At 70.6% G+C, this 189,090-nt stretch carries 198 protein-coding genes, 1 pseudogene and 1 riboswitch (1 of these 200 cut by a window edge); of the genes and pseudogenes, 95 read left to right on the top strand and 104 right to left on the bottom strand.

All coding sequences use genetic code 11. The features are described 5' to 3' along the window. A partial coding sequence (locus tag BLT23_RS42335; protein ID WP_143036099.1) for a transposase occupies positions 1–140 on the bottom strand: 140 nt, incomplete at its 3' end. A 353-nt stretch (positions 141–493) separates the two neighbouring features. On the opposite strand from BLT23_RS42335, the gene BLT23_RS30875 reads away from it, so the two are divergent. Continuing rightward, complete coding sequence (locus BLT23_RS30875; protein WP_090055396.1) at positions 494–1,444, top strand: LysR family transcriptional regulator; 951 nt, start codon at positions 494–496, stop codon at positions 1,442–1,444. A gap of 7 nt (positions 1,445–1,451) precedes the next feature. Here the strand turns inward: BLT23_RS30875 and BLT23_RS30870 are convergent, their stop codons facing one another. Further along, complete coding sequence (locus BLT23_RS30870) at positions 1,452–2,210, bottom strand: SDR family oxidoreductase (RefSeq protein WP_090055393.1); 759 nt, start codon at positions 2,208–2,210, stop codon at positions 1,452–1,454. Between the two features lie 75 nt (positions 2,211–2,285). Between BLT23_RS30870 and BLT23_RS30865 the strand changes: the two genes are divergently transcribed. The 11 genes from BLT23_RS30865 (at position 2,286) to BLT23_RS41025 (ending at position 11,153) form a co-directional block, all read left to right on the top strand. Next, positions 2,286–2,633 carry a winged helix-turn-helix transcriptional regulator gene (locus tag BLT23_RS30865; protein ID WP_090055491.1) on the top strand — a complete coding sequence of 116 codons (348 nt, stop codon included), beginning with the start codon at positions 2,286–2,288 and terminating at the stop codon, positions 2,631–2,633. A gap of 355 nt (positions 2,634–2,988) precedes the next feature. After that, positions 2,989–3,846 (top strand): gamma-glutamylcyclotransferase, encoded by an 858-nt coding sequence (locus BLT23_RS30860; RefSeq protein WP_245744355.1) that lies wholly within the window; start codon positions 2,989–2,991, stop codon positions 3,844–3,846. 63 nt (positions 3,847–3,909) lie between these two features. Beyond that, the gene (locus tag BLT23_RS30855) at positions 3,910–4,530 is read left to right on the top strand and encodes a DUF4232 domain-containing protein (protein ID WP_090055388.1); all 621 of its coding nucleotides are present in this window, start codon (positions 3,910–3,912) and stop codon (positions 4,528–4,530) included. A gap of 154 nt (positions 4,531–4,684) precedes the next feature. Then, positions 4,685–5,116, top strand: coding sequence for a hypothetical protein (locus BLT23_RS30850; protein ID WP_090055385.1), 432 nt, complete (start codon positions 4,685–4,687; stop codon positions 5,114–5,116). 240 nt (positions 5,117–5,356) lie between these two features. Continuing rightward, a complete protein-coding gene (locus BLT23_RS30845; protein ID WP_053731857.1) occupies positions 5,357–5,617 on the top strand; it encodes a hypothetical protein in 261 nt (86 codons plus the stop codon). Further along, positions 5,617–5,868: a hypothetical protein gene (locus BLT23_RS30840; protein ID WP_090055383.1), complete on the top strand. Its 252-nt coding sequence runs from the start codon at positions 5,617–5,619 to the stop codon at positions 5,866–5,868. Before BLT23_RS30845 ends, BLT23_RS30840 begins: the two co-directional genes overlap by 1 nt. Beyond that, the gene (locus BLT23_RS30835) at positions 5,868–8,684 is read left to right on the top strand and encodes an FtsK/SpoIIIE domain-containing protein (RefSeq protein WP_090055379.1); all 2,817 of its coding nucleotides are present in this window, start codon (positions 5,868–5,870) and stop codon (positions 8,682–8,684) included. Before BLT23_RS30840 ends, BLT23_RS30835 begins: the two co-directional genes overlap by 1 nt. Further along, a complete protein-coding gene (locus tag BLT23_RS30830) occupies positions 8,684–9,148 on the top strand; it encodes a hypothetical protein (protein ID WP_090055376.1) in 465 nt (154 codons plus the stop codon). The genes BLT23_RS30835 and BLT23_RS30830 overlap by 1 nt, the downstream gene beginning before the upstream one ends. Continuing rightward, positions 9,149–9,862: a GNAT family N-acetyltransferase gene (locus BLT23_RS30825; RefSeq protein WP_090055372.1), complete on the top strand. Its 714-nt coding sequence runs from the start codon at positions 9,149–9,151 to the stop codon at positions 9,860–9,862. A 79-nt stretch (positions 9,863–9,941) separates the two neighbouring features. Continuing rightward, positions 9,942–10,949 carry an NADP-dependent oxidoreductase gene (locus tag BLT23_RS30820; protein ID WP_090055369.1) on the top strand — a complete coding sequence of 336 codons (1,008 nt, stop codon included), beginning with the start codon at positions 9,942–9,944 and terminating at the stop codon, positions 10,947–10,949. A 63-nt stretch (positions 10,950–11,012) separates the two neighbouring features. After that, complete coding sequence (locus tag BLT23_RS41025; protein ID WP_176946985.1) at positions 11,013–11,153, top strand: hypothetical protein; 141 nt, start codon at positions 11,013–11,015, stop codon at positions 11,151–11,153. Between the two features lie 5 nt (positions 11,154–11,158). Here BLT23_RS41025 and BLT23_RS30815 read toward each other — a convergent pair whose 3' ends face one another. After that, positions 11,159–12,721, bottom strand: a complete 1,563-nt coding sequence (locus tag BLT23_RS30815; RefSeq protein WP_090055366.1) for an FAD-binding oxidoreductase — start codon at positions 12,719–12,721, stop codon at positions 11,159–11,161. Between BLT23_RS30815 and BLT23_RS30810 the strand changes: the two genes are divergently transcribed. Further along, a complete protein-coding gene (locus BLT23_RS30810; protein WP_090055364.1) occupies positions 12,720–13,295 on the top strand; it encodes a TetR/AcrR family transcriptional regulator in 576 nt (191 codons plus the stop codon). The genes BLT23_RS30815 and BLT23_RS30810 overlap by 2 nt on opposite strands. After that, positions 13,292–14,677 carry a glycerol-3-phosphate dehydrogenase/oxidase gene (locus BLT23_RS30805; protein ID WP_090055359.1) on the top strand — a complete coding sequence of 462 codons (1,386 nt, stop codon included), beginning with the start codon at positions 13,292–13,294 and terminating at the stop codon, positions 14,675–14,677. The genes BLT23_RS30810 and BLT23_RS30805 overlap by 4 nt, the downstream gene beginning before the upstream one ends. Positions 14,678–14,740: 63 nt before the next feature. Here the strand turns inward: BLT23_RS30805 and BLT23_RS30800 are convergent, their stop codons facing one another. The 3 genes from BLT23_RS30800 to BLT23_RS30790 are packed head-to-tail and all read right to left on the bottom strand — an operon-like array spanning position 14,741 to position 17,216. Further along, on the bottom strand, positions 14,741–16,432 hold the full coding sequence (locus tag BLT23_RS30800; RefSeq protein ID WP_143036098.1) for a WXG100 family type VII secretion target: 1,692 nt from the start codon (positions 16,430–16,432) through the stop codon (positions 14,741–14,743). Next, positions 16,429–16,740 carry a hypothetical protein gene (locus BLT23_RS30795; protein ID WP_090055351.1) on the bottom strand — a complete coding sequence of 104 codons (312 nt, stop codon included), beginning with the start codon at positions 16,738–16,740 and terminating at the stop codon, positions 16,429–16,431. The genes BLT23_RS30800 and BLT23_RS30795 overlap by 4 nt, the downstream gene beginning before the upstream one ends. Before the next feature lie 23 nt (positions 16,741–16,763). Then, a complete protein-coding gene (locus BLT23_RS30790) occupies positions 16,764–17,216 on the bottom strand; it encodes a YbaB/EbfC family nucleoid-associated protein (RefSeq protein ID WP_090055490.1) in 453 nt (150 codons plus the stop codon). 129 nt (positions 17,217–17,345) lie between these two features. On the opposite strand from BLT23_RS30790, the gene BLT23_RS30785 reads away from it, so the two are divergent. Beyond that, a complete protein-coding gene (locus BLT23_RS30785) occupies positions 17,346–18,254 on the top strand; it encodes an ABC transporter ATP-binding protein (protein ID WP_090055347.1) in 909 nt (302 codons plus the stop codon). Next, positions 18,251–19,432 (top strand): ABC transporter permease, encoded by a 1,182-nt coding sequence (locus BLT23_RS30780; RefSeq protein ID WP_090055342.1) that lies wholly within the window; start codon positions 18,251–18,253, stop codon positions 19,430–19,432. Before BLT23_RS30785 ends, BLT23_RS30780 begins: the two co-directional genes overlap by 4 nt. Here BLT23_RS30780 and BLT23_RS30775 read toward each other — a convergent pair. The 4 genes from BLT23_RS30775 to BLT23_RS30760 all read right to left on the bottom strand — a co-directional run bounded on the left by BLT23_RS30775 (position 19,422) and on the right by BLT23_RS30760 (position 23,813). Further along, the gene (locus BLT23_RS30775) at positions 19,422–20,669 is read right to left on the bottom strand and encodes a cryptochrome/photolyase family protein (protein WP_090055338.1); all 1,248 of its coding nucleotides are present in this window, start codon (positions 20,667–20,669) and stop codon (positions 19,422–19,424) included. The genes BLT23_RS30780 and BLT23_RS30775 overlap by 11 nt on opposite strands. Before the next feature lie 67 nt (positions 20,670–20,736). Beyond that, positions 20,737–22,050, bottom strand: coding sequence for a citrate synthase (locus BLT23_RS30770; RefSeq protein WP_090055336.1), 1,314 nt, complete (start codon positions 22,048–22,050; stop codon positions 20,737–20,739). 223 nt (positions 22,051–22,273) lie between these two features. After that, entirely contained in the window at positions 22,274–23,206 is a 933-nt protein-coding gene (locus tag BLT23_RS30765) for a carbohydrate kinase family protein (RefSeq protein WP_090055333.1), read from the bottom strand. Between the two features lie 16 nt (positions 23,207–23,222). After that, entirely contained in the window at positions 23,223–23,813 is a 591-nt protein-coding gene (locus tag BLT23_RS30760; protein WP_090055328.1) for a TetR/AcrR family transcriptional regulator, read from the bottom strand. An 83-nt stretch (positions 23,814–23,896) separates the two neighbouring features. Between BLT23_RS30760 and BLT23_RS30755 the strand changes: the two genes are divergently transcribed. Next, positions 23,897–25,036 carry an acyl-CoA dehydrogenase family protein gene (locus BLT23_RS30755; protein ID WP_090055324.1) on the top strand — a complete coding sequence of 380 codons (1,140 nt, stop codon included), beginning with the start codon at positions 23,897–23,899 and terminating at the stop codon, positions 25,034–25,036. Positions 25,037–25,251: 215 nt separating this feature from the next. Here the strand turns inward: BLT23_RS30755 and BLT23_RS30750 are convergent, their stop codons facing one another. Together BLT23_RS30750 and BLT23_RS30745 are read right to left on the bottom strand one after the other, a co-directional pair. After that, positions 25,252–26,460, bottom strand: a complete 1,209-nt coding sequence (locus BLT23_RS30750) for an amidohydrolase (RefSeq protein ID WP_090055320.1) — start codon at positions 26,458–26,460, stop codon at positions 25,252–25,254. A 46-nt stretch (positions 26,461–26,506) separates the two neighbouring features. Beyond that, positions 26,507–27,400 (bottom strand): aldose 1-epimerase family protein, encoded by an 894-nt coding sequence (locus BLT23_RS30745; protein ID WP_090055318.1) that lies wholly within the window; start codon positions 27,398–27,400, stop codon positions 26,507–26,509. 37 nt (positions 27,401–27,437) lie between these two features. Between BLT23_RS30745 and BLT23_RS30740 the strand changes: the two genes are divergently transcribed. Further along, on the top strand, positions 27,438–28,214 hold the full coding sequence (locus BLT23_RS30740) for an MBL fold metallo-hydrolase (RefSeq protein WP_090055315.1): 777 nt from the start codon (positions 27,438–27,440) through the stop codon (positions 28,212–28,214). Beyond that, positions 28,211–28,927, top strand: coding sequence for an AAA family ATPase (locus tag BLT23_RS30735; protein ID WP_090055312.1), 717 nt, complete (start codon positions 28,211–28,213; stop codon positions 28,925–28,927). The genes BLT23_RS30740 and BLT23_RS30735 overlap by 4 nt, the downstream gene beginning before the upstream one ends. 3 nt (positions 28,928–28,930) lie before the next feature. Here BLT23_RS30735 and BLT23_RS30730 read toward each other — a convergent pair whose 3' ends face one another. Then, positions 28,931–30,325, bottom strand: coding sequence for an APC family permease (locus BLT23_RS30730; RefSeq protein WP_090055309.1), 1,395 nt, complete (start codon positions 30,323–30,325; stop codon positions 28,931–28,933). 72 nt (positions 30,326–30,397) lie between these two features. Between BLT23_RS30730 and BLT23_RS30725 the strand changes: the two genes are divergently transcribed. Further along, positions 30,398–31,180, top strand: a complete 783-nt coding sequence (locus tag BLT23_RS30725) for a hypothetical protein (RefSeq protein WP_090055306.1) — start codon at positions 30,398–30,400, stop codon at positions 31,178–31,180. On the opposite strand, the gene BLT23_RS30720 is transcribed toward BLT23_RS30725, so the two are convergent. The 8 genes from BLT23_RS30720 to BLT23_RS30685 all read right to left on the bottom strand — a co-directional run bounded on the left by BLT23_RS30720 (position 31,164) and on the right by BLT23_RS30685 (position 39,695). Further along, on the bottom strand, positions 31,164–32,390 hold the full coding sequence (locus BLT23_RS30720) for an MFS transporter (RefSeq protein WP_425434427.1): 1,227 nt from the start codon (positions 32,388–32,390) through the stop codon (positions 31,164–31,166). The genes BLT23_RS30725 and BLT23_RS30720 overlap by 17 nt on opposite strands. 110 nt (positions 32,391–32,500) lie before the next feature. After that, a complete protein-coding gene (gene asnB, locus BLT23_RS30715; RefSeq protein ID WP_090055303.1) occupies positions 32,501–34,435 on the bottom strand; it encodes an asparagine synthase (glutamine-hydrolyzing) in 1,935 nt (644 codons plus the stop codon). A gap of 237 nt (positions 34,436–34,672) precedes the next feature. Further along, positions 34,673–35,329, bottom strand: coding sequence for a pyridoxamine 5'-phosphate oxidase (gene pdxH / locus BLT23_RS30710; protein WP_090055301.1), 657 nt, complete (start codon positions 35,327–35,329; stop codon positions 34,673–34,675). Between the two features lie 156 nt (positions 35,330–35,485). After that, entirely contained in the window at positions 35,486–36,187 is a 702-nt protein-coding gene (locus tag BLT23_RS30705) for an urease accessory protein UreD (RefSeq protein ID WP_090055299.1), read from the bottom strand. Then, on the bottom strand, positions 36,184–36,819 hold the full coding sequence (gene ureG / locus BLT23_RS30700) for an urease accessory protein UreG (protein ID WP_176946983.1): 636 nt from the start codon (positions 36,817–36,819) through the stop codon (positions 36,184–36,186). The genes BLT23_RS30705 and ureG overlap by 4 nt, the downstream gene beginning before the upstream one ends. Continuing rightward, on the bottom strand, positions 36,809–37,420 hold the full coding sequence (locus BLT23_RS30695; RefSeq protein ID WP_090055487.1) for an urease accessory protein UreF: 612 nt from the start codon (positions 37,418–37,420) through the stop codon (positions 36,809–36,811). The genes ureG and BLT23_RS30695 overlap by 11 nt, the downstream gene beginning before the upstream one ends. After that, positions 37,417–39,099 carry an urease subunit alpha gene (locus BLT23_RS30690; protein ID WP_090055295.1) on the bottom strand — a complete coding sequence of 561 codons (1,683 nt, stop codon included), beginning with the start codon at positions 39,097–39,099 and terminating at the stop codon, positions 37,417–37,419. Before BLT23_RS30690 ends, BLT23_RS30695 begins: the two co-directional genes overlap by 4 nt. Then, complete coding sequence (locus BLT23_RS30685) at positions 39,096–39,695, bottom strand: urease subunit gamma (RefSeq protein ID WP_090055293.1); 600 nt, start codon at positions 39,693–39,695, stop codon at positions 39,096–39,098. The genes BLT23_RS30690 and BLT23_RS30685 overlap by 4 nt, the downstream gene beginning before the upstream one ends. A 144-nt stretch (positions 39,696–39,839) precedes the next feature. On the opposite strand from BLT23_RS30685, the gene BLT23_RS30680 reads away from it, so the two are divergent. The 5 genes from BLT23_RS30680 to serC all read left to right on the top strand — a co-directional run bounded on the left by BLT23_RS30680 (position 39,840) and on the right by serC (position 44,431). Continuing rightward, positions 39,840–40,664: an ABC transporter ATP-binding protein gene (locus BLT23_RS30680; protein WP_090055290.1), complete on the top strand. Its 825-nt coding sequence runs from the start codon at positions 39,840–39,842 to the stop codon at positions 40,662–40,664. Further along, complete coding sequence (locus tag BLT23_RS30675) at positions 40,661–41,473, top strand: ABC transporter permease (protein WP_090055287.1); 813 nt, start codon at positions 40,661–40,663, stop codon at positions 41,471–41,473. Before BLT23_RS30680 ends, BLT23_RS30675 begins: the two co-directional genes overlap by 4 nt. Continuing rightward, the gene (locus BLT23_RS30670; protein ID WP_176946982.1) at positions 41,452–42,507 is read left to right on the top strand and encodes a sensor histidine kinase; all 1,056 of its coding nucleotides are present in this window, start codon (positions 41,452–41,454) and stop codon (positions 42,505–42,507) included. Before BLT23_RS30675 ends, BLT23_RS30670 begins: the two co-directional genes overlap by 22 nt. Beyond that, a complete protein-coding gene (locus tag BLT23_RS30665; protein WP_090055282.1) occupies positions 42,504–43,106 on the top strand; it encodes a response regulator in 603 nt (200 codons plus the stop codon). Before BLT23_RS30670 ends, BLT23_RS30665 begins: the two co-directional genes overlap by 4 nt. Before the next feature lie 197 nt (positions 43,107–43,303). Continuing rightward, positions 43,304–44,431 (top strand): phosphoserine transaminase, encoded by a 1,128-nt coding sequence (serC, locus tag BLT23_RS30660; RefSeq protein WP_090055279.1) that lies wholly within the window; start codon positions 43,304–43,306, stop codon positions 44,429–44,431. 70 nt (positions 44,432–44,501) lie between these two features. On the opposite strand, the gene BLT23_RS30655 is transcribed toward serC, so the two are convergent. Genes BLT23_RS30655 through BLT23_RS30640 form a run of 4 tightly spaced genes read right to left on the bottom strand, consistent with a single transcriptional unit; the run spans position 44,502 to position 47,819 of the window. Beyond that, on the bottom strand, positions 44,502–45,614 hold the full coding sequence (locus BLT23_RS30655; protein ID WP_090055484.1) for an ABC transporter permease: 1,113 nt from the start codon (positions 45,612–45,614) through the stop codon (positions 44,502–44,504). A gap of 29 nt (positions 45,615–45,643) precedes the next feature. Next, positions 45,644–46,294, bottom strand: coding sequence for an ABC transporter ATP-binding protein (locus tag BLT23_RS30650; protein ID WP_245744352.1), 651 nt, complete (start codon positions 46,292–46,294; stop codon positions 45,644–45,646). Continuing rightward, positions 46,291–47,343 (bottom strand): peptidoglycan-binding domain-containing protein, encoded by a 1,053-nt coding sequence (locus BLT23_RS30645; protein WP_090055277.1) that lies wholly within the window; start codon positions 47,341–47,343, stop codon positions 46,291–46,293. Before BLT23_RS30645 ends, BLT23_RS30650 begins: the two co-directional genes overlap by 4 nt. Beyond that, entirely contained in the window at positions 47,340–47,819 is a 480-nt protein-coding gene (locus BLT23_RS30640; RefSeq protein WP_090055274.1) for a hypothetical protein, read from the bottom strand. Before BLT23_RS30640 ends, BLT23_RS30645 begins: the two co-directional genes overlap by 4 nt. 88 nt (positions 47,820–47,907) lie before the next feature. On the opposite strand from BLT23_RS30640, the gene BLT23_RS30635 reads away from it, so the two are divergent. The 6 genes from BLT23_RS30635 to BLT23_RS30610 all read left to right on the top strand — a co-directional run bounded on the left by BLT23_RS30635 (position 47,908) and on the right by BLT23_RS30610 (position 52,063). After that, on the top strand, positions 47,908–48,567 hold the full coding sequence (locus tag BLT23_RS30635) for a response regulator transcription factor (protein WP_090055272.1): 660 nt from the start codon (positions 47,908–47,910) through the stop codon (positions 48,565–48,567). Beyond that, positions 48,564–49,721 carry a sensor histidine kinase gene (locus BLT23_RS30630; RefSeq protein ID WP_090055269.1) on the top strand — a complete coding sequence of 386 codons (1,158 nt, stop codon included), beginning with the start codon at positions 48,564–48,566 and terminating at the stop codon, positions 49,719–49,721. Before BLT23_RS30635 ends, BLT23_RS30630 begins: the two co-directional genes overlap by 4 nt. 101 nt (positions 49,722–49,822) lie before the next feature. Further along, positions 49,823–50,764: a septation protein SepH gene (gene sepH / locus BLT23_RS30625; protein ID WP_090055266.1), complete on the top strand. Its 942-nt coding sequence runs from the start codon at positions 49,823–49,825 to the stop codon at positions 50,762–50,764. A 16-nt stretch (positions 50,765–50,780) separates the two neighbouring features. Beyond that, positions 50,781–51,155 (top strand): hypothetical protein, encoded by a 375-nt coding sequence (locus tag BLT23_RS30620; RefSeq protein ID WP_143036097.1) that lies wholly within the window; start codon positions 50,781–50,783, stop codon positions 51,153–51,155. Positions 51,156–51,191: 36 nt separating this feature from the next. Continuing rightward, positions 51,192–51,644, top strand: coding sequence for a hypothetical protein (locus BLT23_RS30615; protein WP_143036096.1), 453 nt, complete (start codon positions 51,192–51,194; stop codon positions 51,642–51,644). Next, positions 51,641–52,063 (top strand): hypothetical protein, encoded by a 423-nt coding sequence (locus tag BLT23_RS30610; RefSeq protein ID WP_143036095.1) that lies wholly within the window; start codon positions 51,641–51,643, stop codon positions 52,061–52,063. Before BLT23_RS30615 ends, BLT23_RS30610 begins: the two co-directional genes overlap by 4 nt. A gap of 3 nt (positions 52,064–52,066) precedes the next feature. On the opposite strand, the gene BLT23_RS30605 is transcribed toward BLT23_RS30610, so the two are convergent. After that, positions 52,067–52,291 (bottom strand): hypothetical protein, encoded by a 225-nt coding sequence (locus BLT23_RS30605; RefSeq protein ID WP_245744350.1) that lies wholly within the window; start codon positions 52,289–52,291, stop codon positions 52,067–52,069. Between the two features lie 155 nt (positions 52,292–52,446). On the opposite strand from BLT23_RS30605, the gene BLT23_RS30600 reads away from it, so the two are divergent. Then, on the top strand, positions 52,447–54,201 hold the full coding sequence (locus tag BLT23_RS30600; RefSeq protein ID WP_245744348.1) for an ABC transporter ATP-binding protein: 1,755 nt from the start codon (positions 52,447–52,449) through the stop codon (positions 54,199–54,201). After that, positions 54,198–56,045 (top strand): ABC transporter ATP-binding protein, encoded by a 1,848-nt coding sequence (locus tag BLT23_RS30595; protein ID WP_090055253.1) that lies wholly within the window; start codon positions 54,198–54,200, stop codon positions 56,043–56,045. The genes BLT23_RS30600 and BLT23_RS30595 overlap by 4 nt, the downstream gene beginning before the upstream one ends. A 56-nt stretch (positions 56,046–56,101) precedes the next feature. Here BLT23_RS30595 and BLT23_RS30590 read toward each other — a convergent pair whose 3' ends face one another. Beyond that, positions 56,102–56,533 (bottom strand): SgcJ/EcaC family oxidoreductase, encoded by a 432-nt coding sequence (locus BLT23_RS30590; protein ID WP_090055251.1) that lies wholly within the window; start codon positions 56,531–56,533, stop codon positions 56,102–56,104. Positions 56,534–56,624: 91 nt separating this feature from the next. Between BLT23_RS30590 and BLT23_RS30585 the strand changes: the two genes are divergently transcribed. Then, on the top strand, positions 56,625–57,038 hold the full coding sequence (locus BLT23_RS30585; RefSeq protein WP_090055249.1) for a MarR family winged helix-turn-helix transcriptional regulator: 414 nt from the start codon (positions 56,625–56,627) through the stop codon (positions 57,036–57,038). A 44-nt stretch (positions 57,039–57,082) separates the two neighbouring features. Then, positions 57,083–57,703 carry a DUF2537 domain-containing protein gene (locus tag BLT23_RS30580; protein WP_090055248.1) on the top strand — a complete coding sequence of 207 codons (621 nt, stop codon included), beginning with the start codon at positions 57,083–57,085 and terminating at the stop codon, positions 57,701–57,703. Positions 57,704–57,719: 16 nt separating this feature from the next. Here BLT23_RS30580 and BLT23_RS30575 read toward each other — a convergent pair whose 3' ends face one another. Next, entirely contained in the window at positions 57,720–58,511 is a 792-nt protein-coding gene (locus tag BLT23_RS30575; protein WP_090055246.1) for a TrmH family RNA methyltransferase, read from the bottom strand. Positions 58,512–58,719: 208 nt separating this feature from the next. Between BLT23_RS30575 and BLT23_RS30570 the strand changes: the two genes are divergently transcribed. Further along, positions 58,720–60,216: a glutamate-cysteine ligase family protein gene (locus tag BLT23_RS30570; protein ID WP_090055243.1), complete on the top strand. Its 1,497-nt coding sequence runs from the start codon at positions 58,720–58,722 to the stop codon at positions 60,214–60,216. A 49-nt stretch (positions 60,217–60,265) separates the two neighbouring features. Here the strand turns inward: BLT23_RS30570 and BLT23_RS30565 are convergent, their stop codons facing one another. Then, positions 60,266–60,676, bottom strand: a complete 411-nt coding sequence (locus BLT23_RS30565; protein ID WP_090055241.1) for a hypothetical protein — start codon at positions 60,674–60,676, stop codon at positions 60,266–60,268. Between the two features lie 174 nt (positions 60,677–60,850). Further along, positions 60,851–61,615: an ABC transporter permease gene (locus tag BLT23_RS30560; protein ID WP_090055238.1), complete on the bottom strand. Its 765-nt coding sequence runs from the start codon at positions 61,613–61,615 to the stop codon at positions 60,851–60,853. 61 nt (positions 61,616–61,676) lie between these two features. On the opposite strand from BLT23_RS30560, the gene BLT23_RS30555 reads away from it, so the two are divergent. Together BLT23_RS30555 and BLT23_RS41860 are read left to right on the top strand one after the other, a co-directional pair. After that, positions 61,677–62,141, top strand: coding sequence for a hypothetical protein (locus BLT23_RS30555; RefSeq protein ID WP_143036094.1), 465 nt, complete (start codon positions 61,677–61,679; stop codon positions 62,139–62,141). Further along, complete coding sequence (locus tag BLT23_RS41860) at positions 62,138–62,497, top strand: hypothetical protein (RefSeq protein WP_245744346.1); 360 nt, start codon at positions 62,138–62,140, stop codon at positions 62,495–62,497. Before BLT23_RS30555 ends, BLT23_RS41860 begins: the two co-directional genes overlap by 4 nt. On the opposite strand, the gene BLT23_RS30545 is transcribed toward BLT23_RS41860, so the two are convergent. Next, on the bottom strand, positions 62,494–62,757 hold the full coding sequence (locus BLT23_RS30545; RefSeq protein WP_176946981.1) for a DUF2530 domain-containing protein: 264 nt from the start codon (positions 62,755–62,757) through the stop codon (positions 62,494–62,496). The genes BLT23_RS41860 and BLT23_RS30545 overlap by 4 nt on opposite strands. Before the next feature lie 16 nt (positions 62,758–62,773). Between BLT23_RS30545 and BLT23_RS30540 the strand changes: the two genes are divergently transcribed. Genes BLT23_RS30540 through BLT23_RS30530 form a run of 3 tightly spaced genes read left to right on the top strand, consistent with a single transcriptional unit; the run spans position 62,774 to position 65,989 of the window. Then, positions 62,774–64,207: an NCS2 family permease gene (locus BLT23_RS30540; RefSeq protein ID WP_090055233.1), complete on the top strand. Its 1,434-nt coding sequence runs from the start codon at positions 62,774–62,776 to the stop codon at positions 64,205–64,207. A gap of 38 nt (positions 64,208–64,245) precedes the next feature. Further along, positions 64,246–64,671, top strand: coding sequence for a MarR family winged helix-turn-helix transcriptional regulator (locus BLT23_RS30535; RefSeq protein WP_090055231.1), 426 nt, complete (start codon positions 64,246–64,248; stop codon positions 64,669–64,671). A 58-nt stretch (positions 64,672–64,729) separates the two neighbouring features. Beyond that, the gene (locus BLT23_RS30530; RefSeq protein WP_090055228.1) at positions 64,730–65,989 is read left to right on the top strand and encodes an MFS transporter; all 1,260 of its coding nucleotides are present in this window, start codon (positions 64,730–64,732) and stop codon (positions 65,987–65,989) included. On the opposite strand, the gene BLT23_RS30525 is transcribed toward BLT23_RS30530, so the two are convergent. Then, a complete protein-coding gene (locus BLT23_RS30525) occupies positions 65,955–68,732 on the bottom strand; it encodes a sacsin N-terminal ATP-binding-like domain-containing protein (protein WP_090055225.1) in 2,778 nt (925 codons plus the stop codon). The two genes, BLT23_RS30530 and BLT23_RS30525, sit on opposite strands and share 35 nt — an antisense overlap. Continuing rightward, a complete protein-coding gene (locus BLT23_RS30520) occupies positions 68,729–69,457 on the bottom strand; it encodes a DUF3027 domain-containing protein (protein ID WP_245744344.1) in 729 nt (242 codons plus the stop codon). Before BLT23_RS30520 ends, BLT23_RS30525 begins: the two co-directional genes overlap by 4 nt. Positions 69,458–69,515: 58 nt before the next feature. Here BLT23_RS30520 and BLT23_RS30515 point away from each other — a divergent pair, with 58 nt between their 5' ends. The 3 genes from BLT23_RS30515 to BLT23_RS30505 are packed head-to-tail and all read left to right on the top strand — an operon-like array spanning position 69,516 to position 72,253. After that, positions 69,516–70,268: a glutaminyl-peptide cyclotransferase gene (locus BLT23_RS30515; RefSeq protein WP_090055223.1), complete on the top strand. Its 753-nt coding sequence runs from the start codon at positions 69,516–69,518 to the stop codon at positions 70,266–70,268. 4 nt (positions 70,269–70,272) lie between these two features. Then, complete coding sequence (locus tag BLT23_RS30510; protein WP_245744342.1) at positions 70,273–71,787, top strand: MFS transporter; 1,515 nt, start codon at positions 70,273–70,275, stop codon at positions 71,785–71,787. A gap of 10 nt (positions 71,788–71,797) precedes the next feature. Then, a complete protein-coding gene (locus tag BLT23_RS30505; protein ID WP_090055217.1) occupies positions 71,798–72,253 on the top strand; it encodes a DUF2771 family protein in 456 nt (151 codons plus the stop codon). 147 nt (positions 72,254–72,400) lie between these two features. Here the strand turns inward: BLT23_RS30505 and BLT23_RS30500 are convergent, their stop codons facing one another. Beyond that, positions 72,401–73,003 carry an HD domain-containing protein gene (locus BLT23_RS30500; protein ID WP_090055214.1) on the bottom strand — a complete coding sequence of 201 codons (603 nt, stop codon included), beginning with the start codon at positions 73,001–73,003 and terminating at the stop codon, positions 72,401–72,403. Positions 73,004–73,016: 13 nt separating this feature from the next. After that, positions 73,017–73,406 carry a cold-shock protein gene (locus tag BLT23_RS30495; RefSeq protein WP_090055465.1) on the bottom strand — a complete coding sequence of 130 codons (390 nt, stop codon included), beginning with the start codon at positions 73,404–73,406 and terminating at the stop codon, positions 73,017–73,019. A 135-nt stretch (positions 73,407–73,541) separates the two neighbouring features. Here BLT23_RS30495 and BLT23_RS30490 point away from each other — a divergent pair, with 135 nt between their 5' ends. After that, positions 73,542–73,745 (top strand): hypothetical protein, encoded by a 204-nt coding sequence (locus BLT23_RS30490; RefSeq protein WP_090055212.1) that lies wholly within the window; start codon positions 73,542–73,544, stop codon positions 73,743–73,745. Here BLT23_RS30490 and BLT23_RS30485 read toward each other — a convergent pair. Next, positions 73,717–74,334 carry an HAD family hydrolase gene (locus tag BLT23_RS30485; RefSeq protein ID WP_090055209.1) on the bottom strand — a complete coding sequence of 206 codons (618 nt, stop codon included), beginning with the start codon at positions 74,332–74,334 and terminating at the stop codon, positions 73,717–73,719. The genes BLT23_RS30490 and BLT23_RS30485 overlap by 29 nt on opposite strands. 52 nt (positions 74,335–74,386) lie before the next feature. Here BLT23_RS30485 and BLT23_RS30480 point away from each other — a divergent pair, with 52 nt between their 5' ends. Further along, the gene (locus BLT23_RS30480) at positions 74,387–74,944 is read left to right on the top strand and encodes a TetR/AcrR family transcriptional regulator (protein WP_090055206.1); all 558 of its coding nucleotides are present in this window, start codon (positions 74,387–74,389) and stop codon (positions 74,942–74,944) included. On the opposite strand, the gene BLT23_RS30475 is transcribed toward BLT23_RS30480, so the two are convergent. Further along, positions 74,926–75,879, bottom strand: a complete 954-nt coding sequence (locus BLT23_RS30475; protein ID WP_090055205.1) for a Gfo/Idh/MocA family protein — start codon at positions 75,877–75,879, stop codon at positions 74,926–74,928. The genes BLT23_RS30480 and BLT23_RS30475 overlap by 19 nt on opposite strands. A 22-nt stretch (positions 75,880–75,901) precedes the next feature. Here BLT23_RS30475 and BLT23_RS30470 point away from each other — a divergent pair, with 22 nt between their 5' ends. Then, positions 75,902–76,276 carry a YccF domain-containing protein gene (locus BLT23_RS30470; protein ID WP_090055202.1) on the top strand — a complete coding sequence of 125 codons (375 nt, stop codon included), beginning with the start codon at positions 75,902–75,904 and terminating at the stop codon, positions 76,274–76,276. Positions 76,277–76,329: 53 nt separating this feature from the next. Here the strand turns inward: BLT23_RS30470 and BLT23_RS30465 are convergent, their stop codons facing one another. The 5 genes from BLT23_RS30465 to BLT23_RS30445 all read right to left on the bottom strand — a co-directional run bounded on the left by BLT23_RS30465 (position 76,330) and on the right by BLT23_RS30445 (position 80,521). Next, the gene (locus BLT23_RS30465; protein WP_090055200.1) at positions 76,330–76,722 is read right to left on the bottom strand and encodes a VOC family protein; all 393 of its coding nucleotides are present in this window, start codon (positions 76,720–76,722) and stop codon (positions 76,330–76,332) included. 107 nt (positions 76,723–76,829) lie between these two features. Next, positions 76,830–78,425, bottom strand: coding sequence for an AMP-binding protein (locus BLT23_RS30460; protein WP_090055197.1), 1,596 nt, complete (start codon positions 78,423–78,425; stop codon positions 76,830–76,832). 14 nt (positions 78,426–78,439) lie between these two features. Further along, positions 78,440–79,225 (bottom strand): metallophosphoesterase, encoded by a 786-nt coding sequence (locus tag BLT23_RS30455; RefSeq protein ID WP_090055194.1) that lies wholly within the window; start codon positions 79,223–79,225, stop codon positions 78,440–78,442. A 53-nt stretch (positions 79,226–79,278) separates the two neighbouring features. Beyond that, entirely contained in the window at positions 79,279–80,070 is a 792-nt protein-coding gene (locus tag BLT23_RS30450) for an HAD-IIA family hydrolase (RefSeq protein WP_090055191.1), read from the bottom strand. Between the two features lie 4 nt (positions 80,071–80,074). Next, positions 80,075–80,521 carry a MarR family winged helix-turn-helix transcriptional regulator gene (locus BLT23_RS30445; RefSeq protein WP_090055464.1) on the bottom strand — a complete coding sequence of 149 codons (447 nt, stop codon included), beginning with the start codon at positions 80,519–80,521 and terminating at the stop codon, positions 80,075–80,077. Between the two features lie 116 nt (positions 80,522–80,637). Here BLT23_RS30445 and moaA point away from each other — a divergent pair, with 116 nt between their 5' ends. After that, complete coding sequence (gene moaA / locus BLT23_RS30440) at positions 80,638–81,696, top strand: GTP 3',8-cyclase MoaA (protein WP_090055188.1); 1,059 nt, start codon at positions 80,638–80,640, stop codon at positions 81,694–81,696. A gap of 2 nt (positions 81,697–81,698) precedes the next feature. Then, entirely contained in the window at positions 81,699–81,971 is a 273-nt protein-coding gene (locus BLT23_RS30435; protein ID WP_090055185.1) for a MoaD/ThiS family protein, read from the top strand. On the opposite strand, the gene BLT23_RS30430 is transcribed toward BLT23_RS30435, so the two are convergent. Further along, on the bottom strand, positions 81,935–84,385 hold the full coding sequence (locus tag BLT23_RS30430) for an ATP-binding protein (protein WP_090055182.1): 2,451 nt from the start codon (positions 84,383–84,385) through the stop codon (positions 81,935–81,937). The genes BLT23_RS30435 and BLT23_RS30430 overlap by 37 nt on opposite strands. Positions 84,386–84,826: 441 nt before the next feature. Here BLT23_RS30430 and BLT23_RS30425 point away from each other — a divergent pair, with 441 nt between their 5' ends. Continuing rightward, entirely contained in the window at positions 84,827–85,474 is a 648-nt protein-coding gene (locus BLT23_RS30425; RefSeq protein ID WP_090055180.1) for a transglycosylase family protein, read from the top strand. Positions 85,475–85,704: 230 nt separating this feature from the next. On the opposite strand, the pseudogene BLT23_RS42330 reads toward BLT23_RS30425, so the two are convergent. From BLT23_RS42330 to BLT23_RS30400, 4 genes and pseudogenes are all read right to left on the bottom strand, one after another. Further along, a pseudogene (locus BLT23_RS42330) lies at positions 85,705–86,594 on the bottom strand (molybdenum cofactor biosynthesis protein MoaE). Next, entirely contained in the window at positions 86,591–87,064 is a 474-nt protein-coding gene (moaC, locus tag BLT23_RS30410; RefSeq protein ID WP_090055174.1) for a cyclic pyranopterin monophosphate synthase MoaC, read from the bottom strand. Before moaC ends, BLT23_RS42330 begins: the two are co-directional and overlap by 4 nt. Before the next feature lie 77 nt (positions 87,065–87,141). Next, positions 87,142–88,524, bottom strand: coding sequence for an NAD-dependent malic enzyme (locus BLT23_RS30405; RefSeq protein ID WP_090055171.1), 1,383 nt, complete (start codon positions 88,522–88,524; stop codon positions 87,142–87,144). 128 nt (positions 88,525–88,652) lie between these two features. Further along, entirely contained in the window at positions 88,653–88,838 is a 186-nt protein-coding gene (locus BLT23_RS30400; RefSeq protein ID WP_090055169.1) for a hypothetical protein, read from the bottom strand. A 105-nt stretch (positions 88,839–88,943) separates the two neighbouring features. On the opposite strand from BLT23_RS30400, the gene BLT23_RS30395 reads away from it, so the two are divergent. Further along, on the top strand, positions 88,944–91,193 hold the full coding sequence (locus BLT23_RS30395) for a helicase-associated domain-containing protein (RefSeq protein ID WP_090055167.1): 2,250 nt from the start codon (positions 88,944–88,946) through the stop codon (positions 91,191–91,193). Between the two features lie 104 nt (positions 91,194–91,297). Here BLT23_RS30395 and BLT23_RS30390 read toward each other — a convergent pair whose 3' ends face one another. Genes BLT23_RS30390 through BLT23_RS30375 form a run of 4 tightly spaced genes read right to left on the bottom strand, consistent with a single transcriptional unit; the run spans position 91,298 to position 96,444 of the window. Continuing rightward, the gene (locus BLT23_RS30390; RefSeq protein ID WP_090055165.1) at positions 91,298–91,903 is read right to left on the bottom strand and encodes a GTP-binding protein; all 606 of its coding nucleotides are present in this window, start codon (positions 91,901–91,903) and stop codon (positions 91,298–91,300) included. Then, positions 91,884–92,654: a DUF742 domain-containing protein gene (locus BLT23_RS30385; protein ID WP_090055163.1), complete on the bottom strand. Its 771-nt coding sequence runs from the start codon at positions 92,652–92,654 to the stop codon at positions 91,884–91,886. Before BLT23_RS30385 ends, BLT23_RS30390 begins: the two co-directional genes overlap by 20 nt. Before the next feature lie 29 nt (positions 92,655–92,683). Beyond that, positions 92,684–93,103: a roadblock/LC7 domain-containing protein gene (locus BLT23_RS30380; protein WP_030470879.1), complete on the bottom strand. Its 420-nt coding sequence runs from the start codon at positions 93,101–93,103 to the stop codon at positions 92,684–92,686. Continuing rightward, positions 93,100–96,444 (bottom strand): sensor histidine kinase, encoded by a 3,345-nt coding sequence (locus tag BLT23_RS30375; RefSeq protein ID WP_245744338.1) that lies wholly within the window; start codon positions 96,442–96,444, stop codon positions 93,100–93,102. Before BLT23_RS30375 ends, BLT23_RS30380 begins: the two co-directional genes overlap by 4 nt. Positions 96,445–96,927: 483 nt before the next feature. On the opposite strand from BLT23_RS30375, the gene BLT23_RS30370 reads away from it, so the two are divergent. Further along, positions 96,928–97,905, top strand: a complete 978-nt coding sequence (locus BLT23_RS30370) for an ABC transporter substrate-binding protein (RefSeq protein WP_090055155.1) — start codon at positions 96,928–96,930, stop codon at positions 97,903–97,905. A 244-nt stretch (positions 97,906–98,149) separates the two neighbouring features. Here the strand turns inward: BLT23_RS30370 and BLT23_RS30365 are convergent, their stop codons facing one another. From BLT23_RS30365 to BLT23_RS30350, 4 genes are all read right to left on the bottom strand, one after another. After that, entirely contained in the window at positions 98,150–99,034 is an 885-nt protein-coding gene (locus BLT23_RS30365; RefSeq protein WP_090055152.1) for an LppU/SCO3897 family protein, read from the bottom strand. An 84-nt stretch (positions 99,035–99,118) separates the two neighbouring features. Further along, on the bottom strand, positions 99,119–99,679 hold the full coding sequence (locus tag BLT23_RS30360) for an LppU/SCO3897 family protein (RefSeq protein ID WP_090055149.1): 561 nt from the start codon (positions 99,677–99,679) through the stop codon (positions 99,119–99,121). A 261-nt stretch (positions 99,680–99,940) separates the two neighbouring features. Next, complete coding sequence (locus tag BLT23_RS30355; RefSeq protein ID WP_090055146.1) at positions 99,941–100,417, bottom strand: LppU/SCO3897 family protein; 477 nt, start codon at positions 100,415–100,417, stop codon at positions 99,941–99,943. A gap of 50 nt (positions 100,418–100,467) precedes the next feature. Continuing rightward, positions 100,468–101,043, bottom strand: coding sequence for an LppU/SCO3897 family protein (locus BLT23_RS30350; RefSeq protein WP_090055143.1), 576 nt, complete (start codon positions 101,041–101,043; stop codon positions 100,468–100,470). A 140-nt stretch (positions 101,044–101,183) separates the two neighbouring features. Here BLT23_RS30350 and BLT23_RS30345 point away from each other — a divergent pair, with 140 nt between their 5' ends. Further along, the gene (locus tag BLT23_RS30345) at positions 101,184–102,824 is read left to right on the top strand and encodes a DNA repair helicase XPB (protein ID WP_090055140.1); all 1,641 of its coding nucleotides are present in this window, start codon (positions 101,184–101,186) and stop codon (positions 102,822–102,824) included. Beyond that, the gene (locus tag BLT23_RS30340) at positions 102,821–103,261 is read left to right on the top strand and encodes a hypothetical protein (RefSeq protein WP_090055137.1); all 441 of its coding nucleotides are present in this window, start codon (positions 102,821–102,823) and stop codon (positions 103,259–103,261) included. The genes BLT23_RS30345 and BLT23_RS30340 overlap by 4 nt, the downstream gene beginning before the upstream one ends. Here the strand turns inward: BLT23_RS30340 and BLT23_RS30335 are convergent. Then, positions 103,251–104,696, bottom strand: coding sequence for a trypsin-like serine protease (locus tag BLT23_RS30335; RefSeq protein WP_090055134.1), 1,446 nt, complete (start codon positions 104,694–104,696; stop codon positions 103,251–103,253). The genes BLT23_RS30340 and BLT23_RS30335 overlap by 11 nt on opposite strands. A gap of 129 nt (positions 104,697–104,825) precedes the next feature. Here BLT23_RS30335 and BLT23_RS30330 point away from each other — a divergent pair, with 129 nt between their 5' ends. Genes BLT23_RS30330 through BLT23_RS30315 form a run of 4 tightly spaced genes read left to right on the top strand, consistent with a single transcriptional unit; the run spans position 104,826 to position 108,332 of the window. Continuing rightward, positions 104,826–105,506 carry a response regulator transcription factor gene (locus tag BLT23_RS30330; RefSeq protein ID WP_090055132.1) on the top strand — a complete coding sequence of 227 codons (681 nt, stop codon included), beginning with the start codon at positions 104,826–104,828 and terminating at the stop codon, positions 105,504–105,506. After that, positions 105,503–106,882 (top strand): ATP-binding protein, encoded by a 1,380-nt coding sequence (locus BLT23_RS30325; RefSeq protein WP_090055129.1) that lies wholly within the window; start codon positions 105,503–105,505, stop codon positions 106,880–106,882. Before BLT23_RS30330 ends, BLT23_RS30325 begins: the two co-directional genes overlap by 4 nt. Further along, the gene (locus BLT23_RS30320) at positions 106,879–107,397 is read left to right on the top strand and encodes a GerMN domain-containing protein (RefSeq protein WP_090055126.1); all 519 of its coding nucleotides are present in this window, start codon (positions 106,879–106,881) and stop codon (positions 107,395–107,397) included. Before BLT23_RS30325 ends, BLT23_RS30320 begins: the two co-directional genes overlap by 4 nt. A gap of 8 nt (positions 107,398–107,405) precedes the next feature. After that, a complete protein-coding gene (locus BLT23_RS30315; protein ID WP_090055122.1) occupies positions 107,406–108,332 on the top strand; it encodes an o-succinylbenzoate synthase in 927 nt (308 codons plus the stop codon). Here BLT23_RS30315 and BLT23_RS30310 read toward each other — a convergent pair. The 9 genes from BLT23_RS30310 to BLT23_RS30270 form a co-directional block, all read right to left on the bottom strand. Next, entirely contained in the window at positions 108,322–108,927 is a 606-nt protein-coding gene (locus BLT23_RS30310; protein ID WP_090055119.1) for a Uma2 family endonuclease, read from the bottom strand. The two genes, BLT23_RS30315 and BLT23_RS30310, sit on opposite strands and share 11 nt — an antisense overlap. 115 nt (positions 108,928–109,042) lie before the next feature. Continuing rightward, positions 109,043–110,158 (bottom strand): CapA family protein, encoded by a 1,116-nt coding sequence (locus BLT23_RS30305; RefSeq protein WP_218133939.1) that lies wholly within the window; start codon positions 110,156–110,158, stop codon positions 109,043–109,045. Beyond that, positions 110,155–110,751, bottom strand: coding sequence for an SRPBCC family protein (locus tag BLT23_RS30300; RefSeq protein WP_090055115.1), 597 nt, complete (start codon positions 110,749–110,751; stop codon positions 110,155–110,157). Before BLT23_RS30300 ends, BLT23_RS30305 begins: the two co-directional genes overlap by 4 nt. Beyond that, entirely contained in the window at positions 110,748–111,572 is an 825-nt protein-coding gene (locus tag BLT23_RS30295) for an FAD binding domain-containing protein (protein ID WP_090055113.1), read from the bottom strand. The genes BLT23_RS30300 and BLT23_RS30295 overlap by 4 nt, the downstream gene beginning before the upstream one ends. Then, positions 111,569–113,995 carry a xanthine dehydrogenase family protein molybdopterin-binding subunit gene (locus BLT23_RS30290; RefSeq protein ID WP_090055110.1) on the bottom strand — a complete coding sequence of 809 codons (2,427 nt, stop codon included), beginning with the start codon at positions 113,993–113,995 and terminating at the stop codon, positions 111,569–111,571. The genes BLT23_RS30295 and BLT23_RS30290 overlap by 4 nt, the downstream gene beginning before the upstream one ends. Further along, the gene (locus BLT23_RS30285; RefSeq protein ID WP_090055107.1) at positions 113,992–114,507 is read right to left on the bottom strand and encodes a (2Fe-2S)-binding protein; all 516 of its coding nucleotides are present in this window, start codon (positions 114,505–114,507) and stop codon (positions 113,992–113,994) included. Before BLT23_RS30285 ends, BLT23_RS30290 begins: the two co-directional genes overlap by 4 nt. 77 nt (positions 114,508–114,584) lie before the next feature. Further along, positions 114,585–115,676, bottom strand: a complete 1,092-nt coding sequence (locus BLT23_RS30280) for an XdhC family protein (RefSeq protein WP_090055106.1) — start codon at positions 115,674–115,676, stop codon at positions 114,585–114,587. Further along, the gene (locus BLT23_RS30275; RefSeq protein ID WP_090055104.1) at positions 115,669–116,643 is read right to left on the bottom strand and encodes a vWA domain-containing protein; all 975 of its coding nucleotides are present in this window, start codon (positions 116,641–116,643) and stop codon (positions 115,669–115,671) included. Before BLT23_RS30275 ends, BLT23_RS30280 begins: the two co-directional genes overlap by 8 nt. Next, positions 116,640–117,470 carry an AAA family ATPase gene (locus tag BLT23_RS30270; protein ID WP_090055101.1) on the bottom strand — a complete coding sequence of 277 codons (831 nt, stop codon included), beginning with the start codon at positions 117,468–117,470 and terminating at the stop codon, positions 116,640–116,642. The genes BLT23_RS30275 and BLT23_RS30270 overlap by 4 nt, the downstream gene beginning before the upstream one ends. A gap of 29 nt (positions 117,471–117,499) precedes the next feature. On the opposite strand from BLT23_RS30270, the gene BLT23_RS30265 reads away from it, so the two are divergent. Together BLT23_RS30265 and BLT23_RS30260 are read left to right on the top strand one after the other, a co-directional pair. Beyond that, complete coding sequence (locus BLT23_RS30265) at positions 117,500–117,883, top strand: VOC family protein (protein WP_090055098.1); 384 nt, start codon at positions 117,500–117,502, stop codon at positions 117,881–117,883. 84 nt (positions 117,884–117,967) lie between these two features. Then, entirely contained in the window at positions 117,968–118,198 is a 231-nt protein-coding gene (locus BLT23_RS30260; protein WP_090055096.1) for a PspC domain-containing protein, read from the top strand. Between the two features lie 12 nt (positions 118,199–118,210). Here the strand turns inward: BLT23_RS30260 and BLT23_RS30255 are convergent, their stop codons facing one another. From BLT23_RS30255 to BLT23_RS30235, 5 genes are all read right to left on the bottom strand, one after another. Beyond that, positions 118,211–119,578 (bottom strand): beta-N-acetylhexosaminidase, encoded by a 1,368-nt coding sequence (locus BLT23_RS30255; RefSeq protein WP_090055093.1) that lies wholly within the window; start codon positions 119,576–119,578, stop codon positions 118,211–118,213. Beyond that, positions 119,575–120,408, bottom strand: a complete 834-nt coding sequence (locus tag BLT23_RS30250) for a carbohydrate ABC transporter permease (protein WP_090055091.1) — start codon at positions 120,406–120,408, stop codon at positions 119,575–119,577. Before BLT23_RS30250 ends, BLT23_RS30255 begins: the two co-directional genes overlap by 4 nt. Then, positions 120,405–121,289 (bottom strand): carbohydrate ABC transporter permease, encoded by an 885-nt coding sequence (locus BLT23_RS30245; protein WP_090055088.1) that lies wholly within the window; start codon positions 121,287–121,289, stop codon positions 120,405–120,407. Before BLT23_RS30245 ends, BLT23_RS30250 begins: the two co-directional genes overlap by 4 nt. Positions 121,290–121,291: 2 nt before the next feature. Further along, entirely contained in the window at positions 121,292–122,569 is a 1,278-nt protein-coding gene (locus tag BLT23_RS30240; RefSeq protein ID WP_090055085.1) for an extracellular solute-binding protein, read from the bottom strand. Positions 122,570–122,651: 82 nt separating this feature from the next. After that, positions 122,652–123,323 carry a copper homeostasis protein CutC gene (locus BLT23_RS30235; protein WP_090055082.1) on the bottom strand — a complete coding sequence of 224 codons (672 nt, stop codon included), beginning with the start codon at positions 123,321–123,323 and terminating at the stop codon, positions 122,652–122,654. A 343-nt stretch (positions 123,324–123,666) separates the two neighbouring features. Here BLT23_RS30235 and BLT23_RS30230 point away from each other — a divergent pair, with 343 nt between their 5' ends. Then, the gene (locus BLT23_RS30230) at positions 123,667–124,272 is read left to right on the top strand and encodes an RNA polymerase sigma factor (protein WP_090055079.1); all 606 of its coding nucleotides are present in this window, start codon (positions 123,667–123,669) and stop codon (positions 124,270–124,272) included. 5 nt (positions 124,273–124,277) lie between these two features. Beyond that, entirely contained in the window at positions 124,278–124,754 is a 477-nt protein-coding gene (locus BLT23_RS30225) for a carboxypeptidase regulatory-like domain-containing protein (protein ID WP_425434428.1), read from the top strand. 119 nt (positions 124,755–124,873) lie between these two features. On the opposite strand, the gene BLT23_RS30220 is transcribed toward BLT23_RS30225, so the two are convergent. Together BLT23_RS30220 and BLT23_RS30215 are read right to left on the bottom strand one after the other, a co-directional pair. Beyond that, entirely contained in the window at positions 124,874–125,071 is a 198-nt protein-coding gene (locus tag BLT23_RS30220) for a DUF397 domain-containing protein (RefSeq protein WP_090055075.1), read from the bottom strand. A gap of 24 nt (positions 125,072–125,095) precedes the next feature. Further along, entirely contained in the window at positions 125,096–125,980 is an 885-nt protein-coding gene (locus BLT23_RS30215; RefSeq protein WP_090055073.1) for a helix-turn-helix domain-containing protein, read from the bottom strand. A 193-nt stretch (positions 125,981–126,173) separates the two neighbouring features. Between BLT23_RS30215 and BLT23_RS30210 the strand changes: the two genes are divergently transcribed. Next, on the top strand, positions 126,174–126,833 hold the full coding sequence (locus BLT23_RS30210) for a hypothetical protein (RefSeq protein WP_218133938.1): 660 nt from the start codon (positions 126,174–126,176) through the stop codon (positions 126,831–126,833). Positions 126,834–126,860: 27 nt separating this feature from the next. Here the strand turns inward: BLT23_RS30210 and BLT23_RS30205 are convergent, their stop codons facing one another. From BLT23_RS30205 to BLT23_RS30185, 5 genes are all read right to left on the bottom strand, one after another. Continuing rightward, positions 126,861–127,346, bottom strand: a complete 486-nt coding sequence (locus BLT23_RS30205; protein WP_176946978.1) for an Imm1 family immunity protein — start codon at positions 127,344–127,346, stop codon at positions 126,861–126,863. 224 nt (positions 127,347–127,570) lie between these two features. Beyond that, positions 127,571–129,190 carry a chaperonin GroEL gene (groL, locus tag BLT23_RS30200; protein ID WP_090055069.1) on the bottom strand — a complete coding sequence of 540 codons (1,620 nt, stop codon included), beginning with the start codon at positions 129,188–129,190 and terminating at the stop codon, positions 127,571–127,573. Positions 129,191–129,419: 229 nt separating this feature from the next. Then, positions 129,420–130,646 carry a serine/threonine-protein kinase gene (locus tag BLT23_RS30195; protein ID WP_090055067.1) on the bottom strand — a complete coding sequence of 409 codons (1,227 nt, stop codon included), beginning with the start codon at positions 130,644–130,646 and terminating at the stop codon, positions 129,420–129,422. 93 nt (positions 130,647–130,739) lie between these two features. Continuing rightward, positions 130,740–130,946, bottom strand: a complete 207-nt coding sequence (locus BLT23_RS30190) for a cold-shock protein (RefSeq protein WP_030470913.1) — start codon at positions 130,944–130,946, stop codon at positions 130,740–130,742. 86 nt (positions 130,947–131,032) lie between these two features. Further along, the gene (locus BLT23_RS30185; protein WP_090055450.1) at positions 131,033–131,674 is read right to left on the bottom strand and encodes an AIM24 family protein; all 642 of its coding nucleotides are present in this window, start codon (positions 131,672–131,674) and stop codon (positions 131,033–131,035) included. A gap of 71 nt (positions 131,675–131,745) precedes the next feature. Here BLT23_RS30185 and moeA point away from each other — a divergent pair, with 71 nt between their 5' ends. The 4 genes from moeA (at position 131,746) to pssA (ending at position 136,240) form a co-directional block, all read left to right on the top strand. Continuing rightward, positions 131,746–132,942, top strand: a complete 1,197-nt coding sequence (gene moeA, locus BLT23_RS30180; RefSeq protein ID WP_281248920.1) for a molybdopterin molybdotransferase MoeA — start codon at positions 131,746–131,748, stop codon at positions 132,940–132,942. Between the two features lie 22 nt (positions 132,943–132,964). After that, the gene (locus BLT23_RS30175) at positions 132,965–134,374 is read left to right on the top strand and encodes a M48 family metallopeptidase (protein WP_090055065.1); all 1,410 of its coding nucleotides are present in this window, start codon (positions 132,965–132,967) and stop codon (positions 134,372–134,374) included. A gap of 202 nt (positions 134,375–134,576) precedes the next feature. Further along, positions 134,577–135,272, top strand: a complete 696-nt coding sequence (locus BLT23_RS30170; protein ID WP_090055063.1) for a phosphatidylserine decarboxylase — start codon at positions 134,577–134,579, stop codon at positions 135,270–135,272. Next, entirely contained in the window at positions 135,272–136,240 is a 969-nt protein-coding gene (gene pssA / locus BLT23_RS30165) for a CDP-diacylglycerol--serine O-phosphatidyltransferase (RefSeq protein ID WP_090055061.1), read from the top strand. Before BLT23_RS30170 ends, pssA begins: the two co-directional genes overlap by 1 nt. Positions 136,241–136,291: 51 nt before the next feature. Here pssA and BLT23_RS30160 read toward each other — a convergent pair whose 3' ends face one another. The 3 genes from BLT23_RS30160 to BLT23_RS30150 all read right to left on the bottom strand — a co-directional run bounded on the left by BLT23_RS30160 (position 136,292) and on the right by BLT23_RS30150 (position 137,747). After that, positions 136,292–136,609, bottom strand: a complete 318-nt coding sequence (locus BLT23_RS30160) for a hypothetical protein (protein ID WP_090055058.1) — start codon at positions 136,607–136,609, stop codon at positions 136,292–136,294. Between the two features lie 159 nt (positions 136,610–136,768). Beyond that, on the bottom strand, positions 136,769–137,179 hold the full coding sequence (locus BLT23_RS40260) for an SUKH-3 domain-containing protein (RefSeq protein WP_176946977.1): 411 nt from the start codon (positions 137,177–137,179) through the stop codon (positions 136,769–136,771). A 1-nt stretch (position 137,180) separates the two neighbouring features. Further along, complete coding sequence (locus tag BLT23_RS30150) at positions 137,181–137,747, bottom strand: hypothetical protein (RefSeq protein ID WP_143036092.1); 567 nt, start codon at positions 137,745–137,747, stop codon at positions 137,181–137,183. A gap of 134 nt (positions 137,748–137,881) precedes the next feature. Here BLT23_RS30150 and BLT23_RS30145 point away from each other — a divergent pair, with 134 nt between their 5' ends. Next, the gene (locus BLT23_RS30145) at positions 137,882–140,035 is read left to right on the top strand and encodes an AAA family ATPase (RefSeq protein ID WP_090055050.1); all 2,154 of its coding nucleotides are present in this window, start codon (positions 137,882–137,884) and stop codon (positions 140,033–140,035) included. A gap of 87 nt (positions 140,036–140,122) precedes the next feature. Here the strand turns inward: BLT23_RS30145 and BLT23_RS30140 are convergent, their stop codons facing one another. Both BLT23_RS30140 and BLT23_RS30135 read right to left on the bottom strand, forming a co-directional pair. Next, positions 140,123–140,746, bottom strand: a complete 624-nt coding sequence (locus BLT23_RS30140; protein ID WP_090055048.1) for a LytR C-terminal domain-containing protein — start codon at positions 140,744–140,746, stop codon at positions 140,123–140,125. After that, entirely contained in the window at positions 140,743–141,024 is a 282-nt protein-coding gene (locus tag BLT23_RS30135; RefSeq protein WP_090055444.1) for a DUF3263 domain-containing protein, read from the bottom strand. The genes BLT23_RS30140 and BLT23_RS30135 overlap by 4 nt, the downstream gene beginning before the upstream one ends. Before the next feature lie 109 nt (positions 141,025–141,133). Between BLT23_RS30135 and BLT23_RS30130 the strand changes: the two genes are divergently transcribed. Continuing rightward, positions 141,134–141,712 carry a peptide deformylase gene (locus BLT23_RS30130; protein ID WP_090055046.1) on the top strand — a complete coding sequence of 193 codons (579 nt, stop codon included), beginning with the start codon at positions 141,134–141,136 and terminating at the stop codon, positions 141,710–141,712. A gap of 12 nt (positions 141,713–141,724) precedes the next feature. On the opposite strand, the gene BLT23_RS30125 is transcribed toward BLT23_RS30130, so the two are convergent. Next, the gene (locus BLT23_RS30125; RefSeq protein WP_090055441.1) at positions 141,725–142,672 is read right to left on the bottom strand and encodes an aldo/keto reductase; all 948 of its coding nucleotides are present in this window, start codon (positions 142,670–142,672) and stop codon (positions 141,725–141,727) included. Between the two features lie 71 nt (positions 142,673–142,743). On the opposite strand from BLT23_RS30125, the gene BLT23_RS30120 reads away from it, so the two are divergent. From BLT23_RS30120 to thiD, 3 genes are all read left to right on the top strand, one after another. Beyond that, on the top strand, positions 142,744–143,346 hold the full coding sequence (locus BLT23_RS30120; RefSeq protein ID WP_090055044.1) for a LysE family translocator: 603 nt from the start codon (positions 142,744–142,746) through the stop codon (positions 143,344–143,346). A gap of 823 nt (positions 143,347–144,169) precedes the next feature. After that, positions 144,170–145,825: a phosphomethylpyrimidine synthase ThiC gene (gene thiC / locus BLT23_RS30115; protein WP_090055042.1), complete on the top strand. Its 1,656-nt coding sequence runs from the start codon at positions 144,170–144,172 to the stop codon at positions 145,823–145,825. Beyond that, on the top strand, positions 145,822–146,640 hold the full coding sequence (gene thiD, locus BLT23_RS30110; RefSeq protein ID WP_090055040.1) for a bifunctional hydroxymethylpyrimidine kinase/phosphomethylpyrimidine kinase: 819 nt from the start codon (positions 145,822–145,824) through the stop codon (positions 146,638–146,640). The genes thiC and thiD overlap by 4 nt, the downstream gene beginning before the upstream one ends. Here thiD and BLT23_RS30105 read toward each other — a convergent pair. Further along, on the bottom strand, positions 146,583–147,173 hold the full coding sequence (locus tag BLT23_RS30105) for a TetR/AcrR family transcriptional regulator (RefSeq protein ID WP_218133937.1): 591 nt from the start codon (positions 147,171–147,173) through the stop codon (positions 146,583–146,585). The two genes, thiD and BLT23_RS30105, sit on opposite strands and share 58 nt — an antisense overlap. A 14-nt stretch (positions 147,174–147,187) precedes the next feature. Here BLT23_RS30105 and BLT23_RS30100 point away from each other — a divergent pair, with 14 nt between their 5' ends. Next, positions 147,188–147,604: an SRPBCC domain-containing protein gene (locus BLT23_RS30100; RefSeq protein WP_090055038.1), complete on the top strand. Its 417-nt coding sequence runs from the start codon at positions 147,188–147,190 to the stop codon at positions 147,602–147,604. 173 nt (positions 147,605–147,777) lie between these two features. Here BLT23_RS30100 and BLT23_RS30095 read toward each other — a convergent pair whose 3' ends face one another. From BLT23_RS30095 to BLT23_RS30080, 4 genes are all read right to left on the bottom strand, one after another. Continuing rightward, positions 147,778–148,221: a MarR family winged helix-turn-helix transcriptional regulator gene (locus BLT23_RS30095; protein ID WP_090055036.1), complete on the bottom strand. Its 444-nt coding sequence runs from the start codon at positions 148,219–148,221 to the stop codon at positions 147,778–147,780. 76 nt (positions 148,222–148,297) lie between these two features. Continuing rightward, positions 148,298–149,053, bottom strand: a complete 756-nt coding sequence (thiG, locus tag BLT23_RS30090; protein WP_090055033.1) for a thiazole synthase — start codon at positions 149,051–149,053, stop codon at positions 148,298–148,300. 1 nt (position 149,054) lies between these two features. Then, a complete protein-coding gene (gene thiS / locus BLT23_RS30085; protein ID WP_090055031.1) occupies positions 149,055–149,255 on the bottom strand; it encodes a sulfur carrier protein ThiS in 201 nt (66 codons plus the stop codon). Then, complete coding sequence (locus BLT23_RS30080) at positions 149,252–150,199, bottom strand: FAD-dependent oxidoreductase (protein ID WP_342713709.1); 948 nt, start codon at positions 150,197–150,199, stop codon at positions 149,252–149,254. Before BLT23_RS30080 ends, thiS begins: the two co-directional genes overlap by 4 nt. 3 nt (positions 150,200–150,202) lie before the next feature. Next, positions 150,203–150,314, bottom strand: a riboswitch (TPP riboswitch). Between the two features lie 26 nt (positions 150,315–150,340). On the opposite strand from BLT23_RS30080, the gene thiE reads away from it, so the two are divergent. Continuing rightward, positions 150,341–150,979, top strand: coding sequence for a thiamine phosphate synthase (gene thiE / locus BLT23_RS30075; protein ID WP_090055026.1), 639 nt, complete (start codon positions 150,341–150,343; stop codon positions 150,977–150,979). A 31-nt stretch (positions 150,980–151,010) separates the two neighbouring features. Next, positions 151,011–151,772, top strand: a complete 762-nt coding sequence (locus BLT23_RS30070; protein ID WP_090055023.1) for a dioxygenase family protein — start codon at positions 151,011–151,013, stop codon at positions 151,770–151,772. A gap of 278 nt (positions 151,773–152,050) precedes the next feature. On the opposite strand, the gene BLT23_RS30065 is transcribed toward BLT23_RS30070, so the two are convergent. After that, positions 152,051–153,037, bottom strand: coding sequence for a S1 family peptidase (locus BLT23_RS30065; protein ID WP_342713708.1), 987 nt, complete (start codon positions 153,035–153,037; stop codon positions 152,051–152,053). Between the two features lie 660 nt (positions 153,038–153,697). Here BLT23_RS30065 and BLT23_RS30060 point away from each other — a divergent pair. Both BLT23_RS30060 and BLT23_RS30055 read left to right on the top strand, forming a co-directional pair. Further along, on the top strand, positions 153,698–154,627 hold the full coding sequence (locus BLT23_RS30060; RefSeq protein WP_090055018.1) for a threonine ammonia-lyase: 930 nt from the start codon (positions 153,698–153,700) through the stop codon (positions 154,625–154,627). Further along, positions 154,624–155,529: a threonine ammonia-lyase gene (locus tag BLT23_RS30055; RefSeq protein ID WP_090055015.1), complete on the top strand. Its 906-nt coding sequence runs from the start codon at positions 154,624–154,626 to the stop codon at positions 155,527–155,529. The genes BLT23_RS30060 and BLT23_RS30055 overlap by 4 nt, the downstream gene beginning before the upstream one ends. Here BLT23_RS30055 and BLT23_RS30050 read toward each other — a convergent pair. Then, the gene (locus tag BLT23_RS30050) at positions 155,503–156,963 is read right to left on the bottom strand and encodes an MFS transporter (RefSeq protein ID WP_281248919.1); all 1,461 of its coding nucleotides are present in this window, start codon (positions 156,961–156,963) and stop codon (positions 155,503–155,505) included. The two genes, BLT23_RS30055 and BLT23_RS30050, sit on opposite strands and share 27 nt — an antisense overlap. Next, on the bottom strand, positions 156,960–157,715 hold the full coding sequence (locus tag BLT23_RS30045) for a GntR family transcriptional regulator (RefSeq protein ID WP_090055433.1): 756 nt from the start codon (positions 157,713–157,715) through the stop codon (positions 156,960–156,962). Before BLT23_RS30045 ends, BLT23_RS30050 begins: the two co-directional genes overlap by 4 nt. 220 nt (positions 157,716–157,935) lie before the next feature. Between BLT23_RS30045 and BLT23_RS30040 the strand changes: the two genes are divergently transcribed. The 5 genes from BLT23_RS30040 to BLT23_RS30020 are packed head-to-tail and all read left to right on the top strand — an operon-like array spanning position 157,936 to position 163,496. Beyond that, positions 157,936–159,210 (top strand): extracellular solute-binding protein, encoded by a 1,275-nt coding sequence (locus BLT23_RS30040; protein ID WP_090055012.1) that lies wholly within the window; start codon positions 157,936–157,938, stop codon positions 159,208–159,210. 10 nt (positions 159,211–159,220) lie between these two features. Then, on the top strand, positions 159,221–160,216 hold the full coding sequence (locus BLT23_RS30035) for a carbohydrate ABC transporter permease (protein ID WP_090055009.1): 996 nt from the start codon (positions 159,221–159,223) through the stop codon (positions 160,214–160,216). Then, positions 160,216–161,034: a carbohydrate ABC transporter permease gene (locus tag BLT23_RS30030; RefSeq protein WP_090055006.1), complete on the top strand. Its 819-nt coding sequence runs from the start codon at positions 160,216–160,218 to the stop codon at positions 161,032–161,034. The genes BLT23_RS30035 and BLT23_RS30030 overlap by 1 nt, the downstream gene beginning before the upstream one ends. 3 nt (positions 161,035–161,037) lie before the next feature. Then, a complete protein-coding gene (locus BLT23_RS30025) occupies positions 161,038–162,456 on the top strand; it encodes a glycoside hydrolase family 3 protein (RefSeq protein WP_090055003.1) in 1,419 nt (472 codons plus the stop codon). Beyond that, a complete protein-coding gene (locus BLT23_RS30020) occupies positions 162,453–163,496 on the top strand; it encodes an SIS domain-containing protein (RefSeq protein ID WP_090055001.1) in 1,044 nt (347 codons plus the stop codon). The genes BLT23_RS30025 and BLT23_RS30020 overlap by 4 nt, the downstream gene beginning before the upstream one ends. A gap of 60 nt (positions 163,497–163,556) precedes the next feature. Here BLT23_RS30020 and nagA read toward each other — a convergent pair whose 3' ends face one another. Further along, on the bottom strand, positions 163,557–164,756 hold the full coding sequence (gene nagA, locus BLT23_RS30015) for an N-acetylglucosamine-6-phosphate deacetylase (protein WP_090054998.1): 1,200 nt from the start codon (positions 164,754–164,756) through the stop codon (positions 163,557–163,559). Positions 164,757–164,945: 189 nt separating this feature from the next. Between nagA and BLT23_RS30010 the strand changes: the two genes are divergently transcribed. Then, positions 164,946–165,620: a FadR/GntR family transcriptional regulator gene (locus tag BLT23_RS30010; protein WP_090054996.1), complete on the top strand. Its 675-nt coding sequence runs from the start codon at positions 164,946–164,948 to the stop codon at positions 165,618–165,620. Here the strand turns inward: BLT23_RS30010 and BLT23_RS30005 are convergent. The 4 genes from BLT23_RS30005 to BLT23_RS29990 all read right to left on the bottom strand — a co-directional run bounded on the left by BLT23_RS30005 (position 165,606) and on the right by BLT23_RS29990 (position 167,812). After that, the gene (locus BLT23_RS30005) at positions 165,606–165,806 is read right to left on the bottom strand and encodes a DUF397 domain-containing protein (RefSeq protein WP_425434426.1); all 201 of its coding nucleotides are present in this window, start codon (positions 165,804–165,806) and stop codon (positions 165,606–165,608) included. The genes BLT23_RS30010 and BLT23_RS30005 overlap by 15 nt on opposite strands. After that, the gene (locus tag BLT23_RS30000) at positions 165,793–165,966 is read right to left on the bottom strand and encodes a DUF397 domain-containing protein (protein ID WP_090054991.1); all 174 of its coding nucleotides are present in this window, start codon (positions 165,964–165,966) and stop codon (positions 165,793–165,795) included. The genes BLT23_RS30005 and BLT23_RS30000 overlap by 14 nt, the downstream gene beginning before the upstream one ends. A gap of 2 nt (positions 165,967–165,968) precedes the next feature. Further along, a complete protein-coding gene (locus BLT23_RS29995; RefSeq protein ID WP_176946976.1) occupies positions 165,969–166,781 on the bottom strand; it encodes a helix-turn-helix domain-containing protein in 813 nt (270 codons plus the stop codon). Between the two features lie 152 nt (positions 166,782–166,933). Beyond that, positions 166,934–167,812 (bottom strand): LysR family transcriptional regulator, encoded by an 879-nt coding sequence (locus BLT23_RS29990; protein WP_090054985.1) that lies wholly within the window; start codon positions 167,810–167,812, stop codon positions 166,934–166,936. Between the two features lie 71 nt (positions 167,813–167,883). On the opposite strand from BLT23_RS29990, the gene dapA reads away from it, so the two are divergent. Next, positions 167,884–168,744 (top strand): 4-hydroxy-tetrahydrodipicolinate synthase, encoded by an 861-nt coding sequence (dapA, locus tag BLT23_RS29985; RefSeq protein ID WP_090054981.1) that lies wholly within the window; start codon positions 167,884–167,886, stop codon positions 168,742–168,744. A 1-nt stretch (position 168,745) separates the two neighbouring features. Here the strand turns inward: dapA and BLT23_RS29980 are convergent, their stop codons facing one another. Together BLT23_RS29980 and BLT23_RS29975 are read right to left on the bottom strand one after the other, a co-directional pair. Next, a complete protein-coding gene (locus tag BLT23_RS29980) occupies positions 168,746–169,066 on the bottom strand; it encodes an NIPSNAP family protein (protein ID WP_090054979.1) in 321 nt (106 codons plus the stop codon). A gap of 27 nt (positions 169,067–169,093) precedes the next feature. Beyond that, positions 169,094–170,038: an NADP-dependent oxidoreductase gene (locus BLT23_RS29975; protein WP_090055431.1), complete on the bottom strand. Its 945-nt coding sequence runs from the start codon at positions 170,036–170,038 to the stop codon at positions 169,094–169,096. A 154-nt stretch (positions 170,039–170,192) separates the two neighbouring features. On the opposite strand from BLT23_RS29975, the gene BLT23_RS29970 reads away from it, so the two are divergent. Further along, on the top strand, positions 170,193–170,600 hold the full coding sequence (locus BLT23_RS29970) for a winged helix-turn-helix transcriptional regulator (protein WP_090054976.1): 408 nt from the start codon (positions 170,193–170,195) through the stop codon (positions 170,598–170,600). A gap of 96 nt (positions 170,601–170,696) precedes the next feature. Here the strand turns inward: BLT23_RS29970 and BLT23_RS29965 are convergent, their stop codons facing one another. Further along, positions 170,697–171,443, bottom strand: coding sequence for an SDR family NAD(P)-dependent oxidoreductase (locus tag BLT23_RS29965; RefSeq protein WP_090054973.1), 747 nt, complete (start codon positions 171,441–171,443; stop codon positions 170,697–170,699). Then, the gene (locus BLT23_RS29960) at positions 171,440–172,294 is read right to left on the bottom strand and encodes a fumarylacetoacetate hydrolase family protein (RefSeq protein WP_090054971.1); all 855 of its coding nucleotides are present in this window, start codon (positions 172,292–172,294) and stop codon (positions 171,440–171,442) included. The genes BLT23_RS29965 and BLT23_RS29960 overlap by 4 nt, the downstream gene beginning before the upstream one ends. Before the next feature lie 114 nt (positions 172,295–172,408). On the opposite strand from BLT23_RS29960, the gene BLT23_RS29955 reads away from it, so the two are divergent. The 3 genes from BLT23_RS29955 (at position 172,409) to gdhA (ending at position 177,835) form a co-directional block, all read left to right on the top strand. Next, positions 172,409–175,225 (top strand): S8 family serine peptidase, encoded by a 2,817-nt coding sequence (locus tag BLT23_RS29955; RefSeq protein ID WP_090054968.1) that lies wholly within the window; start codon positions 172,409–172,411, stop codon positions 175,223–175,225. 51 nt (positions 175,226–175,276) lie between these two features. After that, complete coding sequence (locus BLT23_RS29950; RefSeq protein WP_090054965.1) at positions 175,277–176,194, top strand: N-acetylglucosamine kinase; 918 nt, start codon at positions 175,277–175,279, stop codon at positions 176,192–176,194. Between the two features lie 297 nt (positions 176,195–176,491). Further along, positions 176,492–177,835 carry an NADP-specific glutamate dehydrogenase gene (gene gdhA, locus BLT23_RS29945; protein ID WP_090054962.1) on the top strand — a complete coding sequence of 448 codons (1,344 nt, stop codon included), beginning with the start codon at positions 176,492–176,494 and terminating at the stop codon, positions 177,833–177,835. A gap of 95 nt (positions 177,836–177,930) precedes the next feature. On the opposite strand, the gene BLT23_RS29940 is transcribed toward gdhA, so the two are convergent. Then, positions 177,931–178,839, bottom strand: coding sequence for a LysR family transcriptional regulator (locus tag BLT23_RS29940; protein ID WP_090054959.1), 909 nt, complete (start codon positions 178,837–178,839; stop codon positions 177,931–177,933). A gap of 204 nt (positions 178,840–179,043) precedes the next feature. On the opposite strand from BLT23_RS29940, the gene BLT23_RS29935 reads away from it, so the two are divergent. The 3 genes from BLT23_RS29935 to BLT23_RS29925 are packed head-to-tail and all read left to right on the top strand — an operon-like array spanning position 179,044 to position 182,265. Further along, on the top strand, positions 179,044–179,841 hold the full coding sequence (locus BLT23_RS29935) for a 2-amino-3,7-dideoxy-D-threo-hept-6-ulosonate synthase (RefSeq protein ID WP_090055428.1): 798 nt from the start codon (positions 179,044–179,046) through the stop codon (positions 179,839–179,841). Continuing rightward, positions 179,838–180,911, top strand: a complete 1,074-nt coding sequence (locus tag BLT23_RS29930; RefSeq protein WP_090054957.1) for a 3-dehydroquinate synthase II family protein — start codon at positions 179,838–179,840, stop codon at positions 180,909–180,911. The genes BLT23_RS29935 and BLT23_RS29930 overlap by 4 nt, the downstream gene beginning before the upstream one ends. Before the next feature lies 1 nt (position 180,912). Then, a complete protein-coding gene (locus BLT23_RS29925; RefSeq protein ID WP_090054954.1) occupies positions 180,913–182,265 on the top strand; it encodes a class I adenylate-forming enzyme family protein in 1,353 nt (450 codons plus the stop codon). Positions 182,266–182,301: 36 nt separating this feature from the next. Here BLT23_RS29925 and BLT23_RS29920 read toward each other — a convergent pair whose 3' ends face one another. From BLT23_RS29920 to BLT23_RS29910, 3 genes are read right to left on the bottom strand one after another with little or no spacing between them, the layout of a single operon-like run. Beyond that, on the bottom strand, positions 182,302–182,991 hold the full coding sequence (locus tag BLT23_RS29920; protein ID WP_245744333.1) for an HNH endonuclease: 690 nt from the start codon (positions 182,989–182,991) through the stop codon (positions 182,302–182,304). Between the two features lie 44 nt (positions 182,992–183,035). Continuing rightward, complete coding sequence (locus BLT23_RS29915) at positions 183,036–184,277, bottom strand: AAA family ATPase (protein ID WP_090054949.1); 1,242 nt, start codon at positions 184,275–184,277, stop codon at positions 183,036–183,038. Positions 184,278–184,287: 10 nt separating this feature from the next. Continuing rightward, on the bottom strand, positions 184,288–184,932 hold the full coding sequence (locus BLT23_RS29910; protein ID WP_090054947.1) for a DUF3159 domain-containing protein: 645 nt from the start codon (positions 184,930–184,932) through the stop codon (positions 184,288–184,290). Positions 184,933–185,061: 129 nt separating this feature from the next. On the opposite strand from BLT23_RS29910, the gene BLT23_RS29905 reads away from it, so the two are divergent. The 4 genes in view from BLT23_RS29905 to BLT23_RS29890 are tightly spaced (at most 16 nt apart) and all read left to right on the top strand, a layout consistent with a single transcriptional unit that may run on beyond the window. Further along, positions 185,062–186,273, top strand: a complete 1,212-nt coding sequence (locus BLT23_RS29905; protein WP_090054944.1) for an ROK family protein — start codon at positions 185,062–185,064, stop codon at positions 186,271–186,273. 16 nt (positions 186,274–186,289) lie between these two features. Further along, complete coding sequence (locus BLT23_RS29900) at positions 186,290–187,618, top strand: extracellular solute-binding protein (RefSeq protein ID WP_090054941.1); 1,329 nt, start codon at positions 186,290–186,292, stop codon at positions 187,616–187,618. 11 nt (positions 187,619–187,629) lie between these two features. Then, the gene (locus BLT23_RS29895; protein WP_090054940.1) at positions 187,630–188,604 is read left to right on the top strand and encodes a carbohydrate ABC transporter permease; all 975 of its coding nucleotides are present in this window, start codon (positions 187,630–187,632) and stop codon (positions 188,602–188,604) included. Further along, positions 188,601–189,090: the 5' portion of a carbohydrate ABC transporter permease gene (locus tag BLT23_RS29890; RefSeq protein ID WP_090054937.1), read on the top strand. The gene runs 404 nt beyond the window's last position; the window shows 490 of its 894 coding nt (coding positions 1–490); its start codon is at positions 188,601–188,603; its stop codon lies off the right edge, out of view. The genes BLT23_RS29895 and BLT23_RS29890 overlap by 4 nt, the downstream gene beginning before the upstream one ends.

Genomic DNA, 189,090 nt, shown 5'->3' with positions numbered 1-189,090 from the left:
GCCCACGACTCGATCAGCTTGGGCGAGGACAGGTCGTGCTCGCGGGCCAGCTCGAGCGCGGTCGCCTCACCGCTGACATAGCGACGCACGACCTCGAGCTTGAACTCGAAGGTGAACGACCGTCTGTCCGGCTTGTCCATCAGCGCTCCCGCGCTCCACAACCTCCAACGATCGTGCAAGCGTCGCACCGCCGCCGCGGACACCTCCAACCGGGTCGCGACAGCATCTCTGCCATACCCGGCCTCGAACAACGCAACAGCGGACTCCCGCTGCTGCTCAGACAACGAACTCTGTGGACGCAACGAACCACTCCCCGGAGAGTCGGAACTGGATTCCCAGTCCAACTTCCGGGGAGCGGTTCACCCGCACCCGGCCCGTCGGCGCTGCCGCATAGCGCCGGGCCGGAAGACCTCTGGTCCCGCGAGGACGACCGATGTCACTATGCCCCGATCGAAGGGTGGCGGCGCATTCAGAAGGGGGATACAAGGTCTTTATGCCCGAGTTGGAGCTCCGCCACCTCCGCGCGGTACGCACGATCGCCGAGGAGGGCAGCGTGACCAGGGCCGCGGCCCGGCTGGGTCTCACCCAGCCCGCCCTGTCCGCGCAGCTGCGCACGGTCGAAAGACTCGTCGGCGGTCAGCTCTTCGACCGCACGCGCAGCGGGTGCGTCCCCACGGACCTGGGCCGCCGCGTGCTGGGCACCGCGCGGCTGGTGCTCGACGAGATGGCACAGCTGGTCGGCTCGACCCGTCCCGCCGACCGGCGCGGGCCGCTGTTCTTCGGGTGCATCCCGATCCTGTACTTCGCCACGCTCGTCGAACGCCTGCGGCAGCTCAACGCCGACGTGCGCGCGGAGGTGCGGCCGTCGTCGGCGGAGATCGTGGACATGCTGGAGGCGGGACAGGTGCACGTCGCCCTGTTCGAGTTCTTCGACGGCATGCACGCCCGCGACCTCGCGGGCATCGAGCTGCGCAAGCTCGTGACCGAACCGGCGTTCGTGGCGCTGCCGGAGACCGACCCGCTGGCGGAGCAGGAGGACGTCGAGCTGGCGCAGCTGGCCGGCCGCGACTGGGTGGCGCCACCGCCGCAGCACATCGGCTCGCGGACCCAGATGTTCCAGGTGTGCGCCGACGCGGGGTTCGTGCCGCGGCTGACGCACCACACCGGTGAGGCGAGCATGGCCCGCGGCCTGGTGGCGGGCGGCTGCGTCTCGTTCGCCGCGGCGCCGTCCAGGGGCGGGGACGGCATCGTGATCCGGCGGCTGCGCGGGATGCCGCTGATGACGGACATCTTCGTGGCCACCCGGCGGGACTCTCCCGTGGCGGGGCGGGCGCACGAGGTGTTCGCGTGCGCCGCCGACGCCTACCGGTCGGTGCTGGACCGCAACCCCGAGTACCGCAAGTGGTGGGACGCCCACCCGGAGGCGCACCCCGAGCTGGCCTGAGCGCGGGTCAGACCTGGATCGGCCGCGTCGGACGGCCGATCAGCTTCTCCAGGTCGGGCCGCACCTCGGCGAACACGCCTTCGCGGATGGACTTGAAGAAGTCCACGATGATCGGGGGCAGACCGGCGGCGAGCAGGTCGTCGTCGCTCACGTCGCGGAACCGGTCGCCGGCGAGCTCGGGGAACGACCACGAGGTGGAGCCGGTGAGCTCGTAGACCTGGCCCTCGTGGCCCGGCGTCGTGAGCACGACGGCGGCGGCCAGGGCGTAGTCGTCACGGGCGGCGCTCGCGACGCGGCCGTCCTTGGTGGACAGGGCGACGGTCTCGCCGGCCAGCGCGCCGAGGTAGTTCTCGTGGTACATGCCGTTGCGCAGGATCGTGAACGGGATGCCGGTCGCGCGGATGGCCTCCTCGGTGGCCTTGTGCACGACGGCCACGGCGGCCGGTGAGGTGTCCGCGTCGGTGATGCTCGTGTAGAAGATGTGGCCCACGCCGTGCTCGACGGCCTTGGCGACGGCGTTCTTGTGCTGCTGGACGCGGGTGTCGGCGTCGGGGGCCTCGGCGGAGATGACCAGCAGCTTGTCGGCGCCCGCGAAGTTCAGGGTCTCGGGCCGGTCGAAGTCGCCCTGGCGGACCTCCACGCCGGTCAGCGTGAACTTGTCCGGGTTGCGGACGGAGACGACGACCTGCTCGTCGGTGCGGTCGAGGACGTAGCGGACGACTGCGTTGCCGAGCTGGCCGGTTGCTCCGGTGATGAGGATCGTCATGGCGCAAACAGTAGGGAGAGCGCTAACCTCTGGAAAGTACCCACTTTCGAGTGGGGTACTTACTCGGAGGTGAGCATGCAGATCAGCGACTGTCCGGAACGCGCGATCATGGAGCACGTCACCAGCAAGTGGGGCGTCATGGCCCTGCACGTGCTGTCGGACGGCGGGTCGTGGCGGTTCAGCGCGCTGCGCCGGGAGCTGGAGAACGTCGTCAGCGAGAAGATGCTCACCCAGACGCTGCGGACGCTGGAGCGGGACGGGTTCGTCCACCGGGACGTGAAGCCGGTGATCCCGCCGCACGTCGAGTACGCCCTCACGCCCCTCGGCAAGGGCGCCGCCAACCACCTCGTGGCGCTCGCGCACTGGATCGAGGCGAACCAGCCGGAGATCTCCCAGGCGCAGCAGCGCTATGACAGCCCCTGAGCCGGACCGGAGCCGAGCCGGTTGAACATCGGGTCGCTCACCCGAATGCTTCGTGAACGTTCTCACTGTTTTCGCGATAGCCCGACAAATACATCGGACGTATCACGATCAGGGGGCGCATTCTCACACGATCGGCTGGCACAATGGACCAATGGCCCAACCGTTCACCGACGAAAGCCATCCGGCGGAGCCCTACCCGGGCACTCGTCCAGACCACTGTTTCGTTCACGTGGACGAAACAGGCTGGCCAGTGCGCCCGGACCTCACGATGGACTCCGGATGGCGGGTTGAGCCGGAGAACATCGATCTAGACCAATGGCTCGCAAACCACGGTCAGCCGCCGCTGGCGGCCCGAATGCCGGTGCTCGGGTACGGCTCCAACGCCAACCCGAGCAAGCTCACCTGGCTCCGCGAGGAGCTGGGCCTCGAAGGCCCCGCAGTCGTGCTCCGCGCACGGTGCGAGGGCCTTTCTGCTGTCTGGGCCGCGGGTCTGCGGATGCGCGACGGACAGCGGCCCGCGACTCTCGCGGGCGCTCCCGGTGTCGTCGAGGAGCACTCCATCTGGTTCGCCACGCCTGAACAGCTGCGCGTGCTGGACCGCTGCGAGGGACGCGGGCTGCGCTATCGGCTCGTACGTCTGCACACGGGCCGTGTCGTGCTCTACAACGGCGGCGTCATCGACAGCGTGCTGGCCTACACGGCAGGCTCCAAGAAGCGGATGCCCGTGCTTTTCAACGGCCGTATGGTCCGTTGTGCGGACGTGTCGCAGCGGGGCGCACGCGTGCTGGGCGAGAGGCCGGCGATGACGGACGGACTGGACGTGAGCGAGGTCCACGGCGACCCGTCGGCCGACGCGTGGCCGGAGCTGCTGTTCGTCTACGGCACGCTCCAGCCGGGAGGAAGCGCCTGGCACCTGATGGAGCCGCACGTCGTGGACTCCGAGAAGACCCACCTGCCCGGCACGTTGCTCGACACGGGCCTCGGCTACCCCGCCCTGCGCCCCGGCGCCGGCCTGGGCGTGCCCGGCCACGTGCTGCGGCTGAAGTCGCCGGAGGTGGCCCTGCCGGGGCTGGACGAGTACGAGGGCACCGACTACCGGCGCGTGCGCGTGGTGCTGCCCGACGGCCGGATCGCGTGGACCTACATCTGGACGGCCCCGGTCGACGGCATGGCCGAGCTCGCGGACGGATGGGACGTCCACCAGATCCGGTGAATTTCCGGCAGGTTGTGTGGGCTTCCGGTGATTCGGGCACATCCTTCGATAGGAGGTGCACCCATGACTCGTCGGTTGATCGCATGTGGACTGCTGGTGCTCGCTTCCGCCACGGCTTGCGGGACGAGAGAAACGGACAGCGCGTCGCAGACGCTGCCGACGTCGGACCCGACGTCGTCGTCGGCGTCATCGTCATCCAGCGCCGGCCCGTCCGTCTCGCAGGCCGCCGAGTCCGGGGCCCCCGAGTCGAACGCGGCGGCGCCCGCCGTGAAGCGTTGCGACTCCTCCACGCTCACGGGTGAGGTCGTCCCGACGGACGCGGGCGCGGGCAACCGGTACGGCAGGTTCGTCGTGACGAACTCCGGCTCGGCACCCTGCACGCTGAACGGGTACAGCGGCTTCCAGCTGGAGAACGCCTCCGGCGCCGTGCCGACCAAGCTGGAGCGCAAGGCGGACCCCGGACCCACGACGGTGACGCTCGCACCGGGCGCCAAAGCCGCGGCGAACCTGCACTGGAACGTCATCCCCGCGGGTGAGGAGCCGGTGAAGGGCGCCTGCCAGCCGGAGCCGTCGAAGGCCGCGGCCATCCCGCCCAACGAGACGGCGCCGGTGAGCGTGCCGTGGACGTTCGGGTCGGTGTGCTCGGGCGGCAAGATCGAGATCAGCGCGTTCTACGCCGCCTAGGTGGCGGAACCGACGACCGCCGCGGGAGTGCCGATGCGGTGCCCACTGTGGACTCCGCTCGGCCCGGCACCCCCGCGGCGGTCGTCCGCGCGCGAGGCCGTCACTCGGGTGCCGGAGTCCGCCCGGCGGGTGATCTGACACCATTCGCGGTGTCATGGACGAAGACGACCTCGTGCTGCTGGTCACCGTCGTGGTCGAGGCGGCGGACGAGCAACAGGCGCGCGCCGCGTGCGACGCGCTGATCCGCCGTGCCGGTGCCCACGTCGTGGACGCCCGCGACTGCTCCGACGAGGAGCCCGGCTGCTGGGCCGTCGTGCTCACCCGGCCGAGCGACGAGAAGGCCACCCACAACGTCTCCGCGGCGCTCGCGAGGGCCGTGCGGACCTTCGTGCGGGGCCTCGGCGACGACTTCCCGACCCCGCGGGTGGCGTGCGAGCCGCCGACGGCGTGGACGGTGCTGGACGAGCCGGGGCTCATCACGGCCCTCGTGCCGGGCGCGGAACGCGTTCTGGTCGAGGCGTGGGCCGGGGACGACCCCTTCGGCGCGGGCACTTTGCGTGACAACGCCGCGTCGAGACCCTCGTGATTCACCCAGCCGGTCGTGGTTGTGGACAACAGCCCGTAGAGCGCCGGTGTGACCGTTGCAACACCCGTGGTGAAGAGGCCAGCGGCGCGCTCAACTGATCATTAAATCAAGGCCCGTTCGAGTGGATTCAGGCATCTACCCGGTTAGCGCATCTTCGCTCTCAACTGTGAAAATCTGGGCACAATCTCTACAGAGGGTGGTTGTACGACCACTCTGTTCCGGGAGGGTTCGGGAGCCGACATGGCCAGCATCGAAGAGGTCCGTGCCGCAATCGCCCAGGCGATAGACAAGGCGAGCCAAAGCCAGTCGGCCCTCCAGCAGGCGGCCGAGCTCGCCGAGGACGCGCAGCAGCTGCTCACATCGGTCACACAGGGCTCCGTGCAGGCGGACGTCGAGACGACGAACGCGCAGTTCCAGCAGGTCGTGTCGGGTGTGAGCGAGCTGCAGAACTACCTCGGCGCCGGCATCTCCGGGGCCGAGGGCATCAACAGCAGGCTTTGATGGCGTCCATCGCCGAGGTTCGCGCCGTGCTCGAGCAGGTGAGCGAGTTTCTGCGTGAGTCGTACCGGAGCGTGCGGTCAGCGCAGGAGGGCCTGGACGAGGCGGTGGCGATCCTCGCCGAGTCGAGCGAGAACCACCACGAGTCGCTTCTTCCACCGGAGTTCGTGCGCGCGAAGGAAAGATTCCCCGATCAGCTGGAGTTGATGGTGGGAACCCTAGAGCGCATCCAACGACTCACCGTGGAGCTGTGATGAGCAGGCGCGACGACCGGCGGCGAAGGATCGAGGACTCCTTCGCCGAGTTCCAGCGCGCCGTCTCGGCCGCGCTGGGCTCGGTGGCGCGGGAGCACAGGGCCCTCGCGACCGAGCACGCGAAGGACCTGGTCGAGTTCACCGTGCGCGGGACCGGCATCGACAGAGCGCTGCGCGACAGCGCGCTGACCGACGTGACGCCGTTCCTCACGGTCGACGAGAAGCGCATCGGGAACCCGCGCCAGGCCCCGCTGTCGATGGCGGAGTTCCAGGACCGCCTCGCCCAGATCAGGCACGACTGGCAGCAGTCGTACCACGAGTGGACCACCACGGGTCCCGACCAGCTGACCGAGCTGGTGAACTCCGTGGCCCGCGGGCCCGCCTCGTGGCCGTACGAGTCGTGGCTCGGCCACCCCGGCACGCACGACGGCAGCGAGGGCGTGCCGGAGCTGTGGCGGATCGGCACCGGCGAGGTGGTCTCCGCGCCGGAGGCGGCGCCGTTCCCCGTCGCGGTCCCCCTGCTCGACCAGTCGCACCTGCACATCTCGTCCACCCCGGACAGCCGCCAGCTCGCGGACGGTCTGGTGGAGAGCCTGCTGCTGCGGGTGCTCTCGCACTTCCAGCCCGGCCTCGTGCACGTCCACGTGTGGGACGTCGGCCAGCTCACCGGGTCGTTGCCGGGGCTCTACCCGCTGACCCGCGCGAACCTGCTGACGGTGCACGACCCGGCACGTCTGCACGAGCTGCTCGACGAGCTGTCCGAGCACATCCGCCAGGTGCACACCAAGGTCCTGGTCGACGGGCACCTGACCGTCCGTTCGGTCAGCGGTGAGGGCCGGCGCACCGAACCGTGGCGGATCGCCGTGCTGTTCGGCAACCGCAAGGCGTTGCGGGAGGAGCACCAGCAGCAGCTGCAACGCGTGGCGCGCAACGGTTTGGCGTGCGGCGTGCAGCTGTTCATCGTGGACATCCCGATCACGGTCAACTCTCCGGTGGAGACCGTGGTGCTGCGCTCCGACGGCTCCGCGACGTGCACGATGACCGGCAAGGACGTCCGCGTGACGCTGGACCCGGCGTTCCCGCGCACCCTCGTGCCGCGCGCGTGCGCCGCCATCGCCGAGAAGCGCGAGGAACGCCGTTCGCGGATGGGCACGTTCGGCGACCTGCTGCCGGACCGGCCGTGGACGGAGAGCTCGGCGGCGGGCGTGATCGCGCCGGTCGGGTTCGACGACGGCGAACAGGTCTGCGTGCAGCTCGGCGACACCTCGCCGCACGCGCTGGTCGGTGGCCCGTCCGGTTCCGGCAAGACGAACTTCCTCTACGCCATGCTCGGCTCGCTGTGCGCGCGGTACTCGCCGGACGAGCTGGAGCTGTACCTGCTGGACTTCAAGGAGGGCGTGTCGTTCGCGCAGTTCGCGCCGGGCCGCAAGGACCCGTCGTGGCTGCCGCACGCCCGCCTGGTCGGCGTGAACGTCAACACCGACCGCGAGTTCGGCGTGGCGCTGCTGAAGTTCCTGGCCGACGAGATGCGCAGGCGCGCGGACGCGGCCAAGCAGCACGAGGTCACCAAGCTGGAGCACCTGCGCGCGGAGGACCCCGGTGGCCGCTGGCCGCGGATCGTCGCCGTGATCGACGAGTTCCAGTACCTGTTCGGCGAACGCGACCAGGTGACGGCCGCGGCGACGCAGCTGCTGGAGGACGTGGCGCGGCGCGGCCGGTCGCAGGGCATCCACCTGGTGCTGTCGTCGCAGGACGTCTCGGGCATCGAGGGGTTCTGGGGCAAGTCGGCGATCTTCGAGCAGTTCACCGTGCGCATCGCGCTGCCCAAGGCCCGCCGGGTGCTGGCGGAGCCGCAGAACGACGCCGCCGTGGAGCTGCCGCGCTGGCACGCGGTGATCAACCACGAGTCGGGCGTGAAGCCGGGCAACGAGATCTGCCGGGTGCCGGACTCGACGGCCAAGGGCACGATGGACTTCCTGCAGAACGAGCTGTGGCGCCGGGAGCCGGGCCAGGCCCCCGGCCTGTTCGACGGCAGCAAGGTCCCGCTGCTCGACGCCCTGCCGGACTTCTCCGACCTGCGGCCGGGCGACGCATCACCTACCGTGCTCCTCGGACAGGTCATCGACGTCGCGGGCAGCGCGGCACGCGTTCGCTTCGCGCGCACGCCGGGCCGCAACATCGCGGTGATCGGTTCCGTGGTCCAGGACGCGGCCGCGGTGCTCGGCGGAGCGGCCGCGTCCCTGGGCAGGCAGCACCACCCGCGCGGGGCGCGGTTCACGCTGGCCTGCCTGGTCGACGAGGCGGAGCCGTCGGCACAGCACCTGTCCAAGCGCCTGCGAGCGGACGGCCACGAGGCCGAAGTCATCTACCTGGACGGCATCCGCGAGGTTCTGGACGAGACCGCAAAGGACCTCCAGGCGATCGGCAAGGGCGAGACGGACGCGCCGCTGACTTCGCACTACCTGGTGCTCTACGGCGTGGACGCGGCGCAGACGTTGCTGGAGCAGAAAGATCCGGCGACCCGTGCGTCCGGTGTGGACAGTCTGCGGACCGTGCTCAAGCACGGGCCGGAGAACCGCACGCACGTCCTCGGCTGGTGGCGCGGTGTGCAGCGGCTGAAGGCGAGCCTGCCGCCGGGCGTCTACGACGACATCGGCGCCTGGGTGGCGTTCGACGTCCAGGGCAAGGAACTGCTGTCGCTCGGACCTGAGCAGGTCATGTCGTGGTCCCCGAGGCCGCGCCGCGGCCTGTTCTTCGACCGGTTCGAGCACTCGCGACCGCAAGTGATCATCCCGTTCGACACAGGAGAAGCGTGATGAACCCGATGATGACGACCATGTTCGACCCGGTCCCGCCGCAGCGCGGGAGCGAGCAGCCACCGCGCCGCACCGAGGAGGTGGCTCCGGCGCCCGCGTTGTCCGCGGTCGAGCGCTACAAGGAGATCATCGCCATCGCCACCGACGCGGCGGCCCGCCAGCGCAAGCTGGACGAGGTGCGGTGCGCCGAGCTCGCGCAGCGGATCGCGGCCACGCAGCAGCGGATCGCCGAGGTGAGCGACCGCGAACGGGTCGTGCGGATGGGCGCCCACCTGCACTGGGAGTCGGCGGTCGAGCAGCTCTGGAACGAACGCTGGCTGCAGATGGTCCCGTTCCCCAAGGCGGACGAGTCGGTCCCGCCCCGCCCGCAGGGCGAGTACCTCAAGGCGATGGACGTCGCGTACCAGGCGCTGGAGGACTCGCTCGCGAAGCGAACCCTGTTGCGCCGCAAGCAGAAGGACTGAGTGCGCCGCCTGCGCACCCCGGCCTGCGTGCACGACGCCAGCGACGACCCGTTCATCCGCTGGGCGTCCCAGGCACTCGGCGCCGGCGGTGCGGCCTGGGAACACCACGGCGCGGTGGCCGTGCACGCCCCGTGCCTGGCCAGACGCCGCCGCCTGGTCCTCTCCGGCCCGGCGGAGGGGGTGGCCTCCCTCCTGGCCGCCCACGGCCGCGGCGTGGAGCTGAGGCCGCAGCTGGAGGTGTCGCTGGCCCGCGAGGTCACCGAGCTGATGCCGTCCGAGTGGGCCGAGGACAAGCCGTTCGGCTGGATGGACCGCACCGGCGCCCTGGACCTGCCACCGGAGGCGGGCTGGCTTCCGGCCACGGACGCCGTGACGTCCCTGCTGCGGCTGGCGAACCCGGACTCCTGGGCCTGGCCGGGCGAGACGGGCGTGCGGCGCTGGGCGGGCGTCCACGTCGCCGGCACCCTCGCGGCCACGGCGGCGGAAGCGTGGTCGTCGGAGCACGTCGGCTTCATGATGGGTGTCGCCGTCCACCCCGAGCACCAGGGCAGAGGTCTGGGCCTGCGCGTGTGCCAGTTCGTCGCGTCGTCCCTGCTCTCCCGGTACGGGACGTGCGCGCTGTTCGTCGACGACGGCAACGCCGCGGCCATCGCCCTCTACCGCAAGCTGGGCTTCACGCTCCGGCAGGTCACGACACTCCTCCCTGCGCCATAGGTCACAAGCCGGAACACTTGGTGACGCTCATCGGTTGAAACGGATTACTGATCCGCAACAGGGATGGAGAAGGTCACCCATGACCACCACCGCACTAGAGGTCCGGCTCGCGTCACGCCCGAAGGGCTGGCCGGCAGCGGAGAACTTCGAGATCGCCGAGGTGGAGGTCCCCGCACCGGCCGAAGGCCAGATCCTGGTGCGCAACCTGTTCATGAGCGTCGACCCGTACATGCGCGGCCGCATGAACGACGTCAAGTCGTACGTCCCGCCGTACCAGGTGGGTGCCCCGCTGGAGGGTGGCGCGGTCGGTGAGGTCGTCGCCTCCAACTCCCCCGACTTCGCCGTGGGCGACCACGCCCTGCACGGCCTGGGCTGGCGCGAGTACGCCGTCCTCGACGCGAGGTTCGCGGCCAAGGTCGACGGCTCGGTCGCGCCGCTGAGCACCTACCTCGGTGTCCTGGGCATGCCCGGTCTCACCGCCTACGCGGGCCTCCTCGTCACCGCCGAGTTCAAGGAGGGCGACGCCGTCTTCGTGTCCGGGGCGGCGGGCGCGGTGGGGCAGATCGTCGGCCAGGTCGCCCGGCTGAAGGGCGCCTCCCGGGTCATCGGCTCCGCCGGTTCGGCCGAGAAGGTCAAGTATCTGACCGAGGAGCTGGGCTTCGACGTCGCGTTCAACTACAAGGACGGCCCGGTGGCCGAGCAGCTGGCCGCGGCGGCGCCGGACGGCATCGACGTCTACTTCGACAACGTGGGCGGCGACCACCTCGAAGCGGCGATCAGCTCGCTCAACCTCAACGGCAGGGCCACCCTCTGCGGCGCGATCTCGCAGTACAACGCGACCGAGCCGCCCAAGGCCCCGCGCAACCTGTTCCAGCTCATCGGCAAGCGCCTCACGCTGCGCGGCATGCTGGTGGCCGACCACAAGGACCTGCAGCCGCAGTTCGTGGCGGAGATGGGCAAGTGGATCGCCTCCGGCGAGCTCAAGTACACCGAGACGGTCGTGGAGGGCGGCGTCCACCAGGCCGCGGACGCCTTCCTGGGCATGCTGCGCGGCGAGAACACCGGCAAGATGCTCGTCAAGTTCTGAGCGGTACCGGAAGCTCACCGGCCGGGTGACCGGTCCCCCGGGCCGTCTGCCGCGTCCCGGCTGGTGAGCGAGAGGGTGACCCCGCCGTGCGCGTGGGCGTCGTCGAGGGCGGCCGCGAGCCGGTCGGCGAGGACTCCGGCGAGCTGCGCGCGGCGGGTCCAGCGGAGGCTGCTCGCGTTGAGCCGCAGGCACTTCGCGGGCTGAGCCGGTCAGATCAGCTTGCCGGGGTTCAGGATTCCGGCCGGGTCGAGCCGGTCCTTCACCGCGCGCAGCACGTCCGTGCCGATCGGCCCGATCTCGCCCGCGAGCCACGGCCGGTGGTCCCGGCCGACCGCGTGGTGGTGCGTGATCGTGCCGAGCCGCGAGATCGCGTCCGACGCCGCCACCTTCGCGCGTTCCCACTGCCGCACCGGGTCGTCGAGGTCCCGTGGCACCAGCACCGTGAAGTACAGCGACGCCCCGGTCTCGTAGGCGTGCGAGATGTGGCACATGACGATCGGGTCGCCCAGCTCGGCGCGCAACGCGGTCTTCACCGCCTCGCGCAGCTCGGAGACGCGGGACCAGTGCGTGGCGGTCTCCAAGGTCTCGACGCACACCCCCGCGTCGATCAACGCGTCCCGCTGCCGAGGGCCGTTGAACCGCCCGTGCAGCCAGGACTTCCCCATCGCACCACCGAGACGGACGACCTTCCGCCCTGCCAGCGCGCGCATGGTCGTGGCGCGCGACCGGCACTCCCAGCCGAGGATCACCAGGCACGGGTTCTTCACGCCGCGGAACCGCAGGTACTTCTTCACCACGCCGGCGCGGGACCCGGCCAGCGCGAGGGCCACCTCCGTCTCGTCCACATCGGACAGACGCGTGACGTCCGCGAGCGCCCCGTCCTGGGCGAGGGCGCGCACGAGGTCGGCACCGGCCTCCCACCCGTCGACGACGAAGCCCTCGTACCGGGGGTCGCGCGGCCGGGGCCGCACCCGCACGGACACCTCGGTGATCACGCCGAACAGACCCTCGCTGCCGAGCACCAACTGTTTCAGGTCCGGACCGGCGGCGGACGCGGGTGCCGCACCGGCGACCCACTCGCCGACGGGCGTGGCGACCCGGACCGACTCCACCACGTCCTCGAACCGGCCGTATCCGGACGACGCCTGACCGGCGGACCGCGTGGCCGCGAACCCGCCGATGGTCGCCCGCTCGAACGACTGCGGCACGTGCCCGAGCGTGAACCCGTGCTCCCCAAGCATCCGCTCGGCCTCCGGCCCGGTCACCCCCGCCTGCAGCACGGCCACCCGCGACACCGGGTCGACCGACACCAGCTCGGACAACCCGCCGAGGTCCAGGGCCACCACCGCGGACTTGTCGCCGCGCAACGCCTCGACGCCGCCCACGACGGACGTGCCGCCACCGAACGGCACCACCGCCACGTCGTGCTCGACGCAGACCTTGAGGATCTCCACGACCTGGTCGGGCGAGCCGGGCCGGACGACGCCGTCGGGCACCGCCGGTTCCCCGTGCCCGCGGTGCCGGAGCAGGTCGAGGTAGGACAGGCCACCGGCACGTGCCAGCCGGTCCCCGGCGTCGACCGACACCGGGCAGACCGCCTCCAGCGCCGTGAAGGCGTCCTCCGACAACGCCGAGTCCGGCGCCTCGACGGGCACCTCGGGCAGCGGCTCGCCCAGCCCGACCCGGTCGCGCAGCCACGCCAGCGCGTGCGGGGGGAGCGGTGTGGTCTCGGCAGTCCATCGGGCCCTGGTCACTGCTACAGTGTTACACATGACGTCCCAACGTCACACCCACGACGCCCTGCTCGACGCCACCCGCGAGTGCGTGCTCGAAGTCGGAGTGCGCAGAACGACGCTCACCGACGTGGCGAAACGGGCCAACGTCAGCCGGATGACGCTCTACCGCCGCTACCCGGACGTGGACCACCTGGTCCGGGCGCTGATGACCCGCGAGTTCGCCACGCTGCTCGACGCGGTCGAACAGGCCACCCGCGAGGGCAACGCGCGCCAGCAGCTCGTCCGGCGGTCCACCGACGCCATCCGGCTGCTCACGTCGAACCCGCTCATGCAGCGCGTCCTGCAGCTGGACGCCGACCTGATGCTGCCCTACCTCACCGACCGGCTCGGCAGCACGCAGCGGCTGGTCGAGCAGTTCCTGGTCGGCCAGATCGAGGCGGGGCACCTCGACGGCTCGATCCGGTTCGGGGACGCGAAGACGCAGGCCCGCGTCGTGCTGCTGACCACGCAGTCGATGGTGCTGTCGATGCGGCCCGCCACGTCGGGGCTCGACTTCGTCCCGCTGATCGAGGAACTGGCCAAGCAGCTGGACGGAGCGCTGAAACCGTGAACACGTCCCTGAACGCCACCCGCCGCCTGCTGGACCTGGCGGCGGCCGGGGAGCAGGTCGCGGACGTGCTCGTCGTCGGTGGCGGGGTCACCGGCGCGGGCGTCGCGCTCGACGCGGCCTCCCGCGGTCTCCGCACGGTCCTGCTGGAGGCGCACGACCTGGCGTTCGGGACGTCCCGCTGGTCCAGCAAGCTCGTCCACGGCGGCCTGCGCTACCTCGCGAACGGCGAGGTGAAGCTCGCCCACGAGAGCGCGGTCGAGCGCGGCGTCCTCATGACCAGGACGGCACCGCACCTGACCCGCACGCTGCCGATGCTCTTCCCGTTGCACAACGGCTCGAACCACTTCGTGATGGCCGGGCTGAAGGCGGGCAACGCGCTGCGCATCGCCGCGGGCACCCCCGCCTCCGTGCTGCCGCGCCCGCGCCGGGTACCGAGGCACGAGGCGCTGGCGCTCGTCCCGGGGCTCAGCCGGGAGAACCTGGTCGGCGGCCTGCTCAACTACGACGGCCAGCTCGTCGACGACGCCCGGCTGGTCGTGGCACTCGCGCGCACGGCGGCCGGGTACGGCGCGAAGATCCTCACCCGCGCGAAGGTCCTGACGCTGCAAGGCGATGGCGCCGAGGCGGAGGACACGCTCACCGGCACCCGGTTCTCGGTCAGGGCCAGAGCGGTGATCAACGCGACGGGCGTCTGGGCCGGCACGCTCGCGCCCGTGCGGCTGCGTCCGTCGCGGGGCTCGCACCTCGTCCTGGACGCGATCGCCGTCGGGCTGAGCGCGACCGCGCTGACGATCCCCGTTCCCGGCGAACGCAACCGCTACGCCTTCCTGCTGCCCCAGGAGAACGGCCGCGCGTACCTCGGCCTGACCGACGAGCCGGTGGACGACGTCCCGGACGTCCCCGGCGTGCCGGAGTCCGATGTGGACTTCCTGCTCCGCACCGCTTCCACCGTCCTGCAACGGGAGCTGACGCGGGAGGACGTGATCGGCAGCTACGCCGGGCTGCGCCCGCTGCTGGAGGCGCAGGGCACCACGGCGGACCTGTCCCGCCACCACGCCGTGCTGAAGGCGCCCAACGGCGTGATCACGGTCGTCGGCGGCAAGCTCACCACCTACCGCAGGATGGCGGCGGACGCGGTCGACGCGGCGAACCTGACGCGGGTCCTGTGCCGCACCAAGGACATCCGCCTGGTCGACGACCGGCCCGCGCCCACCACGCCGATCGCTCCGGGCGTCACCGAGGCCGACGTCGTCCACGCGATCCGGCACGAGGGGGCGCTCGACGCCGACGACGTGCTGGACCGGCGCACCCGCATCGGCCTGGTGCCCGCGGACCGCGCGAAGGCCGCGCCGGAGATCGAGAAGCTGCTGGCCGCGGTGTGACGAGAGCGGGGCGCCCCCTCAGGGACGCCCCGCTTCCAGCGCAAGAACCTCGTCAGCGCGCGATCACTCGCCGATGACCGGCTTCGCGGCCTTGGGCGGGTCGACGAGCGCGTCGCCCTCGATCCGCACCTTCCGCTTGTGCTCGCCACCGCCCTGCTGGCCACCGGCGGCGCCCGCCATCGGCATGCCGCCCATCATGCCCATGCCACCGGCTCCGCGCGGTGCTCCGCCACCGGGGGCGCCCGCGGCGGGAGCGGCGGCAGCCGCGGGACCGGTGCCCTGCGACATCACGCCGGCCGCGCCACCGAACTGGGTCGCCGCCGTACCGGCGCCACCGCCACCGGCGGGACCGCCGCCGAAGCCCGCGGGGATGCCGCCGCCTCCGCCGCCGCCCATGCCCTTGGCGGCACCGCCTCCGCCGCCACCGGAGGCGGCGGTCGAGGCGTTGTGCTCGCTCGCCGGGCGGTACCAGTCGGAGCTGCCCGTGACCGGCGGGATGACGCCGACCGACGGGGGCTTGACCGCGTTGCCACCGGCCGTCGTCGTGGTGTCCGGCTCCCAGTGGCCGGGGACCCAGCGGCCGCCCGTCCCGGTGCCCGCGCCACCACCGACGCCACCACCGGCGCCGCCGCCCGCACCGGAACCGGTGCCGACGCCCGGCGGGGTGTAGGGCGTGCCGACCTGGCCGCCGGTGCCGCCACCGGCACCGCCGCCCGCGCCACCCCTCGGGGTGCCGGACGGGGTCGGGATCGGGCTGACGACCGGTCCCGCCGCCCCGCCACCGCCCTGACCGGGGGTGGCCTGCCAGCCGGTCCTGTCGTTGGGCGTGAAGCCGCCGCTGACGTTGCCCAGGCCGTCGCCCGCGGTGTTGCGGCCGGTGCGGGTGTCGGTGACACCGCTCGTGAACGTGCCGTTGGCGCCGCCCGCTGCCCGCTCCTGGTCGGCACTGGTCAGGCCGCTGAAGCCGCCGGAGGTCGGCCTGGTGGCGCCGCCGCGGTTGGCCATCGCGGAGATCGCGTTGATGACCTGCTCGGCGGCCTTGGCGATCTGGGAGACCGACTTGACCAGGTTCAGCAGCTTCTGCACGGAGCCGACGAGCTTCTGCAGGAAGTCCGCGAGCTTCTTGGCGTACTTGACCGCGGTCGTGACGATGTCCGCGATCGCGTTCGCGATGGCGGCGCCGAAGGTCAGGAACGACGCCGCGAGCCACTGGATGATCTTCATGACCATGTCGGACACGGCCTGGCTGATCAGGTCCATGATCATCTTGCGGACGGTGCCGACGAGCTGGCCCGCGCCCTCGACCGCCCCGGCGATGCCCTCGACGGACTGCGCGAGGGTCTTGATGCCGGTCGAGTGCTTCTGGGCCGCGGCGCGATAGCCGTCGGCCGCCTTGCCCTGCCACTCGCGGGTCTGCGAGACGCAGATCTTCTCGTACTCGGTGGCGATGCCGTGGACCTGCTTGCCAGCCGACCGGAACGACTGGGCCATCGAGGCGATCGACTCGGGGCTGCCGAGCAGGACGTCGAACGGCTCGCGCAGGAAGTCGACGTGCTGGATGGCCCAGCTGAAGCCGGCCGACAGGAACCCGCTCAGCGGGTTCGCCGACAGGCCGACGATGCCCATGGCGGTGTTCGCGATGCCGAGGCCCGCGTTGACCCAGTCACCCCGCTCGATGGCGGAGTAGGTGGTGGAGATGCTGCTGACCAGCTGGGCCGGGTCGGTGCCCTGGGCCTGCGTCACGGGGGCGCTCATCCCCGGCCTCCCTGGAAGCCGAACATGTTGTCGAGGTCGATCTGCTCGTACTGCTCGATGGTCTCCTTGAGGGCGGAGCCCATGTCCATGAGCGAGTTGGCGGCCTTGCCGAGGTTGTCCTGCGACAGGCCCGCCTCCTGCAGGACCTTCTGCGCCAGGAACCCGAGGAAGACGCCGAACGCCTGCGTGGTGAGCGCGCCGGGCTGGCACGTCTCCGTGGCCTTGCGCATCCGCTCCATGAGCCGGTCCACGTTCGCGGCGTGGTTTCTCAGCTCGTCGAGGTCGATGTTGAAGTGTGTCGACTGCATCGCCTAGCCCCCTCCTCCTGCACTCAGGCCATGACGTCGGGCGGGTTGGTGAAGTACTCGTCGTCGGGCCGCGTGTCCTTGCGCTCCAACTCCGACTTCGGTTCTTCCTCGTCGGTTCCGTCCCCCGCGTATCCGTTCGGCATCTGCGCCTTCACGAACTCGAGCGCGGGGCTGTCGCCGACGAAGTCCGTCATGATCTGGACGACCCTGCCGGAGGCGTCGCGCTGGGCCTTGGCAGCGGCGGCGAGCACCGCGGAGGCGATCTCACCGGGGTCCATGCCGCGGGCCTCCGGCTTGATCTTCAGGTCGGTCAGCACGCCCGTCGCGTTGACCGTCGCCGTGATCAGGCCGTCCGGGGAGCTGGCGCTCCCGCCCACCCCTCCCAGCTGGTCGCGGGCCTGCTCGGCGTTCTGCTTCGCCTGCTCGATCTTGGCCCCGTACTGCGCCAGCCACTGGTCCGGGTCGATGGGCTGCATGGTCACCCCCGTTGAGTGAATTGGTCGTTCGTTCGATTCGCCGTAGACGCCCGTATCGTTTCACCCGTTCCCTGCTCATCGATACTTTGAGCCGGATTACCGCCATCCGGGCTAACGAAGGGGTGCACCGTGCCTGAGGGGGTGCTGGAGATCGACCGGATCTCCAAGCGCTACGGGGAGGTCGTGGCCCTGCGGGACATGTCTTTCGACGTGCGCGCGGGCGAGCTGTTCGGGTTCGTCGGCAGCAACGGCGCCGGCAAGACCACGACCATGCGCATCGCCCTGGGCGTGCTCGCGGCCGACTCCGGCGAGGTGCGGTGGAACGGCAGGACCGTCGACCTCGACACGCGCCGCCGGATCGGCTACATGCCGGAGGAACGCGGGCTCTACCCGCGGATGAGGGTGCTGGACCAGCTGGTCTACCTGGCCGAGCTGCACGGCATGGACACCAACGACGCCCACCGCAGCGCGGACAACTGGATCGCGCGGCTGGGGCTGCGCGACCGCCGCTCCGACGAGGTGCAGCGGCTGAGCCTGGGCAACCAGCAGCGCGTCCAGCTGGCCGCCGCGCTGGTGCACGAGCCGGACGTGCTGGTGCTCGACGAGCCGTTCTCCGGCCTCGACCCGGTCGCGGTCGACGTGATGAGCCAGGTGCTGCGCGAGAAGGCGTCCGCCGGGGTGCCGGTGGTGTTCTCCAGCCACCAGCTCGACCTGGTGGAACGGCTGTGCGACCGGGTCGGCATCGTCAGCGCGGGCTCGCTGGTCGCCAGCGGCACGGTGGACGAGCTGCGTTCCGGCGGCACCCCGCGGCTCGTCGTGGAGTCGCCCTCCGCCGACTGGGCTGCCACGCTGGAGGGCGTGCGGGTGGTCGAGCGGAACGGGACGCGCTGCGTGCTGGAGCTCGCCGAGGGCGTCGACGACCAGGTCGTGCTGCACGCCGCGCTCGCGGCGGGTCCCGTGCACGAGTTCTCCCGCCAGCGGCCGTCGCTGACCGAGCTGTTCCGCAACGTCGTCACCACCGAGAGCAGGAGCTCATGAGGTCGTCCCGAGCGGTCTCGCTGGTGGCGAAGCGCGAGTTCGTCACGCGCGTGCGCACGAAGTCGTTCCTCGTCGGCACCGCGGTGATCATCATCGTGCTCGCCGGGTACGTGGTGCTGCAGTCCGTGCTGTTCGACGACCAGCGGCACAGCGTCGTCGGCCTGTCGGGGCAGGCGACGCAGCTCGCGGACCCGCTGCGGGAGAAGGCGGCGGCGTTCGGCGTCGATCTCGAGACGCGAGACGTCACGACCGTGCCCGACGCCGAGCGGCAGGTGCGCGACGGCGGGCTGGACGCGCTCGTGACGGGTGCGCCACCGGCGTTGAAGATGATCGTCAAGGGCTACGGCGACGAGGTCCTCACGACGGCGCTGAACGACGTGCTGCGCCAGCAGGTCCTCGTCGCGCAGCTCGCCGAGGCCGGTCTGTCCCCGCAGCAGGTGGCGCAGAACCTGGCGAACGTCAGCGTGGCCGTCACCGCGCTGGAACCCGTTGACCCGCAACGAGGTCAACGCCTCGCGGTCGGGCTGATCGTGGCCGCGCTGCTGTACTACTCGCTGCTCGTCTACGGCACGATGGTCGCGCAGGGCGTGGTCGAGGAGAAGTCCAGCCGGGTCGTGGAGATCCTGCTCGCGACCCTGCGGCCGTGGCAGCTGCTGCTGGGCAAGGTGATCGGCCTCGGCGCGGTCGGCCTGCTGCAGCTGCTGGTGATCTCGGTGGCCGGGCTCGCGCTCTCCTCCGCGTTCGACGTCGTCGACGTGGGGGCGCTCGGCGGAGCCGCGTTGCTGACCGGTGTGCTGTGGTACCTGCTCGGCTTCTTCCTGTACGCCACGGTGTTCGCGTCCGCCGCGTCGCTCGTGTCCCGGCAGGAGGAGCTCCAGTCGGTGCTGACGCCGATCAGCATGACGATCATCGCGGCGTTCGTGGCCGGCATCAACCTGATGATCGGCGACCCCACCGGCACCGCCGTCACGGTGCTGTCGCTGCTGCCGCCGTTCGCGCCGATCCTGATGCCCGGCAGGATGGCGCTCGGCGTGGTCCCGGCGTGGCAGGTGCTGCTCGCGGTCGTGCTGGCGCTGGCGGCCGTCGCCGCCATCACCTGGCTGGGCGGCAAGGTCTACTCGAACGCCGTGCTGAGGACCGGCGCGCGGGTGAAGCTCCGCGACGCCCTCAGGTCCTGACGTCCTGGTACCGGTCGAGCGCCACCCGGCGCTCGACCGCGTGGTCCACGATCGGCGTGAGGTCCGCGGAGTCCGGCGCGTACCGGCGCACGTACGCGCCGTCCGGGTCGAACTTCTTGGCCTGCGTGGCAGGGTTGAAGATCCGGAAGAACGGCGCGGCGTCGGTGCCGCAGCCCGCGACCCACTGCCAGTTGTGCTGGTTCGAGGCCAGGTCGCCGTCGACCAGGTGCTCCATGAAGTGCCGCGCGCCCCACCACCACGGCAGGTGCAGGTCCTTCACCAGGAAGCTGGCGACGATCATGCGCACCCGGTTGTGCATGAAGCCCTCCCGCAGCAGCTGCCGCATCCCGGCGTCGACGATCGGGAAGCCGGTGCGGCCCTGCTTCCACGCCTCGAACAGCTCCAGGTCGTCGTCGTGCACCATCCGGTCGAACTTGCGGTCGTAGTTCTGCCGCGCGGTCTCCGGCCGGTGCCACAGCACGTCGGCGTAGAACTCGCGCCACGCCAGCTCGTCGCGGTACGTGCCTTCGCAGTCCCGCAACAGCGTCCGCGGGTGCAGCACACCCCAGCGCAGGAACGCGGACATGCGGCTCGTGGCGTCGAGGTCCGGCCTGTCACGGGTCTTGTCGTAGTCCGGCAGCCGTTCGTCGCGGAACTTCTCCCACAACGCCAGCGCGTCCGGCAGCTTCTCCCGCACCGCGGGAATCCCGGTGCCACCGCCGAACCTCATCCAGTCCACAGTGGACGCGTCGGTCTCCGCGGGCTGACGCCAGCCGTGTTCCAGCCAGGCGTTGCGGAACGGCGTGAAGACCTTGAACGGCGTGCCGTCCGCCTTGCGCACCCGCCCCGGCGCCACGGCGTAGGGCGAGCCGGAACGGACGAGTTCGATGTCCCCCAACGCTTCCTCGACCGCGGCGTCACGTTTCCTGCCGTATGGCCCGAAGTCCGCGGAGATGTGCACGCTGCCCGCGCCGATCTCCCGCGCCACGCGGGGAACGACCTCGGCCGGGTCGCCGTGCACGACCGCCAGCCGGCCGCCGAGGTCGTCGTTCAGGGCGTGCAGACACCGGTGCAGGAACTCGATCCGCGGCTTGCCGGACGGCTTCAGCAACCGGTCGTCCAGGACGAACAACGCGAGGGCGCGGGGTGACCGCTCCGCCGCTTCGAGCAGGGCCGGGTGGTCGGCCGTCCGCAGGTCGCGGCGGAACCAGACGACCGAGGGTTCGGAACTCACCACCCGACGCTAAGACGAGAGGGGCGCACCCGCATGACAGGTGCGCCCCTCTCGGGTGAACCAGGAGAGATCAGCGGTTCTCCATCGCGACGAAGTCGCGCTCGGTCGGGCCGGTGTAGATCTGCCGCGGGCGGCCGATCTTGGTGGCCGGGTCGTTGATCATCTCGCGCCAGTGCGCGATCCAGCCGGGAAGGCGGCCGAGCGCGAACAGCACCGTGAAGAACTTGGTCGGGAAGCCCATCGCCCGGTAGATCAGACCCGTGTAGAAGTCCACGTTCGGGTAGAGCTTGCGGGAGATGAAGTAGTCGTCCGCCAGCGCGGTCTCCTCCAGCTGCTTCGCGATGTCGAGCAGCTGGTCGTCGGCGCCGAGCTTGTTGAGGATCTCGTCGGCCGTCTTCTTGATGATCGCGGCACGCGGGTCGTAGTTCTTGTAGACCCGGTGGCCGAAGCCCATCAGGCGGACGCCGTCCTCCTTGTTCTTGACCTTGTTCACGAACGAGGCGACGTCGCCGCCGTCGTTCTTGATCTTCTCCAGCATCTCCAGCACCGCGCTGTTCGCGCCGCCGTGCAGCGGGCCGAACAGGGCGTTGATGCCAGCGGAGATCGACGCGAAGAGGTTCGCCTCGGAGGAGCCGACCAGGCGCACGGTCGACGTGGAGCAGTTCTGCTCGTGGTCGGCGTGCAGGATGAACAGCAGGTCGAGCGCGCGGACCAGGTCCGGGTCGAGGTCGTACGCCTCGGCCGGGAACCCGAAGGTCATCCGCAGGAAGTTCTCCACCAGGCCCAGCGAGTTGTCCGGGTAGAGGAACGGCTGGCCGACCGACTTCTTGTAGGCGTAGGCCGCGATGGTCGGCAGCTTGGCCAGCAGGCGGATCGTGGAGATCTCCACCTGGTTCGCGTCGAAGGGCGACAGCGAGTCCTGGTAGAAGGTCGACAGCGCCGACACCGCGGACGAGAGCACCGGCATCGGGTGCGCGTCGCGCGGGAAACCGTCGAAGAAGCGCTTGAGGTCCTCGTGCAGCAGCGTGTGGCGGCTGATCTTCTGCGAGAAGTCCTCGAGCTGCGCGGCGGTCGGCAGCTCGCCGTAGATCAGGAGGTAGCTGACCTCGATGAAGTTCGAACGCGCGGCCAACTGCTCGATCGGATACCCGCGGTAACGCAGAATTCCGGCGTCACCGTCGATGTAGGTGATCTCGGAGGAGCAGGAGGCAGTGTTGACGAAACCGGTGTCCAGGGTTACCAGACCGGTCGTCGACAGCAGCTTGCCGAGATCGATGCCGGACGCGCCTTCGGACGCCCGCACCACCTTCATCTCGAGCTCTCCGCCCCCGTGGCGCAGCGCGACGGTCTGTGGGTCGTTCGGCGCAGTCGTCGCGTCGGGCATTCAAGTCCCTCTCAACGCTCGGACGGGGTGGCGACAGGTCGCACGGCCTGCCGACGTCTCGGACCACCCCGTTGGGATCTGAGTCTTCAAGTTCTCCCACGCTAGTCGGCGAATGGCCCGACTCGCAGCAGCGGTGTGAACCGATTCTGTGAGATGGGACCGGCATCACACCTGTGACACCAGTGCCTAGCGCGGCTCCACCACGGTAGTCGGATTCGCCCGGTTATCCAGCCAGCGCTGCGGTGAGTTCGCTCGCACAAGGGGGCTCGGCGCCGGCACGGGAACATGTGATCGCAGCAGCGGCTCCGGCGTACGTCAACGCGTCGGTCCATTCTCCCGCCGTGAGAGCGAGGACCTTCTCACGACTCAACGCATCGTGGTCGTGCAACCACGCGAGCAGGGCACCTTGCACCGTGTCGCCCGCCCCGATCGTGTCGACGACTTCCACCTTCACGGGTGGCACGTCGACCCTTTCCGTGGCGGTGATCACGGAAAGTCCGTCACCTCCCTTGGTCAGCACGACTGCCGCCGGTCCCTGTGAAATCCACGTCCGTGCGATCTCGATCACGTCGCCGCCCTCGGCCAGCCACTCGGCGTCCTCGACGGAGACCTTGAGCAGCCCGACATCCGGCAGCCACGACCGGAACCGGGCGCGGTAGGCGTCCGGATCGTCGATGAGCCCTGCCCGGATGTTGGGGTCGAGCGCCGTGAGCAAACGCTTGCCCTCGCGCCGCAGCACCGTCTCGTAGACCGAGGCGCCGGGTTCCAGCACGAGCGAGAGCGTCCCGAACGACACCGCGCGCACCTCAGCGGGCAACGGCCCGGGGTCCCGCACGAGCCGGTCCGCGGTGCCGTCGACGTAGAACGAGTAGCGCGCCGACCCGTCACCGGCCAGCCCCACGACGGCGAGCGTGGTGTTCTCCTGTCCACGTTGGACCAGAGAGGTGTCCACGTTCGACTCGTGCAGCCGCTTCAGCAGCTGCTCGCCGAAGTGGTCGGACGACACCCGCGACAGGAAGCCCGCCGGCACGTCCAGCCGCCCGAGCGCCACCGCCACGTTGTACGGCCCGCCGCCGAGCTTCGGGGCGAGCGGCGCGAGCTCGTCGTCTCCCACCGGCACCATGTCGACCAGTGCCTCACCGGCAACCACGATCACTGCGTCACTCCTCGCGTCACTCCTCCGGGGAAGCGCCCGTCCGCTGCAACCCATCCAACAGCAGCTCCCCCAGGGCGGTGAACGCCTCGGAGTGCGAAACACCTGCCCGTTTCGTGAGGACGCCCGTCTGGATGCCCTCGATGAGCAACCCGGCCATCTCGGCGAACAGCGTGGCGTGCACCTCGCGGAACACGTGCAGGTCCACGCCGTCCTGGATGAAGGACTTGATGCGTTCGGCGGCGGCGCGGGCGTTGCGCTCGTAGGTGGCGCGCGTGGGCGGGAAGTCGGACACGTCCGCGATGAACGCCGCCGACGCCTTGCTCAGCTCCTCGGCCGCCCCCGCGAGGTAGCTGCCGATCCGTGCGCGTACGTCACCGAGGCCCGCGATGCGCTTCTCGATGCGTTCCGCCGCGCCTTTGAAGTACCGCCCGACCACCCGCACGGCCAGCTGCTCCTTGCTGCCCGCGAGCGCGTACAGCGTCGACTTGGAGCAGTGCAGCCTGGCCGCGACGTCGTCCAGCGTGAGATGCCCGAAGCCCTCGGCGAGGAACAACGCCTCCAACCGGGTGAGCAGCTCCGCCTGCCGCTGCGTGAGAGCCCGCGTCATGTGACGACCCTGCCACACTCACTGGCAGCTGTACTGCACAACGTCCTAGAGTACAGCTACCAGTACACCACCGGAGGTCGACGATGCCCGCCGAGCGACTGCTCCCCACCCAAGAGGCCGAGGACCTGATCGCGCTGGTCAAGGAGATCGCGCGGGACGAGCTGAAGCCCCACGCCGCGGACGCGGAGGAGAACGAGAAGTTCCCCCGCGAGGCGTTCCGCCTGCTCGGCAGGGCGGGTCTGCTGGGCCTGCCGTACGCGGAGGAGTTCGGCGGCGGTGCGCAGCCCTACGAGGTGTACCTGCAGGCCCTGGAGGAGATCGCCGGGGCGTGGATGACGGTCGGCGTCGGCCTCTCCGTGCACGTGATGTCCTGCTACGGCCTCGCCACCTTCGGCACCCGCGAGCAGCAGGAGCGCTGGCTCCCCGAGATGCTCGAGGGCGAGCTGCTGGGCGGCTACGCCCTGTCCGAGGTCCAGGCGGGCTCCGACCCGGCCGCCATGTCGACCAGGGCCGTCCGCAAGGGCTCCGAGTACGTCGTGAACGGCACCAAGGCGTGGATCACGCACGCGGGCGCCGCCGACTTCTACACCCTGATGGCCCGCACGTCGCCCGAGGGAGGCCGCGGCATCTCCTGCTTCCTCGCCCCCGGCGAGACCCCCGGCCTCACCGCGCTCACCCCCGAGCGCAAGATGGGCCTCACCGGTTCCATCACGGCCCAGCTGGAGTTCGCCGACGTCCGCTTCGGCACCGACCGCCTGATCGGTGACGAGGGCGACGGCCTCAAGATCGCACTGTCCGCTTTGGACTCCGGCCGACTCGGCATCGCCGCCTGCGCGGTGGGCCTCGCCCAGGCCGCCCTCGACGAGGCGGTCGCGTACGCGAAGACCCGCACGCAGTTCGGCCGCCCGATCATCGAGTTCCAGGGCCTGGAGTTCCTCCTCGCGGACATGGCCGCCGCCGTCGAGTCGGCACGGGCCACCTACCTCCAGGCGGCCCGCCGCCGCGACCGCGGCCTCCCGTTCCGCCAGCAGGCGTCGATCGCCAAGCTCATCGCCACCGACGCGGCGATGAAGGTGACGACCGACGCCGTCCAGGTGCTCGGCGGCGCCGGCTACACCCGCGACTTCCCGGTGGAGCGCTACATGCGCGAGGCGAAGGTCCTGCAGATCTTCGAGGGCACCAACCAGATCCAGCGCCTCGTCATCGGCAGGGGCCTGCGCTAGTCAGCCCACAAGCCGACCTCCCCAACCGACCTCCCCAACCGACCTCCGCAGCCGATCTCCGCAAGGCGCCCATCCACGACACGCCGCCCCGCCGACACGCACACACCGCCCCGCCGGTGCGTACGCGGGGCGCTTGCGTACTGCGTGACAGTACGAAAGGGCCCCGCGTGCGCGTCGGAAACACGAAAGGGGTGCGGGTTTGAGGGGGTGGGCGCTCAGCGCTCGCGGTAGAAGGGGTCGGCCACGACCCCTTCGCCGAGGCCCTCGTCGAACGCGTACACCTCGCGCCCCTCGACGAACACCCGCAGCGCCCGGCTCATCACGTCCAGCGGGTCGCCCGACCAGATGACGACGTCGCCGTCGAGACCGGGCTTCAACGCGCCGACGCGGTCCTCCAGCCCCATGATCCGGGCGGGGTTGACCGTGATCGACCGCAGCGCCGTGTCGCTGTCGAGCCCTTCCTTGACCGCGAGCGTCGCCTGGTGCACCAGGAAGTGGATCGGCACGACGGGGTGGTCGGTCGTGATCGCCAGGTCCACCCCCGCCCGCGCGAGGATGCCGGGGTTGCGCAGGCCGCGGTTGCGCAGCTCCACTTTGGACCGGCTGGTGAACAGCGGCCCGATGATCACCGGGATCTGCTTCTCGGCGATCACGTCGGCGATCAGGTGTCCCTCGGTGCCGTGGTTCAGGATCAGCTTGTACCCGAACTCCTCGGACAACCGGATGGCGGTGGCGATGTCGTCCGCCCGGTGCGCGTGCTGGCACCACGCCAGCTCACCCTGGAGGACCTTGCCGAGGACCTCCAGCGTGTTGTCGCGGTCGAACGGCTTCCCGTCCTTCTCGGCGTCGGCCTTCCTGGCGAGGTAGTCCTGGGCCTTGGTCAGCGCGTCCCGGATGACCGCCGCGACGCCCTGCCGCGTGGCGGGCAGCTTCTTCTGGTCGCCGTACACCCGCTTCGGGTTCTCGCCGAGCGCGCTCTTCACGCTGACGGCTTCCTTGAGGAGCATCTCGTCGACGGTCCGGCCCCAGCACTTGACCGCGACCGTCTGCCCGCCGATCGGGTTGCCCGACCCCGGCTTGATCACGGCGGTGGTGACGCCACCGCTCAACGCGTCGGCGAACCCCAGGTCAGCGGGGTTGATGGCGTCCAGCGCCCGCATCCTGGCCCCGACGGGGTCGGTCATCTCGTTGGTGTCCTGCCCGGCCCAGCCCTCGGCCTCCTCGTGCACCCCGAGGTGCCCGTGGGCCTCGACGAACCCTGGCAGCACCCAGGCGCCGTCGGCGTCGACGACCTCGACGCCGTCCGGCACGTCGACGTCGGCGCCGACCGCGACGATCTTGCCGTCCTGGATGAGAACGGTCCCGCCTTCGACGGGCGCACCGTCCACGGGCACGACGTAGCCACCGGTGATAGCGATGTTCATGGTTAGCGACGCTAACGTTTTGGCGGCCGGGAAGCCACCCCCGCGGTCAGGACGCCAGCGGGCTGATCCCCCAGCGGGCGCCCCAGTTCTCCCCCGGCGCGACCCAGATCAGGTCCGTTCCGGAGTTCAGCGCGTCGGGCGGGCAGGTCATCGGCTCGACGGCCACCGCCCGCCCCCGCCCGGGGTAGGAGTCGGGCGTGTACACCTGCACCCAGCGGAACACCGGGTCCGCCCAGATCTCCACGCCGCCGCCGTCGCCGGAGACGAGCGTGTGGTGCACCAGGCCGTCGGGTCCGGGCACGCACCCGCCGAACGGCGTGTCGAGGTCCATCCCGGCGAGCGGCCTCCCGCCCCGGAAGTCGAGCTCGGTCCCCTCGACGGGCACCGCGGCACCGGACGGGACCATCCGCTGCCGGTCCAGCGGCAGCACGGTCGTGGCGGCCAGCGTGAGGGTGCAAGAATCGGTGGCGGCGTTGCCCGCCCTCGGGTACGGGTGCGTGCCCACGCCGAACGGCGTCCGCACGTCCCCCACGTTCTTGACGCCGTGCGTGACCGTGAGCCCGGAGTCGTCCAGCGCGTACGACACGGTGACCCGCAAAGCGCCGGGCCACCCCGCCTGGGGCTCGATGTCGGCCACCAGCGACACCAGCGACCCGGTGTGTTCGAGGACGTCCCAGGGCCGCCGCCGCAGCAGTCCGTGGATGGCGTTGCCCCGAGCCGGCTCGGTGACCTCCAGCCGCTGCTCCACCCCGTCCAGCCGCCACACCGCCCCCGCGGTCCGGTTGGGCCAGGGCACCAGCACGGCGCCGGCGCTCATGGGCGGCTTCTCGTCGGGCCCGAACGTCTCCACGTACGGGACGCCGTCCACCTCGAACGACCGCAGACCCGCCCCCACGGTCGTGATCACGGCGGTGGCACCCTCGTACGAGATCCCCAGCATGGGACGAAGCCTACGGGGCCAATGGAAGGATCTCTCCATGAAGGTTCACCACCTCAACTGCGGCACGATGCGTCCCCCGATGGTGGCGGGCGGCATCGTCGCGCACTGCCTGCTGATCGAGACCGAGCAGGGCCTGGTCCTGGTCGACACGGGTTTCGGCACGCACGAGGTGAGCGACCCCAAGGCCACCATCGACCCGCTGAGCCGCACCCTGCTCAAGCCGGTCCTCGACATCAACGAGACCGCGATCTCGCAGGTCGAGAAGCGCGGCTACCAGGCCGACGACGTCCGGCACATCCTGCTGACCCACCTCGACATGGACCACGCGGGCGGCCTGCGCGACTTCCCGAAGGCCACCGTGCACGTCCTCGACTCGGAGTTGGCGGCGGCGACCAACCCGCGGGGCGTGAAGGAGAAGGCCCGGTACCCGAAGGCCCAGCGGGAGGGCGTCACGTTCCGGACCCACCAGGCCGAGGGCGAGACCTGGTTCGGCTTCGAGGCCGTCAAGGACGTCGAGGGCCTGCCCGGCGACATCCTGATGGTGCCGCTGCTCGGCCACACCCGCGGCCACACGGGCATCGCCGTCAGGTCCGGCGACAGGTGGCTGCTGCACGCCGGTGACGCCTACTTCTACCGCGGCGAGGTCGAGACGCCGCCCAGCAACATCATGGCCCTCAAGCTCACCGTGAAGCAGACCGAGACGCTCCGCGCGCAGCGGCTGTCCAATGTGGAGCGTCTGCGGGAGCTGAAGGCCAGTGGTGAGGCCGAGGTCTTCTGCGCCCACGACCCGGTCGAGCTGGCCAGGCTGGCGTGACGTTCATCCGGCAGGTCCGCCTCGACCACCGCGACGACACGCACCGCTACCCGTTCACGCTCCCGGTAGTCCGGCACCTGCTCGATCACCCGGTCGAGCTGCGCACGCCGGTCACGTTCCTGGTGGGCGGCAACGGCGCGGGCAAGTCGACGCTGGTCGAGGCGATCGCGGTGGCGGCGGGGTTCAACGCCGAGGGCGGCACGCAGTCGTTCCGCTTCGCGACGAAGGCGACCGAGTCGTCCCTCGGCGAGTACCTGACCCTCAGCTGGGGCACCCGCAAACCCCGCACCGGGTTCTTCCTGCGGGCCGAGTCGTTCTACAACGTCATCACCGAGATCGACCGGATCGGCGCGGGCATCCACAGCTCGTACGGCGGCAGGTCGCTGCACGAGCGGTCGCACGGCGAGAGCTTCCTGGACCTGATGACGCACCGGTTCGGCGGACGCGGTCTCTACGTCCTCGACGAGCCGGAGGCCGCCCTGTCCGTGCAGGGCTGCCTCACGGTCCTGCGGCGGATGCACGACCTCGTCCGGGAGGGCTCGCAGTTCATCATCGCCACGCACTCGCCGATCCTGCTCGCCTCGCCGGGCGCGACGATCCTGGAGATCACCGACACGATCGACGAGGTCTCCTACGACGCGGCGGAACCGGTCGCGCTCACCCGCAACTTCCTGGGCGACCCCGGCCGGTTCCTGGCGCACCTGCTGGACTGACCGCTACTTCCCCAGCTTCCCGGGGTCGATCTCCACCTTGCCGTGCAGCACGCGGTTGACGCCCCACAGCACGAGACCGGCGAGCAGCAGCCACCCGGCGATCTTGTAGTCGTCCCACGGCCGGCCGGACAGCACCGGCATCGCGAGGTAGGCGCAGGTGATGGCGCCGAGCACCGGGGCCCACGTCGGCGCGCGGAAGTGCCGGTGCTCGACCTTCTCCTTGCGCAGCACGAGACACGCGACGTTGACGATGGCGAACACGACCAGCAGCAGCAACGACGTGGTGCCGCCGAGCTTGCCGATGTCCGTGGTCGACACCAGGATCACCGCGACGCCGGTCGTGAAGACGATCGAGATCCACGGCGTGCGGCGGGACGGGTGCACGACGCCGAAGAACCTCGGGATGATCTTCTCGTTCGCCATCCCGTACAGCAGCCGCGACGCCATCAGCATGTTGATCAGCGCCGAGTTGATGACGGCCAGCAGGCCGATCAACGCGAACACCCACAGCGGGAAGCCCGGAGCACCGACCGTCACGACCTTCAGCAGCGCGCTGCTGCCGGCGGCGGCGAGCTCTTCCGACGGGATCAGCAGCGACGACGTGATCGCGACGAGCACGTAGATCAGGGCCGCGACGGCCATGCCGACGAGCATCGCGCGCGGGAAGATCTTGACCGGGTTCTCGCACTCCTCCGCCATGTTCACCGAGTCCTCGAACCCGACCATCGCGAAGAACGCGAGCGCCGTGGCCGAGGTGATCGCGAGCGTGATGGTCGAACCCTCCGGCACGTGGACCTCGGTCAGCCGGGACGGCTCGCCGTCGCCGGCCACCACCGCGTACGCGCCGATCAGGATGATGATGACCAGGCCCGACACCTCGATGCAGGTCAGCACCACGTTGGCCTTGACCGACTCCGACACGCCGCGGAAGTTGACGACGGCGAGCGCCGCGATGAAGGCGATCGCGAGCGCCGTGAACAGCAGCGACTCCGGCGCCAGTGCGACGTCGAAGAACTCCACCAGTACCTGCCGCAGGTAGGTGCGGCCGAAGGCGAGGGCGGCCGACGAGGCGGACGTGATGCCCGAGCACATCACCGCGAACGCGACCATGAACGTCAGGAAGTGGATCTTGAAAGCCCGGTTGGCGTAGAGCGCCGCCCCCGCCGCCTTCGGGTACTTCCCGACCAGTTCGAGGTAGCTGAACGCGGTCAGGAACGCCACGACGAACGCGAGCAGGAAGGGCAGCCAGAGCGCGCCGCCGATCTTGCCGGCCACGTTGCCGGTGAGCGCGTAGATGCCGGTGCCGAGGATGTCGCCGACGACGAAGAACAGCAGCAGCTTGGGGCCGATGGCCCGGTTCAGCTCCGGTTGCTCCGTCTGTGGGGTCGCTTCAGCCATGCCAGGGGATTCTGCTACTCGCGCGCCACCACCTGAGCGACCAGTCGATCACCTCACCCATATGGTGTAGAGATGAGACGCACGGCAACGCTGCTCGCCGCGGTACTGGCGCTGACCGCCTGCACGTCGCCGGAGCCGCCCGCCGCACCGGCGCGGCACTCCGACGCGAAGAGCCTCGTGGCCGCCGTGTCCAAGGCCGTCGGTGAGAAGAAGACCTACCGGTTCGCCATCGCGCCGCCGACGACCGGGGGCGTCACGGCTCCGGCGAACGGTTCCGTGCGGCTGGGCGACGTCCCGAGCGTCGACGCCACGACGAAGCGTCCTGTGCAGACCGGCGGCCAGGACGAGGAGCTGAGGTTCGTCTCGACCGCGCCGGACACCGCGTTCGTGAAGCTGCCCCCGGTGTTCGGGCTCGCCCCGGACAAGCCGTGGGTGAGGCTCGACCGCGAGGACACCGACGACTTCACGAACACGATGCTGGGCTTCTACGACGTGATCCACCAGCAGGCCGTGTTCACCACCTACCACCTGCCGGTGATCGAGGCGGGCGGTGAGGTGAAGCTGATCGCGCAGACCGGCGAGCGCACCCGGTACTCGATCGCCATCGACTACCAGCGGGCCTACGACACGCTGACCGACGAACGCCTGCGCGCGGAGCTCAAGCTCGCCCTCGACCAGGGCGTCACGACCACGGCGGCCGAGGTCGAGCTCGACGGAGCCGGCCTGCCGGTCCGGATCAGGTTCTCGACGCAGTTCCAGAACGCGCTGATCGTGGACGAGGCCCGGTTCACCGACTGGGGCGCGGACGTGCGGATCGCCGAGCCCAGGGAGAACGAGATCAGCTCGCGGAACTGATCCGGTAGCGCCAGATCGCGGGCAGCAGCGTCACCATCACCACGGTGCCGACGACCACCAGCAGCCCGCCCACCGACACGGCCGCCGCGGTGCCGAACGCCGCGCCGCCCGTGCCGTGCAGCAGGTCCGCGAGGCGCGGCCCGCCCGCGACGACGACGATGAAGACGCCCTGCATCCGTCCGCGCATCTCGTCCGTCGCGGCCGACTGCAGGATCGCGCCGCGGAACGCCATCGACACCATGTCCGCGGCACCCGCGAGCGCCAGGAACGCCGCCGCCACCCACAGCGAGCCGGCGAGCCCGAAGCCCGCGATGGCGATGCCCCAGCCCACCACGGCGAGCACCAGCGCGACGCCGTGCCGGTTGATGTTGGAGATCCACCCGGACGTCAGGCCGCAGACCACCGCGCCGATCGGGATGGCCGCGAACAGCACGCCGAGCGCGAAACCGCCGCCCGGCGGGTCGCCGAACGTGTGCTGGGCCATCTCCGGGAACAGCGCCCGCGGCATGCCGAACACCATCGCGATGATGTCCAGCAACATGCTCGCCATCAGGACCTTCTGCGCCCAGAGGTAGACGAACCCGTCGAGCACGTCCCGCAGCCCCGCGCGCCGCACCACCCCGTCCAGCGGGGGCATCGGCGGCAGCATCCACACCGCGTAGACGGCGGCGATGAGCGCGATAGCGTCCACCAGGTACAGCGTCGGCAGCCCGACGACCGGCATCAGCGCACCGGCGAGCAGCGGCCCGAGCACCGCGCCGAACTGCATGACGGTCGAGCCGAGCGCTCCGGCCGACGGCAGCAGCTCCGCGGGCACGAGCCGGGCGATCGACGCCTGCCGCGCCGGTGAGTTGGCCGCGAAGAACACCTGTTGCAGGCCGAGCAGCGCGATGACGAGCCACACCGAGCCGATGTTCAGCGCCGCCTGCGCCCACAGCAGCACCGACGAGACGGCGATGCCGGTGTTCGTGACGAGCATCAGCTTGCGGCGGTCGACGGTGTCCGCGATGGCACCGCCCCACAGCCCGAAGACCAGCAGCGGCACCAGCGCGACACCGGCGGAGATGCCGACCCACGCGGACGAGCCGGTGAGGTCGTAGACCTGCTTCGGCACGGCGACGGCGGTGAGCTGGGAGCCCACCGCCGTCACGATCGTGGAGAGCCACAACCTGCGGTACGCGACGATCTTCAACGGTCTGGTGTCGATCACGAACGTCGATCGCGCGCTCTTCCCCGCAGTGGCCACTTCGTTAGCCTATGACAACTAACAAGCCTTTTTCGTCAGCCTGTCGCCGACACCACTCGACGGTGCGAGGAGCGTCAGACGCGCACGGGGTAGACCGGCTCCGGCACCTTCGGGCTGATCCGGCCCTCGACGAAGATCCCGTGCCAGATCATGAAGCACAGCACCGACCAGAGCTGCCGGCTGCGGTCGAACTGCTCCGACCTGTGCTCGGCGAGCAGGTCGAGCACGGCGTTCTTGTCGAGCAGGTGCCCGGTCTGCGAGTCGTTGATGATCCCGCGAGCCCAGTCGTACATCTCCGCGCGCAGCCAGTGCCGGATCGGCACCGGGAAGCCCAGCTTCGGCCGGTTCAGCACGTGCGGCGGGATGATCTTCGCCAGCGCCCTGCGCAGCGCGTACTTGGTCGTGCCCTCGGTGAGCTTCTGGTCGAGCGGCACCTCGGCCGCGATCCGGAACACCTCGGGGTCGAGGAACGGCACCCGCAGCTCGATCGAGTTGGCCATGGTGACCTTGTCGGCCTTGACCAGGATGTCGCCGCGCAGCCACGTGAACAGGTCGATGTGCTGCATCCGCGCGACCGGGTCCCAGCCCTCCGACTCGCGGTACCAGGGCGCCGTGACGTCCTGGAACCCGACGCCCTCGACGTAGCCGGGGAACACCGCCCGCACCTGCGCGTCGCTGAAGTTGCGCGCGTTGCCGTAGTAGCGCTCCTCCAGCTTGAGCGACCCGCGCCTGAGCAGGTCCTTGCCCCGCACACCCTCCGGAATGGACTTGGACACGGCGCCCATCAGCTTGCGCACGCTGCCCGGCACCTTCTCGAACGGCGACAGCGACAACGGCTCGTGGTAGATCACGTACCCGCCGAACAGCTCGTCCGCGCCCTCACCCGAGAGCACCGCCTTGACGTACTTCCGCGCCTCCTTGGCGATGAAGTACAACGGCACCAGCGCCGGGTCCGCCACCGGGTCGTCGAGGTACCACAGGATCAGCGGCAGCTCTTCCATCATCTCGTCCGGCGACACCGTCCGGACGACGTGCCGCACCCCGATGGCCGCCGCCGTCTCGGCCGCGACGTCCACCTCCGAGTACCCCTGCCGGTCGAACCCGCTGGTGAACGCGATGAGGTTCGGGTTGTGCTGCTTCGCGAGCGTGGCCGTCGCCGTCGAGTCGATCCCGCCCGACAGGAACGCCCCGACCGTCACGTCCGGGTCGGAGATCATGTGCTTGGCCACCGAGTCGCGCATGACCTCGGCGATCCGGTCGTACAGCGCCTCCGCCTCGTGCGCCCCGTTGACCGGCCGCGGCGAGAACACGGGCTTGAAGTACCGGTTGAACAGCACCTGCCCACCAGGGCTGACCTTGAACGACGTCCCCGACTCCACCCGCCGGATCGCCTTGTGCAACGACTCGGGCTCCGGCACGTACTGCAACACCAGGTAGTGCTGCAACGCCTTCTCGTCCAGCTCCTGGCTGATCCCCAGCACCCCGGTGAGCTGCAACAAGCTCTTCTTCTCCGACGAGAACGCCACCCCACCGGGCCCGGAGGCCCAGTACAACGGCTTGATCCCGAACGGGTCCCGCGCCCCGAACACCACGCGCTCCTGAGCGTCCCAGATCATGAACGCGAACATGCCGCGCAGCTTCTTGACCCAGTCGGCCCCGAGGTAGTGGTACCCGGCGACGATCGACTCCCCGTCCCCCTTCGTCTTGAACTGGGCCCCGAAGTGCATGGCCAGCTCGGCCCGCAGCTCCTGGTAGTTGTAGATCTCGCCGTTGAAGTTCAACGTGTACCGCGTCGGGTTGTCCGGCGGCCCCCACACCAGCGGCTGGTGGGAGTGGTCCAGGTCGATGAACGCCAGCCGGTTGAACCCGTAGACGACCTCGGCATCGGCCCAGGTGTCCTGCTCGTCCGGCCCGCGGTGGCGCTGGCAGCGCAGTGCTGCGGCCACAGAGCCGCGCGCGCTGGCCGCGGCGGCTTCGGTGGAACAGATGAGTCCGAGCACTCCGCACACGTGAAATCGCACCTCGTAGCTAGCTGTTGCCGAAATCCCAGTATGCAGGTGTGGGTTCCGGACCCTTCGACAGCCTGAGGACGTGCGAGGACGGGCGCAGGTTCCAGCCGGCCCCCACCCGCCTCACGCGCCGGGCTCGGCCGGCTCGGCACGGACCCGCTCCCGGTCAGCCCCGAACCACGAAAACGGGCGCCTCCCCCCGCCCACAGGGGAAGACGCCCGCCCACCGCTCAAGCCCTACGGGGCTACTCGCTCCATGCGCCACCCGTCCCGCCCGAGCCGGAACCGCAGCCGGTCGTGCATCCGATCCCGCCGCCCCTGCCAGAACTCGACCTCCTCCGGCCGGATCCGCCACCCACCCCAGTGCGGCGGCACGGGAATCTTCTCGGTGTCCGCGAACTGCCGCTCGATCTTGTGCAGCGCCGACTCCAAAGTGGATCGCCCGTTCACCACCCGTGACTGCGGCGAGGCCCAGGCCCCGATCTGCGACCCACGCGGGCGCGAAGCCCAGTAGGCGGCCGTCTCGGCCGGCCCGACCTTCTCGACGACGCCGCGGACGTGGGCCTGCCGCTGCATCGCGAACCACGGGAAGGTGGCGGAGGCGTAGCGGGTGGCCATCAGGTCGTGCGACTTGTTCGAGGTGTAGTTGGTGAAGAACACCAGCCCGCGCTCGTCGAGTCCCTTGGCGAGCACCGTCCTGGAGGACGGGCGGCCCTGGGTGTCGGTGGTGGCGAGCACCATCGCGTTGGGCTCGGGCAGTCCGGCGCCGGCGGCCTGGTCCAGCCACAGCTGGAGCTGTTCGTGCCAGGTGGCGGCAAGCTCCGACTCGCTCAGCGAGCCCTGCTCGTAGGACACGCGCATCGCCGGAAGTGCGATGTTCGTGGTCTCCGTCATCGGCGAACCTCCCAGTGAGCGGGCAGAACTCGTGGTCCCTGGACCCGCGACCATACGCACGGCGCACGTTTCCCGAAACCGCCTGCGTGGTGATGACGCCCACCCGAGCGGTGACTTTCCGTGGTTTGGCGGTTCTGGATCGAAACCGGGATCGAGTCAGATGGCGTCCAGCACCCGTGTGATCGTCACCACGTCGTCGCCCAGCGCGGTGACGAGACTTCCGCCTGCTGCCAACGGAACGGCGCTCCACCACTCCCCGCCGAGCGCCGGTCGCGTCACCCCGTCGAGCACCACCTCGGTGCCGATGACGCGCTTGCCCGCGAGGCCGGCCGCGGACGCGTCGAGCTCGCGGTCGCCGACGACGAGTTGTTGATGCAGCAACGGTTTGCCGCAACGGGTCGCGCGCACGGACGTGGTCAGGGAGCCGGGGTCCTCGCCGGTCCGGCCGAGCACGAGCACCTCGCGGGTTCGCAACTGCGCGTGACCGTCCAATTCGGCCTCGACCACGGCCGTGTGACGGGCGCGGCTCGTGACCACGGTGGGTTCCGGGAGGTAGTGGACTGATCCCTCGATCAGGAAACGGGTTTCGGACGACGAGGCGTCACCGGACGAACCGGGCAGCAGCAGGGTCGCCGCGACGCCGCGGAGCTCGAGCGAGGCTCCAGGTCCGACCTCGACGGTCAGGGACAGCGAGTCGCCGCCCAGCGGGGCCGTGACCGACGAGACGAGGTGCACCAGCGCGACGGGTCCCACGCGGCGGTGCGGCACCAGCGTCAGGGGTGACTGCGAACGCAGGACCCGCACGACGCTGTTGCCGTGCGGGTCCCGCGTGACGACCAGGCGTGCGGTGGCCTTCACAGCTGGGCCAGCACCCACTTGGCGACCTCGGGCGCCTCCGGGGTCTCGACGAGCGACTGCGCGATCACCGGCAGCTCGCCGCGCATCCGGTGGGCGTCGGAGACCATGACCTCCATGTCGGCACCGACGAACGGCGCGAGGTCGACCTTGTTGATCACCAGCAGGTCGGCGGTCGTGACGCCGGGGCCGCCCTTGCGCGGGACCTTGTCGCCGCCCGCGACGTCGACGACGAAGATCTGCCGGTCGACCAGGCCGCGGGAGAACACCGCCGTCAGGTTGTCGCCGCCGCTCTCGATGATCACCAGGTCCAGGTCGGGGAAGCGGTGCTCCAGGCGTTCGACCGCGTCGAGGTTCGCGGTGATGTCGTCGCGGATCGCGGTGTGCGGGCAGCAGCCCGTCTGCACGGCCTCGATGCGCGACGGGTCCAGCACGCCCGCGCGGCGCAGGAAGTCGGCGTCCTCGGTCGTGTAGATGTCGTTGGTGACGACCGCCAGGTCCAGCTGCGACCCCAGCGCGCGGCAGAGGGCGGCCGTCAGCGCGGTCTTGCCGCTGCCGACGGGGCCGCCGATGCCGATGCGCGGCGCCTTGCCGTGGTGGTGACCGTGCGGGTCGGGCCCGTGGTTAGCTCCCAAAGAGACGCACCCCTTCACGTCGAACGTGTGCCTCCGCCAAGAGGTCCAAGGCGGGCGAACCGAGTGCGGGCAGCTCCTTGGCCGCCCGTGCGGCGACGTCCTCGACGCCGAGCGCCGCCACGACCGCGTTGACCCCGAACGGGTCGAGCCCGAGCAGCCGCACCGCCGCCGACGCCGGACCGCTCACCGCCAGATAAGCGCAGGTCAGCGCCGCTTCGTACGGGTCGTCGACGAGCACGCCGATCACCAGCGGCTGGTGCGGGTCGCGCGGCAGCTCCTCCAGCCGCGCCGACGGCCAGGCGCGCCGGGCGGCCCGCAGCATGCCGCGCCCCTGCGCTCTGGACGCCTCGCGCTGGGCGGGCGACGGCGTGCGGGCGTCCAGTTCGGCGTCGAGCACGGCCAGGTCCTCACCGCGTGCCGCCGCCGCCGCGAAGCCCGCCGCCAGCAGCCCGGACGTGAGCAGCCGGCCGTGCAGGAACGACCGCAGCGACGGCTCGTCGTGCACGAGCCCGCGCGCGGCGGCCTCCTCCAGCCCGCCGGAGTGCACGTGGCCGCCGCCGGGGAAGCGGGAGTCGGCGAGGATCAGCGCGGTCAGCATCAGAACAGGAAGTACCGCTGGGCCATCGGCAGCTCGGCGACCGGCGAGGGTTCGACCAGGTCGCCGTCGACGTGCACGGCGAAGCTGTCCGGGTCGACCCGCACGTCCGGCATCGCGTCGTTGAGGACCATGTCCGCCTTGGTGACCGAACGGGTGTTGGCCACCGGCAGCAGCCGCCGCGCGTACCGGTCGCCGAGACCCGCGTCGATCGCCTGCTGCGCCACGAAGAACACGCTCGACGCCGCCCCGGCCGTCGCGCCGAACATCGGCCGCGCCCACACCGGCTGCGGGGTCGGGATCGACGCGTTGGCGTCGCCCATCGCACCCCACGCGATGAAGCCGCCCTTGAGCACCACGGACGGCCGCACGCCGAAGAACTTCGGCTCCCACAGCACGAGGTCCGCGAGCTTGCCGGGCTCGACCGAGCCGACCTCGTCGGCGATGCCGTGCGCGATGGCCGGGTTGATCGTGTACTTGGCGACGTACCGCCGCGCCCGCAGGTTGTCGTCCATCGTCCGGCGTCTGGCCATCACGTGCGCGGTCTGCCAGGTCCGGATGATCACCTCACCGACGCGGCCCATCGCCTGGGAGTCCGACGAGATCATGGAGATGGCGCCGAGGTCGTGCAGCAGGTCCTCGGCGGCGATCGTGGTGGGCCGGATGCGCGACTCGGCGAACGCGAGGTCCTCCGGCACGGACGGGTTGAGGTGGTGGCAGACCATCAGCATGTCGAGGTGCTCCTCGAGCGTGTTGACGGTGTGCGGACGCGTCGGGTTCGTCGACGACGGCAGCACGTTCGGCAGCGAGACGACCCGGATGATGTCCGGCGCGTGCCCGCCGCCCGCTCCCTCCGAGTGGTAGGCGTTGATCGACCGACCGGCGATGGCGTCCACTGTGGACTCCAGGAAACCGGCCTCGTTCAACGTGTCCGTGTGGATCGCGACCTGCACGCCGGACGAGTCCGCGACCCGCAGGCACGCGTCGATCGCGGCGGGCGTGGTGCCCCAGTCCTCGTGCAGCTTGAACCCGCCCGCGCCACCGGCGAGCTGTTCCTCCAGCGCCTCGGCCGAGACCGTGTTCCCCTTGCCCAGCAACAGGACGTTGACCGGCATGTGGTCCATCGACGTCAGCATCCGGCCGAGGTTCCACGCGCCGGGCGTGACGGTGGTGGCCTTCGTGCCCTCGGCAGGACCGGTGCCGCCGCCGACCAGGGTGGTGAGCCCGGACGCCAGCGCCTCGTCCACGATCTGCGGGCAGATGAAGTGCACGTGGCAGTCGATGCCGCCCGCGGTGAGGATCTTCCCGTTGCCGGACAGGATCTCCGTGGACGGACCGATGACGAGATCGGGGTGGACGCCGTCCATCGTGTCGGGGTTGCCGGCCTTGCCGATCGCGACGATCCGCCCGTCCCGCACCCCGACGTCGGCCTTGACGACGCCCCAGTGGTCCAGGACGACAGCGCCGGTGATGACCAGGTCGGGAGCGCCCTCGGCACGGGTCGCGACGCCCTGCCCCATCGACTCGCGGATCACCTTGCCGCCACCGAAGATCACCTCGTCGCCGGAACCCGTGCCGCGGCTCAGGTCCTCGGTGACCTCGATGAACAGGTCGGTGTCGGCGAGCCGGACCCGGTCGCCGACCGTCGGCCCGAGCAGCTCGGCGTAACGCTCGCGGTCGATCATCGCTGCAACCCCCGCACGATCCTCAAGCCTGCCAAAGGAACCAGCGTGACCTCGCGCTCGACGCCGGGCTCGAACCGCACGGCGGTGCCCGCCGGGATGTCGAGCCGGTAGCCGAACGCGGCCTCGCGGTCGAACTCCAGGCCGGTGTTGACCGACGCGAAGTGGAAGTGCGAGCCCACCTGGACGGGCCGGTCGGCGACGTTGACGACGGTCATCGTCACGCGCGGGCGGCCGGGGTTGAGCTCGACGGGCTCGGGGCCGACGACGACCTCGCCGGGCGCCGGTCCGCCGGAGGGGGCGATCGGGTGGTGCACGGTGACGAGCTTGGTGCCGTCCGGGAAGGTCGCCTCGACCTGCACCGAGTCGATCATCTCCGGCACGCCCCGCATGACCTGCTCCGGCGCGAGCACGGTGCGCCCGCTCTCCATCAGCTCGCTGACCGTGCGGCCGTCCCGCGCACCCTCCAGCACGTGGTCGGTGACCAGCGCGACGGCTTCGGGGTAGTTGAGGAGCACCCCGCGTTCGAGGCGGCGCCGGGCCACGTCGGCGGCGACGTGCACGAGGAGCTTGTCGCGTTCATGCGGCGTCAGATGCACCCGGCCGTTCTAACACGGGAAAGCTCAAGATCGTGGAGTGGAAACACGGCTGAAACACAGACGCGTGTCCATCGACCGGTTGACAGCCGGGGTCAGCGGTGCGGTCGTCCCGCGAGAGGGGTGCCGAGCAGCAGGATCTTCCCCATGAACGCGATCCGGGTGAGGGGCCTGACCAAGGCTTACAAGGGCCATCGGGCGGTGGCGGGGGTGGACCTCGACGTCGCTCGCGGCGAGGTGTTCGCCGTGCTCGGCCCGAACGGGGCAGGGAAGACCACGAGCGTGGAGATCCTGGAGGGGCACCGCGACCGCGACGGGGGCGAGGTGAGCGTGCTGGGCGTCGACCCGGCCGAGGGCGGCCGGGAGTGGCGTTCGAAGCTCGGCATCGTGCTGCAGAGCGCGACGGACGCCGCGACGCTGACCGTGCGCGAGGCCGTCCGCCACTACGCCGGGTACTACGCCGACCCGCGCGACCCGGAGGAGGTCATCGACCTCGTCGGGCTCACGGAGAAGGCGAAGGCGCGCGTCGGCACGTTGTCCGGCGGGCAGCGGCGGCGGCTGGACGTGGCGCTCGGCATCATCGGCCGCCCCGAGCTCGTCTTCCTGGACGAGCCGACCACGGGGTTCGACCCCGAGGCGCGGCGCCAGTTCTGGGGTCTCGTGAAGCGGCTGGCCGCCGAGGGCACCACGATCCTGCTGACCACGCACTACCTCGACGAGGCCGAGGCGCTCGCCGACCGCGTGGCCGTGCTCGCCGGTGGCCGGATCGTCGCCGAGGGCACCCCGCGCACGCTGGGCGGACGCGCCAACGCCGACGCCACGGTCCGGTACCTCGCCGCCGGCGGCTACACCGAGATCCGCACCTCCGAACCCGCCAAGACCATCGCCGAGCTGGCGCGCCACGGCGAGCCGGCCGAGCTGACCGTCACCCGCCCGTCGCTGGAAGACGTCTACCTGGAGCTGATCAAATGACCACGGCGACCACCACGCGACCGGCCCTGCCCTCGCCCCTGCGGCTCGGCCTCGCGAGGGGCGGCAGCGAGCTGCGGGAGTTCTTCCGGCAGAAGGAGAACCTCATCTTCACGGTGTCGCTGCCCGCCGTGCTGATGCTGCTGCTCGGCACCGTGTACGTGAAGGAGGCCGCGGCGGCGCAGATGTTCGCGGCCAGCATGATCGGCGCGGGCATCATCTCGACGTCGTTCGTCGGGCTGGGCATGAGCGTCGTGGGCGACCGCGAGGACGGCACGCTCAAACGGTTGCGCGGCACGCCGATGCCGTTCACGTCCTACTTCATCGGCAAGATCGTCCTGGTCTTCGTGTCCAGCCTGGTCGAGGCGGCGCTGCTCGCCGTCGTCGGCATCGTGCGGTTCGACCTGCAGCTGCCGACCAGCCTGGACAAGTGGCTGACGTTCGCGTGGGTGTTCTCGCTCGGCGTCATCGCGTGCTCGTTGATCGGTGTCGCCCTGAGCGCGCTCGCGAAGTCCACCAAGACCGCGGCGGGCGTGTTCAACCTGCCGTACGTCGTGCTGCAGTTCCTCAGCGGCGTGTTCATCATGCAGTCGGCGTTGCCCGAGTCGCTGCGGACGGTGGGATCGTTCTTCCCGCTGAAGTGGGTGTGTCAGGGTTTCCGTTCGGTGTTCGCACTGGACGACGGCTACGCGGTCATGGAGGCGGCGGGATCATGGGAGCTGGGCAGGACCGCGCTGGTGCTCGGGGCGTGGACGGTCATCGGCCTGGTGCTCGTCGCCAGGACGTTCAGGTGGAGCAACACCAGTCGCTGATCACCTGGTACGTGCTCTTCGCGATCACCCAGGCCACCGCGCTCGTCCTGATCCTCATCGACACCGGCGGCCTCGCCGACCGGCTCACGTCGGCAGGGCTGCTGGCCCTCAACGGCCTGTGGTTCCTCGCTTACGGCAGGAAGCTCATGCAGCGCGAGGTGGAGGACTGGCGCGGCCTCGTCTACGCCGCCGGGTCGCTCGCGACGTTCGCCCCGGCGGTCTGGTTCAGCGGCAACGCGACCTTCGCCCTGTTCGGCCTGGTCCCGCAGGTCTACATGGTCCTGCCGACCACCTGGGCGTTCCTGCCGATGGTGCTGTTCGTCTTCACCCCGCAGATCCTGACCTGGGCCGCGGGCGCCCAGCCCGCCCTGCCGTGGCCCGCCGCGCTGCTGATCGTCAGCTTCTCGCAGGCGTTCGGCTGGGCCATCAGCCGCATCGCGCAGCAGAACGCGCAACGCGGCGAGCTGCTGCAACGCATCGAGGCGCTGACCATCGAGGCCGAACGGGCGCGCTGGTCGGCGGAGATCCACGACACCCTGGCGCAGGGCTTCACGTCGATCATCACGCTGTTGCAGGGCGCCCAGCCGAACGTCGAGCTGGCACTGCGGACCGCCCGCGAGAACCTGCGCGAGGCACGGGCTCTCGTCGCCTCCAACGCACCGTCCCCTCTGGACGGTTCCACTGTGGAGGACGCGTTGCGCCGCCTGGTCTCCGCCGCTCCGGTGCCGTCGACGTTCCGCGTGATCGGCGACCCCGTGCCCCTGGCCACGTCCGTCGACGTGGTGCTGGTCCGCACCGTCCAGGAAGCGCTGGCGAACGTGGCACGCCACTCCGAGGCGTCCAGCGTGGACGTGGTGCTGCGCTACGACCCGGACGGCGTGTCCCTGGAGGTGCGCGACGACGGCCGCGGCTTCGGCGACGCCCCGGAGGGCTTCGGCCTGCGGGGCATGCGCGCACGGCTCGAACAGGTGGGTGGCACGCTGTCGCTCACGACCGACGAGGGTGCGTCGGTGCTGGTGGAGGTGCCGCTGTGATCAGGATCCTGCTGGTGGACGACCACCCCGTGGTGCGCAGGGGACTGCGCGGGATGCTCGTCGCCGACGACCTGGAGGTGGTCGGCGACGCGGGGTCCGGCCAGGAGGCCGTCGACCAGGCGGCCCTGCTCAAGCCGGACGTCGTGCTGATGGACCTGCGCATGCCCGGGATGGACGGTGTGGCCGCGACCGCCCGGATCGCCGGCACCGGCCCGCGGGTGCTGGTGCTGACCACGTACGAGACCGACTCGGACATCCTGCGCGCCGTGGAGGCCGGTGCGTCCGGCTACCTGCTGAAGGACTCGACGACCGAGGACCTGATCGCGGCCATCCGCGCGGCGGCGCGGGGCGAGACCGTGCTGGCGCCGTCGATGGTCGCCAAGGTCGTCGGGCAGGTGCGGACGCCTCCCCTGTCCGCGCGGGAGGCCGAGGTGCTGCGGCTGGTCGCGAAGGGGCTGTCGAACGCGGAGATCGGGCGGGAGCTCTTCATCTCGGAGGCGACCGTGAAGACGCACCTGCTGCGGGTGTTCAACAAGCTGGGAGTGTCGGACCGGACGGCGGCGGTGACGACGGCGATGGACCGGGGCATGCTCCGGTAACCGCACGTCACGCGGGCGTTCGGTGTTGTTCGCCGGTTCCCGGAGGGCCTGGCCGGGACCCCGTGTCAGACGCACCTCGAGTGACCCACGACACCCGCCCGACACGTCCCCGCCACCGGCCTGCAACACTGTGAACTCCGGCAACGGCGCCGGTCAGGTCCGTTCAGCACAGTCCACCGCCCCGGAGGCGTGACCACATGACCCAGACCGCCGATCCGACCTCGTTGGTGCTTCCCGCCGAGCTCAAGCCGTCCGACGGCCGCTTCGGCTGTGGACCGTCCAAGGTGCGTCCCGAGGCCGTGCAGGCCCTCGCGTTCGAGGGTGCCGCGCTGCTCGGCACGTCTCACCGGCAGAAGCCCGTCAAGAACCTCGTCGGCCGCGTCCGGTCCGGACTGCGCGAGCTGTTCGGGCTGCCCGACGGGTACGAGGTCGTGCTCGGCAACGGTGGCACCACGGCGTTCTGGGACGCGGCGTCGTTCGGGCTGGTCCGCGAGACCGCGCAGCACTTCACCAACGGCGAGTTCTCGTCCAAGTTCGCCAAGGTGACGCAGACCGCGCCGTTCCTGAAGGACTCGCTGGTCACCAAGGCCGAGCCGGGCACGGCGCCCGAGCTGTTCTACGCCGAGGGAGCCGACCTGGTCGGCTGGGCGCAGAACGAGACCTCGACCGGTGTGGCCATGCCGGTCCTGCGGCCGGAGGGCTCGGGTGACGCGCTGATCGCGATCGACGCCACGTCCGGCGCCGGTGGCCTGCCGGTCAAGGCCGAGGACTTCGACGTCTACTACTTCGCGCCGCAGAAGTCGTTCGCCTCGGACGGCGGCCTGTGGCTCGCGCTGATGTCGCCGAAGGCGCTGGAGCGCGTCGAGGAGCTCAAGGACCGCTGGGTGCCGGAGTTCCTGTCGCTGCCGACGGCGCTCGACAACTCCACCAAGGACCAGACGTACAACACGCCGTCGGTCGCCACGCTGTTCCTGCTGGCGCACCAGATCGACTGGATCAACGGCAACGGCGGCCTCGACTGGGCCGTCGCGCGCACCAAGGACTCCAGCGACCGGCTGTACAGCTGGGCCGAGAAGACCGCGTACACCTCGCCGTACGTCGAGAAGGCCCAGGACCGGTCGCAGGTCGTCGGCACGATCGACTTCTCCGACGACGTGGACGCCGCGACCGTCGCGAAGGTGTTGCGCGCCAACGGCATCGTGGACGTCGAGCCGTACCGCAAGCTCGGCAAGAACCAGCTGCGGGTCGCGATGTTCCCGGCCATCGAGCCGGACGACGTCACGATCCTCACGCAGGCCGTCGACTGGGTAGTCGGCCAGCTCTGACCAACCGCACGCGGGGGCCTTTCGTACTATGTGACAGTACGAAGGGCCCCCGCGTGCGTTGCGGGGCGGGTCAGGCGAGGGCGTCGGTGGGCGACTGGCGTGCCGCCCGCACCGCCGGGTAGACGCCGGCGATGGCGCCGATGACGACGGCCGAGCCCACTCCCCCGAGCAGGGCAGGCCAGGGCAGTGCCGCAGGCCACCGCTGGCTGATCGAGTACCCCGCGGTGACCGCGATCCCCACGACCACGCCGACCAGCCCGCCGAGCCCGGACAACAGCACCGACTCGGTGAGGAACTGCCACCTGACTTGCCGCCGGGTCGCCCCGAGCGCCCTGCGCAGGCCGATCTCGCGGCGGCGTTCCAGCACCGAGATCACCATCGTGTTCGCCACGCCGACGCCGCCCACCAGCAACGCGACCCCGCCAAGGCCGAGGAACAACGCGTTGTAGGAGTTCTCCGCCAACTGCTGAGCCTCCAGCGCCTCCGACGGCCTGGACACCCTGACCTCGTTGGACCGCTGCGGGTTCAACGTCGGCCCGAGCAGCTCGCGGACGTTGTCGACCTGGTCCTCGCTCGTGCGCACGTAGACGGTGCTCGCGTTGCCGGTGAAGCCGAACACCTCCTTCGCCGCCTCCCAGCCGACCAGCACCGACCTGTCGATCTCCGGAGACAGCGGCAACGGCCCGAGAACGCCGACGACCGTGAACCACTGGCCGTCGATCCACACCTGCACACCGGGCTTGCCGACACCGAGCCGCGCCGCGGCGGTGCCCCCGAGCACCACCGTCCGCTCGCCCGGCGTGAGCCACCGGCCGGCGCGGACCTCGGCGTTCAGCACCTTCAGCAGGTCCTGCTCCGCAGCCTGCACCTGCAACCCGAGCGTGTCGCTCTCCGGCACGAGGTCGTTCTTGCGCACCTTCGCGGACAGCTGCCCGGTGGCGCTGGCCGCCGACACGGCCCCGATCCGCTTGGCCATCGGCACGGCCGTCTCCGGCAGCTTCGCGTCGGCGCCGAAGAAGTCCTGGCCGGGCGCGGCGGTGAGCAGGTTGGTGCCCAGCCTGGACATCTTGTCCCGCAACGCCGCCGCGCTCGACGCCGGGATGCCGACGACCGCGACCACCGCGGCGATGCCGATCGCGATGCCCAGCGCGGAGAGGACGGCGCGGACGGGGCGGGTCCGCATGCCGAAGAACCCGAGGCGGAGGAGGTCGATCACAGGATCACCCCGTCGCGGACCTCGACGCGGCGCGGGGCCCAGGCCGCGATGTCGCGGTCGTGCGTGATCATCACGACCGTCGTGCCGTCGGCGTTGAGGCTCTCCAGCAGTTCCAGCACCCCGGCGCCGGTGCGCGTGTCCAGGTTCCCGGTCGGCTCGTCGGCCAGCAGGATGCCGGGCGTGTTCACGACGGCCCGTGCGATCGCGACGCGCTGGCGTTCGCCGCCGGAGAGCTCGTGCGGCTTGTGCAGTGCGCGGTGCAGCAGGCCCACTCTGTCCAAAGCGGACATCGCCATCGCCCGCCGTTTCGAGCGCGGGACTCCGGCGTAGACGAGGCCGGAGGCGACGTTCTCGATCGCGGACAGGCCGTCGGTGAGGAAGAACTGCTGGAACACGAAGCCGATGGTGCGGGCTCGCAGCGCGGACAAGGCGTTGTCGGACAACGAGGACACGTCGTGACCGTCGATCTCGACGGTGCCGCTGGTCGGCTTGTCGAGGGTGCCCATCAGGTGCAGCAGCGTCGACTTCCCCGAGCCGGACGGGCCCACGATGGCCAGCATCTCGCCGCTTCGCACGGACAGGGACACGTCGCGCAGCGCCTGCACGCCGCCGGGGTAGGTGCGGCTCGCGTGGTCGACGGTGATCACTCGGTGGTCACCACCTTCATGCCCTCGCGCAGACCGTCCCCCCGCACCTCGACCTTGCCCTTGGCGAAGATGCCGACGGTGACCGGGACCGTCTTGCCGTCCTCGGTGACGACGCCGTAGCCGCCCTCGTCCAACGCGAGCAGGGCGCCGACGGGGACCGCGAGGACGTTCGGCTTCATCGCCACGGTGAAGAGCGCGGTGACGCTCGCGGTGTCGAGGCCCTCGGCGGCGCTGACGTCGTCGACGGAGATGGTGAGGACGATCTTCGGTTTCTGGCCCTGGTTCTCGTCGCCGGGCTTGCGGGTGACGGTGGTGATGGTGCCGGTGGTGGTCTTGCCGCCGCTGATGGACAGCTCGACCTTCTCGCCCTGCTTCGCGAGGCGCTGCTTGGACTGCTCCAGCTCGACGGTGACGGCGCGCTCGGTGCCGGTCACCTTCATCAGGTCGCCGGTGGCGGGGGCGCCGAGCTGGGCGGTCAGCGACGACACGCGGACGGCGCCGGGCTGGACGACGACGTCGCCGGGGCTGAGCTTGCCGGTCTGCTCCAGGCCGTTGGCCTTCTGCCACTTCTTCAGCGCGGTGGCCGTGTAGTAGGTGAACTTCTCGTCGGGTTCGCCGAAGTCCTCGAACCCCAGCGCGGCGAGGTTCTCCTCGACCACCCTCACGTCGGGTCCGTTGGTCATGCCGGACTCCAGCTCGCGGTAGAGCGGCAGCCCGCCGTGGAACAGTGGCACCGGCTTGGCGTCCGCCCAGTACACCGGTTGCCCGCGGTCGACGACGGCGCCGGTGGCGGGCAGTCCGGTGACGGTGCCGCCCTTGCGGCCGGTGAGGACGCGTTCCGCGCCGTAGGCGAGCTGGCCGGTGACCGACTGCTGGTCGGCCAGGTTCGTCCTGGTCACCTGCGCGGTCTTGGCCGGGGCGTTCCGCAGCGGGGCGGCGGCGGCCTGGTCGGCCGCGAGCCTGGTGAGGACGACGACCGAACCGGTGCCGAGCACGACGGCGGCGACGAGGGCCGCGACCAGGACCTTCCTGTTCCCGCGCCTGGTCATCCGGTGGACCCGCTCACCATCATGCCCTCGCCGAGGCCGCAGTCCTTCATGTCCTGCTTGACCTTCTCGTCGGCGAGGTCGGGCAGCTCGATCGGCTCGCCGGCACCGCCGCCGTCGAAGTTCGGGTCGGGCCAGTTGTAGCCCTTGTCCCGCATGCACTTCGCCTGCTCGCGCATCTTGTCCTGCTCCTCCGGTGACGGAGGCTTGAACTCGCCGCCGTTGGGCAGGTGCTGCTTGCAGGCTTCGTGGGCGGCCTCCACCTTCTCGCCGTCGGCGTCGCCGCCGGGGACGGCGAGCGCGATGTCCTCGCCGCCGCTGCCGGGGTCGGGCATGTCGATGCCGTTCTCCCGCATGCACTGGGCGAACTTGACCATGTCCGCCGTGTCGTCCTGCTTCTGCTCGTTCCCCGCGGGCTGGTTGCCGCAGGCCGTCAGGGCCAGCAGCAGTGCCGCGACGAGCGCGGTGGTCTTCTTCACGGTGACAGGTCTACGGAGGCGGTCATTCGGGGCCGTTAAGCGAAAGTGCTTATCCGCTGCTTATCCCCCGCTCGCGGACAATGACGTCATGCGTGTGCTGGTGGTCGAGGACGAACAGCTGCTCGCGGACACCATCGCCGAGGGGCTGCGCCGGTACTCGATGGCGGTGGACGTCTGCTACGACGGCGAGGCGGCGCTGGAACGCGTCGGGGTGCACGCCTACGACGTGGTGGTGCTCGACCGCGACCTGCCGCGGGTGCACGGCGACGAGGTGTGCGGGGCGGTGCACGCGTCCGGAGGCGAGGCGCGGGTGCTGATGCTGACGGCGGCGGCCGGGATCGACGACCGCGTCGAAGGGCTCGGGCTCGGCGCCGACGACTACCTGACCAAGCCGTTCGCGTTCGCGGAGCTGGTGGCGCGGGTGCAGGCGCTGGGACGCCGGGCGCGGCCCGCGCTGCCGCCGGTGCTCGAACGCGCGGGCGTGACGCTGGACGTGCCCCGGCACCAGGCGGCGCGCGACGGGCGGTTCCTGCCGCTGTCGCCGAAGGAGTTCGCGGTGCTGGAGGTGCTGATGCGGGCGGAGGGCAACGTCGTGAGCGCGGAGGAGCTGCTGGAGAAGGCGTGGGACGAGCACGCCGACCCGTTCACCAACGCCGTGCGGGTGGCGGTGATGACGCTGCGCCGCAAGCTGGGGGCGCCGCAGGTCATCCGGACCGTGCCCGGCGCCGGCTACCGGTTCGGCTCGTGACGCTGCGGACCAGGCTGACGGCCTGGTACGCCGGGGTGTTCCTGATCGCGGGCATCGCGCTGGTCGCGCTCAACTACTTCCTGCTCGCCGAGTGGGCACCGTTGCAGGGCGGGATGGCGGCCGTCTCCGCCACGGAGCCGGCGATGCGGCTGCCGGGCTTCGAGGTCCTCCAGACCTCGGAGGGGATCGCCGCCGCGGAGCTGCCGGCCAACACGCTCGTGTACACGGCGGAGCAGGTCAAGACGGACACGATGGAGACGGTCCTGTGGCAGTCGGTCATCGCGCTGCTGGTGGCCGCGGTGCTCGCCGTCTGGCTCGGCTGGGTCGTGGCGGGACGGGTGCTGGCACCACTGCACTCGATCACCACGACGGCACACCGGCTGGAGGCGGAGCGGCTGGACGAGCGGATCGAGCTGGACGGGCCGCCGGACGAGCTCAAGCAGCTCGCGGACACCTTCGACGGGATGCTCGACCGGCTCGCGTCGTCGTTCGACAGCCAGAAGCGGTTCGTCGCGAACGCCTCGCACGAGCTGCGCACGCCGCTGGCCGTGCAGCGGACGCTGATCGAGGTGGCGCTGGCCGCGCCGGACGCCTCCGCGGAGATGCGCCGTCTCGGAGCGCACCTGCTCGACACGAACGAGCGGAGCGAGAAGCTCATCGACGGGCTGCTGGTGCTTGCTCGCAGTGACCGCGGTCTGACGTCACGTGAGCTCGTCTGGCTGGACGAGGTCGTGGACGACGAAGTGGAGGCGTGCGCCGCACTCGCTTCGGAGAAGAAAGTCACGTTTATCGTCCGCACTCGCACGTATCTGGTTGAGGGCGATCGCGTCTTGATAGCGCAGCTCGTCGGCAACCTGCTTCGCAACGCCGTCCTCTACAACCACCCCGGCGGCACGGTGTTGATCACCCTTGATCGACAACTCACCGTCACCAACACCGGCCCCACCGTGCCTGCCCAGGCAGTACCCGGGTTGTTCGAGCCCTTTCGGCGTCTCCAGGACCGCACGGGCACCGCCGGATCTGGCCTCGGGCTGTCGATCGCGCGGTCCGTGGCGAAGGCCCACGACGGCTCGGTGACGGCTCGTCCGAACGGGGGAGGCGGGCTCGTGGTCGAGGTGAGCCTGCCGGAATCAGGCGTGCGGCAACCCTCGTGAACTGGCAAGATCACGTAGAGATATCGGCGAGTCTCCCACTCGTGGGCGCCTCGTTGTCCTAACGTTGTCTGCTGGCGAGGTGCGAATTCAGGGAGGCCACGATGCGAGCGCTGCGAGTCATCGGGCTCGACGAGGACGGCAAGTCCGTCATCCTCGAGGACCCCGAAAACCGCGGCGAGCGCTTCACGCTCCCCGCTGACGAGCGCCTGCGGGCGGCCCTGCGCGGTGACCTCGCGCGCCTCGGCCAGATGCAGATCGAGTCCGGCGAGGCCCAGATGCGGCCCCGCGAGATCCAGCAGCGCATCCGCGCGGGCGAGTCCATCGAGCAGGTCGCGGCCGCCGCGGGCATGCCGACGCACCGCATCGAGCGCTTCGCCTACCCGGTCCTGCTGGAGCGGTCGCGCACGGCCGAGCTGGCCCAGCGCGCGCACCCGGTCCGCGAGGACGGCCCCGATGTGCAGACGCTCGGTGAGGTCGTCGCGCACTCGTTCGGCCTGCGCGGGCACGACCTGTCCGAGACCAGCTGGGACTCGTGGCGCGGTGACGACGGCCGCTGGATCGTGCAGCTGCACTGGACGACCGGACGCTCGGACAACCGCGCGCACTGGGCCTTCCACCCGGGTGCGCAGGGCGGCACGGTCACGGCGCTCGACGATGTCGCGGTCGACCTGATGGACCCGAACCCGAACCGGACGCTCCGCACGGTGCGGCCGGTGACGCAGCTCGCGCGGCAGGCCCTGGAGGCGGCTCCGGTGCTGCCGGCGCCGGTCGCCGAGGAGCCCGCACCGGTTCCGGCACCCGTGCCGGTTCCCGCGCAGGCCCAGGCACCGGTGCCCGCCCCGGTCGTGGCGGAGAAGCCGGTCCAGGAGACGTCGCAGGAGCAGGAGCCCGCGCCGGTCACCCCCGCGCAGGTGAAGAAGGAGCAGGAGCCCGCGGCGGAGAAGCCGGTCCGCAAGGACCCGCCGCCGAAGCGCGGGAAGAAGAACCACCCGATCGTGCCGTCGTGGGAGGACGTCCTCCTCGGCGTCCGCTCGAACCGCTGAGCGAGGCGTTGACGCGGTGGGACGACGTGTCGCGCTGGCGGCCGGGGTGGGAGCGCTCCTCGGGCTGGCCTGGTGGGGGATGTTCGAGCTGATCGCGTCGGGGAAGGTCTGCACGTTCGACGACTGGGGCTGTCTGAGCACCTTCGTGACGTCCGTGCCGATCTTCGCCGTCGTGGCGGCGGTCGCGGGCGGGTTCGTGCTGCACCGGCGTCGTGAGCCGCGGGCGTGGCTGGTGGCCGTGCCCGCGACCCTGATGGCCGTGGTGGCGATGGTGTTCCTGCTCGCGGTGCCGTGGACGGGGTTCGCGGTGTTCGCCGCGCTGTACGCGCTGCTGGCGTTCATGTCCGCGCCACGTGAAGGTTCTGTGGAGGGTTCGCGCGGACGGGCCTGACCGCGTCCGGGACCAGGTAGTCCTGGATGCGTGGTGGTGCGCACTGTGGTGGGGGCGGGTGCCGGGTTCGCCGCCGGCTGGGGTTTCTTGCTGACGGTCAACGGGTTCTCGTCGTACTGCGTCCCCGGTGCGGGCCGCACGGGGTGCGGCGAGCCCTTGGCCATGTTCGGGCTGGGACTCCTGGTGTCGCTGGTCGTCGCGGGTGTGCTGGTCGCGGCGGGCTTCCGCGTCGCACGGCAGCGGCGCGGGTGGACCGTCGTCGGGATCGGCACCTCTCTGTGGCTCGTCCTGCTCGTGACCGTCGTGCTGGTCCGGCTCTTCGTGCCGATGGACCTCTACCAGGACGAGGTCCACCGCCTGATGACGAGCGCCTGCCTGGTCACGGCGTGCGTCTCCTACGCCTTGGCCGCGTTGTGCACCGGTTCGCGCCCCAGCGGGCGGCGGGACCTTGGCCCGCGGCGTGGCCGCTGGTTACCGTGGCAGGCGTGACCGAACAGAGCACAGCGGGGAAGACGGGCAGGACCGGGCGACGACTGCTGTTCCGGGTCGTCCTGTCGATGGCCGTCGGGGCGGGGCTCGTGCTCGGGTGGACGTGGGCGTACGAGTCGGGCTTCCTCAAGACGTGGCTCGACAGCACGACGATGTCGGAGTTCCTGCTGCTCGTGCTGATCGGGCTGCCGCTCGCGCTGGTGTCGTCGCTGGTGCTCGCCGGGCCGGTCCTGTGGGTGTTCGGGGTGCGGCCGGTGTGGCCGGTCATCCTGCTCGGGCCGGTCGTGCTCGGGATCGGGCTCTACCTCGAGGTGCACGAGCCGGCGCTGGCGTGGTTCACCAACCGGCACCACGCCGAGGCGCTGCTCGCGGCCGTCGCCTACGGGCTCGTCGCGCTGGTCACGTTCAAGCGGTCATAGCGCTCAGGAGGGCGTGGGGACCTCGTCGAGCAGGTTCAGGTCCCAGCCCTCGCTCTCGCACCAGTCCTCGGCCTCCTCACGGGAGACGGGCTTGGCGTGCCGCGGCCGCGGGCCGGGCAGGTGGTCCCAGCCGTCGGGGGCCAGCACGTAGTGCGCGCCCTCCCTGACCGCGATCAGCCGTCCGTGTGGAAACGCCATCGTCTGCTCGGTGCGCAGATATCGCGTCATACCGGTCATCGTGCTCTTGACCTCGACCTATGTCGAGCCGGGACGCTCGTGGGCGGAGAAAACCGGATGCCGATGGCGGGTCACCTTCGTAGTTTGGAGGTGACCTGGAGGGGGCTCGTCGCGTGAGCGATCAACGTAACTCGACAATCAGGACCTTGCGGAGGCTGTGGCCGTACGTGCGGCCGCACCGCGCACGGATGGCTGTCGTGCTGGCGGCGACGATGCTCGCGATGTTGTGCGGCCTCGGCATCCCGCTGCTCACGCAGCGCATCGTCGACGGTCCGATCCAGAACGGCGACACCGCGACGCTGTGGTGGCTGGTCCTGGGCGTGCTGGTGCTCGGGCTCGCCGAGGCCGGGCTGTTCTACGTCCGGCGCAAGGTCGTGGCCCGCCCGGCGGCCCAGGTCGAGGCGCGCATGCGGTTCGACCTGTACCAGCGGTTGCAGCGGCTGCCCGTCTCGTTCCACGACCGGTGGCAGTCCGGCCAGCTGCTGTCCCGCGCCACCAACGACCTCACGACGGTGCGCCGGTTCGTCGCGTTCGCGATCATCTTCCTGGTGGTGAACAGCCTGGTCGTCCTGATCGGGCTGGGCATCATCGCGGCGCTCTCGCCGTGGCTGCTGGTCGTGGCGCTGTGCGGTGCGCTGCCGTTGATCGTCATCTCGTTCTTCTTCGAGTCGAGGTTCAAGGTCGTCGCGCGCAAGGCCCAGGACCAGTCCGGCGACCTGACGACGACGGTCGAGGAGTCGGTGCTCGGCATCCGGGTGCTCAAGGCGTTCGGGCGCGGGCCGGAGCTGTCGAAGCGGTTCCTCGCCCAGGCCCGCGAGCTGCGCAGGACGGAGCTGCACAAGGTCTCGATCCTGGCGGCGCTGTGGTCGGTGCTGATCGTGCTGCCCGAGCTGTCGATCGCGGGCATGCTCGGCGTCGGCGCGGCCGGCATCGTGAACGGGTCGATGACGGTCGGCACGCTGGTCGCGGCGGTCGCGGTGAGCGCCTACCTGCGCTGGCCCATCGACTCCATCGGCTGGCTGCTGGCCGAGACGAACCAGACCGCCTCCGCGCTGGAGCGGTACTGGGAGGTCGTCGACGAACCGGTGACGGTCACCGGTCCCGCCACGCCCGCCGCACTGCCCTCGCCGGTGCGCGGGCACGTGCGGTTCGAGGGCGTGCGGTTCGCGTTCGAGGACGGCCGCGAGGTGCTCAAGGGCGTCGACCTCGACCTGCGTCCCGGCGAGACGGTGGCGCTGGTCGGCGCGACCGGGTCCGGCAAGACGACGCTGACGGCGCTGGTGCCGCGGCTCGCCGACGCGACGGGCGGCCGGATCACGATCGACGGCGTCGACGTGCGGGACCTCTCGCTGGAGGACCTGCGCACGGTCGTCGGCACGGCGTTCGAGGAGCCGGTGCTGTTCTCCGCCTCGGTGACGGAGAACGTGGCGCTGGGCGCGCCGGACGTCGGCGAGGACCGGGTGCGCGAGGCGCTGCGGGTGGCGAAGGCCGAGGAGTTCGTGGACGCGCTGCCGTGGGGTCTCGCGACGCGCATCGGCGAGCAGGGCCTGTCGCTGTCCGGCGGTCAGCGGCAACGGCTGGCGCTCGCCCGCGCGGTCGTCGGCAAACCCTCGGTGCTCGTGCTGGACGACCCGCTGTCGGCGCTGGACGTGCACACCGAGGCCGAGGTGGAGGCGGCGCTGCGCCGGGTGCTGCGCGGCGTCACGGCACTGGTCGTGGCCCACCGGCCGTCGACCGTGCAGCTGGCCGACCGCGTCGCGATGCTGTCCGACGGGCGGATCACCGCGTTCGGCACGCACCGGGAACTGTTGGAGCACAACGAGGAGTACCGGCGTCTGCTGTCCAGTTCGGACCATGACGGCCAGGTGCGCGACCAGGTGGAAGAGGAGGTGGCGTCGTGAGCTCGGCAACCGAGCCCCGGCCCGTGGCCGGGGAGGAGGAGTGGCGCGGCGTCGCCGCCGAGGAGATCGAGGAGCTGTCGCACCAGACGGGTCTGCGGTTGCAGGCCCGCTCGCGCAAGCTGCTCGGGTCGCTGCTGCGCCCGCGCGTCGGCAGGGCGTCGCTCGCGGTCGCCGCGGTGGTCGGCGGCAACCTCGCGACCCTCGCGGGCCCGCTGCTGATCGCCGCCGCGATCGACAGGGGCATCCCGGCCGCGCTCGACGGCAGCGCTTCGGTGCTGGCGTGGTGCGTCGCCGGCTACACCGTCTGCGCCGTGCTGACGACGTTCCTGCGCTGGGCGTTCCTGCGCGTCTCCGGCCGGGTGGGCCAGGACCTGCTGCTCGACCTGCGCGGACGGATCTTCCGGCACTCGCAGCGGCTGTCGGTGGGCTTCCACGAGTCCTACACGTCCGGCAAGGTCATCTCGCGGCTGACGAGCGACGTCGACGCGTTGCAGGACCTGCTGGAGGAGGGCCTCGACAGCCTGTTCAACGCGGTGCTGTCGGTGGTGGGCATCGCCGTCATCCTGATCTGGCTCGACGCCCCGCTGGCGTCGGTCGTGGTGGCGGGCTTCCTCCCCGCGTACCTGATCTGGCGGTGGTTCAAGCGCCGCTCGATGGACGCCTACCGGGACACCCGCGGCTCGATCGCGAAGATCATCGTGCAGTTCGTCGAGTCGATGAACGGCATCCGCGCGGTGCAGGCGTTCCGCCGCGAGCCCCGCAACGAGCAGATCATGACCGGCTTCAACAGCCAGTTCCGCGACGCGAACACCCGCGCGCTCGGCGTGATGGCCACGTTCGTCGCGACGATCCGCGTGATCGGCAACGTGTCGCTGGCGATCGTCCTCGCCTGGGGCGCCTACCGCGTCACGAACGGCTCGCTGGAGCTGGGCGTGCTGGCGGCCTTCACGCTGTACCTGCGCCGCTTCTACGACCCGTTCGACGAGCTGGCGATGTTCGCGAACTCGTACTCGTCGGCCACCGCGGCCCTGGAGAAGATCTCCGGCGTGCTGGAGGAGAAGCCGTCGGTGCCCGAACCGGAGAAGCCGGTGGCGCTGCCGCACGCGCGGGGCGCGATCCGGTTCTCCGGCGTCGAGTTCCGCTACCCCGGGACGTCCCGGCTGGTGCTGCCGGCCTTCTCACTCGACGTGCCCGCCGGCCAGACCGTGGCGCTGGTCGGCGCGACCGGTGCGGGCAAGACGACGCTGGCCAAGCTCGTGGCGCGGTTCTACGACGCGTCGTCGGGCTCGGTGCAGCTCGACGGCGTGGACGTGCGGTCGCTCGCGGACGAGGACCTGCGCCGGGCCGTGGTGATGGTGACGCAGGAGAACTTCCTGTTCTCCGGTTCGGTCGCGGACAACATCGCCCTCGGGCGTCCGTCGGCCACCCGTGCCGAGGTCGAGGCGGCCGCGGCGGAGGTCGGTGCGCACGAGTTCATCGCGGCGCTGCCGGACGGGTACGACACGGACGTCCGCAAGAGGGGCGGCCGTCTGTCGGCAGGACAGCGCCAGATGGTGGCATTCGCGCGCGCGTTCCTCGCAGACCCCGCCGTGCTGGTCCTCGATGAGGCAACATCGTCCTTGGACGTGCCCACCGAACGCGCCGTGCAGGCAGCGCTGGAGACAGTGCTCGCCGACCGGACGGCGTTCATCATCGCCCACCGGCTGTCGACGGTCCTGATCGCGGACCGCGTCCTGGTGCTCGATGGTGGCATTGTGGTGGAGGACGGCTCCCCCGCGGAGCTGATCGGTGAGCGGGGCCGGTTCGCCGCCCTGCACACGGCCTGGCGCGACTCGCTCGCGTAGGGCCTGAGGTCGCGTTCGCGCCAATGGGGATCTGGCGCGAACGCGACCTCACGGCTTCACGCCGCTGCGGGCCGGGTCTCCGGCTGGAACCGGAACGAGAGCCGCTCCAGCAGCGGGCGGCGCTTGGTGTTCTGGAACGCCGCGATCTTCCACGCGCCGTTCCGCCGGACGAACGTGAACGTCTGCACCTTCGACGCCTTGCCCGGCTTCTTCCCGACGTCGCCGCGGGACGTCAGCACGGCCGTGTCGTCGCCGTAGAACCGCACGTCGGTGGTTCCGCCGGTGAGGAGCTTCGTGCCCTTGAGGTAGGTGTCGAACAGGACCTGGTGCGACCGGCCGATGTCACCGCCCCCGCGGTACACCGTGCCCACCCAGGACACGTAGCTGGCGTCGTCGGTGAAGCACTCCCCGTACGCGGCGCCGTCTCCCCGCTCCCACGCGTCGGCCAGCCGCGCGAACAACGCGCGGACGCCTGCCTCGTCGCTCATGGTTCCCCCTTGCTAGATTCTCTTCGTCGACGAAGTCTCTTCTCCAAGGAAGTCTCTTCGTTAAGGAAGAGATTAGGAACGGGGTGCGTGGATGTCAACCGACCCGAGCGAGGTCTACCGGCGCTACGTCGGCGCGATGGTGTTGCACGGCCTGCACGCCGCGCGGTCGTGCGGCCTGGGCGGCACGGACCTGTACGCGTTGAACCTGCTCGACCTCGACGGCCCGATGACCCCCGGCGAGCTGTCCGCGCGGACGGGACTGACCACGGGCCCCACGACCCGGCTGATCGACCGGCTGGAGGCCGCGGGCTTCGTGCGCCGCACGCCGTCGCCGGGCGACCGGCGCAAGGTGATCGTCGAACCGGTCGGAGGGCCCACCCGGCTGGCGGAGGCGCTCGCACCGGCCAGGGAGAAGCTCGGCGATCTCTTCGCCGGGTACGACGAGGCCGAACGGCGCACGCTGTTCGACTACTTCGAACGAGCGACGGACGCGTTGCGGCCCTGAGGCGATAGGTTCTCCGGCGAGGTCCGGGAAACCAGGGAGGGTTCGTGGAGTTGCGAGTCCGGGACGGCCGCGCCGTGCTCGCCGGGGAGGACGAGTCCGGTGAGCGCGAGGTCGACCCGCACAGCCTGCCGCTCGGCGCCGATCTCGCCGAGGCGCTGCACGAGTGGGCCAAGGTCGCCGACGCCGTCGGGCGCGCCGACACGCCGGCCGACGGCGTGGCCGGGGCCCTGGTGGCGCGCAGGGGCAGGCAGCTCGCCGGCCGGATCGCGGCCGTCATGAACTCCCCCGTCGCCTACACCGACCCGGTCAGCGGGGAGCTGGTGAGCGTCGACGTGCCGGAGACCCCTGCCGACGAGCAGGAGGAGCCGGCCGACACCCCCGAGGAGCCGCCGGTCGCGGAGGAGCAGGAGCCGACGCCCTGGGGCACCGGGCTCACGGTCACCTTCATCACCGCGGCGATCGTGACGGTGACCGTCGTGTCGCTGTCGCTCGGACTCGGCGAGACCAGCCGGTGGCTGGCGCTCGTGGCCAACGTGCTGGTGGTGGGCGGGCTGGCGCCGTCGGTGTGGCTCGGGCGCAACGTGCCGGTGTGGCGGTGGGTCGCCTACGGCGTGGTCGCCGGTGTGCTCGTGGCGTGGCTGGCGCTGATCTTCACCCTGCTTTAGCCGCAACGGCTTCCGGTCACAGCAGGGCGTAGAACGCGACCGCGCCCGCGGTGGCGACGTTGAGCGAGTCCACGCCGGACGACATGGGGATGCGCACGGCGAGGTCCGCCGCGTCGATCGCCTCCTCGGTCAGCCCCGGCCCCTCCGACCCCAGCAGCACCGCCACGCGCCGTCCGCGCAAGCTGGCGTCGGCAAGATGCAGCGCGGACGGGCGGGGCGTCAGTGCGGCAACTGTGAACCCCTTGTGCCGCAACATGTTCAGCGCCGCGGGCCACTGATCCGTGCTAGCGAACGGCACGCGCAGCACGTGCCCCATCGACACCCGCACGCTGCGCCGGTACAGCGGGTCGCTGCAACCGGGGCCCAGGACGACGCCGTCCACGCCCAGCGCGGCGGCGTTGCGGAAGATCGAGCCGAGGTTCTCGTGGTCGCCCACGCCCTCCAGCACGGCCAGGCGCGTGGACCGGTCCGCGAGCTCGTCGAACGACACCGCCGGGGCGCGGTCCGCGGCGGCCAGTACACCGCGGTTCAAGTGGAACCCCACGACCGAGGCCATAACCTCCGCTGACGTCACGTAAGCGGGAACGTCCAGGTCGGAAAGGTCCAGCGCCTCGATCCTCCGCCGCACCCCGAGCAGCCCGCGCACCGGGTACGGCGACGCCAGCAGCCGTTCCACGACCACCACTCCCTCGGCGATCACGAGACCGCGTCCACCGGGCCGGTCCGGCCTGCGGTCGGCCGTCGAGAGGTCGCGGAAGTCGTCCAGCCTCGGGTCACCGGGGTCGTCGATCTCGATCACTTTCGCCACGACGGAAGTTTCGCACCCGGTCCGTCGTGGAACAGGCCAGGTAGTCCGGAGGGCGCAACCGCACGCGCCCGACCAGCGGATGATCGCTGGTTGTTATCACGGTGTGACAGAGAGCACCGATTTGGGCGATGTCCCGGAGGTTTCGCCTGTGTCACGTTTGGCGTTCCGCCTGCCCGCGCCCACCGGCGCCGAGCGAAGGGGTAGCGGCATGGGAAGTGAAGTGTCCAGCCGCACGTTCACCAGAGACGATCGCCAGCGTCATCGGCAGAAGATGCAGCGGAGTCTCGACGCACTGGCCACCATGCTGGCCGAAGACACCTTCTCCTTTCCCCGTCGGCAGATGGGGCTCGAGATCGAGCTGAACCTCGTCGACGACGCGATGCGCCCGGCGATGGCGAACTCCGAGGTGCTGGAGAAGATCGACGACCCCTCGTACACCCTCGAGCTGGGCCGGCAGAACCTGGAGATCAACGTCCCGCCGCGCGAGCTGGCGGGCGGCGAGATGCTTGGCCTGGAAGAGGAACTGCGGGCGTCGCTCGACAACGCCGACACCAAGGCGCACGACGCGGGGGCCAAGCTCGCCATGATCGGCGTGCTGCCCACGCTGCGGGAGAGGCACTTCGACCGGTCCTGGCTCTCCGAGAGCCCGCGGTACGCGTTGCTCAACGACACGATCTTCGCCGCGCGCGGCGAGGAGATGGTGCTGCGCATGGAAGGCCCGGCGATGCCGGGCAAGGGGCCGGAGAAGATCCTGAGCTACGCGGAGTCGATCCTGCCGGAGGCCGCGTGCACGTCGGTGCAGCTGCACCTGCAGGTCGAGCCGACGGACTTCGCCGCGCACTGGAACGCCGCGCAGTGCCTGGCGGGCGTGCAGGTCGCCATCGCCGCGAACTCCGCCTTCCTGCTGGGCAAGGCGCTCTGGCACGAGACGCGCATCCCGTTGTTCGAGCAGGCGACCGACACCCGGCCGGACGAGCTGAAGAACCAGGGCGTCCGCCCGCGGGTGTGGTTCGGTGAACGCTGGATCACGTCGATCTTCGACCTGTTCGAGGAGAACGTGCGCTACTTCCCCAGCCTGCTGCCCGAAACCGACGACGAGGACCCGTTGGAGGCGCTGGAAGCCGGTGGGGCGCCTCGTCTTTCGGAGCTGCGGCTGCACAACGGCACGATCTGGCGCTGGAACCGCCCGGTCTACGACGTCGTCGACGGGGTGCCGCACCTGCGCGTCGAGAACCGCGTCCTGCCCGCGGGCCCCACGGTGCTCGACACGATGGCGAACGCGGCGTTCTTCTACGGCGCCCAGCGCGCGCTCACCACCCAAGAACGTCCACTGTGGACGCAGATGTCGTTCCAGGCGGCGGAGGAGAACCTCTACGCCGGGGCACGGCACGGCATGAACGCCCAGCTGTACTGGCCGGGCATCGGCTGGATCCCGCCGGACGAGCTGGTGCTGCGCCGCCTGCTGCCGATGGCGCACGACGGCCTGCGCGACTGCGGCGTCTCCGACGAGGCCCGCGAGCGCTACCTCGGTGTGATCGAGCAGCGCTGCCTGGCCCGGCGCACCGGGTCGTCGTGGCAGCGGGAAACCGTTGCCCTGCTGGAGGACCGCGGCCTGTCCCGCGACGCGGCGCTCTCCGGGATGCTCAAGCGGTACCTGGAGCTGATGCACGCGGGCGAACCGGTGCACGCCTGGCACGTGGGCTGACCTCCGGGGAGCGGGCCGGCGTCGACGGCGCCGGCCACGCACCCGGTCCTCAGCGGCGGCGGCCCGACTTCAGCGGCGCCACGTCCGCACCGTCGTGGGAGATCCGGCACTCCTCCGGCGTCACGGCCTCGACGGCGAGCGTCAGCTCCCCCTTCACCCCCGTGTAGATCGACTCACCGCGCGAGGCCAGCGAGGCGTGCACGCGGTTCGAGTCGGTGAAGTCGCGCTCGTCCTTCACGCGCTTCTTGCCGGTCTCCTCGGGACGGGTGGCGCTGCGGAGGTTGACCTCCAGCCACGCCGCCACCTCGGCGGGCGAGGTGAGCACTTCCTCCGGGGTGCGCTCGAGCCGGACCTGCCGAGGAGAGGCGTGGTCGAGCGACGTGTGCTCCACATAGGCGTGCCAGTGGGTGTTGCGCAGTGACCAGGTCTGTTCGACCGGCCAGTCCTCCTCGGTGGTCATGTCTCCTATCTTCCACCCTTCCCGTGAGGAAACGTGAGGAGGTCGACAACGGTGACCTTGCGATCCACCCGCACGGCCGACCAGCCGGAACACGACGAGGCCCCCGCTCTGCCCAGAGCGGGGGCCTCGTCCGTTCCCGAACTGACTGCCGCTCCCACCACGAAGCGACGAGACTTAGGTTAGCCTAACTTCCTCTTCGGCGGAAGCCCTTCTCACCAGACCCCGCGCGATCAGCTCGACCACCGTGCTGACGGCCGCCGCCTCGACGGCCAGCAACGCCAGCAGCACCACGATCTGCAGCGCCCCCGCCTGCCACACCGGCGCGCCGCCGAGCAACATCCCGACGAACGCACCGGGAAGCGTCACCAGCCCGACCGTCCTCGTCTGGTCGAGCGGCGGCACCAACGCCTCCGCCGCGGGATGGCGGACGAGCAACCGCACCGCCGTCGCCTCCATGAACCCCAGCGCCAGCGCCGCCTCGTACTCCCCGTGCCGATCCCGCAGCGCGTCAAGCGCCCGCCGCGCCGACAACGTGGTCGCCGTCATCGCCCCACCGATCAGGATGCCGCCGACCGGGATCAACGCGATCCCCTCGACCGGCAGCAGCCCGATGAGGATCAGCAACCCGAGCGCCGGCACCGTGCCGACCAGGATGGGAAGGGCGACCCACACCCCCCGCTTCCCGGTCTTGGTGCGCCGCGCCGACGTCACCGTGGCCACGACCGCCATCAGCACCAGGAAGATCCCGGTCAGGCCGAGGTGGCTGAGCACGACGGTGATCACCGCGGAGACGGCGGCCAGCTGCACCGCCGCACGCACGGCCGCCTTGAGGAACGGCTTGGGCGTGGTGAGGCCGGTGAACCACGCGATCGCGCAGGCGGCGGCGGTGAACACCAGGCAGACGATCAGCAGCCGCACCCAGTCGGTGGCCAGGACCATGCCTGTGATCACACCCGACCGAGCGATTGTCCACAATTCAGAATAAGTTCATAATTCAGGGGTGAGCATCAGAAACGAAGTGCAGTGGAGCGAGCTGGCTCGCGATCCCAAGAGCGTCGCGGCCATCGCCGACCAGCACGAGGTGCGCGTCAAGCGCCGCGACGGGGCCGATCTGATGCTGGTCAGAGCCGATCACCACGCCTATCGGCACAGCGGGGCGGTGACCGCGGCCCGCGCCATGCGCGCGTTGTTCCGGCACGCGGGACCCGACGCCGTGGCGGACGCGTTGCTGGACGAGTTCCCGTGGATCTCCGTGCTGCCGAAGTCCGACCGCGCCGAGTTCGTGCAGGAGTTCGTGCAGGCCATCCAGATCTCGGCCGAGCTCGGCCAGTGGTCGCTGCTCGCGCAGACGGTGCACGAGTGGGCCAACACCGCGATCGTCCACGCCGACCCCGAGCTGCACCGCGCGTTGAGCGAACCGACCGAGGGGGACTTCGGTCCTGTGCCGAACCCGATGGAGATGTGACGTTGCCGGCAAAACGCAACGACCGGATGGCGCCACCTCCACCCCCTGGGGGCTATTCGGTCCGCTTCGCCACGAACGACGCGGCAAAGGGATGGGAAGAACTCTGCCGCACCGCACCTTCGAACGCGTGGGAAGCATGGGTGGTGCTGAGTGAGCACCCGACCGCTATCGACAACCCGAATCGGCAGCATCTGCTCAAAGGAGCGCTGCGGCATCACGTGCACAACGGCGTTGTCTTCGATCAATGGCAGTACGAGGTCACTTCCAGCGGCCGCATCTGGTACGTCGCCGACGAGAAGGCCAAAACCGTCTGGGTCACCCGCGCCGGCACAGGTCATCCGAAGCTGACCGACTAGACGTCGTCGAGCCCCTGCTGGGCGGTGCGTGACCCTCGCCTCGCGGCTCGCCGTTGCCAGTAGAACACTCCGTACCCGATGATCCCGAGCAGACCGCCGCACAGGGTCGTCCAGAGCAGGGTGGCGTTGGCGCGGTCGAAGATCAACACGGCCAGGAAACCGAGGAACCACAACGCGGTCCCGCCCAGCACCACGGGCACGGGATCCGCCAGCCGGTGCGGCAACGGCGGCGGATGGGGGGCGGGGTCGCGTTCGGACACATCGTAAGGAGACCAGATGCTGGACGGGTTCTTCAAGATTTCCGAGCGCGGGTCGACCGTGGCTCGCGAGGTGCGCGGCGGGGTCGTGACGTTCTTCACGATGGCCTACATCGTCGTGCTGAACCCGTTGATCATCGGCAGCTTCGCGCCCACGGGGCCGGGGTCGCACCCGGACGTGCTCGGCAACATCCTGCCGGTCGGGCAGGTCGCCGCCGTCACGGCGCTGGTCGCCGGGGTCATGACGATCCTGTTCGGACTGATCGCGAACTACCCGTTCGCGCTGGCCACGGGGCTGGGGATCAACTCGTTCGTGGCGGTGTCGGTCGCGGCGAAGGTCACCTGGCCGGAGGCGATGGGGCTCATCCTGGTCAACGGGCTGGTGGTGTTGCTGCTGGTCGTGACGGGGGTGCGGACCGCGGTGTTCAACGCGGTGCCGAACGAGCTGAAAGCGGCCATCGCGGTCGGCATCGGCCTCTTCATCACGTTCATCGGACTGGTCGACGCCGGGTTCGTGCGGCGGCTGCCGGACGAGGCGAACACGACGGTGCCGGTCGGGCTGGGTATCAACGGGTCGATCGCGAGCTGGCCGACGCTGGTGTTCGTGGTCGGGCTCGTGGTCACGGGTGTGCTGTTCGCGCGCAAGGTGAAGGGCGCGATCCTCATCGGCATCGTCGCCACGGCGGTCTTCGCGATCGTGCTGGAGGCGATCGTCAAGGCCGGGCCGTCGGCGGGCGTGAACGCCAAGGGCTGGAACCTCGGCTACCCCGCGCTGCCCGACCAGGTCTTCGGCGTACCGGACCTGTCGCTGCTCGGTGAGGTGTCGTTCGGCGCGTGGACGCGGCTGCCCGCGCTCGCGGCGGCGTTGATCGTCTTCACGCTGGTCCTGACGGACTTCTTCGACACCGTCGGCACGATGACCGGGCTCGGCAAGGAAGCGGACCTGATCGACGAGGACGGGCAGCTGCCGAACGTCAGCAAGGCGCTCTTCGTCGACGGACTGGGCGCCGTGGCCGGTGGTGCCGCGTCCAGCTCGTCCAACACGGTCTTCATCGAGTCGGCGTCCGGCATCGCGGAGGGTGCGCGCACGGGTCTGGCGAACGTCGTCACGGGTGTGCTGTTCCTGCTGGCGATGTTCTTCACGCCGCTCTACGAGGTCGTGCCGATCGAGGCGGCGGCTCCGGCGCTGGTGATCGTCGGCGCGTTGATGATGATGCAGATCCGCGAGATCGACTTCGGCGACTTCACGATCGCGCTGCCCGCGTTCCTCACGATCGTGGTCATGCCGTTCACCTACTCGATCGCCAACGGCATCGGCGCGGGCTTCGTCAGCTACGTGCTGCTCAAGGCGCTCACCGGACGGGCCCGCGGAATTCACCCGCTCATGTGGATCGTGGCGGGCGCTTTCGTCGTCTACTTCGCGTTGGGTCCGATCCAGAGCCTGCTGGGCTGACGCGCGGCGGCCGCAATTTCGTGAGGTATGCTAACTACGTGGCGACCGATCAGCACGGACTGGCGAGCAGGCTCCGGCTTGCCGTCGTTCGTCTCAACCGTCGTCTGCGGGCGCAGCGCACCAACTCGGCTGTGTCGCTCACGCAGGTGTCCGCGCTGTCCACACTGCACAAGTGCGGACCGCTCACGCCCGGCGAGCTGGCGTCGAAGGAAGGCGTGCAGCCTCCGTCGATGACGCGGGTGATAGCCGCGCTGGAGGAGTTCGGGTTCGCCACGCGCCGCCCGCACCCCACCGACGGCCGTCAAGCCATCGTCGAGCTGACCGACGAAGGCTCTTCGTACCTGCGGGACGAGATCACGGCCCGCGAGGCGTGGCTGGACAAGAGGCTCGCCGAGCTGACCCCCGAGGACCGGGAGCTGCTCTCGCGCGCCGCGGAGATCATCGACAGGATGGCGGGGCAGTAACGACGTGTCGGGTTACGCGGGTGGTGGAGCGGACACTTCGCCACCTCGGCGTACCGGGATGTTCGGATCGCTTCGCATCTACAACTACCGGCTCTACGCCTCCGGCCAGATCATCTCGCTGGTCGGTGTCTGGATGCAGCGGGTGGCCCAGGACTGGCTGGTCCTGGACCTGTCGAACGGCTCCCCGACCGCACTCGGCTTCGCCGCGGCACTCCAGTTCCTGCCCGTCCTGCTGCTGTCCATGTGGGGTGGCGTCCTCGCCGACCGCATGGACAAGCGCAAGCTGCTGCTCTGGCTGGAGTCCGCGCTGGGCGTCTGCGCCCTCGCGCTGGGCCTGCTGGACGTGCTCGGTGTCGTCGAGCTGTGGCACGTCTACCTGCTGTGCCTGCTGCTCGGCGCCTTCTCGGCCGTCGAGACGCCGGTGCGGCAGTCGTTCGTCGTCGAGATGGTCGGCCGCGACCAGCTGACCAACGCCGTCGCGATCAACTCGATGATGTTCAACTCGGCCCGCATCGTCGGCCCCGCCATCGCGGGCGTGACGATCGTGGCCATCGGCACCGGCTGGGTGTTCCTGGCCAACGCCATCAGCTTCGTCGGCGTGGTCGGCGGCATCTGGCTGATGCGCACGTCGCAGCTGCTGCGCTCCGAACCCGTGCCGCGCGAGAAGGGCCAGCTGCTCTCGGCGCTGCGCTACGTGAAGAACCGCCCGGACCTGATGACGGTCATGGTGCTGGTCTTCTTCATCTCGACGCTCGGCATGAACTTCTACATGACGCTCGCGATCATGGCCCGCAACGTCTTCGGCGGTGACGCCGACGCCTACGGCCTGCTGTCGACGCTGATCGCCGTCGGCACGCTCGCCGGCGCCGCGGTGGCGGCGAAGCGGAAGACGCCGAAGCTGAGCGTGTTCATCGGCTCCGGCCTGGTCTTCGGCGTGCTGGAGGTGGTCTCCGGCGTCATGCCGACGATGCTGCTCACCGGTCTGATGATGATCCCGGTCGGCGTCGCGATGATGACCTTCACGACGACCGCCAACGCCACCGTCCAGCTGGCCGTCGAACCCGAGATGCGCGGCCGGGTGATGGGCATCTACATGCTCGTGTTCCTGGGCGGCAACCCGGTCGGCGGACCGGTGATGGGCTGGCTCGGCGAGATCAACGGACGCGCGCCGATCGTCGTCGGCGGCGCCCTGTCGGTGGTCGTCACCCTCACCGCGTGGGTCGTCCTGACCCGGCGCGGCGACATCGCGAGGCCGCGCCTGCGCAGGCGGCGCGCGGCCGAGGTCAGCCCAGCAGAGTTGCAGCCGTCGGATCGGTGATCAGGGCGGCGAACGTGTGCCGGTCCTCCCACCGCTGCGTCACCCACGCCAGCGCCCGCGCCAGGCCCTCCGGCGTGTCCGCGGCGTGCGGCACCCCGTCGGCCATCCACCACTCGACCCGCTGACCGTCCACGAGCAGCTGCTCGTGCACCACGACGACTCCGTCGGGCAGCGCGACCTCCAGCAGCTCGCACGCCATCCGCACGGCCGCCAGGTCCTGCCACCGCACGACCTCGCCGACGTGGTCGGGCGCCCCGTCGAACTCCTCCGAGGCGAGCGCCAGGTCCAGCAGGTCCGCCAGCTCCTCCGAGCCGTCTGCGAGCAGCACGCGGGCGGCGGGCACGACACCGAGCAGCCACGGGTGGTCCAGCACCACGACGTCGTCTGCGTCGACGACCTCGCCGGACAGCACGCGGACCTTCTCCGGCGGCGCGAAGTCGCCCTCGGGCAGCGCGGCGTGGGCGCGCAGCACCACGGCGTCCGCGATCACCCGGTCCGGGTCGCCGAGCCGGTCGAGGACGAACTCGGCGTCGTCGTCGTCCAGGACCTCCAGCCGCGACCGGACCCCGGCGGCGCGCAGCACGTGCTCCGGCAGCCCCAGGTCCTCCGGGGCGGCGTCGAACAGCCCGTCCAGCAGCGTGGCCTCGGGCAGCCGGTACTCGCGCGGCGCCTTGCCCGCCAGCACGGCGTGCCGGGCGATCCACCAGCCCGTGTAGCCGTCCGGCTCGGTCACGGCGCGCCACGTCACCGGGTCGGACGCCAGCAGCCGCAGCGCGGCGGGCCAGTCGGCCACCAGGTCGAGGTCGCGGACGGCGACCACGCGGCGTGGCTCCTCCGGCACCGACGACCACCAGGCCGCCTCGTCCGGTAGGTCGTGCTCCGGCCCGGCCGGCTCGTCGTCGACCACGAGCGAGAACCCGTCGACCACGCCGACGGCCACGAGTGCCGTGCGCGGGTAGCTCTCGGCGACCTCCTTGGCCAGCACCGGGAACGCCTCGGCCTCGACCACGCCGACCAGCGGCGAGTCGGGCATCAGCAGCTCGTCGGCGCGGTGCCACTCGCCGGAGCCGTCCGGCAGCGCGAGCGCCCCGAGCCACGGCTCCTCACCCGGCCGCAGCCCGGCGCGGTCGACCAGCCGCAGCACCGTCTCGACCAGCTCCTCGCCGTCGAGACCGGCCTCCGCGTCCTCCAGCGAGCGCGCCACGTCCTCGCGCAGCTGCGGGTCGGCCAGCAGCTCGGTGGCACCGGCCTCGACCGCGCCCAGCCGCACCAGCAGCGGGTGCACGGCGTCCGGGTGCACGACGCGCAGGCCCGGCAGCGGCTCGTCGGCGATCAGGGTCGTGCGCGGCCCGGTGACGGTCCTGCCGTCGGCCAGCGGCACGGGCAGCGACCGCAACGCCTCGCGGACGTCCGGGTCGACCTCGGCGAGCGGCTCGAAGGCCGCGTAGACCTCGCGCCACCACCCGGGATCGCCGGAGACCTCGGCCAGCGCGGCGACGACCTCGGCCGTCGACACGCGCGGAACCTCCAGCGCCGCCAGCGCCTTCGCGTGCACGGGCGCGGACAGCTCGGCGTCCAGCAGGCCCGGCAGCGCGTCCTCGACCAGGTCGACGAGCTCCTCGGAGCCGACGTCCAGCACGCGTGCGCGGGCCGGTGCGATCCACTCGCCGGAGGCCAGCGGCAGCCACTCGGCGGCCCGCAGCTCCGCGATCACGGCGGTGCGCAGCCGGTCGTCCACCTCGGACAGCGGGAAGCCGGGCAGCGGGACCAGCCCGGTGCGTTCGACGGCCGGGACCCTGGCCACCAGAGCCGGGTACAGCGCCGCGGCGGCGTCCAGCACCGACCACGCGGCGGCGCCCGGCAGGATGCGGCGGCGGGACGGCTCGACCGGCACGGTCGCGATCAGGCGGGCGGGCAGCGACAGGCGTTCGTCGGTCGGGGTGGGCGCGTGCAGCACGTCCTCGCCCAGCGGCTCGTCGAGCGGGTACGCCCACGTGACGGTCCACTGGGGACGGTGCTCGACGCCCTGCACCAGCTCGGCGGGCAGCTCACCGGTCGCGCGTTCGACCAGCCAGCGCGAGGCCCCGACGGTCACGACGCCGTCCGCGGTGACGAAGCGCTCCCACGCCTGGTCGCCGATCTCGATCCGCCGCAGCCCCGGCAGGGCCAGCAGCAGGTCGGGAGCCTCCTCGGCCAGGTCGTCCAGCGAGACGTCGACCTTCAGCGGCAACCGGACCTCGGTCGTGAAGCCCTCGGGCACCGTCTCGTCGCACGGCCACACCAGCCGCAGCACCGGCACGTCGCCGCCGCGTTCGGACGCCAGCTCCGGCACCTCGGCGCGGGTGCGTTCGGCGGAGAACTCCACGCCGCCCGACACCGACACGACGCGCGGTGCGTCCGTCACGGCCAAGACGGCCGCGAAGCCGACGCCAAACTGGCCTACCCCGGACTCCTTGGCCGACGCGCGCAGCGACGCGAGAGCGGCGACACCGGCCTCCGTCAGCGGAGCGCCCGTGTTCGCGGCCCGCAGCTCGCCGCCGGCGAGGCTGATCCGCAGCACGCCCGGCTCGGCACCGGCCGCGTCCGCGGCGTTCTGGGCGAGCTCGACGAGCAGGCGGTCGCGGTAGCCGCCGAGGCGCAGGTCCTCCTCGGCGTTCGCGTCCTCGCGGAACCGGGTGGGCGAACCGCGCCAGGCTGCGAGGACCGAGGTGCGCAGGGCCTCGGTGCCGAACGGGTCGGTCACTCCGAGACGTCCAGCTGCGCGTCGTCGTAGACCAGGTCGGCGACCGGCACCATCGGGCCCGTCTCGACCTCGACCTGCGAGTGCGCGCCGCAGCCGTACTCGACGTGCACGACGTGGCCGTCCGCGGGCGAGATCTCGTTCGCGCACACTCCGAACGAGGCGCCGAACGCACCGGCGACGCGGGTGTAGAAGCCGCACGTGCCGCAGTGCGCGGGGGCGCTGCGGGCCATGTCGGAGCGCGGGCCGAAGTCGGAGCCCGCCCAGCGTTCGGCGGCCTCCAGGCGGCCCTCGCGGGAGAGGACGCGGGTGCGGCCGAGGCCGATCTCCAGCGCCACCTCCTCGATCGCGGGGTCGTCGGACTGCACGTACGCCTCGACCAGGCGCGGGTCGTCGGGACGGGGTGGCAGCAGGTCGCCCACTCCGAGGTCGCCGGCGCGGACGCGTTCGCTCCACGGCACCCACTCGGGCGCGACGAGCGCGTCCTGACCGGGCAGCAGCACGACCTCGCTGACCGACACCGGGGAGTCGTCGCCCGCGGAGGCGACGGTCACCGCCCAGTTCCAGCCGCGGTAGCCCGCGTGCTCGGCCTCGAACAGGTGCGTGACGGAGTGCTCGTCCTCACCGTGCACCCCGACGTGAGCGCCGACGCGGTCCACACCCGCCTCCTCCTGCGCTGCTGCGCGGGCGAGGTCAACGGCGTCGAGGAGCATCTCTGTCGCGGTCACACCATGAATTGTGCCGCAGGTCTTCGCCGGGACGAAAACTCGTGCCACCCTCGGTCGGGTGCGCTCCCCCGTCTGGCTGGTCCTCGTCGCGGTGCTGGCCGCCTGTTCGCCCCAGCAGGAACAGAAACCGCAGGTAGAAGTCCTGGAGAAGATTCCGCACGACACAAGTGCGTTCACCCAGGGGTTGGAACTCGTGGACGGCGTGCTCTACGAGGGCACCGGTCTGGAGGGCCAGTCGACGATGCGCGCGCTCGACCCGTCGACCGGCGAGGTGAAGCGGAAGGTCGATCTCCCGCCGGACTTCTTCGGCGAGGGCATCACGGTCACCGGCGACACCATCTGGCAGATCACCTGGCGCAACGGCGTCGCGATCGAACGGGACCGCGCGACGTTCTCCGAGGTGCGCCGCGTGCGCTACGAGGGCGAAGGCTGGGGCATCTGCGACGACGGCAGGCGGCTCGTCATGAGCGACGGCACCGCGAAACTCACCTTCCGCGACCCGAAGACGTTCGCCGAGACCGGGAACGTGCAGGTCACGCGGGGCGGGCAGCCGCTGACCGAGCTGAACGAGCTGGAGTGCGTCGGCGGCAAGGTCTGGGCGAACGTGTGGAAGACCGACGAGATCGTCCGCATCGACCCGGCCACCGGCCAGGTGACGAACACCTACGACCTGTCGTCGCTCAAACCGAGCGGTGACGTGGACGTCCTCAACGGCATCGCGCACGTGCCCGGAACCGACGAGTTCCTGGTCACAGGCAAGAACTGGCCCACCATCTTCCGAGTGAGGTTCAACGGGATGGGGCAGGATTGACGGTGTGACGGGCGACCGCGGGCGGAGTGACGAGCCGACTCCGAAGCGCTACCCGTGGCAGGACGACGAGTACCGGCCGCGGCAGCGTCCCGGCACGCCGTCCGGGCACGGCTTCCAGGCCCCGCCCCGGCAGCCGCAGCAGACCCGGCCGCTGCCCAACGCCGACCAGCAGACCACCCCGACGCCCAAGCCTCCGCGCAAGCTCACCGTCACCCGCGTCGCGTGGTTCCGCGGCAAGCAGCTCTCGCAGCAGGCGGTCGCGGCGTTCCGGCGCGCGGCCCGTGCCGACGGCGCCGGCAAGTCCGGCATGACGTCGGTCACCTACGCGGTGATGATGAACTACGCCGCGGACGCCGCGATGGCCGTGGCGCTCGCGAACACGTTGTTCTTCAGCGCGGCGAGTGCGGAGTCCAAGACGAAGGTCGCGCTCTACCTGCTGATCACGGTCGCGCCGTTCGCACTGGTCGCGCCGGTGATCGGGCCGCTGCTGGACCGCATCCAGCGCGGCAGGCGGCTCGCGCTGGCCGCGTCGTGCGTCCTGCGGGTCGTGCTGTCGGTCGTGATGGCGCTGAACTTCGACAACTGGCTGCTCTACCCGGCCGCGCTGGGCAGCATGGTGCTGTCCAAGTCGTTCACCGTGCTCAAGTCGGCGATCACCCCGCGGGTGCTGCCGCCGGAGATCACGCTGTCCAAGACGAACGCCCGCATGACCGTGTTCGGGCTCGCGGCGGGCGGCGTGTTCGGCGCGGTCGCGGCGGGTTTCGCGAACCTGTTCGGCTCGCCGGGCGCGCTGTGGTTCACCGCGGCGCTCTGCGTGGTGAACGCCTACCTGTGCATGAAGATCCCGTCCTGGGTCGAGGTGACCGAGGGCGAGGTCCCCGCGTCGCTGCGGACCAGGCCCGCCAAGCAGCCCATGTCCCGGCACATCGTGGTCGCGTTGTGGGGCACCGGTTCCATCCGGATGCTGACGGGCTTCCTCACGCTGTTCGCGGCTTTCGTGGTGCGCGCGCAGACCGAGGGCGACGCCGTGCGGCAGCTGGTGCTGCTGGGCGTGATCGCGGGCGCGGCCGGAGCGGGCAGCTTCCTCGGCAACGCGATCGGCGCCCGGCTGCACTTCGGCAAGCCGGACGAGGTGGTCCTCGCGTGCGTCGGCGCGGCGCTGGCCGCGACGGTCGTGGCCGCCGTGCTGCCCGGCCTCGTCACCGCGGCGGTCGTCGGCCTGCTCGGCGCCACCGCGTCGTCGCTGGCCAAGATCAGCCTGGACGCGGTGATCCAGGACGACCTGCCGGAGGAGTCGCGCGCGTCGGCGTTCGGCCGCTCCGAGACGATCCTGCAGCTCGCCTGGGTCTTCGGCGGCGCGCTCGGCGTGCTGCTGCCCGCGACGTTCTGGGTCGGCTTCCTGGTGCTCTCGGTGCTGCTCGCGCTCGGCCTCGCGCAGACCTGGCTCTACCGCAACGGCACGTCGCTGCACCTGCTCGTCGGCAGGCTCGTGCGCAAGCCGGCTCCCGCCACCCCGTAGGCTTCCTGACGTGCGTCGACTCGTCTCCTTGCTGGCCGCTGGCGTTCTCGTGCTGACCGGGTGCTCGCTGCCCAGCCACCTGCCCGAGGTCACGTTCCACGCGAACGGCAAGACGATCAGGGTCGAACCGGCGGTCTACTGCGACATCGGCGGCGACAACTGCGCCGAGCGCGGCCAGGCCGGGAAGCTGCGGGTCCCGCCGGGCAAGGTCGTGCAGATCTCGGTGGACGGGCAGCTCGCCGACGGCATCTGGGAGGCCGTGTTCCTCTACCGGGACGCGGCGGGCACCCAGCAGACGACCGGCACCGGCCTGCTGGGCAAGGGCGAGGACTTCACCTACACCCTCGCCCTGCCGGACAAGGGCGACCAGCTGCTGGGCATCGAGATCCACGAGGCGGCCGCGGCGGTCCTGGAGACCGGCCAGCCGCTGCTGCGCGGCTACTGGGCCGTCGAGATCACAGCCTGACCCACTCTCGCCAACCCCCCACGCCCACCCAGCCCGGCACCGTTTTCCGCCACGCGGGGGCCCCGCGTACTACGAGACAGTACGAAGAGACCCCGCGTGCGGTGGGGAGGGTGGGCGGCGGGTCCGGTGGGGAGGGTGGGCGGCGGGTCAGGTGGTGGGGTGGGTGGTGGGGTGGCCGAAGGCTTCCCACCACTGGCTGGGTGCGATTCGCAGGGCGCTGTCGAGCAGCAGCTTGCCGGTGTCGGTGACGACCGCGTCCCGCATGGTCTCGATGAAGCGGTCCATCTTCGCGACGCCCGCGGCCTGGTACTCCCTGGCCTGCAGCACCAGCTCCAGCTTGTCCGCGTCACGCGAGCAGCGCGCCTCGGGCGTGTGGTCGAGGTCCTTCGCCGCCTCGTGCTCGGCGACGACGGCCGTGATGTGCGCGGCGAGCGGCGCGGGCAGGTGCCGGACCTGCTCCGCCGCAACGGCTTCCGGCGTCATCCGCACGTCGAGGTAGCGCTTGCCGACGTACGGGATGTCACCGGTCCGCGCCTCCGGCACGTCGTGGAAGAGGCCCAGGGTCGCCGCGCGGTCGGGGTTCGCGCCCTCCTGCACGGCGATCGCGAACGCCAGCACGCCCACCCGGAACGAGTGGGCGGCCACCGTCTCGGGGTGCTGCACCCCGGCGAAGAGCCACCCCGCTCTGGGCAGGCGTTTGAGCTGGCCGGCCTCGTAGCCGAACTCGACGATCCGATCCGCGTCAGACATGACGCCGATCCTTTTACGGATCGAGGTCCCGCGCCACCGCCCGGACGACCTCGGCGATGAGCTTCATGTTCTTCTTGTCGGACGGGTACCGGCCGCGCCGCAGGTCCGGCTGGACCTTGTTCTCCAGCAGCTTGATCATGTCCTCGATCAGGCCGTGCAGCTCCTCGGCCGGGCGGCGGCGCGCCTCCGCGACTGACGGCGCGGGGTCGACCAGGCGCACGGACAGCGCCTGGGGCCCTCGGCGGCCCTCCGCCATGCCGAACTCGATGCGCTGGCCGGCCTTCAAGCCGGTGACGCCCGGAGGCAGAGCGGACTTGCGGACGTAAACGTCCTCGCCACCGTCCTGGGTGACGAACCCGAAGCCCTTCTCCGTGTCGTACCACTTGACCTTGCCGGTCGGCACCGCGCTCACCATTCCCTTGCTTTTGCACAACGAACGCGCCCGGGGGCGTACCCAGGACGCGTCCCACCAGAGTAGCCAGAAGACCGAGCGGAGGGCACCTCCGTTAGCGCGACGGGCCCGCACTACCCTGGGCCCATGACCGCTCCGAAGCTGTTGCCGCTGGCCGTGGGCCTGTTCGCCGTGGGCGTCCTGGCGATCGTCGTGGTCTTCGTCCTCTTCGCCACCGGCCACAGCGACCTGCCGGTGTGGCTGAACGTCGCCGCCACCTACCTGCCGGCCGCCGGGCTGGGCCTCGGGATCATCGCGGTGGTCAGGCGGTCACGCCGGAAGAGCTCCTGAGCCACTCCGGGAACTCGCGCAGGTCCTCCAGCACGACCGCGGCGCCCGCCTCCAGCAGCTCCGCACGCGAGCACGGCCCGGTGACCACGCCGACGCCCAGCGCCCCCGCGGCCTCCGCTCCGCGCATGTCACCGACGTGGTCGCCCACGTAGACCCCGGCGCCGTGCAGCTTGAGCGACTCGGCCTTGCCCGTGGACCACAGCTCGCCGTAGAGGTGGTCGACCTCCCAGCCCATCGCCTCCAGGTGCAGCGCGGCGTTCTTGCGGTACTTGCCGGTCACGACGATGGTCTGCCCGCCCAGCTCCCGCACGGTCCGCAGCGCCAGCGCGGCGCCGGGCAGCGCGACGGTCGCGGGGATCACCACGTCCGGGTACAGCGCGCGGAAGAGCGTGACGAGGTCCGGGATCTCCTCCTCCGGCACGCCCATGTCGCGGTAGACCATGTCGAGGGGCGGTCCGAGGTTCGCCGCGAAGTGCTCGCCGTCGAGCGCGTGGCCGGTGCGGGCACCGACCTCGTTCAGCACGGCGGCCATGCCCGGTCTCGGGTCGATGAGGGTCATGTCCAGGTCGAAACCCACGGTGAACTGCACAGAACCCGACTCTACGTCTTTACAAAAGCCGTAATTGTGTAAAGGTGGCTGAGTGAGCGACATCACCGAGGCCCTGCTCGACACGGCTGCCGACCTCCTGGCCGCACACGGGTTCCACGGCCTGCGGATGATCGAGGTCGCCGGTCGCGCCGGGGTGAGCAGGCAGACCGTCTACAACGAGTTCGGCAACAAGGAAGGGCTCGTCCAGGCCGTCGCCGCCCGCAAGACCGAGGAGTACCTGAGCGGGGTCGCGACCCGGCTCAGGCAGGACCCCGACCCGTGGCGGGCGATGCGGTCGGCGTTCCGCTTCACCTTCGAGCGCACCGAGCGGGACAGGCTCGTCTCGGCCGTGCTGACCGGCCAGGACGCCGAGGACCTGTTGCCGTTCCTCACGATCCGCGGCCACCCCGTGCTGTTCCACGCGACCGAGGTCGTCGAGCGGCACCTCAGCGAGCACTTCCCCGGCAGGCGCGTGCGGTTCGCGGCGGAGACGACGGTGCGGCTCGCCCTGAGCCACCTGCTCATGCCGAGCAGCGACCTCGACAGCGCGATGGACGCCGTCGTGGGCGTCGCGAAGGCCACCCTGGAGGCTTACCCGGCCGCCTCGTAGGAGACGCCGAGCTGCCGCAGGACCTCCTCCATCGTCCGCATGATCGCGACCGTCGCCGCCCAGGGCATGTCCGGGTGTTCGAGCGCGCCCCCGCCTGCCAGCTCCTCGACCGCGCGGATCTGGTGCTGGTAGCCCAGGTCCTCCGTCGTGTGCTCGACGCCGTTGATGACGACCCTGGTCGGGTTGTACTGCGCCTCGGGGAACTCGATGGCGCCCTCGGTACCGACGATCACGGCCGCGCTGCCGAGCCCCGCGAGCAGCGAGCTGCTCAGCAAAGCGTGCGCGCCGTTCTCGTACCCCAGCAGGACTCCCGCTTCGGCGTCCACTTCGGACGGCGCCAGCCTGCCGTGCGCGGCGATGCGCGAGGGGGTGCCGAGGACCTGGTGCGCGAGAGCGATCGGGTAGACGCCGACGTCGAGCACCGAGCCGCCACCGGCCTCCTTGGCCCACAACCGGTCCGCGGCGTCGAAGGGGTGCCGGAAACCGAAGTGGGCGCGCACGGTCCGCACCTCACCGATCTCGCCCGCGCGCACGGCCTCCTGGGCCTTGCGGACCAACGGGTTGAACCGCGTCCACATGGCCTCCATCAGGAAGCGCTCCCGCTGCGCGGCCCGCGCCACCATCTCCTCGGCCTGCGCGACCGAGAGACCGATGGGCTTCTCGCACAGCACGTGCTTGCCGGCGTCGAGCGCCGCGAGCGTGACCTCGTGGTGCTGGGCGTGCGGCGTGGCCACGTAGACGACCTCGACGTCCCGGTCTGCCAGCAGCTCGCGGTAGTCGCCGTACGCGCGCTCGATGCCGAACTTGCCGGCGAACTCCCGCGCCCTCGTCACGTCGCGCGAGGACACGGCGAGCACCTCGACGCCGGGAACCTTCAGCATGTCGGCGGTGACGGTCCGCGCGATGCCGCCTGTAGCGATCACACCCCACTTCATGCGATCAGCTTAGATTGGAGGCATGCGCCTCATCCTGAACGTGATCTGGTTGGTGCTCGCCGGTTTCTGGATGGCCGTCGGCTACGCGATCGCCGGTCTCATCTGCTACGTCCTGATCATCACGATCCCGTGGGGCATCGCGTCGTTCCGCATCGCGAACTACGCGCTGTGGCCGTTCGGCCGCGAGGTCGTCGACAAGCCCGGCGCGGGCACGGGGTCCCTGCTGGGCAACGTGATCTGGATCATCGTCGCCGGTCTGTGGCTCGCCATCGGGCACATCGTCACCGGCATCGCGCTGTGCGTCACGATCATCGGCATCCCGATGGGCATCGCGAACTTCAAGCTCGTGAAGGTCTCGCTCGTGCCGCTGGGCAAGGAGATCGTCGAGTCCCGGTGAGGGTCTCCCGCCCCCCGGCAGAGGGACGGGAGACCACTCGGGGGCACGGACCGTCAGGCGTCGTCGCCGGACAGCTCGTGCAGGCAGAGGATGTTGCCCTCGGTGTCGGTGAACCACGCCGCCCGCTCGTCACCGAGGACGGCGATGTGGCGCTCGGTCTTGAAGTCCGGCAGGTCGTAGTCGGCGAACCGCACGCCCCTGCCCTCCAGCTCGCTGATCTCCCCTTCGAGGTCGGGCACCTCGAAGCTGAGGACCGTGTGCGGGGTCTGCGCGCCCTTCCCCGCGGGCCGCAGCCCCAGCGCGTCGCCCTGGCCCAGGGCGAAGAACCGCGTTCCGTCCGGGCCCGTGCGCAACGACTCGAGGCCGAGCACGTCGGAGTAGAAACGACCGGCGCGCTCGACGTCCTCGACGGGCAGCATCGTCGTGGTCCTGGTGGCGGTGAGCATGGCGCCTCCTTCGCGGGAACGCCCACGATCCTGCGCCGCTCACAGCCCCGTTCACCAGGGTCTTTACGCCTCATCACCCCGTAGTCCCGCGACCACGGTCCGTCCACTCAGGCGTGCCGGACGCCGTCGTCGAGACCGAGCAGCTCCACCGACCGCGCCCGCATCTCGACCTTGCGGATCTTGCCGGTGACCGTCATCGGGAAGTCCTCGACGACGTGGACGTAGCGCGGGATCTTGTAGTGGGCGAGCTTGCCCGTGCAGAACTCGCGGACGGCCTCGGCGGTCAGCTCCCGCGCCCCGTCGCGCAGCCGCACCCACGCCACCAGCTCCTCGCCGTACTTCGCGTCCGGCACGCCGACCACCTGCGCGTCGAGCACGTCCGGGTGCGTGTAGAGGAACTCCTCGATCTCGCGCGGGTAGATGTTCTCGCCGCCGCGGATCACCATGTCCTTGATGCGGCCGGTGATGTTGACGTAGTCGTCGTCATCCATCACCGCGAGGTCGCCCGTGTGCATCCAGCCCGCGGCGTCGACCGCCTCCGCCGTCTTCTCCGGCTCGTTCCAGTAGCCGAGCATCACCGAGTAGCCGCGCGTGCACAGCTCCCCCGGCTCGCCGCGCGGGACCGTGAGACCGGTCTCCGGGTCGACGATCTTGACCTCCAGGTGCGGCCCGACGCGGCCGACCGTCCCCACGCGACGGTCGAGCGAGTCGTCCACGCGGGTCTGCGTCGACACCGGGGACGTCTCGGTCATGCCGTAGCAGATGGAGACCTCGCTCATGCCCATCCGGCCGACGACCTGCTTCATCACCTCGACCGGGCACGGCGAGCCCGCCATGATCCCGGTGCGCAGCGACGCCAGGTCGTAGTCGTCGACCAGGTCGAGCATCGCGATGAACATCGTCGGCACGCCGTAGAGCGACGTGCACTTCTCCTCCTGCACCGCCGCGAGGGTCGCCGCCGGGTCGAACGCCGGGGCGGGGATCACGATGCACGCGCCGTGGCTGGTGGCCGCGAGGTTGCCCATGACCATACCGAAGCAGTGGTAGAACGGCGGCACCACGCAGATCCGGTCGTGCTCGGTGTAGTTGACCAGCTCGCCGACGAAGTAGCCGTTGTTGAGGATGTTGTGGTGCGACAGCGTCGCGCCCTTGGGGAAGCCCGTCGTGCCGGACGTGTACTGGATGTTGATCGGGTCGTCGCGGTCCAGCTCGACGTCCGGCAGCTCGTCGCCGGTCCACTGTGGATCTTCGACGAAGACGACGTTGCGCAGCTCCGGGCACCGCGGCCGGACCTCGTCGATCATGGCGGCGTAGTCGGAGGTCTTGAACGACCGCGCGGACACCAGCGTGTGGACGCCCGCCTGGTTCAGCACGTACTCCAGCTCGTGCACCCGGTACGCCGGGTTGACGTTGACCAGGATCGCGCCGATCCGGGCCGTCGCGTACTGCACGAACACCCACTCGGCGCGGTTCGGCGCCCAGATCCCCACCCGGTCGCCCTTGCGCACCCCGAGCGAGTGCAGCCCGGCGGCGGCCCTGTCGACCTCCTCCGCCAGCTCCGCGTAGGTCCACCGGCGGCCGGCGGCCCTGTCGACCAGCGCCTCGCGGTCGCCGAAGCGCGCGACGGTCGCGGCGAAGTTCTCGTGGATCGTGCCGCCCAGCAGCGGGGCGGCGGAGGTGCCCGAGGAGTAGCTGGAGGTCATCCCCCAGACCGTAGTCAGGCTGGGACGTATGGCAAGGGCACGACCAGGCACGGACCGCCGCTGTACAGGCCCGCGTCGATCGCCAGCACCTTGTCGTCGGCGTAGACGAGCGGCCCGTCGATCTGGTCCGGCGGCACCCCGAGCTGGTCGGCGATGACGCTGTGGCCGTGCACGATCGTGCTGCCGCCCAGGGTCTTGAGCAGGTCGTCCGCGATGTCGGGACCCTGCGGGCCGCGGAACGCGTAGCGCGTCGTCATCTTGCGCCAGCACTCCCACCAGTCGACCAGGTCGTCGCCCTTGAGCACCTGCTGGACGGCCTCGTTGACCTCGTCGATCGAGGACCCCCATTCGAGGTAGGCCATCGTGTCGGAGTGCATCATCAGGTGGTCGTCGCGCAGCTTCAGCACCGGGCGCGTGGTGAGCCACTCGACGTGCTCCCCGGTCAGCCGGTCCTGGTCGCTGCGCAGGCCGCCGTTGAGCAGCCAGCTGCGCGCGAACGACCGGGGCCCGAGGCTGTCCGGCACCTGCTCGTCGCCGAACCGGTGCATGCCGAGCAGCAGGATCTCGTGGTTGCCGATCAGCGAGTTCGCCGAGCCGCCCGCCTCCGCCGCCTCCTCGCCGAGGCGCATCACCAGGTCGATCACGCCGACGCCGTCGGGACCGCGGTCCACGAAGTCGCCGAGGAACCACAGCTCGGCCTCGCCGCCCGCCCAGTGCCCCTCCTCGTCGCACAGTCCGGCGACGTGCAGCGCCCTGATCAGCTCAGCGAGGTGCCCGTGCACGTCACCCACGACGTACATCGGGCGTCGATCCGTGTCCACCTCCGCGACGATAGGTGATCCGGCGTCCCGCGTCAGTGGTCAGTCCAGTCGCCGAACGGGTCCGCTGAGTGACCGACGAGCTCGGCGATCGACTTCAGCACGCGGGTCGGGCGGTACGGGAACATCTCCGCGGTCTCGGCGGTGAAGATCCCGGAGAGCACCAGGATGGTCGACAGCCCCGCCTCCAGGCCCGAGCGCACGTCGGTGTCCATCCGGTCGCCGATCATCAGCGCGTTCTCGGAGTGCGAGCCCAGCGCGCGCAGGGCGGAACGCATCATCAGCGGGTTCGGCTTGCCCACGTAGTAGGGCGCGCGGCCGGTGGCCCGCTCGATCAGCGCCGCCACGGCACCGGTCGCGGGCAGCGAGCCCTCCCGCGACGGACCGGTGGCGTCCGGGTTCGTCGCGATGAACTTCGCGCCCTCCTCGACCAGGCGGATGGCCTTGGTGATGGCGGTGAAGCTGTACGTGCGGGTCTCGCCGAGCACCACGTAGTCCGGGTCGCGGTCGGTCAGCACGTAGCCGATCTCGTGCAGCGCCGTCGTGAGGCCCGCCTCGCCGATCACGAACGCCGAGCCGTTCGGCCGCTGCGAGTCGAGGAACCTGGCCGTGGCCAGCGCGGACGTCCAGATCGACGACTCGGGGATGTCGAGGCCGGTGCGCTGCAGGCGGGCCCGCAGGTCACGTGGCGTGTAGATGGAGTTGTTCGTGAGCACGAGGAACGGCGTCTCCGACGCGCGCAGCTCCGCCACGAACTCGTCCGCGCCCGGGATGAGGTGCTCCTCGTGCACGAGGACGCCGTCCATGTCCATCAAGTAGTGCCACATGGGTCTAAGTATCGATCATCCGCTTGCGAAACGTCGTGGTCTGGAGCTTGAGATAACGCTCGATCACCTCGAGCTCGCGCTCGTCGAACTGCTCCAGCACCTCGATCATGGCCTGGCGGGCGACCTCGAAGATCTCGCCGAACTCGTCCACGTCCCCGACCGTGACCTCGACCAACACCTTGCGGCGGTCGTGCGGGTCACGGACACGACGGACATATCCGGCACGTTCCAGCCGGTCGATCACCCCGGTGACGGCCCCGGTGGACAGGCCGGAGAGCTCCGCGATCTTCCCGGCCGTGACCGGGCCGTCCGCCCGCATGGCGAGATCGAGGCACTTCTCGTCGGTCGCCGACAGGCCCATCTGCGCGGCGACCTTCGCGTGGAACATGACGGTGATGGCGCTCTGCTCCCGCATGTACCAGGTGAACCTATCCAGGTCATCAGGTTCCATGCCGGAAATCTTAGCCACTAAGACAATTTGCCTGTGCGGGTGGCCCAACCACCACAACCTGAGAAAACCCTCTTCTTGGAGTCACCTACAAGAGGTTGGTCATTAAGCTGGACAAGGTGACAGCAGTCGAGCTGGGACTACCCATCGTGCGCGGCACCCCGGACGCCTCCGCGCGGCCGGACACGCCGGGACTCGTCGACAGCTTCGGCAGGGTCGCGAAGGACCTGCGGGTCTCGCTGACCGACCGCTGCAACCTGCGGTGCACCTACTGCATGCCCGCCGAGGGCCTCGACTGGCTCAAGAAGGACGAGCTGCTCACCGACGCCGAGCTGGTCCGGCTCCTGCGGATCGCCGTCGTCGACCTGGGCGTCACCGACATCCGGTTCACCGGCGGCGAGCCGTTGCTGCGCCGCGGCCTGGAGCGGGTCATCGCCGAGACGGCCGCGCTCGAACCCCGCCCGCGGATGTCCATGACGTCCAACGGCATCGGGCTCGCGCGCCGCGCCCAGTCGCTCAAGGACGCCGGCCTGAACCGGATCAACGTCTCGCTCGACACCCTCGACCCGGCCAGGTTCGCCACGCTGACCAGGCGCAACCGCATCACCGACGTGCTCGACGGCCTCGACGCCGCCCGTGCGGCCGGACTCGAACCGGTCAAGGTCAACTCCGTGCTGATGCGCGGCGTGAACGAGGACGAGGCCGTCCCGCTGCTGCGGTTCTGCGTCGAGAACGGCTACCAGCTGCGGTTCATCGAGCAGATGCCGCTCGACGCGCAGCACGGCTGGGAGCGCTCGAACATGGTCACGGCCGACGAGATCCTCACGATGCTCTCGTCGGGGTTCACCCTCACGCCCTCGGAGGCCCCGCGCGGCGGCGCCCCCGCCGAGCGCTGGCTCGTCGACGGCGGCCCGGCGGTCGTCGGCGTGATCGCGTCGGTGACCAGGCCGTTCTGCGCCGCCTGCGACCGCACCCGGCTCACCTCGGACGGGCAGATCCGCAACTGCCTGTTCAGCCAGGGCGAGACGGACCTGCGCGCGCTGCTGCGCGACGGCTCCCCCGACGCCGCGATCGCCGACGCCTGGCGCGCGACGATGTGGGCCAAGAAGGCGGGCCACGGCATCAACGAGGCGGGGTTCTCCCAGCCCGACCGTCCCATGAGCTCGATCGGAGGCTGACGGTGAGTTCCACCACCGGGACCGCGGTGAAGGTCCGCTACTTCGCGGGGGCGCGGGCCGCCGCCGGCGTCGCCGACGAGGAGCTGCTGCTCGACAGCGCCGACCCGACCGTGGCGCTGGTCGTGCGGACCATCGGCGAACGGCACGGCGCCCGGCTCGGCAAGGTCCTCGCCGCGTCGAGCTTCCTGCTCGACGGCGTGGCCGTGCGCGACCCGGCGACGCGCGTGCCCGCCGGGTCTCAGCTCGACGTGCTGCCGCCGTTCGCGGGCGGCTGACCCTCCTCCAGCTCCCGCTGCCAGAACCGGCACCCCGTCTCGTCGGCCAGCCGCAGACCGGACCGGGTGGCTTCGGCCGCGCCCGCGTCGTCACCCAGCGACCGCTGGACGCGTGCCAGCACCGCGAGCACCCGCACGCCGCGCACCCGCATCTCACCCTCACGCGCCCGTTCACGGGCGCGCAGAGCGGTCCTGAGCGCCTCCCTCGGCTCCTCCGCCGCGTGGTGGTCGGCGGCCAGCCCGGCCAGCGCGTTGACCTCGCCGCGCAGGTAACCGTTCTTCAGGCTGATCGCCAGCGCCTCGTTGTGCGCGCTCATCGCCCTGTCCACGTCACCCGCCGCGCGGAGGGCCTCGCCGAGCACGTCGTAGGCGTCGCACTCGTCCTTGGGGCTGTGCGCGTCCCGGGCGTGCCGCAGCGACTGGCGGGCGTAGTCCGCCGCCTCCTCCGTCCGGCCGCGCACCAGAGCCAGCAGGGCGTGCGAGTCGTAGCCGGGGACGCGGCGGACGAGTCCGGGCGGGGCGTGGGCGCGCAGCTCGTCGGCCCTGGCGAGGTAGGTCTCGGCCAGGTCGTGGTCGCCGCGCAGCTGGTGCACCTCGACCACGGCGTTCAGCGCGAGGATGCGGCCGACCAGCAGGTCCCGCTCCTCGGCGATCTCCAGGGCCCGCGTGGCGTGGGTGACCGACGTCGTCAGCGGGCCGAGGTCGAGGTGCACGCCACCCAGGTTGAACAGCACGGCCGGGTTGTCGGGGGACAGCTCCAGCGCCTCCCCCAGCTCCCGCGCGGCGACCCGCAGGCGGCCCAGCTCCCAGTTCACGATGCCGCTGTTGATCAGCATCGACGTCATGACCCGGTCGTCGCGGTGGGTGCGCAGGATATCCAGGGCCTTGGCGTGCTCCTCGACGGCGCCGGCCAGGTCGCCGACGCTCCAGTGGGCCAGCGCGAGGCTGCCGTGCATGACGGCCTGCGGCACCGGCGCCCCCGCCCGCCGTGCCGCCGCGAGCCCCGCCCTGGCCGCGGCGAACCAGTCGACGTGGTGGGCCTGGAAGTGGAAGTGACCGCGCAGCATGTCGGCGAGAAGCCACGCGACCGGTTGCGGACCGGCCTGCTGCACGGCGGCGACCACGTTGGCGCGCTCGGCCTCGAACCACGCCACGGCCGCCGCCTCCGACGCGAGGTCGTGCCGCGGCAGGTCCGGTGGCAGCTCCGGCAGGTCGAGGCGGACGAACTCGCGGTTGAGCGTGCGGGCGGCGGCCTCGGCGTTGAGCAGGTAGTAGGCGAAGAGCCGCTCGCGCGGACGGCGGTCGGCCGTCAGCCGGACCGCGAACCGGCGCAGCAGGTCGTGCAGGCTGTACCTGTCCCCGTGGCGCTGGACCAGGTTCGCGCCGACGAGCTGCCCCAGCGGCTCGTCCGCCGGTCCGCCGAGCAGCGCGGTGGCGGCCTCGACGCCGAAGTCCTGCCCCGGCACGAGCCCCAGCAGCCGGAACAGCTCCCGCGCCCGCGGCGGCTGCGCCTGGTAGGACAGGTCGAACGCGGCGGCGACGGCCGCGTCCCCCTCGATCTCCAGCGCGTCCAGCCGGTCGTCCCCGCGCAGGTCGGCGAGGTAGTCGGCGATGTGCCCGGCCGCCACGTTCGCCGCGGCGATCCGCAACGCGAGCGGCAGGTGCGCGCAGAGCCGCACCAGCTCCGCCCGGTCCTCGCGCGACCCGGAGATCCGCATCCGCACGAGCAGCTCCTGCGCCTCGTCGTCCGCGAACACCCCCAGCCGCACCTGCTCGTACTGCGCGAGGTCCGTCCGGCTGGTCACGAGCACCCGGCACCGCGGCCCCGCCGGCAGCAACGGCCCGACCAGGTCGCCGGTGGCGTTGTCGACCACCACGAGCACCGCCCTGCCCGCCGTCATCCGCCGGAACAGCCCGGCCTGCGCGTCCAGGTCGACCGGCACGTCCTCGGCCCCCAGCGCCCGCAGGAACCCGTGCAGCGCCTGGTTCGGCGACATCGTGGTGGCGTTGTCGAACGCGCGGAGGTTCACGTACAGCTGCCCGTCCGGGAACCGCTCGCTCAACCGGTGCGCGACGTGCACGGCCAGCGAGGTCTTGCCCACCCCCGGCGGCCCGGTGATGGCGAGCACCGCGGCCGCGCTGCCCAGCGCCGCCTCGATCTCGGCCTCCCTGCCGACGAAGTCCGGCAGGTCGGCGGGCAGCTGCCGCGGCCCGCGCCCGCGAGGCACGAGCCGGTACCCACCGGCCTCGGTGACGACCTGCTCGGTCTCGCGCAACCGCCGCACGAGGTTCCGCAACGCCTGCCGCGGGTTGGCCGGCGGCTCGTCTCCCCACACCGCGCCGACGAGCGCACCGAACTCCACGGCCCGCCCCGGCGCCACGGCCAGCGCCCGCCGCAGCGCGTCGAGTCTCATACCCTCGATCATGGCCCCGACCGCCCGCGCGCACCTCACTTCCACCCGGGCACGTGGTCTGAACCAGGCCCCCCGATAGGCTCAACAGGCGTGAGCCACGCCTCACTTTCCGTGATAGATCTCGGCGGATCTCAAGATGGAAACGAACCGATAACGTAGCCTTTGAGCTGCGGATTTGTAGGACTTGCACAAGTCCTCGAAACGTTACAGTGACGTCGCTCACGCTTCGAATCGTTTGGCGAGCCCGCCTCCGGTTACGTACGGTCGCTTCTCGGCTGGCCCCGACCGGCCACGAGCTAGACCGGAGGACCGTGCACCGAACCCAGTCCCAGGGTTCTCCGGAACACCCCCGAGCGAGAGAAACCGCCGGACTGGAACGCAGTGACGTACCGGGCCCGAACCCGAGTCGCTGCCCGCAGGTGCAGGTGGACCGAGAGGCACATGGCTTTCAACCGAGGCAACAAGGGCAAGCACGGCACCGCCGCTCGCACTATCGCCAAGGTCGCGGCTGTCGGCATCATCGCCGGCGCCCCTCTGGGCCTGGCCGTTGGCACCGCCAACGCCGCCCCCGGAATGGACTGGGACGCACTCGCGCAGTGCGAGGCCAGTGGCAACTGGGCCGCCAACACCGGCAACGGCTACTACGGCGGCCTGCAGTTCACCCAGCAGACCTGGAACGGCCACGGCGGCGTGGGCAACCCCGCCAACGCCTCCCGCGAGCAGCAGATCGCGGTCGCCGAGCGCGTCCTCGCGTCGCAGGGCCCCGGCGCCTGGCCGGCCTGCAGCGCCAAGCTGGGCGCCTACACCGGCAAGGCCACCCAGGCCCCGGTGCAGCAGCGCCAGGCGCAGCCGCAGCAGCAGCGCACCACCCCGGTGCAGCAGGCCCCGGTGCAGCAGGCCCCGGTCGTGCAGGTCGCAGGCTCCACCTCGAACCCGAACGGCAACTACGAGATCAAGGCGGGCGACACCCTGTCCAAGATCGCGGACGCCAACAAGGTCGAGGGCGGCTACCAGGCCATCGTGGAGAAGAACAAGGAGTTCCTGACGAACCCCGACCTGATCTTCCCGGGCCACAAGATCCTGATCTGAGCCCTTCTGATTCCGCAGCCCGCTGAGCCGGGCTGATGCACGAACCAGGGACCTCACCGCAACCCCCCGGCGGTGAGGTCCCTGGCTGCGTTCCGGCCCGGGTCACCGAGTGAGACGACAGGCGGCCGGGTGGCGCGGCGGGGCGGCAGCGGCGAGCAGACGGGGCAGGGGCCGGGCGCGGCAGAGGCCCGGGCTCGGTCAGCCCTGTCCCACCCCTGGCACACCCCGTCTCAAGGACAGTTGACCCACTCGTCCCGCCCATCACCGAAAACCTGCCTCTTCCACACCGGCAGCCGAGCCTTGACCTCGTCCACCAGGTCCGAGCACAAAGCGAACGCCTCCCCCCGGTGCTCAGCCGCGACAGCACAGGCCAGAGCCACATCCCCGATCTTCAACGGCCCGACCCGATGCGAGACGGCGATCCCGTGCACCCCGGGATACCGGTCCGCCAACCCCGCGACAACCGACTCGACCACGTCCGAAGCGGACGGATGCGAGTGGTACTCCAGCTCGACGACGTCCCGCCCGCCGTCGTGGTCCCGCACGACCCCGGCGAAGGTCACCACGGCACCGGCCCGGTCGGAGGCGACCAGGGCCGCGTGTTCCTCGACCGACAGGGGTTCCTCGGTCACGACAGCTCTGAGCACCACGCTCACGTGTGGTCACCTCCACGCAGTTGGTCGAGCGCGTGCTCCAGCACGCTCGCGAGCACGTCCAGTCCGTCCCGCACGCCGCCGGTGGAGCCCGGCAGGTTCACCACCAGGGTCCGGCCCGCCACGCCGGCGACGCCGCGGGACAGCACGGAGCCGGGTACGCGCGGCCAGCCGGACATGCGGATGACATCGGCCAGGCCGGGGATCTCGTAGTCCAGCACGGCACGGGTGGCTTCGGGGGTCTTGTCGGTCGGGTTGATGCCGGTGCCGCCGGTGGTCAGCACCAGGTCCGCACCGCCGGACACGGCTGCGACCAGGGCTTCGCGCACCGGGTCGCCGTCCGGGACGACGGCGGAGGACACGGTGAACCCTCGTTCGGTCAGCCACGAGGCGATGATCGGTCCGCTGCGGTCCTCGTAGACGCCGGCGGCTGCGCGGTTCGAGGCGGTGACGACCACGGCCTTCACGGGCGCACCCACAGGCCGGACTTGCCGCCTTCCTTGCGTTCGACGCGCACCGCGTCCAAAGTGGCGGCCGGGTCGACGGACTTCACCATGTCGTGCAGGGTCAGGCCGGCGACCGAGACGGCGGTCAGCGCCTCCATCTCGACGCCCGTGCGGTCGGTGGTGCGGACGGTCGCCGTGATCAGGACCGAGTCGTCGGCCAGTGCCAGGTCGACCTTCACCGACGACAGGGCGATCGGGTGGCACAGCGGCACGAGCTCCCAGGTGCGCTTCGCCGCCATGATGCCGGCGATGCGGGACGTCGCGAGGGCGTCGCCCTTGGGCAGGCCGTCCGCGCCAAGCAGGGCCACCACCTCGGCCGTCGTGCGCAGCACGCCGGAGGCCACTGCCGTCCGGGTGGTCTGCTCCTTGCCGGAGACGTCGACCATGCGGGCCGCGCCTTGGGAGTCCAGGTGGGTGAACTGCTTGGTCATACGGCGATCGTAGGCCCGTGCCACGCCAGCGGCCGTGAGGAAGCGGGACGGCGGAACCGTCCCGCTTCCGGGAGCCGTCAGGAAGCCGCGGCCTTGCGCACGGCCTCCGCCACCGCGGGGGCGACCGTGTTGTCGAAGACCGACGGGACGATGAACGACGCGTTGAGGCGGTCGCCGTCCACCACGTCGGCGATGGCCTCGGCGGCGGCCAGGAGCATCGCGTCGGTGATGGTCTTCGCGTGGGCGTCCAGCAGGCCGCGGAACACGCCGGGGAACGCCAGCACGTTGTTGATCTGGTTCGGGAAGTCCGAACGGCCGGTCGCGACGACGGCGGCGTGCTGCTGGGCCTCCATCGGGTCGATCTCCGGGTCCGGGTTGGCCAGCGCGAACACGATGGCGTCCTTGGCCATCGTGGCGACCTGCTCGGCGCCGAACAGGTTCGGGGCCGAGACGCCGATGAACACGTCGGACCCGACGAGCGCGTCGTGCAGGCGGCCGGACTGGTTGTCCTTGTTCGTGGACGAGGCGATGGACTTCAGGTTCGCGTCGAGGCCGGGGCGGTCGCGGTGGACGATGCCGTCGACGTCGACGGCGATGATGTCGCCGGGCGTCTGGGCCTGCAGCAGGCGGATGATCGCGGAGCCCGCGGCGCCGACGCCGCAGACGGTGATGCGGCAGTCCTTGATGTCCTTGCCGACGACGCGCAGGGCGTTGCGCAGCGCTGCGACGACGACGATCGCGGTGCCGTGCTGGTCGTCGTGGAAGACCGGGATGTCGAGCTTCTCGCGCAGGCGGGCCTCGATCTCGAAGCAGCGCGGCGCGGAGATGTCCTCGAGGTTGATGCCGCCGTAGACGGGGGCGATGAGCTCGACCGCGCGGATGATCTCCTCGGTGTCCTGGGTGTCCAGGCAGACCGGCCAGGCGTCGACGCCCGCGAACTTCTTGAACAGCGCGGCCTTGCCCTCCATGACCGGCAGGGCGGCGGCGGGTCCGAGGTTGCCGAGGCCGAGCACGGCGGAGCCGTCGGTGACCACGGCGACGGTGTTGCGCTTGATGGTCAGGCGGCGCGCGTCGTCCGGGTTCTTGGCGATGGCCTCGCACACCCGCGCCACGCCGGGCGTGTACGCGCGGGACAGGTCGTCGCGGTTGCGCAGCGGGACCTTCGACGAGATCTCGATCTTGCCGCCGAGGTGCACGAGGAACGTGCGGTCCGACACCTTGCGGACGACGATGCCGGGCAGCGTCTCCAGCGTGTCGGTGATGTCCTTCGCGTGGTTCGCCGACAGCGCGTTGCACGTGAGGTCGATGACGACGCGGTCGTTGTGCGACTCGACGACGTCGAACGCCGTGATGACACCGCCCGCGCGGCCGACGGCCGAGGTGAGGTCACCCGCGGCGCTCGCTGACGGCGGCGCCTCCAGACGAACGGTGATCGAGTAACCAGGGCCGGGGACCGGCATCGTCTTCCTCCCACGCAGTGCAGCTCAAGCGGGAGGCGAGCCTATCCCCGGCCCCATTGCGGAACCAACGCGACTCGGCAGTCTCAAGTGCAGCTCAAGACCACATCAAGACGAGGCCGATCGTCCGATCAGGACTTGTTGATCTCGGTGACCGGGTGCCGGTACGGCAGGTCTTCCACCGGCAGCGGGAACGTCACCGCGCCGAACGGGGAGAGCGCACCCTGGGTGTCGCTGGTCAGTTCGGTGACGGGGTGACCGCCGCCGGGGCCCTCCGGCCAGTGCGGGTCGACCCGTCCAGGGCGTCCTTTCGCCACGATCTCCTCCTCGGTGGTGCCGATGACGCCACAAGTGTGACAGACCTCGTTCTCACTTCCCGGCGGGACGATCCGATGTCGACGGACCCATATACCGTGGTGAGAATGTCCGGCACCACTCTCGCCGACTGGCTGCGCTCCAGGGACGACGCCGCTCTCGTCGCCCTGCTGCGCGCGCGTCCTGACCTGGCAACTCCCCCACCTGCCGATATGTCCGTGCTGGCGACACGGGTCGGCACCAGGGCGTCGATCGCGCGCGCCTGCGAGGACCTCGACACGTTCACGCTCGCGGTGCTGGAGGCACTGGTCGTGGAGGGCGCGGACACCTCTCCCGTGGGCTTGGCCACACTCGCGCGGGTGCTCGGGCCGGACGTGAAGCCCAGGCCGCTCAAGCAGGCCGTGGCGAAGCTGCTGTCGCTCGCGCTCGCGTGGGGCGACGACGAGCTGTCCGTCCCCCCGGTGACCCGTGAGGCGTTCGGCACGTTCCCCGGCGGGCTGGGCCGCGCCACGGGGCAGACCTACGACCTGAGCGGCGTCGGCGAGGGCGAGCTGCGGGTGTTGCGCAAGCTCGCCGCCGGACCGCCGATCGGCGACACCAAGGACGCCTCGCGCGTCGTGCCGCTCGACAAGGCGGAGACCCCCGTCCAGCGGCTGCTGGCGCGCGGTCTGCTGCTGCGCCGCGACCCCGGCACCGTCGAGCTGCCCCGCGAGATCGCGTTCGAGCTGCGCGGTGACCGCCCGCTGGGCCCGATCCAGACCGTCGAGCCGAAGCCGAAGACGACGGCGTTGCGGCAGACGAGCGTGGACGCCACGGGCGGCGGTGAGGCACTGGAGCTGGTCCGGCACGTCGAGAACCTGGTCACGAGCTGGTCGGCGGAGCCGCCTCCGGTGCTGCGCACGGGCGGGCTGGGCGTGCGCGACCTGCGCAAGGCCGCCAAGGACCTGAACGTCGACGAGCAGCGCGCCGCGTTGCTGATCGAGCTCGTCGTCGGCGCCGACCTCGTCGCGAACACCGAGGCCGCCGAGCCGGAGTGGGTGCCGACGACCAAGGCCGACGTGTGGCTCGCCGCGACCGCCGAGGTCCGCTGGGCCACGCTCGCGCACGCCTGGCTGGAGCTGCCCAGGCTGCCCGCGCTGGTCGGCCGCCGCGACGAGCGGGACAAGCTCTTCAACCCCCTCGCGGACGAGATCCGCCGCGCCCAGGCCCCGCGGGACCGCCGCTGGGTGCTGGAGACGCTCGCGGCGTTCCCGGCGGGCACCTCGTTCGCGAACCCCTCCGACCTGGCCGCGCTGCTCGCCTGGCGGGCGCCCCGCCGCGGCGGCAGGCAGCGCGACGAGCTGGTGCGCTGGACGGTCGAGGAGGGCACCGCCGTCGGCGTGCTCGCCCTCGGGGCGGTCACGAGCGCCGGCCGGGTGCTGCTCGACGAGGGCGCGGGCCCCGCCGCCAAGACCCTCGGCGAGGCGTTGCCGGAGCCGCTCGACCACGTGCTGGTGCAGGCCGACCTCACCGTCGTCGCCCCCGGCAGGCTCGAACCAGATCTCGCGGACGAGCTGGCGCTGGTCGCGGACGTCGAGTCGGCGGGCAGCGCGACGGTGTACCGGATCAGCGAGGGCAGCGTCCGGCGCGCGCTCGACTCCGGCCGCACGGCCGACGACCTGCACGAGCTGTTCAAGGTCCGGTCGCGGACGCCGGTGCCGCAGTCGCTGACCTACCTGGTCGACGACGCCGCCCGGCGGCACGGCAGGCTGCGCGGCGGCGCGGCGGGCTCGTTCCTGCGCTGCGACGACCAGGTGCTGGTCAGCGAGGTGCTGGCCCACCCGGAGGCCACCCGGCTGGAACTGCGCCGGATCGCGCCGACGGTGCTGGTGAGCCCGTTGCCGCTGGCGGACGTGCTGGACGGGCTGCGGTCCGCCGGGTTCGCCCCCGCCGCGGAGGGCCCCGACGGCCAGGTCCTCGACCTGCGGCCGGGCGGGCGCAGGACGACGCCGCGGCAGCGGTCGGCGCGCAAGCCGGCGGCACCGGCCGTGATCGCCGACGAACGGCTGGGCGAGTTCGTCCGGCTGGTGCGGGCGGGAGACCGCGCCGCGGCCACGCCACGGGGCGAACGCGTCGCCGTGCCCGGTCACCTGGGCTCAGGACCCTCGGCCACCCTGTCGCTGCTCCAGCAGGCCGCACGGGCCCGCCGGCGGGTGCTGGTGGGCTTCGTCGACTCCCACGGCACGGCGGCGCAGCGCGTCATCGAGCCGCACGTCGTCGGTGGCGGCGTGCTGGAGGGCTACGACCACAGCTACGGCGAGGTGCTGCGGTTCCCGCTGCACCGCGTCACGTCCGCCGCCCTGGTCGACGAGGACTGACGAGGCCGGTCCGGCCCGGACCGGAACACGACGGCGAGGCGAGGGACCCACCCGGAGGTGGTCCCTCGCCTCGCCGCTCGTCTGAAGTTGTCCCCGGTGAGAGGTCAGCCCGCGCGGACGGACATCCACTGGCGCATGGCGTGCTCGACCAGCGTGATGAGCGTCTGCTTCGTCGACTGCCGGTTCCGCGCGTCACACGTCACGATCGGCACCGACTCGTCGATCGTCAACACCTCGCGCACGTCCTCCAGCCTGTGGTGCAGGAGGCCGTCGAAGCAGTTGACGCCCACGACGTACGGCAGCTGCCGGTCGTCGAAGAAGTCGATCGAGGCGAACGCGTCCGCGAGCCTGCGGGTGTCGACCAGCACGATGGCGCCGATGGCACCCCGCACCAGGTCGTCCCACATGAACCAGAAGCGGTGCTGACCCGGTGTACCGAAGAGGTACAGGATCAGGTCGCTGTCGAGCGACACGCGGCCGAAGTCCATCGCGACCGTCGTGGTGACCTTGTTCGGCGTGGCGGAGAGGTCGTCCACCCCAGCGCTGGCCTCGGTCATCACCGCCTCGGTGGTCAACGGGACGATCTCGGACACCGAGCCGACGAACGTCGTCTTGCCCACACCGAAGCCACCCGCCACCACGATCTTGGCGGAGGTCGTCGGCTTCCGTGCGCCCTCGGCGCCCTGGGGACTAGAGCCTGCGAAGCCCACTGAGCACCCTCTCCAGGAATTCCATGGAAGGCCGGTCCCCCACGACCAGACCGCCCTGGTGAATCAAAACCAATCCCATGCTTGCCATGTCGCCGATCAACACCCGCACGACGCCTAGTGGCAAGCGTAGGAGTGCCGCGACCTCGGCCACCGACCGCGTGTCCACACACAGCCCGCAGATCGACCTGTGCTCGGGAAGCACTGCCGCGTCCCGTTCGAGCCCCTTCTCACTGGTGGAGATGAGGGCCTCGATAGCGAGGTCGTAGTCGGGTCGTGTGCGTCCACCGGTGCGCGTGTAAGGCCGCACCAGTGAACCCGAGTCCGCAGCTGCATTCTCCTCCGGGCGCACGACGGACTGTGCACCGGTGTTGTACACCGGCTGCGCACCCGTGCTGTACACCGGTTGCGGCCCCGTGGTGTACGGCAGTTGTTCCGGCACCGCGTCCGGCATCTCGTGCTGGCCGAAGAGGTCCGCACCGGGTCCACCGAACAGCCCGGTGCCGTACCCGTCTATGTCGAACCGGTTCGGCACGTCGTCGTACGGGTACGACGACGAGTCATCCACCTCACGCTGAGACATATCGCCTAGCCCTTGCCCTGTAACCCGCTCATCGTGGGGTGCGTCCTCGGCTTCCTCTGGATCTTGGGGTATCGCGTCAGGCTCGTCGAACTGGAACCCGCCGGCCGCCCACTCCTGGTAGTTGAAGTTCCTACCGAGTCCACGGCCTCCAGCGCCAGGTCTCGCAGCCATTTGTTCTCACCCCTGACACCAAGTGAGGTCTAGCGACGGACCACACCCTGAAGCTGCGCACGCAGCTCAGGGGTGAGTTGTTGGCCGACTCTCTCCACCAGAAGCGTCATCTCGTAGGCCACGAGCCCGATGTCGCAGTTCGGTGCCGCCAGGACGGCGAGACACGATCCGTCGCTGATCGACATGAGGAACAGGTAACCCCGCTCCATCTCGACAACGGTCTGGTTGACCCCGCCTGCCTCGAAGCAGCGGGCAGCACCCTGTGTGAGGCTGACCAGCCCTGACGCGACGGCGGAGAGCTGCTCTGCACGGTCCCGGGGCAAGCCCTGGGACCCCGCGAGCAACAGCCCGTCCGCGGACACCACGACGGAATGTGCCACACCGGGCACCCTCCGCACGAAGTCGGTGATAAGCCAACCAAAGCTGCCTGGCTGCGCTGCGGTCGTCACTCCTGCTCCTCGTTCTGCCGGCTCGACTGGTCACCAGCGTATGCCTCGATCAATGCGTGCCGGCCTCGCCGGACACCACTTTGCAGACTCGACATCCGTCCGCGCACCGCGTCGGCGGTGCGGGGCGGCAGCGGCGGGCGCTGCGCTGTCTGCGTCAGGGACTGCGGCTTGGGTGCTGCAGATCCTGGCACGAGCTGAGCCTTCGGTGTCCGTTTCGGCAAACCTGCCGTTGTCTTCGTCTCCGGCGTCTTGTTCAACAACGCCTGAGCCGCCTGCCATCCCTCATCGGCGGGCGATTGCCAAGCCGATTCGGAAGCGGGCGCCACGGCTGGAGTCTCCTCCAGAACGGGCTCCGGTTCCACAACTCGCTCCTGCTCGGCCGGTGCCACTTCTTCCTCGACCGCCTTCTGGACCTTCGCGCGCGGCTGGCGCACGGGCAGACCAGCTGCGGACGTGGTGGTGGGCGTCACCGCCGGGACAGGCTTGCGGGTACGGGTCGGGAGCTCCGGCTCCGGCCCGTCCGACAGCGGAGGGGTCGTCGGGGGCTCGTCGATGTACTCGACATCGCCCTTGTCGACGCCACCCTTGCCGGCACCGCCCTGACCGGACTCGACGTGCCCGTTGGACGCGTCCGCCTCGTCGTTCCCGGCCGCCGGGCGCACCGGCTGGGCCGCGGACGCCGACGTCTCGCTGCCGACCGCCTGGAACCACTGCGACAGGACGGCCTCGTAGATCGGGAGGCGTTCCGTCGGGGCGTCCAGGTCGTGCTCGGCCTGCTTGCCGGAGGTGCCGTTGCGGTGGCCCATGCCGATGTCGAGGCGGCCGTCGTCGACCGAGGCGCGCGCGACGCCGTTGGCCGAGGCCGGCTCCTCCTGGATCGGCGGGATCGGGACGAACTGCGTGGTCTCGTAGCCGGGCTCGAAGGAGATCTCGCCCGGTTCCTCGTCGCGGTCCTCGTAGGCCGTGAAGAGCGTCGGCTCGCCGAACGAGCCCTCGGGCTCCGCGGCGGCCAGCTGGTCGCGGCGCCACCGCTCGGACGGCGTCGAGTCCTCGGCGGGCGAGTCGGTGAAGACCGGGATCGCCGTCGCGCCCGCACCGCTGTCGGTGACCGAGCTGGGCACGAAGCTGACCGGGATGCTCGGGCTCGACTCGTCGACCCTCGGGGTGAGACCGGTGGACCCGGTGCTGCCGAAGGCGCCGGCGATGCCGCTGGCCCTGGCCGCGGAGGTGCCGATCTCGGTGGTGTGCTCCGAGACGGCCGGTGCCGGCGACTGGGACTGCGACTGGGCCGGTGCGGACATGCCGAACGCGGAGGCGAGCCCACCCGAACCGGGCGGCGGCGCGGCGGCCGGTGCCTGGCCGGGGATCGCGATGAGCGTCTCCGGCACGATCACCAGCGCCGTGGTGCCGCCCTCGATGTCCTCGTTGCCGCGCAAGCGGACCTTGATGTCGTGGCGCTTGGCGAGCCGCGCGACCACGTACAGGCCCATCCGGCGGGAGACGGCGACGTCGACGTCCGGCGGGTCGGCCAGGCGCTCGTTGGCGTCCAGGATCTCCTGGTCGCCCATGCCCACGCCGCGGTCCTGGATCTCGATCGCCAGCTCGCCCTTGCGGGTCTTGGCCGTGCGGACGGTGACCTTGGTGACCGGGTCGGAGAACGCCGTGGCGTTGTCCAGCAGCTCCGCGATGAGGTGCACGAGGTCGTTGACCGCGCGGCCCTGGACGGTGACGTCCGGGGTCTGGCCGACCTGCACGCGGGCGTACTGCTCGACCTCGGAGACCGCGGCGCCGAGGACCTCGGCGGCCGGGACGGGCCTCGTGAGCCGCCGCGAGAGGTCCGTGCCCGAGAGGACCAGGAGGTTCTCCGAGTTGCGGCGCATGCGGGTCGCGAGGTGGTCGAGCTCGAACAGCGAGGCCAGCTGGTCCGGGTCCTGCTCGTCCTGCTCCAGCCGGTCGATCAGGTTCAGCTGGCGCTCGACCAGGGCCTGAGAGCGGCGGGAGAGGTTGACGAACATCGCGTTGACGTTGTCGCGCAGGAGAGCCTGCTGGGCGGCCAGTCGCACCGCTTCGCCGTGCACCGCGTCGAACGCGCGCGCCACCTGGCCGACCTCTTCCCGCGTGTGCACCGGGACCGGCTCGACGGCGGTCTTCGCCGCGTTCTCCGGGTCCGGGTCCGCGAGGATGCGCTCGACCGCGTCCGGGAGGCCGTGGTCGGCGACGTCGAGGGCGGTGCGGCGCAGCGTGCGCAGCGGGTTGAGGATCGAGCGGGCGACGAACAGCGCCATGAGCAGCGCGAGGGCGAGGATGGCGAGCACGAGGCCGGAGGCGATGTAGGCCCTGATCCTGGTGTCGCTCGCCAGCTGGTCCGTCTTGTTCTGCAGCTGCTCGACCAGCAGGTTCTCGACGTCGCGGGTCAGGTTGACCGTCAGCGTGGCGGCGATGTCCCACTTCTCGGACGTCAGTTGGCTGAAGTCCTTGCCGCCGGCCTGCTGGTTGATCGCCGACTCCTGCATGTCGTTCGCGGTGTCGACGATGAGGCCGGTGACGGTGTCGTCGTAGATCTTGGCCTGTTCCGGCGTCGCGGACTTGCGGAAGTCGTTGCGGGCGGCTTCGAGCTCGGCGTTCGCGGCCTGCAGGGCGCGCGTCTGGGACGGCGTGAAGCCCTTGCGCTGGAAGACGTCCAGGAGGATCGCCCGCTTGAGCGACTCCTGCTCCTTGATGCGCGCGATGGCGTTCGTCGTCAGGTGCAACCGCACCAGCTCGGGGTCGTTGATCTCGGAGATCGTCTGCTCACCGAGGTTGATGAGGGTCTCGATGGACTCCGAGTAGGTGCGCTGGACGGCTTCCGCGGGGTACTGGGTGTCGCGCACCGAGTTGCGGAGGCTGTTCAGGCGGTCGAGCTGCTTGGCGGCGAGCTGGAACCGCTCGACGGCCGCGGGGTTCAGGTCCGAGCTGAGCTCCGAGATCCTCGCGTTGAACGCCTCGCTGGTGTCGTTGACGCGACGGAGCTGGCGTTCGAGGACGACCTTGTCGACCCTCTTGTTCGACGCGACGAAGCTGACCGACAGGTCGCGTTCGCGCTGCAGCTGCTGCACCAGGTCGGCCACCGCGGTCTCGAGGCGGATCTGGTTCGCGAGGTTGTTGAACTCCGTCGCGGCCTGGAGGTCGTTGCGAACCTGCAACCCGCCGAGGGCGAGGGCGCAGACCGTCGGGATCATCAGGACGGCGAGCAGCTTGGTGCGCAGGCGCCAGTTGTTCAGGCGCCACGGCGCGGATCGGGCAGGTCCGGAACCGGGGGCGGCCGGGACGTCGTGACTCACCGGGTCCGGTGTCACGTTCATCGGTCCGTCACCCAGCGCAGCCAGTCCGTCACCCGATTCGGGCCTTTCGGAGCGTGTGGTGTCACCCACGCCAAACTGGCTGGGACCTCTCTCACGTCGGGCCACTCTGGGCTTCCTCTTCCAGCAGCAGTGTCCCGGTCTCTCCCCAGGACCGAGCATGGACTCGTCAAACGGGCCGAATTGCAGCACAGGGGCGGTTCGCCCGGTGAGGCGCCCTACCCCGTCTGAAGACACGTCGGTCGACAACAACCTGTGCCACCCGGCGGGGAGCGTAATGGTCACCCCCTGCTCGGGGGAAGTCTCCAGAAGCACTCACCGTATCGAGACGGGGTGTCGTTTCATACGTTCAGGTGGTTAACATCCCCGGTTGTCGGCACGCCTCGCGTCCGTCCGAACTCCCTGTTCGGGGTGTGGACTACCTGGTCTGTGGCGACACTCACTGATCGATTCGATGCTACTCAAGTCCTACCGGCGAGAGGTGCCATGGCTACCCGAGGCACAGCTCTGCGGCTTGTCGCAGTGCTCACCACGTGCGTTCTGACCGCGAGCTGCGGCCTGTTCGGAAGTTCGTCGAGCGGCGGCAACGCGGACGTCGAGCGCAACATCCTGCGCATCGGCGTGCTCCCGGTCGTCGACGTCGCCCCGTTGCGCATCGCGCTGTCGGAGAAGCTGTTCGAGAAGGCCGGCCTGCAGGTCAACCTGGTGACCCAGCCCAGCGAGGCCGAGGCCATCAAGCAGCTCGACACCACGCTCGACATCACGTGGGCGACGCACGTCAGCCTCTTCCGCGCCGTCGCCGAGGGCACCGAGCTGCAGCTGCAGGCCGAGGCGTACCAGGCGGGCCCGAACTCGATGGCCCTGGTCACGGCGTCCGACTCGACCTACGACGACCCCGGCAAGCGGCCGTCGCCGACCATCGCCGTGAACAGCGAGACCGACATCGGCGCGCTGACGACGCGTGCCGTGCTGGACACCGCCGCGGTCGAGAAGCAGAAGATCAAGTTCCGGGCCATGCCCTTCGCCGACATGGAGGCGGCGCTGATCTCCGGCACCGTCGACGCGGCGTTCATGATCGAACCGTTCATCACGAAGGCACAACGGAAGATCGGCGCGAAGATCCTCACCGACACCGCGCGCGGCCCGACACTCGACTTCCCGATGTCCGGCTACGCGGCGTCGAAGAAGTTCGCCGAGGCCAACCCGAAGACGCTGAAGGTGTTCCGGGACGTGGTGCGCGAGGCCCAGCAGCGGGCGCAGAGCAACAAGCTGGCCGTGCAGGACTCGCTGACCGGCTACGCCGACGTCGACCAGCCGACCGCCGCGCTCGTGTCCGTGGGCACGTTCCCGCTGTCGCTGAACCCGATCCGGCTCCAGCGCGTCGCCGACATGATGGACACCGAGGACGTGCTCTCCGGCCGTCTGGACGTGCAGCAGCTGCTGCCGCCGGGCACCACGGGCTAGCCACGCCCCTTCCGCACGGGACGAGAAGAAGGCGGGCCGGATCTTCCGGTCCGCCTTCGCCGTTTTTCGTCCACCGCCGATTTTCGTTCTTCGGCGTTTTCGTCACCGTCCGGCGTCGTTCGGATACATTGCGATACCGCCGAGACGTGCATTGCCTCACGAATCGACTACGTCACACTTCCGCCGAATTCTCAGCCGACGCGAAAAGGCGGGCCGGAACACGCCCCGCTTTTGCCAGCCGCGGTCACCGTCCGCCGAGCGCGACTACGCAGTACGTGATGCCCGGTGCAGGTTCGGTGTACGAGATGGCCGTCGCCTCACCGCACTCCGCCGTGGCGGCGCGGACGAACTTCTCGATCTTGACGACCTTCTGGACGGCGTACGGGTTGTCACCCTTCGAGCAGTCGACCGGCTTCAGCCCGTCCATGTTGATCTTGACGATCTCCTCCTCGTAGCACTTGCCCTCCTCGAGCTTCTCGACGAGGCAGAGCTTCAGCGACGAGGTGCGCCTGCCGCGCTCGGTGTACTCGGCGTAGTCCTCGCTGGGGCACGCCTCCGTCGTCGACTTCATGGACTTGGCGATGAAGTAGTTCGCCTCGGGGGCGTCGCAGGAGACCTTCTCGTACTTCGGGCTCATCGTCGTGCCCGTGACGCTCGCGCAGTCACCGGCCTTGGCCGACGGTTCCGTGATGCTGCTCAGGCCACCGCTGAGCAGGGCCCGCACCAGGACGAACGCGCCCACGAGCACGACGACGCCGACGATCGAGCCGATGACCTTGCCGGCACCGCTCTTCTTCGGCGGCGGGCCGTAGGGCATCGGCTGGCCGGGCGGGAACTGGCCCGGTGGCATCTGGCCGGGCGGCATCTGGCCGGGGACCTGGGCGTACGGGTTCGGCTGGCCCTGCTGCGCGTACGGGTTCGGCTGAGCGTACGGGTCGGCCGGGTAGGGCTGCGCCTGGCCGTACTGGCCCGGCTGCGGCTGCCCCGGCTGCTGGCCGTACTGGCCCGGCTGCTGCTGGCCGTACGGGTCTGGCTGGCCGTAGGGCTGCTGGCCCCACGGCTGCTGCGGCTGTCCACCGGGAGGCGGTCCGTAGGGCCCCGGTTGCTGGGGGTTGTCAGGGGTGGTCACTGGTTTTCCTCTCCGATGGGTCGCGGAAGACGACGAAACCGGAGCCGCGGGACCGCGGCTCCGGTTTCGCGAGGTGGAGGCTCGTTACGCCGGCGCACCGGTGCAGTAGTTCAGCTTGACCTCGGGGTAGACGAGTGCCGTCTCACCCTCGGCGCACTGCGGCTCGGCGGCGTCCTTGCCCGCCTTCGTCACCTTGAAGCCCGCCGACTCGGTGCACTCGACGGCCTTCAGGCCCACGCCGCCGATGTTCTCCGAGTAGCACTTCCCCTCGGCGAAGACCGGCGCGAGGCAGAGCTTCGTCTTGGGACCACGACGCTGGGTCTGGGTGTACTCGTCGTAGTTGTCACCGCACACCACGTCGGTGCCGCCGGCCTGCGCGACCGAGTACATGGCCTCCGCCGCGCCGCAGTCGACCGGCTTGTACTCGGGCTTGGTCGAGGTGCCGGTGATGCTGGCGCACTCGCCGACCTTCGCCTGCGCGACGTCACTGGTGAAGTAGTTGAAGGCGTAGATGGCGCCGGCGGCCACGATCAGGCCGACGACGTAGGTCAGGATCCGCTTCAGGACGCTCGGCTTCTTCTGCGGCTGCTCCGCGGGTGCGGGCTGCTGCTGCGGAGCGGGCGAAACGGACTCGGTGGTGCTCATGCGGTTCTCTCACTTCCGGAATTACCCCAGGTGGCCCATGCCCCCCGACACAGCCGGAGCAGAGAGTGTCACGCGCGTGGAAGAACCGCTGCTGCTTTACGGAAACGTTACGGCCGTTTCGATGCCCTGAAGGGTTACCGCGCAGTAGGCCAGCGGGACGGCGCCCCGGCGCGGGGTGTCCGCTCGTCCTCGATGATCACGCCGCAGAGGGTGCCACGAGGACCCGTGCGCGCGTGGGCGTTCGCGGGAAGACCGGAGTGGCTACCGGTCGGCGCGCTGCAGGCAGAAGGTGACGGCGGGCTCGGGGAAGATCGCGGCGTGGCCGCTGCCGCACCGGGCGCCGTTGGTCGTGCCGGTGACGACGCTCGCGACCCGGACCGAGTCCTTGGTGCCGCAGTCGACCTCGGTGATGCCGGTCCGCGGGTCCTGGCCGTAGCAGTGGCCCTGCACGAAGTTCGGCATCAGGCACAGCGTGGACTCGCCCGTGTACTTCGAGTACTCCATGCCACCGGTCGGGCAGCCGCTCTCGTTCCAGCCCAGGACCTTGGCGATCTTGACGTTCGCGTGCTCGGACGAGCAGTCGACGGCCTGGTAGTGCGGGTTGTCGGCCACGCCGGTGATGCGGGCGCAGTCGCCGACCTTCGCGGAGTCCGCCACCTCGCCCAGCTGGTGCACCACGAACGCACCCAGCAGGACGAGAGCCAGCACGGCGGCGACACCCAGGCCGACCTTCTTCATGGCCTGGGTATCGGCAAAGGCTTGGGGTGAACTCAACCGAGTTCACCCGATCAGGACCCTTCGTGCACGCCCATGCAGTAGACGGACGCGGGCTCGCTGAACCGCAGCTCGCTCGACCCCTCCGGGCACACCGAGCCCTCCTCCGGCAGGCCGTCGACCTTCTTCACGATCTTGACCGGTGACTCGGTGGTGCACGCCTCCTTCTTGAAGGCGCCGTCGTCGCCCGCGGTGTAGCAGTTGCCCTCCGCGAGGTTCGGCATGAGGCACAGCGACTCGCCGCCGGACTGGACCGGCTCGTAGATCCCCTCGTCGGGGCACGGTTCCTCGACGCTGCCGAGCACCTTGGCGACCCGGTGCGTCGCGGCCGTGTCCCCGCAGCTCTGCGACGAGATGTTCCAGTCGCCGTCGGGCCTGTCCACGTCCTCGGGCGACGCGCTGACGCAGTCGCCGACGCTGATGCCGTTGAGCGCCGTGAACGCCCACACGCCACCGCCGACCAGCACGACCGCCAGCACGCCGACGACCACGAACTTCAGCCAGCTGTTCTTCTGGGGCGACTCGCCGGTGCCGGTGTCCACGGCGGCCTCGGCCCTGGTCTCGTCCGGACCAGTCGACTCGGTGCTCATGGGCCTGAAAGTACGACACCCGGTGTGGGCTTCGTGTGTCGGCTCACACATCTCGTCACCGAACGCTGCCCGCGGCTCACCGAACGCGAGCCCGTGACGTCACCCGACCTGCGTTTGGCGTCGTCGGGGACACTGGGGACGTGACCGATGGCCCCTTGATCGTCCAGTCGGACAAGACGCTGCTGCTCGAGGTCGACCACCCGCTCGCCGACGAAGCGCGCACGTCCATCGCGCCTTTCGCCGAGCTGGAGCGGGCTCCCGAGCACGTGCACACCTACCGCGTGACGCCGCTGGCGCTGTGGAACGCGCGTGCCGCCGGGCACGACGCCGAGCAGGTGGTGGACGCGCTGGTGCGGTTCAGCCGCTACCCGGTGCCGCAGCCGCTGCTGGTGGACGTGGTCGACACGATGGGCCGCTTCGGCAGGCTGGTGCTGACCAACAACCCCGCCCACGGCCTGGTCCTGCACACCAACGACCGCGCGGTGCTGGAGGAGGTGCTGCGCAACAAGAAGATCGCGCCGATGTTCGGGGCGCGGATCGACGACGACACGATCGTCGTGCACCCCAGCGAGCGTGGACGGCTCAAGCAGCTGCTGCTCAAGGTCGGCTGGCCCGCGGAGGACCACGCCGGGTACGTCGACGGCGAGGCGCACCCCATCGAGCTGGCCGAGGACGGCTGGAAGCTGCGCGACTACCAGCGGCTCGCCGCCCAGGCGTTCTGGGCGGGCGGCAGCGGCGTCGTCGTGCTGCCCTGCGGCGCGGGCAAGACGCTCGTCGGCGCGGCGGCGATGGCGGAGGCTCAGGCGACGACGCTGATCCTCGTCACGAACACCGTGGCGGGACGGCAGTGGAAGCGCGAGCTGATCGCGCGCACCAGCCTCACCGAGGAGGAGATCGGCGAGTACTCGGGCGAGCGCAAGGAGATCCGGCCGGTCACGATCGCGACCTACCAGGTGATCACCCGCAAGTCGAAGGGCGAGTACAAGCACCTGGAGCTGTTCGACTCGCGCGACTGGGGCCTGATCGTCTACGACGAGGTGCACCTGCTGCCCGCGCCGGTGTTCCGGATGACGGCCGACCTGCAGAGCCGCCGCCGGCTGGGCCTGACCGCGACCCTGGTGCGCGAGGACGGCCAGGAGGGCGACGTCTTCTCGTTGATCGGCCCGAAGCGCTACGACGTGCCGTGGCGCGACATCGAGGCGCAGGGCTGGATCGCGCCCGCCGAGTGCACCGAGGTCAGGGTGACGCTCACCGACAACGAGCGGCTCCAGTACGCGACGGCCGAGCCGGAGGAGCGCTACAAGCTCTGCTCGACCGCGCGGACCAAGCTCCCGGTGGTGCGGCGGGTGCTGGACCGGCACCCCGACGAGCCCGCGCTCGTGATCGGCGCCTACCTCGACCAGCTCGACGAGCTCGGTGAGGAGCTCGGCGCGCCGGTGATCAAGGGCTCGACCAAGAACAAGGAGCGCGAGGAGCTCTTCGACAGGTTCCGCAAGGGCGAGCTGCGCACGCTGGTCGTCTCCAAGGTCGCGAACTTCTCCATCGACCTGCCGGAGGCGTCCGTCGCGGTCCAGGTGTCCGGCACGTTCGGGTCGCGCCAGGAGGAGGCGCAGCGGCTCGGCAGGCTGCTGCGGCCCAAGGGCGACGGCAGGCAGGCGCACTTCTACTCGGTCGTCGCCCGCGACACGCTCGACACCGACTACGCCGCCCACCGGCAGCGGTTCCTGGCGGAGCAGGGGTACGCCTACAAGATCGTCGACGCGGACGACCTGGTCGGATGACCCCCACCTGGTGGATGTGGAACCCGGCGACCGGTGCCCCCGCCCGCCGGTTCCGGTTCCGCTCGGAGGCGGCGCTCGCGCGGTCCGCGCCGGACACCGACGTGGTCAGGTCCGGTGACTTCACCTGCCCGGTGCAGCGCCGCCGCGCCGCGGCCGCGCGGTCCGACCTGCTGGCCGTGACCGGCGACCCGGCGCGGGTGGCGCTGGTCGAGCGGCGGCTGTGGACGCTGCTGGTGGCGCTGCGCCGGTCCCAGCCACTGCGGGACGCCCTGGCCACCGCCGTCCCCAAGCCGGGACGGGCGGCGCTCGTGGCGGAGCCGTCCCGCGAGCTGGCGGAGCTCGACCGGCGCTTCGACCGGTTCGCGGCGGCGCTGCGGGTCCTCGTCGCGGACCCGACCCCGGAGCAGCTGCGGCACACGGCCGCCCTCAGCGACTGAGGTGCCGCACCTGCTGGCCGTAACGGAGGCCCTGCCGCACCGTCACCGTGCCGTCTTTCGCGACCTCGCACGGGTTGTTCGCGGTGCACTCCTCGCCGCTGTCGTTGCCGGTGCTGTGCACGCCCACGACCGTGACGCCGTCGCGCAGCACGATCGGTGAGCCGGACGCGCCGTGCGACGGCTGGCACGCCGAGTCGTACCGGTAGGCGTTGTCCTGCGTGTAGCCCTCCTCGCGCAGGTGCGGCACGACGGCCTCGATCGTGCACTCGAAACGCTTGCCGCTGCCCGCCGAGACGACGTCGACGCGCTCGCCCGGCCGGGCGGACCGGTTCGCGAGCCGGAAGATCTTCACGCCCTTGGCCGCGAGCTGCGCGTAGGTCTGGTCGAGCCGGAAGAGCGCGGTGTCCGTGCCGGACATGGTCGCCTCGACGAGCCTGGTCGTCCTGGCCTTGGCCTGGAGGTAGCCGCGGCGGTCGCCGATGGTCACCGCGAGGTCGGAGGGGACGTCCCGCAGGGTCTCGCCGGGTGCGGGCCGGTCCGGCACGCAGTGGCCGTTGGTGAGCAGCAGGGCGGGGTCGTCGTCCCTGGTCCTGTTCGTGCGCACGACGGAGGCGGAGCAGCCGCCGATCGACGCGGCGCCCTCCAGGTCCGGGACGGGCGTGTCCGGCGGGTTCAGGCGACCCGAGACGACGTCGCCGATCCAGCCCAGGTAGTGGTGCAGCTCCGTGTACATGACCGGCCGGTCGTCACCGCCGGACCCGCTCACCAGCCCGGCCATCACCCACCGGTCGCCGTCGCGGACGAGCGCGGGCCCGCCGGAGTCCATGTTGGTCGCGGCGACGCTGCCGTCCAGCGCACCGATGCACAGTTCGCGTTCGGCGATGATGCCGTCGCACGCCTCCACGGGCTGAACGACGGTGTCCGCCTCGCGCAGCTTCTGCGGGTAGCACTCGGGTTCACGCTCGGCGCAGGTCATGCCCCAGCCGATGATCCGCGCCGTCGTGCCCTCGGCCGTGCGCGCGGACGGCAGGGCGACGGGCGCGGCCTTCGCGGGCCTGCTCAGCTTCAGCAGGCCGATGTCGCCGTCCCAGACGGGATACCGCGTGTAGGTGATGAACCGCTCCACCTCGATCACCTCGCCGCCGCTGCCCGCGTCCGCCGACCCGAGCCGGACCGACCAGTCCTTCGGCCTGCCGACCACGGCGAGGCTGGGGTTGTTGATCGTGCAGTGGCCCGCGGTGACGGCCCAGCGCGGCGCGACGAGCGTGACGCCGCAGGTGTGGCCGTCCGCGCGCGGCGAGTCGGGTCGTTGCAGGGAACCGGAGAACGGGTAGGGCGCCGGTGCCTCGGTGCCGCCGCGGATCGCCAGTGCCGGGCTCACCGCGCCGGTCAGGGTGGCGGCGGCCAGAGCCGCCGTCAGGAGCACTTTTCGCATGTCCCACAGGCTTTCGAAGCCGTGTGCGCACCCGGTGATGATCGCGGCACAACTGCGCACGGACGGCCGTTACGCAACGATGACACCTCCCGCACGTCCTCATGAGACCCGTCCGGAAGGCTGGAGGTCATGCCGCGCGTACTGCTGATCGAGGACGACGAGGCGGTCCGCGAGGGACTGTCGCTCGCCCTGACCTACCAGGGGCACACCGTCGACGCGGTGCGCACCGGCGAGGAGGGGCTGGAGCTGCTGGCGAACGCCGCACCGGACGTCGTGGTGCTCGACCTGATGCTGCCCGGCGTCGACGGCTTCGAGGTGTGCAGGCGCATCCGCGCGTCCGGCGACCTCCCGATCATCATGCTGACCGCCCGCAACGACGACATCGACGTGGTCGCGGGCCTGGAGGCGGGCGCGGACGACTACGTGGCCAAACCCGCCCAGCCGCGCGTGCTCGAAGCCCGCATCCGCGCGGTGCTGCGCCGCGCCACCGGGTCCGTCACCGAGGTCGTCGCCGAACGCCACGGCGACCTGACGATCGACCGCGACGGCCTCGTCGTGAGCAGGCACGGACGGCCCGTCGCACTCGCGCCGACCGAGCTGCGGCTGCTGCTGGAGCTGTCCTCGTCACCGGGCCGCGTGATGTCGCGCCAGCAGCTCCTTCAGTCGGTCTGGGACCAGGGCTACCTCGGTGACTCGCGGCTGGTCGACGCCTGCGTGCAACGGCTCCGGTCGAAGATCGAGGACGACCCGGCGGCCCCCCGGTACGTGCAGACCGTCCGGGGCTTCGGCTACCGCTTCGGACCGCTGTGACGCTGCGCCTGCGGCTGCTGCTCGCGTTCGGGTTCCTCAGCATCGTCACGGCCGTGGCGGTGGCGGGCGCGGGCTACGTGCGCGCCCGCGACGCCATCGTGCAGCGCGCCCAGGACACCGCCGTCGTGGAGATCACGAACCGCGTCGAGGAGCTCTACCCGCTGTCCCCGCGACCACCGACGACCGCCGTCCTGGAACGCATCGCGGGTCGCGTGTCCGGCCGCACGGACGCGGCGATCGCCTACGGCAACGGCCAGTCCGCGGGCAGCATGAGCCCCGAGATGATCACGCCGGAGCTGCGCGCGCTGGTCGAGTCCGGCCGCGTCGGCTGGCAACGCGTGGCGCACGGGGACAGCGTGTGGCTCGTCGTGGGCATGCAGCTGCGGATCACGCCCACCGAGCCGTCCGGCATCGAGGTGTACGTGGTGCGGCCGTTCACCTCGGAGTCCGAGTTCGTCAGCGAGCTGGCGTTCAACGCGTGGCTGATCGGCAGCGCCGGGCTCCTCCTGGCCCTGGCACTGGGCTTCCTGGCGGCACGAGGCGTGCTGCGCCCCGTCCGGGCCCTGCAGCTCGCGGCCTGGAAACTCGGCCAAGGCGACCTCACCGCCCGCGTACCGGTACGCGGGCGCGACGAACTGGCTTCCGTCGCAACGACGTTCAACAGCACAGCGTCTTCCCTGGAACACCACGTAGGCCAACTACGGCGCATGGAAGCAGACGCCCGCCGCTTCGTCGCAGACGTCTCCCACGAACTGCGAACCCCCCTCGCCGCGATGACCGCGGTAACGGACGTGCTGGACGCCGAAACAGCCGCACTGCCCGGCGTGGCAGGCCAAGCCGCCCGCCTGGTGAACCGCGAGACCCAGAACCTGACCCGCCTGGTGAACGACCTGATCGAGGTGACCCGCTTCGACTCGGGCACAGCCGCCCTGGCACCCGACGACGTCGACGTGGCCGAGGTCGTGCTGTCGTGCCTGCGCCTGCGCGGCTACCTGACCAAGGTGACCGCGTCACTGCCCTCCGGCATCCGCGCCCGCCTCGACCCGCGCCGCCTGGACGTGATCGTCGCGAACCTCGTCGGCAACGCCCTGCGCCACGGCGCCCCACCCGTGCACGTGACGCTGTCCGTGGCGGACGGGCACGTCGTCATCAGGGTGGCCGACTCCGGCGAGGGCCTGCCCGACGAGGTCCTGCCCCACGTGTTCGCCCGGTTCTACAAGGCCGACTCGGCCCGCGGCCGGTCCGAGGGCAGCGGCCTCGGCCTGGCCATCGCCTGGGAGAACGCCCGCCTGCACGGCGGCACCCTGGACGCCGCCAACCGGCCGGAGGGCGGGGCCGTGTTCACGCTGCGGCTGCCGCTGGGAGGTGAGCTGTGAGGCCGAAACCTGTCGGTGGCGGCTGGGAGAATGGGAATCGGGGGGTCCCCGGCAGGAGGGGACCCCTGCGCGAGCTCGTCCTCGCGGCTCTCACCCTCGCCCTCGTCAGCGCGTGCGGCATCCGCCCCACCGACCCCATCCCCGGCCTCGAAGCCCCGACCGGCCCCGTCGAGAACACCGCGCCGGGACTGTTCTGGGTCCACGAGGGCGGGCTCGTCCGGGTGGCCCGGCCACCGGGCAGCCTGAGCGGGTACGACGTCATCGCCCTGCTCGCCCAGGGCCCGAACCAGGTCGAGCTGGACAGCGGGCTCACCACCGAGGTGCCGTTGGACGCCGCGCCCGCCACCGTCGACCGCGTCACGTCCGGGCTCGACGTGCGGTTGTCGACCGACGTCTCGCAGCTCAGCCCGGTCGCGGTGCGGCAGATCGTCTGCACGTTGCAGGGGCTCCTGCCGATCGGCGCGGTGAACTTGCAGGGTGGCGGGCATTCGCTGGATCTGCAGCAGTGCGATTGAATCGGCTCGTGCACGTCTACTCGATCCCGATGCGCGCCCGGTTCCGCGGCATCACCCGGCGCACCGGACTGCTCTTCGAGGGGCCGGCCGGCTGGGGTGAGTTCTGCCCGTTCGAGGAGTACGACGACGCCGAGTCCGCGGCGTGGCTCGCGTGTGCGCTGGAGGCGGCTCACGAGGGGTGGCCGGAGCCGGTGCGGACACGCATCCCGGTCAACTGCACGGTGCCGGTGGTGAGTCCGGAGAGGGCGCACGAGATCGTCGCGCGGTCGGGGTGTTCGACGGCCAAGGTGAAGGTCGCCGAGTCGACGCTGGCCGAGGACTGCGCCCGGCTCGAGGCCGTGCGGGACGCGTTGGGGCCGCGCGGGTTCGTGCGGGTCGACGCGAACATGATGTGGGACGTCGACACGGCCGTCACGGCGATCAGGGCGATGGACAAGGCCGCCGGCGGGCTCCAGTACGCCGAGCAGCCGTGCCGGACCTTGGACGAGCTGGCCGCGGTGCGCAGGAAGGCAGGCGTGCCGATCGCGGCGGACGAGTCGATCCGCAAGGCCGAGGACCCGGTGAAGGTGGCGGTGTCGGGGGCCGCGGACATCGCGGTGATCAAGGTGGCACCGCTCGGGGGCGTGCGGAAGGCGCTGGAGGTGGCCGAGGCGTGCGGGTTGCCGTGCGTGGTGTCGTCGGCGCTGGAGACGTCGGTCGGGATGGCGGCCGGGGTGGCGCTGGCGGCGGCGCTGCCGGAGCTGGAGTACGCCTGCGGGCTGGCGACGCTGCAACTGCTGGACGGGGACGTCACCAGCGACTCGCTCGTCCCGGTCGACGGGTACCTGCCGGTGCTCACCAAGGCGCCGGTGCCGGACAGGGCCGAGGAGTTCGAGAGCGGCGACCGGGCGTGGGTGGAGCGGTACGAACGGGTGCTGGCGCGAGTCAGTCGATGAGCCGGTCGACCTGGATCTTCAACGGGAACGGCCGGACGGCCTCGAAGATCCCCGTCTCCGCGGGTGCTTCCTGGTAGCCGAACGCTCCGGCGAGGTGCAGCGCCGCCAGCGAAACGGGCTCGTCGAGGTCGGCGATCCAGTAGAACGGGATCCCGGCGTCGGCGTACTCGTGACGCTTGGCGTGGTAGTCCACGCGGCGGGAGCTCGGCGACAACACCTCGACGACCAGGACGACTTCCGAAGCTTTGATGAGGCCGCCCTCGACCCTCTGCCGTTTGCGGGCACCGCGATGCACCACGACGAGGTCGGGACGCCGGACGAAACCGGGCTCGTCCGGCGGTACGAGCTCCAGGTCGACATCCACGTCGAGGATGACTTCCAGCTCGTCGGGCAGCTGACCCGCGAGCTGGGTCGCCAGGTTGAACCCGACGACGTTGTGGTCACCGAGAGGACTGGGAGACACGATCAGACGGCCTTCAACCAATTCCGTAAAGCCGTCTTCGGTCTCTCCGAGCGCGGCGTACTGAGCGACGGTCAAGCGACCTGTCGGAACAGCAGGCAGGCGCCGCGGCGACCTGTCAGGTAGTGCGGTCACTGCGTCTCCTTCCGTCTCAGCCACTTTCGCACATCTGAGCGAGCCCGAAGGGGCGCTGGTCCACCCGCACCGCGCGGACCAGCGACTTCGTCACGAAGTCCACGCTTTCGGGTGGTCAGGGTGTCGCCCGGACCAGGCCCTGCTGGTTCGCTCCCAGGCTGAACACCACGCCCTCGGTGCGCGCGATCGCCTCCGTCCGCCGCGCCGTCACGGGCACGCGGGTCAGGTCCACCAGCCGGATCGGCGGCCCCAGCTCGACCAGCGTGGGCGTGTAGGACGCCTCCACCGCGGTCCACCCGTCCGGGCCCTCCTCGAAGCGGAACCGCGCGATGGCGCCCTCCTCGGTGACGCCGCGGGGTTCCGCGTGGCGGGCGACCTCGTTGCCCAGGCCGTACGCGACCCACTTGGTGCCGATCTTCTCGAACGGCTGCACGACGTGGACGTGCGTGCCGATGATCAGGTCCAGCGCCGGGTCGGCCAGCAGCTGCCTGGCCAGTGCCTTCTGGTCGGGGGTGGCCTCGTGCTGGTACTCGTTGCCCCACTGGACGGACAGCACGACGACCTCGGCTCCGGCGGCACGGGCGGCGCGGGCGTCGGCGAGGATCTTGTCGGGGTCGATCTGGTTCGCGCGCCACGGGTCGGGCAGCGGGATGCCGTTGAAGCCGTAGGTGAACGACAGCTGGGCCACCTTCACGCCGTTGGCGTCCAGGAGCAGCGGTGTCGCGGCCTCTTCCGGCGAGCGGAACGAGCCGGTGTGCTTCAGGCCGGCGGCGTCCAGCGCGTCGAGGGTGGTCCCGATGGCGGAGACGCCGCGGTCGAGCGTGTGGTTCGACGCGGTCGAGCAGGAGTCGTAGCCGACGTCGGCGAGGCCGGTGGCGACCTCGGGCGGCGCCAGGAAGGCCGGGTAGCCGAAGAACGGGCCCTCCTTCGCCCCGAGCGGCACCTCCAGGTGGCACAGCGCCAGGTCGGCTTTCAGCGCCTCGCGGATGCCCTCGAACAGCGGCACGAAGTCACGACCGCCACCGCCGTCGGCGGTCGCCTGGTCGGTCAGGGCCGGGTGGATCAGGACGTCGCCGCCCGCGGCGAGTGTGAACGAGCGCGGCGGGGGCGGGCCGGACGACGTGGCCGGGACGGGGGCCGAGGTGGTGATGACCACCGGGGAGCCCGTGCACGCGGACAGGGCGAGACCGGTGGCCAGCGCGAGGGCCGGCCACCGGACCGGACGCCTCAGCGCTGCCGCCTGCGACGCAGGACCACTAAGAGCACAACGGCCAGCACCGCGCCCGCCACGGGGAGCGCGCGCTTCAGTACCGGTACGCCTGCGGTGTCGATCAGGTCGATCGGCTCGTCGGGAACGACGCGGAGATGCTGCTGTTGTGCCACCTCGTCAGGATCCCCGGATCCCAGCGTGCCCGCCAGGCATTCCGCGAACTGGTCGACGAGCTTGCCGCTGACCTCGGCGATCAGGCCGCGTCCCAGTTGGGCGGGACGGCCGGTGATCGCCAGGTCGGTCTCCACGTCGACGGTGTCGCCGACCTGGAAGGTCACGGTGGCGGACGCCGTGCCGTTGCCGCGGGCGTCCTTGCCGGACGCCTTGAGCACGGCGCGGCGCCGCACCGGGTCGATGTCGACGAACTCGCCGCTTCCCCGGTACAGCAGCTGCACCGGGCCGAGCTTCACCTTCACCTCCCCGCTGAACGTCTTGCCCTCGACCGAGGTCAGCGTGGCGCCGGGGAGGCACGGCGCGACCCGTTCGGGGTCGAGCAGCGCCTCCCACACCTCCTCGGCGGGGCCGGGTGAGGCGAACGAGTGCGTCAGCTTCATCCCGTGACCGCCGCCGTCAACGCACGGCCGGTGAGCACCCGTGCGAGGTTGTCCTTGTAGCCGTCACCGGACGACGCGCGCACGGCGGCCGACGAGATCGACTCGGCGGTGGCGGGTTGCCCGACCAGCGCCGACTCCACGTCCGCCGCGCGCACCGGCCCCGAGCCCACGTTGGTGAGCCCGATCCTGGCCGCGGTGATCGTGCCGTCACGCACCTGCACGGCCGCCGCGACGGCGACGATCGACCACGCCTGCGCGACCCGGTTGAGCTTCTCGTAGTGCGCGCTCCAGCCCGTGTGCTTGGGCACCCGCACGTCGACCAGGATCTCGTCGGGGGCCAGCGCGGTCGTGAAGTAGTCGACGAAGAAGTCCGCCGCGGGCACCTCGCGCCGCCCGCCGGGCCCGGCGATGATCATCACCGCGTCCAGCGCCAGCGCCGGTGCGAGCAGGTCACCGGCCGGGTCGGCGTGGCAGAGCGAGCCGCCGAACGTGCCGCGGTGGCGCACCTGCGGGTCGGCGACGGTGTCCGTGACCAGCTTCAGCAGCAACGCGTGGTCCTGGACCAAGTGGTCGCGCTGCACCTCGTAGTGCGTGGTCATGGCGCCGATCAGCAGCGAGTCGCCCTCGTCGCGGACGCCGGTCAGCTCGGTCAGGCCGCCGATGTCGATCAACGCCGTGGGTGCGGCGAGCCGCATCCGCAGCACCGGCACGAGCGACTGCCCGCCCGCGAGGACCTTGGCGTCCTCGCCCTCCTCCGCGAGCATCCGCACGGCTTCGTCCACAGTGGACGGCACCAGGTACTTGAACTCCGCCGGGATCACTCCTGACCTCCCTGCGCGTCGATGGAACCGAGACCGCCCGCCGCCACGTCGCCGGAGCCGGGGTCGCCGCGGCCCTGCAACGCGGTCCACACGCGTTCCGGCGACATCGGCATCTCGATGTCCCGCACGCCCAGGTGCCGCACGGCGTCGAGCACGCTGTTGACCACCGCCGGGGTCGAGGCGATCGTGCCCGCCTCGCCGACTCCCTTGGCGCCCAACGGGTTGGACGTCGCCGGGGTGGTGGTGCGGTCGGTGATGAACGACGGCAGGTCGGCCGCGCTCGGCACGAGGTAGTCGGCGAGCGTCGCCGACGTGAGCGTGCCCATCTCGTCGTGCGTGGCCTCCTCGTAGAGGGCCTGCGCGATGCCCTGGGCGAGGCCGCCGTGCACCTGCCCGTCCACGATCAACGGGTTCATGACGGTGCCGACGTCGTCCACGGCCACGTACCGGATGATCTTGACCAGGCCGGTCTCGGTGTCGACTTCCGTCGCGCACAGATGGGTTCCGTGCGGGTACGAGAAGTTGTCCGGGTCGAACGTGGCGTCGGCGTCGAGGCCGGGTTCCATGCCCTCCGGCAGGTCGTGCGCCACGTGCGCGGCCAGCACGACGTCGCCCAGGGACCGCGAGGTCGACGTGCCGCGCACGGAGAACGCGCCGGACGCGAACTCCACGTCCGTCTCGTCGCACTCCATCATGTGCGCGGCCAGCGTCTTCGCCTTGGCGAGGACCTTGTCCGCCGCGTGCACCAGCGCGGTGCCGCCGACGGCCAGCGAGCGCGAGCCGTAGCTGTCCATGCCCTTGTGCGACGTCGCCGTGTCGCCGTGCAGCACCTCGACGTCCTCGAACGGCACGCCGAGCTTGTCCGCGACGATCTGCGACCACACCGTCTCGTGGCCCTGCCCGTGCGGCGACGTCCCGGTGATCACCTCGACCTTGCCGGTGGGCAGCATCCGGATCGACGCGGTCTCCCAGCCACCGGCGCCGTAGCGCAGAGCGCCCAGCACGCGGGACGGCGCGAGGCCGCACATCTCGGTGAACGTGGAGATCCCGATGCCGATCTGGAACGGCGACCCGTCGGCCCGGCGCCGTGCCTGTTCCTCACGCAGCCCGTCGTAGTCGAAGAGCTCCATCGCGCGCGCCGTCGCGGCCTCGTAGTTGCCGGAGTCGTAGGTGAGCCCGGCGACCGTGGTGAACGGGAACTCCTCGTGCTTGATCCAGTTCAGCTCGCGGACCTTCATCGGGTCCATGCCGAGCTCGACGGCCAGCTCGTCCATCATCCGCTCGATCGCGAACGTCGCCTCGGGCCGACCGGCGCCGCGGTACGCGTCCGTCGGCACCTTGTTCGTGAACACGTTGGTGCACACGAACCGGTAGGCGGCGAACTTGTAGATCGCGTTGAACATGAACGCGCCGAGGATCGGCACGCCCGGCGTGACCAGGCGCAGGTACGCGCCCATGTCGGCGAGCAGCTCGACCTTGAGGCCGGTGACCGTGCCGTCGCGGCGAGCCGCGAGGGTGATCTTCTGGAGCTGGTCGCGGCCGTGGTGCGCGGAGAGCATCGACTCGGTGCGCGTCTCCGTCCACTTCACCGGGCGGCCCATCCTGCGCGCGACGAGCAGGCACAGCAGCTCCTCCGGCGTGACCTGGAGCTTGCCGCCGAAGCCGCCGCCGACGTCCGGTGCGATGACGCGGATCTTGTGCTCGGCGATGCCGGTGACCGCGGAGAGCATCCAGCGCAGGATGTGCGGGATCTGCGTGGCCGACCAGACGGTGAACATGCCGGCGGCCGGGTCGACGACGACCGAGCGGGGTTCCATGAACGCCGGGATCAGCCGCTGCTGCCGGAACGTCCGCTCGACCACGACCTCGGCGGAGGCGATCTCGTCCTCGACGTCCGTGCCGCTGCCCGCCTCGGCGGAGTCGTAGACCCACGTCGCGCTCTTGTTCGTGCCCAGGTCCTCGTGCACCAGGTCGTTGTCCCGCACGGCTTCTTCGAGGTCCAGCACGACGGGCAGCTCGTCGTAGTCGACGTCGATCTCCGACAGCGCGTCCGCCGCGTGGTACGCGCTGTCGGCGATCACCAGCGCCACGGCCTCACCGGCGAAGTTGACCCTGTCGACGGCCAGTGCGGGCGCGGCCGGCGCTTTCATGTCCTCGGTGATCGGCCACGCGCAGGGCAGCGAGCCCTGTTCGGCCGCGAGGTCCTCGCCGGTCAGCACGAGCGCCACGCCGGGCATCGCGGTCGCGCGGCTGACGTCGACGTTCGTGATGCGGGCGTGCGCGACAGGGCTGCGCAGGACCGCCATGTGCAGCATCCCGGTGAGCTGGAGGTTGTCGGTCCACCTGGTCTGCCCGGTGATCAGCCGGGTGTCCTCCTTGCGGAGCCGGGCCTTGCCGATCTCGGGTTCTGCGGTCGCGGTCATTCGCCACCTACCGCGTGCGGGGTCCGCTGCTCGATCTCCGGCCCGGCACCGGGCTTCATCCGCTGCGCGGCGTCCTGCACGGCGCGGACGATGTTCTGGTAGCCCGTGCACCGGCAGAGGTTGCCCTCGAGGCCCTTGCGCACGGTCTCGTCGTCGGGGTCCGGTTCGTCGGCCAGCAGGTCGATCGCCTGCATGATCATGCCCGGCGTGCAGAAACCGCACTGCAGGGCGTGGTTGCTGTGGAACGCCTGCTGCACCGGGTGCAGCTTGCCGTCCCTCGCGAGACCTTCGATCGTGGTGATCTCACGGCCGTTCGCCTGCACGGCGAACAGCGAGCAGGACTTGATGCTGTGGCCGTCCAGGTGCACCGTGCAGGCACCGCAGTTGCCGGTGTCGCAGCCGACGACGGTGCCGGTCTTGCCGAGGCGCTCGCGCAGGTAGTGCACGAGCAGCAAGCGGGGCTCGACCTCGTCGGCGTACGTGACTCCGTCGACGTTGACCGAGATGTGCATGAACCCTCCCAGTGGTGGGTGATCATGTGACGAGGGCCACTACAGCCTCCTCTCTGTTTGCCTGTTCAACAACCCGATCAGTGGTGTATCGGTTCACCAAGATCGACCAGCCGTCGCCCGGATCCCTTCCAGCGCAACGCGATGATCTCGGCGGCGATCGACACCGCCGTCTCCTCCGGGGTCCTCGCGCCGAGGTCCAGGCCGATCGGCGAGGCCAGGCGGGCCAGCTCGGACTCGCTCACGCCCGCTTCCCGCAGCCGGCGCGTCCGGTCGTCGTGCGTGCGGCGCGACCCCATCGCCCCGATGTAGCCGACCTTCAGCCGCAACGCGACCTCCAGCAGCGGCACGTCGAACTTCGGGTCGTGCGTCAGAACGGCGATGACCGTGCGTTCGTCGAGCTTGGCCGCCTCGCGCTCCAGGTACCGGTGCGGCCAGTCCACGACGACCTCGTCGGCCTCGGGGAAGCGGGACTTCGTCGCGAACACCGGCCGCGCGTCGCACACCGTCACGCGGTAGCCGAGGAACGCGCCGAGCCGTGCCATCGCGGCGGCGAAGTCGATCGCCCCGAACACCAGCATCCGCGGCGGCGGCTCGAACGAGTTCACGAACACGCTCAGGCCCTCGCCGCGCCGCTGGCCGTCCGGCCCGTACCGGAGCACGCCGCTGCGGCCCGACGCCAGCATGCCGCGGGCGTCGTCGGTGACGGCGTCGTCGATGCGCGCCGAGCCCAGGGTGCCGTCCCGCCGGTCCGGCCAGATCACCAGCCGCCGCCCGATGCCGTCCGGGTGCTCGATGACGGTCGCCACGGCCACCGGCTCCTCGGCGCGGACCGTCTCCACGACCTCGGTGAGCTGCGGGAACGACTCGGCGTCGATCTTCTCCACGAAGATGTCGATGATCCCGCCGCACGTCAGGCCCACGGAGAACGCGTCGTCGTCGCTCACCCCGTAGCGCTGTAAGACAGGTTCGTCGGTGTTCTGCGCGAGGTCGTAGACGGCTCCCTCGACGCATCCGCCGGACACGCTGCCGACCGCTTCCCCGTCCCGCGTCACGAGCATCGCCGCCCCCGCGGGCCGGGGTGCCGAGCTGAACGTCGCGACGACGGTGCCGACACCGACCGTCTCTCCGTTCGCCACGCGGTCCGCGAGGTCGAACAGGACATCACGCATTGCGCACTACCTCCAGCAGTTCTTCCAACGCGTGCACGCTGTGCCCCGCGACCATCACGTCCACGTGCGGCAGTGCCGCCACCACTCCACTTTGCACCGGCCGGTAGCCGGGCTTGCCCGCGTGCGGGTTGGCCCAGACGACCTTGTGGCTCGTCCGCCGCAGCCGCGCCAGCTCGGTCGCGAGCAGGCTCGGGTCGCCGCGTTCCCAGCCGTCGCTGAACAGCACGACGACCGCGCCGCGCTGGCGCCACCGCTGGTTGAACCACCGCAGCCCCTCGCCGAGCCGGGTGCCGCCCTCGAAGTCGGGGATCGCCCGTCCCGCCGCGCGCAGCGCCCGTTCCGGGTCGCGTTCCTGGAGCTGCCGGGTGACCCTGGTGAGCCGGGTGCCGATCGTGCGGACCTCGGTGGGCACCGCGCGGGCGACGACGTGCGCGAACCGCAGCAACGCGTCGGAGTAGGCGGCCATCGAGCCGGACACGTCGATCAGCAGCACGAGCCGCCGCGCCTTCTCACCCCGGCGGCGGTGCCGCGGCAGGGCGATCTCGCCGCCGGTCGCGATCATCGCGCGCACCGTGCGGGCGAGGTCGAGCCGTCCCCGCCGGGCCCTGCGCAGCCTGCGCGACCGGCGGCGCGGCGGGAGCGGGCGCAGGCGGGCGATGAGCGGTGCCGCGTCGAACTCGGAGATGTCCTTGTGCTTGAGCACCTCCACGTCGGACGCGGCGACGCCGACGGTGAACGAGTCGAGCTCGACCTCCGTGCGCGGGCGGGGCGGGGTGCCGCCGAAGTACGCGCGGAACGCGGCGTCGTAGCGCGGCAGGTCGTCGGGGTCGGCGCACAGCGTGAGGCGTCCCGCCCAGTACAGGTCGACGTGCTCGGCGGCCCGCAGGAACGCCTGGACCCGGTCGGGCCCGCACCGCAGCCCGGCGCCCCGCAGGACGCGGGTGAACCCGACGCACGCCTCCGTCATCCCACGATTGTGCTCCCGATCACGCGTTCCGCGTCCTCCCGGTATTTGAGGACGGCGCCGAGGGTCGACGCGTCCGGCTCCGTGCGGCCGAGGGCCTGCAACGCCCTGGCCCAGTCGAGGGACTCCGCGACGCCCGGCGGTTTCAGCAGGTCGAGGCCGCGCATCCGCTGGACGGCCTCCGCGACCCGCTGCGCGAGCCGGTCGTCCAGACCGGGCAGGGTGCGGCGCAAAATCGCCACCTCGCGGTCGGGCGACGGGTGCTCCAGCCAGTGGTAGAGGCAGCGGCGCTTCAACGCGTCGTGCACCTCCCGGGTCCGGTTCGACGTCAGCACCGCGAGCGGCGGCGTGGCGGCCCTGATCTCGCCGAACTCGGGGATGCTGACGGCGTTCTCGGACAGCACCTCCAGCAGGAACGCCTCGAACTCGTCGTCCGCCCGGTCGACCTCGTCGACGAGCAGCACGCACGGCGCCTTCTCCAGCGCTTGCAGCAGCGGCCGGGCCAGCAGGAACCGTCGCGTGTAGAGGGACGCCTCGTCCACCTCGCCGCGGGTCTCCAGCACGCGCAGGTGCATGAGCTGCCGCGGGTAGTCCCAGTCGTAGAGGGCCTGCGTGGCGTCGATGCCCTCGTGGCACTGGAGGCGGACCAGCGGCACGTCCAGCGCCTTGGCGAGGGCCAGCGCGAGCGACGTCTTGCCGGTGCCGGGCTCGCCTTCGAGGAACAGCGGCCGTCCCATCCTGACCGCGAGGAACGCGGCCGTGGCGACGCCGCCGTCCGGCAGGTACCCGGCGCGGTCGAGCGCCGAAGCCAGCTCCTCCGGTGACTCCATGCGGCTCAGCCTACGACTACCGTGGGCTCATGGGGTCGATCAGGAAAGTGCAGATCACGTTCGACTGCGAGGAGCCGGGGCTCGTCGCCCGGTTCTGGTCGGAGGTGCTGGGCTACGACGCCCCGCCGGAGACCGACGGCTCGTGGTCGGCGTGCGGCGACCCCACCGGTGAGGGCCCGCGGTTCTTCTTCCAGCGCGTGCCCGAGGGCAAGGCGGTGAAGAACCGGGTCCACGTCGACGTGCGGGTGGGCACCGGTCTGACCGGGGCCGAGCGTCTCGCCGCCTTGCAGGCCGAACGCGCCCGGCTGGAGGCGATCGGCGCGGTGTGCGTGCGCGTGATGGAGGCCGACGAGGAGAACGAGTCGTGCATCGTCATGCAGGACGTCGAGGGCAACGAGTTCTGCCTCGACTGACCCCTGAGGCGCTCCGCGGGGTTCAGGGTCGGGTTCGGGGTGGTCACCGATGTGCGGGCGTCTCGTTTCGACGACTCTTGAGCCATGACGACGAACGCGTTCGACCAAGCCACCGACCAGGTCAAGAAGCTCCGCCGCAGCCGTCACGACAAGATGCTCGCGGGCGTCTGCGGCGGTGTCGCCAAGATGATCGGTGTCGACGCCGCGATCCTGCGGATCATCCTGGTGGCGGCGACGCTGCTCGGGTTCGGCACCGGAGCCGTCCTCTACGTCGCCGCCTGGATCCTCATGCCCGAGGAAGAGCCGGCCGTGTGATCTCCGGGTATGTCACCGTGGGAAACCAGGAACACCGGGGAGCAGCTGCCACGGGTGGGGTCCGGTGAGGGGCCGGTACTCCACCCCCAGCGCGTCGAGCCGCGGCAGGTGGTGCTCCCGCAGCCGTTCCACGAAGCCGGGGTCCTTCTCCGCCGGTGACCAGACGACCTCGGCGAACGCGGCCAGCCGCGGGAACGCCGCGTAGTCCACCCGCCGGGCCGAGTCGAGGTGCTCGGTCCAGATGTTCGCCTGAGCGCCCAGCAACCGTCCCGGCTCGTCGCCGGTGACCTCGGCGGGCACCGGCTCCCACGCGTAGACATCCTCCAGCGTGGTGACCGTCCCGACCGGGATCGGCTCGCCGGGCGAGTCCGACTGCCGGTAGTCGAGGTACACGAACTCCTCCGGGCACATCACCACGTCGTGCCCCTCGCGCAACGCCGTGACGCCGCCCTCGACACCGCGCCAGGACGCCACGACCGTGCCCGCGGGCAGCGGTCCCGAGTCGAGGACCTCGTCCCACCCGTACGGGCGCCTTCCGTTGCGCACCAGGTGTTTCGCGATGGCCCTGACGATCTCGCCGTCGTGGCCGGGCGCCTCGTCACCGCCGAGTCCGATGAACTCGGCCGGGAAGACGTCCATCAGCTCGTCGAACACGTTCCGGTAGAAGTCCACTGTGGACTCCTCCGTGTTGAGCACGCGTTCGTTGATGCCCCAGTCCGTCCACACGCCGCCGCCGTGCACACCCAGCTCGGGGTACGCCGCGATGGCCGCCTGCGAGTGGCCGGGGACGTCGATCTCCGGGACGACGGTGATGTGCCGCGCCCGCGCGTACTCGACGATCTCCCGCAGGTCTTCCTGCGGGTAGAAACCGCCGTGCGGCCGCCCGGTCATCCCGCCGGAGCGCCGGTCGCCGAACCGCGAGTCCTCCCGCCACGACCCGACCTCGGTGAGCTTCGGGTAGCGCTTGCACTCGAAGCGCCAGCCCTGGTCGTCGGTGAGGTGCAGGTGCAGGACGTTCAGCTTGTGCGCGGACAGCAGCTCGACGTACCGCAGCACCTCCCGTTTGGGCAGGAAGTGCCGTGCCACGTCGAGCATCACGCCGCGCCAGGCGAACCGCGGGTGGTCGACCACCTCGCAGGCCGGGATGACGGACGGCTTCTCGCCCGCCGCGCGGAACGCCTGCGGCCCCAGCAGCTGCCGCAGCGTCTGCAAGGCGTTCATCTCGCCCTCGGCGTCGTGCGCCTCGATGAGCACGCCGTCGTCGGAGGAGATCAGCCGGTAGCCGCCGGGTGGGCCGTCGACGAGGACCGTCTCCCAGCCCCGGTACTCGCAGAGCCGCCCACCATCCACATAGGACACGGGTCGGGGAAGCAGGTTCATCCCTTCACCGCCCCGGCGAGACCGGACACGAGCCGGCGTTGCACGAGCACGAAGAAGATGAGCACAGGGATGGTCATCAGGGTGGAGCCCGCCATGATCGCGCCCCAATCGTTCTGGTCTGGTTTGACGAACACCTGGAGAGCCAGCGGCAGGGTCTGGTTCTCCACGGCCGAGATGATGAACGTCTTGGCGAACAGGAAGTCGTTCCAAGCGTGGATGAACGACAGCACGCTCGTCGCCACCAGGCCGGGCGCGACGAGCGGGAACAGCACCTGCCACAGGAACCGGAACCGCGAGGCGCCGTCCAGGGTGGCGGCCTCCTCCAGCTCCAGGGGCACCGCGGCGACGAAGCCCCGCAGCATCCAGATCGCGAACGGCAGGCTGAACGCGAGGTGCACCAGCACGAGCGAGCCGAGGTGGTTCAGGCCGAACACCGGCACCGAGTCACCCACGGACCGCATCAGGAAGAACAGCGGCACGGTCAACGCCTCGACCGGCACCATCTGCACGACCAGCAACATGATCAGCAACGTCGTGCGGCTGCGGAACCGGAAGCGGGTCAGCGCGGTCGCCGCGAGGAACGAGATCAGGATGCTCAGCGCCACCACGATCACCGCGACGACGATGCTGTTCACGAAGTAGCGCCCGAAGTTCGCGACGGTCAGCGCCCGCGTGAAGCTGTCGAGCGTCGGCCGGGTCGTCCACGGCACCGGGTCGGCCGAGATGATCTCGTCCTCCGGCTTGAACGCGGACAGCACCATCCAGAACAGCGGAAACGCCACGACGGCGGCGACGACGAGGACGAAGACCTCGGTGACCCAGCGCCTCACAGGACCTCCCCCGACCGCCGCAGCGCGCGGAGGTAGAACATCGTGATCCCCAGCAGCAGCACGGTCATCACGACACCGATCGCCGCGCCCAGCCCGTACTCCGACGCCGCGAACGCCTGCTGGTAGGCGTAGACGTTGAGCACGAGGTTGCGCCCGGCTATGCCACCGCCGTTGGTCATCACGTAGATCTGCGTGAACACCTTGAAGTCCCAGATGATCGACTGGATCGTGACGACGAGGATGATCGGCCGCAGCAACGGCAGCGTGACGCTCCACGCCGTGCGGAACGCCGACGCGCCGTCCAGCGCGGCGGCCTCCAGCACCTCGCCGGGGATCGCCTTGATGCCCGCGTAGAGCGTCACCATGACGAACGGGAACGAGCACCAGATCACCTGGGCCGCCACGAGCCCGAACGCCGTCCACTTGTCGTAGGTCCAGGAGAAGCCCTGGATGCCCAGCACCTCGTTGACGAGACCGAAGTTCGCGTCGAACAGGAAGAGCCAGATCGTCGACCCGGCGACGGCGGGCGTGGACCACGCGCCGAGCGCCGCCAGGAACAACGTCATCCGCACCCAGGTGCGCACCCGCGTCGCGAGGATCGCGAGGAACGCGCCCACCAGCAACGTGCCGACCACGCAGACCGCCGCGAACGCGACGGTCTGCCCGAGCACGGTCCAGAACTGCCGGTCTCCCAGCAGCGCCTGGTAGTTCCCGAGACCGAGGAAGGTGAGCGGCGCGCCGCCGCTCACCTGCTCCTGGCCGTAGTCGTAGAGCGAGATGAGCACCAGCTGGTAGATCGGGTAGGCCAGCAGGCCCCCGAGCACCAGCAGCGCTGGAGCCAGGTAGGCGAACGCGGTCCGCCCCTGGCCTTTAGCGGTCATGCTCACGACGTGAAGGCCGCGTTCATGGTCTTGGCCGCGTCGGCCGTGGCGGTGTCGACGTCCTTGGCGCCGGTGACGATCTCCTGGATCATCGTCGGCACCACCGCCTGCGCGTCGATCTTCGCCCACGCCGGGGTGACGGGGACGAACCGCGTGCCGGACTGCAGCGTCTTCGTGAACGGCTCCAGGAACTTGTCGGAGTCGCTGACCTGCTGCTGCACGTCGGCGAAGGTCGGCAGGTTGCCCATCGCCGTGTACATCTTCTGCTGGTACTTCTTCGACGCGAGCAGCTGCGTGAACTCGGTCGCGAGCGTCTTGCGCTGCGTGCCCTTCATGACGCCGAGCAGGTTGCCGCCGGCGAACGCGGGCGCGATCGAGCCCTTGTCCTTGCCGGGCAGCGGGACGACGCCGTACTTGCCGGCGGCGCTGGAGGCGTCGACGGACTTGCGGTTGAAGTCGCCGCCGATGGTCATCGCGGCCTTGCCCGCGCGGAACGCCTCGACGCTCGCGTCACCGCCGTTGCCCGCGCAGGTGGCGGGCGGGCAGATGTCGTCCTTGATCAGCTCGGTGTACTTCGCGACACCGGCCTTCGCCTCGGCGCTGTCGATCGTGGCGGTGAACTTGCCGCCGTCGGCCTTGGCGATGTCCCCGCCCTGCGCCCAGATGTAGGGCAGCGCGGCGAACAGGTACTTGCCACCGGCCGAGATGCCGATCATCTCCGGCTTCTTCTGCCGGATCTCCCTGGCCGTCGTGGCGATCTCGTCGAGCGTCTCCGGCACGTCGATGCCGAGCTCGTCGAACACGTCGGTGCGGTAGTACAGCGCCCGCACGCCGACGAACCACGGCACGCCGTAGGTCTTGCCGTCGACCTTCGCCGTGTCGAGGATCGTCGGAACGAGGTCCTTCGACTCCTCCCACCCGTTCAGGTCGAGCTCGGAGAAGCCACCGGCGGAGACGAAGCCCGCCAGGTCGGTGTTGCCGAACTCGGCGACGTCCGGAGCGCTCTTCTGGTCGCTGAACGCGGCCTTGAAGCGCTCGGCGCGGCTCGCCACCTGGATGTACTGGACGTCCACCGTGACGCCGCTGTGCGCGGCCTGGAACTCGGAGACGGCCTCCTTCACCACGGCCTCCTTGGGGCCGCGGTTGACCTCGTCGAACAGCCACACGCGCAGCTGCCCTGTCTGCTCGTCGGTGCCGGAGCTGGCCGGTCCGGACTGGACCGGTGCGCAGGCGACCACCGCGCCCACCCCCAGCACGGCCACGATCGTCTTCAGCCGCATCGTCGCGCCCTCCACGTTGCGTATAGTGCAACTGCTATTTCACAGGAAGCAACGTGACTGTAGAACGGACCGGAGCAAGGGTCTAGACCAGAAGAGTGACCCATTCACGGACAGCCGCGCCGTCGACAGGTGAGGACCACCCGCCGGGACGCACCGCACTGCCGACGTGGAAGCCCGTCACGCCCGCTGCCAGCAGTTCCGCGACGTGCCGCTGGTGCAGCCCGCCGCCGACGAGCAGCGCGGGCGGGGCCTGGGTCACCAGTTTCTTCAGTTTTTCGATGCCATCCTCCACCCCGCGGGAGCTGCCGGCGGCGAGGACCGTGTCGCACCCGAGCGCCTGGACGGCCGCCCACGAGCGGAAGACGTCGTTCGAGTTGTCCAGCGCGCGGTGGAACGTCCAGGCACATCCTTCCAACTCCGCGACGAGGCCCGAGGTGACGCCCTCGTCGACTTCTCCCTCCGCGTCGAGGAAACCGAGCACGAACTCCGCGGCACCCGCCTCCCGCAGCTCCGCCGCCTGACGACGCAGCCGCGTGAGGTCACCGGGCGCGAACCCGGCGGCGTCCCGCAGCATTACGCGGATCGGGAGGTCGACGGCCGCGCGGACCTCCCTGAAGGTGGCGACGGACGGGGTGAGCCCGTCGGAGGCCATGTCGGCGACCAGCTCGAGCCGGTCTGCACCGCCCGCCTGGGCGGCCTCCGCGTCCGGCGCGTCGAGGGCGATCACTTCGAGAATCGGCATGGTCTGGACCATATCGGTCAGCGTCATGTGCTTTGGCGAATCGGGAGCCGCGTCGCGGTTCCGCGCGTCGAACGCTGTATCTGCTCGCCGGAGTTCCGCTCTTACTCCAGTGAGCGCTGTCCAAGACGTGGAGCACCAGCTTCGGCCGGTTCGAGGGGTGCCGGCCGACGCGCGCTCCCACACCGGCGGCCCGTGATGCGAGGGGGGATCACGGGCCGCCGGCACGTCCGGGGAAAGATGAGGTTCAGCTCGGCGGCGATACTGCTCCATTCGAGTGGTTTTTGTATCTACCGCCCAGTTAGCCCTTCATGAGTTGGCGGACGGCGCTGACAGGGCGGCCGATCGGAGGTGCTGCATGGACGAGCTGCACACGGCGGACGACCGTCCGCCGTGGGACGGGCTTGAAGGCACCGAACGTCACGCGGTCTGCGTGGCGGCTGCCCGCGAGGGCAACCGGAACGCCCTGGACGTCCTCGTGACCGAGCTGAACCCCCTGCTGTGGCACGTCGCCCGCGGCCAGGGACTCGACCGGACCGCCGCCGAGGACGTCGTCCAGACGGTGTGGCTCGCCTTCCTCAAGAACATCGAGAACATCCACGAGCCAAAAGCCCTGGTCGGATACCTCGTTGTCACGACGAGGCGTGAAGCGCGCCGAACCTGGACACCCAACAAGCGTGAGACGCACCTGTCCGACGAGTTCGCGGAACAGCTCGAATCCGACACCGGCCTGCCCGAGGACGTGACGCTGATGGACGACCGCGACCGCCGCCTGTGGCTCGCGTTCGGCCGACTGACGACGAGGTGCCAGGAACTGCTCCGGCTCACCGTGCTCGCGGGTCGCGCCGAGTACCGAGCAGTCGCCGAGGCGCTCGCCATGCCCCACGGCAGCATCGGTCCGACCAGGGGACGGTGCCTGACCCTGCTGCGCAACTACCTGGAGACGGAAGGAGGATCGCGGTGAACGAGATCGACCCGCGCGACGACCGCAGGGGCCTTGAGGACACCGCAGTCCTCTCCGAACTGGCCAGGCTCGTGGACGAACTGGACCCACCGCCCGCCGACCTCGTGGACCGCGTGAAGTTCGCGATAGCCCTGGAGTCCCTCGACGTCGAGGTGGCCCGCTGGGAACGAGCGGGCTCGTTCGCGGGCGTCCGCGGCGGCCAGACCGGCACCATCACCTTCACGGTCGACAACCTGACCCTGATGGTGAACTTCACCTCGACCGGCTCCCGCCACCGCATAGACGGCTGGCTGGTCCCGGCGGGCGAACACGAGGTAGAGGTCCGCGTGGCCGGCGACAAGTCGTCGACCACCCGAGCCGACGACGGAGGCCGCTTCGTCCTGCCCGACGTCCCGACCGGCACCACCCAGATCCTGGTGCACCTGGTGAACTCGCGCGGTGAACCGGGCCGCACCGTGGTGACGCCGACGATCATGCTGTGACGTTCTGACTGGGGCTTTCTGGGGTTTCTGGGGTTCTCGGTTTTCGCTGCGCTTCGGCCGCGGGGGCGGCCACCTCGCCATCGGGCGGTCCTTCGAGGTGGACGCCCCCGCAGGGCTCGTCAGAGGCGACCGCTCTTGGCCGCGTCGACGAAACGGTTCAACGCGCCCGCACTCATGACCAGCACGTCTCCCCCGGCGTTCTTGCTGTCACGCACGGCGGCGTGCTCGCCGATCAGCGCCAGTTCGACGCACTGACCTCCGTTGCCACCGGAGTGGCTCGACCTGCGCCACGCCGCGTTGTCCAGGTCCGGGACCATGCCCGCACCTCCTCCGTGTTGCCGTCACAGTTGCCGGGCAACAGTATCGAGCAGCTCGACGGACTCCGAGGGTGACAACGCACTGGCCAGCAGCGCCTGCCAGGTCGTCTCGTAGGACTCGACGCGACCGGCCTCCGACACGAAGATCCCGTCGGTCAGGTTCTCGGTGTAGGCCACGACGGTGCCGTCCGGCGGCGTGAACAACGTGAACGGGAACCCGCAGGCGGAGTGAGCACCGGCCGAGAACGGCACGACCTGGACGACCACCGGCCCGGCCGCTCCACGCCGCTTGTCGCCACCGCGCCGGCGCCGGGTCAGCTCGACCAGATGCCGCAACTGCTCGCGCATCCCGTCCGGACCGCCGATCTCACGCCGGATGACACCTTCGCTCAACACGAGATGCAGCTGTGGCGGATCTTCCCCGCGGAGACGCTCCTCCAAGAAGCGCTGCCTCGCCTGACGGGCCTGCACCAGCCTCGGCACATCACCGGGGCGGTGCAACGTGCTCGCCTCGATCACACTCCGCATGTACGTCTCGGTCTGCGCCAAGCCATTGATGAGTTCCGGGTCGTAGGTCCGGATCAGGGTGGCGCTTTCCTCGGTCCCGAAGTACTTGCGGAGTCCCTCCGGCACGGCGGTGCCCCACGGCGTCGGCGGACGGCGTCTCTTCGCCTCCTTGCCGAGCTGCTTGAGCTCGTCACGCTCTTTGCCTTTGACACCAAGCAGGTCGAGCAGCCTGTCCAGTTCGGACGCGTTGACTCCGACATCGCCTCGCAGGATGCGGAACACCTTGGCGGCCGAGCAGTCGAGAGCCTCGGCGATCTCGGCCTTGCCGAGCCCGGCGCGGTCCATCAGCTCGCTCAGGCGCTTGCCGAGGCTCTTCTTGAAGTCGGTCGGGCCCTGCGTCATCTCCGCTTCTCCTTCTGATCATGGACAGTCTGCCCGATCTGCGCAGGCCCGCGAATCGCTCGATCGTGTATCTATCCAAGCTGCAATCGCGGTTTTAGGGTCGTTCTGCTCGCACATCTCGTCGCGAGCACCCGTCCTGGGCTCCTTCGTCACAGTTGCGGCCCAGGGCGGGCTCTGCCAGGAGAAGACCGCGGTGGCGGTCGTCCTCTTTGGACTCAGGGACGTCACCGTCGCGAAGGGAACGCGGATGGGCAAGCCGGTCGTGATCGCGCCGTACATCACGCAGTGGACCGCGGAACAAGACCTGAGCCCTCGTCCGGTGCTCGGCCCGGACGGCATCGGCTACGCGAGCGAACTGACGAGCGACAGAGACGACCACGGGGTGCTCTGGCACCAGGTCAGCGAACGTCGCGGAGCGGGCAAGCCGGAGTTCGGCAAGGTGCACCCGGCACGCCAGCGCCGCGCCATGGCCGAACTGCTCTGCCAGGTCTGCGCCGGACCCGCCGACCGGACTCCCGACGGCGTCCTGTGGCTGCTGCGCGACTTCCAGGGCGACTGGCCGGGATGGCCGGAGGGCATGGGTTCGGTCGAACCTCCCGTCTGCGCGCACTGCGTGGCGACTTCGGTGCGACGCTGCCCGGCACTGCAACGAGGCGCGGTCGCGGTGCGCGCCCGCGAGTTCCCGATCGCGGGAGTGCGCGGCACGGTGTACCGGCAAGGGCTGCTCGGTCCCGCGCTCGCCGGTGTCGCGAACCTCCCCTACGAGGACCCCGCCCGGCGTTGGATGGTCGCCGCGGCCCAGATCCGCGAGCTCCGCCGCTGCACCGTCATCCCTGTCGGCGACCTCCTCTGACCCCGCCGGACACCGGTTCGAAGGCCGTCAGGAGACGAGCGACTCCTGCCAGTGCACGCAGGCCGGGCGTTCACCGGTCTGACGGAACTCCTCCAGCGCCGCGACGACGCGGTCGATCGGAAGTGCGGCATCGGCCGGGAACGGTGTCCTGGTGTCCACATCGACGTACAGGACCGGTGCATCCGTGGAGGGCTGCTCGTTCAAGGTGACGTACACCCCGGTCGAGGTGTCACCTTCCTCCGGCGGTTCCCACGACTCCGGGCTCAGGAACAACAAGGCACCCACGCGCTCTGGACCCGCGACGGCAAGTTCGACCAACGTGTCCGGTTCGTCGTACGGCCCGATCTTGGGACGCTCACGAGCGACGATCTGCACCGGGTGCGGCTGCGCGTGCGCCAGTACGTACCCCACCAGTTCCCTCAGCTCGGAGTTCGAGCTGACGGCCACCGGAGTGTTCGCATGCCTGGTCCTGTCGTCCTCGCGGTAGTACCAGATGTCAAGCGTGTAGCTCACCGGGCGACCCTCCCGTGAAACGTGTGGGACCTCCGCGCGCTTCACACCAGCGCCAGCCAAGCGGCCACGCGAGGTGGAGGTTCGGACACCCGCCCCGGCGAAGGGGTGCACCCACCCCGTCGCAAGGCGAATCGTCGCACCTCACCAAAGCCGCGGAAAACACGAAAAAGCCCGGCCCGCCCCGAGGGGGCGAACCGGGCCCTTCCAGACCTGAGAGCCGAAACTCAGAAGTCCATGCCGCCGGCGTCAGGCGCGGCCGGAGCGGCGTTCTTCTCCGGCTTGTCCGCGACGACGGCCTCGGTCGTCAGGAACAGCGCGGCGATGGACGCGGCGTTCTGCAGCGCGGAACGCGTGACCTTGGCCGGGTCGATGATGCCCGCGGCCACGAGGTCCTTGTACTCGCCGGTCGCGGCGTCGAGACCCTCGCCCGCGGGCAGGGACTTGACGCGCTCGACGACGACGCCACCCTCGAGACCGGCGTTGACCGCGATCTGCTTGAGGGGAGCCTCGACGGCGACCTTGACGATGTTGGCACCGGTGGCCTCGTCGCCCGTGAGCTTCAGGCCCGCGAAGGCGGCCTCGGCGGCCTGGAGCAGCGCGACGCCACCACCGGCGACGATGCCCTCCTCGACGGCGGCCTTGGCGTTGCGCACCGCGTCCTCGATGCGGTGCTTGCGCTCCTTGAGCTCGACCTCGGTGGCCGCGCCCGCCTTGATGACGGCGACGCCGCCGGCGAGCTTGGCGAGGCGCTCCTGGAGCTTCTCGCGGTCGTAGTCGGAGTCCGACTTCTCGATCTCGGCGCGGATCTGGTTGACGCGACCCTGGATCTGGTCGGCGTCGCCCGAGCCCTCGACGATGGTCGTCTCGTCCTTGGTGACGACGACCTTGCGGGCCTTGCCCAGCAGCGAGATGTCGGCGTTCTCCAGCTTGAGGCCGACGTCCTCGGTGATGACCTGGCCACCGGTGAGGGTGGCGATGTCCTGGAGGATGGCCTTGCGGCGGTCACCGAAGCCGGGCGCCTTGACGGCGACGGACTTGAAGGTGCCGCGGATCTTGTTGACGACCAGCGTGGCCAGGGCCTCGCCCTCGACGTCCTCGGAGATGATCAGCAGCGGCTTGCCGGACTGCATGACCTTCTCGAGCAGCGGGAGCAGGTCCTTGACCGTGGAGATCTTGGAGCCGAACAGCAGGATGTACGGGTCCTCGAGGACCGCTTCCTGACGCTCGGGGTCGGTCACGAAGTAACCGGAGATGTAACCCTTGTCGAAGCGCATGCCCTCGGTGAGCTCGAGCTCGAGCCCCAGGGTGTTGCTCTCCTCGACGGTGATGACGCCTTCCTTGCCCACCTTGTCCATCGCCTCGGCGATGAGCTCGCCGATCGTGGGGTCGGCGGCGGAGATGGACGCGGTAGCAGCGATCTGCTCCTTCGTCTCGATCTCCTTGGCGGCCTTCAGCAGCTGCTCGGCGACCGCCTCGACGGCCTGCTCGATGCCCCGCTTGAGGCCGAGCGGGTTGGCGCCGGCGGCCACGTTGCGCAGGCCCTCGCGGACCAGCGCCTGGGCGAGCACGGTCGCGGTGGTGGTGCCGTCACCGGCAACGTCGTCGGTCTTCTTCGCGACTTCCTTGACGAGCTCGGCCCCGATCTTCTCCCACGGGTCCTCGAGCTCGATCTCCTTCGCGATGGAGACGCCGTCGTTGGTGATCGTCGGCGCACCCCACTTCTTCTCGAGCACGACGTTGCGGCCCTTCGGGCCGAGCGTCACCTTGACGGCGTCAGCGAGGGTGTTCATACCCCGCTCGAGACCGCGGCGGGCGTCCTCGTCGAACGCAATCATCTTGGCCATTGCGGTGTGTTCCTCCGCCTTTGTGGTTTCTGGGCCACTGCGGGCCGGCAGGGCCCACAGCGGAACACGGTGCGATTGGCCAGGTTCGGTGCCCGCGACGGACGACTCCCCCGCCTCGCGGCGGAGGGCCTCACCTTCCCAGCCTCACTTCGTTGGCACTCGACTCAGCCGAGTGCTAAGACGTGTTTAGCACTCGGCCACGTCGAGTGCAAGCCGCCTCAGGTGACTCTCAGCCGGTGGTGCGCACCGGGACGGAGGTCGGCAGTGGCTTGCGGGAGGTCGTCTCGTCGTCGCCGATGTTGAGCGTCGGGGAGGAGTTCGTCTTGGGCTGACGAGCGGGTTCGTCCCCGGGAGACAGGATGATGACGACGATGACGATCACCACGATCGCCACCGCGGCGGCGACGACCGGCGCGAACCACGCGGGCCGTTCCTTGCGGGTCGGCGTGAAAGCGCTCACGCCGACCTGGTTCGGCGGGCGCAGGCGGACCGGGTCCGACAGCGGCGACTGCTGGTAGCCGGCCTGGTACGGGTTCTGCTGGCCGACCGGGCCGGACGCGGGCGACTGCTGCGCGGGCACGCCGCCGGAGGACGGCCCGAGCTGGGCGGGAACGGCTCCGGACGCGGCCCCGGCGAGCGCGACGCGCGCGGCGGCGACCAGCTCCGCGCAGCTCGCGAACCGCTGGGCCGGGTCCTTCGCGGTGCCCTTGCGGATCACCTCGTCTATCGCGGGCGGCAACGCCACGAGCTGCGACAACACCGGCACGTTCTGGCCGAGGTGGCCCGCGATGACCTCCTGCACGCCGCCCTGGAACGGCGGGCGGCCGGACAGGCAGGCGAAGAGCATGCAGGCGAGCGCGTACTGGTCGGTGCGGCCGTCGACGGGCTCACCGCGCAGGTGCTCCGGCGCCGCGTAGGTGGGCGAACCGAGGAAATCACCCGTACGGGTGCGGTGCCCGGTGGCGCCGCGGCGGGTCAGGCCGAAGTCGGCGACGTAGACGTGCTCGCGCACGCCCTCCTTGGTGGTCACCAGGACGTTGGCGGGCTTCACGTCCAGATGCACGAGGCCCTTGCCGTGCAGCATGTCGAGCGCCTCGGCCACCTGGCCGAGCAGCGTCAGCGTCCGTTCGGGGGTGAGCGGCCCCTCCTTGATGTGGCCGGCCAGGTCCTGGCCGTCCACGAGCCGCATGGCGATGTAGAGCAGGCCGTCGACCTCGTCGAAGTCGTACAGCGGCACGATGTTCGCGTGGTCGATGGCCGAGGTGTTGCGCGCCTCGTCCACGAACCGCTCGCGGAACTCCGCGTCGGGTGCGAGGTGCTCACCGATGACCTTGAGCGCGACCTTGCGGCCGAGCCTCACGTCCGTGGCCCGGTAGGTCACGCTCATGCCACCACGGCCGAGCACGCCGTCGATCCGGTAGTGGGCGATCCGCCGTCCGCTCAGGTCCTCAGACACGCGAGGCAGCCTAACGCCCGCCGAGATCGGCGTGCCCGGGGTTGGTCCAAGCTGTGATCAGAGGATCTCCGGCGCGGGGGTCCCGCGCGACGCCTAGCCGGCGCGGCGCACGTCCGACGCCTGGCTGCGCCCATCGCGTCCGGCCTGCACCTCGAACTCCACGCGATCGCCTTCGGAGAGCGTCCGGAAGCCTTCCATCTGGATCGCCGAGTAGTGCACGAACACGTCGGGCCCGCCGTCGGTTGCGATGAAGCCGTATCCCTTTTCGGAGTTGAACCACTTGACGGTACCGAGAGCCAAGGCGTCCTCCTTCAGATCACGCAAGCAGAACGCAACGCTAAAAGAAGAGGGGTCACTCGGATACCTCCTTACGGAGTCTTACGGAGTCACGAACGCGAGCTGACTCCGTTGGCGCGCAACCAGGTGGTGAGCCGGCGAGGTCCGCGCGTCTGGGTGATGACGGCACCGGGACCGGCGAAGTCGAAGACCAGGCCCTCACCGGTGTGAACGGACTGCACGCCGTCCGGGACCGAGGGCCGCAACCGGCACTGCACGCTGTCCGCGAACGCCACGACGTGATCGCTGCTGATGGTCACGGCCTCCCCCACCGCGAGCGTCACGAGGTCGAGCGCGCCGCAACAGGCGACGACCACCGCGCCCTGTCCCTGCGCGTAGTTCAGAAAGCCCTCGGCGCCGCCGAAGAGCGCTTTCACGACCGGTGCGCCGGGATTCATCACCACCGTGCTGCTGGACGCGATCCAGCCGTGCCGCGCGATGCACCAGCCGCTCGTCCCGTCGAGCTCGACGAGGTGCAGGTCGCCGGGCAGCACGGGGGCCGCGTCGACCCAGCCGCCCTCCACGCCCGCCGTGCACAGCGCCACGGCCTTGGGGCTCCCGCCCTTCACCTCGACCACGAGGCCGTAGCTCGTGGCGGCGATGGTCATCGGGTCGACCAGCACCATCTCGCCGGGCGCGAGCACGAGTCTCGCCACGCCGAACGTCGGTGTGTGCCTGGTCCGGACCTGCACGAACAACACCTCCGGTGAAGAACTGCGCGAAGCGATCGTCACGACCGGCGTGACGTTGGCAGTATGCAGTCGTGTCCCCCACGTCTGTCGCCGAACACCGTCAACGCGTCGCCGAGCTCGTCGGACTGATGCCCGTGCTGCAGCTGCCGCTCGAGGAGTGCCTCGGGCTCGTGCTGGCCGCCGACGTCATCGCGCCGCTGTCCCTGCCGCCGTTCGACAACTCCGCGATGGACGGGTACGCGGTGCGCGCGGCCGACCTGGCGGGCGGGCTGCCGGTGCGGCTCCCGGTCGCCGACGACATCCCGGCGGGCCGCGTGGAGCTGACCGCGCTGAAGCCCGGCACGGCCCAGCGGATCATGACGGGCGCCCCGGTGCCGCCCGGCGCGGACGCGGTGGTCCAGGTCGAGTGGACCGACGCGGGCACGGAGACCGTGACGGTCGAGCGGGCCGTCGCGGCCGGGGCGAACATCCGCACCGCGGGCGACGACGTGCGCAAGGGTGACGCGGTGCTGGTCGCGGGCACGGTGCTGCGCCCGTCCACGCTCGGGCTCGCCTCCGCGCTGGGGATCGCCGAGCTGCCGGTGCGGCGCCGCCCGCGCGTGCTGGTGCTGTCGACGGGCTCCGAGCTGGTCGAGCCCGGCACGCCGCTGGAGCCGGGGCAGATCTACGAGTCGAACGGCATGATGCTGGCCGCGTCGGTCAGGGACGCGGGCGGTGTCGCCGTCCGGCTGCGGTTCGTGCCGGACGACGTCGAGGCGTTCCACGAGGTCCTCCGCCCCCACCTCGGCTCCGTCGACGTGATCATGACCTCCGGAGGGGTCAGCGCGGGTGCGTACGAGGTGGTCAAGGACGCGCTGGCGACCCACGACGTGCGGTTCACGAAGGTCGCCATGCAGCCGGGCGGGCCGCAGGGCGCCGGCCGGTACGAGGGCCTGCCGGTGCTGGCGCTGCCGGGCAACCCGGTGAGCGCGCAGGTGTCGTTCGAGGTGTTCGTGCGGCCCGCGCTGCTGCGGTCGATGGGCCACCAGAACGTCGACAGGACGACCGCGCGGGCCACCCTGTCGGCGTCGCTCACGTCCCCGTCGGGGCGGACGCAGTTCCGCCGTGGCCTCTACGACCCGTCGTCGGGCGAGGTCGTGACCCCGGTCGGCGGTCCCGGCTCGCACCTGCTGTCGGCGCTCGCGCAGTCGAACTGCCTGATCGAGGTGCCGGAGGACGTCACGGAGCTGGCGGCGGGGGCCGAGGTCACCGTCAGACACCTGCAGTAGACGACCCGCTGGGGGCACGGGGATGAGAGCGGTGCTGGCGCTCGTGATGCTCGCGGGCTTCTTCGTGCTCGCGGTGGCGCTGACCGGCGGGCTGACGGCGCTCGCGGTCTGGCGGTTCTCGCTCGGCGACGTGGAAGGCGGCGCCTGGCTGCTCGTCGTCGCCGTGGCGCTGGGCGGCCCGGCGCTGTGGGCGTCGCTGCTGGCGGTGTTCGCGCGACCGCGGCCGTCCGGGTTCCGGATGTCCCGCGAGGAGCACCCCGAGCTGTGGCGGCACGTCGAGGAGCTGGCGCGCCTCGCGGGCACCCGCGGCCCCGACGACGTCCGGCTGGTCGACGGCGCGAACGCGAGCGTGTGGGAACGCCGCGGCGTGCGCTACCTGGAGCTCGGGCTGCCGCTGGTGGCCGGGCTGGGCGTCGGCGAGCTGCGCTCGGTGCTCGCCCACGAGCTCGGGCACTACGGCGGCGGCCACACCCGGATCGCGTCGGCCACCTACCGGGCGAAGCTCGCGCTGGAGCTGTCGCTGCGCGGCGACCGGATGTTCGGCCTGCTCAGCGCGTGGGCGCACCTCTACGCCCTGGTCGCCGCGTCGGAGAGCCGCGACCACGAGCGCTTCGCCGACGAGGTGGCGGTCGCCGCCGCCGGGCGGGACGCGGCGCGGCGGGCGTTGCTGCGCATCGGCCCGGTGGGCGAGGCGTGGGGCGACTACCTGGTGCACTACGTGTCGCTGGCGGTCGCGGCCGGGCGCACACCACCGCTGCTCGCGGGTTTCCGCGCCTACCTCGACCACCCGCGACGCGTGCACGCCCTCCGCTCCCTGGAGCGCGTGCTGGCCGACCGCGAACCGGCGTCGGTGTTCGACAGCCACCCGCCGATCCGCGACCGCGTCGCGGCGATGGCCTCGCTGGGCGGCGGCGACGTCCCCGTGGACGAGCGACCGGGCTGGACCCTGCTCTCCCGCGTCCCGCCGGAGGCCGTGTCGTCCCTGCTCGGCGTGGGAGGACCGGCCGCGACCTGGGACGAGGTCGTCGCGCTCAGCGGCCCCGCGCACGTGCGGCGGTACGCGGAGGCGCTGCGGCACGCCGGCCGGGTGAGCAGGGTCGGCGAGCGGCTGACGGACGTGCTGGCGGCGTTGGGACGGGGCGAGCTGCTCAAGCTGACCGGAGCGCCCGTGGACGCCTCGGCGACCCCGGAAGAGGTCCACGAGGCGGCCGTCGAGACCGTGACGGAACTCCTCGCGAACGCGGTCGCCCACGAGCTGGTCTCCTCCGGACGGGCGAGCCTGGAGCTCAACTGGGGAGGGATGTTCGTGCTGCGCCTGGCCGACGGAGCTGCGGTCCACCCGGAACCCCTGGTCGAGCCCGCCGTCCGGGACCCCGCCCACGTCCCCGGGGTGCGGTCGCGGCTGAGCGCGCTCGGCGTCGACGGACTGTGACAGAACGCTCACCACACGCCGTTGTTGGTCCATGTGACGGGGATTACACTCGACGTGGACGCCGGTCGGCCCGTGCGTTCGTCGGGGGACGCACGGGCCGACCGGCCACTTGTCTTCCCGGCACGCTCGCAGGCGGCTTGGCGTGTTGCCGTAGCGTGATGTCGCCCGACAACCCACCGAAGCTACGGAACCCACAGACACGATGAGCAGCGAGAAGCCCGTCTCCCACTTCCTCGAACTCGCGCGCGGCATGGTGCCGCCGATGCACCCGGCAGGGCGCCCGTTCGTCGCCGGTGCGGCGATCGCGACCCTCCTCGTCCGGCTGCGCTCCAAGCGGCTCGGCGTCGTCCTCGGCCTGCTCACGGCGTGGGTGGCGTGGTTCTTCCGCGAGCCGAAGAGGGTCACCCCGACCCGCCCGAACCTCGCGGTGGCCCCGGCCGACGGCACCGTCTCGCACGTGGTCGACGCCGTCCCGCCCGCCGAGCTGGGCCTCGGCTCGCAGCCGATGACGCGCGTCAGCGTGTTCCTCTCGGTCTTCGACGTGCACGTGCAGCGCGTGCCCGCGGAGGGCGAGGTCGTCCAGGTCTCGTACCACCCCGGCAAGTTCCTCTCGGCCGACCTCGACAAGGCGTCCGAGGAGAACGAGCGCAACACCGTGTGGCTGCGCACCACCAACGGCCACGACCTCGTCGTCGTGCAGATCGCCGGCCTGGTCGCGCGCCGCATCGTGTGCGAGGTCGCCGAGGGCGACAAGGTCACCGCCGGCCAGACCTACGGCCTGATCCGCTTCGGCTCGCGCGTGGACCTCTACGTGCCGCGCGGCAGCCGCGTCCTGGTCGAGGCAGGCCAGCGCACGATCGGCGGGGAGACCGTCCTCGCCGAGCTCCCGGAGGTCTGATGGCGCCCAGCGGGCCCGGCGTTCGCCTGCTGCCGAACGCGATCACGGTCCTGGCGATGTGCGCGGGCCTGTCGGCGGTGCACTTCGCGAACGTCGGCATGTGGGGCGCGGCCATCGCGTCGATCGCGGCCGCGGCCGTCTTCGACGGCCTCGACGGCCGCATCGCCCGCCTGCTGGACGCGACGTCCAAAATGGGCGCCGAGCTCGACTCCCTGGCCGACGCCATCTCGTTCGGCGTCGCGCCCGCCCTCGCGATCTACCTCTGGAAGTTCGAGGGCAACCGCGCGGGCTGGGTCATCGCGCTGATCTTCGCGGTCTGCATGGTGGTCCGCCTGGCCCGCTTCAACACGTTGCTGGAGAAGGAACAGCCGCCGTTCGCGAAGGAGTTCTTCGTCGGCGTCCCGGCTCCGGCAGGCGGGTTGTTGTTGCTGCTGCCCCTGATCATCGAAGAGCAGGTGCGCAGCGACGGCTGGTGGAACTCCCCGCTCGTCGTCGGCGTGTGGACGGTCGTGGTCGCGATGCTGCTGGTGTCGCGAATCCCCACCCTGTCCGTGAAGACCGTGAAGGTGCCGCCGCGCGCGGTGGCCCCGCTGCTGGTCGTCGTGGGTCTTCTGGCCGCCGCGGTCATCACTTACCCGTTGGTGGCTTTGATCATCGCGATGGTCGTGTACCTGGCGCACCTGCCCTACTCGGTGCGGCGGTACATGTGGCTGTCCAAGCACCCTGAGGCTTGGACCGTCACCGGGGCTGATCGCCGGGCCATCAAGCGGGCGCACGGGGTCGCCGCTCGGCGGCTCGGGCTGCGGCAGCCTTTGCAGAGCCGGGTGGCCGGTGCGGCCATGCGGGCCGTTCGTCGGCCTCGGCGGGATGCTTCCACCGCTGCCGCTGCGGAGGGGACGACTCCTACCGCTGGGAACCGGCGGCGGTCCTGGCGGCAGCTGGGGTTGAGGCGTCAGTCGAAGCCCTGATCGTTTGGATTGACTGAGGGCCGGACACGTTCTTCGTGTCCGGCCCTAGAACTACTTGCCGCGCGAAGATGGGAGGAACCAGACTTCCATCTTCGGCACAGCGTCTTCCAGTCGCTCCTCGAGTTCTCCAGAGGAGATCTCATCTTCGTCGAACGCGCGCCAAGCCTCGACCACCGCGTCGATGACGTCGATCTGCGCGATCATGAGGTCGGCGAGTTCATCCCCGCTCAGAGAGCGCTTCCCCTCGTCAATCATCCATGCCGCACCGGCAGCAACCGCAGAAATCCCCCTACCGGCCAGCCCGATAGCACGCCACGATACTCGCGTGTCGCCAGCTACTTTGAGGAAGACCTCCAAAGCGTCGGACATTTGCAGAGATCCACCTCCCTCACAACCAGAAACGCTCACCGCACGGTCGCTTCACCACACGCGGTTCCTCCGGCAGGACGGGCAGCGACCTGGCAGTCTCCACGAGCCTCTTCCGACCCGGCGACGTCTTTTCGAACTCCGCACTCATTTCGCTTCGCCTCACCGGATAGACCATTCGCCCAGCAGAACCGGCCGAACCCCTCTCCACATCATCGCGGACAGCTCATCGATGTTTTCTCCGTATCGGAAGATCAGCGAGTCAACCCCGGCGTAGAACTTCCCGTCGTCGCCGGAATAGACGGTCAAATGAAAGCTGTCCACGCCGAGCGGACACAAGCCGACTCCCGCCACCTCCGAGCACCGGTGAGCCACGTCCGCATCCGTCTCGGTGCACACCAAAGATGGATCGAACCAGGTCCAGCTCCAGACGATCTCTCCCAAGATGTTCTTAGCCGGAAGATGGCGGAACCTTCGGCCGTGGTATTCACGCAGAAAATTTCTGGCATGGGCGTTGGTGATGAACCCGACACTCTCAAGGCACGCCAGAGCCTCATCTACTTCGCGACGCAACTCACCCTCCTTCCACAGCTCTCGGTTCGTTCAGCGAGTCCTCGATAACAGACCTGTACTGCGCGAGATCCGCCCTTCTCACAGCCTCGACGAGGAAGAAGATCGACCGATCACGGAGACCGCTGTCGGCGAGTCCGCACTGAACGATCAGGTCGATGCACGCCGTTCGCGAATCCGCGTTGACCCCGGTCTCCAGGATCTCGACATAGGCCGGATACCCGCGGCAGACCTCTCGAAGGCAGTCCTCTACCGAGACCTCGCCGAAGGCGGTCGAGTCGCGTTCGTCCACGAAGCCGCCCGCGATGTCGGCGAGCAACCCGAGGATCAGGTCCTCCGAGTGCTCGCCGCGGTGCCACAGACCGTGCACCAGCGCAGAGGCCAACGCCGGCGAAACCTGCGAAAGCAGTCCGTTCCAGAAGACGAGGCTGTTGATTCGCGTGCAGGCTTCTTCGGCTTGCGCGCGATCCTTCGCCCGGACGAGGTCCAAGACCAGACGCGGCATCATGCCGACTTCGCCGCCAACACCTTGAAGATCCGCCCACGAGTGCCGCATGAGTTCCAGTTCCACATTCCCCCCAAGTGACAGCGTGTGCGAAACGGCTTCACTCGTCCACGAAGAAGAGCCCTTCGAGAGGCGACCAGCATGTCCGGGCCGGGCACGACAGTCCACCGAGATCAACGCGACGAACTAGAGTCGTCGCCGTGATCACGCTGACGGCTCGCCTGTCCCCGTCCGCACTGGACACCCGGCGCGGCGTTGTCCGCCTGCACCCCGAGGTGCTCGACGCCCTGGGCCTGCGGGCCTGGGACGCCGTGAAGCTCACCGGTGCCCGTGTCAGTGCGGCGCTCGCCGCCGCCGGGGAGCAGCCGCCCGGGGTGGTTCTGGTCGACGACGTCACCCTCACGAACCTCGGGGTCGTGGAGGGGGCGGAGATCGTCGTGGCGCCGGTGCGGGTGGCGGGTGCCCGGTCCATCACGGTGGCGGGGTCGCGGCTCGCGACCACGGCGTTGACGCCTGACCACGTGCGGATGGCGTTGACCGGCAAGGTGCTCACGGTGGGCGACAGCGTGTCGTTGTTGCCGCAGGACCTGGCTCCGCCGCCTGGTGCGAACGTGTCGGAGACGCGGCGGAAGCTGTCCAACGCCATCGGGATGACGTGGACGAACGAGCTGATCACCATCACGTCCGCCGACCCCTCGGGTCCGGTGGCGGTGCAGCCGTCGACGGTGGTGGGGTGGCGGTCTGCTTCGGCGCCTGCCGCCGAGGTGACGCCTGTGGTGGTGCAGGAGAAGCACGAGGCGTTGCCGGTCGCCGATCTGGTGGGGCAGCGGGAGCAGGCACGGCGGTTGACGGAGTGGCTGGAGCTGATGTTCCGGCAGCCAGAGCTGCTCACGAAGCTGGGGGCCGCCGCCCGGCTCGCCGCCATGGTCAGCGGGCCGGAGGGGGTGGGCAAGGCGACGCTCGTCCGGGCCGTGGCTCGGTCTGTGGGCGCTGAGGTCGTGGAGCTGGCCGCGCCGAGCATCGCCGTGCTGGAGCCGGGTGCGATGGCCAAGCAGCTCGGGGACGCGATCGCGGCGGTGCCCGACCAGCCGACGGTGTTGCTGCTGACGGACGTCGACGCGTTGCTGCCCACGGCGCCGCCGCCGGTGGCGACCGTGGTGCTGGACATGTTGCGGACGGCTGTGACGCGGCCGAACCTCGCGTTGGTCGTCACGTCGGCGCGGGCCGAGTCCGTGGACGCGCGGTTGCGTGCGCCGGATCTGGTGGACCGCGAGCTGACGTTGCCGTTGCCCGATGCGGCTGGGCGCACGGAGCTGCTGCGCGTGTTGCTGCGGGACGTCCCCGTCGAGTCCGATGTGGACTTCGGTGAGGTCGCTGCCCGCACGCCGGGGTTCGTGGCGGCCGACCTTTGCGCGCTGCGGCGGGAGGCCGCGGTCCGGGCGGCGTTGCGGCAGCGTGACGCCGAGGAACCCCGTGTGGGGCAAGAAGACCTGCTGGGCGCGTTGAACACGGTGCGGCCGATCTCGATGTCGGCGTCCGACACGGTGCAGACGGGTGGGCTGACGCTCGAAGACGTCGGCGACATGAAGGAGGTCAAGCAGGCGCTGACCGAGGCGGCGCTGTGGCCGCTGCGCTACCCGGACTCGTTCGCCCGGCTGGGCGTCGAGCCGCCGCGCGGCCTGCTCCTCTACGGTCCGCCCGGCTGCGGCAAGACGTTCCTGGTCCGCGCGCTGGCGGGGTCCGGCCAGCTCAACGTGCTCACGGTCAAGGGCGCGGAGCTGATGGACAAGTTCGTCGGCGAGTCGGAACGCGCCGTCCGCGAGCTCTTCCGCCGTGCCGCCGACGCCGCGCCCGCCCTGGTCTTCCTCGACGAGGTCGACGCCCTCGCCCCGCGCCGCGGCCAGTCGTCCGACTCGGGGGTGGCCGACCGGGTGGTGGCGGCGCTGCTGACCGAGCTGGACGGTGTCGAGCCGCTGCGGGACGTCGTGGTGATCGCCGCGACGAACCGGCCGGAGCTGATCGACCCGGCGTTGCTGCGGCCCGGCAGGCTGGAGCGCATCATCTACGTCCCGCCGCCCGACGCCGAGGCGCGCACGGAGATCCTGAAGGCGTCGTCCCGCAACACGCCGCTGGCTGGCGACGTCGACCTGGCCGTGCTGGCCACCGAGCTGGACATGTACTCGGCGGCGGACTGCGCGGCTCTGGTCCGCGAGGCGGCGCTCACGGCGATGCGGGAGTCGCTGGAGGCGGCGGAGGTGACGCAGGCGCACCTGGCCAAGGCACGCGAGGTGGTCCGGCCGTCCCTGGACGCCGCCCAGCTCGCGTCACTGGCCGCCTACGCCGAGAAGCGCTGAGCGAATCGGCGCGGTGGTGACCATTCACCACCGCGCCGATTCATCCACGTGTTCGTGAATTGCGCGACAATACGCGTGCGAACCGCGTCACTTGTTCTTCGAGACGCCCTGGTAGTCGTTGGTGACGATCAGGATGATCCCCGGCGCCGACGACTCGATCCCGTCGAACCGCGGCTCCACCCGTGCCCGCAGCAACGCGGCGAGCTCCTTCGCGGAAGCCTCCTCCGCGGTGCCCGGCCGGTAGTAGACGGTCGTGGTCGGGATGATGCCCTGCGAGTAGTTGCCGGTGCCGGCGACGGTCCAGCCGTTGGCCTTGACCTCGTCGGACGCCTTGCCGGCGAGCCCGCCGATCGTCGAGTTGTTGTAGACGCGCACCGGCTCCTTCGGGGCCCCCGGCTGGGTGACCGGCGGAAGCGCCACGGCGGCGGACGACGCGGGGGGCTGCGCAGCCGAGGTGGTGGCGGGCGGCGCGGACGACTCCGTCGTGGGCGCGGCCGACGACTCGGTGGCGGAGGACTCGGTGGGGGACGACTCGGCCGCCGACGTGGCGGGCGGGGGTGTCGACGAGCCCTCGGCGGACGGCGGGGTGTCCGACCCCCCGCTGAACAGGCTGACGACGCCGATCACCAGCGCCACGGCGGCGACGCCGAGCAGGGCGAAGCCGGCGGCCTTGGCCGGACGGGAGGGACTTGCGGACTCGGGGGAGGTCATCGGTCCTCGGTGCTCCTGGCGCGTGCGCGCACCCTTTGGCGGCCTGTCCGCACGCCCCGCAGCCGCTTGACCAGCATCGGGTCGGCCGCCATCGCGGCTTCGGACTCGATCAGGCCGTTCAGCAGCTGGTAGTAGCGGGTGGCGGACATGTCGAACAGTTCCCTGATGGCCTGTTCCTTGGATCCCGAGTACTTCCACCACTGACGTTCGAAGGCGAGCATCGTGCGTTCACGGCTCGTCAGGCCGTCAGCGGAGGTGAGCGTCTCGGTGTGATCCATCTGGCTCCCCACGGTCGCCACACCATCTCAGGTGTGGGCAATTCAATCATGTGATCGTCTCCAACCTACCGCGCGACACCGACACTTTTCGGTCGCTTAAAGTCTGACCATGGCCGTGCACCGCATCCGCATCGTTGGCGACCCCGTGCTCCACCACCCGACGCGCGAGGTCACCGCGTTCGACGCCGAGCTGAAGACGCTCGCGGACGACATGTTCGAGACGATGGCGGCTGCTCGCGGAGTCGGCCTCGCGGCCAACCAGATCGGCATCGACCTGCGGCTGTTCGTCTACGACTGCCCGGACGACGAGGGCACGCAGCACCGCGGCGCGATCTGCAACCCGGTGCTGGAGACGTCCGAGGTGCCGGAGACCATGCCGCACCCCGACGACGACTTCGAGGGCTGCCTGAGCGTGCCCGGTGAGGCGTACCCGACCGGACGCGCCCGGTGGGCGAAGGTCACCGGGCTCGACCTCGACGGCAAGCCGTTCGAGGTCGAGGGCACCGGCTTCTTCGCCCGCTGCCTGCAGCACGAGACCGACCACCTCAACGGCTTCACCTACCTCGACCGCCTCGTCGGGCGGTACAAGAAGGAGGCGAAGCGGATGCTGCGCGACAACGACTGGAACCAGCCGGACCTCTCCTGGGACCCGGCCGATCCCGCCAACTTCGGCGACGACGAGGACTGACCCCGGACGGGGTCAGCCGCGCAGCACCGACTCGACCTGCGCCAGTTCGCCGGGCGTGAGCGGCCCGAGCTCGAGCGCGCCCGCGTTCTCCTCGACCTGCGCCACCGTCCGGACGCCCGGGATGGGCACCAGCCGGGGAGAACGCGCCCAGAACCACGCCAGCGCGCCCTGCACGAGCGTGCGGCCGCCGGACGTGAGCACGTCCCGCACGGCCTCCCGTGCCCGGAAGTACTCCGGCGTCGGCTTGCCGTCGCGGAAGAACAGCAGCCACGCCGGGTCCGAGGCGCGCACGTCGTCGGAGGGCAGCTCGGCGAACGCGTCCCTGGCCAGCAGGCCCATCGCCAGCGGGCGGCGGCACAGGACCGTGAACCCGGCCTCCTCCGCCGCCCGGTACATGTCCGGTGTGTCCATCAGCACGTTGATGTCCGCCTGCGCCGCGATCCCGTGCTCGCCCTCCGCGAAGAACCGCGCCCGCTCCGGGTCGTCGGTGCTCCACCCGTAGAAGCGGATCTTGCCCGCCGCGACCAGAGCCTCGCACTCGTCGCGCAGCAGTGCCGCCTCGTCCAGGCCAAGGTCGCCGAGGTGCAGCTGGTACAGGTCGATGCGGTCGGTGCCGAGCCGCCGCAACGACCCCTCGACGGCGCGGCGCAGGTACTCGACGGTGCCGTTGTAGCCGGTCAGCTCCCGCTTCTCCTGGTCGAACTCGTCGCCCCACTTGGTCGCGAGCACGACCTCGTCCCGCACGTCCGCAAACGCTTGCCCCACCAGCGTCTCGGCGTGCCCGCAGCCGTAGACGTCCGCCGTGTCGATCAAGCGAACGCCCAGGTCAAAGGCCCTGCGCAGCGCCTTGAGCGACTCCTCGTCGTCCGTCGGGCCCCAGCCGACCGGCTGTCCCTCGAACGTCATCGGGCCGCCCATGGCCCACGTGCCGAATCCCAGCTTCCCCAGTTCCAAGGTCATGGGCACCACCTCACCTCCTGGAGCGCGCTCCAGGTCAAGAAACCGGTTGCCGCCGCCGGGACCATCGGGACATGCCACTCGACAGCATCGTCGCGTTCGCCGCGGCCTCGTTCCTCATCGCACTGTCGCCGGGACCGGGCACCGCCCTGGTCCTGCGACAGTCGGTGCACGGGCGGCGAGCGGCGCTGGCGACGGTGTTCGGGATGGAGGCCGGCGTCGCGTGCTGGGCGGTCGCGGCGGCCCTGGGCATCTCGGTGCTGCTCACGGCGTCGGAGATCGCCTACCACGCGCTGCGGATCGGCGGCGCGGTCTTCCTGGTCTACCTGGGCGTGAAGGCGCTGGTCGGCAAGACGCTGCCGGGTGAGGAGCCGCCGCCCGCGAGCCACGCGTTCCGCAGCGGGCTGGTGGTGAACCTGGCCAACCCGAAGCTCGGCGTGTTCGCGATCTCGTTCCTACCGCAGTTCGTGCCTGCCGGGCAGGCCGGCCAGGGGGTTCTGCTCGTCCTCGCCGCCGCCTGGGTCCTGATCGACACCGTCTACTACCTGGTCGTCGTGTCGGTCCTGCACACCGTCCGCGGCTGGCTCGGCCGCCCGCGGGTCCGGCCGGTGCTCGAGAAGCTGTCGGGCTGCGTGCTGCTGGCGCTCGGAGTCCGCCTCGTACTCGACCCGCGTTGACCTCGCTCCGCCCCGGCGCCAGAACAGCTCGGAGAGCCCCGCCAGGTCGGCCAGCGTGGGGCAGGCGGCCATCGTCTCGTAGCCACCCGCCAGCACGTGGGCGCGGATGCGTTCGAGCCGGCCGAACTCGACCACCTCACCGGCGATCAGGAACGGCAGCACCAGCTGCCACGCCTGCACCACGGCCGGACGGCGCCGGTGGGGTGCGCGCAGGGCGGCACGGGCGACGCGCAGCAGGTGCTCGTTCGCGCTCATCGTGTTCGGGTGCGCGGCGTGGTCCCAGCTCCACCGGCGCTCCTCGGTGACCGCGCACCGCACGCACTCGACGGGCCCGGTGCCGAGCTCGGCGCCGCAGCGGGAGCACGCCAGCAGCGTCATCGCCCAGTCGACGCAGGTCCAGGGGTGCTCACCGACGTCGGCGGAGGTCACCAGCTCGGCCAGCTCCCGGTCGGCCAGCTGCGACGACGCCCGCAGCGCCTCCCAGTCGGCGAGCCAGAACTGGTCGAGCAGCTCGGCGCAGAAGCCGCAGTCGGGGTAGCCGCGTCCGGCGAGCTCACCGCACGAAGGGCACGCCGAAGCCACGGCGGGACGTTGACCGCGACGCGCGCCGGGCGGGAACGGCTGATGATCCGCCACGGGGAAGAGATTAGGGCCAAACCGTGCCCTTGGCAGCTACGGCGCGCGCTGACTATGGTCGGCCACGACAACTCAACAAGAACGCGGGAGCTCGCGCCTGAGCGGGCTGAGAGGGTGACTGGCCGTGGTGCCGGTGTCACCGACCGCCTGAACCTGACCGGGTAATGCCGGCGTAGGGAGGAATGTCGTGACGGCACTTGACGACCGTTCGGTCAAGCCCAGTGTGACCACCGGCCCGATCTCGGGCTCTCGCAAGGTGTACCGGGAGGTGGCCCCGGACGTCCGGGTGCCCTTCCGCAGGGTGGAGCTGACCAACGGCGAGCACGTCGACCTCTACGACACTTCCGGTCCGTATACCGACGAGAACGCGACCATCGACGTCCACAGTGGACTACCGGCGCACCGGGCCGGCTGGGTCGCCGCACGCGAACCGATCAACGGAGCTGTCAGCCAGCTCGCGTACGCGAAGGCCGGGATCATCACCCCGGAGATGCGCTTCGTCGCGGCGCGGGAGAACCTCGACGCGGAGTTCGTGCGCGAGGAGGTGGCCATCGGGCGCGCGGTGATCCCGTTGAACCGCAAGCACCCCGAGGCCGAGCCGATGATCATCGGCAAGAAGTTCCTCGTCAAGATCAACGCCAACATCGGCAACTCCGCCGTGTCGTCGTCGATCGAGGACGAGGTGGAGAAGATGGTGTGGGCCACCCGCTGGGGCGCCGACACGATCATGGACCTCTCCACCGGCAAGCGCATCCACGAGACGCGCGAGTGGATCCTGCGCAACTCCCCCGTCCCGGTCGGCACCGTGCCGATCTACCAGGCGCTGGAGAAGGTGAACGGCGACCCGGCGAAGCTGTCGTGGGAGGTCTACCGCGACACGGTGATCGAGCAGTGCGAGCAGGGCGTCGACTACATGACGGTGCACGCGGGCGTGCTGCTGCGGTACGTGCCGCTGACGGCGAAACGCGTGACCGGCATCGTCTCGCGCGGCGGGTCGATCATGGCCGCGTGGTGCCTCGCGCACCACAAGGAGAGCTTCCTCTACACGCACTTCGAGGAGCTGTGCGACATCCTGCGCACCTACGACGTGACGTTCTCGCTGGGTGACGGGCTGCGGCCCGGCTCCATCGCGGACGCCAACGACGAGGCGCAGTTCGCCGAGCTGCGGACGCTGGGCGAGCTGACGCACATCGCGCGGGCCAAGGACGTCCAGGTGATGATCGAGGGCCCCGGCCACGTGCCGATGCACAAGATCGCCGAGAACGTGCGGCTGGAGGAACAGTGGTGCGGCGAGGCGCCGTTCTACACCCTCGGGCCGCTGGCCACGGACATCGCACCGGCCTACGACCACATCACGTCGGCGATCGGCGCGGCGCAGATCGGCTGGCTGGGCACCGCGATGCTCTGCTACGTCACGCCCAAGGAGCACCTCGGCCTGCCGAACCGCGACGACGTGAAGACCGGCGTCATCACGTACAAGATCGCGGCCCACAGCGCCGACCTGGCCAAGGGCCACCCCGGCGCCCAGGACTGGGACGACGCGCTGTCGAAGGCGCGCTTCGAGTTCCGCTGGGAGGACCAGTTCAACCTGTCGCTCGACCCGGACACCGCGCGCTCGTTCCACGACGAGACGCTCCCCGCGGAGCCCGCGAAGACGGCGCACTTCTGCTCGATGTGCGGGCCGAAGTTCTGCTCCATGAAGATCACCCAGGACGTGCGGCGCTACGCCGAGGAACGCGGACTGTCCACTGTGGAGGCCATCGAGGCCGGCATGGCCGAGAAGTCGGGCGAGTTCGCGGACACCGGCAACAAGGTCTACCTCCCGGTCGTGGAGACCTCATGACCACGGCACCACCCAGGGTTCTCACCATCGCCGGAAGCGACTCCGGCGGTGGTGCGGGCATCCAGGCCGACCTCCGCACGTTCTTCGCGTGCGGGGTGCACGGCTGCGTCGCGCTGACGGCCGTGACGGTCCAGAACTCGCTGGGCGTCACGGGCATCGCCGAGATCCCCGCGGAAACCGTTGCCGCACAGGTGGTGTCGGTCGCCGAGGACATCGGCCTCCACGCCGCGAAGACCGGCATGCTGGCGTCCGCGCGGATCATCGAGGCCGTCACGCCCGCCCTCGACCGGGTCGGGATCGGGCGGAACGGGACGACGCCGTTCGTCGTCGACCCGGTCTCGGCGTCGATGCACGGCGACCAGCTGCTGGCCGACTCCGCGCTGGACGCGTTGCGGGGCCTGCTGTTCCCGCGCGCGACCCTGGTGACCCCGAACCTCGACGAGGTGCGGCTCATCACCGGCATCGCGGTGAAGGACCGCGAGGACCAACGGCTGGCGGCGAAGGCACTGCACGAGCTGGGGCCGGAGTGGGTGCTCGTGAAGGGCGGCCACATGTGGGACGACCCGGAGTGCCTCGACCTGCTCTACGACGGACGTGAGTTCATCGAGCTGCCCGGCCCGCGTTACGACACCAAGCACACCCACGGCTCCGGTGACACGCTCGCGTCGTCGATCAGCTCGGCACTCGCCCACGGCGCGACGGTGCCGGAGGCGGTGCGGTTCGGCAAGGACTTCATCGTGAAGTCGGTGGCCGCGGCCTATCCGCTGGGCAGCGGCGACGGTCCGGTCTCGCCGTTCTGGAGGCTCGACAGGTAGCGGGCGTACATCGCCCTCAGGTCGGTCGTCTCCGGATCGAGCAGCCAGACCGTCAGCGCTCCCTCCAGGAACGCGACCAGCTCCACCGCGGCCGCTTCGCCCAGCACACGGGCGAAGTGGCCGCGCAGCATCCGGTTCCGCTCCCGGAACCGCCGCGTGACCTCGTCGTCGCGCGCCAGGTGCTCGGCTTGCAGCACCGTGTGCAGCGTCGCCAGTCCTTTGTGCGCCATCGTGTACTCGGCGTCGTCCAGCAACGCCTGGACGACGTCGGTTCCGCGCACCCGTGCCGCGGCCCGTGCGTCGAACTCGTCGAGGACGGCCCGCAGCAGGTTTTCCTTGGACCCGAAGTGGTGGATCACCGCGGACGGCGTGACGCCGGCCTTCTTCGCGATGGCCGCGACCCCCGTGCCCGCGAACCCGTTGGCACCGAACAGCTCCATCGCGGCGTCGACGATCTCGCGACGCCGCTCGACGCCGCGCCGCTGCACCTGCCCCTTGATCCCGACGATGGAAAAAAGACTAGCGGGCGTCATTAGACTGAACAACCATGCAGGAAAATGAGGTCAGGGCAGAGCTGGTCATCCCCGCGCCGATCGACGACGTGTGGCGCGTGCTGGTGGACTTCGCGGGGTACGCGAACTGGAACCCGGTCATGGAGTACACGCAGGTGGACGGCGTGCATGCCAAGGTTAAGGCGGCCAGGGGCACGCCCTTCGAACGCGACTTCGACGGCGAGTTCACGTCCGTCGAGCCGTACGTGGTGGCGTCGCGGGGCGGCGACCCGGCCACGTTCTTCGGACAGCACCGGTGGGAGCTGACAGCGGTCGACGGCGGCACGCGGCTGGTCAACGTCGAGACGTTCTCCGGCCCGATGGCCACCGACGTGCTGGGACAGACGCGGGAGGTGCTCGTCGCCGAGTTCACCACCTTCAACCAGGCCCTCTCCGACCACGTCACCCGCTGACCCAGCCCTCCCGCCCGCTCCGCTCTTCCGCCACGCGGGGGCCCTTCGTACTGTCACGTAGTACGAAGGGCCCCCGCGTGGCGGAAGCTGAGGCTGGTGGGGCTCATGTGGGTGAACGGGTCGGCGTTGGAAGGGCCTGTGGTGGGCCGATGGTGGCGGCAGGGCTGAGGAGGTTACTTCTGGTCTTCGCCGACCAGGGTCTCGAGCGCGTCCAGCGCGTTGACGAGCGCGGCGACGTGTTCGGGGGTGAGCTGCTCGATGCGGCGTTGCAGCTCCTGCACGCGGGCGGACCGCACGCCGGAGACCATCTTCTCGCCTTCGGGGGTGGGGGTGGCGAGCCAGGCGCGGCCGTCCTGCGGGTCGGGTTCCCGGCGCACGTACCCGGCTTCGACCAAGGCCGCGACGATGCGCGAGAGCGTCGGGGGCGCCACGCCCTCCTTCGTCGCGAGGTCGCCCAGGCGCATCGGGCCGCAGCGGGCAAGGGTGGCCAGCGCGGAGACGGCGCCGGGGCCGAGTCCGGGGGAACCGGTGCGTCGCAGCAACCGGGCCAGCCGGCCGATCGCCAGGTACAGACGCGCGGTCGCGTCCTCGACCTCGGCGTCAGTAGGGGCCGTCACGGCTAGTCGTCCTCCTCGGCGGGATTCAGGTAGTGGTCAATCATCCCCCAACACGTGTGCACCCACGGTAGCGACCTCAGAGTCCCGGCGATGACGCTTGGGCCCAAAAGCGTTGTGGAATCCTTCCGGCGAGCCTCGCCAGACGGCCTCCCTCGACGGCGCAGCGCATCGCGGCGGCCATCCGCTCCGGGTCCTGGGCACGGGTGACGGCGGTCGCGAGCAGGACGGCCGAGCAGCCGAGCTCCATCGCCAGCGCGGCGTCGGAGGCGGTGCCGATGCCCGCGTCGAGCACGACCGGCACGGAGGCGCGCGAGGTGATCAGCTCGATGTTGTGCGGGTTGCGGATGCCGAGGCCGGTGCCGATGGGCGAGCCCAGCGGCATCACGGTCGCGCAGCCGACGTCCTCCAGCTTGCGCGCCAGCACCGGGTCGTCGTTGGTGTAGGGCAGGACGACGAACCCGTCCAGGACGAGCCGTTCGGCGGCGTCGAGCAGCTCGACCGGGTCTGGCAGGAGGGTCTCCTCGTCGTGGACGACCTCCAGCTTGACCCAGTTCGTCTCCAGCGCCTCGCGGGCCAGCTGGGCGGTCAGCACGGCCTCCGCGGACGTGCGGCAGCCCGCGGTGTTCGGCAGGACGTCGATTCCCAGCCGCCGCAACAGCTCCAGCACGCCGGTCTGGCCGGCGGCGTCGACGCGGCGCATCGCGACGGTCGTCAGCTCGGTGCCGGACGCGACCAGGGCGCGTTCCAGCACGGAGAGGTTCGCGGCACCACCCGTGCCGGTGACGAGCCTGGACCGGAACTCCCGGCCCGCGATGATCAACGGGTCGTCCACGTCAGCCTCCCTGGACCGCGGTCAGCACCTCGACGACGCCGCCGTCCGGCACGGTCGTGGTGTCCCACAACGCCCTCGGCACCACGGCGCCGTCGAGCGCCACGGCCACGCCCTTCTCCGGCGCTCCCATGAGCTCCACGACCGCGGCGACCGAGGTGCCCTCGGTCAGCTCGCGGGTGGTCCCGTTCACCTGTGCCCTCACGAACTTCCTCCCTGCAGCAGCTCGACGACGAGCCGAGCGGTGTGCGGTGCCAGCAGCAACCCGTTGCGGTGGTGGCCGGTCGCGGCGAGCACGCCGGGTTCGAGCCACCGCACTACGGGGACGTTGTCCGGGCTGCCCGCGCGGAACCCGACCGCGGCCTCGGCCAGCGCGTACTCGGCGATGCCCGGCAGCACGGTCTCCGCGTCCCGCAACAGGTCTCGCACGCCCGCGACGGACACGTCGGTGTCGAACCCCGCCTCGTACTGGGTCGCGCCGACGACCAGGCCGTCGTCGCGGGGCACCAGGTACACCGGACGGCCGGAGACGAGCGCGCGGATCGTGTGCCTCGGCGGCGGCAACGCTCCCGGCCGGTGCGTCAGGCGGAGGATCTCGCCCTTCACCGGGCGGATCACGTCACGCAGCGCGGGGTGCAGCTGCCCGCTCCACGCCCCGGCCGCGATCACCGTGACACGTCCGTCCACATCGGATCGAACACCCAAGTCGCGACAAGCCTTCCACAGCGCGGAAAGCAACAGCCGGTTGTCGACGGCCAGGTCACCGGCCGCGTGCACGCCGCCGCGCACAGCGGGGCCCAGCGACGGTTCCAGCGCGCGGATCTCCCGTGACGTCAGCAACTCCCCCGCGTGCCTCAGGTCGGCGAGGTCGCCGGGTTGCGTGCCGACGGCCAGCGTTCCGGCGGTGAACAGCGGAACGCCGATGGACGCGGCGAACTCCGGCCACATCGCGAGGGCCTCGACCCCCTGTGCCGTCACGGCTTCCTCGCCCGGCCACGACTCCGTGACGGGCGCCAGCATGCCACCGGCGACGCGCGAGCCCGCGTGCGGCGAACCCTCGTCCGAGACGGAGACGGAGAACCCGGCCCGTGCCGCGGCGAGCGCGACGGACAGGCCGATGACGCCGCCACCCCGGACGGCCACTTCCACACTGCTCAAGGCATTCACGCTCCCTGCGCCGGCATGACCCGGATCAGGTTCGACGGTCGGAGCGAACCACGCTCCCTCTCAGCCCGGTCTTCTCCGGACTCCCGTGCGGACCGGCTTCAACATAACGGTTAACGTGCGTGCGTGCCAGGACTCGACGGAAACCTGATCAGGCAACGGCTCGCCGACGCGACGCTCTACCTCTGCACGCCGAACCGGCCGGACCTGGCCGAGTTCGCGGACGCGGTCCTCGCGGGCGGCGTCGACGTCGTCCAGCTGCGGGACAAGTCACTGGAGGCCAAGCAGGAGATCGCGGCGATCGAGCTGCTCGCCGAGGCCACCGAACGCCACGGGAAGCTGCTCGCCGTGAACGACAGGGCCGACATCGCGCACGCGGTCGGCGCGGACGTGCTGCACCTCGGCCAGGACGACCTGCCGGTGCCGCTCGCGCGCCGGATCATCGGCGACGAGATGGCGATCGGCCGGTCCACCCACGACGTGGACCAGATGACGGCGGCGGCCGGGGAGCCGGGCGTCGACTACTTCTGCACCGGCCCGTGCTGGCCGACCCCGACCAAGCCGGGCCGTCCCGCACCGGGCCTCGACCTGGTGCGGGCGACGAGGAGCGACCGGCCGTGGTTCGCGATCGGCGGGATCGACCTGGCGAACCTGTCCGAGGTGAAGGCGGCGGGGGCCACGCGGGTGGTCGTCGTCAGGGCCATCACGGACGCGGAGGACCCCGGCGCCGCCGCCAAGTCGTTCAAGGTTGAACTTAGTCGTTGAAATTTGAACAAAACGGCGTACGCTCGGAGTCATGAGCGCACCTGTGCTGTACCTGAGCCACGGGGCACCCCCGCTGGCGGACGACGAGACGTGGACCGGCGAGCTGCGGGCCTGGTCCGCCACGCTCCCGCGCCCGGAGGCCGTGCTGATGGTCTCCGCGCACTGGGAGGAGGCGCCGACCACCATCGGCGCGACCACGACCGTGCCGCTGGTCTACGACTTCTGGGGCTTCCCGCAGCGCTACTACCAGGTGAAGTACGAGGCACCGGGCGCTCCGGAGCTGGCGGAGGACGTGCGCAAGCTCCTCGGCGGCCACGTCGAGCAGGACGAGGCACGCGGCCTCGACCACGGCGCCTACGTGCCGCTGAAGGAGATGTTCCCGGACGCGGACGTGCCGGTGCTGCAGATGTCGATGCCCACGCTCGACCCGCGCGAGCTGCACGCCATCGGCCGCAAGCTCGCCCCGTTGCGGGACAAGAACGTCCTCATCGTCGGCAGCGGCTTCATGACGCACAACCTCAGCTGCGTGAACTTCCCGGCGGGCCCGGACTACGCGCCGCCGTCGTGGTCGAAGGAGTTCGACGACTGGGCGCACCGGCAGCTCGCGGCGGGCGACGTGGACGCGTTGCTCGACTTCCAGCACAAGGCCCCCGCGGCCGGCATCGCCCACCCGCGGACCGAGCACTTCGCGCCGCTGTTCGTGGCACTGGGCGCCGCGAGCGACGAGAAGGCGCGGACCAGCGTCGACGGCTTCTGGTACGGCTTGTCGAAGCGGTCCGTGCAGTTCAGCTGAAGCCCTGCGCCAGAGGTCCTGCCCCGCCTTCGCCCGTCACACACCCGCCCGTGTGTCATCCGCCAGTGCCTACCGATGCCTCCGCGTGACGTGGCTATAGGACGCGGGGTCCCCGCGTTCGAATGGAAAGGACGTGGGGCCCCCGCGTACCCGGCGGGAAACACGAAAGTGTGTTGCGAACGGGCGGGGTGTTACGGGCGGCATTGCCGGAAGTGTGTTCGGAAACCGGAGAAGCGCCGCGGCAGGAGCCACGGCGCTTCCGGTCGGACAGCGGGGAACTAGCCGCGCGTCAGGGTGAGGCCGTAGCGCGACAGGATCGGGTTGACCGGCTGGAAGTACGTGGTGCCGCCGGACGTGCAGTTGCCGGAACCACCGGACGTCACGCCCTGGGCCTGGCCGAAGCCGGAGCCCGCCACCCACGAACCACCGGAGTCACCCGGCTCCGCACAGGCGTTGGTGCGGGTGAGGCCGCGCACCGAGCCCTGCGAGTAGTTCACGGTCTGGTTGAACGCCTGCACGGTGCCGCAGCGCCACCCGGTCGTGGAACCGGAACGGCAGATCTGCGAGCCGATCGCCGCCTGCGTGGAGCCCTTCACGACGACGTTCGTGCCGTTGTAGCGGTTGACCCACGGACGCGGGGTCCAGTTGGAGTTGGTGCGCACCCAGGCCATGTCGCTGCCGGGGAACACCGAGCCGGCGAACGAACCCGCCGCCACGCGGTTGGAGCCGGAGACGGACGTGCCCGTGGTGCCGCAGTGCCCGGCCGTGACGAAACCGCCGCTCACGGAGAAGCCGAGCGAGCAGCGTCCGCCGCTGCCCATGTAGATGGCGTCACCGCCGCGCAGGTCGTAGAGCGGCGTCGGGGCCTCGGTGACCTCCTCGACCTTCACCGTCGAGCCGATGGACTTCGCGGTGGCGATGAAGGCGTCGGCGGCCGCGTCGCGGGTGTTCTTGTTCACCTCGACGACGACCGAGTTCGACTTCTCGTCGACCCGCCAGCTGGTGATGCTCGCCGGGGCGCTCATGAGGTCGAGAACCGACTTGGTCCCGTTGAGCTTCGCGAGCGAGTTCTGGACGACCTTCGTCTCCGCGCCGGTCACGGAGAGTCCCGGCTTGGTGACGGCGACGGTCAGCTTGCCGCTCGCCTGGTCGATCCACGCTCCACCGAACGCGTCGCCCAGTGACGCCTTCGCCTGCTCGGCGAGCTCGCTCGCCTGCTGGTCGGAGGCCAACCGGACGCGTGCCTGATCCGCGTTCAGGCCCAAGTCACGCTCCACCGCCTGGAGCAATTCGGCCGGGTAGCTCTCCGTGTCGGAACCGGTTGGGACGCTCGGTGCGGCAGGGGCGCCAAACGCCGGTACGCTGAGAGCAGTGACGACTCCGGTGGCGAGCAACACGGCACCGGTAACACGGGCCGCACTCGTGCGGTTCATCAGACGTCTCCCTCACTTTCGGGTGCAGGGGAACCCGAGAGATCGGTTGCAGGGACCTCTCTCGGGGGCTCTAGGGGGACGGGTGGTGGGGCGGCGGCAGGGGTCGCCCCACCCCTCCCACTTCCTTCCGGTACGTCTCCGGGCTTCGGGCACGGCGCTCAAGTGGTGCTTCCACGAGCTTCATCGCGCCCTCCTTTTGTCTCTTTCGGGGCTAAACCTTCGCCCGTTCGAGTGACGTTATCGTCTCGTTACGCTGTGACGCTTGTACCCGACCGTGGAGGAAGTGTGTCACAGCTCACGACTGATCAACTGCATTGCGTAGCAATTGACCGTTAACTATCGCTCAACGTAGTGAAGTGATCACCGAATGGGTTCGGGGCCGAAAGAAGGCCACCCAGCCCGCTCCGCCACCGGGAAGCTCCGGCCGGGACACACGTAGGACGTTGGGCACAATTCACCGGTTGCGGACCGCCGAAGTGCATCATCGACGACATGCGCCTGGTGACTCTCGAAGACGTCCGAGCGGCAGCCGCCGCGATCGCCCCGCACGTGGTGCGCACCCCGCTGCTGACGTTCGACTCCGGACTGATGATCAAACCGGAGTGCCTGCAGCCGATCGGGGCCTTCAAGCAGCGCGGTGCCGTGAACGCCTTGTCCCGCATACCTTCCGAGGACCGCGCCCGCGGCGTCGTGGCGTACTCGAGCGGCAACCACGCGCAAGCGGTCGCCTACGCCGCCAAGACCCTCGGCATGCCCGCGGCCATCGTCGTGCCGGAGAACACACCTCAGCTGAAGATCGAGGCGACGCGTGCTCACGGCGCCGAGGTGTTCGTGGTCGGCATCACCGAACGCGAGTCGCGCGCCGCCGAGCTGGTGGAGGAGCGCGGGGCGACGCTGATCCCGCCGTTCGACCACCCGGACGTGATCGCCGGCCAGGGCACGATCGCGCTGGAGATCGTCGAGGACTTCCCCGACGTGGCGACGATCCTGGTGCCGGTGAGCGGTGGCGGGCTGATCTCCGGTGTCGCGGCGGCCGTCAAGGCGTTGCGCCCCGACGTCCGCGTGATCGGCGTGGAGCCGGCGCTGGCCGGTGACGCCACCGCGTCGTTCGCCGCCGGCGAGCGGGTGCACTGGGACGCCCACGACCGCGCCCGCACGTGCGCCGACGGGCTGCGCGCGGAGCCCTCGGAGCTGACCTGGGCGCACATCCGCGAGCACGTCGACGAGTTCGTCACGGTCTCCGAGGACGAGATCCGCGACGCGGTGAAGCAGATCGCCCGCCGCACGCGGGTGGTGGCGGAGCCGAGCGGTGCCGTCCCCGTCGCCGCCTACCTCAACCGCGAGCTGCAGAGCGGTCCGGCGGTCGCGGTGGTGTCCGGCGGCAACGTCGAGGCGTCGCTGCTGGCGTCGATCCTCGGATGATCACGTTGTCAGACGTCCGCGCGGCGGCGACGGTGATCGCACCGCACGTGGTGCGCACGCCGTTGCTGCCGTTCGGCCGCGGCTGGCTCAAGCCGGAGAACCTCCAGCCGGTCGGCGCGTTCAAGCTGCGCGGCGCGCTGAACGCGCTGGCCCGGCTGGAGAACCGCGCGAACGGCGTGGTCGCGTACTCCAGCGGCAACCACGCCCAGGCCGTGGCGTTCGCGGCGCGGCTGCACGGCGTCCCGGCGGTGATCGTGATGCCGGACAACACCCCGCCGGTCAAGGTCGAGGCCACCAGGGCGCTGGGCGCCGAGGTGCACGTCGTGGGCATCACCGAGCGCGTCGAACGGGCTCAGGCGCTGGTCGCCGAGCGCGGCGCCGCGCTGATCCCGCCGTTCGACCACCCGGACGTGATCGCCGGTCAGGGCACGATCGGCCTGGAGATCGTCGAGGACCTGCCGGACGTCGGCGTCGTCGTGGTGCCGATGTCCGGTGGCGGGCTGATCTCCGGTGTCGCCACGGCCGTGAAGTCGCTGCGCCCCGACGTCCGCGTGGTCGGCGCGGAGCCAGCGCTGGCCGCCGACATCGCGGAGTCCCTCGCCAGGGGCGAGCTGGTGCGCTGGGACCCGTTCCGGCGGGCCGAGACCGTCGCCGACGCGCTGCGGGACGAGCCGTCGGAGCTGACCTGGTCGCACATCTCGAAGTACGTGGACGACGTCGTCACGGTCTCCGAGGACGAGATCCACCGCGCCATGACGGACCTGGTCAGGAGGGCGCGGCTGGTCGCGGAACCGAGCGGCGCCGTCGCGGTCGCCGCTGCGGCGAAGCTCGGCGAGGGTGTGGCCGTCGTGTCCGGCGGCAACGTCGACCCGGCGCTACTGGCTCGCCTTCTCGCTGCCTGACCGGACGTGCGTCGGGGGCCCCTCGACGCCGCAGTGCAGGCATTCGCCGGGGTGCGGCGTCTCGTGCTGCTCTGGCGCGGCGGCCAGCACCCGGTTGTCCACGCCGAACGCCAGCAGGCCGCCGATGATCGCCGCCACCGCGCACAGCACGAGGGCCGTCTGCCAGCCGCGGGTCATCACGGCGGGGTCGGCGTAGCCGGCGCCGGTCAGCCCCACCGCGACGGGCAGCACGGCGGTGGCGAGCAGGCCGCCGGTGCGGGCCACGGCGTTGTTCACGCCGGACGCGACGCCCGCGTGGTGGTCGGGGGCCGAGGCCAGCACCGTCGCGGTGACCGGCGCGACGACGGCGGCCAGGCCGATGCCGAACACCAGCACGCCCGGCAGCACCCCGGTGACGTACGAGGAGCCGGGAACGGCGTTGCGCAACAGCAGCATGCCCGCCCCGACCAGCACCGGACCGGCGACCAGCTGCCACCGCGGCCCGTGGCGCTGGGCGATCCGGCCCGACGTCGACGAGGCCAGCAACATGATGATCGTGATCGGCACGCTGGCCAGGCCGGACGCCGTCGGCGAGTAGCCCAGCGAGATCTGCAACTGCAGGACGAGCAGCACCATCACGCCGCCCAGCGCCGCGTACACGAGGAACGTCAGAACGTTCGACAGTAGGAACGTGCGATTGTTGAACAATTCTACAGGTACGAGCGGGTCGCGAGAGCGTTTCTGCAGCACTCCGAACGCCACCAGCGCCAGCAGGCCGAGGATCGTCGCAACGTAGGATTGTTCAACAATCCCACCGGTCAACAAAGCGAGTCCCGCAGCGCCGACCAGCGCGGACAGGTAGTTCGGGTGCCCGGCCGACTCGTCCCGCGACTCCGGCACGAACCGCAGCGCGAGGACCACGCAGACGGCCGCGACCGGCAGGTTCACCAGGAACGCGAGCCGCCACGACCACGCCTGCACGAGCAGCCCGCCGACCAGCGGCCCGACCGCCGTCGCCACACCGGAGAGCCCCGACCAGGCCCCGATCGCCCGCGAACGGTCCTCCCGCCGGAACGACGCCTGCAAGATCGCCAAGGCACCGGGCGTCAGCAGCGCGGCGCCGACACCCTGCAACACGCGGGCGGCGACGAGCACCGGCACGTTCCACGCCGCACCGCAGAGCAGCGAGGCGAGCCCGAACCAGACGACGCCGGTCACGTAGACCCGCCGCCGGCCGAACCTGTCGCCCAGCGAGCCCGCGACCAGGATCAGCGAGGCCAACGCGAGCAGGTACCCGTTGAGGATCCACTGCAGGTCCGAGACCGACGCGCCGAGCTCCGCCGCGATCCGGGGCAGCGCCACGTTGACGATCGTGCCGTCGAGCATGGCCATGCCCGAGCCGAGGATCGTCGTGGCGAGCACCGCGCGGGCGCGCGGTGTGCCCCACGAGATCAAGAGGGCCTGTTCAGCGTGGCCACGAACTTGTAGCGGTCACCCCGGTAGACCGAGCGCACCCACTCGATCGGGTTGCCCTCGGTGTCGAACGAGTGCCGGGACAGCAGCAGCATCGGCAGGCCGATGTCGGCGCCGAGCAGCTCCGCCTCCTCCGGCGAGGCGAGCGCCGTCTCGATGGTCTCCTCCGCGTGGCCCATCTCGACGCCGAAGCGCTCGGAGAGGACCTGGTAGAGCGAGGCACCGGGCGCCAGGTAGCGGCGCAGGCCGCGGAACCGGCCCAGCGCGAGGTGGGTCGTCTCGATGGCCATCGGCTCGTTGTCGGCGAGCCGGAGGCGGTGCAGCCGGAGGACCTTGGCACCGGGGCGGACGCCGAGGTAGCGGGCCAGCTCGGCCTCCGCGGGCATCTCCGACGCCTCGATCAGCTTCGACGACGGCACGCGGCCCTGGGCCCGCATGTCCTCTGTGTACGACGACAGCTGGAGCCGCTGGGCGACCTTGGGCTCCGCCGCGAAGGTGCCCTTGCCCTGCACGCGGAGCAGCCTGCCCTCGACCGTCAGCTCGGCGAGTGCCTGGCGGACCGTGGTCCTGGAGACGTCGAACTCCGCGGCGAGCGACCGTTCCGTGGGGATCGGCGACCCCGGCGGCAGTGCCCTCAGCAGGTCGAGCAGGTGCCGCTTGAGACCCCAGTACTTGGGTTCGCGCTGCGCACGCGTCCTGGCGTCCACGCCCGTTGCAGGCGTCGTCTCCAGCATGGCCTCCTCCTCGCACTCCATGTCCCGCTCCACAAGGATGCCTTGTCCGTGCCGGTTCGTGCGGGCGAACCCCCGCCAATCGACACAAAAAGGTCCGAGGACTCGGAAACGGTTTGGCAACGCGCTTGACAGGACCGGTGACGCAGCACACGCTGTTCCACATTGGTCTACACCACTTGGACGTTCCGGCGAGGGCCGGGCTTGGTGAAAGGGCGCGACTGTGAAGGGCTGGAAAGGACTCGCTGCTGGTGCCGCCGCACTGGCAGTGGCCGTGTCCGGATGTGGCACGAGCACGAACAGCGGTAGCGACGCGGAGACCAAAGAGATCACCGTGTGGCTCATGGACGGCTCCGCGCCGACGACCCTGACCGACGCGTTGAACAAGGAGTTCGAGGACGCGAACGGCATCAAGGTCAAGTACGAGGTCCAGAAGTGGACCGGCATCCAGGAGAAGCTGACCACGGCACTGGCCAGCAGCACGCCCCCGGACGTGATCGAGCTCGGCAACACCCAGACCGCGAGCTTCGCGGAGCAGGGCACGCTGGCCGACCTCACCGCCGACGCCGAGCAGTTCAACGGCGGCGAGTGGCTGGGCGGCCTCAAGGACTCGCTGACGCTCAACGGCAAGCAGTTCGGCGTCCCGTTCTACGCGGCGAACCGCACCGTGATCTACCGCACGGACCTGCTGGAGGCCGCGGGCGTCGCCAAGGCGCCGACCTCGCGTGACGAGTGGATCGACGCGATCGGCAAGCTCAAGGCCGCCAACGCGTCCAACCCCGACTTCCAGGCCCTCTACCTGCCCGGCCAGTCCTGGTACTTCCTGCTCTCGCTGATCTGGGACGAGGGCGGCGACATCGCCAAGCTGGACAACGGCAAGTGGACCGGCACGCTCGACACCCCGCAGGCGAAGGCCGGCTTCGAGGCGTACAAGGCCCTCTACGACGCGTCCGCCGAGAAGAAGGTCCCCGCCGACATCGACGAGGCGAAGCCCCAGCAGATGGAGGTCTTCGGCACCGGCAACGTCGGCATGATGGTCGGCCTCCCGTGGGAGCTCGCCGGCGCCATCAAGGCCAAGCCGGAGCTGGAGAAGACCACCTCGGCGTTCCCGATCCCGTCGAAGAAGGCCGGCGAGTCCGCCCCCGTCTTCCTCGGTGGCTCGAACCTCGCGATCCCGGCCTCCAGCAAGAACGCGGACGCCGCGAAGAAGTACCTCGCGCTGCTGTCGTCGAAGAAGTACCAGGACATGCTCGCCGAGGGCGGCGCTGTTCCCGGCACCTCGAAGGACACCGCGAAGCTCCAGACCACCGCGATCGGCAAGGCGATGGCGGACTCGTCCCCCAACGGCAAGGTCACCCCGGTGACGCCGAAGTGGGCGGCCGTCGAGGCGGGCCAGAACCCGCTGAAGGACGCTCTCACCGCGTACCTGACCGGCGCGAAGTCGCTGGACCAGGCGACGAAGGACGCGAGCGAAGCCATCACCAAGGCCATGGCCTAGCCAAGCCGAGATGACGGCCGTCAAAACGACCGAAGCGGCAGCGCCGGCAGGGGACCTCCCTCCGGCGCTTCCGCCTGCCGTGACGGGTGGCGCGCCGAAGCGCCGCCGGGGCGGTGCCTTCGACCGGGCACTGCCCTACCTGCTGCTGGCCCCCGCCCTCATCGCGATCCTCTGGCTGATCGGCTGGCCGGTCGTCTCCGTCTTCGTGACGAGCTTCCGCCAGCTGAACCTCGGCGAGCTGGTGCGCGGCGAGATCGTGTGGACCGGCTTCGACAACTACGTGACCGTGCTCCAGGACGAGCGGTTCTGGGAAGTCGCGCTGCGGACCGTCCTGTTCACCGCCTCCGTCGTCGTCGTGTCGGTGGGAGCGGGCCTGGGCATCGCGCTGCTGATGCGCGTGCTCACGCCGTGGGTGCGGATCGCCCTGCAGATCGCGATGCTGTGCGCGTGGGCGATGCCGATCCTCGCCTCGACCACGGTCTACCAGTGGATGTTCGACCAGAACTACGGCATCTTGAACAAGACGCTGGTGCAGCTCGGGTTCGACTCCTTCGCGGGCTACTCGTGGTTCTCCTCCGGCACCTCGACGCTCTCCGTCGTGGGCCTGCTGATCGTGTGGCAGGCGATCCCCTTCCTCGCCTTCTCGCTCTACGCGGGCCTGGTCGGCATTCCGCGCGACCTCTACGAGGCGGCGGGCATCGACGGCGCGACCGGCTGGCAGACGTTCCGCGCGGTGACGTGGCCGGAGATCAAGTCGCTGCTGATGATGGTGACGTTCCTGTCGACGCTGTGGGACTTCAAGGTCTTCACCCAGATCTGGGTGTTCCGCGAGGGCGGCCCCAGCGGTGAGAGCACGACGCTGCCCGTCCTGCAGTACCTGGAGGGCATCGCGAAGAGCCACTTCGGCGTCGCCGCGGCCATCTCCGTGCTGATGATGGTGATCCTCGGCCTGATCACGTTCCAGTACCTGCGCAAGCTGCTGCAGACCGAGGAGGGGAAGATCTGATGCTCAAGAAGTCCGCGGCGAACGTCGCCGGTCTCGTGCTCGCGCTGTTCTTCCTCTTCCCGACGTACTGGATGCTCACGTCGGCGCTCAAGCCCAAGGGCTCGACGATCACGTCCGACTACGACCTGATCCCGTTCTCGGTCACGTTCACGAACTTCGTGACGGCGTGGACCAAGCCGGGCTTCCTGTCGTCGCTCGGCAACAGCCTGCTGGTGACGCTGACCGCGGTGCTCGCCGCGATCGTCGTCGGCATCACGGCGGCGGTCGCCATGTCCCGCTTCGCCTTCCGCGGCCGCAAGAGCTTCCTGCTGCTGATGCTGGTGGCGCAGATGGCGCCGTTCGAGGCGTTGCTGATCCCGATGTTCCTGATGATGCGGGACCTCCAGCTGTACGAACACCTCTCGTCGCTCGTGCTCGTGTACTTCGCGGTGACGCTGCCGTTCTGCGCGTGGACGTTGCGCGGGTTCGTCAACGGCATCCCGATCGAGCTCGAAGAGGCGGCGATGGTCGACGGCTGCGGCCGGTGGGGCGCCTTCCAGAAGGTGACGCTGCCGCTGCTCGGTCCCGGCCTCGTGGCGACGTCGGTGTTCGCGTTCATCACGGCGTGGAACGAGTTCCTGTTCGCCAAGGTGCTGATCCGCAGCCAGGACAGCGAGACGCTGCCCGTGTGGCTGTCCGGGTTCCAGACCGCGTTCGGCACCGACTGGGGTGGCGCGATGGCCGCGTCCGTCCTGTTCACCGTGCCCGCCCTGGTGTTCTTCCTGATCGTGCAGCGCAAGATGGTCGCCGGTGTCACCGCCGGCGCGGTGAAGGGATGACGCGTGGACCAGCTGGCCGCAGCCGTTCTGCTCCCCGGTTTCCACGGAACGACCGCACCCGACTGGTTGCTGCGGCGCGTCGCTGACGGTCTCGGCGGCGTCGTGCTGTTCGGGCGCAACGTCGTCGACGACGCCCAGGTGACCGCCCTGTGCGGTGAGCTGCGCGCGGCGCGCCCGGACGTGGTGATCGGCATCGACGAGGAGGGCGGTGACGTCACGCGGCTCGACGCGGGCCGCGGCTCCGAGGTGCCGGGCAACCACGCCCTGGGCGCGGCGGACGACGTGGACCTGACCCGTTCGGTCGCCGCGTCCATCGGCTCCCGGCTCGCGAAGTGCGGCATCTCGCTGAACCTGGCGCCGTCCGCGGACCTCGTGCTGACGCTCGACGACCCGATCATCGGCGTCCGCGCGTTCGGCTCGGACCCGGCTCTCGCCGCCCGGCACGTCGCCGCGTGGGTCGAGGGCCTGCAAGCGGTGGGCGTCGCCGCGTGCGCCAAGCACTTCCCGGGCCACGGAGCGTCCACAGAGGACTCGCACGAGCAGCTGCCGGTGCTGCCCCGCACCGAGGAGCAGCTCCGCGCCGTCGAGCTCGTGCCGTTCCAGGCGGCCGTGAACGCGGGCGTCCGGTCGATCATGACCGGTCACCTCGTGGTCCCCGAGTGGGGCAGCGCGCCGGTGACGCTGAACAAGCACGCGATCGACCTGCTCCGCACCGAGCTGGGCTTCACCGGCGCGGTGATCACCGACGGCCTCGACATGAAGGCCGTCGGCGGCGACCTCGCCCAGGGCGCCGTGCGTGCGCTGGCGGCGGGCGTCGACGCGATGTGCCTGGGCGGCATCGCCCTCGACGACGAGGACCTGCGGCACCTGGTCGACTCGATCGTCGCGGCGGTGAAGTCCGGCGACCTCTCCGAGGAACGCCTGACCCAGGCCGCGGCCAGAGCCCTCGCACTGGGCGTCCCCCCGTCCACGGTGGACGCCCACGACGCCGGGATCGGCCTGACGGCGGCCCGCAGGGCCCTCGAGTCCCGCGGCCGCATCGACGTGGGCACCGACCCGCTGGTGGTCGACCTGGTCGTGGACCCATCGATCGCCGTCGGCGACGTCCCGTGGGGCCTCGGCCCCCACCTGACCGAGGTGCTCCCCGGCACCACGGTCATCGCGACCGGCGACGTGACAGCCGCCGAGGTTGCGAAAGCGGCGGGCAGGCGCACGATTGTGGTGGTGACCCGCGACGCGCACCGCCACACCACCGCCCGGCAGCTGGTGACCGGCCTCGCGGAGCTTGACCTGGACGTCGTGCACGTGGAAACCGGCGTCCCGGGCCCCGACCTGGGCAGCGCCGCCCGCATCGACACCCACGGCAGTTCTCGGGTGAGCCTCCGAGCAGCGGCCGAGCTGATCCTGAAAGGCACGACATGACCACGCCCCAGCCAGGCCGGCACATGGCAGCAGAGATCGCGGAACAACCGTCGGTCTACGCGGCCCTGTACGACTCGCGCGCGGCCATCGCCGAAGTGGCGGCCGTGATCCGCGACCGAGCCCCGCGCTTCGTCCTGTTCGCGGCACGCGGCTCCAGCGACCACGCCGCGATCTACGCGAAGTACCTGACCGAGATCCTCCTGGAGCTCCCGGCGGGCCTGGTCTCGGCCTCCACGACCACCCTCTACGGCGCCGAACCGGACCTCCGCGACGTCCTCCTGGTCACCGTCTCCCAGTCAGGCGGCTCCCCGGACCTCCTGGAGGTGACGGCGAACTACCGCAGGCGAGGCGCCCTGACCGTGGCCGTCACGAACACCTCCACCTCGCCCCTGAACGCGGCGGCCGAACTCTCGGTCGACGTGGCGGCGGGCGTGGAACAGGCGGTGGCGGCGACGAAGACCTACTCGGCCACCCTCCTGGCCCTGTACCTGCTGATCGACGCCATTCGAGGCGGCACCGGCGAAGCAGCGGCGAACCTCGGCGAACTGGCCCAGGTGACCCTCGACGCCTCAGCCCCCACCGTCGAGGAAGCGGTCCGCCGCTACCGCTTCGTGGACCGGGTCCTCACCACCGGCCGCGGCTACTCCTACGCGACGGCCCTGGAAGCCTCCCTGAAACTGGCGGAAACCTCCTACCTGGCCGCCCGCGCGTACAGCGGCGCAGACCTCCTCCACGGCCCGGTGGCAGCCGTGGACGGCGAAACCGCGGTCCTCGCGATCACCTCGATCGGCAAGGGCGGCGACTCCCTCCGCGACGCCCTGGACGTGGTCCACCAGCGCGGAGCGGACGTGGTGGCAGTCGGCTCGGCATCGGAAAAGGCCGGCGCGACCCTGGCCGTCCCGATCCCGGAGACGGCGGAGGAAGTGGCTCCAGTGCTGGAGATCCTCCCGGTCCAACGCCTGGCCTACGGCCTGGCCCTGGCCAGGGGCGGCGACCCGGACAGCCCCAGGGGCCTGAACAAGGTGACCAGAACCCGCTGACACACAACGAAAAGCGCCCGCCCGACACCAGTCGGGCGGGCGCTCTCGCGTCCTCCGTGCTTACTGCCCGGCGGTGGCGTAACCGGCGGCAACCGGCGCAGCCGGCACGTCGGCGTCGAACACCACCTGCCCGTCGACCCAGACCTTCCGGGGCCTCAGCTGCTCGTCCCACCACACGAGGTCCGCGACGGCCCCCGGCGAGAGCCGCCCGAGCCCGGCCTCCCCGATGACCTCGGCGGGAACGATCGTCGCCGACGCCAACGCGTCAGCCACCGGAACCCCCACGGACACGATGTTCCGCACAGCCCGGTCCAACGTCAACGCGGACCCGGCGATCGTCCCCTCGGGCGACCGGGGCACTCCGTCCTCCGCCAGCAGGACATCGGCCCCACCGAGGTGATACCGCCCCGGCGGCATCCCGGCGGCGGCAACGGCATCGGTGACCAGCGCGACCCGCTCGCCCGCCGCGTTGAACACCAACCGGCAGACGTCCGGCCCGACATGGGCAAGATCAGCGATCAGCCCGAGCGTGAACCGCTCGTCGACCAACGCGACCCCGGGCACACCAGGCTCCCGATGCCCCAACGGCCGCTGGGCGTTGAACAGATGGGTCACCATCCGCGCCCCGGCGTCCGCGGCCTCACGGGTCTGCTCACCGGTGGCGTCGGAATGCCCCACGGCCACCAGCACCCCTGCCTCGACCAACCGGCGGACCGCCTCCAACCCGCCGGGCTGCTCCGGTGCCATCGTCACCATCCGCAGCGCCCGCCGGAGGGTGTCGTCCTCCAGCAGCGCCGAGATCTGGTCGGGTCCTGGCTCGACCATGAACGACGGGTCGTGCACCCCTGCCCGCTTGGGCGACAGGAAGGGGCCCTCCAGGTGCACGCCGAGGGGGCGGGCACCGACTCCGTCCGGCAGCGCGGCCGCCGCGGACAGAACAGCCCTGGCCTGCCGCAACACCACGTCGACCGGTGCGGTGATCAACGTGGGCAGGAACCGGGTCACCCCGGTGGACGGCAGGGCTTCCGCGACGGCGCGCATCCCGGCGGCGTCCACCTCGGCGAAGTCGACGCCGACGGCGCCGTTCACCTGGACGTCGACGAGGCCCGGCGTCAGCAGCCCGCCGGAGAGGACCTCTGCGCCAGGCGGAGCTTCACCGGTGGTCACCTCGACGATGCGGCCGTCCCTGATCCGCACCGAGGCAGGACCGACGATCGTGCGACCGAGCAAAGCGCGCGGTGCTGCGACAACGGCGTCCAAGATCCCTCCTTGAATGGTCCAGACCATTATGGCGACAACAGGGCGCCCCGTCACCTGTCGTTACCAGATAACCATCTCACAAATCATTCCGTGAATCATGACCAGACGCACGGGTGTGCCCCGAAGGTGAACCTCTTTGTCGCATACTGGACACCAGACATCCGAGGTCTACGACGAGTTGAGGGTGCCGTGGCAGTCACCGACGACGCGATCCTGCGCGTCAGGGAGATGATCGTTTCGGGCGAGCTGAAGCCCGGCGACCGCCTGCCGCGAGAGGCTGACCTGGCAGAACGCCTCGGCCTCTCCCGCAACTCACTGCGCGAGGCCGTGAAGGCCCTGTCACTCGTCCGAGTGCTGGACGTCCGCCAGGGCGACGGCACCTACGTCTCGTCCCTGCGCGCCGACGACCTGCTCGGCGCCCTCTCGTTCGTGCTGGACCTGCACCGAGGCGAGGACTCGGCCTTGGAAGTCCTCCAAGTCCGCCAGATCCTGGAACCCGCCGCCGCCGCGATGGCGGCCCAGCGCGCCGACCCAGACCAGATCATGAGACTCCGCGCCCTCTGCGACGCCGCCGAGACGGCGAGAACCGTGGAGGAACTGGTGGACCACGACCTGGAGTTCCACCGAGCCATCGCCCAGTGCTCCGGCAACGCCTACCTGGCCCAGCTCCTCGACACCCTGGCCGGCCCGACCATCCGCGCCCGAATCTGGCGCGGCATCACCCAGTCGAACGCCGTGGAGCGCACAGTCGCCGAACACCGAGCCATCGTCGACGCCCTCGCCGCCCACCAGCCCGAGCTCGCCCGCAGCTGGTCCACGGTGCACGTGGCGGGCGTGGAGCAGTGGCTCTCAGACCTGCCCTAGCTTTTCGTCCTTGACCGCTGCCAGGAACGCTGCCCAGCGGGGCGCGGCCACGGTGGAGCCGGGGTTCTTGGAGTCACGGACGAGCGCGGCGGGACCGGCCAAGGCGACCTCGACGCAATCGCCGTTTCCACCGTTGTTGCTACGGCTGCTCTTGCGCCACATCTCCGGCCCCTTAAAGATCGCCACGCTTGACCGCTTCGAGGAAGTCGCCCCAGCCGGGCACGGCGACGATCTGCTCGGGATTCTTGGAGTCACGGACAAACGCGGCGGAACCCGTCAACGCAACTTCGACACAGTTGCCGTTTCCTCCGTTGTTGCTGCGGCTGCTCTTGCGCCACACGTCCATCCCTACCTCTCGGCAGCCAGCCTCTCGATCCACACGACAGACTCCTCCGGAGTTGACGCCAGCTTCGAGAGGTGCTTGAAGGTAAGGGTAGCCGACCTGACCCGGGCCAGATCCTCAATGTGAATCGAGCCCTCGGTGTGCTCGACGTACAACACGCGAGGATCGCTGGGGTAGGGGAAGTCCAGCAGGGTGAACGAACCGTTGTGCCCGTCATGCAGACCTGCCGAGTCGGGGATCACCTGGACCGTGACATTGGGCAGCTCGGCCATTTTGTTGATGTGCAGGAGCTGCTCCCGGTCCGCATGACGAAGTGCCGACTCGGCGATGATCGCGTGATAGCAAAGCGGGTCGTCACCGTGAAGGCGCTGCTGCCGCCGCGACCGGATCTCTACCTGGTTCTCGATCCACTTCGTGGACCGTCGTGTTCGTGAACCGGCGAACACCGCCCGCATGTACTTCTTCGTCTGCAGCAGAACAGGAACATAGCTGGCCTCGAACGTCATGATCATCGTCGCGTCGTGCTCCAGGCTGATGTAACCCTGGTCCTCCAACCGGAACTGGTGCCACCACGCCTTCTCGACCGCGAGGTTCCACATCTCCAGATAAGGCTCGACGTCGTCGGCGATCACGCCGTACACATCGAGCATCGTCTCCAGCGCGCTGTGGTCAGGCACCTGACCGTTCTCGATGCGGCTGACCTTGGCGATGTTGTAGCGCAGGCGCTCGGCGATGTCGCGCTGGCTGAGACCGGCCTTCTCCCGCAGCTCCTGCAGAACTCTGCCCAGCCGCCTCTGCCGGAACGTGGGTTCGGACACGAATGAGACGGTATCCGCGCGATCTGGAATCTGAGATTCTCAGTCACCCGGTCGTGGCCCACTGGCACAAAGACATGAGAAAACCCGGCCCACGAGGGACCGGGCGGATATGTCCCGATAGTAGCAGGATCGGTTGCGCGGGTCACCGATGCTCAGATCTGGCGGAGCTGCTCCAACACCACCCGAACGGCTGGCTGTCCGTCCGCCCGGTTCCGCACAACCGCTGACACAGTGCGAAAAACCTGCTGCTTCAACGGCCGCAAAGCCACCCCCGGCCGCCGCGCCACGGAAGGCACCAGAGCCACCCCCAATCCCGCCTCCACCAACCCGCACATCACCCCGAAGTCGTCGCAATAGGCTTGGGCGCGGGGCACGAAACCGGCTGCGCCACAAGCACGTTGCGCCATCTCGTGGCACGACGCATCGGTGCGGGGCATGATCCACGGCCGGTCGGCCAACGCCGACAGGTCCACGGAGTCGTTCTGCACCAACGGGTCCGACAGCGGCAGGGCCACGTTGACCGGCTCCACGAACAGCTCGAAAGACTCGCAGGACTCCGGCAGCGAGCGCGGCATGATGTTGTACGAGTGGATGACGGCGATGTCGATGTCCCCGCGCCGCAAGGCGGGCAGTGACGCCTCGGGTTCCATCTCGTGCACGAACAGGTCCACATCGGACCCGTGCGCCGATCGCAGCACCTGGATCACGCGCGGCAGCAAGGCGGCTACCGACACGAAGGCTCCGACGCGCACCACGCCGGACACCGACGTGCGCAGGGATGCCAGGTCTGCCTCGGCCGCGGCCAGCTGGTCCAGGACCAGTTGGGTGTGCGCGGCCAGGACGTGTCCGGCGCGGGTGAGGGTCAGGCGTCGGCCGTCTCGTTCGACGAGGGGTACTCCGGCCTCGCGTTCCAGTGCGGCGAGCTGCTGGGAGACGGCGGGGGACGTCACGTGCAGGGCCTCGGCCGCGGCCGTGACCGTGCCGTGGACGGACAGAGCGTGGAGCAGGCGGAGGCGGCGGACGTCCAACATAAAGCTCAGCTTAACGTTCCGGGCAGAACTTCTAACTGGAACTTTGCGAAAACTGGAGCCACGCTGGAGTCATGTTCGGACGAGTGCTGGTAGCGATGGTCACCCCCTTCACCCCCGACGGTGACCTGGACCTCAAAGGCGCGCAGGAACTCGCGGCGCACCTCGTCGACAAGGGCGGCGTCGACGGGCTGGTCGTCAACGGCACGACCGGTGAGGCGCCGACCACGACCGATGCCGAGAAGTCGCAGGTCATCAGGGCCGTCAAGGAGGCGGTCGGCGACCGCACGCAGGTGCTCGCCGGTGTCGGCACCAACTCGACCCGGCACACCGTCGAGCTCGCGAACCAGGCCGAGCAGGGCGGTGCGGACGGGCTGCTCGTCGTCACGCCGTACTACAGCAAGCCCACCCAGGAAGGGGTCGAGAACCACTTCCGGCAGGTGGCGAACGCTTGCGGGCTGCCGGCGCTGCTGTACGACATCCCCGGCCGGACCGGCACGGCGATCGACACCGAGACGTTGCTGCGGCTCGCCGAGCACCCGCGGATCGTCGGCGTGAAGGACTGCAAGGTCGACCTGCTCGCGACCGCCCGCGTGATCGCCGAGACCGGGCTCGACTACTACTCCGGCAACGACGAGCTGATCCTGCCGCTCTACTCGATCGGCGGCGTCGGCGCGGTCAGCACCGTCGGGCACGTCGTGGGCAACGAGATCAAGGCGATGCTCGACGCCTACGACGAGGGCGACAACAAGGAGGCCCTGCGCCACCACCAGGCCCTGCTGCCGGTGATCACCGCGATCATGACCCGCGAACCCGGCGCCGTCGCGGTCAAGGCCGCGCTCAACCTGCTCGGCCTGCCGTCGGGGCCGGTCCGCGAACCGCTCGTCGGCGCCACCCCGGAGCTGATCAACGAGCTGAAGGCGTTGTTCGCCTGAGTCACCTCAGGCCGGAGGCCGGGGTGGGGACGACCCTGGTGACCGTGATCCGGTCGGCGAGCAGGAGGCCCCGCACCTTCGGGGCGAGCTCGTCACGCCACTCGTCGCTCTCGTAGACGTTGGCGTACAAGGCTTTCCGCTCCTGCTCGTCCTCGAAGCGACGGATCCAGACGTAGCCGTCCGGATCTTCTTCGTCCACGAAGGACGCCGTGATCGACATCCCCTTCCCCGTCTGGAAGGGGATGATCACGTCCTCCATGTACCGGACCCATTCGTCACGGCGTCCCGGCTGGACCTGGTAGCGGCGGATCTCGTAGAACATCGGCTGATCTCCAGTCGCGGTGGGAACTCAGCGGGCGACGCGGAGGACGAGCTTGCCGCGGGTGCGGTTGGACTCGCCGCGGGCGTGCGCCTCGGCGGCCTCCTCCAGCTCGAAGACCTCCTCGACCGCGACGGTCACCTCGCCCGCGTCGATGAGGCCCGCGATGGCGGCGAGCGCGGGGCCGTCCGGCTCGACCAGGAACGGGGTCGCGCGCACGCCCTTCCGCTCGGCCGCCGCGACGACTTCCGGCGCGGCGCCGGACGGGACGGCGACGAGCAGGCCGCCGGGGCGCAGCACGTCCAGCGACCGCAGGCCGGTGTCGCCGCCGACGAGGTCGAGCACCACGTCGACGTCCGACACCGCGTCCTCGAACCGGACGGCCGTGTAGTCGACCACCTCGTCCGCGCCCAGCTTGGTGAGCCAGTCGTGGCTGCCGGACCGGGCGGTGCCGATCACGTGGGCACCGAGGCGCTTCGCGAACTGGACCGCGAGGTGCCCGACGCCGCCGCCCGCCGCGTGGATCAGAACCCGTTGTCCCGACTCGACTTCCGCCGTGTCGACCAGCGCCTGCCACGCGGTGAGCCCGGCGAGCGGCACGGCCGCCGCCTCCTCGTGGCCGATGCTCGACGGCTTGAGGGCGAACTGGCGCGACGGCGCGGTGACGTACTCGGCGTAGGCGCCGGCCGCCCGCGGGAACCACGGCATCCCGTACACCTCGTCGCCCTCCTTGAGGGTCGTGACGCCGAAGCCGACCTTGTCGACCACGCCGGAGACGTCCCAGCCGAGGGTGAACGGCGGCCCGCCGAGCACCCCGGCCATGCCGGAGCCCGCCCTGGTCTTCCAGTCGACCGGGTTGACGCCGGCCGCGTGCACCTTCACGCGGACCTCGGTCGGCAGCGGTTCCGGCCGCGGCACCTGCTCCACCACGAGCACCTCGGGGCCGCCGGTGCTGTGCTGGGTGACGGCGCGCATCGTGCTGTCGGACACGGGTTTTCTCCTTCGGACCTGATGCCCGTGAAGACCGGACTTGATCTCCACGTCGACGACGGCAACGTATCCGCAGGGGTATAGTTACCCACAAGGGATAGAACTTCCCTTTGGGAAGTATCGAGGTGAGAGGCCCGCAATGGCGACCGAGTGTCTGACCGGACAGCATTCCGACCACGACGTCTACGCCGCGCAGTGCCCGTGCCGGGCGATGCTGGACCTGCTGGCGAACAAGTGGTCGGCGCTCGCCATCGGCGCGCTGGAGGACGGGCCGCAGCGGTTCGGCCACCTCCAGCGGCACCTGCAGGGGGTCAGCCCGAAGGTGCTCACCCAGACGCTGCGGCGGCTGGAGGAGTTCGGCCTGGTCGACCGCACGGTCTTCCCGGCGGTGCCGCTGCACGTCGAGTACTCGCTCACCGAGCTGGGCCACAGCGCGGCCGTGCCGCTGCGGATGCTGCGCGGCTGGGTGGAGGACAACCTCGACAACGCCGCACGCACGGGCTCGACGGCCGCGGCCTGCGACCCCGCCGAGGTCGCCAAGACCTGATCGGCCGGACCGATCACCCGAGCTGATCAGCCGGACCGATCACCCCGGACCGATCACCCCGGGCCGATCAGCCGGACATGACCGCCGGGAACCCGGTCACCGGGGCCGCAGGCGCAGGCCGTGCATGCCGCCGTCGACCGCGAGGACCGTGCCCGTGGTCGACCCGGACAGCGGGCTCGCCAGGTAGGCGATGGCCCCCGCCACCTCGTCGGCGGACACGAGCCGGCCGTGCGGCTGGCGTGCCTCCAGCGCGGCCCGTTCGGCTTCCGGGTCCGGTGCCGTGTCGAGCAGGCGGCCGACCCACGGGGTGTCCGCCGTGCCGGGCGCGACGGCGTTGACGCGGACGCCCTCGCGGACGTGGTCGGCGGCCATCGCGAGCGTCAGCGAGTACACCGCGCCCTTGCTGGCCGAGTAGAGGGCGCGCTGCGGGAGTCCGGCCCGTGCGGCCACCGAGCAGGTGTTGACGATCGCGGCGGACGCCGACTTCCGCAGGTGCGGCAGGGCGGCCCGCGAGACGCGGACCATTCCCAGCACGTTGACGTCGAGCACCTTGTGCCACTCGTCGTCGTCGTTCGCCAGCACGTCGCCCTGCGCGCCGATGCCCGCGTTGTTCACCACGACGTCGAGGCGGCCGAACCGCCGCACGACCTCGGCCACGGCGGCTCGCACGCTCTCGTCGTCGGTCACGTCGGTGCGGACGCCGACGAGCGGCTCCGGCACGTCCGGGTTCAGGTCGAGTGCCGCGACCGCCGCTCCTCTCCTGCTCAGCAGGGTCGCGGTGGCCAGGCCGATGCCGGACGCGCCGCCCGTGACGACGGCGACGAGCCCCTCGAAGTCGGTCATGCCTGTCCGAGGACCTGGCGCTGCCTGCCCAGGCCCTCGATCTCCAGCTCGACGACGTCACCGGCGCGCAGGTACGGCTTGGGCTCCGGCTGGCCGAGCGCCACCCCAGCGGGTGTACCCGTGTTGATGACGTCACCCGGTCGAAGGACAAGGAACTGGCTGAGGTAGCGCACGACCTCGGCGATCGGGAAGATCATGTTCTTGGTTGACGAGTTCTGCCTGAGCTCGCCGTTGACCCAGAGCCGCATCTCCAGGTTCTGCGGGTCGGCGACGTCCCCGGCGGGCACGAGGAAGGGACCGAGAGGGTTGAACGTCTCGCAGTTCTTGCCCTTGTCCCAGGTGCCGCCGCGCTCGATCTGGAACTCGCGCTCGGAGACGTCATGCGAGAGCACGTACGCGCCAATGCACGCCAGGGCGTCCTCTTCGGACTCCAGGTAGCGCGCCGTGCGCCCGATGACCACGCCGAGCTCGACCTCCCAGTCGGTCTTCACCGACCGGCGGGGCACCAGCACCTCGTCGTACGGGCCGACGACGGTGTCCGGGGTCTTGAGGAACACCACCGGTTCGGCGGGGATGGCGGCGCCGGTCTCCTCCGCGTGGTCGCGGTAGTTGAGGCCGATGCAGATGATCTTGCCGGGACGCGCGAGCGGCGGGCCGACCCGCATCCCCTCGGCGTCGAGGGCCTCCAGCTCACCCGCGTCGAGGGCGGCGCGGACGCGGGCGACTCCGTCGTTGGCGAGGAACGCGCCGTCGACGTCCGGGGTGAGGGGCAGGAGGTCGTACGTCGTCCCGTCGGCGGTCCGCACCGCGGGGCGCTCGTCGCCGACCGGTCCGAGTCGCAAGAGCTGCACGGCCGTTCCTCCTCTGCTCACCACAGCTAGACATCGGATGTATAGCCCGATAGAGGGGATTTCGTCCAGAGGCACCGGGCATCGGGGCCGTCCGAGGGGCACCAGGGGTCGATCATGAAGTTGCTGACCGTGTCACTGCTGCTGGGAGCGCTGCTGGCGCCGTCGCCGCCGGTCGAGCCGGTGACGGTCTTCGTGGAGCTGACCTCGGCCCCCGCGGTCGAGGCCCGTTCCGTCCCGCAGGCCCGGTCGGCCCGCGAACGGACCTCGGAGCAGGTCTCCCGGGTCGTGTCCCGGTCGGGCGGCCGGGAGGTGGCGAGGACGTCGAACGCGGTGCCGGGCGTCGTGCTGTCGGCCGCGCCGTCGCGGCTCGCCGGCCTGGCCGGGATGCCGGAGGTGCGCGCGGTGCACCGGATGACCCCCAAGGTGGTCACCAACGCCTCGGCCGTCCGCCTCACCCGCACCTCCGAGGTGTGGCGGTCGCTCGGCCGCTTCGGTGACGGCGTGCGGATCGGCGTGGTCGACACCGGCATCGACTACCGGCACGCCGACTTCGGCGGCGGGACGTTCCCCAACGCCAAGGTCGTCGGCGGCTACGACTTCGCGGGCGACTCCTACACCGGCAAGGCGAGCGCGGTGCCGGAGCCGGACGGCGACCCGGTCGACTGCCAGGGCCACGGCACGCACGTCGCCGGGACGGCGGCCGGGTTCGGCGTGAACGCGGACGGCACGACGTACCGGGGCTCGTACGAGACGGTCGACCTCGACGCGCTGAAGATCGGACCGGGCACGGCACCGCGCGCGTCGCTCTACGCGTTGAAGATCTTCGGCTGCAAGGGCGGCACGAACCTGGTCGCGCGGGCGCTCGACTGGGCGCTCGATCCGAACGGCGACGGCGACTTCTCCGACAAGCTCGACGTCGTCAACCTGTCCCTGGGCAGCGAGTTCGGCGCGCCGGACGACCCCGACTCGTTGTTCGTGCGCAAGCTCGTGGAGCACGGCGTGGTCGTCGTGGCGGCGGCGGGCAACGGCGGCGACTTCTACGACGTCTCCGGATCACCCGCGAACACGCCGGAGGCCATCTCCGTGGCGAACAGCCGCGACGCGTTCTCGATGCTCGACGGCCTGGAGTCCGGCGGGCGGCGGTGGGCGGGCCAGTACGGCCTGGCGTACGAGAAGCCGATCGACCTCTCCCTGCCCGTGGTGCGGCTGTCGTCCAACGTGGACGGCTGCCAGCCGATCGGCGAGCGGCTGGACGGCAAGATCGTCTGGCTGGAGTGGGACGACGTCGACGCGACCCGCGCGTGCGGTTCCGCCGCCCGCACCGACAACGCGTCGAACGCGGGGGCGGCCGGGGTGCTGCTGCCGACGACGTTGCCGGTGTTCGCCGCCGGGATCGCGGGCAACGACCGCATCCCGGCGTTCCAGCTGACCGCGGCGGCGTCGAAGGCGTTGCGGCCCGCGCTGGAGGAGGGGACGCTGACGGTGCGTCTGACCTCGGAGCTGAAGCGGTCCGTGCCGTCCGTCGAGCCGTCGATCACCGACACGATCACGCCCTCGTCGTCGCGGTCGCGGTCGTCGATCGCGGTGGCCGCGCCGGGTGACACGATCTTCTCCGCCGCGTCCGGCACCGCGTCGGAAGGCACGTCGATGGGCGGCACGTCGATGGCCGCTCCGCACGTCGCGGGCATCGCCGCGGTGCTGCGCGAGGTGCATCCGGAGTGGACGGTCGAAGAGGTCAAGGCCGTGCTGACGAACACCGCGTCCGGGGTCGTGCGGTCGTCCGACGGTGTGCGCGAGGCGCCGATGCGGGTGGGCGCGGGACGGGTGGACGGGCTCGCGGCGCTGACGGCCGACGTGCTGGCGCTGGGCGATGCGTCGTTCGGGACGGTCGAGGTCGGCGGCCCGCTGGTGAGCACCCGGGAGATCACGCTCGTCAACAAGGGGACGACCCCGGTCCTGCTGCACGCCCGCTACGAGCCGATCACGTCGGTGCCCGGCGTGTCGTTCCAGATCGGGAAGACGCCGGTGGCGGTGCCGCCGGGCGGGTCGGCGACGGTGCCCGTGCGGCTGTACGTCCCCCGGCCCGCGGACCTGCGCAAAGCCGCCGACCCGACGGTGTCGCTGGCCGACGGACGGCAGTTCCTCGCGGAGGCGTCCGGCCTGGTCACGTTCACCGGTGACCGCTCGCTGCGGGTGCCGGTCCACGCGGCGCCGAAACCGGTGTCGGCGCTGTCGGTGGCCGACGGTCACGTCACCGGGCGGGGCCTCGACCAGGAGGACTACGTGTCGCGGATGACCGTGCTGCAGCTCGGCGGGCGGTCCGGCCGCCTGCCCGACTGCGGCCCCGGCCTCCAGGACGACTGCGCCGCCAACCGCACGGCCCGCGGCGGCGACGTGCGGTTCGTCGGCGCGACGGCGACGCCGGACCTGCTGGCGTTCGGCATCGCGACCTGGGACACCTGGGCGAACCTCGGCGGCAACACCCAGCCGCACGTGCGGTTCTCGGTGGGCGGCAAGGACTTCGAGACGACGGCGGTGAAGCGGACGAACGCGGCGGGCGGCATCGTGGCGGACGTCTGGTACGCCAAGACGGTCGCCGCCGAGACCGACGAGGTGGTGGACGAGCAGCCGCTGAACGGCTTCGACGGCTCCACCGACACCAACCTGTTCGACAGCGACGTCGTCGTGCTGCCGGTGTCGCGGTCCGTGCTGCCTGCCGGACCCGTGACCTACACGGCCGGGGTGAAGAGCCGCTACACCGCTCCCGCCGACCGGGACGACCTCGTCGACGTGGCGGAACCCGCGGTGTTCGACTTCGGCCTGACCGTCCCCGAACTGTCCACAGTGGTCCGTCCGGGTGATCCCGTTCCGCCGGGCACGCTGGTGTTCTTCCACCACAACGCGAGCGGTGACCGCGCCCTGGCCCCGTGACACCCGGTTGGGTGTGCCTGCGGCGTCCGTCTCTCGGCATACTCGGCTTTCATGGATCTGGTCGTGGGACTCGACGCGGGCGGCACGTCGACGAGGGCGCTGGTGCTCGATCTCGACGGGGCCCGCCTGGGTCAGGGGCTCGCGGGCGGCGCGAACCCGAACTCGCACCCGCCGGCGGTGGCCGCCGCCCACGTCACCGAGGCGCTGACCGAGGCGCTGGACGGCCTGGACTCCCGGCGCGTGCGCAGCGGCGTCCTCGGCATGGCCGGCGCGTCCCGGATGGCCGACCCGGTCGTCTTGGACCTCTTCCAAGCAGCCTGGGAGCGCGCGGGCCTGCACTGCCCGATGCGGGTGGTCACCGACTGCGAGGCGGCCTTCGCCACCGGCACGTCCTCCCCCGACGGCACCGTCCTGGTGGCGGGCACCGGCTCCATCGCGGGCCGCATCCGCGACCACCGCATGGTCGGCCAGGCGGGCGGCTACGGCTGGCTCGTCGGCGACGACGGCTCCGCGTTCTGGCTAGGCCGCGAGGCCGTCAGGGCGACCCTGAAGCTGCTCGACCTCGACGCGCCCCTCGAAGGACTCGCCACCGCCGTGCTGACGACGGCGGGCGCCCGCACCCGCGGCCAGCTGATCACCACCGTCAACGCGGGTCCCCCGATCGCGCTGGCCCGGTTCGCGCCCCTGGTCAGCGCCGCCTACCACCACGGCGACCCGGAGGCGCTCGCGATCGTGTCGAACGCCGCCCGCCTGCTCGCCGACACGGCCGCGGCCGTGCGCACGCCGTCCGACACCTCGCCGATCGTGCTGGTCGGCAGCCTGATCAAGACCCCGGTGGGCACGCACCTGAAGCAGGAGCTGCTGACGCGCTGCGCCGCCGCGGTGATCATGGCGACCGAGGGTGCCGCGGGAGCGGCGTGGCTGGCGGCGGTGGACGTGCTGGGACCGGCGGCACCGCGCCCGGCCTGAACACCCCGGCCACCTCGTCCGCAACTCCCACCCGCTCCGGCGGGGAACGCGGGGGCCCTGCGTTTCCTTGTGGGGAACGTAGGGCCCCCGCGTTCCCGTTTCGGGCAGCCAGGTGCCCATAGTGTGAGATTGGTGGTCCGCCTGGTGGTCCGCGAAACACGGACGTAAACTCCGGTTAACGCGGGTGTGAAGTCGCAACGGGGCGGCGCAGGGCTGCGGCCCCTGTCTCGACGGCGCACGCCGGGCCGGAGGCGGGCTCGCGTTGTCCCTCAGTCTCTTTCGGAAGAGGACGACAAGATGCCCGTGCTGGACGAGAAGCTCGCCGACACCTACGCCGAGGTGCTGCGGCGCAACCCCGGTGAGACCGAGTTCCACCAGTCGGTGCACGAGGTGCTCGACAGCCTCGGTCCCGTGGTGGCCAAGCACCCGGAGTACACCGACGCCGCGGTGATCAACCGCCTGTGCGAGCCGGAGCGGCAGATCATCTTCCGGGTGCCGTGGGTGGACGACCGCGGCACCGTGCAGATCAACAGGGGCTTCCGGGTCGAGTTCAACTCGGCGCTCGGCCCGTACAAGGGCGGGCTGCGCTTCCACCCGACCGTCTACCTGGGCATCGTCAAGTTCCTCGGCTTCGAGCAGATCTTCAAGAACGCGCTCACCGGCATGCCGATCGGCGGCGGCAAGGGCGGGTCGGACTTCGACCCGAAGGGCCGCTCCGACGGCGAGGTGATGCGGTTCTGCCAGGCGTACATGACGGAGCTGTACCGGCACATCGGCGAGTACACCGACGTGCCCGCGGGCGACATCGGTGTCGGCGGCCGGGAGATCGGCTACCTGTTCGGCCAGTACAAGCGGATCACCAACCGCTACGAGTCGGGCGTGCTGACCGGCAAGGGGCTCGCCTGGGGCGGGTCGCTGGTGCGCAAGGAGGCCACCGGCTACGGCACGGTGTTCTTCGTCGAGGAGATCCTGCGGCACCGGCAGGACAGCTTCGAGGGCAAGCGCGTGGTCGTGTCCGGCTCCGGCAACGTCGCCATGTACGCGATCGAGCGCGTCCAGCAGCTCGGCGGCATCGTCGTCGCCTGTTCGGACTCCGGCGGCTACGTCGTCGAGGAGAAGGGCATCGACCTCGACGAGCTCAAGCACACCAAGGAGATCCGCCGCGCCAGGCTGAGCGAGTACGCGGACGCGCGGTCGGCGGCGTTCGTCGAGGGCCGGTCGATCTGGGAGGTGCCGTGCGACATCGCGCTGCCCTGCGCCACCCAGAACGAGCTGAACGGCCACGACGCGGCGCAGCTCGTCGCGGGCGGCTGCACGATCGTGGCGGAGGGCGCCAACATGCCGTGCACGCCGGAGGCGGTGCGCGTGCTGACCGACGCGGGGGTGGTCTTCGCGCCCGGCAAGGCCGCGAACGCGGGCGGGGTGGCGACCAGCGCGCTGGAGATGCAGCAGAACGCGTCCCGCGACTCGTGGTCGTTCGAGTACACGCAGGACCGGCTGGGCAGCATCATGCGCGGCATCCACGACCGCTGCCTGGAGACCGCGGACGAGTACGGCGCTCCCGGCAACTACGTCGTGGGCGCGAACATCGCGGGCTTCATCAAGGTAGCCGACGCGATGCTCGCCCTCGGCGTCATCTGACCCCGTCCCCCACCGCACGCGGGGCCCTTTCGTACTGTCTGACAGTACGAAAGGGCCCCGCGTGCGGTGGGTAAGGGCCCCGCGTGCGGCTTGGGTCAGGACGCCAGCAGGCGGCCGGGGTGCGGGGTGCGTTCGTGGTACGCCCGGACGAGCCCGTCGTGCACGTCGTCCACGTGCTGGGCGGCCTCGTCGTTCCACACCAGCGTGATCCGCCGGCGCAGCGGGTTGCCGATGATCGGCTTGAGCAGCACGCCCGGCGGGTTCTCCCCGGCGAAGAACCCCGCCACGGCGCCCGTCGAGCGCACCAGCTCGGCCGCGACGGCGGGCTCCACGCCGAAGTGCGTGCAGCGGGGCGTGAACCCGACCGCCTCGCAGGCGAGGTCGAGGTTGAGCTTGCCGCCGTGGTTCTCGTCGGGCACCACCCACTCCTCGCCGGCCAGCTCCGACAGCAGCACCTCGCTGCGCCCGGACAGCCGGTGCCCCACCGGGACCCCGATCAGCATGCGTTCCGTGGCCACCCCGCGCAGACCCACCGCCTTCGGGAACCGCAGCGGGGTGCGCGGGAACTCCACGACCAGCGCGAGGTCGAGGTCCCCCGTGCGCACCAGCTCCAGCACCGCGTCGCTGTCGCGCACGACGTGCGTGGTCTGCGGCAGGCTGGGCAGCACCTCGCGCACCACCCTGACCAGCAACGCCGTCGGCGAGCCCACCACGCCGCCGAGGCGCATCCCGCAGTCGCCGCGCTCGGCGAGCTTGTTCGACGTCACCACCAGGTCGTCGAACCGTTCGACGAGGTCCTGGGCGCGCAGCACGACGTGCCTGCCGAGCTCGGTCAGCTCGACGCCGCCGGTGCGGCGCAGGAACAGCGGACCCCCGAGAGTCGCCTCGATCCTGCGGACCTGCGCGGTCAGCCCTGCCTGGGCGATCTTCATCTGGGAGGCGGCCCGGCTGATGCTGCCCGCGCGCGCGACGGTCAGCACCACGTGCAGATGTCTCAGCTCCATTCGCACCGACGAAGCCTAAGACAGTGAGCGAACAACAAACACGGCCACGCGGGTGTCGCTGGATCACGCTCCGTGGCCGTCGCAGGGCCGTTGCGCTGTCAGGCCCATAACTCGGGAGTTATCGCCACCTCACACCTGCCGCCGCGCGCTCGGGCTGCCTCACCCTTCTGGTTGACGTCAAACGATCCGAGGGGTGTGAACGCCATGAGGAAAGCGTTGCGGCTGCGACGCCTTTCCCGACCACACGACGACAGGTACCTCTTCGTGCCGTTGGACCACAGCGTCTCGGACGGTCCGGTCGTCCCGAGGGACCGGTGGCACGACCTGATCCGCGCCGTCGTGCTGGGCGGCGCCGACGCCATCATCGTCCACAAAGGACGGGTGCGGACCGTCGACCCGGCCGTGCTCGGCGGGTGCGCGCTGATCGTCCACCTCAGCGCGGGCACCGCGCACATGGCCGACACGCACGCGAAGGTGCTCGTCGGCGAGGTCGACGAGGCGCTGCGGCTCGGCGCCGACGCGGTCAGCGTGCACGTGAACATCGGCTCCGACACGGAGTCGCGCCAGCTCGCCGACCTCGGCACGGTCGCGGCGGAGTGCGAGCGGTGGAACATGCCGCTGGTCGTGATGGCCTACGCCCGTGGTCCCCGCATCGGTGACGCCGCCGGTTCCGCCGTGCTCGCGCACGTCGTCAACATCGCGGCGGACCTGGGCGCGGACATCGTGAAGACGAACCTCGCCCGTCCCGCGGAGGAGATGGCGGAGGTCACCGCCAGCTGCCCCGTGCCCGTGATCGTCGCGGGCGGTCCCGCCTCGGAGGCCAGCCTCGCCGCCCACGCCCGCACCGCGATGGCCACCGGCTGCGCGGGTCTGGCCGTCGGCAGGCGGGTCTTCACCTCACCCACCCCGATGCAGCTCGTCGCCGAGCTCGCCTCGATCGTGCACGCGCCCGTCGGCGCCAGCCTCGTCCACGCCCTGACCTCCAGCTTGGAGAACCGGTGAAGTTCGCCTGGATCGACCTCCGCAACGTCCCCGAAACGCACCGCACCGCCGTCGTCGACGCGGCCGTGCACAGCCGGATCGCCGGAGTCGTCGCCGACGACCCGACGCTGCTCGACGGCCTGCCGCCGACGATCACCCGCGTGCTGCTCACCGAGGAGCACGTCGACAGCCCGCACCTCGTCACCGTCGCCGTGAAGGAACAGGACGAGCTCGACCGGCTGCCCGGCGGTGCCGCGTTCGTGACGGTCAGCGACGACCGCACGCTCAAGCTGGCCTGCGCGGCGGCGGAACGGCTCGACCACACCGTGGTCGCGTTCACCGACCCGACGAAGATCCCGCTGGAGATCGTGATCGCCGCCGCGGACGGCGCCTCCGGCAAGCTCGTCACGGTCGTGGAGGACCTCGTCGAGGCCGCGATCGTGCTGGAGGTCCTCGAACACGGCTCGGACGGCGTGCTGATGGCGCCGCGTGACGCCACCGAGGTCTTCAAGCTGGCGCGGCTGCTGGAGGTCACGTCCCCGCCGCTGACGCTGACCACCCTCACCGTCGAGGCGCTGACCCACAACGGTCTCGGCGACCGCGTCTGCGTCGACACCGCGTCGCACTTCGAGGAGGACGAGGGCATCCTCGTCGGCTCGTTCTCGTCCGGCTTCGTGCTGTGCTGCAGCGAGACGCACCCGTTGCCGTACATGCCGACCCGGCCGTTCCGGGTCAACGCGGGCGCGCTGCACTCGTACGTGCTCGGTCCGGCCAACCGCACCAACTACCTGTCCGAGCTGCGGTCCGGCAGCAAGGTCCTCGCCGTCAACGCCGAGGGCCGCACGCGGGAGATCACCGTCGGCAGGGCCAAGCTGGAGTCCCGCCCGATGCTCACGATCACCGCCCGCTCCCCGGAAGGCGTCGAGGTGCACCTGATGGTGCAGGACGACTGGCACGTCCGCGTCCTCGGTCCCGGCGGCAAGGTCCTGAACGTCACCGAGCTGCGGCCGGGAGACGAGCTGCTCGGCCACGTCGCGACCGAGCAGCGGCACGTGGGCCTGCCGATCGGCGAGTTCTGCAAGGAGTCCTGACATGCGCGAGCTCATCACCGACCTGCTGCACCGCCACGGCGACGACGTGCCGGTCCTCAGCCACCGCGGCACGGTCACGCACGGCCTCCTGCGCGCCGACGTCTCCGCCCAGGCCGAGTGGTTCACCGCGGCCGGCGTCCGCGACGGCAGCACCGTCTCGGTCCAGGTGCCGCCGAGCTTCAGCCACCTGGAGGCGGTGCTGGCGTTGTGGAGCCTGGGCGCCAGGGTGGTCTCCGTCGACCACCGCCTCAAGCCCGCCGAGGTCGAGGTCCTGCACGAGCTGACCCGCCCCGAGTTCCTGGTGCGGGCGGGCATTCCCGGCCAGGTCTTCCGGGAGCGCTACGGCCTCGTCGTCGAACGCGCGGACGGCGTGCCGGCCGAGACCCCGCACCGCCTCGTCCAGTTCAGCTCCGGCTCGACCGGACGCCCGAAGGTGATCGGCCGCAGCACGCCGTCGATCATCGACGAGCTGACCCGGTTCGCCACGTCGGAAGACGCCGTCCGCGGCGGCGAGCGGCTGCTGCTGCTCAACTCCCCCGCTCACAGCTTCGGCCTGGTCGGCGGCCTGCTGCACGCCCTCTCCACCGGCGCGCACCTCGTCTTCGCGGAACGCCCCACCGCCGAGGCGATCCTGCGGCAGGCACGGGAGTTCGAGGTCGACTTCGTCACCGGTCTCCCGTTCCACTTCGACCTGCTGGCGTCCTCCCCCGAACCGGACGCGCTGCGCACCGTCCGCGGCACGATCGCGGGCGGCGAACTGATGCCGCAGGACGTGGCCGACCGCTTCGCCGCCGCCTACGGCCTGCCGGTCGGCGAATGCTTCGGCACCACCGAGACCGGCGCCCTGACCCTGGCCGTGGGCGGCACGACCCGCCCGTCCGTCGGCCCGCTGATGCCCGGCGTCACGGCCCGCGTCCGCGACGGCCTGGTCGAGGTGGCCCTGCCGGAGACGCCGTACCTGTCCGGCGACGACCACGGGCGGTACTCCGGCGGCTGGTTCCGCACCGGCGACCGCGGCGAGTTCGACCCCCGCGGCGAACTGCGCCTGCTCGGCCGCGCGGACTCGCTGGTCGTGGTGCGCGGCAACAAGGTGGACCTGACCGAGGTCGAGCAGGTGCTGCGCGGGCACCCGCACGTGACCGAGGCCGTCGCGGTGGGACCGGAGCGGATCCAGGCGTACGTCGGAACCGCCGATGCTTCGCTGACCGCGGAGGCGCTGACCGACTGGTGCACCGAACGGCTCGCCGAGTTCAAGCTGCCCGCGCACATCCACGTGATGGACACGCTGCCGCGGACGTCGAGCGGCAAGATCATCCGCAACCCGGCGGTGCTGGCCGAGGTTCCCCAGCGCTAGGTGGTGGTCTCCGGCACCCTCGGGTGCCGGAACCCGCTACCTCAGCAACGCCTCGCGGAGGTCCTCGCGACGCAGGAGAACGAGCAAGTCCGGACAGTCGCTGAACACCACGTCCGCCCCCGGGCTGAACGCCTGCCGCAACATCGACTGGCAGACGTCCGCGAACGGCTGGTCCTGCACGGTCCGGACGTTCTCGGCCATCTCGTCCGAGCGGTCGCGCTCACGCGCCCGATCCCACTCACGCAGAGCCAGTGCGACCACCTTGCGAGCGTGCTTGCGGCCTTCGGGGAGCCCGCGCTCGTTGAGGCCGAGCACCGCGATGGTCGCCTCGCCCTTCTCCGTCAACGGGCTGTACACCCCCAAGGACAACGTCAGCAGCAGGTGCTCGAACGGGTCCTCGGCGGTGGGGTCGATCGGCAACGGGGCACCGGAGGCGTCAACCGGGAACCGTCTCCCCTTCTGGTGGCTGTTGCACGTCGAACAGGCCAGCAGGTGGTTGAGCCAGTCGAAAGCCCGCAGCGGGTTGCGCACCACGGGCTCGAAGTGATCGACGTCGGTCCCACGGCTCTCACCGCAGTACATGCACGTCGTGAACCCGACGGCCATCTCACCGAGCACCGACCGGACGGATGACCGCACTTTCGCCTGGCTCCGCCAGGACGCGCGAGCCTTCTCGCTCCTGTCGTCCACCGGCGTCGAGGCGATCGCCCGGGTCAGCACAGCCATCTCCGCGACCGTGCCCGCCGGCAGGTCGGATCGAACGATTCGGATCATGCGTCGCGCAGGCGAGCTGCCACCTCGTCGGCCCGTGCGGTCAACGAGCTCGTGAGCGTCTCCCGGAGTTCCTTGTACCGCCGGATCTCCTGCTCGTCCGCCTGGCCCGCGATGACCTTGACCTCCAGCTCGACGAGGCGCCTGCGCAGCCGCTCGGCCTGTTCCGAATAAGGCGACTCCAGACCGAACAGCTCGGTGAGAACGGCGTCGTCGCCACTCCCGTACACGACCCGCTCGTACAGGTCCTGGTCCACCACGTGCGGAGCGAGTTGTTCGTCAGGCCCCGGCAACCGGATCAGCCCGCCGGGGTCCGCCGCCTGGCACACGTACGGGCTGTGCGTGGTCACGATGAACTGGATGTTCGGGAGGTGCGACTTCAACCAGCCGCCGATGCGCTGCTGCCAGGAGACGTGGAGGTGGGCGTCGACCTCGTCGATGATCACGACTCCGGGCGCGGTGACCGCGTTGCCTTCCACGGGCAGCCTCCCGTAGGCGTTGTGGATCTGTTTGAGCAGATCCACCACCAGCGCCGTCACCGTCCGATACCCGTCGCTGGTCTCGCGCAGCGGGAAACGGCTGCCGCGGCAGGTCACCCAGAGCCCGTCGGACGTGACGTCGTCGACCTCGTGGTCGTCGGGCAGGAGACCGTCGCTCAGCAGCCGGAGCGCGGCTCGCTTCAGCTCGGCCGCGCCGGGTTCGCCTTCGAGAGCGCGCAGGTGCTGCTGGATCAGCCACGCCACGCCGTCGGACAGCGAGGCGTCCTCGTTGAACAAGCTGGAGATGTTCGCGATGCGGTTGGACGACTTGCGGACCATGCCCGAGAGCCTGCGGAAGGGGCCGTAAGCCGCGTACAGCCACCCGTCGAGTTCGAGGGACCTCTTTTCGATCACCTGCTGACCCGCCCACGACAGTGCCAGTCCGAAGGGAGAACCACCCTGCCAAAGGGCGCCCTGTAGATGGTCGAGATCGGGATCCGCGTGGACTTGGAGGTCTACGTCGGCGCTTTCCTCGCCGTGAGTGATCCAGTTCTCGAAGTCCTGCATGACCGCGAAGACGGCGCGCTGACCTCCGAGAGCGAGAGCGATCGCCTGCAGCAAGGTTGACTTGCCCGAGCCGTTCCGTCCCGCGATCACGGTCCACCCGGCGTGCGATCCGTCCGGACGGGTGAGCGTCAGATCGACCTCACGGGCGCCGTGGAACCCCTTGATGTTCCTCAGCCGCACCTGCGAGACGTACATGCTCGCGAATCTAGTCGGTCTCCGGCGACCTCGGGTGCCGGAACCCGGGGTGGTCCGCCGGCAGCGCACGCCGCAGCATCCACCCCGACACCAGGATGCAGACGATCTGCAACGGCCACGACAGCCCGACCCGCAGCGTGGCGAGCCAGTAGACCTGCGCGTCCAGCCACAGTGGAGTGAAGACGGCGACCCGCAGCGCGTACTGCGCGACCCACGGCCATGACGCGATGGAGTACGCGTGCAGCAGGTCGGGGTCGCGGCGCCAGCGCGTTTTCTGGCCCAGCAGCGTGCCGACGACGACGCCGAGCAACGGCCACCGCACGGCGATGGAGCCTGCCCAGGCCAGTGACGAGGCCATGTTGGACAGCAGCTGGATGAGGAAGAAGTCCTCGGCGCGGCCTGTGTAGAGCGCCACCAGCGACGCCGCCACCACGGCGAGGACCGAGAACACGACGGCGCGGGGCTTCTCGCCGCGGACGAACCGCACGATGCCGATGACGACGCCGCAGAGGACCGCGGCTATGGCCCCGGCGCCGATCGAGTGGTCGAACAACAGCCAGCCCGCCACGAACGCCACCGGCGGCAGGGACGCGTCGACCGCGCCGCCTCGGCCTCCGAGCAGTGATGCGAGCGACTCCTGGCGCACGTCCGTCATGGTTCCAGGGTGCCTTAGGTCAGCCTAAGTCTGGTAACGGCCCCATATCGGGGATTGACCGCGGTGAAGCAGGTCACTACCGTCTGCGCAAATCGTCTGGAAAGTTAACAGACAGGAGCGGACACCTCGATGCGCGCCGGTAGCCCACGACTGCTGCGGGAGATCAACGACCGCGCGGCCATCGAGGCACTGCTGCGCAACGGGCCGCTCACCCGCTCGGAGCTGGAGGGCCTGATCGGCCTCTCCAAACCGGCGACCGCACAGCTGCTGACCAGGCTCGAGACCGCCGACACCGTCGTCCGCGACGGACTGCGGGGCGGCGGGCGCGGGCCGCGGGCCCAGCTGTGGTCGGTCAACGGGACGATCGCGCACGTCGCCGCCGTCGACCTCACCCCCGAGACGGTCGACGTCGCCATCGCGGACATCTCCGGCACCGTGATCAGCGAGCATCGGGCGCCGATGCCCGCGCGGCACGGCGTGCTGGAGGCGTTCGCCGAGGCCGTGGACAAGGCGTGCGGGCAGGCCGGGCTGCGCACCGACCAGCTCCTGCACGTCGTCGTGGGCTGCCCCGGTGCGGTGAACCCGGCGACCGGAGAGCTCGGCTACGCGCCGCACCTGCCCGGCTGGAACGGCTTCGACGTGCCCGGCCGGTTGCGCGAGCGGCTCGCGGCGCCGGTGAGCGTCGAGAACGACGTCAACCTCGTCGCGCTGGAGGAGATGGTCGCCGGACGGGCCGCCGGGGTGCGCGACTTCGTCGTGGTCTGGCCCGCCGACCTCGTCGGTGCCGCCGTCGTCGTCAACGGGGTGCTGCTGCGCGGCGCCTCCGGTGGCGCCGGTGAGATCGACGGCCTGGTGATCCCCGACCGCGCGTCCGCCGACACCGGGACGGACCGCGCCGGCGGCACGTTCGGTGAGCTGCTCGGCAACCCCTCGATCTGCCGGCTCGCTAAGGCCCACGGGCTCGCCTCGCGCAACGGCCACGGCGCCGTCCGCAAGGCGCTCGCCGCGGGACCGGCGGGCCGGGGGTTCCTGGCCGACCTCGCCCGCCGCATCGCCACGGGAGTGGCGAGCGTCGTCGCGGTGCTCGACCCGGAACTGGTCCTGCTGTCCGGCGACATCGCCCAGGCAGGCGGAACCACGCTGAACGACCTCGTTGCCGCGGAGCTGCGGCAACTGGTGGTGCCGAGGACACCCGTCCGGCTGGCGCTCGTGACCGGGAAGCCGGTGCGCAGCGGCGCGCTGCACTCGGCGCTGGCCGTCGCGCGCGAGCAGGTGTTCGGCCTGCCGGCAGCCACCACCGCCCCCTTCCGCGGCCCCGTGGCCGCCGGGTCCCCACGTTGATCGAGAAGGAGTGCACATGCGCAAGCACACCCGTGCCGCCCTGCTCTGTGTCACCGCAGCGCTGACCCTCACCGCATGTGCGGCGGGCAAGGGCGGTGGCTCGACGTCCGAGGCCGCCGCCGCTCCCGGCCAGGACGACAAGCTCACCCTCACGGTCTGGAGCAACTTCTCCGACCGCGAGTACGGCGAGGTCACCAAGGCGCTGAAGACGTTCAACCAGAAGTTCCCGAACATCGAGATCAAGCACGAGGGCTCGCAGGACGACGACAAGATCACCGCGGGCATCCGCTCCGGCAACACCCCGGACGTCGCGCTGTCGTTCACCACCGACAACATCGGCCAGTTCTGCTCGTCCGGCGCGTTCCAGCCGCTCAAGGCGTACATCGACCGCGACAAGGTCGACATGGACCAGATCAACCCGGCCGTCCGCGAGTACACCGAGTACAAGGGCAACCGCTGCGCGATGCCCATGCTCACCGACGTCTACGCCATGTACTACAACGAGGACATGCTGGCGGCGGCCGGCATCACCGCCCCGCCGAAGACGATGGACGAGCTGTACGACGCGGCCGTGAAGGCGACGAAGCGCGCGCCGAACGGCGACATCGAGGTCGCGGGCTACCTGCCCACGATGGGCTTCTACGCCAACCGCCCGACCATCCTCGCGCCGTACTTCGACGCCGCCTGGGAGACCGCCGACGGCAAGTCCGCGCTCGCCACGTCCCCCGGCTGGACCGAGATGATGACGTTCCAGAAGAAGCTCGTCGACTTCTACGGCCACGACGCGCTGGAGCGCTTCCGCGCCGGGCTCGGCCAGGAGTACTCCGCCGACCACGCGTTCCACCAGGGCAAGATCGCGATCATGGTGGACGGCGAGTACCGCACCGCCTTCCTCAAGGCCCAGGCGCCGCAGGTGAGGTTCCGCACCGCCCCGTTCCCGACGCTCAAGGCCGACCAGTACGGCACCGCCTTCACCACCGGCACGATCATGGGCATCCCCAAGGGCGCCAAGAACCCCGGCGCCGCGTGGGAGCTGATCAAGCACCTGTCGTTCGACACCGACACGATCGTCGGCCTGGCCAACGCCATCAAGAACGTCCCCAGCACCAAGGCCGCGCTGGAAAGCCCGAAGCTCGAGGTGGACGAGGCGTTCAAGACGTTCGTCGACCTGGCCAGGAGCGACAAGCTCAAGGGCAACCCGGTCACCCCGATCGGCGACGCGCACATCAAGGCCGTCACCGACTTCTCCGTGTCCTACCAGTCCGGCCAGGTCCCGGACCTCGCCGCCGGCCTCAAGGGCGTCGACCAGAACATCGACGACCAGATCGCCAAGAGCGGCAAGTAGGGCCTCGCGCGATGACCACCACGCTCGGCGCTCGTCCCGCCCCCGGCAGGGGGCGGGCACGCGCCCGCCACCGCCTCACCGTGCTCGCGTTCACGGCCCCGGCCGTCCTCGGCTTCGTCCTGTTCTTCGGCTACCCGCTGGTCGCCACGGTCGTCTTCAGCTTCACGAGGTACGACCTGATCAACCCGCCGGAGCTCACCGGGCTCGCGAACTACGAGTTCATGTTCAAGGACCCGTTGCTGGTCAAGGCGATCACGAACACCCTGTGGTTCGTCGTGGTGCTCACGCTGGCGCGCACCGCGTTCGCGCTGGGCGTGGCATCGGTCATCGCGCGCCTGAAGTCGGGCGTCGGCCTGATCCGCACCCTCTGCTACCTGCCGTCACTCGCCCCGCCGGTCGCCGCGACCCTCGTGTTCTTCATGGTGCTGCGCCCCAACGGCGGCCCTGTCGACAGCTTCCTCGGCTGGTTCGGCGTCGACTCACCGCTGTGGTTCTCCGACCCGGCCTGGGCGAAACCCGGCATCACCGCGATCATGCTGTGGATCTCCGGCGACCTGATGATCATCATCCTGGCCGCGATCCTCGACGTCCCGCAGGAGCAGTACGAGGCCGCCGAGCTCGACGGCGCCGGCCCCGTCCGCCGCTGGTGGCACGTCACCCTGCCGACGATCTCCCCCGTGCTGCTCTTCGGCGTCGTGAACTCCGTGATCCTCGCCCTGCAACTGTTCACCCAGGCGGTCGTCGCGGGATCGGCGGGCTCCGGAGCGGCGGACGCGACAGGGTCGACCAAGTACCTCGGCTTCCCGGACAACAGCACCCTGACGTTCCCGGTCTACCTGTACGCACAAGGCTTCCGCTACTTCGACATGGGCTACGCGGCCGCGATGGCCACGCTCCTGTTCGTCATCTCGTTCGGCGTCACCATCCTGCTCGTCCAGCGGATGCGCAAGAACTCCAGCGCCGAGGAAGGAGGCCCGGGAGCATGACCGCGACGCTCACCAAACCACCGTCCGACATCCCCACCGAACCGGAGAACCCACGCCGCGGGCGCACCAAGGGCGCCTTCCTGCACTGGGTCGCGACCCACGCCCTCGGCCTCGCGCTCGGCCTGATGTTCGCCACCCCCGTCGTGTTCGTCTTCCTCACCGCGGTGATGCCGGACGACCAGGCGTTCACCTCGGACCTGTGGCCGCGCGAGTGGCACTGGGAGAACTTCGTCGAGGTCTTCGACCAGGCCCCGCTGTTCCGCTACCTGGTCAACAGCCTCACCTACTCCCTGCTCGCGACCGGCGGGATGCTGCTCTCGTCGATCCCCGCCGCCTACGCCCTCGCGAAGCTCCGGTGGCGTGGCCGCAACCTGGCGTTCCTGCTCGTCATCGGCGCGATGATGCTGCCCCCGCAGGTCGTCGCCGTGCCGCTGTACGACACCTGGTCGTCCCTCGGCCTCACCGGCACGCTCTGGCCGTTGATCG

Source organism: Lentzea fradiae (assembly GCF_900100955.1).
GTDB lineage: Bacteria > Actinomycetota > Actinomycetes > Mycobacteriales > Pseudonocardiaceae > Lentzea > Lentzea fradiae.
Note: the sequence above shows the minus strand (reverse complement) of the source record. Positions and strands in the feature narration are given on the sequence as shown.

What these genes read in the sequence shown, in the direction of transcription:
- BLT23_RS30875 (WP_090055396.1), top strand. Translation starts at nt 494, where the DNA reads ATGCCCGAGTTGGAGCTCCGCCACCTCCGCGCGGTACGCACGATCGCC.
- BLT23_RS30870 (WP_090055393.1), bottom strand. Translation starts at nt 2,210, where the DNA reads ATGACGATCCTCATCACCGGAGCAACCGGCCAGCTCGGCAACGCAGTC.
- BLT23_RS30865 (WP_090055491.1), top strand. Translation starts at nt 2,286, where the DNA reads ATGCAGATCAGCGACTGTCCGGAACGCGCGATCATGGAGCACGTCACC.
- BLT23_RS30860 (WP_245744355.1), top strand. Translation starts at nt 2,989, where the DNA reads ATGCCGGTGCTCGGGTACGGCTCCAACGCCAACCCGAGCAAGCTCACC.
- BLT23_RS30855 (WP_090055388.1), top strand. Translation starts at nt 3,910, where the DNA reads ATGACTCGTCGGTTGATCGCATGTGGACTGCTGGTGCTCGCTTCCGCC.
- BLT23_RS30850 (WP_090055385.1), top strand. Translation starts at nt 4,685, where the DNA reads ATGGACGAAGACGACCTCGTGCTGCTGGTCACCGTCGTGGTCGAGGCG.
- BLT23_RS30845 (WP_053731857.1), top strand. Translation starts at nt 5,357, where the DNA reads ATGGCCAGCATCGAAGAGGTCCGTGCCGCAATCGCCCAGGCGATAGAC.
- BLT23_RS30840 (WP_090055383.1), top strand. Translation starts at nt 5,617, where the DNA reads ATGGCGTCCATCGCCGAGGTTCGCGCCGTGCTCGAGCAGGTGAGCGAG.
- BLT23_RS30835 (WP_090055379.1), top strand. Translation starts at nt 5,868, where the DNA reads ATGAGCAGGCGCGACGACCGGCGGCGAAGGATCGAGGACTCCTTCGCC.
- BLT23_RS30830 (WP_090055376.1), top strand. Translation starts at nt 8,684, where the DNA reads ATGAACCCGATGATGACGACCATGTTCGACCCGGTCCCGCCGCAGCGC.
- BLT23_RS30820 (WP_090055369.1), top strand. Translation starts at nt 9,942, where the DNA reads ATGACCACCACCGCACTAGAGGTCCGGCTCGCGTCACGCCCGAAGGGC.
- BLT23_RS30810 (WP_090055364.1), top strand. Translation starts at nt 12,720, where the DNA reads ATGACGTCCCAACGTCACACCCACGACGCCCTGCTCGACGCCACCCGC.
- BLT23_RS30815 (WP_090055366.1), bottom strand. Translation starts at nt 12,721, where the DNA reads ATGTGTAACACTGTAGCAGTGACCAGGGCCCGATGGACTGCCGAGACC.
- BLT23_RS30800 (WP_143036098.1), bottom strand. Translation starts at nt 16,432, where the DNA reads ATGAGCGCCCCCGTGACGCAGGCCCAGGGCACCGACCCGGCCCAGCTG.
- BLT23_RS30795 (WP_090055351.1), bottom strand. Translation starts at nt 16,740, where the DNA reads ATGCAGTCGACACACTTCAACATCGACCTCGACGAGCTGAGAAACCAC.
- BLT23_RS30790 (WP_090055490.1), bottom strand. Translation starts at nt 17,216, where the DNA reads ATGCAGCCCATCGACCCGGACCAGTGGCTGGCGCAGTACGGGGCCAAG.
- BLT23_RS30780 (WP_090055342.1), top strand. Translation starts at nt 18,251, where the DNA reads ATGAGGTCGTCCCGAGCGGTCTCGCTGGTGGCGAAGCGCGAGTTCGTC.
- BLT23_RS30770 (WP_090055336.1), bottom strand. Translation starts at nt 22,050, where the DNA reads ATGCCCGACGCGACGACTGCGCCGAACGACCCACAGACCGTCGCGCTG.
- BLT23_RS30760 (WP_090055328.1), bottom strand. Translation starts at nt 23,813, where the DNA reads ATGACGCGGGCTCTCACGCAGCGGCAGGCGGAGCTGCTCACCCGGTTG.
- BLT23_RS30755 (WP_090055324.1), top strand. Translation starts at nt 23,897, where the DNA reads ATGCCCGCCGAGCGACTGCTCCCCACCCAAGAGGCCGAGGACCTGATC.
- BLT23_RS30750 (WP_090055320.1), bottom strand. Translation starts at nt 26,460, where the DNA reads ATGAACATCGCTATCACCGGTGGCTACGTCGTGCCCGTGGACGGTGCG.
- BLT23_RS30745 (WP_090055318.1), bottom strand. Translation starts at nt 27,400, where the DNA reads ATGCTGGGGATCTCGTACGAGGGTGCCACCGCCGTGATCACGACCGTG.
- BLT23_RS30740 (WP_090055315.1), top strand. Translation starts at nt 27,438, where the DNA reads ATGAAGGTTCACCACCTCAACTGCGGCACGATGCGTCCCCCGATGGTG.
- BLT23_RS30730 (WP_090055309.1), bottom strand. Translation starts at nt 30,325, where the DNA reads ATGGCTGAAGCGACCCCACAGACGGAGCAACCGGAGCTGAACCGGGCC.
- BLT23_RS30725 (WP_090055306.1), top strand. Translation starts at nt 30,398, where the DNA reads ATGAGACGCACGGCAACGCTGCTCGCCGCGGTACTGGCGCTGACCGCC.
- pdxH (WP_090055301.1), bottom strand. Translation starts at nt 35,329, where the DNA reads ATGACGGAGACCACGAACATCGCACTTCCGGCGATGCGCGTGTCCTAC.
- BLT23_RS30690 (WP_090055295.1), bottom strand. Translation starts at nt 39,099, where the DNA reads ATGATCGACCGCGAGCGTTACGCCGAGCTGCTCGGGCCGACGGTCGGC.
- BLT23_RS30680 (WP_090055290.1), top strand. Translation starts at nt 39,840, where the DNA reads ATGAACGCGATCCGGGTGAGGGGCCTGACCAAGGCTTACAAGGGCCAT.
- BLT23_RS30675 (WP_090055287.1), top strand. Translation starts at nt 40,661, where the DNA reads ATGACCACGGCGACCACCACGCGACCGGCCCTGCCCTCGCCCCTGCGG.
- serC (WP_090055279.1), top strand. Translation starts at nt 43,304, where the DNA reads ATGACCCAGACCGCCGATCCGACCTCGTTGGTGCTTCCCGCCGAGCTC.
- BLT23_RS30655 (WP_090055484.1), bottom strand. Translation starts at nt 45,614, where the DNA reads ATGCGGACCCGCCCCGTCCGCGCCGTCCTCTCCGCGCTGGGCATCGCG.
- BLT23_RS30645 (WP_090055277.1), bottom strand. Translation starts at nt 47,343, where the DNA reads ATGACCAGGCGCGGGAACAGGAAGGTCCTGGTCGCGGCCCTCGTCGCC.
- BLT23_RS30635 (WP_090055272.1), top strand. Translation starts at nt 47,908, where the DNA reads ATGCGTGTGCTGGTGGTCGAGGACGAACAGCTGCTCGCGGACACCATC.
- sepH (WP_090055266.1), top strand. Translation starts at nt 49,823, where the DNA reads ATGCGAGCGCTGCGAGTCATCGGGCTCGACGAGGACGGCAAGTCCGTC.
- BLT23_RS30605 (WP_245744350.1), bottom strand. Translation starts at nt 52,291, where the DNA reads ATGACGCGATATCTGCGCACCGAGCAGACGATGGCGTTTCCACACGGA.
- BLT23_RS30590 (WP_090055251.1), bottom strand. Translation starts at nt 56,533, where the DNA reads ATGAGCGACGAGGCAGGCGTCCGCGCGTTGTTCGCGCGGCTGGCCGAC.
- BLT23_RS30585 (WP_090055249.1), top strand. Translation starts at nt 56,625, where the DNA reads ATGTCAACCGACCCGAGCGAGGTCTACCGGCGCTACGTCGGCGCGATG.
- BLT23_RS30570 (WP_090055243.1), top strand. Translation starts at nt 58,720, where the DNA reads ATGGGAAGTGAAGTGTCCAGCCGCACGTTCACCAGAGACGATCGCCAG.
- BLT23_RS30565 (WP_090055241.1), bottom strand. Translation starts at nt 60,676, where the DNA reads ATGACCACCGAGGAGGACTGGCCGGTCGAACAGACCTGGTCACTGCGC.
- BLT23_RS30560 (WP_090055238.1), bottom strand. Translation starts at nt 61,615, where the DNA reads ATGGTCCTGGCCACCGACTGGGTGCGGCTGCTGATCGTCTGCCTGGTG.
- BLT23_RS30540 (WP_090055233.1), top strand. Translation starts at nt 62,774, where the DNA reads ATGCTGGACGGGTTCTTCAAGATTTCCGAGCGCGGGTCGACCGTGGCT.
- BLT23_RS30530 (WP_090055228.1), top strand. Translation starts at nt 64,730, where the DNA reads ATGTTCGGATCGCTTCGCATCTACAACTACCGGCTCTACGCCTCCGGC.
- BLT23_RS30500 (WP_090055214.1), bottom strand. Translation starts at nt 73,003, where the DNA reads ATGTCTGACGCGGATCGGATCGTCGAGTTCGGCTACGAGGCCGGCCAG.
- BLT23_RS30490 (WP_090055212.1), top strand. Translation starts at nt 73,542, where the DNA reads ATGACCGCTCCGAAGCTGTTGCCGCTGGCCGTGGGCCTGTTCGCCGTG.
- BLT23_RS30475 (WP_090055205.1), bottom strand. Translation starts at nt 75,879, where the DNA reads ATGAAGTGGGGTGTGATCGCTACAGGCGGCATCGCGCGGACCGTCACC.
- BLT23_RS30470 (WP_090055202.1), top strand. Translation starts at nt 75,902, where the DNA reads ATGCGCCTCATCCTGAACGTGATCTGGTTGGTGCTCGCCGGTTTCTGG.
- BLT23_RS30465 (WP_090055200.1), bottom strand. Translation starts at nt 76,722, where the DNA reads ATGCTCACCGCCACCAGGACCACGACGATGCTGCCCGTCGAGGACGTC.
- BLT23_RS30460 (WP_090055197.1), bottom strand. Translation starts at nt 78,425, where the DNA reads ATGACCTCCAGCTACTCCTCGGGCACCTCCGCCGCCCCGCTGCTGGGC.
- BLT23_RS30455 (WP_090055194.1), bottom strand. Translation starts at nt 79,225, where the DNA reads ATGTACGTCGTGGGTGACGTGCACGGGCACCTCGCTGAGCTGATCAGG.
- BLT23_RS30450 (WP_090055191.1), bottom strand. Translation starts at nt 80,070, where the DNA reads ATGTGGCACTACTTGATGGACATGGACGGCGTCCTCGTGCACGAGGAG.
- BLT23_RS30445 (WP_090055464.1), bottom strand. Translation starts at nt 80,521, where the DNA reads ATGGAACCTGATGACCTGGATAGGTTCACCTGGTACATGCGGGAGCAG.
- BLT23_RS30430 (WP_090055182.1), bottom strand. Translation starts at nt 84,385, where the DNA reads ATGAGACTCGACGCGCTGCGGCGGGCGCTGGCCGTGGCGCCGGGGCGG.
- BLT23_RS30425 (WP_090055180.1), top strand. Translation starts at nt 84,827, where the DNA reads ATGGCTTTCAACCGAGGCAACAAGGGCAAGCACGGCACCGCCGCTCGC.
- moaC (WP_090055174.1), bottom strand. Translation starts at nt 87,064, where the DNA reads ATGACCAAGCAGTTCACCCACCTGGACTCCCAAGGCGCGGCCCGCATG.
- BLT23_RS30405 (WP_090055171.1), bottom strand. Translation starts at nt 88,524, where the DNA reads ATGCCGGTCCCCGGCCCTGGTTACTCGATCACCGTTCGTCTGGAGGCG.
- BLT23_RS30395 (WP_090055167.1), top strand. Translation starts at nt 88,944, where the DNA reads ATGTCCGGCACCACTCTCGCCGACTGGCTGCGCTCCAGGGACGACGCC.
- BLT23_RS30385 (WP_090055163.1), bottom strand. Translation starts at nt 92,654, where the DNA reads ATGGCTGCGAGACCTGGCGCTGGAGGCCGTGGACTCGGTAGGAACTTC.
- BLT23_RS30375 (WP_245744338.1), bottom strand. Translation starts at nt 96,444, where the DNA reads ATGAACGTGACACCGGACCCGGTGAGTCACGACGTCCCGGCCGCCCCC.
- BLT23_RS30370 (WP_090055155.1), top strand. Translation starts at nt 96,928, where the DNA reads ATGGCTACCCGAGGCACAGCTCTGCGGCTTGTCGCAGTGCTCACCACG.
- BLT23_RS30360 (WP_090055149.1), bottom strand. Translation starts at nt 99,679, where the DNA reads ATGAGCACCACCGAGTCCGTTTCGCCCGCTCCGCAGCAGCAGCCCGCA.
- BLT23_RS30355 (WP_090055146.1), bottom strand. Translation starts at nt 100,417, where the DNA reads ATGAAGAAGGTCGGCCTGGGTGTCGCCGCCGTGCTGGCTCTCGTCCTG.
- BLT23_RS30350 (WP_090055143.1), bottom strand. Translation starts at nt 101,043, where the DNA reads ATGAGCACCGAGTCGACTGGTCCGGACGAGACCAGGGCCGAGGCCGCC.
- BLT23_RS30340 (WP_090055137.1), top strand. Translation starts at nt 102,821, where the DNA reads ATGACCCCCACCTGGTGGATGTGGAACCCGGCGACCGGTGCCCCCGCC.
- BLT23_RS30335 (WP_090055134.1), bottom strand. Translation starts at nt 104,696, where the DNA reads ATGCGAAAAGTGCTCCTGACGGCGGCTCTGGCCGCCGCCACCCTGACC.
- BLT23_RS30330 (WP_090055132.1), top strand. Translation starts at nt 104,826, where the DNA reads ATGCCGCGCGTACTGCTGATCGAGGACGACGAGGCGGTCCGCGAGGGA.
- BLT23_RS30300 (WP_090055115.1), bottom strand. Translation starts at nt 110,751, where the DNA reads ATGAAGCTGACGCACTCGTTCGCCTCACCCGGCCCCGCCGAGGAGGTG.
- BLT23_RS30290 (WP_090055110.1), bottom strand. Translation starts at nt 113,995, where the DNA reads ATGACCGCGACCGCAGAACCCGAGATCGGCAAGGCCCGGCTCCGCAAG.
- BLT23_RS30285 (WP_090055107.1), bottom strand. Translation starts at nt 114,507, where the DNA reads ATGCACATCTCGGTCAACGTCGACGGAGTCACGTACGCCGACGAGGTC.
- BLT23_RS30280 (WP_090055106.1), bottom strand. Translation starts at nt 115,676, where the DNA reads ATGCGTGATGTCCTGTTCGACCTCGCGGACCGCGTGGCGAACGGAGAG.
- BLT23_RS30275 (WP_090055104.1), bottom strand. Translation starts at nt 116,643, where the DNA reads ATGACGGAGGCGTGCGTCGGGTTCACCCGCGTCCTGCGGGGCGCCGGG.
- BLT23_RS30270 (WP_090055101.1), bottom strand. Translation starts at nt 117,470, where the DNA reads ATGGAGTCACCGGAGGAGCTGGCTTCGGCGCTCGACCGCGCCGGGTAC.
- BLT23_RS30265 (WP_090055098.1), top strand. Translation starts at nt 117,500, where the DNA reads ATGGGGTCGATCAGGAAAGTGCAGATCACGTTCGACTGCGAGGAGCCG.
- BLT23_RS30260 (WP_090055096.1), top strand. Translation starts at nt 117,968, where the DNA reads ATGACGACGAACGCGTTCGACCAAGCCACCGACCAGGTCAAGAAGCTC.
- BLT23_RS30255 (WP_090055093.1), bottom strand. Translation starts at nt 119,578, where the DNA reads ATGAACCTGCTTCCCCGACCCGTGTCCTATGTGGATGGTGGGCGGCTC.
- BLT23_RS30245 (WP_090055088.1), bottom strand. Translation starts at nt 121,289, where the DNA reads ATGACCGCTAAAGGCCAGGGGCGGACCGCGTTCGCCTACCTGGCTCCA.
- BLT23_RS30240 (WP_090055085.1), bottom strand. Translation starts at nt 122,569, where the DNA reads ATGCGGCTGAAGACGATCGTGGCCGTGCTGGGGGTGGGCGCGGTGGTC.
- BLT23_RS30235 (WP_090055082.1), bottom strand. Translation starts at nt 123,323, where the DNA reads ATGGTCCAGACCATGCCGATTCTCGAAGTGATCGCCCTCGACGCGCCG.
- BLT23_RS30230 (WP_090055079.1), top strand. Translation starts at nt 123,667, where the DNA reads ATGGACGAGCTGCACACGGCGGACGACCGTCCGCCGTGGGACGGGCTT.
- BLT23_RS30220 (WP_090055075.1), bottom strand. Translation starts at nt 125,071, where the DNA reads ATGGTCCCGGACCTGGACAACGCGGCGTGGCGCAGGTCGAGCCACTCC.
- BLT23_RS30215 (WP_090055073.1), bottom strand. Translation starts at nt 125,980, where the DNA reads ATGACGCAGGGCCCGACCGACTTCAAGAAGAGCCTCGGCAAGCGCCTG.
- groL (WP_090055069.1), bottom strand. Translation starts at nt 129,190, where the DNA reads ATGGCCAAGATGATTGCGTTCGACGAGGACGCCCGCCGCGGTCTCGAG.
- BLT23_RS30175 (WP_090055065.1), top strand. Translation starts at nt 132,965, where the DNA reads ATGAGAGCGGTGCTGGCGCTCGTGATGCTCGCGGGCTTCTTCGTGCTC.
- BLT23_RS30170 (WP_090055063.1), top strand. Translation starts at nt 134,577, where the DNA reads ATGAGCAGCGAGAAGCCCGTCTCCCACTTCCTCGAACTCGCGCGCGGC.
- pssA (WP_090055061.1), top strand. Translation starts at nt 135,272, where the DNA reads ATGGCGCCCAGCGGGCCCGGCGTTCGCCTGCTGCCGAACGCGATCACG.
- BLT23_RS30160 (WP_090055058.1), bottom strand. Translation starts at nt 136,609, where the DNA reads ATGTCCGACGCTTTGGAGGTCTTCCTCAAAGTAGCTGGCGACACGCGA.
- BLT23_RS30140 (WP_090055048.1), bottom strand. Translation starts at nt 140,746, where the DNA reads ATGACCTCCCCCGAGTCCGCAAGTCCCTCCCGTCCGGCCAAGGCCGCC.
- BLT23_RS30135 (WP_090055444.1), bottom strand. Translation starts at nt 141,024, where the DNA reads ATGGATCACACCGAGACGCTCACCTCCGCTGACGGCCTGACGAGCCGT.
- BLT23_RS30130 (WP_090055046.1), top strand. Translation starts at nt 141,134, where the DNA reads ATGGCCGTGCACCGCATCCGCATCGTTGGCGACCCCGTGCTCCACCAC.
- BLT23_RS30125 (WP_090055441.1), bottom strand. Translation starts at nt 142,672, where the DNA reads ATGACCTTGGAACTGGGGAAGCTGGGATTCGGCACGTGGGCCATGGGC.
- BLT23_RS30120 (WP_090055044.1), top strand. Translation starts at nt 142,744, where the DNA reads ATGCCACTCGACAGCATCGTCGCGTTCGCCGCGGCCTCGTTCCTCATC.
- thiD (WP_090055040.1), top strand. Translation starts at nt 145,822, where the DNA reads ATGACCACGGCACCACCCAGGGTTCTCACCATCGCCGGAAGCGACTCC.
- BLT23_RS30105 (WP_218133937.1), bottom strand. Translation starts at nt 147,173, where the DNA reads ATGACGCCCGCTAGTCTTTTTTCCATCGTCGGGATCAAGGGGCAGGTG.
- BLT23_RS30100 (WP_090055038.1), top strand. Translation starts at nt 147,188, where the DNA reads ATGCAGGAAAATGAGGTCAGGGCAGAGCTGGTCATCCCCGCGCCGATC.
- BLT23_RS30070 (WP_090055023.1), top strand. Translation starts at nt 151,011, where the DNA reads ATGAGCGCACCTGTGCTGTACCTGAGCCACGGGGCACCCCCGCTGGCG.
- BLT23_RS30060 (WP_090055018.1), top strand. Translation starts at nt 153,698, where the DNA reads ATGCGCCTGGTGACTCTCGAAGACGTCCGAGCGGCAGCCGCCGCGATC.
- BLT23_RS30055 (WP_090055015.1), top strand. Translation starts at nt 154,624, where the DNA reads ATGATCACGTTGTCAGACGTCCGCGCGGCGGCGACGGTGATCGCACCG.
- BLT23_RS30045 (WP_090055433.1), bottom strand. Translation starts at nt 157,715, where the DNA reads ATGCTGGAGACGACGCCTGCAACGGGCGTGGACGCCAGGACGCGTGCG.
- BLT23_RS30035 (WP_090055009.1), top strand. Translation starts at nt 159,221, where the DNA reads ATGACGGCCGTCAAAACGACCGAAGCGGCAGCGCCGGCAGGGGACCTC.
- BLT23_RS30030 (WP_090055006.1), top strand. Translation starts at nt 160,216, where the DNA reads ATGCTCAAGAAGTCCGCGGCGAACGTCGCCGGTCTCGTGCTCGCGCTG.
- BLT23_RS30020 (WP_090055001.1), top strand. Translation starts at nt 162,453, where the DNA reads ATGACCACGCCCCAGCCAGGCCGGCACATGGCAGCAGAGATCGCGGAA.
- BLT23_RS30000 (WP_090054991.1), bottom strand. Translation starts at nt 165,966, where the DNA reads ATGGACGTGTGGCGCAAGAGCAGCCGCAGCAACAACGGAGGAAACGGC.
- BLT23_RS29990 (WP_090054985.1), bottom strand. Translation starts at nt 167,812, where the DNA reads ATGTTGGACGTCCGCCGCCTCCGCCTGCTCCACGCTCTGTCCGTCCAC.
- dapA (WP_090054981.1), top strand. Translation starts at nt 167,884, where the DNA reads ATGTTCGGACGAGTGCTGGTAGCGATGGTCACCCCCTTCACCCCCGAC.
- BLT23_RS29980 (WP_090054979.1), bottom strand. Translation starts at nt 169,066, where the DNA reads ATGTTCTACGAGATCCGCCGCTACCAGGTCCAGCCGGGACGCCGTGAC.
- BLT23_RS29975 (WP_090055431.1), bottom strand. Translation starts at nt 170,038, where the DNA reads ATGCGCGCCGTCACCCAGCACAGCACCGGCGGCCCCGAGGTGCTCGTG.
- BLT23_RS29970 (WP_090054976.1), top strand. Translation starts at nt 170,193, where the DNA reads ATGGCGACCGAGTGTCTGACCGGACAGCATTCCGACCACGACGTCTAC.
- BLT23_RS29965 (WP_090054973.1), bottom strand. Translation starts at nt 171,443, where the DNA reads ATGACCGACTTCGAGGGGCTCGTCGCCGTCGTCACGGGCGGCGCGTCC.
- BLT23_RS29955 (WP_090054968.1), top strand. Translation starts at nt 172,409, where the DNA reads ATGAAGTTGCTGACCGTGTCACTGCTGCTGGGAGCGCTGCTGGCGCCG.
- BLT23_RS29950 (WP_090054965.1), top strand. Translation starts at nt 175,277, where the DNA reads ATGGATCTGGTCGTGGGACTCGACGCGGGCGGCACGTCGACGAGGGCG.
- gdhA (WP_090054962.1), top strand. Translation starts at nt 176,492, where the DNA reads ATGCCCGTGCTGGACGAGAAGCTCGCCGACACCTACGCCGAGGTGCTG.
- BLT23_RS29940 (WP_090054959.1), bottom strand. Translation starts at nt 178,839, where the DNA reads ATGGAGCTGAGACATCTGCACGTGGTGCTGACCGTCGCGCGCGCGGGC.
- BLT23_RS29935 (WP_090055428.1), top strand. Translation starts at nt 179,044, where the DNA reads ATGAGGAAAGCGTTGCGGCTGCGACGCCTTTCCCGACCACACGACGAC.
- BLT23_RS29925 (WP_090054954.1), top strand. Translation starts at nt 180,913, where the DNA reads ATGCGCGAGCTCATCACCGACCTGCTGCACCGCCACGGCGACGACGTG.
- BLT23_RS29920 (WP_245744333.1), bottom strand. Translation starts at nt 182,991, where the DNA reads ATGGCTGTGCTGACCCGGGCGATCGCCTCGACGCCGGTGGACGACAGG.
- BLT23_RS29915 (WP_090054949.1), bottom strand. Translation starts at nt 184,277, where the DNA reads ATGTACGTCTCGCAGGTGCGGCTGAGGAACATCAAGGGGTTCCACGGC.
- BLT23_RS29910 (WP_090054947.1), bottom strand. Translation starts at nt 184,932, where the DNA reads ATGACGGACGTGCGCCAGGAGTCGCTCGCATCACTGCTCGGAGGCCGA.
- BLT23_RS29905 (WP_090054944.1), top strand. Translation starts at nt 185,062, where the DNA reads ATGCGCGCCGGTAGCCCACGACTGCTGCGGGAGATCAACGACCGCGCG.
- BLT23_RS29900 (WP_090054941.1), top strand. Translation starts at nt 186,290, where the DNA reads ATGCGCAAGCACACCCGTGCCGCCCTGCTCTGTGTCACCGCAGCGCTG.
- BLT23_RS29895 (WP_090054940.1), top strand. Translation starts at nt 187,630, where the DNA reads ATGACCACCACGCTCGGCGCTCGTCCCGCCCCCGGCAGGGGGCGGGCA.